Here is a 229,497-nt window from a genome sequence, read left to right as displayed (position 1 = left end):
TGCCCTGTCCCAGGCCTTCCTGCTGCTCACCCAGCGTGACACGACCTATGAATTGCCGCCGGTTCGGGGCAAGTTCCTGCAGGGCCTGACGGAGCTCTTCAAATACAAGCGCCTTGCCACCGTCGGATCCAGTTTCGGCGTTCTCTGCGGCATGATTCCGGGCGTTGGCGAGTTCATGTCGCAATTCCTCTCCTACAGCTATGCGCAGAAGACTTCCAAGACGCCGGAACTGTTCGGCAAGGGCAATCCGGAGGGCATTGTCGCCTCGGAAGCGGCCAACAACTCGGTGCCGCCGGCCGCCATGATCCCGCTTCTTGCCCTCGGCATTCCGGGGGAGGAACTGACCGCCATGATGCTGGCGGTGTTCTATGTCCACAATGTCATCCCCGGCCCGCAGCTGTTCCGCGACCAGATGGACTTCGTCCTGGCGCTCTACATTGCGCTGCTTGCGCTCAATGTCCTCGTCATCCTGTTCCTGATGTCGTCGACCAACATCCTCATGCAGGTGATGCGCATCCCCAGCCGCTTCCTCGGCATGATGATCCTCACCTTCAGCCTCATCGGCGTCTATTCCCTGCGCAATTCGCTGACGGACTGCGCGATTGCCGCCGGCTTCGGCGTCTTTGGCTTCATCCTCAAACGGCTGGAACTGCCGACCTCGCCGGTCATCCTCGGCATTGTTCTCGGCGGGCTGATGGAAACCAAGCTGCGCACGGCGATGGTCAGGGTCAAGTCGCCGTTCGACTTCATCGACCGGCCCATCGCTTTCATCCTGTTCTCGATGATCATTCTCGCTATCGCGCTGCACATCGTCACTCATCTGCGCAACCGCGCCAAGGACAAGTCCCATGCTTGATCAGGCCCGTATCGACGCCCTGAGACATCTTCCCGTTGCTCCGCAGCAGCTGTTCATTGATGGCCGCGAGGAAGCCGCCGCCGATGGCCGCCGGATGGATGTGGTGTCCCCGCTCGACGGCAAGGTCTTCACCAGTCTGGCGCTGGCCGCCGCAGCCGATGTGGACCGGGCCGTTGCCAGCGCCCGCGCCGCCTTCGAGCGCGGCAGCTGGTCGCGCGCGGCACCGTCCGAGCGCAAGAAGGTGATGCTGCGCATCGCGGAGGCCATCGAGCGCGAGGCGCTGGAGCTGGCCGTCCTCGGCGTGCGCGACAACGGCACCGAGATTTCCATGGCGCTGAAGGCCGAGCCGCTGTCGGCTGCTGCCACCTTCCGCTACTACGGCGAGGCCATCGACAAGGTCTACGGCGAGATCGCGCCGACGGCGGAAGGCGTCCTGGGCCTGGTCCGGCGCGAGGCGCTGGGCGTCATCGGGGCCATCGTGCCCTGGAACTTCCCGATGATGATCGGGGCCTGGAAACTGGCGCCTGCGCTTGCTGCCGGCAATTCCGTCGTGCTGAAGCCGGCCGAAAGCGCGTCGCTGACGCTGCTCCGTCTGGCCCGCATCTGCGTCGAGGCCGGGCTGCCGGAGGGCGTGCTCAATGTCGTCACCGGTGAGGGCGCGGTCGCCGGCGAGGCGCTCGGCCTCAGCATGGACGTGGACGCGCTTGCCTTCACCGGCTCCGGCGGCGTTGGCCGCAGGCTTCTCGACTATGCGGCCCGCTCCAACCTGAAGCGGGTGCATCTAGAGCTGGGCGGCAAGTCGCCCAACATCGTCTTTGCCGATGCGCCGGATCTGGGCAAGGCCGCAAAGGCGGCCGCCAACGCGATCTTCCGCAATGCCGGCCAGGTCTGCGTCGCCGGTTCGCGGCTTCTGGTCGAGAACAGCGTGCGCGACGCCTTCCTTGGCGAGCTGGTGAAGGCGACCGAGGCCCTGCGCGTCGATGATCCGCTTGCCGTGACCACCGACATCGGTGCCCTGTCGAGTGCCGAGCATCTCGCCCGCGTCGAGGCGCATCTGGCCCGCGCCAGGCAGGAGGGCGCCGAATGCCTCACCGGCGGGGCGCGCATCAGGACGGAAACGGGCGGATATTTCCTGTCCCCGGCGGTGTTTGCCGGCGTCACGCCGGAGATGTCGCTGGCGCGGGCGGAGGTCTTCGGCCCCGTCCTGGCCGTGCAGGGCTTTGACAGCGAGGACGAGGCCGTGCGCCTTGCCAACGATACCGACTATGGCCTCGCCGCCGGCGTCTGGACCGCCAACCTCGGCCGGGCACACCGGATGATCGCCCGAGTCCGCGCCGGCCTCGTGCATGTGAACACCTATGGCGGTTCGGACCTGACCGTGCCGCTCGGCGGCTTCCGCCAGTCCGGCTTCGGCCGGGACAAGTCGCTGCATGCCTTCGACAGCTACACCGATCTCAAGAGCGCCTGGATTTCCCTAACATGACCATCGACTATGCCCCGACGCAACAGGCCACCGACCGCGCTGCCACCATCGACCGCCTGATCGAGGCGGAACAGGCCCGGTTTGCCGCCCGGCATCCGAAGTCTGCCGCTGCCTGGGCCAGGGGGAGGGAGCATTATCTCTATGGCGGCCCCTCTCACTGGATGCGCCGCTGGGCCGGTGGCTTTCCCATCTATGCCGAGGCGGCCAGCGGCGCGCGCATCCGCGACATCGACGGCCATGACTATGTCGACTTCTGTCTCGGTGACACCGGCGGCATGTGCGGCCATGCGCCAGAGCCGGTGACCCGGGCCGCCCTGCACCAGCTGCAGCGCGGCACGACGATGATGCTGCCGACGCTGGACAGTCTCTGGGTCGGCGAGGAACTCACCCGCCGCTTCGGTCTGCCCTACTGGACGCTGACAACCTCGGCCACCGATGCCAACCGCGGTGCGATCCGCATCGCCCGCATGATCACCGGCCGCGACAAGGTGCTGGTCTTCTCCGGCTGCTATCACGGCGGCGTCGAGGAGGCCCATGTCGAGATCCGCAACGGCAAGATCGGCCTGCGCAACATGATCCATCCGAATGCGGTCGACCATGCGGCCGTGTCGCGGGTGGTGGAGTTCAACGATGTCGCGGCGCTGGAACAGGCGCTGAAGGCCGGTGACGTCGCCTGCGTGCTGACCGAGCCGCTGATGACCAATTTCGGCATGATCCCGGTCGAGCCCGGGTTCCACGATGCGCTGCGGAGGCTGACGCGCGAGACCGGCACGCTGCTGGTGATCGACGAGACGCACACCATCTCCTGCGGCCCAGGCGGTTATACGGCCCTCAATGGCCTCGAGCCCGACATGTTGGTGGCCGGCAAGGCCATCGCCGGCGGCATCCCGGCGGGCATCTTCGGCCTGAGCCAGGCCGTCGCCGAGCGCATGTGGCAGATCGTGCCCCATGCCAATCCGAAGCAGCGCCAGTCGGCGCATCTGGGCATCGGCGGTACGCTGGCCGGCAATGCGCTCACCGTCGCCACCATGAAAGCCGTGCTGGAGGAAGTGCTCACCGAGGCGAACTACGCCCGCATGATCGCGCTGGCGACGCGGCTGGCCGACGAGGCGCGGGCCCTCATCTCGCGCAGTGGCCGGCCCTGGCACGTCACCCAGATCGGCGCGCGCGCGGAGATCATGTTCACGCCGAAGGTGCCGCGCTCCGGCGCCGATGTGATTGCCACGCGGCAGGGCGATCTGGAGACGCTGCTGCATGCCTTCTACATGAACGAGGGCATCCTGGTGACGCCGTTCCACACCATGTTCCTGATGTGCCCGGCCAGCACCGACGAGGATGTGGCGCGGCACACCGAGGTGTTCGCCCGCTTCATCGAACTGCTCGACCGGGAGGGCATTGCCGGATGACGACGCCTCCCTTCCGCCTCGACGGACAGGTCGCGCTGGTCACCGGCGGCGCGCGCGGCATCGGCGCGGCCATCGTCACGCGGCTGGCCGAGGCCGGTGCGCTTGTCATCATTGCCAACCGCACGCTTGATGTTGCCGAAGACTTGGCCCGGACCCTCGGCGGACGGGGGCTTTCCGCCGCCGCCGTGCCTCTCGCCGACCTGTCGCGGGATGGGCTCGCCCGGCTGGTGCAGGAGACCACGGCGCGCGAGGGCCGGCTCGACATCCTGGTGCACAATGCCGGCGGTTGTCCCTGGGCGGGCATCGAGGAGATGACTGAGGATCAGCTGGACGAAGCGCTCGACATCAACCTGAAGGCGGCCGTGTGGCTGACCCAGGCGGCCGTGCCGGGGATGCGGGCGGCCGGTCATGGCCGGCTCCTGTTCACCTCGTCCGTGTCCGCGCGGGTGGCCATGGCCGGCGGGGCGCATTACTCGGCGGCCAAGGCCGGGCTCAACGCCTTCATCCGGGGCGCGGCCTTCGAGCTGGCGCGCAGCGGCATCACGGTCAACGGCGTCGAGCCGGGCTTCATCGCCAAGCCGGGGCGCGGCACGCTGAGCACCCCGGAAAAGCAGGCCGAGATCGGTGCCGCGATCCCCATGGGCCGGATGGGCGAGGCCGACGACATCGCCTGCGCCATGCTCTACCTCGCCTCGCGCGAGGCGAAATACATCACCGGCCAGACCATCGTCGTCGACGGCGGCTCCACCCTGCCGGAGACCGGCTATGCGGTGACGAGCCTTTTCGGGGCAGGGAAGGGCGCGGCATGAGCGGCGCACTGTCAGGCCTCACCGCCCTGATCACGGGGGCTGCCACCGGCATGGGCGCTGCGACGGCTGAGCGCTTTGCCGCCGAAGGTGCGCGGCTCGTGCTGTTCGGGCTCGGCGGCGCGGCGCTCGACCAGATGGCGGCGGCGACCGGCGGCGTTGCCGTGCAGGGCGACGTGACCAGCGCCGCCGACATCGACCGGGCGATTGCGGCCTGTGACGGGCGGCTCGACTGTCTCGTCAATGCCGCCGGCCTCATCGTCCCGGACCGTCCCGACAGCATCGAGGATGCCGTCTGGGCGCGGACGCTTTCGGTCAATCTCACCGGCACCATGATGGTCTGCCGCGCGGCGCTGCCCCTTCTGAAGCGACAGGGCGGCACCATCGTCAACATCGCCTCGGTCGCAGCCTTCAACGCCAGCCCGGACAGCGCCAGCTATGCCGCCAGCAAGGCGGGCGTTGTCGCCCTGACCCGGTCGCTCGCCTATGCTCATGGCAGCGACGGCATCCGGGTGAATGCCATCGCCCCCGGTTGGGTGCGCACGCCGATGAGCGAGATGGAGATGGACCTTGCGGCCAGGGCTGCCGGGACCACGCGCGAGGAGGAATTTGCCGCGCTCACCCGCCGGATTGCGCTTGGCCGCATTGCCGAGCCGGAGGAGATCGCGGCCTGCTGCCTGTTCCTGGCCAGCGCCCAGTCCTCCTTCGTCACGGGCACCGTGCTCGTGGCGGACGGCGGCGGGCGGTCGCCGACCCAGAACAGGGCGGTCTGATGGGCCCGCCGCGTCTCTTCCGGCTGGAGGAGACGCGGCGGATCCGGCCTTTGATGCCGGATGAACTTTTGCTTGATCCAGCGTGCAGGCCGGTGAAGCCTGCCTTGAGCTGGACGAGCGCTGCAAATACCGCTGGGCTGGGGTCTCTTACCCTCGGCCCCCAAGAGCGAAGACCATCCAGGCCACCACTGACGCTGGCCTTCAAAAATCAAGACCAAGTCGCGGCACCGTTGCCGCCCCGGGGGTCAGTCCGGGCCTGTTTCATCTTCAAGTGGGGGGAGGATCACCCATGTCCGCAGTTCACGCCGTCGCCGATCTGGTTCTGACCAACGGCCGCATCTACACGGTTGACCCGGCGCGCAGCAGCGCCGAGGCGCTGGCCGTGCGCAATGGCCGGATCATCGCCGTCGGCAGCGAGGCGGATGTGCGCCCGCACATCGGACCTGAGACGCAGGTCGTCGATCTCGGCGGCCGGCTGGCGATGCCCGGCATCGTCGACATTCATACGCACATGATGATGGGGGGGCAGGCGGAGCTGTTCGAGCTGCGCTTCGGCAACACGCTGCGCCGCGAGGCCATTCTGGATCAGGTGCGCGCGGCGGCGGAGACGACGCCCGAGGGCAAGTGGATCATCGGCGCGCAATGGGGCAGCGATCTCCTTGCCCTGTTCAACAGCGAGGAGTCCCTCGCCCTGCTGGACGCGGCCAGCCTCGGCCGTCCGGTCATGCTGCGCGACGACACCTATCACAACCGCTGGGTCAACACGGCGGCCCTGCGGCTGGCCGGCATCACCGCGGACACCCCCGATCCGGACCAGGGCAGCTTCGGCCGCGACCCGTCGTCCGGCCGTCTCACCGGCATCATGATCGAGGCCGCAGCCGGTCTGATCGAGCGCACCATCGTCGCCAGCGGCCACTACACCGAGGACATGGACCGGGCCGCCGTTGCCCATTCCATCGCCACGCTCAATCAGCATGGCGTGACAGCCTTCCTCGATGCGGCGGCGATGCAGCCCGTGCTGGCGGCGCTGAAGGGACTGGATGATCGCGGCCTGCTGACCGCCTGGGCCAGCGGCGCCATGCCGGTCACCGAACCGTCGTTCCTGTTCGGCGTGGCGGGCGAGGAGCTGTTTGCCCTGCGCGACACGTTCCGCAGCCGGCACGTGCGGCCCGACTTCACCAAGATATTCCTCGACGGCGTGCCCGGCGCGCGCACCGCGGCCTTCCACGAACCCTACACGCCCGATGCGGTCTTCGGCTGCTGCTTCCGTGGCACGACGCTGGCGACCGTACCGGAACTGGTGCGCTGGATCGGCCGCTGCGAGGAGTTGGGCCTGTCGGTCAAGATCCACTGCGCGGGCGATGCCGCCGTGACCATGGCGCTGGATGCGCTGGACGTGGTGCGCTCCTTCAACGGCTCGACGCGGCTGACGCATCACATCGCCCATGCCAGCTACATCCGGGACGCGGACATCCCCCGCTTCCGCGAGCTGGGCATGGGGGCCGACCTGTCGCCCTTCATCTGGTTCCCGACCGCCTTCCTCGAGGGCCACAAGCAGACCATGGGCGTCGAACGCGCCACCCGCTTCTGGCCCAACCGCGACTTGCTCGATGCCGGAGCCCTGATGGCCGGCGGCAGCGACTGGCCGGTGATCCCGAACCCGAACCCCTGGACCGGCATCGAGGGGCTGGTGACGCGCCAGAACCCGCATGGCGATTTCCCGGGCGAGAGCCTGTGGCCGGAACAGGCGCTCGATATCGCCACCGTGCTCGAGATCTTCACCATCAACTCCGCCCGCATGATGGGTCTGGGCGATGTGGTCGGCTCGCTGGAGATCGGCAAGTCCGCCGACATCATCGTCCTCGATCAGGACGTGCTGACCTGCCCGGCCGGTCCGATCGGCAAGACCCGGGTGCTGCAGACCTGGTTCGAGGGGCGGCTGGTGCATGGCGCGGAGGGACTGGCATGACCGGTGACGCACCTCTTCCGCTCACGGTCCTGGCCGGCTTTCTCGGGGCAGGCAAGACGACGCTCCTCAACCGGCTGCTGCGCCAGCCGGCGCTGGACGGCACGCTGGCGATCATCAACGAATTCGGCGCCATCGGCCTTGACCACCTGCTGGTGGAGACGAGCGAGGAGCGTTTCGCCCTGCTCGACAACGGCTGCATCTGCTGCACCGTGCGGGATGATCTCGTCACCACCCTGACCGAAATCCTCGCCCGGCGCGACACGGGCGAGCTGGCTTCCGTCACCCGCATCCTGATCGAGACCACGGGTCTCGCCGATCCGGTGCCCGTGCTGCATACGCTGCTGGTTGCCCCCGCGTTGTCGGGCCGGCTGGCGGTGGAGGGGGTCGTGACCGCCGTTGACGCCGTCAACGGCCTTGCCAGCCTCAACGCCCATCCGGAAGCGGTGAAACAGGTGGGCCTTGCCGAGCGCATCGTCATCACCAAGACGGACCTGGCGAGCGACGCCAAGCTGGAGCGTCTGCGCATTGCCCTGGGCCTCATCAATCCGGCCGCGCGGGTGCTGGAAGCCGACATGGGGCACGTCGCGGCCGCGCGTCTTCTCGGCACGGGTTTCGATCCGGATGCGCTCGGCCGGGCTGCCGTCGACTGGTTCGCGTCCGCCACAGCGCTGGCCGGCTTCGTCTGCAGCGATCCGCAAGCAGGCGATCCGGGCCACGTGCATGGCCCCGGCTGCGGCCATCATCTCCCTGCTGGTGTTGCCGGCAGCGGACATGCCGGCATCGAGACCCATGCCTTCGTCATCGACCAGCCGCTGTCGTCGCCCGCCTTCTTCCGCTGGCTGGAGTATCTGACCCTGCTCAAGGGCGAGAGCCTGTTGCGGATGAAGGGGCTCGTCGAACTGGACGACGACCGCGACCGTCCGCTGCTGGTACAGGGCGTGCAGCATGTGCTGCATCCGCCCGTCCGCCTTCCGGCCTGGCCGGACCAGACCCGAGGCACCCGCCTCGTCTTCATCGTGCGTGGCATTCCGCGCGACGTGATCGAGCGAACCCTGGCCCGGTTCGCCGACGTGGATGCGGCCGCCATCAAGAACCCGGCAAGGGGCGCGATGGCCGCATCGGGGAACATGGCCGCCTGAAATGCTGTTTCTGGATCAACCGCGATCGACGCGATTGGGAGGGTTATCACATGAAGTCCATTTCGATGCTTCTGGGCGGCGTCGCCCTTGCCTGCCTCGCCGGCCTGTCCGCAACGACCGCTGCCGAGGCGGCCGGTCCCACCTGCAAGGACGGCGTGATCCGTCTGGGCGCTGTCTCCACCATCACCGGCCCGGCCGATTTCAGCGAGGTTCCCGAGGCTGCCGCTGCCGTCTTCGATGCGGTCAATGCCAAGGGCGGTCTCAACGGCTGCAAGATCGAGTACACGATCTCCGACGACAAGGCCGATCCGGCCGTGGCGGCCCAGGCCGCGCGCGATCTCATCGACAACAAGGAAGTGGTGGCCCTGGTCGGCTCGGGCAGCCTGCTCGATTGCGCCGTCAACGCCACCACCTACAAGCGCAAGGGCGTCCTGTCGGTGCAGGGCCTTGGCGTCGATGCCGCCTGCTTCAACGCCCCGTCGGTCGCCCCGGTCAATGTCGGGCCCTACACGCTGTCGACGGCGATGGCCTATTACGCCACCAACCAGCTCAAGGCCGAGAAGGTTTGCGGCTTCTTCATCATCATCGGCGGCACCCAGGAAGCCTATAAGGGCGCCATCGAGACCTGGGAGAAGATCTCGGGCAAGAAGATCCACCTGCTCGACATGACCCTGCCGTTCCAGGGTGACCTCACGCCCTATGTCATCAAGGCGCGCGATGCGGGCTGTGATGCGGTGATCCAGAACGCGGTCGAGCCGGGTGTGGTGCAGTGGGTGAAAACTGCGGACGCGCAGAAGATCACCGGCATCAACTGGCTGTTCCTTGCCCCCGGCTACACCCAGGAAGTCGCCAAGGCGCTGGCCGACAGCACCCAGCCGGTCTACGTCGGCACCGAATGGGAGCCCTTCACGGAAACCGGGTCTGCGGCCAACAAGGACTGGATCGCCACCATGACGGCGGCCGGCAAGCCGCTGACCGCCTTCTCCCAGGGCGGCTATCTCGCAGCCACGGTGATGCTGGATGTCCTCTCCGGCATCAACGGCGAGGTGACGCGTGAGAGCGTGACCGAAGCTCTGCAGAAGATGCAGCCCAAGTCCTATGAGCTCGCCGGCACGCCCTACGTCTTCGGCGAGGGCGATCGTCATGCCCCGATGCAGGCGACCAAGGTAATGAAGCTCGACAAGGGCACCTGGACCGTCGAGACACCGGACTGGGTCGTTCTGCCGTCCGCCAACTGACTGACACCGGTGGCACGGCTGTTGCCGTGCCACCGTTCTGCAGCGGGAACACTTGCCATGAATGCGCTTCTCACCTCGGCCGTGGCCGGGCTGACTGCCGCCGGCGCCTATGCGCTGCTCGGGGTCTGCGCGGTCTTCACCTTCCGCCTTGTCGCCGTGGTCAACTTCACCGGCGCGGCCATCGGCACCGCCGGCACCTTCTCCATGATCGGCTTCATCTCCCTCGGCGTGCCGTTGTGGCCTGCCGTGGTGCTCGGCATTCTCGTCGGCACGCTGGCCGGCGCGCTCATCGGCCTTGTCATGACGCAGTGGTTTTCGGAATCTACCGCGACCACCAAGGCGGCGGTCACGGCGGCGCTGCTGGTCGGGATTGTCGCACTGGGGCTGCGGCTCACCGGTGGCCAAAGCCCGAAGGAGTTTCCGACCCTGTTCCCCGGCTCGGCCTTCCGTCTCGCAGGGGTGGAGGTAACGGTGGCCTCCGTCCTGACCGTCGTGCTGGCGCTGGTCTTCACCCTGCTTGCCGACGCCTTCCTCAACCGCACCCGCACGGGCCTGCACCTGCGCGCCCTGTCGGAACGGCCCATGGCCGCAGAACTGCTGGGCGTGCGCGTGCGCATCCTCGCCCTGCTGGTCTGGGCGGTGACGGGGGCCTTCACGACCTTCGCTCTGATGATCATCGCGCCGCAGCGCTCGCCCGACTTCATGTCGCTGTCGCTGTTGGTGGTTCCCGCCCTTGCGGCGGCGCTGGTGGGCGCGTTCCGCTCCTTCCCGCTTGCGCTGGCCGGCGGCCTCACGATCGGCATCGTCGAAGGCATGAGCAGTGCCATCGACGGTATCAGCCAGTACCGGGGCATCCTGCCCTTCTTTGTCATCCTGGCCGTTCTTCTGTGGTCGCAACGTGGAGCCCGCTGGGATGAAGCGCGCTGATCTCACCTCATGTCTCGCCCTTGTCGTCACCACCGCCGTGGCTGGCCTTGCGGTCTACGGGCTGCTGCCGGCCTACTGGGTGTTCCTCGCCACCGCCGTCGTCATCACGGCGATCTCGCTGCAGGGCCTCGGTCTGGTGACTGGCCGCGCGGGCATGATTGCCCTGTGCCAGATGTCCTTTGCCGGCGTCGGCGCCTGGACCGTCGGCTGGCTCAATGTCATTGAGGCGCCGGGCGGCCTGCCGGTCTGGGTCGTGCTCGGCGGTCTGGCGGCCGTGCCGTTTGGCGTCGCCATCGGCCTGCCGGCCCTGCGCCTGCGCGGCATCAACCTCGCCATCGTGACGCTGGCCTTTGCGGCGGCTTTCGACGTGATCCTGGCGACGATCACCTTCCCCGGACAGACCAGTTTCCTGTCGGTTGCCCGGCCGGAGCTGTTCGACAGCGACGAGGGTTATTTTGTCTTCGCGCTGCTGTTCTATCTGGCGGTCGCGCTCGGCCTCTCCGTCCTGTCCCGGTCCCGGCTCGGCAGTGCCTTCCTCGCCATCCGTCACTCCGAGCGGGCCGCGGCGGCGCTCGGCGTGTCGATCCCGCTGACCAAGCTGTCGGCCTTCGCCTTCTCGGCCTTCATCGCCGGGCTGTCCGGGGGGCTTCTGGCGGGCTATCTCGGCACGCTCGTCTCGGAAAACTTCTCGATGATGCAGTCGCTGGCGCTGTTTGCGGTCGCCACCATGGCCGGGGCCCAGCTCGCCGAGGGGGCGATCATCGGCGGCATGCTGGTGACGCTCTTCCCCGAGCTGCTGCGTCGCCTTGGCCTGCCGCAGGATGTCGGCAACGTGCTCTTTGCCCTCGGCGCCGTGCAAGCGCTGGCCAGCGGCGAGACCATGGCCGAGACCTTACGGCGCAATCTCGCGAGCCTGACCGTAAAGCTGGGTCTGCCGCGCTTTGCACCGCCAGCAATGATTGGCACCGTGCTGCCTGCTCCCCGCAGCCGTCGCGATCCGGCTACTGCCGGGCCGACGCTGGTCATCGACCGGCTCGGCGTGCGCTACGGGCAGGTCGTCGCGCTGTCGAACGTCAGCCTGAGCGTGCCGGCCGGAACCGTCGTCGGGCTGATCGGTCCCAACGGCGCCGGCAAGTCGACCTTCATCGACGCGGTGACCGGGTTCCTCCCGGCCTACGAGGGGTCGGTGCGGCTGGAAGGGCGGCCACTCGAAGGGCTGCCGGCCCATGAGCGCGCGCGCCTCGGCGTCCGCCGCACCTGGCAGACCACCCGCATTCCGCCTGATCTCTCGGTGGGGGCCTATCTTGACCTCGCCGCTCCTGGTCTCAGATCAGAGGAGCGCGCGGCCGTGCTGGCCTGGATCGGCTGTCCGTCGCCTGACACCCTGGTGCAGGCGGTGGACGCAGGCACCCGGCGGCTGCTGGACGTGGCAGGGGTCGTCGCCGCGCGGCCTGCGGTGGTGCTGCTCGACGAGCCGGCGGCCGGCCAGTCCTATGACCAGGCGCTGCGGCTTGCGCGGCGCATCGCCGAGATCCCGAAGCTGTTCGGTTCGTCCGTGCTTCTGGTGGAACACGACATGGATCTGGTGCGCTGCGCCTGCTCGCAGATCACGGTCTGCGACTTCGGCCAGGTCATTGCCTCCGGTCCGCCGATGCGCGTGCTGGAGGAACCCGTGGTGAAGAAGGCCTATCTCGGCATTGCCCTGGAGGAGGACGCGGCATGACCAGAACACTCGACGTCTCCGGCCTCGTCATCAACCGGGCCGGTCTGCCGGTGGTGCGCGGGGTCAGCCTGTCGGCGCAAAAGGGGCAGATCAGCGTCCTGCTCGGCGCCAATGGGGCCGGCAAGACGACACTGCTGGAAGGACTTTCCGGGATCATCCCGACCAGCGGGGGCGACATTGCCCTCAACGGGCGGAGCGTGACCGCCGCCCGCGCCGGCGAGCGGGCCCGGGCGGGCCTGTCCCATGTCGAACAGGGGCGGACGGTGTTCCGGCAGCTGTCGACGGAGGAGAACCTGCTCGTCGGCATGGCGCCGGGGGGCGATCTCGCCGATGCCTATGACCTCTTTCCCGAGCTGCTCAACCGGCGCGGCGTCCGGGCCGGGCTCCTGTCCGGCGGCGAGCAGCAGATGCTGGTGATTGCCCGTTCGCTGCTCACCCGTCCCGAGGTGATCCTGATCGACGAGATGTCGGCTGGGCTCGCCCCGGTGGTGGTGCAGCGGCTGATGGCGGCGGTGCGCCGGCTGGCGGATGCCGGCCTTGCCATCCTGCTGGTGGAACAGTTCGCCGCGCTGGCGCTCAGGATCGCCGATCATGCCTATGTCATGCGGCGGGGTGAACTGGTCTATGACGGTCTGCCGCAGCCGCTGCTCGCCGATCCCGATCGCTTGCATCACTTGTACCTTGGTGATGTCCAGGCGGCGTGAGGCTGACGTTTCCTGCGGCAATCGGTGGTCCAGTGGCTTCAGGCCGGCGTAGTACCGGCATGAGCACGTTGAGCACTCGTTCCCCAATCGCGATCATCGGCGCTGGCATGGCCGGCCTCGCTGCCGCCCTGCGTCTCGATGCGGCGGGATATGCCTGCCGCATCTTCGAAAAAAGCCGTGGCGTCGGCGGGCGTCTTGCGACCCGGCGGGCTGGCGATTTCCGGTTTGACCACGGGGCGCAGTTTTTCACCGCGCGTGGGACGTCGTTCCGCAAGGCGATCGCGAAATGGTCCGGCGATGGCTTTGTCGCACCCTGGTTCGAGGACAGTTATGTCGGTGTGCCGGCCATTGGAGCACCGGTCCGGGCCATGGCGAACCGGTTCGAGGTGGTGCTGGAAACCCAGATCACCTCGCTTCAGTCGGTCGAGGGGGGCTGGCTCCTGCATGACGCGGTGGGAATGGTCCATGATTGTGCCGGCCAGCCGTTTGCGGGTGCTGTCCTTGCCGTGCCCGCGCCGCAGGCGATCCCGCTTGCCGAAAGCGCCGGCGCGTCGTTTCCGGGTCTGCAGGAGGTGCGTTACGCGCCGTGCTGGACCCTGATGGCGGCCTTCGAAGAGACGCTTCCGGGCCCGGACAGGTATAGTTTCCCGGAAGGTCCCCTCTCCTGGCTTGCCCGCAATTCAGCCAAGCCCGGCCGTGATCCAGTTCCCGAGGCCTGGGTTATCCATGCCTCGCCGGCCTGGTCGCGGCAACATCTGGAACTGTCTGCAGACGAAGTTGCTCCCCTGTTGTGGCAGGAGGCCCGTTCGGTACTGGCAACACAGGCAGAGCCTGGCTTCATGGCCGCGCATCGCTGGCGCTATGCCCGGGTCGAGCAGACTGCTCCGCAGCCCTTCGTCTGGGATGCCGATCTGCGCATCGGTGCCTGCGGCGACTGGGGGCTCGGTCCCCGGGTCGAAGCGGCCTTTGACAGCGGCGAGGGGCTAGGCCGGATTATGGTATCGAGCCTGTCCCAGATCCGGACTGCTGCTGAGTAAACCGGGCGGATTTGTCGAAGCTTCATGTTCGTGCCATGAACCTCGTCTAGCCCTGTCGGCGAGGCGGAGAAGGTACATGGAAGCGACTGTCGATCTCGTCCGGGCGCTCGTTGCCGAGCAGTTTCCGCGATGGTCCCATCTGGCCGTTGAACCTGTGCCACAGGGCGGGTGGTGCAACCGGACGTTCCGGCTCGGCCCGGACATGCTGGTTCGTCTGCCGAGTGCAGACCGCTATGCGTCGCAGATCCCGAAGGAATGCGAGTTGCTGCCGCAGCTTGCCTGTCATCTGCCACTCGCCATTTCGCCGGTCCGTGGTCTCGGGCAACCTTCCCTTGGATATCCGTTCCACTGGAGCGTTCTTGACTGGATTGAGGGCGACCGCCTGCCGCTCGATGGATCCATCGAGCTGAATGCCATGGCGACGGATCTCGGGGCCTTTCTGAAGGCCTTGCAAGGGGCGCCTGTCGAAGGACCTCCTCCGGGTCCGCATAATTTCTGGCGTGGTGGTCCGCTTGCGACCTATGACCGGGAGACGCGGGACGCCCTTGTCCGCCTTGGAAACAAGGTGCCTGGCGATATTTGCCTGGCATTGTGGGAAGAAGCACTCGATGCGCCGTTCTCCGGCCCGGATGTCTGGCTGCATGGCGACATCAGTCCGGCCAATCTGTTGGTGCGCGACAACCAGCTCGCCGCGGTGATCGACTTTGGCAATTGCGCTGTCGGTGATCCGGCGTGTGACTACTCGATTGCCTGGACGAGCCTGCCTCCGTCCGCCCGCCGCCGCTTGCGCGAAACTGTCGGCGGCGATACGGGCACCTGGCTCCGTGCCCGTGGTTGGGCGCTCTGGAAGGCGGTGATTTCGCTGGCGGGGGAACCGGGCAACCTGGGTGAGGCGCAGCATCGGGCGACGCTTCAGGCCATTCTCGACGACCCGGTGTTCTGAGCGCCGCTCAGGTTGCGTCCGGGGCCGCTCCGATCAGAACTTTCGTGCCGCGGGCCTGCAACATGCTGTCCAGTCCGGCCGGGATCGACGCATCACAGACAACATGGCTGACATCACTGATATGGCCTCCGCGCACATGGGCGGCGCGGCCAAACTTGCTGTGGTCGAGCACCAGCAGCGACTGGCGGCAATTGGCCAGGATCGCCTGCCGGGCGGCGACTTCCTCTTCGTGGAAGTCGAGCAACGTGCCGTCCTCGTCGACACCGGCCACGCCGAAGATGCCGAAGTCGACCTTGTAGCTGGCAAAGAAGTCCTGCGTCCCGGCCCCCAGGATGTCCCGGTCACCGGAACGCAGGCGTCCGCCGGCAATGGTGACGTCGACGGTGGGGTTCTCCGAGGCGGTGAAGGCGACGTTCAGGTTGTTGGTGAACACCTTTAGCCCGGAGTGCCGGACCAGCGCCTGCATGACGATTTCCGGGGTGGTGCCAATGGAAAAGGCGACTGAGGCCCCATCGGGGATCAGGGTCGCAACGTGGCTTGCGATCAGACGCTTGGCCGGCAGGTTGAGAATGCGGCGTGTGCTGTAGTGAACATTTCCCGTCGGGACCGGAGGTTCCACGCCGCCATGGGTGCGCCGGAGGATCCCAAGTTCGCACAGGCGGTTGACATCGCGGCGGATGGTCTGGGTGGTGACATCGAACCGCTCGGCAAGGCTGTCAACCGACATGAAGCCGTTGGCCTGCACGAGATCGGCGATTTCCGCCTGCCGCTCCGAGATGTCGCCTTGCCCCAGCATCGCTATTGTCATTCCCGATTGCCGCTTTTCCCGCTCGTCCGCATTCTGGCCCGGATCGTGGCCTCAGCGACTCGTCTGTCCATTCGTCCGTACGACGGGAATAGTCGGCTCATATGAAACTAGAACGACGTTCATATGAACATAAAATGACAGAGGCCGCCATCGTTGTTTCGACAATCCTGGTCGCGGGTCTGTTCCCGAAGCGACATGGGTATGCCGCAAAACTAACCGTCGCTGTTCAAATAATCACCTTGACCGGAAGGGGCGGCAGTCCCTACGTTTTTTTGACCATTTGGTCAGCATGCGTCGGCTGTAGCGGAAGGCTTCAAGCCGTGGCAGGCTGTCGATGGATACCGCGTCCTGCGGAACAGTCAAGAGAATGGATCCGGGCAAAACCGGGCCGCAAGGGGAATGGCAACGGGAAGGCTGCATGATCGCCGACACATTGGAATAGGTCCAGGCAATCGGACCGGCTCCGCGTGTTGCGACACGGCCCCTGCTCCATAATCCCCCGCTTTCCAGAACCGGCGGTGAAACTCGCCGGCAGATCAAGAGGAGAAGGGGAATGGCGAAATTCGCAGTAAGGGCCCTGGCAGCAGCCACGATGCTCGCAGGCGTTCTGTCCGCTGGTGCCGCATCCGCGGCAGACCAGCTTACCCTGCAGCTGAAGTGGGTGACCCAAGGCCAGTTTGCCGGGTATTACGTGGCCAAGGACAAGGGCTTTTATGAAGCTGAGGGTCTTGATGTCACCATCAAGCCGGGCGGCCCGGACATTGCCCCGCCGCAGGTGATCGCCGGTGGTGGCGCGGACGTCATCATCGACTGGATGCCGTCGGCGCTGGCGTCGCGCGAAAAGGGCGTGGCGCTCGTCAACATTGCCCAGCCGTTCAAGAAATCCGGCATGATGCTGACCTGCCGCAAGGACACCGGCATCACGTCTCCGGCTGATCTCAAGGGCAAGACCCTTGGCGTCTGGTTCTTCGGCAATGAATATCCGTTCCTGTCCTGGATGAGCCAGCTCGGCCTGTCGACAGCGGGCGGGGCTGATGGCGTCACCGTCCTCAAGCAGGGCTTCAACGTTGATCCGCTGCTGCAGAAGCAGGCGGACTGCATTTCGACGATGACCTACAATGAATACTGGCAGGTCATCGATGCCGGTATCTCGCCGGATGATCTTGTGGTCTTCAAGTATGAGGATCAGGGTGTCGCGACCCTTGAAGATGGTCTCTATGTTCTGGAGAACACGCTGCAGGACCCTGCGATGGTCGACAAATACGCCCGTTTCGTGCGAGCTTCGATGAAGGGCTGGGCCTATGCGGCTGAAAACCCGGACGAGGCGGCTGACATCGTGCTCGAAAACGATGCCTCTGGCGCCCAGACCGAAAAGCACCAGAAGCGCATGGTTGGCGAAATCGTCAAGCTGGTCGACGGGTCCGACGGCAAGCTGGACATGACCGCTTACGAGCGCACCGTGAAGTCGCTGCTGTCCGGCGGCTCCGACCCGGTTATCTCCAAGGAGCCGACCGGCGCAACCACGACGGCCGTGACCGACAAGCTCTGAGCTGAAACAAAAAAGCCCCGCCCGGGTTCCGGGCGGGGCCTTCTTTCTCGCGACTTGCGTCAAACGAACAGGTTGACCAGGCTTTCCAGATATTCCTGACGGCCTGACTTCGGCTGCGGCTCGAGGTTGGTTGCGTGCACGCGGTCTGCCAGGGCTTCCAGCGTCACGTTCCCCTTCAGGATCTCGGCGTTCTCCGGCTTGTCCCAACCGGCGTAGCGGTCCTTGACGAAGCCGCCGAGACGGCCATCCTCGATCATGGCAGCTGCTGCCAGTAGGCCGCGCGCGATGGCGTCGGCAGAGCCCACGTGAGCCTGGATCAGATCGACGGCGTCGATCGACTGACGGCGGATCTTGCTGTCGAAGTTGGTGCCGCCGGTGGTGAAGCCGCCGCCTTTCAGGATCTCGTAATAGGCCAGCGCCATCTCCGGCACGTTCATGGCGAACTGGTCAGTATCCCAGCCCGACTGATAGTCGTTCCGGTTCATGTCGACCGAACCGAAGATGCCCAATGCGTTTGCAAGCGCCAGCTCATGCTCGAAGGAGTGGCCGGCAAGGATCGCGTGGCCTTGTTCGATGTTGACCTTGACCTCGTTTTCCAGGCCATAGGCCTTGAGGAAACCGAAGACCGTGGCGACGTCGAAGTCGTACTGGTGCTTGGTCGGCTCCTGCGGCTTCGGCTCGATCAGGATGGCGCCCTTGAAGCCGGTGCGGTGCTTGTACTCCACCACCATGGACAGGAAGCGGCCGAGCTGGTCCAGCTCGCGCTTCAGGTCGGTGTTGAGCAGGGTCTCATAGCCTTCACGGCCGCCCCAGAGCACGTAGTTCGCGCCGCCGAGGCGGTGCGTCACGTCCATGGCGTTCTTCACCTGGGCCGCGCCATAGGCGAAGACATCCGGGTCCGGGTTGGTCGCCGCGCCGCCCATGAAGCGGCGGTTGGAGAACAGGTTTGCCGTGCCCCAGAGCAGCTTGACGCCGCTGTCCGCCATCTTGCGCTCGAAGATGTCGGCGATGGCGTTCACATTGGCGTTGCTTTCGGCCAGCGTTGCGCCTTCCGGCGCAATGTCGCGGTCGTGGAACGTGAAGAACGGCATGTCCAGAAGCTGGAACATCTCGAAGGCGACATCCGCCTTGAGCTTTGCCTGTTCCATCGGATCACCAGCGGCCATCCACTTGCGCTGGAACGTGTCACCACCGAACGGATCACCACCCGGCCAGCAGAAGGAATGCCAGTAACAGATGGCGAGGCGCAGGTGGTCTTCCATGCGCTTGCCCAGGACCACGCGGTCCTTGTCGTAGTAGCGATATCCGTAGGGGTCGCGGGCGTCCGGACCGACAAAGCGGACCGGCTCCAGGCCGTCGAAAAATCCAGTGGCCACGTCAGATCTCCTTCATTGCAGGATAGAGGTTCCGCCAGCGCCGATAGGCATCGGCATAGGCAGAACGGAGGTCGGGATTGGGGTCGATGCTGGCCGCCAGCGGCGGCGTGAAGAAGGTGGCCGGGTCGTAGCCGTCGGCCGCCGCCTGTCCGAGGCGGGCAGCACCCAGGGCCGCGCCGAAATCGCCGTCCTGCGGCACGTCAACGGTGACACCCAGAACTGTGGCAATGATCTCCAGCCACGTGCGCGAGCGGGAGCCACCGCCAACAGCCGTCACGCGCGTGACGCTGCTGCCGGCCGCTGTGAGGGCGCCGAGGCAATCCATCAGCGCGAAGGCGACGCCATCGAGCACCGCATGGGTCAGATCCGCCTCGCCGGTCTCATGGGCCAGACCCTGGAAGCCGCCGCGGATCGCCACGTCATTGTGCGGGGTCCGCTCGCCGCCAAGATAAGGCATGAACTGCACCGCCGATGGGCCCTTGAGGCCGGTGACCATGGCCGTCAGCTCGGCGGCCGGCCGGCGCAGGATCTTTGACAGCCAGTTGAGGCTGTCGGTGGCCGATAGGATCACGCCCATCTGGTGCCAGGTATTGGGAACGGCATGGCAGAAGGCATGCACCGCGCTGGCGACATTGGGCGAGAAGCGGTCGTTGGTGACAAACAGCACGCCGGAGGTGCCGAGCGAGACGAAGGCCGAGCCCGGCTTGACGGCGCCGACGCCGCAAGCAGACGCAGCATTGTCGCCGCCGCCCCCTGCCACCACCGGGGCCTGTGTCATGCCCCAGCGCGCGGCCAGCTCCGGTCGCAGACGGCCGCTGGCATCCGATCCCTCGACCAGCCGGGGCATATGTTCCCGGGTCAGGCCGGTTGCCGCCAGCAATGGCTCCGACCAGTCGCGGGCCGCCACGTCCAGCCACAACGTGCCGGCGCTGTCCGACATCTCGCCGACATGGTCGCCGGTGAGACGCAGCCGCACGTAGTCTTTCGGCAGCAGCGCCTTGGCGACCTTCGCGAAGATGTGCGGCTCGTTCTCGCGCACCCATTGCAGCTTGGGCGCGGTGAAGCCGGGCATGACCCGGTTGCCGCCGAGGGTCAGGAAGCGCGGCTCACGCGCCTCCAGCCCGGTGCACTGGCTGGCCGAGCGTCCGTCGTTCCAAAGGATGCAGGGGCGCAGCGGCCGGTCGGCAGCGTCCAGCAGGGTTGCGCCATGCATGTGGCCCGAGAGGCCGATGCCGCGAACGGCCGCCATCTCGCGCTGAAACCGGTGGCTGAGGTCATCCAGTGTCGCCTCGACGCCGGTCCACCAGCTGTCCGGATCCTGTTCCGACCAGCCAGGATGAGGGCGGGAGACATCGAGATGGGCGCTGGCCGAGGCAACAGGGCGCTGGTCGTCGTCCAGCAGCACCGCCTTGACGGAACTGGTGCCGATATCGAGGCCGATGAACATGAGGTGCGTTCCTCAAAACTGGTCCAAGAGAACCCCGGGCCTGCGAACCACGTCGGGTTCCGGCGCCGGGGAGCCTTGTCTTAACGGGTTTGGAGGCAGCCGGAAAGTCCGGCTGTCGGGGTCACAACAGCGCAGCTTTCAGGCGGCTTCGGCATCTTCTGCCATGGCGCCGGGGCCAGGCTTTGCACCCGGAGGGCACTTGCCCAGGATGATCATGCCGAGCACTTCGTCCTTGGTCACGTCTTCCGTGCGGGCGGTGCCGACCACACGGCCGTTCTTCATCACGGTCAGACGGTCGCACAGCTCAAACACGTCTTCGATGTCGTGGCTGATGAGGAAGATGCCGAGGCCCTGGCGCTTCAGCTCCTGGATCAGCTCGCCCACCATCTGCGTCTCGTGCACGCCGAGCGCCGCAGTCGGCTCATCCATGATCAGGATGCGCGCGTTGAAATAGACCGCCCGGGCAATGGCCACTGACTGGCGCTGGCCACCGGAGAGGGCTTTTACCGGAACCTTGAACTTCTTGAAGTTCGGGTTGAGCTTACTCATGATCTTGCGCGTTTCGGCTTCCATCTGGTCGTCATTGACGAAGCCGAACGGCGTCACCAGCTCGCGGCCGAGAAACAGGTTCGATGCCGCGTCGAGATTGTCCGCCAGCGCCAGTGTCTGGTAGATCGTCTCGATGTTGTAGGAGCGGGCATCGCGCGGGCTGTTGATCGTGGCCGGCTTGCCATCGATGCGGATTTCGCCGCTGTCCGGACGGTAGGCGCCGGACAGGATCTTGATCAGCGTCGACTTGCCGGCGCCATTGTGACCGAGCAGACCCACCACTTCGCCGGGATAGAGATCCACATAGGCGTGGTCCACGGCATGCACCCCGCCAAACGAGATGCAGATGTCTTCCATTTCGACCAGTGGCGTTCCGCCGTGGCCAGGCTTTTTAACAAGAGGCGCGGCCATGGCTCAGTCTCCCGTGCGCTTGCGGTAAAGGATGTCGACGAGGACGGCGAGGACCAGAACGATGCCGACGACGATGCTCTGCAGCGGGGCGTCAACCCCGACCATGGCCATGCCGGATTGCAACGACTGCATGATCAGTGCGCCGAGAATGGCGCCATAGATGGTGCCGATGCCGCCGGAGAGGGCCGTGCCGCCGATGACGGCAGCGGCGATGACGCGCAGTTCGTCCAGCGTGCCGATATCGTTGGTCGAGAACCCGAGGCGGGCAGAGGCAACGGCTGCAGACAGGGCACAGAGGCCGCCCATCAGGGCAAACACCTTCACCGTCAGCAGGCGGGTGTTGATGCCTGACAGCTCGGCCGCATCCGGATTGCCACCAGTGGCGAAGACATAGCGGCCGAAGCGGGTGCGCCGGGCAACAATCGTCATCGCAATGGCAACGATGATCAGCAGAAGCACCGAGATGGGGATGCCGTAACCCATGACCAGACCCTCGGGCATGGTCTGTCCTTGCGCGGCGAACATGCGCTGCAGGCGCTGCGTCGGGATATCTGCGGCATTGAGAACGGCCACGAAGCCCAGGATTGCGGCGCTGATGATCACGGCCATGGTCACTTCGGCCCAGACAGGCTTGACCGGGAACCCATGCGCGGCGCGGCGGCGGCGTGCCGACAGCAGCAGCCAGATCGACGCGGCCACGGCAACAAGTCCGATGATCCACGACCAGGTTTCACCCAGCGTGCCGCCGGCGCCGCCCATCATGGCGAAGGTTTCGTCCAGCGGACCGATGGTCTGGCCATCGGTGATGAACCAGGCGGCATTGCGCCAGACGAGCAGGCCGCCGAGTGTCACGATGAAGGCAGGGATGCCGAGATAGCCGACCATCCAGCCCTGGAATGCGCCGATCACAGCGCCGACGACCAGGCCGACGACAAGTGCAATGATCCAGATCGACGGATTGCCAAGACCCAGGCCAAGCGTTGTCGGAAGAACCTGCGTCTGCATCACGGCCATCACCGCCGCAACCGTGGCCAGCAGTGAGCCGACCGACAGGTCAATGTGACGCGTGACGATGATGAACACCATTCCGGTCGCCATGATCGCGACGGAAACGGTCTGGATCGTGAGGTTGAAGATGTTGCGCGGCGTCAGGAACCGGCCATCCGTGAAGATGTTGAACGCAATGCACAGCACCACGAACGCACCGATCATGCCGAGCAGCCGGGTGTCGAGTTGCAATGCGGATACGAGGGATCTGGCTGTCGGGGTCTTGGACCCGGACAGGGTGGCATCGGACATCGGAATGCTCCTGAATATCGCTGGTCGCCGGTGGCCTGATAAGAGCGCGTGACGCAAGGGCAGTCAACACGGCACTCGTGCTTGAGTTCAGGCGCGTCCGGATATCACGCTGCCCCGGTGTGAGCCGGGGCAGCGGAAAAAGACCTGGAAGGTCTTAGTTGCAGGGGGCCGGGCCGCCCGACACGCCCTGGCACAGGGCGTCCTTGGAAATCCAGCCGGCGTCAACGACGACGTTCAGATTGTCCTTGGTGACGGCGATCGGGGTCAGGAAGCGGGCGGTCAGCTCGTTGCCGCTGCCCGACTTCCACATGGTTGCGCCGTCGACGTCGCCGAGCTTGCCGCCCTTGGCCAGAGCCACGGCAACTTCAGCTGCGGTCTTGCCGAGTTCGCGTGCGTCCTTCCAGACGGACACGGTCTGGGTGCCCTTGGCGATGCGGTTCAGGGCGGCGGCGTCGCCATCCTGACCGGAGACCGGGGTGCCTTCCATGCCCTGGGCCGCAAGAGCTGCCACGGCGCCACCAGCGGTGCCGTCGTTCGAAGCCACGACCGCATCGACCTTGTTGTCGTTGGCGGTGAGGATCTGCTCCATGTTGCGCTGGGCGTTGGCCGGCAGCCAGCCGTCGGTGTAGGCTTCGCCGACGATCTTGATCTTGCCGCTGTCGATTGCAGCCTGCAGGACTTCCTGCTGGCCGCCACGCAGGAAGTCTGCGTTCGGGTCAGTGGCCGAGCCCTTGATCATGACGTAGTTGCCTTCCGGCTTCGCCTTCAGGATCTCGCGAGCCTGCATGCGGCCCACTTCAATGTTGTCGAAGGTCAGATAGAAGGCGCGCGGATCGTCGATCAGACGGTCATAGCCGACGACCGGAATGCCTTCATCGGCAGCGGCCTGAACGGCCGGGCCGATCGCCTGTGCGTCCTGGGCAAGGATGATCAGGGCGGTGGCGCCCTGTGCGATCAGCGCTTCGACGTCGGAGAGCTGCTTGGCGGAAGAGCTCTGGGCGTCTGCGGAAATATACTTGGCGCCAGCGGCTTCGAGGGCGGCCTTGATGGCGGCTTCATCGGTTTTCCAGCGTTCTTCCTGGAAGTTCGACCAGCTTACGCCGACAACGATATCCTGGGCTTTGGCGGCAGTCAGAGCGGTCGCAGACAGAAGCGCTCCCGCGACGAGTACGGCAATCTTGCGCATAGCGGTGTTTCCTCCTAAAGGCGCCGCCCTTCTCCCGGCAGCACCTCCTTTTTTCCCTGAGGGATTGAGAGCACCCTCCTGTGCTCAGGCGCTCGATCTATTTTTTTTGGCGCCCGAAAAAAAGTTGCTCCATCTCTTTGCTCCTGTCAACATGCTTTTCGAAACGGTAGACCCGTTTCAGAACTCGACGACCATGCCGGCAAACAGAATCGGCAGGACACGGGCGGAAACACGAGGGAAGAAACGTCATCCCATGACGCAGACAGCGAACAGGGACCAGGTCCGGCTGCGCAACCGCAGCTTGATCCTGCAAACCCTGCGACGAGAAGGGCAAATGGCCAGGATCGATCTCGGGCGGGCAACGCAGCTCAGTCCGGCGACGATCACTGCGATCACGTCCGACATGCTGGAGGAGGGCCTGATTGTCGGCATTGATGCCGATGAACCCAGGGCGCCTCTGGCGCGCGGCCGTCCGCGCAGCCTGCTTGCAATTGATGGCAGTGCCGCGAATGTGATCAGCGTGCGGATCTCGGTCAACCGGATCGATCTCGCCATGGCCGATTTTGCCGGCCAGATTTTCCACAGCCGCAAGGTGTATTACGATGCCACCCTGGCTGACCGAGGCACCTTTCCGGCGACCCTGACCGATGCGGTTCGGGACTTCGTTGCTGCGGCCGGCGTTGACCCGGAAAGCGTGCTCGAGATCGGGGTTGCCTCCCAGGGTATCGTCGATACCAACAAGGGCGAGGTGGTCTGGAGCCCGGCCTTTGCCGGACGCGACATACCTGTCGTCGGTCCGTTGCAGGAAGCGTTTTCCGCAAGGGTGACCCTGTCCAACGACACCAACATGATCACCGAGGCGCTGCACTGGTCCGATCCCGAGCGCTACAGCGGCACCTTTGCCGTCATCATGGTCGACTACGGCGTCGGCATGGGGCTGTTTCTGGATGATCATCTGTTTGTCGGGGCCAGTGGGGCAGCCGCCGAAATCGGTCATGCCAACCACATTCCGGGCGGTGCCCGTTGCCGTTGCGGCCGCAGCGGTTGCCTTGAGGCCTATCTGGCTGACTACGCCTTGCTGCGCATGACGCAGGCCCTGCCGGATGTCACGGATCCGGCCTCCATGCCCGTCACCGCGAACACCTTCGAGGAGCTGCATGAGCGGGCGGAGGCGGGCGATGCGCAGGTAATCGGCGCGTTGCTTCAGGCGGGAACGGCGCTCGGCTATGGCGTTGCGCGGCTGCTGGCTGTCATTGACCCGGCCCGCATCGTGCTCACCGGTGCCGGTATCCGGGCCTATCCCTTTATGGAACAAGCCATGCACACGGCTCTGGAGGACGCGCTGGTGGAGGACCTGCGCCGTTCGCTGACCATCGACGTTGTGCCCTGGAACGAGGATTTCATCCGCCGTGGCCTGATTGCCCAGGCCATGCGGCGGCTGGACGAAACACTTGTGATCGCAACACGCCGCGTCCGCACGGGCCGCAGTTCCCTGGCTCCATGAGGCAAGGGAACATCAGAGAGCCTTGATCGACGCCGGCCGCAGGGGAGGAGACTGCTGCCATGAACCGATACATGACCCGCGAGATTGCCAGACGCGGCCGTGACCACCTGATGGTGCTCCTTTGCGCCGGGGCGCTGATGTCGTCCGGTCCGGTTGCGGCGCAAAGCTGGAGCGAGCGGCATCTGGATCGCCCGCTGTCCTTTGATGAACTGCGAGAGGACCTCAAGACCGAAGCCGCAAGACAAGACACGAAGCGGCTGGAGGAGCTGATCGCCGAAGGTCAGCGGCTGTTCGAGGCGCGGTTTATCCGGGCAGAGGGCGCGGGCCGGCCGATGGCGACCCAGGCGATCGTGCCAACCCGGCGCAAGCGCCCGGCCGAGACGACCTTCAACCGGCTTCCCGGCCCTGACGCCAGCGCCTGTTCGGGGTGTCACAACCAGCCGGTGACCGGCGGCGCTGGAGATTTTGTCGCCAATGTCTTCGTTTCCGAAGGCTTCGAGAGTGCCGATTTCGACACGACCGACCCGCAATTCTCCAATGAGCGCGGCACCAACATCCTGCAAGGGGCGGGGCTTGTCGAACTGCTCGCCCGTGAAATGACCGTGGAACTGCAGGGCCAGCGGCGCGACGCCCTGCGGCAGGCGCGGCAGTCGGGCGAGCCGGTGACGGTCGCCCTTTCCACAAAGGACGTTGCCTTCGGCAAGTTGACGGCCCATCCCGATGGCACGCTGGATGTGACGGCTATCGACGGCATCGATCCGGACCTGGTGTTGCGCCCCTTCAGCCAGAAAGGTGTCTTCGCTTCCTTGCGCCAGTTCACGGTCAATGCCCTCAACGTGCATCACGGCATCCAGGCAACGGAGCGATTCGGCGCGCAATGGACCGGCAGTTCCGACTTCGACATGGACGGCGTTCCTGACGAGATTGATACGGGACATGTGTCGGCGCTCGTCGCCTTTCAGGCCGCACTGCCGGCGCCGGGACGCCGGAGGGACCTGCCAGACGATTGGTCGGTTGCCGCTGCCGAGGGCGAGAAGGCCTTCGCTGACATTGGCTGTGTGTCCTGCCATCGCCCGGCGTTGCCGCTCGAAAGCCTGGCTTTCTCTGATCCCGGTCCCTTCGAAGGCGCAGGAACCTTGCGGGCACAGGATGTCAGCGATCCACTCGTTTTGAACCTTGCCGCTCTCGATTGGGTCAAGCGCCTGCCGCGCGACGACAAGGGACGTGTCCTGGTGCCGCTGTTCGGCGATCTCAAGCGTCACCGTATTGCGGACGCCCAGACAGACGAACTTGGCAACGAACTTCTGGGTCAGCGCTTTGTCGACCGCGACGTGTTCATCACCGCCGAATTATGGGGCGTCGGCAACACGGCGCCCTACGGCCATCGCGGCGATATAACCACGCTCAATGAAGTGATCCTCGCCCATGGAGGCCGTGCTGCTCGGGTCCGCGATGCCTATGCCGCGCTTCCCGAAGTCCAGCAGCAATCGATCATTGCCTTCCTGCGCACGCTCGAGGTGGCCAAATGAAATCCTCCTTCCTGACCCTTCTGGCGGCCTCGCTGGCCGTGGCCGCACTGCCCGCTCGGGCTGAGGATCGCGCCGTATCGCTCGCCCCGGTGCCGGCCTTTGTCGAACAGGCAGAGGCCGCCGGGATCGCACACCAGTATGATGGCCCCTGGGAGTATTTCGTCGGTGGCGGCGTCGCCATTGCCGACTGCAACGGCGATCGTCGTCCCGACCTGTTTCTTGCCGGCGGCAAGAACCCGGCGGCACTTTACGTCAACGAAAGCCCCACCGGCGGCGCTCTGGCCTTCCGCAAGGTTGACATGGGGCTTGGCGAGAAGGAGCTTGCCCGCGTCACGGGGGCCTATCCGCTCGACTTCGACAATGATGGCAAGGTTGATCTCGTCGTCCTGCGCGTCGGCGAGAACCTCCTGTTGCGCGGCCTTGGCGAATGCCGCTTTGAAGTTGCCAACCGCCAGGTCAAGCTGGATGGCGGCAACGCCTGGAGCACGTCCTTTGCCGCGACTTGGGAGCCGGGCGAGACCTATCCGACGCTTGCCTTCGGCAATTATGTCGACCGGTCCCAGCCCGGATCACCCTGGGGCACATGTCATGACAACATGCTGCACCGGCCTGTTGCCGGCGGGCGCCCGGACTACAGCCAATTCCAGAGCCTGACACCTGGCTACTGCAGCCTGTCGATGCTGTTCACGGACTGGAACCGGTCCGGCGAGCCGGCGCTGCGCATTTCCAATGATCGCCAGTACTATCGCGGCGGCGAAGAGCAGCTCTGGGCCGTGCCGCCTGGCCGCCCGGCGCAGGCCTACCGGCGCGCCGATGGCTGGCGCAAGCTCACCATCTGGGGGATGGGTATTGCCAGCATTGACCTCGATGTCGATGGCTTGCCGGAATATGCGCTGACAAGCATGGGCGACACCAAGCTCCAGAGCCTCGAACCGGAAGGAGACGAACTCGTCCCCGTCTATGCCGACATCGCCTTCGACAAGGGCGTGACGGCGCATCGCCCCTACACAGGAGACGACCTGCGTCCCTCCACCGGCTGGCACTCCGAGTTCCAGGATGTCAACAACGACACCTTGTGGGATCTCTACATCGCCAAGGGCAATGTCGAATCCATGCCTGACTTCGCGGCCTTCGATCCGGACAATTTGCTGCTGGGCCAATGGGATGGCAAGTTCGTGGAAAGTGGCGATGTTGCGGGTCTGGCGTTGCCTCGCCGTGGCCGGGGCGCCGGGTTTGCCGATTTCAACGCCGACGGTCTGCTGGATCTCGTCGTCGTCAATCGGGGCGAGCCGGCCAGCCTGTTCCGGAATGTCGGGGCCGGGGATGCGGTACGGGCGCGGCCACTCGGCAACTGGCTGGCGGTTGAACTCGTCCAGCCCGGCAAGCCGAACCGGAATGCGGTCGGCGCGAAAATCAGCGTGCGCGTCGGCACCAAGTCGATCGAGCGCGACGTCCTCATCGGCGGCGGCCATGCCTCCGGCCAGCTCGGCTTCGTCCATTTCGGCCTTGGCGTTTCGGAACGGGCCCAGGTGCGTGTGCGCTGGCCGGATGGCGAGTGGAGCCATTCCTACCGCGTCTTTGCCAACAACCACGTCGTGATCGAGCGCGGTGCCGAGGCGGCCAAGCTCTGGTTCCCGGAGTGATGCAGCCACCGATCACCGAATTTCGTCGTGTTCTCCTCTGCCCGGCTCTTGCTGCTGGGCAGAGACGTCTTGTCCTGCGGTAAGCTCCCTTGAGGAATTTCAGCAGCTTAGCGGGTATCAAAATCTGACTATCACGTTCATATAATTATCTTTTCGAAAAATATTTGACTGTTTGGACAAATTTTCCTTCAATGCTTCCAGGAAAGCCTGTTCGAGACAAGAAACGGGCACCAGACATAGGTCGCCACCTTCCGGAGATCCTCTCATGACTCAGACCAAGACAGGTCCTGACATCGCGCCCGCGCGCCTGTCGCTGGATCAATACGCCAAAAATTTCTGCGATCTTCACCCGCGGCTCGATCCGCATGAGGCGAGGGTCGAGTCGGATCGCTGCTACTTCTGCTATGACGCGCCCTGCGTCACGGCCTGCCCGACCAGCATCGATATTCCGCTGTTCATCCGCCAGATCTCGACCGGCAACGCCAACGGCGCCGCGCGGACCATCTTCGCGCAGAACATCCTGGGCGGCATGTGCGCCCGCGTTTGCCCGACCGAAACCCTGTGCGAGCAAGCCTGCGTGCGCAACGAAGCAGAAGACAAGCCGGTGAAGATCGGCGAGCTGCAGCGCTTTGCCACCGATCACTACATGGACAATCACGACACTACCCCGTTCACCCGGGGCGAGCCGACGCTGCGCCGCATTGCGGTGGTGGGGGCCGGTCCGGCCGGTCTGTCCTGCGCCCATCGCCTTGCGTCCTATGGCCACGACGTGGTGCTCTATGATTCCCGTTCCAAGGCTGGCGGCCTGAATGAATACGGCATTGCCGCCTACAAGTCGGTCAATGACTTTGCGGCACGCGAAGTCCGCTTCATCCTGTCGATCGGCGGCATTTCCGTGGTCAACGGCCAGACGCTCGGCGAGGATTTCTCGCTGCATCAGTTGCAGCAGGAATATGACGCGGTGTTTCTTGCCATCGGTCTGGCCGGTGTGAACGGCCTGTCCGTTCCCGGCGAGGACTTGTCGGGCGTCGTCGATGCAGTCAGCTACATCGCCGATCTGCGCCAGGCGCAAGACCTCTCCCGCCTGCCGGTTGGCCGCCGCGTTGTCGTCATCGGCGGCGGCATGACGGCGGTCGACATCGCCGTCCAGAGCAAGCTGCTTGGCGCCGAGGATGTCACCATCGCCTATCGCCGTGGCAAGGAAAACATGAACGCCAGCGAGTTCGAACAGGATCTCGCCCAGACCAATGGCGTGCGCATCCTGCACTGGGTCGCGCCGAAGGCGATCATCGGAGCGGACGGCAAGGTCACCGGCATCGACCTTGAACGCACCCGGCTCGACAGCGCCGGCAAACTTTCCGGTACCGGCGAAATCGTGCATCTCGATGCCGACATGGTGTTCAAGGCCGTTGGACAGAAGCTGGAGCCGGCTGGTCTCAACGGTTCGGCTGCCGGCCTCACCCTCGACAAGGGACGCATCGTCGTCGACGCCGACCGCGCCACCTCGCTGCCCAAGGTCTGGGCCGGCGGTGACTGTGTTGCTGGTGGCGAGGACCTGACGGTCGCTGCAGTCGAGGACGGCAAGATTGCCGCCGAAGCCATTCACCGGGCGCTCAGCGCCTGAGCCAGCCGTTATTCGGGAGATCCCATCATGGTTGATCTGAGATCAGATTTCATCGGCATCAAGTCGCCCAACCCGTTCTGGCTGGCCTCCGCGCCGCCGACCGACAAGGAATACAACGTCGTCCGCGCCTTCAAGGCAGGCTGGGGCGGTGTCGTCTGGAAGACGCTTGGCGAGGACCCGCACGTGGTCAACGTCAACGGCCCGCGTTACGGCGCGATCCATGGCAAGGACCGTCAGCTGATCGGCCTCAACAATATCGAGCTGATCACCGACCGTCCGCTCGAGGTGAACCTGCAGGAAATCAAGCGCGTCAAGCGCGACTGGAAGGACCGGGCGTTGATCGTCTCCCTGATGGTTCCTTGCGAGGAAGCCAGTTGGGCCTCGATCCTCAAGCGGGTCGAGGAGACCGAAGCCGATGGCGTCGAGCTGAACTTCGGCTGCCCGCATGGCATGAGCGAGCGCGGCATGGGCGCGGCCGTTGGTCAGGTGCCGGAATATATCGAGATGGTCACCCGCTGGGTGAAGCAGTACACCCGCATGCCGGTGATCGTGAAGCTGACGCCGAACATCACCGACGTGCGCAAGCCGGCCCAGGCGGCCAAGCGCGGCGGTGCGGATGCTGTCTCGCTGATCAATACCATCAACTCCATCGTTGGCGTTGACCTTGATCGCATGGCGCCGACGCCGACTGTCGATGGCAAGGGCTCGCATGGCGGCTATTGCGGCCCGGCCGTGAAGCCGATTGCGCTCAACATGGTCGCCGAGATTGCCCGCGATCCGGCGACACGCGGCCTGCCGATCTCCGGCATCGGCGGCATCACCACCTGGCGCGATGCGGCCGAATTCATTGCCCTTGGTGCTGGCAACGTCCAGGTCTGCACCGCAGCCATGACCTATGGCTTCAAGATCGTCGAGGAGATGATCGAGGGTCTGAAGGACTGGATGGGCGAGGCCGGCTATGAACGTATTTCCGACTTCTCCGGCATGGCCGTGCCGAATGTGTCGGACTGGCAGTATCTGAACCTGAACTACATCGCCAAGGCGAAGATCGATCAGGATCTCTGCATCAAGTGCGGCCGCTGCCACATCGCCTGTGAAGACACCTCGCACCAGGCGATCACCAACCTGGTCGACGGCGCACGCAAGTTCGAGGTCATCGACGCAGAATGCGTCGGCTGCAATCTCTGCGTTTCGGTGTGCCCGGTCGAGAACTGCATCACCATGGAGGCCATGCCCGCCGGCAGCGTTGACCCGCGCACGGGCAAGACCGTCAATCCGGACTACGCCAACTGGACGACCCACCCGAACAACCCCAACGCCCTGCAGGCGGCGGAGTAAGCGGGTCAGCCAGACCGTTCAAGCGAAGGGCGCACTGTTCATCGGTGCGCCCTTCAGGCTTTTGACAGGCCTCTCGTCGTCATCCCGGACGAGAGCGAAGCGGAGATCCGGGACCGGAGAGCCTGGGCTTTGCCGGCCTTAACTGATCGAAATATTGACGCCTCGACCCTCCGGTCCCGGCTCTCGCGTAGCTCGACCGGGATGACGCTGCTGGCTCGGTTTTTTGAGCTCGGCAAACGCCCGCGTCGGCAAAGTCCAGTTTCTGCGCCGATCAGCCTGCCAGTGCGCCCGAGGAACCTGTCGAAACCTCGGGCATGGCGCCCTGTTTGGGCATCAGCTGAATGAAACCCTGATCCGCGAGCTCCAGCACCGGCTTCGGCCGGCTGAACAGATAGCCCTGCAGCATCTGGCATCCAGCGCTGGCGAGCATGACCTTTTGCTCTTCGGTCTCGACGCCTTCGGCAACCACGGTCATGTCCAGCGTTCGGGCCAGTTCGACCAGCGAACGAATGATCGCCTGCGCCTTGGGGTCCGTGCCGAGGCGCGCAACGAAGCTGCGGTCGATCTTCAGGGTCTGGAATCGGTACTCGTGCAGGTAGCTGAGGCTCGAATACCCTGTGCCAAAGTCATCGATCGCGATCCCGACCCCAAATCGTGACAACTCGCTGATTGCATCATCGATGACGCCGGACCGGTCCATCATCACGGTCTCGGTCACTTCGAGTGTCAGGCGCGACGGCGGCAGCCCGGTTTCAGCCAGCAGGGTCTCGATCTGCTGCGGCAGCGTGCCGGATCCGACCTGCGTGGCACAGACATTGACGGACACCCCGGCCCCGTCCCAGGTGCTCGCGTCACGGATCGCGCGTTGCAGCACCCAGGCGCCAATCGGATCGATCAGTCCGGTTTCCTCGGCAACATCGAGGAACGCTCCGGGGGCCAGTAGGCCGCGCTCGGGGTGATGCCAGCGCAGCAGTGCCTCGAGATGGCGTACCTTGCCATCACGGGCATCGACGATGGGTTGATAGAACAGATCGAATTCATTCCGCTCCAGCGCCTGGCGCAACTCGTCGCGCAGCCTGCGGCGCTCGCGGATTTCCTCGTCCATGGCCTTGTCGAAAAGCTTGAACTGCCGGCGTCCTCCGGCGCGGCAACGCTGCAGGGCGACGTCAGCGGCCCGCAGCAGCGACGGCATCCGCGTACCGTGGTCGGGCCGCAGCGCCACGCCGATTGAGCAGGAGACCTCGATGGGATGATCGTCCAGCATGGCAGCCCTGTTAAGGGAGGCCGTGAGTTCCTTCACTTCATCCAGCAGTGCGTCGGATGATGGTCGTCCACTCAGGATCAGTACGAACTCGTCGCCGCCCATCCGGCCGATGATGTCACCGGTTCGGCATTTGCGTTGCATCACCGAGACGACATGCTGGATCAAGTGGTCGCCGACCACATGCCCGAAGGCATCGTTGATCTGGGTCAGGTCATCGATATCAAGGTAGATGACCCCCAATGTTCCGGCGCTTGCCAGGGGCCCATCCAGCAGATCATCCGCCGTAGCCAGAAAGAAGTCCCGGCGCAGAAGCCCGGTCAGGCCATCATGCCGTGCGGCCTCGAGGATATCGCGCTTGCGGATTTCCAGTTCCCGATAGGCTGCCGTGTTCCGGCGCAGGATCAGAAGAGCGACCGCCAGGATGACGAAAAGCGCGACGGCAAGCACCGGAGCGGAGGCCAGAATGAGCTGCGAGGCTCGCGCCATCGGATCCCAGGTCAGGTAGGCGAGGGCGGTGCCATCCTCATCCCTGATCGCTGCTCCGTTCATGCCGGAGGGAATGGTCTGTTCGAGGAACAGGTTTGCCAGCGACAGCGATGACAGCATGTCGGCGAGGGCCTGCGCGTCGATCAGCTTGACCGCCACAAGCACGTGGGGCACGTCCCGGCGCATTGGAATGCCACCGGGATCCGGGACAATTGCCATGACGGCAACGATGGCGATTCGCTCGCCGATCTGGACCTCGGTTACCGCGGAAATGTCCTTCATCTTGCCCGAAAAATAGGTGTCGCCATTGCGGGCGGTGACAAGGCCGGTCACATAGCGCTGCCGGATATCGGTGGTAAGCCCTGCGGTCTCCGGCGACAGGGCAGAAGCAAGCGTGAGGTCCGTCGGTCCGCTTTCAGGGCGGTATGAGAAGGCTTCGTTCATGTCCCGGTCGAAAATGGCGACCAGATCATAGCCCTCGCGAACAGCCAGGCCGCGCCCGAAGCGTGATCTCACCCACTCGGGGTCAAATGCCGTGTCTGTGTTTACATAAGCGGCGTTGGAAGCTGCATAGCGCTCGATGCGCTCGATGCGCTCGAGCAGTCGCAGCTTGTGATTTTCATAGGCACGTTCGACCGAGCTGATCTCCCGGACGGACGATTCCCGCTCATAGATCAGGATGGCTGACAGAACAAAGATGAAAGCGGCAACGATCGCGGCGAACATGCCCACCAGCAAGGCAACAAACGAGTAGTTGCCCAGTTTCGCTGGTTTGAGGTCCAGCGTCCTTGCCGGAGATGAGGCAAGAACTTCTGTCTCTGTCGTGGCTCTCATGCGGATCTGCGGGCTTTTCAGCTTCCGTTGATGGTCTGGTCAAGCCTCTCCGCTAAGGCTTAATTTTCTCTGGGTTTTTCCGGGCGTATTCGCTCCACTGTGCAAAGGTTGTGCTGAATCGGCGTTTTGCACGCAAAAAAGGGGCGCAGAAAATCCGCGCCCCTCGCAAAATTTACAATCCGGATCGCGCTTACTCGGCCGCATCGACCTTGATCACGCCGCGACGGATCTGGTCTTCCTCGATTGATTCGAACAGGGCTCGGAAGTTGCCCTCGCCGAAGCCTTCGTCGCCCTTGCGCTGGATGAACTCGAAGAAGATCGGGCCGATCACGGTCTTGGAGAAGATCTGCAGCAGGATCTTGGTCATGCCGCCGTCGATAACGCCTTCGCCATCGATCAGGATGCCGTGCTTCTTCATGCGGTCGAGCGGCTCGTCGTGGCCGTTCACGCGGGCATGGGAGCGCTCGTAGTAGGTTTCCGGCGGGCCCGGCATGAACTTCAGGCCGTTGTCGGCCAGCTTGTCCGTCGAGCCATAGATGTCATCCGTGCCGACGGCGATGTGCTGGATGCCTTCGCCCTTGTACTTGCGCAGGTATTCCTCGATCTGGCTGGTGTCGTCCTTGGACTCGTTCAGCGGGATGCGGATCTTGCCGCAAGGCGAGGTGATGGCGCGGCTGACCAGGCCGGTGATGCGGCCATCGATGTCGAAGAAGTGGATCTGCTTGAAGCCGAACAGGTTGCGGTAGAAGTCCCACCACTTGTCCATGTTGCCGCGATAGACGTTGTGGGTCAGGTGGTCGAGATAATAGAAGCCGACGCCTTCCGGCTTCGGGTTCGCGCCGTCCAGCCAGTTGAATTCAGCCGAATAGGCCGAGCCCTTGTCGCCGTAGGTGTCGACGAAATACAGCAGCGAGCCGCCGATGCCGATGATGGCCGGCACGTCGAGTGCCTTGTCGTCGCCCTCGTAAGGCGTCGCGCCCATCTTCACCGCATGCTCAAACGCCTTCTTCGCGTCGACAACGCGCCAGGCCATGCCCGGAGCGCAAGGGCCGTGCGCCTCGACGAAACGCATGCCAAAGGAGCCCGGCTCGGCATTCAGCACATAGGTGACATCGCCCTGACGGTAGAGGGTGATGTTCTTGGTCTTGTGCCTGGCGACCGGGACATAGCCCATCTTGCGGAACAGCTCGTCCAGCTTTTCCGGTTCCGGATGCGAGAACTCGACAAACTCGAACCCGTCGGTGCCGGCCGGGTTGGCGTCGCTGATCACCGCCGGGGGGGCGTTGTGCGGAAAGGGTCCCATGATGTCTCCTCCTCTGGACTTACACGTAGGCCAAGAGTGCGCCTTCCCACGTGCAAGGTGTGTGCAAAGGACGTGACAGCGGCGTCTGCTTCGCACAAACTACGCGTCGTTTGACTTTTTGGTGCACGAAAATGGAACTGGACAGCTTTGACCTGCGCCTTCTGGGTGCACTGCAAGAAAATTCCGCACTGACCAACCAGCAGCTCGGCGAGCGCATCGGCCTCTCGGCTAGCCAGGTATCGCGCCGGCGCCAGACGCTGGAAGGGGAGGGGATCATCCGCCGCTATCGCGCGGATCTGGCCACCGAACGCCTCGGTTTTGCCGTCACGGCCTTTGTCGGTGTCACGCTGGGCGCGCACAGCCGCGAGAATGCCCGCCGTTTCCGCGCCATGGTCCAGGCGATGCCGGAGGTGCAGGAGGCGCATACGCTGACTGGCGATGTCGACTACATGCTGAAGATCGTGGTGCCGGACCTGAAGGCGCTGAGCCGGGTGATCAACGATGACCTGTTGCCACACGAGGCGGTGCAGCATGTGCGCTCGTCCATCGCCATGGACACGCTGAAGGATGACAATCTGCTGCCGTTGGACAACCGTTGAAAGCCAGTCGCGGTGGCTGCATGACATTTCGGACGGTTTGCTTGTATCCGGCGCTTTGCGCTCCCATGTCAGCGTCATCTGACCTGACTGCTGCCGGAGTGCCCCGATGTTTGATGCCAAGTCGCTTCTCGACCAGTTCCTCGGTTCCGCTCAGGGCCAGCTCGACCCACGCAAGGGCCGGTCGGGTGGGTCCGGTGGCGACCTGATGCAGAAGGGCAAGGACTTCCTGTCGTCCAATGCCGGCGGTCTGGCGGCTGGCGGCCTTGCGGGCATTCTTCTGGGCAGCAAGACCGGCCGCAAGATTGGCGGCAAGGCGCTCACCTATGGCGGTCTCGCCCTGGTCGCAGGCCTCGCCTACAAGGCCTACAAGGACTATCAGGCCGGTCAGCAGCCCGGCAGTCAGGGCTCTGGCGCAAATGCCGGCCATACGGGCGCATCGTCCGGCATGGGCACCTCCGGTCCCTGGTCGCGAGCGCCGCTGGAACTGGAAGCCCCGCGTGGCACGGCCTTCGATCCTGAACGCGCGCCGGGTGGCAGCCAGCAGGTGGCTGTGACCCTGCTCACCGCGATGATCGCGGCCGCCAAGGCGGATGGCCACATCGACGCCGACGAACAGCGCCGCATCTTCGGCAAGATGGATGAAGCCGGCCTCGACAACGAAGCCAAGGCGTTCCTGATGGACGAGCTCCGTTCCCCCCTGGACCTCGACAAGATCGTCGCCAGCGCCACCACGCCTGAGGCCGCTGCCGAGATCTATGCTGCCTCTCGTCTCGCCATCGATCCCGATCACCGCGCCGAGCAGGCCTATCTCCAGATGCTGGCAGCCCGGCTCGATCTCGATCCGGCCCTGGTTGCCGAGATCGAGAACGCGGTGAAGGAAGCCGAACTCGCCTGACGGCGACAGGTTTGCTGCTTGCGCGGCGCGGAGTTTCCGCGCCGCTCGCCTATCGGGTGGTTTGCCGCTCCGCCTGCTGGCAGGGTCCTGCCCGGATGAGATCATCCGGACAGGAGACCCCCATGGCATTCCAGATCGAACCGCTTTCCGCTGACAGCTTCCGCCCTCTCTTCTCGCTGTCAGATGCCGAACTTGCAGCCCGCAACATCGACATCCATATCGCCGACAAGAAGCCCGCCTATCCCTGCCGCCTTGGCCTCCGCTTTGCCGATATCGGTGAACGGCTGCTGCTCGTGAATTACGAGCACTTGGCCGAGGACACGCCCTACCGCGCCTCGCATGCGATCTATGTCTGCCAGGACGCGGAAAGTGTGCGGCCCGATGTCGATACGGTTCCCGAGTCCCTGCGCGTTCCTGCGCTGTCGGTCCGGGCCTTCAATGCCGCGCACCGGATTGTCGATGCCAGCATCGTCAGCGGCAAGGAACTCGGCGGCGAGATCGAACGGCTGTTTGCTGATCCGGCGATCGATTACCTGCATTTCCACTATGCCACGCGCGGCTGCTACGCCGCCCGTGCGACGCGGGCCTGACAACCTGACTTCTTTGCCATGCCAAGAAATGCAGGTCCGTTGTGCGGGCCTGCGCCTTGACCGGCAGGGCTGCTGGATGTCTCCTTGGGTCATGTGCAGGCAACACTGCGCGTCGGGAGGCATCATGCAGGATCTGGGCACGTGGGATTACATCATCGTCGGCGCGGGCTCGGCCGGCTGTGTGCTGGCCAACCGGTTGTCCGCCGACCCGGATGTCAAGGTTCTGCTGCTGGAAGCGGGCGGTCCTGACAACTACCACTGGATCCACATCCCCGTCGGCTATCTCTACTGCATGGGCAATCCGCGCACGGACTGGTGCTTCAAGACCGCAGCCGAATCCGGCCTCAATGGCCGCAGCCTCAATTACCCGCGTGGCAAGGTGCTGGGCGGCTGCTCGTCCATCAACGGCATGATCTACATGCGCGGCCAGGCGCGCGATTATGACGGCTGGCGGCAACTGGGGCTGACGGGCTGGGGCTGGGACGATGTGCTGCCGCATTTCCGCGCGTCGGAGGATCATTTCGCGCTGAACGATGATCTGCATGGCCAGGGCGGCGGCTTGCGTGTCGAGCCACAGCGCCTGTCCTGGGAGGTGCTCGATGCCTTCCGCGATGCCTGCGCCGAAACGGGCATTCCGAAGGTCGACGACTTCAATCGCGGCGACAATTTCGGCGCGTCCTATTTCCAGGTCAACCAGAAGCGCGGCATTCGCTGGAACACGGCCAAGGGGTTCCTGCGCCCGGCGATGAAGCGGCCCAATCTCAAGGTCCTGACCCACGCGGAAGTCCAGTCCCTGACCCTCGAGGGACGGCAGGTGACCGGCGTGTCCCTGAAGCTGAAAGGCGAGCCCGCTGTGGCGCGCGCCGCCGGCGAGGTCATTCTTGCAGCCGGTGCAGTGAAGTCGCCGCATATTCTCGAATTGTCGGGCATCGGCAATGCGGCCGTCCTGGAGCGCATCGGCGTCGAGATCCGGCACGAGATGCCGGACGTTGGCGAAAACCTTCAGGATCACCTGCAGCTGCGCACCATCTTCAAGGTCGAGGGTGCCGTCACGCTCAACCAGATGGCCGGCAACCTGTTCGGCAAGGCGAAGATTGCCCTGCGCTATGCGCTCAATCGCTCCGGCCCCATGTCGATGGCGCCGAGCCAGCTCGGTGTCTTTGCCCGCTCCGATCCCTCGTTTGAGACGGCCAACATCGAGTACCACGTGCAGCCGCTGTCCCTCGACAAGTTCGGCGAGCCGCTGCATTCCTTCCCAGCCATCACGGCCAGCGTCTGCAATCTGAGGCCAGACAGCCGTGGCCATGTGCACGCGATCAATCCCGATCCGTCCGACCAGCCGGAAATCCGTCCCAACTATCTCTCCACCGGCAGCGACCGGAAGGTCGCGGCCGACAGCATCCGCCTGACGCGCCAGATCATGCAGGCGCCCGCCATGGCCAGGTACCGCCCCTCGGAGTATCTGCCGGGGTCGCGGTTCGAGAGCGACGAGGATTTGGCCCGGGCTGCCGGTGATATCGGCACCACGATTTTCCACCCGACCAGCACATGCCGCATGGGCGTTGATGACCGCGCCGTGGTCGACGAACGGCTGAGGGTCCGGGGCCTTTCTGGCCTGCGCGTGGTCGATGCGTCGGTGATGCCGCTTATCACCTCCGGCAACACCAATGCCCCCACTGTGATGATCGCCGACAAGGGGGCGGCGATGATCCGCGAGGATCGTCGGCGTGGCCTGTCCGCATGACAGCCTGCTAGAGCCCTTCGGTCTTTCGGGAAAATGCTCTAGTGTCCGGTCATGACGCAGCGTTTCATGAGACGGCGCCGGGGGCCGCGCCAACGGATTGCCATCGTTGCCGGACTTTGTCTGGTGGCGTTTTTTGTTGTCTGGCTGACAGGTGTCGCCAGCCTGCGTGTTTTTCTCGGTGATCTGAAACTGCGCAAGCAGGCAGCGCTTGCCGTCCAGGCCGGAGCGCTGGAAAGTTTGCTGGACAAGTACCGGCTGATGACACCGCTCCTGGCCCGCCGCCCGGACATTGCCCGCATCATCGAAACCGGCAGCCGTGCGGAGGGGGACCGGATCGCAGCCATCGCGGCAGCCATGTCCAGTGCGCGAGAAGTCTGGTTTCTCGATGCTGCCGGCCAGCCGGTCGCCGTCAGCCCACCGCCGGACGGGCTTCCCGCCCCTGCGCCCCCTGACATTCGCCATGCCTTCGCGGCCGCGATGTCAGGTCAACTTGGCCGGGAGGTCCTGGGCGGGCAGGACAGGAATGCCGGCAGTTATATTTTCGCTTCCGGCGTTCGTAGCGAAAAGGGCCTGGTTGGCGTCGTCGCGGTCCGGGTCAGTCTGGAGGATATCGAGCGCGCCTGGGCGCTCAGTCTGGATGCGTTGATCGCTGTTGATGCCGGCGGGCAGATCGTTGCCTCGAATGTTGCTGCCTGGCGCGGGCTGTCCTACCAGCCAAGGGATGACCGGCGCGGTGCCTCGTTCCTCTTTGGGCTCGAGCCAGGCGGGCTGGCCGGAGAGTATCTTCTCGTCCGTGGTCCCGGTGCCGGCATCGGGCGTCCCTATGTCGCCCTGGGTGAAGATCTGCCGATCCTCGGCTGGCGCGTCTATCTGCTCGCCGATACGGCGGAAGCCGAAACGCAGACTGCCAATGCCATGCTGATCGCCTTTCTGGTGTCCATTATCGCGGGCGGTGTGGTGTGGTCGGTGTTCGAACGGCAGGACGCGATGGCACGTCGCCTGCGCAGCAACCGTGCGGCGGCGTTGTGGCTTGAACGCAGGGTCCAGAGCCGAACCCGGGAATTGACCCGCGCAAATGCGCTTCTGGCCGATGAGGTGCATGAGAGGCAGCAGGCGGAAGAGGACCTGCGCCGCACCCAGGCTGGTCTTGTCCAGGCAGCGAAGCTGGCGACGCTCGGGCAGATGTCGGCTGCGCTCAGCCATGAATTCAACCAGCCGCTGGCTGTCATCTCTACGCACGCTGAAAATGCCGGCATGCTGATTGCGAGGGGACAGGCGGACAAGGCGCAGGATAATCTCGCCCGCATAACGGCGATGGTCCATCGCATGGCCGAAATCGCCCGCACCTTGAAAGGGTTCACCCGCCGTGCCGGCACGGAGGTGCAGATCGTGTCCCTGTGCCAGGTCGTGGAAGAAGCCCTGCTTCTGGTGATGCCGCAGGCCAAACGCAACGGCGTGCCGCTGCGGCTCATCCGACCGGAGCATGATGTTCGTGTCGCAGGAGGCCGCATCCGGCTGGAGCAGGTGGTGGTGAACCTTCTGAGCAATGCACTGGACGCCGTCGAGGGCCGGCCGGATCCTGAGGTCGAGATCCGCCTGACGGTCGAGGATGCGGTCTTGCTCGACGTGCTCGACAATGGACCAGGCATTCCTGAGGCGGTCATGGACCAGATTTTCGACCCGTTTTTCACGACCAAACCGGTCGGGGAGGGGCTGGGCCTCGGCCTTTCCATCGCCTACAAGATCGTTCACGACTTTTCCGGCAGCCTTGTCGCCTCGAACCGGGCGGAGGGCGGTGCCTGCTTCCGTATGAGCTTGCCGCTCGCAGAACCAGTCAGCCGGGCGGCGGAGTAGGACATGGATCAGGCAACGGTCTATCTGGTGGATGACGAGGAGGATCTCAGATCCGGCCTGGCCCAGGGTCTGGAACTGGCCGGGCATCATGTCATCACCTTCGATGATCCCGAGCGCGTGCCCGAAAGCCTCGGCCGGGATGCTTACGGCGTCCTCGTCACCGATATCCGCATGCCGAAGATGGACGGGTTCGATCTGATGCGCCGGGCGCTGGAGATCGATCCGGCCCTGCCCGTCGTGTTGATCACCGGTCATGGCGATGTCCCCCTTGCCGTTGAGGCGATGCGCGGCGGAGCCTATGATTTCCTCGAGAAGCCCTTTGCGGTCAGTCATCTGGCCGCCGTCATCGAGCGGGCTCTGGAGAAGCGGCGTCTCGTGCTCGAAAACCGTGTCCTGCGGGAGCGGCTTGCCGACAGTTCCGATCTCGACAGCCGGCTTGTGGGTCGCGCGCCGGTCATGGAGAAGCTGCGCCGGCAGGTGCTCGCGCTGGCCCCGACGGATGCCGATATCCTGATCCTCGGCGAAACAGGTGCGGGCAAGGAAGTGGTGGCCCGCGCGCTGCACGAGCATGGCCCGCGGCGCGAACGGCCCTTCGTTGCCCTCAATTGTGGTGCGTTGCCGGCCGATATCATCGAGTCCGAGCTGTTCGGGCACGAGAAGGGCGCCTTCACCGGGGCCAGCGGCCAACGCATCGGCAAACTTGAACATGCCCATGGCGGCACCGTATTTCTCGACGAGATCGAGTCCATGCCGCTGGATCTGCAGGTCAAGCTGTTGCGGGTGATCGAAACCCGTACCATCGAGCGCCTTGGCTCCAACAAGGTGATCCCGCTCGACGTCCGCTTTGTTGCGGCCACGAAAGAAGATCTCGCCAAGGCCGCCGCCGAGGCGCGTTTTCGCAAGGATCTGGTCTACCGGCTCAATGTGGTGACCTTGTCGCTGCCGTCGCTGCGCGACCGGCGGGAGGATATCCCGCTCCTGTTCTTCCATCTGGCGCGCGAGGCCAGAGCCCGCTACCGCCGCGAGATCCCCGACATGCCGCCTGACTACATGGCGGAGCTGATGAGCCGGGAGTGGCCGGGCAATGTGCGCGAATTGCGCAATGTTGCCGACCGCTTTGTCCTCGGGCTTGAAGGCTTCGACGAGGGCGGCGCGCCCCGGCCCGACAGCTTGTTCTCGCGTGTGGCCGCCTACGAAAAATCGCTCATTCTTGCTGAACTGGCGCGTCAATCCGGCAGCATCAAGGCCACTTATGAGACGCTCGGACTCTCGCGTAAGGCGCTCTACGAAAAGATGCGCAAATACGGTCTCGGCAAGGATATTGAGGGCGAGGCCTGAGCCTGATCGCTCGATGTGTCGAGTTCGACCCATTTGCGGGTACACACATGTGTCGGGTCCGACACATGCGATGCAGGGTTGATGCGGAAGTTCGTGATGGTGAATTTTTAAGTGATTGATTTCAATGTCTTGACCTATTGCCATCTGGTTGGCACGACCATTGCTAACAAGCGGTTGCCGAACGCGACAGTTTGGCCCTGAAGATTTGTCTGGGAGGACACCCATGAAGAAAATGTTGCTGGCTGCTGCTGCGGCCACGGTGATGCTTGCCACCCCGGCTCTGGCGAATGATTGCCAGCCGGGTGAAGTGGTCATCAAGTTCAGCCACGTTGTGGCCGCCACAGGTCATCCCAAGGGCGAGGCAGCCGAGCTTCTGGCCAAGCGCATCAACGACGAGATGAACGGCAAGGCCTGCATGCAGGTGTTCCCGAACTCGCAGCTGTTTGACGACGACAAGGTGATGGAAGCCCTGCTGCTTGGCGACGTTCAGCTGGCAGCGCCCTCGCTGGCCAAGTTTGAAGCCTATACGCTGAAGTACCGCCTTTTCGACCTGCCGTTCCTGTTCAAGGACACGGCTTCGGTGGACCGGTTCTTTGTCAGCGATGCCGGCAAGGGCCTGCTGACCTCGATGACCGATGTTGGTTTCCTCGGCCTCGGCTACTGGAACGCTGGCCTGAAGCAGTTTTCAGCCAAGAAGCCGTTGCAACTGCCCTCCGATGCCAACGGCCTCAAGTTCCGCATCCAGACTTCGGATGTCGCCGAAGCCATGATCTCCGCCATGGGCGGCAATGCCCAGAAGCTCGCCTTCAAGGAAGTCTATGGCGCGCTGCAGACCGGCGTTGTCGACGGTCAGGAAAACACCTGGTCCAACATTTACACCCAGAAGTTCTTCGAAGTGCAGGACGGTATCACCGAGACCAACCACCAGCTCCTGGCCTATCTGCTGGTCACGTCGGATGAGTGGCTGAACAGCCTGCAGCCGGACGTCAAGGAACAGTTCCTGAAGATCGTCGATGAAGTCACGGTCGAAGCCAACGCCAGCGTGGCCCGGATCGAGGCTGAGAACCGCGAGCGGATCAAGGCGACCGGTACTGTTCTTCGTGAACTGACACCGGAACAGCGCCAGGCCTGGGTCGAAGCGATGAAGCCGGTCTGGACCAAGTTCGAAGGCGACATCGGTGCTGACCTGATCAACGCCGCGGTTTCTGCCAACAGCGGCAGCTAAGCACACAAGCCGACAGTCTCGCGCACCGGAGGGGTACGCCTCTCCGGTCACCCGGTGGCATCGCGCCGCCGGGGCGGGGATGTTTTATCCTGGGGGCACGTCCATGCAACGTCTCGATTCCCTGGTTACCCGCTTCGAGGAGGGGGTGATCGCCTTTCTCATGGCGGCGATGACCATTGTCACCTTCACGCAGGTGGTCGCCCGATATGGCTTCAACTCCGGCTGGACCGGGGCGCTGGAGTTCACCCGCATCCTCTTCGCCTGGCTTATCCTGTTCGGCATGAGCTACGGGGTAAAGATTGGATCGCACCTGGGCGTTGATGCCATCATCCGCCTGTTCCCGAAGCCGGTCTTTCGCATGCTTGCCGTCTTCGGGGCCCTGTGCGGTGCGGCTTACGCCGTGATCCTCCTGTCTGCAGACTGGCTGCAGTTCTTCGGGATCAGTGCCCGTGGCGGTGCCCTCGACTACTGGTCCAAGATGTACAAGGTCGGCATTGGCCTTGACGACCTGCGTTACCCCGAATTCATCCAGGAGACCTTCGGCACCAAAGAGCGCGTGCAGCGCTGGATCGCCTATCTGATCCTGCCGGTTGGACTTGCCCTGCTTGCCTTCCGCTGTTTCCAGGCGGCCTGGCAGATCATCACCGGTCAACGCGAGATCATGATCGCGTCGCATGAGGCTGAAGACCTCGTCGCCGAGAACAAGGACGTCCTGAAGGACTGAGGGTCACCACCATGGAAGCTGCCATTCTCTTTATCATGGTGCTCGGGCTCCTGTTCCTCGGAGTGCCGATTGCCATTTCTCTGGGCCTGTCCAGCGTGCTCACCATCGCGCTGTTCTCGAATGATTCCGTGTCGTCGGTTGCCCTGCAACTGTTCACGGCCTCTCAGAACTACACGCTGCTGGCCATTCCCTTCTTCATTCTGGCGTCGGGCTTCATGTCGACGGGCGGCGTGGCACGGCGCATCATCCGCTTTGCCATTGCCTGCGTCGGCCACATGCGTGGCGGCATGGCCATTGCCGCCGTGTTTTCCTGCATGCTCTTCGCTGCCCTGTCCGGCTCGTCGCCGGCGACCGTGGTTGCCATCGGCACCATCGCCATCGCCGGCATGCGCGAGGTTGGCTACACGAAGGAATTTGCGGCCGGTGTCATTGCAAATGCCGGTACGCTCGGAATTCTCATTCCGCCGTCGATCGTCATGGTCGTCTATGCGGCCGCAACGGATGTCTCGGTTGGGCGCATGTTCCTGGCCGGTGTCATCCCGGGCCTGGTCGCCGGCCTCATGCTGATGACCGCGATCTATGTGAATGCCCGAATCAAGGGCATGCCGAAGCAGGCTTTTGCCGGTGTGAAGGAAATCTTGTCGGCTGGTGGCGAGGCCGGCTTCGGATTGCTGCTCATCGGCATTATCCTGGGTGGCATCTATGGCGGCGTCTTCACGCCGACGGAAGCTGCTGCCGTCGCCGCCGTCTATGCATTCTTCATCGCTGTCTTCATCTACCGCGACATGGGGCCGCTCAAGGGCGTGCCCATGCGCAAGCCCGGAGAACCCATCGGCGCGGCCATCGCGCGGAACCTGTGGCTGACCGTAGCAAACTTCGTGCCTGGTTTCTTCCATGCCGAGACGCGAAAGGTGCTGGTTGACGCCGGACGTACGACGATCATGCTGATGTTCATCATCGTCAATGCCCTGCTTTTCGCGCATGTGCTGACATCCGAGCGCATTCCGCAGGTCCTGACCGATGTAATGGTGGACGCCGGCTTCAACTGGTTCACCTTCCTGATCGCCGTCAACATCATCCTGCTGATCGGCGGCCAGTTCATGGAGCCGTCAGGCCTTTTGCTGATCGTCGCTCCGGTGGTGTTCCCGATTGGCATGGCGCTCGGCGTCGATCCGATCCACCTTGGCATCATGATGGTCGTGAACATGGAAATCGGCATGATCACACCGCCGATCGGTCTCAACCTGTTCGTCACATCGGGCATAACGGGGATGAGCCTGATTCAGGTCGTGCGGGCGTCCATGCCCTTCGTGGCGATCCTGTTCCTGTTCCTGATCCTGGTGACCTATGTTCCGGCCCTGTCGACCTGGCTGCCCTACACGCTGATGGGCCCGGAACTGATCCTGAACAAGTAAGCGAAGACATGACACATGCAAAGGCCGGTTCTCTGGAGCCGGCCTTTGCTGCTTTCAAACTCTCAGGCCGCCGGCATGGGTCCCACATAGCGCGAGCCAGGGCGGATCAGCCGGCCGGTTGCCCGCTGTTCGGCGACATGGGCACACCAGCCGGCAACACGACCCGTGGCGAACAGCGGTGTGAACAGGCTGCGGTCGATGCCCGCGGCTTCCAGCAGCACGGCCGTGTAGAACTCTACATTGGTGTTGAGCGGCCGGTTCGGCTTGTGCCGGGCGAGGGCTGCCACCGCCTCCAGTTCAACGACCTCGGCCAGCGCCACGCGGCCATCGGCCGCCTCAAGCGTTGCCAGTCCCGCCTTCAGCACATCCGCGCGCGGATCCCGCTGCCGGTAGATCCGGTGACCAAAGCCCATCAGGCGTTCACCCTTCGCAAGCGCGGCGGAAATCCAGCCGGCGGCCCGTTCCGGTGTGCCGATGGCGTCGAGCATGTCGAGCACCGGTCCCGGCGCGCCGCCATGCAGCGGGCCTTTCAGCGCGCCCATGGCGCCCAGCACAGCCGATCCCATGTCCGCCCCCGTCGACGCGATCACCCTTGCGGTGAAGGTCGAGGCGTTGAAGCCGTGGTCGAGGATGGTGACAAGGTAGCGGTCAATCGCGGCGATGGCGCGTGCTGTCGGTGCTGTGCCTGTCAGCATGCGCAGCAGGTCTTCCGCGCTTGCGACCGTCGGGCTTGGTGCAATCGGGGCTTCGCCCGTCCCGATCCGCGATGCAGCGGCCAGCAGCACGGGCAGGGCGCCGGTGATTGCGAAGGAATCTTCCGCGGCATCGTCGCAGCACAGCGCTGAAAGCCCCAGTCGCATCCGCTCGTAGATGCCGAGCCCGGGTCCGGCTGCCCGCATCACCGGGACGGCGGTGGCAAAGGCCTGCAGGCGGGCGGTGGCGAGGGCCTCGGCAGTCGTCCGGGTCTGCTGCATCGGCAGCAGTCCTCGCCAGAAAAACTCCAGCGCCGCCTCGAAGGTCAAGTGACCGGCAAGGTCCTCGATGTGGCGCCCCCGCAGGATCAAACGGCCATTGGCGCCGTCGACTTCGCTCAGGATCGTATCTGCGGCGACAATGCCCTCAAGGCCCGGGGCAAGGATGGCACGCGTGGCGGTGTCGGCTGGGAATGTGACAGTCATGGGACGCTCCTGTGTTTGGCAATCCGGCCAAGCTTCGCGTCACGGCGTTGATATCGTCAATATTGATAGATACAATCAATACATGACAGCTCCGCTCTATCTTTCCGCCCGCGAGGCTGCCGCCGAACTCGGCGTGCAGCCCGCCACGCTCTATGCCTATGTCAGCCGGGGCCTGATCCGGTCCGTTCCCGGTCCCGGCAAGCAGAAGCGTTATGATGCCTCCGACATCCGGGGGCTTGCGGCGCAGCGCGACCGGCCTGAGCCAGCTGCGACGACGTCTCTGACCGGCGGCGCTGTCCTTGAGACGCGGCTGACGCTTATCGCCGAAGACGGGCCATGGTACCGGGGCCATTCGGCGCTGGATCTGGCGGAGAGTTTCTCACTCGAAGCCGTCGCCGGCCTGCTGTGGGCGTGCGACAGCGATCCCTTTGCCTCACCGCCGCCGCCCGCCTTGCCGCCACTGCCGGATGGCAGCGCACCGTTGGAGCGGTTGATGCTGGCCCTTGCGGCCTATCCCCTGCTTGATCCGGCCGCCTATACCCGGGCCCCGGCGTTGCTGCCGGTCAAGGGGGCGGCGTTGTTGCGGCTTGGCGTGGCCGCGCTGCTCGGCCAGCCGGTGCCGAGCGCCGAGCCGCTGCATCGGCAGATCGCCGCGGCCTTTGACTTGCAAGGGGATGCGGCGGAAGATCTGATCCGGGCAGCGCTGGTCCTGTCGGCGGATCACGAACTCAACACCAGCGCCTTCGCCGTGCGCTGTGCCGCCTCCACCCGCGCCCCCCTCCATGCTGCGCTGCTGTCGGGCGTCGGGGCTTTCAGCGGCCCGCGCCATGGAGCCGCGTCCGATCGGGTCGCGGCGTGGCTGGCCGAGATCCGCGATCCGGCCGATATTGCCCCGGTGCTGCAGCAGCGGCTTCAACGCGGGGATCCGCTCCCCGGGTTCGGACATATGGTCTACCGTGGCGAGGATCCGCGCGCGACCTGCCTGCTGGCGCACGCACGTCGGGCCCTGCCGGACAATCCTGTCCTGGAATTGGCGCCTGCCTTGATCACCCTGGCGGCGGAATTGTTCGGCGCGGCGCCCAACATCGACTTTGCGCTTGCACTGCTTGGCAGGGCCCTCGGGCTGCCGGCTGAGGCGGCGAAGATCCTGTTCTGTGCCGGTCGAATTGTCGGCTGGATCGGTCACGCGTTGGAACAGATGACGGTTTCCGAGCAGATCCGCCCGCGCGCCACTTACGTCGGCGAGCGCCCGCGCCGGGGCAAATGAGACAGCAAGAGGTTACCCGTTAACCCTGTTTCTCACGACAATCTTAAACAAGTTCGTCGACCCTTGGGGCTGGTTTCCTGCGCCCATGAAAGGGGTCCGCCGTGCGTTTGCGGCCTGTTGTCATCTCGGGCTTCCTGCTACCAGCCCTGCTTCTGCTCAGCGGCTGCGGCTCGCTGTCCGGCGTGACGGGGCTCGGCTGGATGACGTCGTCATCGGACAAGATCGTCTACAACGATACAGAATGGTGCGTGCCGCGCAGCCTGAAGAAGGTGCTCAACCGGGTTGCGGACCGCTATGGCCGGGTGACGGTGCATTCGACCAAACGCTGGTGGCTGGAGAACTGGTGGAAGGGCGGGGCGAGCAACTCGTATCATCTCGACTGCAAGGCCGTGGACTTCACCGTGCGCGGCGATCCCGGCGCGATCCTCGCCTTCCTGAAAGCGCAGCCGGAAGTGGGCGGTTACAAGCGCTATGCCTTCGGCCACTACCACATCGACACCGGCCCGCGCCGCACCTGGTAGGCAGCATGCGGCGCGTGCGGCGGCAGGTTCAGGCTTCTCAGGCCAGTTCGCCCATTTCGATGGCGAGTTCCCATGAAACAGGATCGAAGCCAAGCAGCGTCCGGCCCTTGGCGACCACGATCGGGCGCTTGATCACCGAAGGCTGGTCCAGCATCAGGGCCAGCGCGCTCGCGGCATCCTTCACCGCAGCCTGATCGTCCTCCGGAAGCTTGCGCCATGTGGTCCCCTTGCGGTTGACCACCTGGTCCCAGCCGAAGGTATCGATAAAGCCCTGCAGCGTCGCCGCATCGGCGCCATCCTTCTTGTAGTCATGGAAGGTATAGGCAAGGCCTGCCGCTTCAAGGAAAGCCCGGGCCTTCTTCACCGTGTCGCAGTTCCTGATGCCGTAAACGATCATACCACCCTCGTGTCCGCGTCGTGTACTCTGAGGTCCTAGATGCGCCAGCCAGCCGGTAAAATCCACCCCTGTTGATGTCGATGGCGACAGCGAACCTGTCGGGTGAGCCGGCCGGGCTTGCAGGACCGAGGTTGGGGCGGCATACGTAACCTTACGGAGCGGCTCCATCAGTTCCGGCAGGAAGGGATAAGGCCATGGCCCGGCAGGACACGCGCACACCACCCGGCAAGGGGCCGATTGCCCAGCAACTCCGCCTTTATTCCGGACTTGTCCTGTTTGCTTTCGCCGCAACGCATTTCCTCAATCATGCCCTCGGCAACATTTCACTCGACTTGGCGCAGAAGGGGCAGGACCTCAGGATTGTGGTCTGGTGGTCGTGGCCTGGAACCATCCTGCTTTACGGCGCCTTGCTCCTGCATGTGGGCTTTGCCCTCTACCGGATCGCGATGCGGCGCACCTTCAGGATGCCCGCCTGGGAAGCACTTCAGATCGTGCTTGGTCTGGCTATCCCGTATCTCCTGATCCGGCATATCGCGATGACCCGCGGGGCCGTGACCCGCTATCACTCGTTTCTTGATTACCAGCACGAACTCTCCGTGCTCTGGCCCGGATCCGGCCTGACGCAGAGCTTTCTTCTGGTGATCGTCTGGCTGCATGGCTGTATTGGCCTGCATTTCTGGCTGCGGTTGAAGCCCTGGTACCCGAACTGGCGCGGCACGTTGCTGGCGCTTGCCGTGGCTGTTCCGATCCTCTCGCTGACCGGCTGGATCAACGCTGCGCGTCGTCTGGTTCTCGAAGGCCAGTTCCAGCTCAAGGTCACGGCTGAACAGACGGCCGAGTTGCAGGTCCTCGCGGATGCGGGCCGAATTGTGTTCTTTTCCCTGTTGCTGGTTGCTGTAGCTGTCTCCTTGCTGCGCCAGTTCGGGGCCATCGGCAAGCGGCCGATCACGGTGCATTATCTGGGTGAGAAATCCGTTCGCGCCCGGCCCGGTCCGACACTCCTGGAAATCAGCCGCATGAAGGGTGTGCCGCATATGTCCGTCTGCGGCGGCCGGGCGCGCTGTTCCACCTGCCGCACGCTGATCGTTTCGGGCGCAGGCAACCTCGCCCAGCCCGGACCGACCGAGCAGCAGGTGCTGCAGCGGATCCACGCGGGCAAGAACGTCCGCCTTGCCTGCCAGGTGCGGCCCGCCACTGATCTGGTTGTCCGGCCGCTTCTGAATGGCGGCGCAGCGTTCCCGCGGGAAGGCCTGCAGGATCGCTACCGGTGGGGCACGGAGCAGCCGGTCGTGGTCATGTTCGTCGACTTGCGCGGCTTCACCGCTCTCAGCGAGGGGCGCTTGCCCTTCGATGTCGTGTTCATTCTCAACCGCTATGTCGACAGCGTCGTGCGTGTGATCCGCAAGCATGATGGCATGATCGACAAGGTCATGGGGGATGGCATCATGGCGCTGTTCGGCGTCGAAAGCGGCATGGCGGGCGGATCTCGCTCCGCGCTGGCCGCCATCGTTGACCTCGCCGAAGAACTCAAGCGGGTCAACCGGGACCTGGCGGCGCAGCTGTCCGCTCCCTTGCGCATTGCCGTCGGCCTGCATGGCGGCTCCGCCATTCTCGGGCGCATCGGCCTTGATGGCCGCAACGGAGTTGCCTCGGGGCTGACGGCGCTGGGCGATGTGGTCAATGTCGCCAGCCGGCTTGAAGGAGTTGCCAAGGAGCAGAATGCGTTGGCGGCCATCTCGCTGGATGTGCTGAAGGCATCAGGGGCCGGGCTTGATCCGTTCATGCCCTTGCTCCAGGTGCCGATCCGGGGTCGTCTCGCTCCGCTCGACGTGGCTTGTCCGTCCAGCACCGCTCCCATTCTCGCGGCACTTGAGCGTGCCGCCGTTGCCTGACCTTGGCTCAGAAAAGCTGCCTCGGTGCGGGTGTCGTTGGATGCAGTATTGCGAATATATCAAGAAACACAAAAATTTAGCTCTGGACGGCGAGACTGACCCTCTGCAAATATAAAACAATGTGCCGGACTGTCCGGCAAAGGTTTTGCCGAAAGCGTGCGATCTCCGGACGGTTCGGATCTTGGGCAAGGGATGCAATAGATGAAACTGCAACAGGTTCTGCTGGCGGCAGGTCTGGCCGCAGGGGTATGGGGCGCGGGACTTCTTGAAGTCGCGAGAGCCGAGACGTTGAAGTTCTCCTATCAGGGGTCGCTGAACCAGCTCGATCCCTACAGTCTCAACGAGAGCTTTACCCTCGCAACGCTCGCCAATGTCTACGAGGGACTTGTTCGCCGCAATGCGCAGCTTCAGCTGGAACCGGCGCTGGCCGAGCGTTGGGAGATCCTGTCTCCGACCCATTGGCGCTTCCATCTGCGCAAGGGCGTCAAGTTCCACAATGGCAATGACTTCAATGCCGAGGACGTGGTGTTTTCCGCATCACGCGTTCGCTCAAAAGGCTCCGACCTCGGCAAGCGCATTGACGAAAGCGCCCGCATCGAGGTGATCGATCCCTATACGGTCGACTTCTTGCTCGATGCTGCCAATCCGATCCTCCACGCCGAGTGGGAAACCTGGTTCATCATGGACAAGGAGTGGACCGAGGCGAACAACGCCGTCGCGGTCACCTCTGCGTCCGACACGTCCGTCAACTTTGCCGCGCTCAACGCCAATGGCACCGGCCCCTTCCGCATCACCAGCCACGAGCCGGGCGTCAGGACCGTGTTCGAGCCCTATGCCGGCTGGTGGGATGTCGCCCTGCACAACTTGACGAGGGTTGAGTTCACGCCGATCGCCTCCGATGCGACGCGGGTCGCGGCGCTTCTGTCGGGGGAACTGGACCTGATCTATCCGGTGCCGGTGCAGGACATCAAGCGGGTTGAGGAGAATGCCGGGACGCGCGCCCTTATCGGTCCTGAACTGCGGACGATGTATCTTGGCATGGATCAGCGACGGTCGGAGCTGCTCTATTCAAGCGTCAAGGGCAAGAACCCGTTCCAGGATGTGCGGGTGCGCAAGGCGCTGTATCAGGCCATCGACATCGAGGCGATCCGGTCAAAGATCATGCGCGGCATGTCGACCCCGACTGCCTTGCTGATCTCGCCGTATCTCTTCAACCGCGCCGAGGAGATCCAGCGCTGGCCCCATGATCCGGCGGCGGCCAAGGCCCTGCTTGCGGAAGCCGGATATCCGGATGGCTTTGAACTGGTGATGGACTGTCCCAACGACCGCTATGTCAATGACGAGGCGATCTGCCAGGCCGTTGCGCAGATGCTGACCAAGGTCGGCGTCAAGACCAGCGTGAATGCGCAGCCGAAGGCGAAATATTTCGCCCGGATCCTGCCCTCGGGCGGCTTTGAAACCTCGTTCTTCCTGCTCGGCTGGACACCGGGTTCGCTCGACAGCTGGAACGTGCTGGAAAACCTCACCACCTGCCGGGACGATGCCGGCAAGGGCGGCGCTTTCAACATCGGCGGCTATTGCAATCCGAAGTCTGATGCCCTGGTCAAGGCGATCATGGCAGAGGTTGATCCGGCCCGGCGTGATGCCCTGATCCTGGAAGCCTTCCTGCTGCATCATGAGGACGTGTCGCATATTCCGCTGCATCAGCAAGGCCTTGCCTGGGGTGTCTCCAATCGGCTTGCCCTTGCCCAGCGGGCTGATGACACGCTTATGTTCCGCTCGGTGACCAAGAACTGACCCACGGCGCCCGGTGACCGCACCGGGCGCAGCACTCCCAGCCAGGGAAGCGGCAGCATATGATCGGATTTGCCTTCAGGCGGTTGCTGCAGGCCGGCGCGGTGATGTTCGTCGTCGCGCTCATCGCCTTTTCGCTGTTCCGCCATGTCGGCGATCCGGTCAACCAGATGGTCGGGGTCGAGACCTCGACAGAGCAGCGCGAGGCCCTGCGTGAGCAACTGGGCCTCAACGACCCGATGCCGCTGCAGTTTGTGCGTTTCCTCGGCAATGCCGCCCGGTTTGATTTCGGCACGTCCTACCAGTTCCGCCAGCCGGTCGCCGATCTCTTTGCCAAGCGCATTCCGGCGACGCTGGAACTGGCCTTCACATCAGCGCTGCTGGCTCTGGCGGTAGGCGTTCCCATGGGCGTCTACGCGGGCCTCCGGCGAGAGACGGTGCTGGCGCGGCTGTTCCTGTCGCTGTCGCTGGTCGGAATTTCGCTGCCGACGTTCTTCCTCGGCATGCTGCTGATCTACATCTTCGCGGTCAGCCTGCAATGGCTGCCCAGCTTCGGGCGCGGCGACGTGGTGGATCTTGGCGGCTGGTGGACGACCGGGTTTCTCACCGTGTCGGGGCTGAAAGCCCTCGTCTTGCCGGCCATCACGCTGGCGCTCTACCAGATGACGTTGATCATGCGGCTGGTCCGGGCCGAGATCCTAGAGGTGGTGCGGGCCGACTTCATCCGCTTTGCCCGCGCGCGGGGCCTGCCGGACCGGCTGGTGCATTTCCGTCATGCGCTGAAGAACACGCTTGTCCCGGTCGTCACCATCACCGGGCTGCAACTGGGGTCGATCATCGCCTTTGCCACCATCACCGAAACGGTGTTCCAGTGGCCCGGCATGGGGCTGCTGTTTTTGCAGGCAGTGCAGACTGTCGATATCCCGATCATGGCCGCCTACCTGATGTTGACCGCGTTCTTGTTCGTCACGATCAATTTCGTCGTCGACATCCTGTATTTCCTGATCGATCCGCGCCTGCGGGCCAGCGCATGAGGAGGGGGCGATGAACATGCCTGCGGCGCGCGCCTGGCTGACACGGCTTCTTAATAGCGACCTGTGCTATGATTTTCGCCACTCCCCGGTTGCCGTCGCTGCGGCCGTGCTCGTGTTGCTGTTCGTCCTCGGGGCTTTGCTGGCCCCTCTGATCGCGCCACAGAACCCGTTTGACCTCGCCGAAATCAGCATCCTCGATTCCCGACTGCCGCCGGTCTGGATGGAGGGCGGCGACCCGCGTTTTGTTCTGGGCACGGATGACCAGGGCCGCGACATTCTCTCGGCCATCCTCTACGGCCTGCGCATTTCTTTAGGCGTCGGCATCACGGCGGTGCTTGCGGCCGCCTGTATCGGCATCAGCCTTGGACTGGTTGCCGGCTATCTCGGCGACCGGGTCGATGCGGTTCTGATGCGCATCGCCGATGTGCAGCTGACCTTCCCTGCCATCCTGATCGCCTTGCTCATTGATGGTGCCGCCAACGGCCTGTTCGGACGGCTTGACCGGGAGGTCTTCGCCTTCTGGATCCTCGTGTCCGCCCTCGCGCTCTCCTTCTGGGTGCAATATGCCCGGACCGTGCGTGGTGCCACCATGGTGGAGCGGAACAAGGACTATGTTCTGTCCGCCCGCATCATGGGCCTGCCCGCGCATCTGATCCTGATGCGCCATATCCTGCCGAATGTGCTGGGTCCGGTTCTCGTCATCGCCACGATCAATCTGGCCGTCGCCATTGTCACCGAGGCGACCCTGTCGTTTCTCGGCGTCGGCATGCCGCCCACCCAGCCCTCGCTTGGCACGCTGATCGCCTCCGGCAATGACTTTCTGTATGGCGGCGAATGGTGGATCGCCCTTTTCCCGGGGGCAGCGCTGGCGGTGCTGGTTCTGGCGGTCAATCTCCTGGGCGACTTCCTTCGCGATGCGCTCAATCCAAAACTGCGGTAGCGCCTCCGCCTCGCTGCGCGGGCCACTCTGGATCCCCTTAAATTGGGCAGGGCGGGGCAGATCAAGTCTTCGCAGTTCCGGCTCGCCCCTGTACGCAGCAGTTTCTTGCCATGATGCCGCCGATGGTGCTTCTTGTTCAGCCTGAGTTTGCGCTCGATCACAGGCCCTAAGTTGGACAAAAGAAAAGGGGAGAGACGCCCCCGTCTCTCCCCTCACTTACGACGCCCGGTTCAATCATCTAAACATTTGCTTGGCCCTTAAATACATCGGGTCAACTCAAATTCCGTATGGTTAGAATATCGCATTGCAACATGATTGAAAGGGGTGCGCTGCACAAATTGTCGGCAAAACCGCTGCCTCCGCGCCAAAATGTCGTGCAGTGCGGAAGGGGCTTGACCTTCCAGTGACTGGAAGCCCTATCTGGGGCCAAACAGGAAAGGCTGAACTGCTTCGCCGGTTCGCCTCCGCCCCACCAGATGCATCTCGTCAGCTAGGATCCCGACCATGGCTCCGCACCGCGCCGCGACCGCCCCGACCGTAACGCTCGATGTCACCGGCATGACCTGCGGTGGCTGCGCCGCGCGTCTCCAGCGCACGCTCGCGTCAGCCGAAGGCGTCAGCGATGCCAATGTGAACTTCGCGCTCGAGCGCGCCACTGTGACCCTGCGCCGCAAAATGTCACCGGCGCCCTTCATTGCGTTGGTCGAACAGGCCGGCTTCCAGGCGCGGCTGCATGATGAGCCGGGCGTCAGCGCAAGACAGGAGCGTGAGAAGGCGGAAGCCGGTCAGCGGGCTGACGAACGGCGCACGGTGCTGCTGCTGGTCATGGCCGTTCTGCTCACCCTGCCGCTTGTCGTGCCCATGGTCCTGATGCCCTTCGGCATTCACTGGATGCCCTCGCCGATGACGCAATTGCTGCTGGCGGCCCCGGTGCAGGTCTTCGTCGGCGCGCGGTTCTATCGTGGCGCGATAAAGGCCCTGGCGTCGGGCGGGGCGAACATGGACGTGCTGGTTGCCCTCGGCACCTCGGCCGCCTTTGGCTACAGCCTTTACCGGGTGTTCGTTCCCGGCGGGGCAGGGCATCTCTATTTCGAGGCATCGGCCGTCATCCTGACGCTGGTTCTACTTGGCAAGCTGCTGGAAACCCGCGCCAAGCGGTCGACGTCAGCCGCTGTCCGCTCGCTTGCCGCTCTCCGGCCCGAGACAGCCAACCGGATGGTCGGGGATGACGTTGAAACGGTTGCGCTCAGCGAGATCCGTCTTGGCGACCGTGTTCTGGTCCGCCCGGGCGAGCGCGTGCCCGTGGATGGCACGATCCTCAGCGGCACCAGCGAGCTGGACGAAGCGCTGATCACCGGCGAAAGCCTGCCGGTCACCCGGCAGAGCGGTGACTGGGTCACTGCCGGTACCGTCAATGGCTCCGGTGCCTTGCAGGTCGATGTCGGCGCGCTTGGCGAGGACACGACGCTCGCCCGGATCATTCGCCTTGTCGAAGGAGCGCAGGCCTCGCGCGCGCCGGTGCAGAAGCTGGTCGACCAGGTCTCCGCCATCTTCGTCCCGGTCGTGCTGGTTCTCGCCGCCTTGACCTTCGCCGCCTGGTGGTTCCTCGCGGCGGACTTCGATGCGGCCCTGTCCACCGCTGTTGCCGTTTTGGTCATCGCCTGCCCCTGTGCGCTTGGCCTTGCCACGCCGACGGCGCTTGTCGCGGGCACTGGCGCTGCGGCCCGGGCCGGCATTCTCATCCGTGACATTGAGGCCCTGGAAGTGGCGCACCGGCTGAAGGTCGTCGCCTTCGACAAGACCGGCACGCTGACGGAAGGCCGCCCTGTCGTCACGGATGTGGTTGCCTTCGACAAGGACACCAACCGGCTCCTGTCGGTTGCCGCCTCGGCCCAGCTTGCCAGCGAACATCCGCTCGCCCATGCGATGGTCAATGCCGCCCGGGCGCGCAATCTGCCGCTGGCCGCGCCGAAGGAATTCGAAGCTGTACCGGGGCAGGGGCTTGTCGCCTTCATCGGCGGTCACGCGCTGGCCATCGGCAACGAGGCGCTGATGGACCAGCTGAAGATCGACCGGTTCACCGCCGATTCCCTGCGCCGCAACTTTGAGGCCGATGGCAAGACCAGCGTCATCGTCGCGCTGGATGGACGCGCAGTTGGCGTCATCGCCATGGCTGACGAGATCCGCCCGACGGCGCGCGGCGCGCTTGAGGCGCTGAAAGCCCAGGGCATCCGCACCGCCATGGTCACGGGCGACACCGAAGCGGTCGCCCGGTCTGTCGCCTCCCGCATCGGGCTGGACGACGTGCGCGCGAGCGTGCGTCCGGAGGGCAAGGCGGAGGCGATTGCCAGCCTGCGCCAGTCCGCCGGCGGTGCCGTTGCCATGGTTGGCGACGGGCTCAACGATGCCCCGGCGCTGGCGGCGGCCGACATCGGCATTGCCATGGGATCGGGCGCGGATGTTGCCATGGAGGCGGCAGGCATCACCTTGATGCGGTCTGATCCGCTGATGGTGGCCGAAGCCATTGCCGTGTCGCGGGCGACCTTCGCCAAGATCCGGCAGAACCTGTTCTGGGCCTTCGCCTACAACGTCATCGGCATTCCCTTGGCGGCGATGGGACTTCTGTCCCCCGCGCTGGCCGGGGCTGCCATGGCGCTCAGCTCCGTCTCCGTGGTGACCAACGCCAGCCTGCTGCGCCGCTGGAAGCCGGGCAAGCGCTGAGGCAGCCGGGACGGCGCGCCCGCTCCCTCAGTGTACGAGATTTCATTTGTATGATGAATGACTGTTTCTGTATGATCTATTCAGATCAACAGGACCAGACGCCCCGTGCTGCCCAGTTCCCGCCCAGCTGCTGCCGAGATCGATGACGATCAGACGCCGCCCCGCCGTCCGCGTGTCCGCAAGATGGTCACGCGCGCGCTGGCCGCAGACATCTGCGGCGGCGCATTTCCGCCCGGTGCCACGCTGCCGACTGAGAATGACCTGTGCCTGCGCTACGGCGTCAGCCGCACGGTGATCCGCGAGGCGCTCAAGACCCTGGAATCCAAGGGCATGGTCATGACCCGCTCGCGCGTCGGCACACAGGTCTGCGCCAGGGAAAGCTGGAATATTCTGGATGCCGAGGTGCTGGACTGGATCGGCGCGCAGATCCTTGATTTCGGCCTTCTGACCAATGTCCTCGAAGCCCGCCGGGCCATCGAGCCCGCAGCCGCCGAGCTCGCTGCGCAGCGGGCAACGCTACAGGACATTGCCGATGTCGAGCATGCCTTCGCTGCGATGCGTGACTCCGGCGGTGACCTCGAGCGCTTCACCGAAGCCGATGTTGCCTTCCACGTTGCCCTCCTGAAGGCGAGCCGCAACCAGGTGTTCCTGCAGCTGGCCGGCATCATCGAGACCGCCATGCGCCTGTCGCTGCATGCCTCCAACGCGGTGGCGGATCTTCCCGGTGAAGCCATCGAGGCCCATGGCGCCCTGGTCGAAGCCCTGCGCCTGCGCGACCGCGCGGCCGCCCGCAAGGCCTCCGGCCATATCCTCGACCTTGGCGAGCGCGACACCGCCATCGCCCTGCAACGCGGGACGGCGCGGCCGTCCCTGACCTGATCATCCGACACGACCGCCCGGCCTGACGCCTCGGGCAATTTCTGAGGGAGAGACTGGAATGACCGAGAGCAAGCGCCGCCCGTTGCGGTCCAGCAACTGGTTCGACAACCCGTCCGATCCGGGCATGACCGCGCTCTACATCGAACGGTACCTCAATTTCGGCATCACCCGTGAGGAGCTGCAGTCCGGCAAGCCGATCATCGGCATCGCCCAGACCGGCTCGGACCTGTCGCCCTGCAACCGGCATCATCTCGAGCTGGCCAAGCGCGTGCGCGAGGGCATTGTCGCGGCCGGCGGCATCTGCTTCGAGTTTCCGGTGCATCCGATCCAGGAGACCGGCAAGCGCCCGACCGCCACGCTCGACCGCAATCTTGCCTATCTCGGCCTCGTCGAACTGCTCTATGGCTATCCCATCGACGGCGTCGTGCTGACCATTGGCTGCGACAAGACCACCCCGGCCTGTCTGATGGCAGCGGCGACCGTCAACATCCCGGCCATCGCCCTGTCGGTCGGCCCGATGCTCAACGGCTGGCACAAGGGCGAGCGCACCGGCTCCGGCACCATCGTCTGGAAGGCACGCCAGCAGCTCGCCGCTGGCGAGATCGACTACAACGGCTTCATGGACCTCGTCGCCTCGTCCGCGCCTTCCGTCGGCTATTGCAACACCATGGGCACGGCGACGACGATGAACTCGCTCGCCGAGGCGCTCGGCATGCAGCTGCCCGGCTCGGCCGCCATTCCCGCGCCCTACCGCGAGCGCGGCCAGATCGCCTACGAGACCGGCCGGCGCATCGTCGACATGGTCTGGGAGGACCTGAAGCCCTCCGACATCATGACCCGCAAGGCCTTCGAGAACGCGATCGTCGTCAACTCGGCCATCGGTGGCTCCACCAACGCCCCGATCCATCTCAACGCCATTGCCGCGCATCTGGGCGTTACGCTGACCAATGATGACTGGCAGGCAATCGGCCTAGATGTGCCGTTGCTGGTTAACCTGCAGCCGGCCGGTGCCTATCTCGGCGAGGACTATCACCACGCTGGCGGTGTTCCGGCCGTCGTTGCCGAGCTGATGCGCAACGGCAAGCTGCCACATCCCGATGCCGTAACCGTCAACGGCAAGTCCATCGGCGACAACTGCGGCCACTTCACGACCGATCTGCCGGACGTGATCCGCAGCTTCGACAATCCGATGAAGGAGAAGGCGGGCTTCATCAATCTCTCGGGCAATCTCTTCGACAGCGCCATCATGAAGACGAGCGTGATCTCGAAGGAATTCCGCGACCGCTATCTCTCCAACCCGGACGATCCGGAGGCCTTCGAGGGCCGTGCCATCGTGTTCGAGGGTCCGGAGGACTACCACCACCGCATCGACGATCCGGCGCTCGAGATCGACGAGTACTGCATGCTCTTCATCCGGGGCACGGGCCCGATCGGGTATCCGGGCGGGGCGGAAGTGGTCAACATGCAGCCGCCGGCAGCCCTCATCAAGCGCGGCATCACGGCGCTGCCTTGCATCGGCGATGGCCGCCAGTCCGGGACGTCCGGCTCCCCGTCGATCCTCAACGCCGCGCCGGAGGCTGCCGCCATGGGTGGTCTGGCCCTGATCCAGACCGGAGACCGGGTGCGCATCGATCTGGGCCGGGGCACGGCCAACATGCTGGTGTCCGATGAGGAACTGGCCCGCCGCAAGGCTGATCTGGTGGCCAAGGGGGGCTTCCCCTATGCGCCCAGCCAGACGCCCTGGCAGGAAATCCAGCGCGGCATGGTCGAGCAGTTCGACAAGGGCATGGTGCTGAAGCCGGCCGTTGCCTACCAGGACGTGGCCCACAGCAAGGGTCTGCCGCGCAACAACCACTGATCAGGATCCCTCCCGGTGCGGTCTGTGATGAGGTCGTGCCGGGAGTTCCTCGCCCCGGTTGGTAATCCCGTTCTTACACTTCCCCGGTAATCTGCAGGCAACAGGCAAAGCTCACTTGACGATTACGTAAAGGGTATGCTTGGGTCCGTGCAAACCGGCGAGAGGCGCCGGGCATTCGGGAGATGAGACATGACGCTGGAACAACTGACGGAAGCTGTGCGTGGCAAGGTCGCCGGTGGCGGCATCGACGAGAGCGTGAAGTTCGACCTCGGCGACGCCGGCGTCATCGTCATGCAGGGCACGAACGTCACCAATGACGACGCGGACGCCGACTGCACCATCACCATTTCCGCCGACAACCTGGCTGACCTCCTGGCCGGCGATCTGAACCCGACGATGGCGTTCATGTCCGGCAAGATCAAGGTCGCCGGCGCCATGGGCGTCGCCATGAAGCTCAGCAGCGTCCTCTGAGACCTCTGGTCTTTTTGCCTTGAAACAAAAAAGCCGGCGCATGCGCCGGCTTTTTTCTTGAGTGCATGCCTTTCCCTCGGCGGTCATCCCCGCCTCGTGCGGGGATCCATGCAGCCTCTCGATGGCACGGGAACGCACCGGCATCTTGAGCCACAAGGCTGGATCCCCGCACGAGGCGGGATGACTTCCGAGTCTAGGCCTTTGCCGCTGAAGAGTCTCCGCGAGGCTGCCAAATACAAAAAAAGCCGACGCGTGCGCCGGCTTTTCCATGTCGAGAACCACTCTCAGCAGAGCCAGCAGTTTTCCGGCATCTTCGGGGCTTCCACCGGGCCGCCGGCGGAGATCCACCCGTTCATGCCTTCGGTGACATGGCCGAGGTTGCTGAAGCCGATGTTGTCGACCAGATACTTGGCCAGCACCGAGCTGCGGTTGCCAGAGCGGCAGATCAGGATCAGTTCCTTCGACGGGTCATCGACCAGCTTCTGCAGTTCCGGACCGAAGTTCGGGTTCACCTGACCGGCCGGGTCGAAGAACGTGACCAGATTGACGCCGGCGATGACGCCGGTTTCGGTCCATTCCTGCGGGGTGCGGATGTCGATCACGGTGGCGCCTGCGGCCATGCGTTCCTTCAGCTTGTCGTTGGTGAGTTCGGAAAAGCTCTTGCTCTTCACGCCCAGCAGCTCGACTTCAAACTTCAGCGTGGCATTCGGCGGAATGACGCCGCCAGCGCCGCGCTCGCCATAGGCCAGCTCCGGCGGAATGATCAGCTCGCGCTTGCCGCCGACCTTCATGCCGACCACGCCCTGTTCCCAGCCGGCGATCACCCGGCGCTCGCCCAGGGTGAAGCTGAAAGGCTGCCCCCGGTCGAGACTGGAATCGAACTTGGTGCCGTCCATCAGCCAGCCTGTGTAATGCACGCTCACGGTCATGCCGACATCGGCTTCCTCGCCGGTGCCTACGATCAGGTCCTTCATCTGCAACTCCTCTGCTGCGGCGGGAACCGCCAGGAAGATCGTCAGCAGGGCCGCTGCAATTCGCTTGAACATCAATGCGCCTCTTCACGTCGCTGGCCGGGAATGGCCATGGGTCCTTGCTCTGTCCCGAATTGGGGGCAGGAGCGGGCGCAAGTCAAGTCACGGGTCAGTCGACCAACGCATAGTAACGCTGCGACAAAGCGCGCAGCTTCGGTGAGGAGAAGTACTTCATCTTGGCCGGAGCGACGTCGTAGGCAATCCCGACCCGAGCTCCGGCCCGCCAGCGGATCGTTGCCAGCGCCACCGTGTTGTCGAGCTCGTCATAAAGCACCAACTCCTCGGGCAGGGTGATCCCCTCCGGGATGCTCAGCCGTGCGCCGCCCGCCGACACGTCATAGATGCCGCAATCGCACAGGAACCGGTTGTCGGCGTCGGCCAGCCGTCCGGCCCTGAGGCGGGTGCGCTGGCGCGGATGACGGCGCAGGTCTTTGGTCGCTGCGGAAACAGATCGCATGGCAAGCCTCCCCGGCAGGTGGCGCCGCCGAACCGTTTCTCCGATGCCTGCAACAGGGGCACCGGAGGTCGATCTGCAACTTGCGCTGCCAGGCTTGCGTGAACCTTGTGCAAAACTTCCTCCGCGGAAGAAGTCAGCCGACAGGCGTCTCCGCGACCGGCGTCAACACCCGGCGGTGGTGGAACCAGCCGGTCAGGTTGTCGACGACCAGCTGCCCCATCGCGTTGCGCGTTGCCTCGGACGCCGAGCCGACATGCGGCAGAAGCACGGCGTTCGGCAGGTCCAGCAGCGCCTGCGGCACATGCGGTTCATTTTCGAACACGTCGAGCCCCGCCGCCAGGATCGTTCCCTTGCGCAGCGCTTCTGCCAGCGCCGTTTCGTTCACCACCGATCCTCGGCCGATGTTGATCACGACCCCCTGCGGTCCGAGGGCTTCCAGCACCCGCTCGCCAACCATATGGCGCGTTTCCTCGCCGCCGGGGGCGACAAGCATCAAGGTGTCGACGGCTTCTGCGAGGCTGATGAGGCTGGGGTGATAGGTATAGGCAACGCCGTCCTGCCGATTGCGGCCGTGATAGTGGACCGCCATGCCGAAGGCTTCGGCCCGTTCGGCAATGGCCTTGCCGATGCGGCCAAGGCCGAGAATGCCCAGCGTGCGGCCACGCAAGGTGCCGCGTGTCAGGGGAAACGCGCCCTGGTTCACCCACTTGCCCTGCCGCAGCCAGCGTTCGGCGGCCGGCAGTTCGCGGATGGTCATGATCATCAGCGCGATCGCCGTATCGGCCACTTCATCCGTCAGCACGTCCGGCGTGTTGGTGACGATGATGCCCTTCGTGCCGCAGTAGGCCGCATCCACATTGTCGTAACCGACGCCGAAGTTGGCGACGATCTCGAGCTTCGGCAACCTGTCGACCAGAGACTTGTCGACAGGCCGGAACGAGATGGCGATGCCGCGGATCCTTTCGGCAACATCGGCCAGCATGGCGTCCCGGTCCTCAGCCTCATACAGCTTGTGCAGGGTGAAATGCGGCTCCAGCCCGTCGAGAATCATGTCGCGCATCGGGGCAGGGACGAGAATGTCGGGGCGGCTCATGGATATGTCCTTCGGGCGGATCGCTGGCAAGGACCGCATAACAGACCAGCCGGCCAGCGCTTGCAAGGGCTTCGCGTGCCTTTCCGGTTCGCGCGATGGTTGACCCGACATGCCGCCTTTGACACAGTGCGCCAGAGCCTGGGGAGAGGCGCCGGAGCGGTCCGGTGGCACGCTTCGTTCCCGGAGCGGGAGTAAGCATGCCGAGCCTGCCCGACTTCGTGAACCGTCTGTCCGTTGGCGCGGCCTGGCTGGCGGTGGTCCTGTTTTCAGCAGCTGGTCTGCTGCTGGCCCTCGATGGTCTGTCAGGCTTCATCGTGCATCGTCCCGTTCCCTATGCGGTTGATGCTGCGCAGCTGCTCGGCCTCTGGGGCGCGCTTCTTCCGCTTGCCTTTCTCTACAGTGCGAGGCGCAACTGGAGCCCGCAGCACTTCAACGAGCCTGTCGGACGCGGGGCGGGACGATTGCGTACATTGAAAACAGGCCCCCGCATGATCCAGGCTCTTGTTCTTGCCGTCTCGCTCCTGGTCACCGGGCTCGGTCTGATGCACCTGGGCGGAGCGTTCGAGGACGGTGGCTGGTCGGTTGTCGCGGGGCTCGCATTGCCAGCCGCATTTGCCCTTTTGAGCCTGCAGGCTGTCACGGATATGGCGCCACGTCCGCCCGTCACCAGACCCGATGCCAGACGCAAGGCGCCACGATGACTGCCGATGCCATGACCGGCCTTGGCGGTCTGTTTCTCCTTGTGTCCCTGCTTTTGATGCGCATGCCTGCCGCACTCGGGTTGCTGCTTGTCGGGCTTGCGTTGATGCTTCTCTCCGGTGCCCCGGTTGGCGGCATTCCGGCGACGATGCTGGCAACGCTTGACCGGCAGGACGTGCTTGCGGTTCCGCTGTTCCTGTTTTTCTCCCACGTGATGGTGAAGGGGGCAGCGGCGGATACGTTGCTGCGGTTCAGCCAGGCCCTGGTCGGGCACTGGCCCGGCGGCCTGCTGGTTGCCGCGGTAGCGGCCAGTGTTCTGCTTGGCTTCCTGACCACTTCGGGCGTTGCGGCAACGGCAGCGCTGGCCGCGCTTGCCATGCCCGGATTGCTTTCCGCCGGCTATCCGCGCTGGCTTGTCCTGGGTCTGATGGCCGGCAGCGGCACGCTGACCCTGCTGCTGCCGCCGTCCATGCCGCTGATGATGCTGGGGCTGGTGATGGACCAGCCGGCCGGTGATCTGCTGATCGCCGGGATCTATCCAGGCCTGTTGCTCTCGGTGCTGTTAGTCGTCATGGCCATGATCTTCGGGGCGCGTTTTGGCCGGCGCCACAAGAAAATGCCAGCCCCTCGCCGCCGGGAAGCGCTGATTGGCGGCGTGCCCTTGCTGCTTTTGCTTGGCGTCCTCGTTAGCCTTGCGTTCTTCGCCGATCTGGCAGCGGCGCAACTGGCGGCGATTGCTGCTACGCTGGCGGTGCTGGTCATCTGCGGTGTCTATCGCCGTCTGCCTCTGCGCCAATTGGCAGACACCGCCTTTGAGAGTGCCGTCGGCGCGGCCTCCTTGCTGGCTATTGCGGCGGGCGCAAAGGCCCTGCTGCTCGGCCTGTCGGTCACCGGTTTTCTCGGCGCGCTGGTGGATTTGGTAACGGGGCTGCCTGGTGTCGCCGTCTTCATCGTCCTGCTCAGCCTGCTGGTCATCGTGCTGGCCTTCCTGCTTGACGGGCTTGGCCTGCTTCTCGTCGTCCTGCCGATCCTGTTGCCGGCAGCGCTCGTGCTGGGTCTCGATCCGGTCTGGCTTGCGGTCTATTTCGTCATGCTGCTGCAGGCGGCGCTGGTGCTGCCGCCCTCCGGGCTCAATCTGCTGATAATCCAGGGACTTGCCCGGTCACAGCCTGCGGAAATCACGGAAGGGGCGGCGGTGTTCCTGCTGCCGCTCGCCCTTGTGGCTCTGGTCTGGTGCCTCTGGCCGGGTCTCCCCTTCGGCGAGCCGGTCATCCTCACCCTGGTGCCCACCGCCTGGTGATACCTTGATGTCTTCGTCATGCCATGGCTCGACCATGGCATCCATGCCGTGACCTCTCCTGTCTGATGGCACCCATTTGATCGGTAACGCCGGTCCCGAAGTCCTTCGTCACCCGCATGGAGAGGCAAGGGCATGGATGCCATGATCAAGTCATGGCATGACGGCTGCCAGAGTTTGGCGTCTTTGCCTCGCCCCTCCGCCCTTCCGCACAAGGCGGGGATGACCTTCGAAACGGAAACTCCGGCCTGCCTACTGACCAGGCGTCCACAGCCGGGACATGTCGAAGGCATGCACATCCTTCAGCAGCTCCACAAAGCCTTCTGCCGCATGGTCCAGCGAGGCCTTGCCCTTTTCCGCCGTGGCACGGGCGGCATTGCCCACGGCACCGGCCGGGTTGAGGTCCTGCGCCTTCCAGCCGAACTGCTGCTGGCCATGCCCGCGCAGGTATTTGAATTCCTTGATGAAATCCTGCTGCGTCGAGGGGAAGTCGATGGCCTTGTCCATGCGCACCAGCTCCGGATGCAGATGCAGCATGATCGAAGTCTCGATGTCGCCGCCATGGATGCCATAGGTGAATTCCTCGGCCGGGAACACGCCCTCCGGCTGGCCGAAGCGCGACCAGGCCGTGGCCGTCACCAGCATCTCGTGGCTGTTGCGCAGTTCCCGCGCCACGATGTCGATGATCGGCACGTTGCCGCCGTGGGAGTTGATCAGGACCAGCTTGCGGATGCCGGCGCGGGCGACGCTCTCGCCGATGTCGATCCACGCCCGCGTCAGTGTCTCCCAGGAGATGGTCAGCGTGCCGGGCGAGGAAATATGCTCGTTCGACTTGCCGATCTGCTGCACCGGCAGGAAGGTCACCGGCAGGTCGTCAGGCAGCAGCTCGACGGTGCGGCGGATCTGCCCCTTGGCGATGGCCGTGTCCGTCCAGACCGGCAGATGCGGCCCGTGCTGCTCGATCGCCGCCACCGGCAGCACGGCAATCCAGCCGCTGGTGTTTGAGCCGGAGAAATCGGTCGTGGTCATCTCGTGCCAGAAGCGGCGCGGCAGGGCGGTCATGGAAGGCCTCGCTGGAGCAATCGGAAGGTCCGCCGAGATTAGCCGCCTGCTCCTCTGCCGTCATGCCCGTTCTTGCGGCGATGCTGCCTGTCCCGGCGGCTCACGCAAAACTGATCAAAGGCGTTAATGGCCGTTAACGGGTTGGAAATGGGTCTGGGGCATCGTCTTGCTCATGGTGACCGCACTTGCAGCCCTTTCGGCTGGGGCCACCCCGCGTGGAGGCTACCAGTCCCAGCAAGGCCCGCTCACGGCTGATCCGCGTGACCGGGACGGGACAGTCGTGTCCGCGACACAGAGTGCGGCTGCTGCCCCGCGCCAGGCTGAGCTAAGCGGTGCCGTCGCAACTTTTACCGCAGCGGCGCTGCAGGCGTTGCAGGATGGCGAAGCCTTGCAGCCAGAAGACAACCGCAAGCCCGGGCAATCTCCCCGCCAGCCTTCCGATCCGTCGTCCGGCGATGCAGACACCGGTCAAGCATCGGCGCAAGCGGAAGCACCGCCACAGGATGCGAGAGCAAATGCATCTGCGGCTGCATCCTCCGGTGAAAGCGACGCGGCTGCGTCAGAAGAGGAAGACCCGGACCAGGACGGGTTGACCGAGGAAGAAGAGGACCAGGTCGAAAAGCTGAAGCAGCGCGACCGGGAAGTCCGGGCGCATGAGCAGGCGCATGCCCGGGTCGGTGGCCCCTATGCCGGTGCGCCCAGCTACACGTTCCAGCAAGGGCCGGACGGTGGCAGCTATGCCATCGGCGGCGAGGTCCAGATCGATACCTCGCCGGAAAGCGAACCGGAAGCCACGGTCCGCAAGATGCAGATCGTCATCCGTGCGGCGCTCGCCCCTGCCGAGCCGTCCTCGCAGGATCTGCGCGTGGCACAGCTCGCCCGCTCGCAGTTGCAGGAAGCCCAGTCACAGGCCCGGGCCGAGGCTGCGGCCGAGCTGCGCGGCGAGGAAGGGGAGGGCGAAGGGGTAGCGCAGACCAGCCAGACCTCAGCCACTGCACCTGCGGACAAGTCGGAGCCGTCCGGATCGCGTCAGTCTTCAAATGAGGACAACGAAAGGTCCGCAGACGCTGAAAACCGGCCAACTTCGGATGCTGCGGGGCGCCGCTCGCAGGAGACGGCCAGCGCCTATCGGCAGGCGGCTGACCGGCTGGCGGAGGCTGGCCGACTTGCGGCAGGCACGGGTATTTTCGCCTGAGATCAACTGGTTCCGATTGTTTCTGCCATCTGGCGCTTGAGTTTGTCACCCCTTGGCCGCAATTAGCATCGATACGTGTTTTGCCTTCCTTTTGCGCTCATCCGGATTCCCGCCATGTCCCATCTCGCCCGTGCCCGGCTCGCCGTGGCCATCGTGTTCTTTGCTGTCGGCAGCCTGGTTGGCACATGGGCCTCGCGCATTCCGGACATCAAATCCTATCTCGGTCTCTCCGAGGCCGGGTTTGGTGTCCTGCTCCTGATCATGGCGGTTGGCGGCATCCTGTCCTTCCCCCTGTCCGGCCGGGCGATCGACCGGTTTGGCGGCGTCACCGGTGCGCGGGTGGGGGTTGCCGTCTGTTTTGCCATCTTTGCGCTGGTGCCGCTGGCCGGATCGGTTTGGGTGATCGCACCGATCCTCGCCGCCTTCGGTGCCATCATCGGCGCGTCGGACGTGGCCATGAACGCCTGGGCCGCCGAGGTGGAAAAGGCCATGGCCAAGCCGATCATGTCGTCGTTCCACGGCCTGTACAGCCTGGGCGCAGGCGTGGGCGCGGGCTTTGGCGGCCTCACGATTTCGCTCGGTTGGAGCGTGACAACCCATATCTGGGTCGTGCTCGCCGCCCTCTCGGTTATCTGCCTCATCTTCGTGCGGGTGCCCTGGACCTCCGAAACGCACGAGACCACAGGCAAGCGTCCGCCACTTGTCGCCCTGCCGCGCGGGGGGCTGATCTTCATCGGCGGCATGGCCTTCTGCGCCGCCGTCAGCGAGGGTTCGGCCGTCGACTGGGCGGCGCTCTACCAGATCCAGGAACTGGGCATCGAGCCGTCGATGGCGGCCATCGGCTTCTCGGTCTTCTCGGTGGCCATGGTCGGCATGCGCTTTGCCGGAGATTTCATCATCGCCCGCTTCGGCCAGATGAACACCGCGATTGCCAGCGGCATCACCGCCGGCATCGGCGCCATGATCTTCGTGCTCGGCAGCGATCCTTACGTGATCTGGCTCGGCTGCGGCATCATGGGCCTCGGCAATGCGGTCATCTTCCCCATCGCGTTTTCCCGCGCCGCTGCTGATCCGGACATGTCGCCGGGCGAGGCGCTGGCTGCGGTCTCGACCCTCGGCTACGGCGCCTTCCTGTTCGGCCCGCCGCTGATCGGCTTCATTGCCGAAGCCTCATCGCTGCGGGCCTCGTTTGTGTTGATCGCCGTGCTGTCGTTCCTCATCGCCGTCTTTGCGGCGCTCGGTCGTCGCCAGGAACGGCGGATGCTGTGAGAGCCGGCAGCTAGAGGCTCTCCAGGAACCGCCTCGCGGCCTCGCCATGCTCGTGCCGCAGCCGGGCGGTGTCGATGGTGACCGGTTCGCCGTCGGTCACCGTCCAGGTCCCGCCCACCATCACCCGGTCGGCCCGGTGCGCGCCGCACAGGATCAGCGCCGCCAGCGGGTCTCCCGCACCGGAGAAGCGCAGCTCGTCGAGGCTGTAGAACGCCAGATCCGCCATCTTGCCGATCGCGATCGCGCCGATGTCGTCCCGGCCGAGACACCGGGCCGAGCCTTCCGTGGCCCAGCGATAGGCATCCAGATGCGTCACCGAGGCCGCGTCATAGGTCAGCCGGTTGATCATCAGCGCGTGGCGCAGCCCTTCCATCAGGTTGGAATTGTCGTTGGAGGCCGAGCCGTCGACGCCGAGGCCCACCGGCGATCCGGCCGCCTCCAGCTCCTTCGTCCGGCATTGGCCCGACGCCAGCACCATGTTCGAGGTCGGGCAATGGCAGACACCGACGCAGGCATGGCCAAGCCGGCGCACCTCGTCGTCGTTGAAGTGAATGGCATGCGCCAGCCAGGTCCGGCTGGTCAGCCAGCCGCAGTCCTCGAGGTAATCCACCGGGCGGCAGTTGAACTTCGCCTCGCAATAGGCGTTCTCGTCGTGGGTCTCGCCCAGATGCGTGTGCAGGCGGCAGTCGTGCCGCTCGGCCAGAACCGCGCTCTCGCGCATCAGCTCCCGCGTCACCGAGAAGGGCGAGCAGGGTGACAGCGCCACCTGCAACTTCGCGCCCTTCGACCGGTCATGATATTTCGTCAGCACCCTTTCGCAGTCGGCCAGGATCGTGTCCGTGTCCTGCACCACGCTGTCGGGCGGCAGGCCGCCGTCCTTCTGGCTGAGGTTCATGGACCCGCGCGTCAGCGTCATGCGCAGGCCCACCCGCTCGGCCTCCTCGGCCTGGATGTCCATCGCCGCTTCCAGCCCGCCCGGATAGAGGTAATGGTGGTCGGCAGCGGTGGTGCAGCCCGACATCATCAGCTCCGTCAGGGCGAGACGGGTGGCCAGGCGAAAGGTCTCCGGCGTCACGGCCCGCGCCCAGATCGGATAAAGCGCCTGCAGCCAGGGAAACAGCTCCTTGTTGATCGCCTCAGGGTGAGCCCGGGTCAGGGTCTGGTAGAAGTGATGATGCGTGTTGACGAGGCCGGGCACGATGACATGCCGTCCGGCGTCGAAGGTGCCGTCCACCGGCAGCATCGGCGTGCGGCCGCGCCCCACCAGCTCGGCGATGACGCCGTCTTCAATGACAATCCCCCGTTCCGCGCCCCCAGCGAGGATGGCGATCGGGTCCTTGATCCACAAGCGCATGATAAATCTGGTCCTTTTGATCGGGATATGATCTGGACCTGCAGGCTTTGATAGCGGCGCTCAATTTCACCGCCCGAGTTCCGCACAGGGCTTCCCGGTGACATCCTTGCTCCCTGAAGGTGGTGCCTGATATGTGCCTCTACAGGCAGGCAAGGATGCGCAACCGAAGTTCTGGCATGGCATCAAGGCTTCTGTCGAGCCGCTCGCGCCATTTCGGCCCGTTTTGCCGTGCGTCTTCCCAGGCCTGCGCCAAGTCGTCGGGCCGGTCTTCTACCAGTGCATCGATCAGAAATGCCGCCTGTAGTCGGTCCTTGCGCGCCTTGAGGCTTCCTGGTCCCTCGCGGCGGCGGTCTGCAACAATCAGTTTGTGGATGGCGAAGCGTTCCGGCCGGGGGATCTGCACCAGCACGCCTGAACGGTAGAGAACGGCTGCCGGGATTTGGGCGGCGATCAGGTAGTTGAGGAAATGCAGGGACTGCGCGCTGACACCGAGAGCCTCCAGCGGGCGAAGGTCCTCCTCGGCACGGAACGAGGGGGTGAGAAACTCCACCAGCGTGTCGTTTCGGGTTTGCCGCCAGCGCCAGACCCGACCCGGGTCGAGGCTTGGCACGGGATCAAAGGTGAAGTCCGAGAGCACGTCCTGGATCGGTGGCGAGACCTGTTCTTCCTGCGAGAGAGAAAGCGACAGTTGCTCGAAGCTGGCGATATCCATGTCTTGCGTCATGGCCGTCTGGTCAAAGCGGTAGCGGATGCCCAGTTCGCCTTCATAAAGACGGAACGCATGCGTGCCGATTACCGTGCCGCCAAGGCGGAATACCCCGGCGGTCGCCATGGCTGCGAGGAGGCTGCCGGTGGCACCGTCGGTGCCGAGAAATCCTTCCGCGCGCAGCAGCCGGATCAGCCGGGAGCGTTCCTTCTTGCGCGCCTCTGTCTCGTCCTTGAGGACCTGGTGACGGTCAATGCGGGCCTGCAGGGCCTCGGTGTCTTCGCCGATGTAGCGTTTGCAAACGTCGGTACCGACCCGGTAGGTGTCGTACCAATAGGTCTTGCCGTTGCGGATGACCCGCGTCGGCGTGCCACGCATCCCGGCCACTGTTTCATCGAGCAGCGATCGAAGAAGGTCGTGATAGGCGGCGTGGCTGATCGGGGAATGCCTTTGCATGGCGCTCATGTTCAACGAATGGAAGTTTTGTTGAACATAGCATTCCGGGGCGTGTTCAACAAAAATTATTTTCGTTGAACACGGGATCTTGCAGGTCTCAGTCCGCCTTTGCCGCAATGACCTCCACCTCAACGACGAATTCCTCGCGCGTGAAGCCGCCGACGATCATCAGCGTCGAGGCCGGCGGGGGCAGGGCGGTGAACTCGTCGCGGGTCTTCATGTAGCCGGCCATGTGTTCGCGGGCGGTGACAAAGGCATTGATGCGCACGATGTCGCCCAGCGTCATGCCGGCCGCTTCAAGAATGTGGCCGATGTTGGTGAAGCACAGCCGGGTTTGCGCCTCCACGCCCGCCGGGATCACATCATCCGGGCCAATGCCGAGCTGGCCTGATGAGAACACCAGCCTGTGTCCGGCCTGCACTTCCACGGCGTGGCTGTAGCGGGCAAAGGGGGCGCGAATTGTTGTCGGCGTCACGGCGCGGGTCATTTAACGGCCTCGGTCCTGATTGGTTGCGGGGCGAAAAGACAATAGCCTTGCATTGCAGGTGCATGGCGGGGAACCGGCTCGAAGGCTAGAAACGGATGCCGATCTGCGCAAGTCGTAAGCATGCTGAAGTGAGTGGCATATGACTGGAAATTATGCACAGTTGACGCTAGGGGCGGCTGAAAAACTCGGCCAAAGATCGGGGCCCTCATGGGCGGTGATTGACACAGCAACGCGGCGTAGACGTGGCACAGGCCTTGCAATGGACGTTCAGCGTGATTGCCTGAACCGCTCCCAGGGCCTTTGGAGGCACAGCGGCAGAGCTTTGAAAAAGCAAACGGAGGCGGAAGACAACATGCGTAAAGTGACTTCTCTTGCAGGCCTTGCCATGGGCCTGGCTTTCACCGCTGGCCTCAGCACCAGCGCTCTTGCTCTTGACGAAGTGAAGTTCGGCACGAACTGGCTCGCCCAGGCCGAGCACGGCGGCTACTATCAGGCCGTTGCCGACGGCACCTATGAAAAATACGGCCTTAAGGTCGAGATCCTTCAAGGCGGGCCGCAGGCGGCCAACCGGGCGCTGCTGCTGGCCGGCAAGATCCAGTTCTACATGGCCGGCAACATGCTGCAGCCGCTCAGCGCGCTGGCGGAAGACATTCCGGTCCTGGAAGTTGCTGCCATCTTCCAGAAGGACCCGCAGGTCCTTATCGCCCATCCTGATACCGGCATCGAGACCTTCGAGGATCTGGCCAAGCTGCCGACGATCTTCATGGGCGCGGACGGCTTTGCATCCTATTTCCAGTGGATGAAGTCGGCCTATCCGGGATTCAAGGACGAGCAGTACAAGCCCTACCAGTTCAATCCGGGTCCGTTCCTGGTCGACAAGCAGTCGGCGCAGCAGGGTTACATCACGTCCGAACCCTTCGCCATCGAGACGGAAGGCGGCTTCAAGCCGAAGCTGTTCCTGCTCGCCGATGCCGGTTTCGAGACCTACTCCACCCTGATCGAGGGCCGGAAGGACTTTGTCGAGGCCAACAAGGATCTCACACAGCGCTTCGTCGATGCCACCATCGAAGGCTGGTACAATTATCTCTACGGCGACAACACGGCCGCCAACGCCCTGATTAAGGCCGACAACCCGGAAATGACCGATGACCAGATCGCCTTCTCGATCGCGACCATGAAGTCCTTTGGCCTCGTGGAATCCGGCGAGGCGCTGGAAAAGGGCATCGGCTGCATGACGGATGCCAAGCAGCAGGCCTTCTATGACGCGATGGTCAAATCCGGCGTCATCAAGGAAGGCGTTGACATCAAGCAGATCTACACGACCGAGTTCGTCTGCAAGGGCGTCGGCATGAACCTGAAGAAGTGAGATGATGCCGGGCCGGCGGGGGGACACGTCCCGCCGGCCAGCGACCGCCTCCCTGCTTTTGGTTGAACGGAGCCCGTGCGTCCCATGTCCGCAGTGCCTGAAACCGCCAGCCTGGTTACCGCCGGGCGGGTGCCTGCCTCGTCCCGTCCGCTTGTCCGTCTCAACGGCGTTTCCAAAACTTTCTCCAACGGCACCATCGCCCTCAAGGACATGACCCTTGATGTCGGGCAAGGTGAGTTCATCAGCCTTCTGGGGCCTTCCGGCTGCGGCAAGTCGACGGCGCTGCGCATCGTCGCCGGGCTGGGCGAGCCGTCATCGGGAAGCCTCGACTGGCCAACCTCCGAGCACAATGCGGCCGGTCAGCCAGAGCCGGAGATCAGCTTCGTCTTCCAGGAGCCGACGCTGATGCCCTGGGCCACGGCCTTCGAGAATGTCTGGCTGCCGCTGCGCCTCAAGGGCCTGCCGCGCAAGGCTGCCGAAGAGCCGGTGATGGAGGCTCTGTCGATGGTCGGTCTCGACCAGTTCCGCGATGCCTATCCGCGCGAGCTGTCAGGCGGCATGAAGATGCGGGTCTCCATCGCCCGCGCGCTCGTGACCCGGCCGAAGCTGCTTCTGATGGACGAGCCCTTTGCCGCTCTTGATGAGATCACCCGCTTCAAGCTCAACAACGACCTTCTGCGCCTGTGGCAGCGCTTTGGCTGGACGGTGATCTTCGTGACCCACTCGGTCTATGAAAGCGTCTATCTCTCCAGCCGGATCGTGGTGATGGCGTCCCGCCCGGGCCGGGTTGTCAGTGACCTCGCTATTGACGCGCCCTATCCGCGCGACGAGGCCTTCCGCACCTCACCGGTTTACAACGAGCATTGCCGCCACACCTCCGCTGCCCTGCATGCGGCCATGGATGGGGGAGAGCACCTATGACCGCGCTTGATCCTGCAAACGGGGCTGCAAAAGAGGCATCTCCCGCGTCAGTTCAGCACAATGACACCCCGCAGCCGGTACCTCGCGCCGAGGAGGCCAGCGACCGGCTGATGCGCCTGATCATTCCGGCAGTGATGCTGGGGCTGCTGGTCCTCCTCTGGGCCTGGTACGTCTCGGCCTATGACGTCCCGCATTACATCCTGCCCAGCCCGTGGCGGGTCGCCCAGTCGCTGGTCAATGACTGGCCGACGCTGTCCTCCGCGCTTCTGGTGACACTCAAGATCACCTTCATGGCCCTTGGGCTGGCGCTGGCTGGCGGTGTTGGCCTTGCGATCATCATGACCCAGTCGCGTTGGGTGGAACTGGCGATCTATCCCTATGCGGTCATCCTGCAGGTGACGCCGATCGTGGCCATCGCGCCACTGATCGTCATCTATGCTCCCACCACCCAGGTTGCCGTGCTGATCTGCGCCTTCATCGTCGCCTTCTTTCCGGTTCTGTCCAACACGACGCAAGGGCTGAAATCGACGGACCACAATCTCCTGAACCTGTTCGAGATGTATGGTGCCAGCCGCTGGCAGACCCTGCGCTATCTCAAGCTCCCGGCTGCCTTGCCATATTTTCTCGCTGGCCTGAAGATTGCCGGTGGCCTTGCCCTCATTGCAGCCGTGGTGGCCGAGTTTGCCGCCGGGTCAGCCGGCGCAAACTCCGGGCTCGCCTACCGGCTGCTGGAGTCCCAGTTCCGCCTCAACATTCCCCGTCTCTTTGCCGCGCTTCTGCTCCTGTCCCTGACAGGTGTGCTCATTTTCGCCCTCACCAGCGCGGTGTCCCATCTTCTGTTGCGCCGATGGCATGAAAGCGCCATCCGCCGGGAGAACTGAGCCATGAGTGAAGTCCTGTCTGTTCCCATTCGCGGCACTGCCTGCCTGAGACAGGCGCGCGTTCCCGCCGCGCTTTTGCCGGCAGTCGTGGCTGGGCCTGATCCTGCCGCCCTCGTTCTGGTCGACATCGAGTTCGAAAACGGCTCAATCCTGTCGATCACGCCCGCCGGCAGCCGTGCACCGGTCTGTGGTGATTACAGCTATGACCTTGACGAGGGGCTGGTGCTGCCGACGCTGGTCGACATGCACACCCATCTCGACAAGGGCCACATCAGCCCGCGCCAACCCAATCCGGATGGCACCTTCATGGGGGCGCTCACCGCTGTTGGCGCGGATCGCACCGCCAACTGGACGGCTGAGGATGTGCGCGCCCGCATGGAGTTCTCGCTCCGCTGCGCCTTTGCCCATGGCACGTCGCTCATCCGCACACACCTCGACAGCATTCCGCCGCAGGAGAGCATTTCCTGGCCCGTGTTCGAGGAAGTGCGTGCCGACTGGCGCGAGCGGATCGACCTGCAGGCCGCCTGCCTCTTCGGCATCGACCGGCTGGACGCGGATGACGGGTTCCTGACCGCCATAGCCGACCGGGTCGCTTCGGCGCGGGGCGTGCTGGGCGCCGTCACCTACATGATCCCGCGTCTTGACGAACACCTCGATGCAATGATGGTGGCCGCTTCGGATCGCGGCCTCGACCTGGATTTCCACGCCGACGAGACCGGCGACTGCAACGCCCGTACCCTGCATCACATTGCCGAGGCCGCCATTCGCCATGGCTTCGAGGGCCGGATCGTCGTTGGTCATTGCTGCTCGCTCGCCCGGCAGCAGCCGGACGAGATCGACCGCACGCTGGATCTGGTCGCAAAGGCCGGGCTCGGCATCGTTTCTCTGCCCATGTGCAACATGTATTTGCAGGACCGGCAGGCCGGCCGCACGCCGCGCTGGCGCGGGGTTACCCTGCTGCATGAGATGAAGGCGCGGGGCATTGCCGTTGCCGTCTCGTCCGACAACACGCGGGATCCCTTCTATGCCTATGGCGATCTCGATCTCGTCGAGGTCTACACCCAGGCAACCCGCATCCTGCAGCTGGATCATCCGGTCGGCGACTGGATCCGCACTGTCAGCACCACCCCGGCCGAGTTGCTCGGCCGGCCGGAGCAGGGCCGCCTCAGGGAGGGCGCGCCCGCCAATCTGATGCTGTTCCGCGCCCGCAACTGGACCGAACTGCTTGCTCGTCCGTCCGGCCCGCGCACTGTCATCCGCTCCGGCCGTTCCATCGACCGGACTTTGCCCGATTACCGTGAACTGGACGCCGTCCTTGCCGCGCGTCCAAAAGCCCTGGCCAAAGCCATGGCAGGAGTTGCCTTATGAGCGCTATCGACACCCTGAAGTCCGAGCTGGCCGGCCTTGCCATCGAGGACAATCCGCAGATCGTCAAGCAGAAGAGCCGCGACTTCTTCTGGTACTCGCCAGTGCTGAAGCAGCAGCTCGATCACGTCACCGGCGACCTCGTCGTGACGCCAAGGTCCGAGGCTGAGGTCATCCGCGTGCTGAAGGCCTGCTATGCTCTCGACATTCCGGTCACAACGCGCGGCGCCGGCACAGGCAACTACGGCCAGGCCATGCCCCTGTCGGGCGGCGTCATCCTCAACCTTTCTGAAATGAACCGCATCCTGTCGGTTCGCCCGGGCGTCGTCGTGGCCGAAGCCGGCGCGATCATCTCCAAGATTGACGAGGAAACCCGCGCCCATTCCGGTCAGGAGCTGCGCCTGCATCCCTCGACCTATCGCACCGCGACCATCGGCGGCTTCATCGCTGGCGGATCCGGCGGCGTCGGCTCCATTTCCTGGGGCGGCCTCAGGGATCTTGGCAATGTGCTGGGCCTCAAGGTCATCACCATGGAAGCCGAACCGCGCGTCCTGCATCTCAAGGGCGCGGACCTGTCCAAGGTCATGCACGCCTATGGTACCAATGGCGTCATCACCGAGGTCGAGATGCCGCTGACCTCGGCCTATGATTGGGTCGATGTTATCGTTGGCTTCGACGACTTCATGGACGGCGTCGTCTATGCCGATGCGCTGGCCAATCAGGATGGCATCCTTTTGAAGGAACTTGCCCCCATCGCCGCGCCGCTGCCGCATGAGTATTTTCTCCGGCACCAGAAGTTCATCCGCAAGGACCAGTCGGTCGTGGTGATCATGGTCGCGCCTTTCGCGATGGATGCCTTCGCAACCTTTACGGCCTCGCATGGCCGCGCCTCGATCCTCTATCGCTCGGATGAGGCGGACGAGGCGACGCTGAAGACCCTGCCGCCAGCCTATGAACTGGCCTGGAACCACACCACCCTGCGCGGCCTGCGCGTCGATCCGGCCATTACCTATCTGCAGGTTCTCTATCCCTATCCGGACCAGGTGGCCAAAGTCCGCAAGATGACCGAACTCTTCGGCGACGAGGTGCCCGGACATCTGGAGTTCGTGCGCTTTGATGGCAAGATCACCTGCTTCGGCCTGCCGGTCGTGCGTTACACCACGGAAGCAAGGCTCGACGAGATCATCCGCCTGCACGAGGAAGCCGGCTGCCCGATCTTCAATCCGCATCGCTACACGCTGGAAGAGGGCGGGATGAAGCAGACGGATGCGGTGCAGCTCGCCTTCAAGCGCGAGGCCGATCCCAAGGGTCTGCTCAATCCGGGCAAGATGATCGCGTGGGAAGATCCGTCCTACGATTTCACCTCCGGCAAGGTCTTCCTGTTCTCAGGCCTCACCCCGGCCTGACCCTTCGGTCCGGTCCCGTCAGACGGCCGCCCTGGGTCCCGCCGGATCCGGGCCGTCCCTGACGGCTGGCCGCAGCAGTGCCTTGCTCCCCGCAAGGCCGAGTCGAGAATGATCCCGCCTGGAGTGGTCTGATGAAAGTGCTTCTGCTCTATGCTCATCCGGTCGAGACCAGTTTCGCCGCGGCCCTGCATGCCGAGGTGCGCGGGGCGCTCGAACGCGCTGGACATGAGGTGGACGACTGCGATCTTTACGCCGAGGACTTCGATCCGCGCCTGACGCGGGAAGAGCGGCTCGGTTATCACGACCTGGACCACAACCGCGAGAGCGTTGCGCCTTATGTGCAGCGGCTTCTGGCCGCCGAAGCGCTGGTCCTCGTGCACCCGGTGTGGAATTTCGGCTATCCCGCAATCCTCAAGGGCTTCTTCGACCGGGTGTTCCTGCCCGGCGTATCGTTCCGGATGGAAAACGGCAAGGTCGTGCCGGCGCTCGCCAACATCCGCAAGCTGGCCATCGTCACCACGTATGGCGGCTCGCGGCTGAGGGCCTTCCTTGTTGGGGATCCGCCGCGCAAGCTCGGCACCCGAGTCCTGCGGGCCGTCATCCATCCCCTCGCACGCATGCGCTATCTCGCGCTCTACGACATGAACCGGGCAACCGATGCGGCCCGGTCTGCCTTTCTCATGAAAGTCCGCAAGACAATGGAGGTCTTCTGAACATGCGGGTGCTGGTTGTCTATTGCCATCCCTGCCCGGAAAGTTTCAACGCCGCCGTAAAGGAAACCGTGCTCTCGACGCTTGTGTCGTCCGGGCATGAGCTCCGGGTCATTGACCTTTACGGCGAGAATTTCCAGCCGGCCATGGGGGCGGACGAGCGGCGGGGCTATCACGACGAGGGCGGCAACGTGCGCCCGGTCGAGCGCCATGTCGAGGCGATCCTGTGGTGCGAGATGATCACCTTCGTCTACCCGACCTGGTGGTTTGGCCTGCCGGCCATGCTGAAGGGCTGGCTCGACAGGGTCTGGGTGCCACATGTCACCTTCGAGATGCCAACCGAGACGACCGGCATGCGGCCGAAGATGCAGCACATCCGCAAGATTGCCGTGGTGACCACCTGCGGCGCGACCTGGTGGGTGTCCAAGCTGATGGGTGAGCCTGGCCGCAAGACGCTCCTGCGCGGCATGCGCGTCCTGTGCGCCCCGCGCTGCAAGACCCTTTATCTGGCTCACTACACTATGGACAGCTCGACACCGGCAAGCCGGGCGCAGTACCTTGAAAAGGTTCGCAGGAAACTTGCCCGGTTTTGAGTTGTCGCCACGCGGTTGTCATTTGACGGTTAAGGAACGCGGCTAGTCTCGCGACGAATCGCGCGGGACTGGGTTCTCGCGTGGTCGCAAGCTAGGCTTTGCCAACCGGCAGTGGAGTGATCGACGATGGCATTCAGTTACAAGAAGAGCGTGACTTTCCGTCTGCTGCAGGCGGCCAAGGCCCAGCGGGCTCGCTCAGGCGGTCATTTGATGCGCATTGGCCTGCATCCGGGGCAGGAACTGGTGCTGAAAGTGCTGTCGGATGGTGATGGCCGCACGATGAGCCAGCTGGCCCTCGCTCTCGGCGTGCAGCCGCCCACCGTGACCAAGATGGTGACCCGGCTCTCGGCCCAGGGCCTTGTCCGCCGTCAGGTGTCCGAGACCGATGGCCGTCTCGCCCGCGTATTCCTGACCGACGAAGGCCGCACCCGTGTCCTGTCCGTCGACAAGGCCTGGAAGCGTCTCGAGAAGGAAGCGATTGCCGGTCTCGATGACAAGGATCGCAAGAAGCTGCGCAAGCTGCTGCGCCAGATCGAAAAGAACCTGTCGCTGACCACCGAGATCGATCCGGAACTCGACAATGACACGGACGTCGATGATCTCGACGAGGAAGCGCCCGTCGCAACCGTTGTCCCGCTCGCCGTCGAGGCCTGAGTCTACCGACGCGCGATGCATCGGCGTCGCTGCAACAACGCGTCATCCAGGGGGAAAGCCGTACCGCTTTCGTCCTGCATGATCTTTCAGCGGCGCAGTGAGCGGTCTACTGTAAGGGCTTGGCGGCGTGTCTGCGTCGCCGGCTGATCCGGCCCTCCCGCCAGCGGACCCAAGACCATGACCGAGCCCATCACGCCCCTCCCGTCGAAGGACAGCGAGGCGGCGGCGGAAAAGCGTTCCCATCTCATCGCCATCGGCATGATCCTCGCGACCTGCCTGTGCTTTTCCATCCTGGATGCCACGGCGAAATATCTGACCACCTACAGCCATCTGCCGCCCTTGCAGATTGTCTGGATGCGCTTCGTCAGCCATCTGGTCATCGCCTTCTTCATGTTCCGCATGTGGGCGCATCCGGAGATTTTCCGCACCGACCGTCCGTGGCTGCAATTCATTCGCGGCCTGACCATGCTCGGCACCACCTCGTTCAACTTCCTCGCCGTGCAATACCTGCAGCTGGCCGAGACCATGTCGATCTTCTTTGCCGGTCCCATTGTCGTCACCGCACTCGCCGGGCCGCTGCTCGGCGAATGGGCCGGCATCCGGCGCTGGGCGGCGATTTTTGTCGGCTTCATGGGCGTGCTGATCATCGTCCAGCCGGGCAGCGGGGCAATGCACTGGGCGGTGATCTATTCTGTCGCCTCGATGCTGTGCTACGCACTCTATGCGCTCATGACACGCATGCTCACCTCGACCAATTCCACCATCGGCATGCTGGTCATCCCGGCGGTGATCTCGTCCATCGCCATGACCGGGCCGGGGCTTGCCGTCTGGGTCAATCCGCCGGACCTGTTCCACTGGGTGCTGCTGCTGTCGACCGGTGTCTGGGGCGGGCTCGGCCACTGGATCTTCATCGCCGCGCATCGCCGCGCGCCCGCACCGCTGCTGGCGCCTTTCACCTATCTGCAGATCATCTGGATGATCGGACTTGGCTTCCTGGTGTTCGGCGACATTCCCGGCAGCTCCACCATCATCGGCGCCAGCGTCGTCGTCGCCTCGGGCCTGTACATCCTCTACCGCGAGCAGGTGGTGAAGAAGACTTGAGCTGACGGCGGTGCGGGTGGTTGACGCCGCAGCGTTCCCCTTGCCAAATGGCGCCACATTTCAGGCTTGCGCTTCGGGGGGAACATGCGGGCGGTTCGTAAGATTGATCACTTTGCGCGAGTCCGCTTCGGGTGCCTTGCCATGCTTGTTCTCAGCCTCGGGATCCTGTCCGGCTGTCAGGCCATCAGTGAAGCTGAAAAGCCGCAGACCCCGTCGCAGGCCGCCGGCTTTGCACCGGGCACCGAGGAAGAGTTCATGCTCGATATCGGCCGTCGCATCTATTTTGCGGAAGGCAGCTCCGATCTCGACGACAAGGGCCGCGAGATCGCCCTCCGCCAGGCGGCATGGCTCAAGGCCAACCCGCGCTGGCTGGCCAAGATCCAGGGCCATGCCGATGAACCGGGCGGGGAGGCTGCCAACAAGCGCCTGTCTGAACGCCGCGCCAAGGCCGTCTACGACCTCCTTATTGCCCAGGGCGTCGAGGCCAAGCGGATCTGGATCAAGGGCTATGGCATCGAGCGGCCGGAGACGGACTGTGATCCTGCCGAGTGCACCCGGCTCAACCGGCGTGTTACCGTCAACCTGCGCGAAGAGTATGACGACACAGCGCCGCAGCGCTGATCCTTCGGCATCGGTTGCACCGGCAACGATCGCGCGGCACACTTTCACCTTGCGGGAATCACGGCGGCGCGAGTATCTGCGCCAGCGATAGGCCCCGTACGGGGAACGTTTGAGGTGGCGCGCATGAGCGACAATCCGGGTTCTGGTTCAGGGGTTCACCCCGATGAACCGCGCGGCCGCCGCCTGACGCTGGGCGACATCGCCGAGCGGCTCGGCATCTCAACTGCCACCGTCTCTCTCGCGCTGCGCGATTCTCCGCTTGTTGCCAAGACCACCCGCGACAAGGTCAAGGACATGGCGCGGCAGGTGGGCTACATCTACAACCGCTCCGCCGCCTCGCTGCGCACCTCGCGCACGCAGATCGTCGGCGTCGCCGTGCATGACATCATGAACCCCTATTTCGCCGAGATCTTCTCCACCCTGGAGGACGAGCTGGAGCGTCAGGGGCAGATGGTCTTCATCTGCAATCACCGCGACAATGTCGAGCGTCAGCGCGTGTTCATCGACACGCTGCTGCAGCACCGTGCCGATGGCCTCATCCTCTGTGCGTCGGTTGGCACCACGCCGGAAGAAATCAACCGTCTGATCGATCAGGGCATTTCCGTCACCCTCATCTGCCGCGATGTCGAGGGCGCGAACGCCCCCATCGTGCGCGGCGACGATGAGACCGGTGCCTTCCTCGTCACCCAGCATCTGATCCGCCAGGGCCATCGCCGCATCGCCATGGCGGGCGGGCGGCGGGAAACCTCGACAGGCCGCGACCGCAATACCGGCTGGCGCCGGGCGCTGGCAACAGCCGGGATCGACCCGGATTCGCAGCTCGATATTCCTGAGCTGATGAACCAGACCGACGGCCAGTCGGTGGTGCCGCGTCTGCTGGCGGCGCCGGAGCGTCCGTCGGCGGTCATGTGCTTCAATGACATGGTCGCGCTCGGCATGATGCCGGCCTTGCGCTGGGCCGGTGTCGAACCCGGGCCCGGCATGGCCGTCACCGGCTATGATGATGTCGATGGTGCCGCCGCGCGGACCCCGTCTCTGACCACGGTCGCCAGCCATGCCGACCGCATTGGCTCCATGGCAGCATCCCTGATGCTGCGCCAGATCGGCGGCGAGGACGTCCCCGTCACCCGCCACCTGATCGAACCGGACGTGAAGATCCGCGACTCCTCCCCACCCCCCGGCGTCCGCCACGGCCGCCGCCTCGGGGCTTGAGGGCCGCGACTACTGCGGCAAAGGCGCCAAGGGCCTTGCGGTCTTGGCGAGATCGACGAGGCCGATGAAGGCTGCCCGGTGGCCGGCGCTGTCCTCGCCCTTCGCGCTGCGGGCCAGCGCCGCCACGTCCTCAAGCCGGTAGTCCCTTGTGAAACGGCCGCCCTTGAGAATGTCGCCGAAGGCGGCAACCGCAGTGGCAAAGCGGAAGTCCGCGTCGGCTGCCTCGAAGCTGTCGACGACCATTGCCTGTGTCACCGGCTGCTCGATCAGCTTGCTGTCGTTTTCGCCGGGCGTCTTGTAGCGGATGCGCAGGAACGCCAGCTCATCCGTGGAACCGGCCGGCGCTGCGGGCGGCGCCACCTGATAGCGCAGGGTCTCGGTCAGACCGCCGGTTACGCTCGCGGGCGTGAATTCATACAGCGCCGTCACCGTGTGGCCTGCGCCGATGTCGCCGGCATCCACCTTGTCGTTGCTGAAATCCTCCTGGCGCAGGGCGCGGGTTTCATAGCCGACCAGCCGGTAGTCCTTCACTTCGGCCGGGTTGAACTCGACCTGCAGCTTGACGTCGCTTGCTACCGTGAACAGCGTCGCGCCGACCTCTTCCACCAGCACCTTGCGGGCCTCAGTCAGGCTGTCGATATAGGCGGCATTGCCATTTCCGTTCTGCGCCAGCGCCTGCATCAGCTCGTCATTGTAGTTGCCCTGGCCGAAGCCCAGCACCGACAGGGTCACGCCGCTCGCCCGCTGCCGCTCGACGAAGGCCTGCAGATCGGCGACTTCGGTGAAGCCGACGTTGAAGTCGCCGTCGGTCGCCAGGATGACACGGCTGACGCTGCCGTCCGTCTTGCCGGCTTCCGCCAGCGCATAGGCCTGGCGCAGGCCTTCGCCGCCTGCCGTGGAGCCGCCGGCGTCCAGACGCTCCAGTGCGGCGAGGATCTTGGCTCCCTCTTTGGCCTGCGTCGGCTCAAGCACCGTTCCCGCGCTGCCGGCATAGGCAACAATCGCCACCGTGTCCTCTGGCTTCAGCGTCGTCAGCAGCAGGCGGAAGGCGTTCTTCAGGAGCGGCAGCTTGTCGGGTGCATCCATCGACCCGGAGGTGTCGATCAGGAACACCAGCCGCGCCGGCGGCATCGCGCTGCGGTCCGGCACGGCCGTCTTCAGCCCGATGCGCAACAGCCGCGTGTCCTTGTTCCAGGGCGTGGGTGCGATGGACAGGCTGGTGGCAAAGGGCGCAGTGTCCTTTACCGGTGCCGGATAATCATAGCTGAAATAGTTGATCAGCTCCTCGGTGCGGATCGCGTCCGGCAGAGGCAGCACACCGTCCATCAGCGCCGCGCGCATCACGCCATAGGAGGCCGTGTCCACATCGGCCGAAAAGGTCGAGACCGGATCATCGGCGACCCGTTTGACAGGATTGTCATCGGCCTTCGGAAACCGGTCGCGGCCGTGTTCCACATAGGCGATGCCCGGCACTGCGACGGCCGGCTTGCTCATCTTGGCTGCATTCGGCATGGCCATCGGAGCCATTGCCCCACCCGGAGTGGGCATCAGCGCCGGGGCAATCGGTGCCGGCTGCGGCAGGGCATCGGTCAGGGCGGTGGGTGCCTCCTCGGCCAACCTCGCCCGGTCCTGCGCCACCAAGGGCTGGTTTGCATTCTTTGCCAATTCTGTCTTTTCGCTCGCCTGCGGCATTGCCGCATCGCCGGAGGTATCGCGCAAGGTCTCCTGCCAGGGAGCAAGTTGCACCGTCAGGGCAATCGCGGCGATCCCGACGCCTGCGCCGGCGACGGCCGGCCACATGGATCTGCGGCGCGGTGCTTTCGGTTCTGTGGTCATGCCAAGCATCCTTCCAAGTTGGTCTGTCCAGTTCCTGCCCCAACTCGTCTGACGCCGCGGCGTTGCCGCTTCTTGGCTGGCATGTGAAATTTTCTGATGATGATCAAAGGCGGCCATTGCGGCGCCAAGCGCACGCGCCCTCGCTGCCGGGTCGGCGGCGGGCAGCGTCGCCTCAAGCGCCTGTCTGGCCTCGTCCAGTTCGTCACGCATGGTCGCGCTCCTTCAGGGCTTTCAGTTTCTGCCGCAGATCCGACAGCCGCCAGGAGATCGTGCCCGGCGATACCGCAAGCACCTCTGCCGCTTCTGCGTGTGTCATGTCCTCGCCCAGCACCAGCAGCGCAGTTGCCCGCAGCGGATCGCCGATTTCGTCCAGCGCTGCCATCAGCCAGGCATGGGCCGCTGCCGCCGCATTGGCCTCCGCCCGGGTGCCGGCCTGGCTGCGCGCGTAGTCCGCGTCCCGGGTGAGAGAGCGGGACTGGCTCCGGCGCCGGTCTGCCGCTGCATTCAGCGCCAGCCGATATAGCCAGGTGGAGAAACGGGCCTCGCCGCGAAAGCTCTTCAGCCGTGCAGGCAGGGTGGTCAGGATGTCCTGTGTCAGGTCCTCCGCCTCTGCCCTGGCACCGCAGAAACGCCAGGCCAGGCGATACAGCCGGTCATAGTGACGCTCTGCCAGCAGGCGAAAGGCCTCGCGGTCGCCCTGTCCGGCCCTGAGGGCAAGGTCTTCATCGCTGGCTACAGCATCCATCAGGCGTCCACATTGTCTCCGGAGTGTCTCCGGCCGGGGGATCTGTCTTTAAGACGCCGCCGGATGGCCAAAGCTTGGCCCGGCTTGTGTGTTTTTTCAAAGGCAGGATATGTCCGACGCGAAAGGCGTGAACTTGCGCGCACAACATCCTATATTGCGTTCCAATCCGACCCGACCTATCGCGGTGCGAATCGAACCGGAGCCTCCGCCGGCGTCGCCCCCACTGACAGGACCCTGTTCTCATGACCACTGCCGCTAACGAGCCGACCAAGCAGATCCCCGTCACCGTGCTGACTGGATATCTGGGCGCCGGCAAGACCACCCTGCTCAACCGCATCCTCTCGGAAAACCACGGCCAGCGCTATGCCGTGATCGTCAACGAGTTCGGCGAGATCGGCATCGACAACGACCTGCTCGTCGAGTCCGACGAGGAAATCTTCGAGATGAACAACGGCTGCATCTGCTGCACCGTGCGCGGCGACCTGATCCGCACCGTGCAGAACCTGATGAAGCGCCGTGGCAGCTTCGATGCCATCATCGTCGAGACCACCGGCGTCGCCGATCCGGCCCCGGTGGCCCAGACCTTCTTCATGGATGACGACGTGCGCGCGGCCTCGCGCCTCGATGCCGTCGTCGCTGTCGTCGATGCCCGCCACGTGCTGCAGCGCCTCGCCGACACGCGCGAGGCCGAGGACCAGATCGCTTTTGCCGACGTCATCCTCCTCAACAAGACCGATCTTGTCTCGCCGGAGGAACTCGCCGCCGTCGAGGCCCGGATCCACAAGATCAACCCCTATGCCGTGCGTCACCGCACCGAGCGCTGCGCCATCGACATCGCCAAGGTGCTGGACCGTGGTGCCTTCGATCTCGACCGCATCCTGTCGCTGGATCCGCAGTTCCTGAAAACCGGTCACGGTCATGACCACCATCATGGTCACGACCACGACCATCATCATCATGATCACGACCATGCCTGCGGCCCGGACTGCGCGCATGATCATCATGGCCATGACCATCATCACCACCATGATCATGATCACGGGCATCACGCGCATGACCATGACCACGACCATGACCATGATCACGTCTGCGGCCCGGACTGCGACCACGACCATCACCACCACCATGACGATCCGCATTCGGTCCGCAGCATTTCCCTGCGCGCCGGCGAGCTGGATCCGGACACCTTCTTCCCCTGGATCAACCGCGTGACCCAGGAAGACGGCGCCAAGATCCTGCGTCTCAAGGGCATCCTGGCCTTCAAGGACGACGCGCAGCGCTACGTGCTGCAGGGTGTGCACATGATCGTCGAGGGCGATCACCAGCGCGACTGGAAGGACGGCGAGCCGCATGAAAGCCGCCTGGTCTTCATCGGCCGCGAGCTGGATTTCGATGCCCTGAAGCAGGGCTTCGCCGCCTGCGCGGTCTGACAGGAGAATTCGACGTGACGACGCTTGCTGCGGCTGACGTCTCGGGCTTCGTTGTCCGGGCCGGCTTTCTCAAGGACACGCCCTATTTCGCCCTTGGCGGCGGTGAGGTCGTGTTTCTTGCCGGAACCCAGATCCACGTGGCCGCCCATTCCGGCGGCCTGCTGGCGGCTGATGAGCGCCCGGACGGCTCGGGTCTGGTCACCGGCGGTGACGATGGCCGTGTGGTCGAGGTCAAGCCGGATGGCTCGGTCACAGTCCTGGCTGAACGCCCGCGCAAGTGGATTGATCTTGTCGCCTGCGGTCCCTCCGGCGCGGTTGCCTACGCCAGTGGCCGGACGGCTTATGTCCGATTGGGCGATGGCACGGAGAAGGAATTCGCCCATGCCCGCGCGGTCGGCGGCCTTGCCTTCGCGCCCAAGGGCCTGCGTCTGGCTGTGGCCCGCTATGAGGGCGTGACCCTGTGGTGGGTCAACACGCAAGGCGCACCGCAGATGCTCGACTGGCCCGGCGCGCACCATGCGATCACTGTCTCGCCGGATGGCAAGTATGTCGTCACCACCATGCAGGAAAACGCCCTGCATGGCTGGCGGCTTGCTGATGGGCAGGACATGCGCATGACCGGCTATCCCGGCAAGGTGAAATCCTTCAGCTGGTCGGCCAAGGGTAAATATCTCGCCACTTCCGGCGCCAATGCTGCGATCGTCTGGCCCTTCTCCGGCAAGACCGGCCCGATGGGGCAGTCTCCGCTGCAATTGGGAACCCGTTCAGACATGCTTGTCAGCATGGTCGCCTGCCATCCGAAGGAAGAGGTCGTTGTCGTCGGCTATCAGGACGGCATGATCCTGCTGTGCCGCTTTGCCGACAATGCCGAGGTGCTGATGCGCCGTCCGGGCAAGGCGCCGGTGTCAACGCTGGCGTGGGACCGGGACGGTTTGCGCATTGCCTTTGGCACCGAGGACGGCGAAGCTGGCGTCATCGCGCTGGAGTAAGGAGACCGCCATGCTCGCCAGGTCTTTCGTCATCGCCGTCGGCATTCTGGCGGGTGTGACCTCCTCGCAGTTGCCCGAATTTGCCCAGCAATATCGCCAGCGCCTCGGCGGGGCCATTGACGCCCTGCAGCAGGTCATGGCGGTCACGGCCGAGGATGCGGCCCGCAACGGTCTGGATGTGGATGGAGCGCTGGCCCGGCTGAAAGGCAGTAGCGATCCGCTCGTGGCCGCTCAGGGGCGGTCGCTTGAGGACATGCGCGAGAAACTGGCCAATATGCGCGCCCAACGCGATGCCTTTGCGCAGTCCGACGAGTTCGGGCGGCTCCTTCTCTTTCTGACATCCGCCGACCCGGATGTGGCCCGGGGCACCTATGAAGATTTCGAACCGGCGGTGCCGGCAACGGCGGAGGGGGTTGTCACGGCCCTTCTGGGCGGACTGGCAGGTGTCGGCTTGTTGCGCCTGATCGCTGCCTTCCTGCGCGGGCTCTGGCGCGTTCTGGTGCCGCGGCCGCACTGATCCACTGGCGCCAAAACACTCATTTCTGACGGGAGAAGCAGATGGACACCATAACCTCATCCGGAGGCATGGTCGTTGCCCCGCATATGGCAGCGGCAAACGCCGGGGCAGAGATCCTCGCCGAGGGCGGCTCTGCCATCGAAGCCATGATCGCGGCAGCCGCCACCATCGCGGTCGTCTATCCGCACATGAACGGCATTGGCGGAGACGGTTTCTGGCTCATTGCCCCTCCGGGCGAGGACCCCAAGGTGATTGCCGCCTGCGGTCCGGCCGGCTCAAAAGCCACCATTGCCGCCTACAACCGTGCAGGTCACGGCACTGTGCCGACGCGCGGACCGCTTGCCGCGCTCACGGTTGCCGGTACGGTCGGTGGCTGGCAGAAGGCCTATGAGGCCGCCGCCAGCCTCGGCGGCCGCATGCCGCGTCGCGAGCTGATGCAGGCAGCCATCGCCCACGCCAGGGACGGCATTACCGTCTCGCGCAGCCAGGCGCATCTGACGGCGGAGAAGCTGGCCGAGCTCGAAGCTCAGCCAGGCTTTGCTTCCGTTTTCCTGAAGGACGGCAAGGCACCTGAGGCCGGCGCAGTGATCCGCCAGGAGCGGCTGGCCGATACGCTGGATCACCTTGCCGTCGCCGGCTTTGACGATTTCTATCGTGGCGACGTCGGCGCCTCGATTGCCGACGATCTGGAGCGCATAGGCGCGCCGGTCACCAAGGCCGATCTGGAGCGCTACGAGGCCCGCATCCGCCATGCGCTCAAGCTGCAGACGAAAGCGGGCACGATCTTCAACGCCCCGCCACCGACGCAGGGGCTCGCCTCACTGATCATCCTCGGCCTCTATGACCGGCTGAACGTTCCGGCACGGGAAGGGTTCCCGATGCTTCATGGTCTTGTCGAGGCGACGAAACGCGCTTTCCTTGTCCGGGATCGCATCGTCACCGATCCAGACCGTCTGCCCGAACCGCCGTCCAAATTCCTCGATGCCGCCTGGCTCGATGCAGAAGCTGCCACCATTTCGCTGAACCGCGCCCTGGACTGGCCGGTCAAGTCGGCGCTCGGCGACACCATCTGGATGGGGGCAGTGGATGCCAAGGGCTGTGCCGTCTCCTTCATCCAGTCGGTCTACTGGGAGTTCGGCTCCGGCTGCCTGCTGCCGAAGACCGGAATCCTCTGGCAGAACCGCGGGGCCAGTTTCTCGCTGCACCCCGAGGCGCTGAACGCGCTGGAACCGGGACGCCTGCCGTTCCACACCCTCAACCCCGCGCTGGCCCGCCTGTCCGATGGCCGCGTGGTCACCTATGGCACCATGGGAGGCGAGGGGCAGCCGCAGACCCAGGCAGCCATCTTCACCCGCGCCATTCTCAACGGCATGCCGGTGGGCGAGGCCATCGACGCACCCCGCTGGCTGCTCGGCCGCACATGGGGCGATGCGACGACGGCGCTGCGTCTGGAAGCCCGTTTCGATCCCGATCTGGTGCGGGCGCTGGAGCGTGCCGGTCACGAGGTGGTGGTGCTTGGCGAGGATTATTCCGATACGATGGGCCACGCGGGCATGATCATCCGCAATACGCGGGGCGGGCTGGAAGGCGCACACGACCCGCGCGCGGACGGCGGCGCAGCGACGGCCTGATGACGCCCTGATCGGGCAAGGGAGACGAGGCAATGGATGCCATCACGCGCATGCGCTGCTTCATCCAGGTGGTGGACAGCAACGGTTTTTCCGCCGCAGCCCGGGAAATGGGCCGCTCGAAGGCGTTGGTCTCGAAATACATCGGCGAGCTGGAAGACGAACTTGGCGTGCGGCTCCTGAACCGCACCACGCGCCAGATTTCCCTGACCGAAGTGGGTGAGGCCTATTACAAGGAAGCCTCCGACATCCTGCAGCGGATCGATGACCTGCAGGCCTCGGTCCAGTCCACCCATCACGAGGCTCGCGGCCGCCTGCGTGTGTCGGCTCCGCGGTCGATGGGCGACGGCCTCATCAACCGGGCGATCATGGAGTTCCTCGTCGCCGAGCCCGAGATCACCATCGATCTGCGCCTTGATGACCGCTTCGTCGATCTGGTGGAAGAAGGCTTTGACGTTGCGATCCGGGTGACGGATCTGGAGGATTCCAGCCTGATCGCCCGCAAGGTCGCGCCCTTTAGCACTGTGGTCTGCGCCACACCGGCGGTTCTTGAGCGCTATGGCCGGCCACAGCATCCGAGCGACCTGGCCGGCAAGCCCTGCATCGTCGACACGAACTATCGTCACAAGACCAACTGGCATTTCGCCGAGAACGGCACCCGCTTCGCCGTGCCGGTGCGCGGACGCATCGAGGTCAACAGTGCATCCGCTGCTCGTGATGCCGCGATCTGCGATCTGGGTTTCCTGCGCACGCCGCGCATGTTCGTGCATCAGGACCTTGCGGATGGCCGTCTGGTCCCCGTGCTGGAGGGCTTTGATCACGACGGTCCCGCGATCTATGCGGTCTATCCGCACCGCCGCCACCTCTCCGGCAAGGTGCGCTCCTTCGTCGACTTCCTCGCCGCCTGGTTCGGCGAGCGCCGGAAGGCCGGCGAAATGTGCTGAGGCTGACAACCGGCAGCATCGCGTGTAGGCTAGTGTGCAGAGAGGTGCGACGTGACGGCACAGGTTCACAATGGCAAGGCCATTGAAGCGCTATTGAGCAGATTGCTTGCGACGGGCCGCTATGCAACGGCAGATGATGCGTTGCTTGCGGGTCTCACCTTGCTTGCCGAGCGGGAGCTGCTGCGCAGTGCAATTCAGGATGGCATTGCCAGCGGCTCAGGCATTCCTGCCGACGAGGTCTTCACCCGTCTCAAGAGGAAATACGCGAGTTCCGGCAGCAGGCCGCAGTCTTGAACCTTGAGTTTTCACCTGCAGCTGCGGGTGACCTCGAGCAAATTGCCGATCAGATCGCCTTGGACAACCCGGCACGTGCTTTGCAGTTTGTCGATCAGGTTGAGGCGCTTTGCCGAAGCTTGACCGAATTTCCCTTTCGCGCTGGGGAGCGGAGCGGTATTTCGCCTGGTCTGCGCCTGAAACCTCTCGGGCTTTACCTGATCGCCTATAGGGTCCTGCCAAACCGGTTGCGTATCGAACGTATTCTGCATGGCGCACGCGATTTGCCGGCCCTCTTTGCAGACTCTGGCGGCAATCGCGATCTCTGAGGGTTCCCCTCCCGCCAGCCGTCCAGCCAGCGGGAGGAGATTAGATCAGCGGCCGGCAGCGGCGAGGCGTTCTTCCGCCATCCTGTCGGCGATGCGCTCCGGGGTCACGTTCTCGTCTCTAGCGCGGTCGAAGATGCGGGTCAGCGTCGTGCCGATGGCCAGGGTCTTGTCCCTGACCAGCACATCGTCACCGCCTGGCCGGGCGAGGGCGATGGAGATGACGCCGCCGGCATTGATCGCGTAGTCCGGGGCGTAGAGAATGCCACGGGCCTTCAGGGCCTCCCCATCGGCCGGCGTTGCCAGCTGGTTGTTGGCAGCGCCTGCCACGATGGCCGCGCGGATGGCCGGAATGGTAGCGGCGTTAAGCCCGGCGCCGAGGGCGCAAGGGGCGAAGACATCCGCCTCCACGGCATGGGCCTCGCCCGGGTCGACAGCGATGGCATTGAAAGCGGCCACGGTACGATCCACCGCCGGAGCATGAATATCCGACACGATCAGCCGGGCGCCGGCTGCGTGCAACTGGCTGGCAAGATCGAAGCCGACATGGCCGAGGCCCTGGACCGAGACGGTGCGGCCGGCAAGGTCTTCGCTGCCGAAGACATGGGCAAGCGCGGCGCGGATGCCGGCGAAGACGCCGAGTGCTGTATAGGGCGACGGGTCGCCAAGCCCTGTGCGGGCCGTGCCGCGGACATGGTCTGTGTGCTCTGCCACGGCTTCCATGTCAGCCGGGGATACGCCGACGTCCTCTGCGGTGATGTAGGAGCCGTTCATCCGCTCCACATGCCGGCCGAAGGCGTGCATCAGGTCTGCCGTCTTGTCCCGGCGCGGGTCGGCGATGATCACCGCCTTGCCACCGCCCAGGTCCAGGCCAGCAAGGGCGTTCTTGTAGGTCATTCCGCGCGACAGCCGCAGGGCATCGGTCAGCGCCTCGCCCGCGCTGGCATAGGGCCAGACGCGGCAGCCGCCGAGGGCAGGTCCGAGGCGCGTGTCATGCACGCACAGGATTGCCTTCAGGCCGGTGTCCCGGTCATGGGCGAAGACCACCTGTTCATGGGCGTCGAATTCGGGATGGTCAAAGGCCGCGCCGGCAACAAGGGCAGCGGGACGGGTTACGGCATTCATCGGCACTCTCGCGTCCAGAGGGGAAATGCGTGCCGAAAATTGCCGGTTTCAGAGAGAATTAGGTGGTCTTTCTTCCGGATATTTTCAGACTATCGGGAAATTTTTCCCTCAGAATTGCGATGATGGGCAGAAAGCTGCATCGTTTCCTGTTGCGTTGCGGAACACACTTGTCACAGCCATGTTCCTGCCGCCTTCTGGCATCATGCCAGTGCAGCAGAATCACCCAGGTCTGTCTGCAAACGCCCCTGATCCCCAGAGCTTGAGCCGGTTCCCTGATGCGCGCTTTCTCCGTCTTCGCTTTCCGGAACATACCTGCTGCGTGCCTGGCCCTGGGGCCATCCGGTACCTGGATCCGCACCGCTGTCGTTCTGATGCTTCTGCTGGGACTGTCAGTTACACCCCTTTCGGCTCATCCGCATATTTTCGTCGAGGCGCGGTCGAAGCTGGTCATCGACGCCTCCGGCAAGGCGGCGGCCGTCGAGCATGTCTTCCGCTTTGATGATGCCTATTCGGCCTTCGCCATCCAGGGCTTTGATGCCGATGGTGATGGCCAGTTCAGCCGTGACGAACTGGCAGAGCTTGCCAAGGTCAATATCGAGAGCATGGAGGAGTTCGGCTACTTTACCTTCGGCGACAACGGCCGGGTCGAACTCGACTTCACCATGCCGCAGACCTACTGGCTCGAAGTGGTCGATGTTCCGCTCAAGGACTACTGGGCGATGAAACCGGAGGATATCGAGGCGATCCAGCAGGACAGCGTCCGCCTCGGGACCCCGATGCCCGAGACAGCGCGGCTGCTGGAGCTGCATTTCGTGCTGCCGCTGAAGGAGCCGAGCGATCTGGCGGCGGCGATCACCTTCGATATCTATGATCCGACCTATTACGTCGATTTCCGGTTTTCCCGTGCTGACGGGGCTCTGGGGGTGGTGGGCGGTCCCGGGAACTGCCGGGTTGAACGACGCGATCCTCCGTCGCTGGATGCCCAGACGGCTGCGGCTCTTGCGGCGATCGGTCCCGAGCAGCGCGACCTGCCGCCGGAACTGGAACAGGCCGCCGCACAGCTCGTCAATCAGATGATTGTCACCTGCGGCGAGGCGCTGGTGGCCGCCCCCGCAGCTCCGTTCCCGCCGGTGACCCCGCTCAACCGCCAGCAGGCGGAAACAGGTTCAGCCTCAACGGGGCTGTCCGTTGGCGTAGAGATCCCCGCCAACCCCGCTCCGTCCGGCAACTCCCTGTCGCTGGTGTCCAGTTTCTTTGGCCATATCGCCCTGCTGCAAAGCGAGTTTTACCAGAAACTCGTTGCGGCCCTGCGGGCGTTTCGCACCAATCCGGAGGCAGGCTGGCTGCTGGCCGGGATCTCGTTCCTTTACGGCATCTTCCATGCGGCAGGGCCCGGCCATGGCAAGGCGATCATCTCGTCCTACGTCCTGGCAAGTGGCGACACGCTGCGGAAGGGCGTGATGCTGTCCTTCGTTTCGGCCTTCGCCCAGGCGGTGACGGCGATCCTGTTGGTTGGCGGGGCGGCGTGGATCTTCAACCTCACTTCGCTGGCGCTGCAGGAGACAGTGAAGAGCTTCGAGACGCTGTCCTATGCGCTGGTCACCGGCCTCGGCATCTGGCTGGTCTATGCCAAGGCGATTAGGCCGTATCTATTACAGCGCCGGGCCGCTGCGGCGATCGGCCATGTGCATGTTGCCGGGGCTGACGGCTCCTGTGACGCCTGCGGCCATGTCCATGCTCCGAGCCCGGCGATGCTGGCCGAGCCGCTGACCCCGGCGCGGGCCGCATCGATCATTCTTGCCATCGGTCTCAGGCCCTGCTCGGGTGCGCTGATCGTTCTGGTCTTTGCCCTGTCACAGGGGATGATTCTGGCCGGCATTGCCTCGACCTTTGCCATGGCGCTGGGCACCGGCATCACGGTAGCCTTGCTGGCGCTTCTCGCTGTCGGCGCCAAAGGGCTTGCCGCCCGTCTCGCCGGCAGCGAAGGCGTCTGGCCGGACCGGATCCATCGCGGCATCGAAATCCTGGCCGCGCTGATGGTCCTGGTGATTGGCGGAACCCTTCTGATCGCCAATCTCGGCTGGGCGTGAGGCTCGTCGCGCCGGCTTTACCGCAGTTTCTGGTCGCGATATCGGGCCACGTCGGCGCCGAAGGCTGCGAAAATCTTCTGCGACGGCTGATCGCAGGCGACCCAGTATTCGGGATGCCACTGGGTTCCAAGCGCGAAGGACTTTGCGCCTTCTACGGACACCGCTTCGATGGTTCCATCCTCGGCAACGGCCTCGATGGTGAGCTTGCGGCCCAGTTCGCCAAGGGCCTGGCGATGCAGTGAATTGACCTCGATCGTCGTGTCGCCGACCGCGCCGTGCAACTGGCCCCCGGCGCGCACGTCGATCGGATGAGAAATGGCAAAGCGCTCTTCCTGGCGTTCGGACACTGGGGCCCGGTGGTCCTTGCGGCCCTCGAGTTCCTGGATTTCGGTCAGAAGTGTGCCGCCAAGCGCCACGTTCAACTCCTGCATGCCACGGCAGATGGCGAGCACGGGGATACCCCGTTCCAGGGCCCGGCGCAGCAAGGGCAGCGAGGTGGCGTCCCGGTCCGGGTCATAGGGCCCGTTGGCCTCGCTTGCCTCGCCGCCATAGAGATCCGGGTTGACATTGGAGCGTGAGCCGGTCGCCAGCACCCCGTCCACCCGGTCCAGCACCGCATCCAGGTCGATGGCGCCGCCCAGCGACGGCAGGATCAGCGGGATGGCATTGGCACCGTTCAGTGCCGCTTCCAGATAGGTGGAGGGCGCGGCGTGCCAGCGATAGCCGTCAATCGGCTTGACGTCGGCGGTGACGAGAACAACGGATTTCGACATGGGGGCAAGGCTCTTGCAGGTGACGCGGCAATCAACGGCGAATGAATGCGACCCTGCCACGAACCGGAGTTGCCGCCAAGGGGCAGGGAGGGGCGGGTTCAGGCGGCAGTCGCCGCAGTCAGTTCGGCATAGGTGGTCTGGATGTCGACAGGACCTTTCTGATTGGTTGCAAACTGCTGCAGATCGTAATTTGTCTGCATGTTGAGCCAGTACTGCGGCGAGGTCTCGAAGAAGCGGGCAAGCCGCATCGCAGTATCCACAGTCATTGCCGTTTCGCCTTTGAGCAACCGTTCGATCCGGGTCCGCGGAAGATTGAGCAGGCGAGCGAGCTTTCCCGCGCTCAATCCGGCCGGATCGAGGTAGAGATCCTTCAGCAGGACGCCGGGATGAAAGGCTGGAGCTACAATAGGCATGCTTTCAGGTCCTGAGATGAATGATAGTCACACACTTCGACAATATCCGGGCCAGAGTCGGTCCAGATAAAACAGATCCGCCACTGATCGTTGATCGACAGCGAGTATTGTCCTTGCCGATCGCCTGTCAGTTTATGCAGCCGGTTGCCAGGTGGCAGCCGTAGGTCGTCCACGCGTGTCGCAGCATTGAGTGCTGCCAGGAGTTTTTGCGCTCGAAGGACCAGATCCGGCGGAAATCCCTTGCCAACTTTCCCAATGGCAATGCTTTCCGTCAGTTTGTCGCGGTATCCTTGGATCACGTCCGCCCCTCTGTTGCCGGAAGTCCAGCCTGGGACTGCAGGCACCTGTTTACCGCTTTTGTATCATTCCATGATACATCTTTTTGTCAAGATCCTCAAATCAGCTGCAGTTCCTGCGCGATGCGGTAGAGATGCGCGGCGTTGCCGCTGCCGGCCTTGTCGCGGATATTGAGCCGGTGCGATTCCACCGTGCGCACGCTGATGCCGAGGGCCTGGGCGATTTCCTTGTTGGTCTGGCCGCGCGCCACGCCCTGCAGGACTTCCCGCTCGCGTTCCGTCAGGCCATAGGGGTCGCTGGCCGGGGCGGCTGGCTGCCGGTTTTCCATCAGGCTCGGGCCGACGCGGGACGAGAAATAATACCCGCCATTGGCGACGGCCAGGATTGCGTTGATCATTTCCTTGGCCGAGATGTCCTTCAGCAGGTAGCCCCTTGCGCCGGCCTGCATGACGCCGCGCACATATTCCGGGTTGTCGTAAATCGACAGGATCAGCACGCTGATCTGCGGAAAGCGGCGGCGGATTTCTGCGGTGGCCTGCAGGCCGTTCATCTCCGGCATGGAGATGTCCATCAAGAGAATGTCTGGCTTCAGGGCTTCCGCCATCTGCAGCGCCTGGCGGCCGTCGGTGGCCTCGCCGACGATTTCCAGCGGGGCGACGCCTTCGAGCCGTGCCCTTATACCGGCGCGGACAAGTTCATGGTCATCGGCCAACAGCAGGCGGACAGGCTGGTTCGGGTTGCGGTGGGTCATTGTCAGTGTTCCGTCTCATGTCCCGGTATCAGGCAGCCGTTTCAGCCAGGACGTCATCTGCAGGTCCAAGCGGCATCGACACCCGGATCAAGGTTCCGCGCAATGGCATGCGCGACATCGTCATCGTGCCGCCATGGGTCTCGATCCGCTCCAGCATGTTGCGGATGCCAAGACCACCGCCGGCATTGACAGGGAGGATGATGCCGACTCCATCGTCTTCTATCGTCAGCGACAGGGTCTCGATGCCGGCCTTCAGGTTGATGGTCACTTCTTCGGCCCGGGCGTGGCGGGCGACATTGGTCAGCGCCTCCTGCACCACCCGGTACAGCGCCGTCTTGGCCTTGTCGCTCAGCCGTCTTCGGCACCGATCGGCCGAAATCCGTACCTTGATGCCGGATTGCGCCTCAAAATCCTTGGCAAGGCTGACGAGGGCGGCCGACAGGCCCATGTCGTCCAGGACACTTGGCCGCAGGTCCTTCGAGATGCGCCGGACTTCGGAGATCGCGTCATCGAGGATGCGCAGGCAGCGTTCCGCCTGCTGTTGCAGCAGCACCTGGGATCCGGCGCGGGAATGGATCATCTCGATGCCATAGCGCACGGAAACGAGCAGTTGGGAGATGCTGTCATGCAGCTCGCTCGAAACGCGCTTGCGCTCCTGTTCCTGCACATCGACGATACGGTTGGTTAGGTCCTTCAGCTTGCTGTCAGCAAATTTCTGCTCGGAGAAACTGACCGTCGCCACAGCCGTGAGGCTCAGCAGGATGGCGATCATGGTGATGAGAAAGATCACGAGCAGGGTCTGGCGCACATTTGCGGTAAAGTCGGCCCGCACCATCGCCACTTCGCTGGCGATGTCGTCGATGTAGACGCCTGTTCCCAGCATCCAGCCCCATTTTTCCAGCATGACGGCGTAGCCCAGCTTCTCCGCATCGCCGCTGGCGCTGGGCTTGTTCCAGACATAGCGGTGGAAGGCTCCGCCCGCTTCTGCCGCGGCCATCAGGTTGCGGATGACATAGTCGCCTTCCGGGTCCTGCAGGTCCCACCACTTCTTGCCAATCAGATGCGGCAGCTTCGGATGCACCAGGTTGGTGCCGTCGCGGCTGTAGACGAAGAAATAGCCATCATCGCCAAAACTGATCTCGGTCAGCAGGCGCTTGACCTCACCCTGCGCGGCCTCACGTCCATCGGGTTCCTCGTCGATCTGGCCCTTGATTGAGGTCAGCACCAGTTCGACAATGTTCTGGATTTCCTGACGCTTGGAGGCGAGAATCCGCTCCTCGACCGCTCGCGTCTGCTCCTCGATCAGGCGCGAAGCTTGCAGAAATGTGATGCCGCCGATCAACAGGGACAACGCCACCAGTGGCAGGACCGTGATCAGGAACAGTTTTGTCTTGAATGGCACGTCTTGCCCTCGTTCTCTTGCCGTTCCTTGCGATACTGAGGCGTCTAACGCAGCATTTTATGCGCAGTTTCCGTACTACTACTGAGAGACTGCGCAGAAACACGACTAGCGCCTCCATCCAATGATCACCTAGACACAAGTGCTGATCGGTGCAACTGTTGGCCCCGATGTTTCAAGGTCCATATCTGGGAGGATAAAGCATGGATCGTCGTTCGTTTATCAAGACTGCTGGCCTTGGCGCTGGTGGTGCCGTCGCTGCGACTGCTCTCGCAGCTCCGGCCATCGCGCAGTCGACCACCGACATGGTGATCGTGTCGACCTGGCCGCGTGACATGCCGGGCCTCGGCATTTCCGCACAGCGTCTTGCAGCCCGCATTGAAGCCCTGACCGAAGGTCGCATCAAGGTTCAGTACTTCGCCGCCGGCGAACGTGTTGGCGCTTTTGACGCTTTCGACGAAGTGGCCTCGGGCAATGCACAGGCCTATATCGGTGCCGACTACTACTGGAAGGGCAAGCACCCGGCCTGGTCGTATTTCACCGCCGTTCCGTTCGGCCTGACCTACGCCGAGATCGATGCCTGGATCAAGGTTGGTGGTGGCCAGCAGCTCTGGGACGAGCTGGCTGACGGCTTCGGCCTCAAGAACTTCAACGCCGGCAACACCGGCGTGCAGATGGGCGGCTGGTTCAACAAGGAAATCGAGACCGCTGACGACCTCAAGGGTCTGAAGATGCGTATCCCGGGCCTCGGCGGTGACGTCATGGCCAAGCTGGGCGCGTCTCCGGTTGCTCTGCCGGGTGGCCAGATCTACGAAAACCTCGTGTCTGGCGCCGTTGATGCCACCGAGTGGGTTGGTCCGTGGAACGACTACTTCATGAAGTTCTACGAAGCTGCCAAGTACTACTACTACCCGGGCATGCATGAGCCGGGCTCGATGCTGGCGCTGGGCTGCAACAAGGCCTGGTTCTCCAAGCTGTCGAAGATCGACCAGATGATCATCGAAGCCGCCTGTAACGAAGAGAACGCCTTCTCCATGGCTGAAGCCAACGGCTTCAACGGTGCTTACCTCGACAAGCTCATCAACGAGCATGGCGTGGTGCTGAAGCAGTTCTCCGACGAAGTCTATGACGCCTTCGGTGACGCGGCAGCTGCCGTGTTCGAGGAAACCATCCAGCACTCCGACCTTGCCAAGCGCACCCACGAAAGCTTCGTCAAGGCGCGTTCGGAAGTGGGTCGCTGGATGCTGCTCGCTGACACCGGCTACACCGTCCAGCGCAACCGCGTTCTGGGCATCAAGGTCTGATGCGCTGCAACGGCGTTTGATCTGACCGGGGACGGGGGGAACCCCCGTCCCCTTCTTGGTTGTAACGGTGAATAGACGAGGCGCTCGACGATGACGTCCTTGAATCCGGTTCAAGGCGCCGCAACTGATGATGTGCGCGCGCTGGAAACCCGAACCGGTGGTGTTCTTGCCATCCGGCTGTTCGGTTGGATCAATCTGGCAGTGATGGCTGCCTTCCTGATCAACAATTACCTTACCTATTGGCTGGGTTTTCCTGGGCCGGGAACCGGATCTGTGGCTGCCCAGATGCAACTCGGCCTGTATGCCGTGCTGGGGCTTCTGGCCGTTGCCTATGTGCTGCGTCCCGGCGCGCCTGGGCTGCGGCCTGACAGTGAGCGCATCAGCAACTTCAATGCCTTTCTCATCCGTTGGGCATTCTGGTCGGTGGTTATTGTCGGCGTTGTCGATACAACGATTTCTTTCCTGCGGGTCGAGGGGATGCTTGAGGCGCTGCTTGGCAGCCAGCTGACATCCGATCTTGGGCGACCGCAGTTCCGCGGGGGCTATGTCCACATGCCCTTGATCGCATTCTCGATCCTTCTTGCGGCAGTGACCCGCACTCTCGGCTTCTTCTGGTTGGCGCTGCTGGTTGTGGTGTCGCAGCTTCTGATCGTTCTTGGACGCTTCGTGTTCTCCTATGAACAGGCGTTCCTGTCGGATCTGGTGCGGTTCTGGTATGCGGCACTGTTCCTGTTCGCCTCGGCCTACACCCTGCTTGAAGAAGGCCATGTGCGCGTCGACGTGCTCTATGCCAGCTTCGGTCAGAGCGCGAAGGGCTTTGCCAATGCCTTCGGCGCCATCGCCTTCGGCATGGTGTTCTGCTGGACCATTCTCTATTTCGGTCTCGGATCAAAGCAGTCGATCATCAACAGCCCCATGCTTGCCTATGAAACGACCCAGGCCGGTTTCGGCTTGTACGTGAAGTATCTGATGGCAGGCTTCCTCGGCGTCTTTGCCGTAACCATGATGATCCAGTTCGTCAGTTATCTGTTTGCCGCTGTCGCGGACATGCGCGGCGAACCTGGTGGCCGTGACCTGTCCGGCTCCATCAAGCACTGACCCAGCAGGATTTGCACCCATGGAACTGTTTTTCCTTCTTCTGCTGATCGTCCTGATGGCTGCAGCGCTCGGCTCCGGTTTCCCGGTGGCCTTTGCCCTGCCGGGGTCGGCGATCATTGCAATCGGTCTTGCCGCAGGTTCTGGTTATCTGTTTGCGGGCAATGTCGATGCTTATTTTGCTCATGGCGGTCCGACCCAGTGGCTTAGCGCGGGTGTAACCAACTTCCGCGGCATTTATTGGGAAGCGGAACGAGATACGCTCATCGCCATCCCGCTGTTCATCTTCATGGGCATCATGCTGCAGCGGTCGAAGATTGCTGAAGACCTTCTGATCACGATGGCCCGCCTGTTCGGTCCGGTTCCGGGTGGCCTGGGCATCTCGGTTATTCTCGTCGGTGCCTTGCTGGCGGCCACCACTGGCATTGTTGGTGCCACCGTCGTGGCCATGGGCCTGATCTCGCTGCCGGCGATGATGCGCAATAATTACTCCGTGCCACTGGCCACGGGCACGATTGCCGCTTCCGGCACGCTCGGACAGATCATTCCGCCGTCTATCGTTCTGATTATTCTGGCGGATCAGCTCTCGTCGAGCGTCGATCAGGCCGGCAATATTCGGCAGGCTTTGTACCGCGAGGCCAATGGGGCAGGCCAGATGCCCTCGGACCTTGCCATCGCCTCGACCAGCGCGGGCGAATTGTTCCTTGGCGCAATCCTGCCCGGCCTGCTGCTCGTTGGGCTTTATGTGCTGTTCATGCTCGGCTTTGCGCTTATCAACCCCAAGGCGGCTCCGGCTGTGCGGGGCCAGGGCAAGATGGACCGGCAGTTCCTGTTCCAGGTGTTCATCACGCTTGTTCCGCCGCTTGCACTGATCGTTCTGGTGCTTGGCTCGATCATGGCGGGTGTCGCCACCGTGAACCAGGCCGGTGCCGTCGGTGCCATTGGCGCCATGGTCATGGCCGGCTACCGGTTGCAGGACGGCAAGGGCAAGGGCGTCTACACGCCGGCGATCATTGCAATCCTGGCGCTGCTTGGCATTGCGGTGGCCGTCAGCTTCTATGACACGAACATCAAGCGTGTGATGTCTGGTGGTGATTTCACCGGCGTGATCCTTGCTGCGATTGCCGTGCTGACGCTCGTGTTTGCCATCATCTGGAGTGGCTGGCGCACGATGGTGACGGACAACACGCTGCGCGAGGTGATGATCGAGACCGCCAAGGGCTCCTGCCTGGTGTTCATCATCCTGATCGGCGCGGCCATGTTGACATCTGCCTTCCGCGCCTTTGGTGGTGAGGATCTGGTCAAGGACTTCCTGCAAGGCCTGCCAGGCGGGTTCTGGGCCCAGTTCTTCATGGTCATGCTGGTGATCTTCATCCTCGGCTTCTTCCTCGACTTCATCGAGATTGCCGTGGTGGTGGTGCCGATTGTTGCGCCGATCCTGCTGGCGGATCCGTCGGCCAACGTTACTGCCGTCTGGCTGGGCGTGATGTTCGGGCTCAATCTGCAGACGTCGTTCCTCACCCCGCCGTTTGGCTTTGCGTTGTTCTACCTGCGCGGCGTTGCGCCGGCTGTTGTGAAGACGGTCCAGATCTACAAGGGGGTGTTGGCCTTTATCGGCATTCAGCTCCTGGCTCTGGCAATCGTCGGCTTCAATCCCCAGATCGTGAACTATCTGCCGAACCGGTCTTCCCTTCTCTCGGAAACCGCGCCGCCACCAAAAAACCCGCGTCTGCAGTATTGCATCGAGACTTACACCAGTCAGCAATTCCGCCAGCGTGGAACGGAGATTGCCGGCGCTATCAGCCGCATGCAGGGTGTGGACATCGGTTATCTTCCGGCTGATCTGCAGAAGGAACTTCAGTCTGGTTTGCAGAATGCCGAGAAGGCAATCCCGCAGATGGCCGAGATAGATGCCGCTGTTGCCGCGGTCGGGCAGGCGGCGGTCAGCTATCGTCCGTTGCTTGTCCAGGTGCGTGCGATCGAGCGCGATGCGCGCAAGATTGAACGGGAAATCAAGGACCTCGAGGTTGTTGTCACCCGCGCAGGGCCGACCGGCATCTATTCCGCCGAGCGCGGAGAGGAAGCAAAGCAGGAGATCCTCGAACTGCAGGCCACGCTGGATGCCATGCGGGCAGGGATTCCGGCATCCTGGGACCAGGTGCACACGGATTTCGCCAAGGTGCAGGACGCGGAGAACAAGGCCCGCACGGCCTACCGCCGTCTGGCTGACAATGCGGCGGAGCCGGTCATCAAGGTAACCGGGGTGCTGCAGGCCGCTCCGGCCCTGCAGGAGATGGAAGCGAAGTTCACCGCCTTGCAGGACGCGATCCTGTCCAAGCCCCTTGCCGAAGTTCTTGACCAGATCGACCTGTTGCGCAGCGACGTTTCGGCTCTCGACGGCACGGCAGAGATCCGCAAGGGTCTCAATGAGGCACGCAAGATCATGCGTTCCACTGCCCCGGATGCCCAGGCGGCTGTCGCCGAACTGGACAAGTCCATCGCCGAGCTGAAGCAAGATCTGGTCTGGCGCCAGCGCGGCTTTGACGAGTTGCTGCCGCAGATCACGGCCTATCAGGCGGCGACGAACGGGACGATCGGCCTGCGCCAGTTGCCGCGTCTGCCACGTGAGGTGGCTCTGGCTCTGGCGCCCTGTCTGTCCAACCATCGGGATGTTTCTCTGAACTTCTGATGCTGAGCACTTGACCTGATGGCGGCGGGCGGGACTGATGGTCTCCCCGCCGCCTGTCGTTTGACCGAAGGATCGCCATTCATGCTGAGGGTCGCACGCGCCCTGTCGGGCCTCAACCAGGCCGTTGGCCAGTCCGTATCCTGGCTGATGCTGGCCATCGTGCTGGTGCAGTTCGCCGTCGTGATCCTGCGCTATATCTTCGGCACCGGTTCGATCTGGGTGCAGGAAGCCATTGTCTACATGTTTGGCTTCCTGTTCCTTCTGTCCGCAGGCTATGCCTTGGCACTTGATGGCCATGTCCGGGTCGACGTCTTTTACCGGGATGCCGCACCGCGCACCAAGGCACTCGTCGACCTGGTCGGCGCCATCCTGTTTCTCCTGCCCATGTGCGCCGTGATCTTTTGGTACTCCTGGCCCTTCGTGCAGATGTCCTGGATGATCGGTGAGGGCTCGCGCGAAACGTCGGGCCTGCCGGCGCTCTATGTGCTGAAGGCCGCAATCCTTCTCTATGCCGGGCTGTTGGCGCTGCAGGGGATTGCGCTCCTTTTGCGCTGCCTAGCCGCGCTGACTGGCAACCGCGAAGCGCTCGCCTCCTTCCCCTCGCACAAGAACTGAGCCCGTCCCGATGGATCTTGTTGCCTTTCTCGACGTGCTGATGTTCGCCGCTGCCGTCGCCTGCCTGATGGCCGGTTTCCCGGTTGCCTTCACGCTGGCCGGTGTCGCCTTGGTGTTTGCCCTGCTGGGGTCATTCGCCGGCGCGTCGCTGTCGCTTGGTGCCATTCCTTTGCGCATCTTCGGCATCATGACCAACGAGACGCTGCTGGCCGTGCCGCTGTTCGTCTTCATGGGCGTGATGCTGGAACGCTCGCGCGTCGCCGAGGACCTGCTGGAGACCATGGCCAAGCTTTTCGGCAAGATGCCGGGTGGCCTTGGTCTCTCCGTCTTTCTTGTGGGCGGGCTGCTGGCAGCGTCCACTGGCATCGTCGGCGCGACGGTGGTGACGATGGGGCTCCTGTCCCTGCCGGTGATGCTGCGCAACGGCTACAATCCGCGTCTGGCCACCGGCTCCATCGCCGCTTCCGGCACGCTCGGCCAGATCATTCCGCCGTCCATCGTTCTTGTGTTTCTGGCTGACCAACTCTCCAACGCCTATCAGACGGCGCAGCGGTCGCTTGGCAACTGGTCGCCGGATCCGTTTTCCGTTGGTGATCTCTTTGCCGCCGCCCTGTTCCCCGGGCTCGGCCTCGTCGGCCTCTATATCCTCTACCAGCTGGCGATTGCTTTCCTGCGTCCGCAGGACGCGCCGCCGATCAAGATGGCGGAAGGCGAGCGGGTGCCGCTGTCGGATGTGGTGCGGGTGCTGGTGCCGCCGCTGGTGCTCATCGTTGCCGTGCTCGGCTCGATCCTTGGCGGGGTGGCCACCCCGACGGAAGCGGCGGCCGTTGGCGCAATCGGGGCTGCGCTGCTGGCGGCCCAGCGGGCGGATGCTCTCCGCCCCTGGCCGGTCTATGTCGCGGCGCTGTGTCTGCTTGCAGCCCTTGGTCTGTCACGCCTGTTCGACCTGCGCGTGGCCCGTCTTGAAATCCCTACTGCGGACTGGGTTGCCATCGCGGCTGCAGCCGCCTTGACACTCGCGGGGGCAGCCGCTCTGCTGGTGTGCCTGTTCCGGGTCAAGCGCGGCGGCATCCTGTCGGATGTGCTGCGTTCCTCGACGCAGATCACCGCAATGGTCTTCACCATCATGATCGGCGCGACTTTCTTCTCGCTGGTGTTCCGGGATCTTGGCGGCGACGAGCTGGTCCATTCGCTGCTGAAGGACCTGCCGGGTGGTGCCGTCGGTGCGATCCTGGTGGTCATGCTGGTGATGTTTGTGATGGGCTTCTTTCTCGACTTTCTCGAGATCGTCTTCATTGTCGTGCCGCTGGTTGCACCCGTCCTGCTGCAACTGCCCATGCCGGATGGCTCGCCGATGCATCCGGCCTGGCTCGGCGTGATGATGGCGGTGAACCTGCAAACATCTTTCCTGACGCCGCCCTTCGGCTTTGCCCTGTTCTACCTGCGCGGCGTTGCCCCGCCTGAGGTCAAGAGCTCGGATATTTACCGGGGCGTGATCCCCTTCGTCCTGATGCAGATCGCCATGCTGACGATCCTGTGGTTCTTCCCCGCGCTTGCCACCTGGCTGCCGAAGGCGATCTACGGCTGAGCGGCCTCAGCTCCAGTCGACAGCCGAGGTCAGCATGTAGCCGGAGCCATAGATGGTCCGGATCAGCGGCGTGCCGCCTTCGCCTGAGAGCTTCTTGCGCAGGCGCGACACCCGCACGTCAATGGAACGGTCGAGGCTCTCATCGCGGCCGCCATGTTCCAGCAGGTAATCCCGCGACAGCACCCGCTTGGGCGCCTTGAGCAGCGCCTCCAGAAGCGTGGCCTCCCCGGTGGACAGAAAGCTCTCCTCGCCATCCGGGCTGAGCAGCCGGTGCGAAGACGGGTCGAAGACATGGCCGGAGAACCGGGCCACGCGGACGGCATCCACGGGCTTTGGCCGGTCAGCCGCGCGGCGCAGCACCGAGCGAAGTCTCGCCACCACCTCACGCGGGTCGAACGGCTTGACAACATAGTCATCCGCCCCCAGTTCCAGCCCCATCACCCTATCGGACGAATGGCTGCGCGCGGACAGGACCAGGATCGGCACGAAGGTCCGGCGGCGGATCTCGTTGATCAGCACCATGCCCTCCATGTCGGGCAGGCCGAGATCGATCAGGCAGGCTTCCGGCACCTGCCGGTCCAGCGCTTTCAGCATCTCGTCGGCACGGGCAAAACTCTCGGTCCGGAAGCCGAATTGCGCCAGCGTGTCGGCCAGCAGCGCACAGATTGCCGCCTCGTCATCGACGACATAGACCAGTCCGATCATGGGGGGGGCGACCATTGGGGTTCCGCTCGCGGGGGACTGGCTCATGGGGTCATGATGGCTTTCAGGGTTTCCGCCAGCCGCCGGCTGTCGAAGGGCTTGGCGATGACCGGGAACGCGGTGTCTGCGCCGGTTTCGCCGGTGTCGGCGTAGCCGGTCATCAGGGCGATGCCGATGTCCGGCCGTGCTGCCCGCACCGTCCGTGCCAGCGCCAGTCCGTTCATCTGGCCGGGCATGACGATGTCACTCAGCATGGCGCGGATCTCGCTCACGTCCCGGGCGAGCTCGATGGCATCTGCAGCGCCTTCGGCGTTCAGCGCCGTGTAGCCGAGATCCTCGATCTGCCGCGCAACGGTCTCGGCCACCGCCGGGTCATCCTCCACCAGCAGCACCAGTTCCCCGGCACCGAGCGGCAGTGGGCCTTGCGCATCGCTCTGCTGCGCAAATGCCTCAACCTTATCCAGCCGCGCCGGCAACAGCAGGATCACCGATGTCCCTTCGCCGGGCGCCGATTCGATCCGCACCGAGCCCCGAGCCTGTTTCGCCAGCCCATACACCATGGACAGACCCAGGCCCGAGCCCGTCCCGAAGGGTTTGGTTGTGAAAAACGGCTCGAACACCCGCATGCGCGTGTTGTCATCCATGCCAAGGCCGGTATCGCGTACCACGATGCGGGCATAGGTGCCCGGTGTCACGCCGGCACTGGCTGCGTGTTTCGGCGTCAATGTCTGCAGCGTCAGGCTGACGTCGATGTCGCCGCCATCGGGCAGGGCATCGCGGGCATTGAAGACGAGGTTCACCAGCGCGGTTTCAAGCTGAGAGGGATCCAGCCGTGCCGTCAGTGTCTCGGTGCAGGGCACAAAGGTCAGGCGGATAGTGGCTGGCAGGGATCCGGCCAGCAGGGTTGCGGTGTTTGCCAGCACGGTGTTGAGCGACGTCTCGACGAGATCCTGCGCCTTGCCACGGCTGAAGGCCAGCAGGCGGCGTGTCAGGTCGGCGCCGCGTTGCGCGGCCTGCAGCATGGGCGCCAGATGCGCCTCCACGTCCTCGGCCGACACGGCGTTTCCCTTGCGTTTCAGGCTGAGCAGGTTGCCCATCAGGATGGCGAGAAGATTGTTGAAGTCATGCGCCAGTCCGCCGGTCAGCTGGCCAACCGCATCCATGCGCTGTGATTGTACCAGCGCTGCCTCCGAGCGCTTCTGGTCGCTCGCGTCGAGCGACAGGACGAAGATGCCCAGCGTGCGCCCGTCTGTGGTCATGTCCGGGATCAGGGTTGACCGCATATAGGCAAGTTCGCCGTCCGGCTTGGCGCGGCTGTACTCGTAGGACACCGCATTACCTTCGAAGGCCCATTCGATATAGGGGCGGATCTCGGCATAAAGCTCGGGTCCCAGAACCTCCGCTGGCGACCGTCCGGTGATCGAGGCGACGGACTGCCCGAACCAGTCGGCATAGCGGCGGTTGGCAAAACGGAACACCGGGCCCGAGCCGACATAGGCAATTAGCGCCGGCACATTGTCGGTGACCAGCCGCAGCCAGTCTTCGCTCTGGCGCAGCGCCCGCGTGCGTTCCTCCACGGTGCGTTCCAGCTTTTCCTGGCGTCGCCGCTCGGCGGTGATGTCCGTATAGGTGGTGACAAAGCCCCCTTGCGGCAGCGGTGTGCCGCTGACGGCTATGATCTGGCCGTTGGGCCGCATTCGCTCGAAGTAATGCGGTTCGAATTTCGCCGCCCGCTCCAGCCGCCGCTGGATCTTGCCCTCGATATCGCCGGGGCCGTACTCGCCGCGCTGTGCATTGACGCGCAGAAATGCTTCCAGATGCGTGCCACGTTGCGCCAGGGCTTGCGGCAGGTCGAGCATTTCGTAAAGACCGCGGTTCCAGGCCGCCAGCCGCAGGTCGGCGTCGAAAACCGAAAACCCCTGACTGACATGGTCAAGGGCCGCCTGCATCAGGTCAATCAGGGCTTGCTGGGACGAGGGCTCGCTCATCCTTTGACTTTAGGCAAGGCCGACCCGTTGCGCCAGTCACCCAAGCGGCGGACTGGGCGAGGATCCAGCCTTGGTTTCCCCTGCCGTGATGCTGCCCTGCAACAGAGAGACAGGGTAAACGAAACATTTCGTCACAATCTGCACATACTGGCGAAATCTGCCTGGCCTAGCGTCGGACCTGCGTCTGGAAGCGGCCCGCAACAAGCCCTCCCTCGAAATGGGGGCTGTACAGCGGGGAGGAGCCGTCGTTCCATGACGTCATAAGCGCGACTCCGATAAACGGGGCGCACATCAAGGGTGGAACACGCTATGGCAAGGCTGGCCAACGTCGCGGGAGGCGACGTGGACACCTTCCCGAAGATTCTCCTGCGCAATGCGCGGGATCTCGGGGAGCGGACCGCAATGCGGGAAAAGGACTACGGCATCTGGCAAAGCTGGACCTGGGCCGGAGTTCTTGAAGAAACCCGCGCCTTTTCCCTCGGGCTTCGTCAACTCGGGCTCACTGCGGGCGACAAGGTCGCCATTGTCGGTGCCAACCGGCCGCATCTCTACTGGTCGATGGTCGCCGCGCAGGCGCTGGGGGCCATCCCGGTGCCGGTTTACGCAGACTCGGTCGCTGAAGAGATGTCCTACGTCCTCAGCCATGCCGAAGTGCGCTTTGCCATCGTCGAGGATCAGGAACAGGTCGACAAGCTCCTGTCGATGGAGGACCTGACCAGCCTCAAGCACATCGTCTATGACGAGCCGCGCGGCCTGCGCGATTACGATCACACCCATCTCAGCCATTTTCCCGCCGTCCAGGACATGGGCCGCGCCGTTCTCGCCAAGGACGCGGGTGCCGCCGCCGCCTGGGAAAACGGCTTTGCCGCCCAAAAGGGCTCGGACATCGCGGTGATGCTCTACACCTCGGGCACCACCGGCCGGCCGAAGGGCGTCATGCTGTCCTTCGACAATCTCGTCATCTCGGCCCGCAACGGCAATGAATTCGACCGGCTCGACGAGACCGAGGAAGTGCTCGCCTACCTGCCGATGGCCTGGATCGGTGATCACGTCTTCTCCCTCGCCCAGGCCTATACCGCCGGCTATTGCGTCAACTGCCCGGAGAGCCTCGAGACTGTCGATCTCGACCGTCTCGAGATCGCGCCGACCTATTTCTTCGCCCCACCGCGCGTCTTCGAAAGCATGCTGACCCGCATCCTGGTCCGCATGGAGGATGCCAGCCGCCTGAAGAAGAAGATGTTCGACTTCTTCATGGACGTCGCCCGCCGCTCTGGCGAAAAGATCCTCAACGGCGAGAACGTGCCCTTCACCGACCGGCTGCTCTACAGCCTCGGCGAGATCATGGTCTACGGTCCGCTGAAGAACCGCATCGGCTTCACCCGGCTCAAGGTCGGCTACACGGCCGGCGAGGCCATCGGGCCGGAAATCTTCCGCTTCTACCGTTCGCTCGGGCTCAACCTGAAGCAGCTCTACGGCCAGACGGAGGCCAGCGTCTACATCACGCTGCAGCCCGACGGCGAGATCTATGGCGACACGGTCGGCAAGCCGGCACCGCAGGTCGAGCTGAAGATCGCCGACAATGGCGAGGTTCTGTACCGCTCACCGGGCGTCTTCGTCGCTTATTACAAGAACGAGGAAGCGACCCGTGCGACCAAGACCGAAGACGGCTGGGTGCTGACCGGCGACGCCGGCTTCATCGCGGACAATGGCCACCTCAAGATCATCGACCGCGCCAAGGACGTCGGCAAGCTCAATGACGGCGCGCTGTTCGCGCCGAAATACATCGAGAACAAGCTGAAGTTCTTCCCCAACATCAAGGAGGCGGTGGCCTTCGGCAACGGGCAGGACTTTGCCACCGTCTTCATCAACATCGATCTGACCTCCGTCGGAAGCTGGGCCGAGCGCAACAACGTCAACTACGCCTCCTACCAGGAGCTGGCGGCCAATCCGGACGTCTATGCCATGATCCAGGATCACGTCGATCAGGTGAACCGGGATCTTGCCGGTGAGCCGATGATGGCCGGATCGCAGATCCGCCGCTTCCTGATCCTGCACAAGGAACTGGATGCCGATGATGGCGAGCTGACGCGCACGCAGAAGGTTCGCCGCTCCTTCATTGCCGACCGCTACGCCCCGCTGATCGAGGCGCTCTACGACGGCTCCACCTCACGTCATGTGCGCACCGAAGTGACCTTCGAGGACGGCCGCACCGGCATCATCGAGGGCACGGTGGAAATCCGCGACCTGACACCGCACGCGCCGCGACACCAGCTCCAGGAGGCCGCCGAATGAATGCCGTGACCGCAGCCAAGGTCGTTCCGGCCCAGCCCGTCGCCGCGCCTGAGCCCGAGCGCGAGGTGCTCTTGAAAGTCGACAACGTCTCGCTGTCCTTTGGCGGCGTGAAGGCGATCACCAACATCTCCTTCGACATCCGCAAGGGCGAGATCCGGGCGATCATCGGTCCGAATGGCGCCGGCAAGACGTCGATGCTCAATGTCATCAACGGCTTCTACCATCCGCAGCAGGGCACCATCACCTGGCGCGGCGAGGTCCGGCGCAAGATGCGGCCCTATGAGGCCGCCAGCCAGGGCATCGCCCGCACCTTCCAGAACGTGGCGCTGTTCAAGGGCATGACGACGCTGGACAACATTATGTCCGGCCGCACCCTCAAGATGCACCGCAACTTCTTCTGGCAGGTGCTGCATTACGGCCCGGCGCGCGATGAGGAAATCGCCCACCGCCGCAAGGTCGAGGACATCATCGACTTCCTCGAGATCCAGGCGATCCGCAAGACGCCGGTCGGCAAGCTGCCCTATGGCCTGCAGAAGCGCGTCGAGCTGGGCCGGGCGTTGGCCATGGAGCCGGAGCTGCTGCTGCTGGACGAGCCGATGGCCGGCATGAACCTCGAGGAAAAAGAGGACATGAGCCGCTTCATCATCGACGTGAACCAGGAGTTCGGCACCACCATCGCCCTCATCGAGCATGACATGGGCGTCGTGATGGATCTCTCCGACCGCGTCGTCGTGCTCGACTACGGCAAGAAGATCGCAGACGGCGCTCCAGCCGAAGTCCAGGCCAGTCAGGAAGTCATCGACGCCTATCTCGGCGTGTCGCATTAAGGGGGCAGGAGCATGCTCTACGACATTTTCATCGACCCCTTCGTGCAGATGGGGGCCCAGCCTGACTTCCTGATCCAGGTGCTCTGGGAAGGGTTCGTCTCCGGCATTCTCTACGCGCTGATCGCGCTCGGCTTCGTGCTGATCTTCAAGGCGTCCGGCGTCTTCAATTTCGCGCAGGGCATCATGGTGGTGTTCGCCGGCTTGACGCTGGTCGGCCTGCACGAACAGGGTGTGCCAGCCTTCCTCGCCCTGATCCTGACCATCGGCGTCATGGGCGTTCTGGCCTATGGCATCGAGCGGGTGGTGATGCGGCCGCTGGTCAACCAGCCGGACATTATCCTGCTGATGGCGACCATCGGCCTGACGTATTTCCTGATTGGCTTTGGCGAATTCGTCTTCGGCGGCGAGCCCAAGCGCATGATCACCGAGGAGCTGTGGCTGCCGACCGGCTCCACCGCCATCGAGTTCGGGGAGCGTGGGCTTGTTCTGCTGCAACATATCGACATTGCCGCAGCTGTGATTGCGGTGCTGATGGTCTCCGGGCTTGCGCTGTTCTTCAACAAGACCCGCATCGGCCGCGCGCTGCGCGCCGTGGCCGATGACCACCAGGCAGCCCTGTCGGTCGGCATTTCGCTGAACCAGATCTGGGCCATTGTCTGGTTCGCCGCCGGCATCGTGGCGCTGGCCACGGGCATCATGTGGGGCGCCCGCTCCGACGTGTCCTTCGCCCTCGAGATCGTCGCCTTCAAGGCTCTGCCGGTGCTGATCCTCGGCGGTTTCACCTCGGTTCCCGGCGCCATCATCGGCGGTCTCATCATCGGCTTCGGCGAGAAGCTGGGCGAGATCTACTGGGGCCCGCTCGTTGGCGGCGGCATCGAGAGCTGGCTGGCTTACATCATCGCGCTGATCTTCCTGCTGTTCCGTCCGCAGGGCCTGTTCGGCGAACGCATCATCGAGCGCGTGTGAGGACCTGACCCATGTTTTACCGTGAAGCAGGCCAGTTCAAGACGACCTACGAGGCAGATCAGGCCCTCTTTCCGATCCGGCAGGACCGGATCGCCATGGGGCTCATCCTGGCCGTGGCCTTCGTCGCCATCCCCTTGCTGGCGAATGATTTCTTCCTCACCTCGATCATGATCCCGTTCCTGGTGTTTTCGCTGGCCGCCATCGGCCTCAACATCCTGACGGGTTTTGCCGGCCAGCTGTCGCTGGGCTCGGGCGCCTTCATGGGCGTTGGCGCCTATGCGGCCTATAAGCTGACCTCGATCTTCCCCGATGCCAATGTCATCGTCCTGGTGCTGATCTCGGGCGTGTTCTCGGCCGGCATCGGCGCAATCTTCGGCCTGCCGTCCCTGCGCATCAAGGGCCTTTACCTGGCCGTCACCACGCTGGCGGCGCAGTTCTTCCTGGAGTGGTGCTTCATCCGCATTCCGTGGCTCTACAACTACAACGCCTCGGGGGCGATCGAGATCCCGCGGCGCGAGGTGTTCGGCGTCATCGTCACCGGCGCCGAGGCCCTTCCGCTCACCCGCTACTTCATCGTCTTGAGTATCGTCGTGGTCATCGCGTTTCTCGTCGCCAATGTCATCCGTGGCCGCATCGGGCGCTCCTGGATGATGATCCGCGACATGGACATCGCCGCCGAGCTGATGGGCGTACGCCCCTTGCAGACCAAGCTGCTGGCCTTCGGCGTCTCGTCCTACATCTGCGGCGTGGCCGGCGCGATGATGGTGTTCTTCTGGCTCAACGCGGCGGAGCCGTCGTCCTACTCGATCACCCTGTCGTTCCAGATCCTGTTCATGGTCATCCTGGGCGGTCTCGGCAGCATTGCCGGCTCGTTCCTTGGCGCGGCCTTCATCTGGATCCTGCCTGTGTTCCTGCGCTTCCTGCCGGGCCTATTCGGCGTCGAGGTGGCCGCAGAGTCAATCCAGCACGTGACGTTCATGATCGTCGGCGCGCTGATCATCTTCTTCCTGATCGTGGAACCGCACGGGCTTGCCCGGCTGTGGCAGATCGGCAAGCAGAAGCTCAGGGTGTGGCCCTTCCCGTACTGACGGGCCCATCCACGCTTGGCCAACCGGGGAAGCGAACCGACCCGGGGGAGGAGGCCTGAGGTCGGTTCGATGACGCGGGATATCCCGGCCGTCATTTGGCCGGCCGTCATTTGGGAGGAAAACAAGATGAACTTCAGAGCATTCGCACTGGGAACAGCATTGTCGCTCACCCTCGCTGCGCCCTTCGGGGCTGGCGTGGCGCAGGCCGAGGACAGCAACTACGTCCCGCTGCTCACCTATCGCACGGGCGCCTTTGCCGGCTCCGGCATCCACATTGCCAACGGCATGAACGACTACCTGAAGATGCTCAACGAGCGCGACGGTGGCATTGGCGGCGTGAAGATCGCCATCGAGGAATGCGAGACCGGCTACGACAGCCAGAAGGGCATCGAGTGCTACGAAGCCACCAAGGGCAAGGGCGCGCTCGTCTATAACCCGTATTCGACCGGCATCACGCTGCAGGTCATCCCGAAAGCCGCCGTCGACAAGATCCCGGTCCTGTCCATGGGCTACGGCCTCTCGGCCGCTGCCGTCGGCAACACCTTCCCCTGGGTCTACAACGTGCCGGTCACCTACTGGGACGGCGCCTCGGTCATCATCAAGTACATCGCCGAGCAGGAAGGCGGCCTCGACAAGCTGAAGGGCAAGAAGATCGGCTACATCTTCCTCGACGCCGGCTTCGGCCGCGAGCCGATCCCGCTCCTGGAGCAGCTGGCCAAGGACTATGGCTTCGAACTCGTGCAGTACCCGGTTCCGGCCAAGGAAATGCAGAACCAGGCCTCGCAGTGGCTGAATGTCCGCCGCGACCGCCCGGACTACATGGTCATGTGGGGCTGGGGTGCGATGAACCCGACCGCCGTGAAGGAAGCCGTCAAGACGCGCTTCCCGATGGAGAAATTCATCGCGGCCTGGTGGTCGGCAGGCGAGGAAGACGCCGGGGCCGGCGGTGAGGCTGCCAAGGGCTTCAAGACCCTGAACTTCTCCGGCGTCGGAACCGACTTCAAGGCTCTTGGCGACATCAAGACCCTCGTCGTCGATGCCGGCAAGTCGCAGACCAATCCGGAAACCTTCGGCGGTGCGCTCTATAACCGCGGCGTCCTCAACTCTGTGATCATCGCCGAGGCGATCCGCACGGCGCAGGAAAAGACCGGCAAGAAGGTCCTGACCGGCGAAGACATGCGCATCGGCCTGGAAGCCCTCGACCTGACCGAAGCCCGCCTGGAAGAAATCGGCCTCGCCGGCTTTGCCCATCCGATGAAAGTCACCTGCGAGGATCATGCCGGTTCGCATCCGGTGTTCATCCAGGAGTGGGACGGCAAGAAGTGGGTCAAGGCCACCGACTGGATCGAGCCGATGAAGGAGCAGGTTCGTCCGCTGCTGGAAGCCGCTGCCAAGGACTACGCGGAGAAGAACGCGCCCTGGCCGGTCCGCACGGAAGCCTGCCCGAACTGAGCCCGGCCGATGGCCGGGCCGGGCCCGAACTGAGCCCGGCTTGACCTGAGCCAGACACGACAGATCCCGCCGCACCGTGCGGCGGGATCCTTCCCGGACACCAGAGACGCGAGACCGGAGACGAGTTCCATGTCCGCACATGCAGCGACCACGTCAGGCCCGACCGGCAGCAGCCCCATCCTGTCGGTGAACAATATCGAGGTGATCTATGATCACGTCATTCTCGTGCTCAAGGGCGTGTCCCTGACGGTTCCGGAAGGCGGCATCGTGGCCTTGCTGGGTGCCAATGGCGCCGGCAAGACCACGACGCTGAAGGCCATCTCCAATCTTCTGGGGGCCGAGCGCGGCGATGTCACCAAGGGCAACATCCAGTTCAAGGGCGAGCATGTCCAGGACCTGTCGCCCAATGATCTGGTGCGGCGCGGCTGCATCCAGGTGATGGAGGGCCGGCATTGCTTCGGTCACCTCAGCATTGAGGAAAATCTCCTGACCGGCGCCTATACCCGCCGTGACGGCTCGGGGGCGATCAAGGCCGATCTGGAGATGATCTACGAGTATTTCCCGCGTCTCAAGGAACGCCGGCACAGCCAGGCCGGCTACACCTCCGGCGGCGAGCAGCAGATGTGTGCTGTCGGGCGGGCGATGATGAGCCGGCCGCGCATGATCCTCCTGGACGAGCCGTCCATGGGTCTTGCGCCGCAGCTGGTCGAGGAAATTTTCGAGATCGTGAAGCAGCTCAACGAGCAGCAGGGCGTGTCGTTCCTGCTGGCCGAGCAGAACACCAACATCGCCCTGCGCTACGCCACCTACGGCTACATCGTTGAATCCGGCCGCATTGTGCTGGACGGCGATGCCAGGTCGCTGCGCGAGAACGAGGACGTGAAGGAGTTCTACCTCGGCGTGGGCGGGGAGGGCCGTCGCTCCTTCCGGGACGTGAAACACTACAAGCGTCGCAAGCGCTGGCTTGCCTGAGGCAAGGCCGGCTCGGTGCCGAGAGGTGCGCGCGACGTACAACAGACACTCCCCAGGTTGCTGGCAACCATGGGGAGGCGGGACAAGGCGAGCGAGGACAGAGCCATGACCGGTGAACAATTCGAGGCGCGCGACCGGCAGCCACCGGCGCAGCGCGAGGCAGAGCTTTTTGCCCGGCTTCCGGATGCCATTGCCCATGCCATTCGCACAGCACCCGGCTGGGCCCGCCATCTTGCCGGTGTGGATCCGGCGTCCATCTCCTCGCGTGCTGCGCTGACCGGCCTGCCGGTGCTGCGCAAGTCGGATCTCATGGCGCTGCAGAAGCAGCATCCACCGTTCGGTGGCTTCCTCTCCGGCGACATGAAGGGCGCGCCGCGAGTCTACATGTCGCCCGGCCCGATCTTCGAACCGCAGCCGGAGGGGGACGATCCCTGGAACTCCGCCCGGGCACTTGCGGCTGCCGGCTTCTCGCCCGGCGATGTGGTGTTCAACACCTTCTCCTACCACCTGACGCCGGGCGGTTTCCTGCTCGATCACGGCGCTCGGGCACTCGGCTGTACTGTCTTCCCGGCCGGCGTCGGCAACACCGAAATGCTGGTCGAGGCCGTCGCCATCCTGCAGCCGGACGCCTATGTCGGCACGCCAGACTTTCTCAAGGTGATCCTCGACAAGGCCCGCGACCTTGGCCGCGATGCCTCGTCGATCAAGCGCGCCCTTGTCTCCGGCGGCGCCCTGTTCCCGTCTCTTCGCGCGGATTATGCGGCGCGCGGCGTCACCGTGCGCCAGTGCTATGCTACCGCCGAACTCGGCGTCATTGCCTACGAATCCGAGGTGGCGGACGGCATGATCGTCAACGAGGACTGCATCGTTGAAATCGTTCGCCCGGGGACCGGCACGCCGGTGGCTGATGGCGAGGTGGGCGAACTCGTGGTCACCACCTTCAAGCGCGCCTATCCAATGCTGCGCTTCGGAACCGGTGACCTGTCAGCCATCTTGCCGGGACAGTCGGCCTGCGGGCGGACCAACATGCGGCTGGCCGGTTGGCTCGGCCGTGCCGACCAGCGCACCAAGATCAAGGGCATGTTCGTCGATCCGGTTCAGATTGCCGAAATCACCGGGCGGCACCCGGAACTCGTCAAGGCACGCCTGTCGGTCTCCCGGCGTGACGAGCAGGATGTGATGGCGCTTCACGCTGAGGTTCCGGTCATTGACGACGGGCTCGCCGCCCGGGTCGCCGACACCTTGCGCGATGTGACCAAGCTGAAGGGCGCCGTGACACTCGTGCCTGTCGGCAGCCTGCCGAATGACGGCAAGGTCATCGTTGACGAACGCGATTACGCGGCGGCTCCCGCCTGAGGCACGCTGTCACAGGCGGGTCCGGATTGCTGATCGATCAGCTCATGTACTGATCTGCCATGGGGAAACGGGCGTACTGGACAAGAATTGTGTGTGACTTATGTTGCCGCAAATAATAATGCGCGGCCCCGTGCCGCTGTCCGTGCTCCGGAGTACCCATGACACTGCAGTTCTCGCCCAAGATGCCGGCCAATGCCGGCGAGGAGATGCGCGCCGTCCGCCTGCCGGCAGACCACCCACAGGTAAAAACCGGCAAGATCGGTGTGCTGCTGGTCAACCTCGGAACGCCGGATGGCACGTCCTACTGGCCGATGCGCCGGTATTTGCGCGAATTCCTGTCCGACAAGCGCGTCATCGAATGGCCGAAGGCGCTCTGGTACCCGATCCTTTATGGCATCGTGCTGATGACGCGGCCGAAGAAGTCCGGCAAGGCCTATGAGGAGATCTGGAACAAGGAACTCGACGAGTCGCCGCTGCGCACCATCACGCGTAACCAGTCGGACAAGCTGACCCAGCAGATGGGGACCCAGAGCGGGCGCCTGATGATCGACTGGGCCATGCGCTACGGCACGCCCTCGATCCGTTCGCGGCTGGAGCATCTCAAGGCCGAAGGCTGCGACCGGATCCTGATCTTCCCGCTTTATCCGCAATATGCCGCAGCCACCACGGCGACCGTCAATGACGAGGTGTGCAGGGCATTGCTTGAGATGCGCTGGCAGCCGGCGATACGCACCGTGCCGCCGTATCACGATGACCCGGTTTATATTGAGGCGCTGTCCCAGTCGGTCGAGCAGCATCTTGCCGGGCTCGACTTCGAGCCGGACGTGATCCTGACCTCCTATCACGGTATCCCGCAGTCCTACTTCAAGAAGGGTGATCCCTATCACTGCCAGTGCATGAAGACGACGCGTCTGATGCGCGAACGTCTCGGCATGGACAAGGAGAAGCTGCGCGTCACCTTCCAGTCGCGCTTCGGTCCGGAAGAGTGGCTGCAGCCCTATACCGACAAGACCGTCGAGGCCCTCGGCAAGGGCGGGGTCAAGAACATCGCCGTGATGAACCCGGGCTTTGTCGCCGACTGCCTTGAAACGCTTGAGGAAATTGCCGGTGAAGCGGGCGAGATTTTCCACGAGGCGGGCGGCGACAACTTCACCCACATTCCTTGTCTCAATGACAGCGATCTCGGCATGGCTGTTCTCGAAGCCGTTGTCCGGCGTGAACTGTCCGGCTGGCTGTAACGGCTATCCGGTCCAGCAGCATCGCCCATTGCGCTGGCATGGACGATCATCTGTTTCGGCATGGAACCCGCCGTCCCGGCCTATCGCCGGGACGGTGCTGCGCAACTTTGCACCTTTGGCGCTAGCCCTCGACGGCGATCCGTCGCATACTCCGCGCGATTTTTCGGACGCGGAACACGGGAGCCCGGTATGCCGCAGATTGCTGGTTTTGACATTGTCCTGATCGTCCTTTTCCTCGTGGTCGTACTGCTGATCTTCGCCGGCGTGAAGACAGTGCCACAGGGTTACAACCTCACTGTCGAGCGTTTCGGCCGTTATCGCCGCACGCTGTCGCCCGGCCTGAACATCATCGTTCCGGTCATCGACAAGATCGGCCGCAAGCTGGTCATGATGGAACAGGTGCTGGACGTGCCCTCGCAGGAGGTGATCACCCGCGACAACGCCACCGTCACTGCTGACGGCATTACGTTCTACCAGGTGCTCGACGCCGCTCGGGCAGCTTATGAAGTCGACGGGCTCGAGAACGCCATTCTCAACCTGACCATGACCAACATCCGGTCGGTTATGGGCTCGATGGATCTGGATGAACTCCTGTCCAACCGCGACGAGATCAACATCCGCCTCCTGCGCGTGGTGGATGCGGCGGCCGAGCCGTGGGGCGTCAAGATTACCCGCATCGAGATTAAGGACATCAATCCGCCGCGCGATCTGGTGGACTCCATGGCGCGCCAGATGAAGGCCGAGCGCGACAAGCGCGCTTCCATCCTCGAGGCCGAGGGCAAGCGCCAGTCGGAGATCCTCAAGGCCGAGGGCGAGAAACAGGCGCTGATCCTGCAGGCCGAAGGTCGGCGCGAATCTGCCTTCCGGGATGCAGAAGCCCGCGAGCGCGAGGCGGAGGCCGAAGCCAAGGCCACCAGGATGGTCAGCGAGGCGATTTCCTCCGGCGACATGCAGGCGATCAACTATTTCGTCGCGACGAAATACATCGAGGCCTTCAAGGAACTGGCCACCTCACGCAACCAGAAGACCTTGATCCTGCCGATGGAAGCGACCGCCCTGCTCGGCTCGCTCACGGGCATTGGCGAGATCGCCCGCGAGGTTTTCAACCGGGATACGGACAAGTCGGCAGGGACTGGCGCAACCCCGCGCGTGCCGTCGGTCACGCCGTCCAGCGAAGGGTAACTGATGGGTCTGTTCGAGCGCATCCTGTTTGAACTGGGCCCCTGGAACTGGTGGCTCCTGGGGCTTGGCCTGATTGCTCTGGAAGTGGTGCTGCCTGGCACCTTCTTCCTTTGGTTCGGCATTGCCGCGTTTCTGGTCGGCACGCTAGCGCTGATCGTCGATCTGTCCTGGCAGGTGGCGCTTGGCCTGTTCATTTTCCTGGCGCTGCTCAATCTTGTCGTTGGCCGGCGCCTGTTGCGCAAGGGCGAGGCCAGCGTTGGCGATCCGCACCTGAACATGCGCGGCAGCCGGTACATCGGCCGCGAATTCGTCCTGGCCGAACCGCTGGTAGAAAGCAGCGGCCGACTGTCGGTGGACGATACCGTCTGGCGCGTTACCGGGCCCGATCTTGCCGCAGGCACCCGTGTAAAGGTTGTGCGGGTCGAAGGCGCCCAGCTTGTTGTGACGCCGGCCTGATCCTTACGGATTATGTCCGAGCGGCAGCGGCGGCGCCTCGGCCATCAGCAGGATGGCGATGCGGCGGTTGGCGGCCAGGAACGGGTCATTCGGAAACAGCGGCTCGCTGTCCGACTTGCCCACCACGGAGAAGATCTGGTCCTGCGGCACGCCATATTCGGTCAGGATCTGCCGTGTCACATTGGCGCGGTCACTGGACAGTTCCCACCCGGTGTAGGATGGATCCACGGCTGAACTGCCGGTGGTGGTGTGCCCCGTGATTTCGATCCGGTTCGGCATCTCGGACAGGACCGGAGCCAGCCGCGTCAGCAGGCGGCGCGTGGTCTCGTAAGGGTATTTCGACCCTTCGCGGAACATGGCCCGGCCGTCCTGGTCGACGATCATGATGTTGAGTCCGTCTTCGGTTTCCTCGAAGATGATATTTTGCGAGATTTCGGTGATTTCCGGCATTTCCTGCAGGGCCTGGCGCAGGGAGGCGGCAGCTGTCGCAAACTGGCGCGAGCGCTCGATGTCCGCTTCCACCGTGTCATGGGTGTTGGCTTCCGGGCCTTGTTTGCTTTTCTGTTCATGCGGCTCGGAGGCGAAGTCTGAGTCCATCTCCTGCGGTGCCTGGCTGATGCTTTTCATGTAGTCGCGCACCGGCGTGCCCTGGATCTCGATGACGCCGTCACGCTTGGAAGTCTCCTTCACGCCGAAGGCGTCCTTCATCGAGCCGGCAACGATCTGCATCTTCTGCTTGTCCTGGATGGAGAAGGAGATGATGAGCACGAAAAAGCACACCAGCAGCGACATCAGGTCGGCGAAGGTCACAAGCCATTCGGGTGCGCCGCCGCCTGCCGGTTTCTTTCGGGCCATGTCCGGGCCTCCTTGCTTGCCGTTCGGGTTACGCCGCGTCCATCAGGCCGGCGCGTGCCTTCTCGGGCAGATAGGCAATCAGCATTTCCTTGATCAACGCGGGCGACTTGTTCTCGCGGATCTGGGTAATGCCGTCGATGATCAGGGTCTGGTTGAGTTCCTCGACATCGAATTTGGAATCCAGTTTGTCGACAACGGGAAGGCACAAGATGTTGGAAACCAGCGCGCCGTAAAGCGTCGTCAACAGCGCGATGGCCATGGCGGGGCCGATGGCTGACGGGTCATCCATATTGGCAAGCATCTGCACCAGACCGACCAGCGTTCCGATCATGCCGAAGGCCGGGGCGCTGTCGCCGAGGGCCTTGAACACGCGCTTGCCTTCCGACAGGCGCGACAGGGTCAGGTCCCGTTCGCGCTCCATGGATTCGCGAATGAAGTCCAGTTCATAGCCATCGGCGATATACTGCACGCCCTTGGCCAGCGACGGATCGGAGACGTCGACATTCTCCAGCCCGAGTGGCCCGGACTTGCGGACGATCTCTGCAAGGTTGCTGATTTCCTCGATCAGGTCGCGCGGCTTGATGTTCTTGCTGGTGAAGGCAACCTTGCCGCCCACCACGAACGCTCCGCCAATGCCGGCCAGCGGAAAGCGGATCAAGGTTGCCGCGAACCCACCGCCGAACACGATCAGGATCGACGGAATGTCGACGAACTGACTGAAACTGCCGCCCAGCAGGATCGCCACCGCGACAACCACAAAGGATCCCACGATCCCGAGAAGTGTACCAAGATCCATCCACGCGACCCGACTGTACCGGGGCGATCTGCCCCCAACCTTTGGGCCGGAGTGTAGGCAGCGTTTGGCTAATCAATCGCTAATGCACAAAGCACGAATATGTGTAGGCCTTGCAATCTGCAAATCACGCTGCGCCAATGCGCAACAGGTCGTGCAGGTGAATGATGCCGATCGGGCAGTCATTGTCGACGACGAAGACAGACGTGATCTGGGCCGCGTTGATGAACTCGAGCGCCGCCGCTGACAGCAAGTCGCCGGAAATGGACTTCGGCTTGCGCGTCATGATTTCGTCGACGGACTTGTCGAGGAAATTCGTCGAGATGTGCCGGCGCAAGTCACCGTCCGTGACGATGCCGACCAGCTTTCCATCCGGATCGGTGACACCGACCACGCCGAACCCCTTCTGCGTCATCAGCACGATGGCATCGCGCATCGGGGCGCCCAGGCTGATCAGCGGAACGCTGGCGCCGGAATGCATGATGTCCCGGGCAAGGCGCAGGCTGGCGCCCAGCTTGCCGCCCGGATGAAACACCCGGAAGTCCTGTGCGGTGAAGCCGCGGGCCTCAAGCAGCGCTACGGCCAGCGCGTCGCCGATTGCCAGCTGCAACAGGGTCGAGGACGTCGGAGCGAGGCCATGCGGGCAGGCTTCCGTCACCTTGGGCAGGGCGAGGACGATGTCGGCTGCCTTGCCAAGGGCGCTGGTCTCGGACGAGGTGATCGCTATCAGCGGAACGCGGAAACGGCGGGTGTAGCCAATGATGCTGGCCAGTTCCGTCGTCTCGCCGGACCAGGACAGCGCCACGACCACGTCATCGGACGTGATCATGCCGAGGTCGCCATGACTGGCTTCGCTGGCATGGACAAAGAACGCCGGCGTGCCGGTGGAGGCGAGCGAGGCCGCCATCTTGGTGCCGATGTGACCGCTCTTGCCGATGCCGGTGATGATCGCGCGGCCGCGAATGCCGCGCATCAGGGCGATGGTTCGGGCAAAGGGCGCACCAAGCCCGTTGCGCAGCGCAGCGCGCAGGGCGGTGAGGGCGGCAATCTCGGTCTCAATGGTGCGGTCTGCGGACGCAAGGCTTGCCTCTGCATCGCCCGCCAGTCCGGCGTCCTGCGCCGGAAGATGTGCACTGTGCATCTGTCCTGTCCCGTTGGGTCTTCTTTGGCCCGGCCCCCGCCTGATCCCAGGTTGTCTAAGCCAGCGGAAGGCTTCAGGCAAGGGGCCGCACCAACCGGCTAAGGGATGTGGGCGTGAAGCGTTCCGGTGTTCCGTAGGCGGGCGGCTCACCCTGTGTCCTGAACCATGCTTGGCAACTGCCTATTAACCATGTTCGGTCACCATGTGAGGGTTATTTGTATTCATTCCTGTCCGGGTGCCCGCATGTTTCGCAGAATGTCCGTCCTGTTCCTGCTTGCCGTGGCTGGCGTTGTGCCGGCTGTGGCGCAGCAAGCGGATGGGGCTGGCCTCCGAGGTTCTGCGAGTGATGACAACGGCTCCCTTGATAGCCTGTCGGCATCCGGGACGCCGTCTGATCTGGGCAGGCTTGGCTCTGAAGCGCCGGAGACCACAGGCTCCATCGGCACACAGCCGAACGGTCGTCTCAGCGCCACGGCCGAGCGAGGCTCATCCGGTCTTGTCAGCGGCGGGCGGCAGGACAGTGTCCGTCCGTTTGCCGACAGGCTCTCTGCCGTGCGCCGGACCCCGGCTCTGGGCGGCAGCGGCGGAGCTCTGGCCAATGACGTTTTCGCCGGCGACACCACCTACGATGCCGCAACTGGACTGCGTATCGGCACCTTCACCATCATCCCGCAGCTGACCGTCAGCGGTGGCTGGTCGACCAATGCGGCCGGCTCTTCTTCCGGACGTGGCAACTCGCTCTACACCATCGCACCCGACCTGTCGGCGACCTCGAACTGGTCACGCCACGAACTGTCGCTGTCGCTGCGCGGCAGCTATGCTGCCTTCCCGGGCAGCAAGTTGCAAACAGAACCCTCGCTGACCGGATCGACTGCACTGCGCCTTGATCTCAGCGACACGACCGAGGTCAACACCAGTGCCAGTGTAACCTATTCGCGCGAGACCCAGTCAACGGCGGAAAACCCCTCTGGCGAGGGTGATGTCTACGGTATCACCGGATCCTTGAGGGTAACGCATGCCGCCGGTCTTGTCGGCCTCACCTTGCGCGGCGATATCGAGCGCACCGCCTATACGCTGGAAACGACGGCCGATGCCAACAATCGAAACAACACGCTGCTGTCTGCAACGGTACGCGCAGATGCCCTGACAGGGGCGACCTTGCAGCCCTTTGTCGAGGCAACCGTGCTGCGCCGGGCCTTTGACAGCACCTGCAATGCCGCCTGCGTGAAACGCGACGCCACCGGTTACCAGCTTCGCGCCGGCACGACCATCGCGGCTGGGCCGAAGCTGGCGGGCGAGATCGGAGCCGGCTGGCGGGTGGAGAAGCTCGACACCAACCGTCTTGACGATCTGTCCGGGCTGGTTGTCGATGCCTCGCTGGTCTGGTCACCTTCGCGCCTGACGACCGTGACGGCGGGCGTTGGAACCACCTTTGCCCCGTCCTACTTGCCAACAGCAGCGGGCTCGATCCTGTATTCGGGCGACTTGCGCATTGCCCATGCCTTCTCTGACCGGTTTGTCGGTCAAACCGGTGTTGGCTATCAGATCCGGCGCTATGAGGGCGTCAACATCGAAGAGCGCACGACCAGCGCGCTGGCGGGGCTCACATATGCTGTCACCCGCAATGTTGCCCTGACAGGCAACTATACCTTCCGGGCCTTTGACAGCAGTCAGGCCGGTGCGAATTACAACGAAAGCCGGATCCAGGCCGGCGTCCGCATTCGTCGGTGAGACACATGCGGGCTATCTGGATGGTTCAATATGAGTGCGGGGGCATTCCAGGCTTGAGGAGGCCTTGATGACGAAGATCGGTTTGACCGGAAAAGACTTGTCCCGGCCGTGTGGCCGCTCTTTGCGGGTGGCTTCTGCCCGCGCCCTATCCCTGGCCCTGCCGCTGGTTCTGTCGCTGGCGGCGACAGTGTGGTCAGGGGCAGCGCAGGCGGATGCGCGCTTTGATGCCTTTATTCGCAACATGTGGCCGGAAGCGCGGGCTGCCGGCATTTCGCCCGATACCTACAATGCCGTCTTCACCGACATGACGCCTGATCCCGACACAGTCCGCCTGATGTCGGCTCAGTCCGAATTCGTCAAGCCGGTCTGGGACTATCTCGGCAGCGCCGTGTCCGAAAGCCGGATCGAGACTGGCCGGCGGATGCTGCAGGAGCATGGCGCCGTCCTGCGGGAGATTGAGGCGCGCTATGGTGTCGACCGGGCCGCCGTTCTGGCTGTCTGGGGCATGGAGACGAATTACGGCGGCTTCATGGGCAAGCACAATGTGATCCGTGCGCTGGCAACGCTTGCCTATGGCGCGCCGCGCCGACAGGATTTCTGGAAGGGTGAGTTGATCACCGCGTTGGCCATCGTGCAGGCCGGGCATGTCCGCCATGAGCAGATGATCGGCTCCTGGGCGGGCGCGATGGGCCACACCCAGTTCATGCCGACCAGCTGGAAACGCTATGCCGCCGACTACAACGGCGATGGCAAGCGCGATATCTGGACCAGCATTCCTGATGCTCTTGCCTCTACGGCCAACTATCTCAAGGAGCATGGCTGGCAGACCGGCAAGACCTGGGGCTATGAGATCCGTCTGCCGCGCGGCTTTGACTATTCTCTTGCCGATGACAGCACCACCAAGACCATGGCCGAATGGACCCGTCTTGGTGTGGTTCGTGCCAATGGCAGGGACTTTCCACGTCCCGACGACAAGGCGGTGCTGGTGTTGCCGGCCGGTGCGGCTGGACCGGGCTTTCTGATGCTGCGCAATTTCTTCGTCATCAAGCGGTACAATAACGCCACCGCCTATGCGTTGGCCGTTGGTCATCTGGCTGACCGGATCCGGGGCGGTGACGCGTTGGTCGGCGACTGGAAGCGGGACCAGCTGCCGCTCAACAAGGAACAGACGATGCAGCTCCAGGCGGCGCTTAACCGCAAGGGGTTCAGTGTCGGCAATCCGGACGGACTGGCCGGCCCGGCGACCCGCAAGGCGATCCGTGCGTTCCAGAAGTCGCGTGGCATGATCCCGGACGGCTACGCCTCGGTGACCCTGCTGGCCCAGATGCAGCGTGGCGGCTGAGCCTTTCGGCGCGGCGCGCTTCGGCCTATAGTGCGGCTTGCACAGATGGAGGCTACCGCCGTGCCGCGCAGCCTGGGTTTCTTGACGATGATCTTGCTGTGCCTCGGGCTCGCCCTTTCGGGCGGACCTTGGGGCACATCGGCTTTCGCCCAGAACGGGCCGATCACGCCGCCACCTTCTGCTGACGGGTTCAATCCCTTCGGTCCCCTGCTGCGGCTCTTTGGGGTGACCGAGCGTGAGCGGCCGGTGAAGGAGAAGCCTCCCGCCGCTGTCCGCCCGGCGCGCCAGCCCAGCGGGCCTCCGGCTTTCACGGCCGCCCCCAAGGACGATGATGCTGGCATTATCCTCATTGTCGGCGACGGCATGGCAGAAGGCCTGGCCGAGGGAATGGCCTTTATCCTCGCGCAGAAGCCATCGGTCCGCGTCGAGAGGCTGGTCGAACCCAAGGCAGGATTACTCGGCACGCCTCCCGTTGCCTGGGCAGACAAGGTCGCTGCCCGGATCGCCGGAGGCAATGTCCGTGCCGTGGTGATGATGCTGGGGTCCAGCGATGTCGAGGTCGGCTCTGCTCCGGTCGAGCCGACCAGCGGGGAGGCGGGCATTGCCGGTTCAGCGTTCGGTACGCCAGCCTGGCGCGAGACTTACCGGCAGCGGCTCGGGGCGGTGATCCAGGTGGTGCGCCGGGAACGCAAGCCGTTCCTGGTGGTAAGCTTGCCGCCCGTCGAAGCCGCTGACCTCAACCAGGGCTTTCAGGTCGTCAATGAGGTCCTGAAGCTGACGGCCGAGGCTGCGCGCTCGACCTATGTGGACATCTGGTCGGTTTTTCTGGACGACAACGAGGCTTATGCGGTTTTCGGTCCGGATGTTGCGGGCCAGCGCCGCCGCCTGCGTGCCAATGACGGAATCGGCTTCACCTGGGCCGGCTACCGGAAGGTCGCCTTCTTCGTCGAGCGGGAACTCGGTCGTGTTCTCGGTGGATATGGTAGCCAGGCCTTTGAGGGCGTTGCCGATGACCCGGACTTTATCGTCCTGACGGGTCGGGCGGTTCCAGCTGCCGATGCGCTTGCGGGAGGACCCGAGGTGATCGATGAGTTCGCCCCCGAACCCCCGGTCTCGGTCCAGGCCGCACAACGCTTCTTCATCCTTGGCGAAGCGCCTCCCTCCGTCCCCGGCCGCGTCGACGACACCCGGCTGGAAACGCGCTGATCCAGCAGTGTCACCCCCGGCTTTCGCGATGCTCGCCCGGCGTGACCCGTTTCGAAACTGCGCCTTCGGTGAGCGACAAAAAAGGGCGGCCAATGGCCGCCCTCATGATTTCACTGTCGCAGCGCCTCAACGCGGCAGCAGGCTGGAGCCGGTCAGGTACTCGTCGATGGCGCGGGCGGCCTGGCGGCCTTCGCGGATTGCCCAGACCACCAGCGACTGGCCCCGGCGCACGTCACCAGCGGCAAAGACGTTGTCGATGCTGGTCTTGTAGTCCTCGGTGTTGGCCTTGACGTTGCCGCGCGGGTCCAGCGCCAGCTTGTCGCCGGCTTCCGCGATGAATGTGTCGGCACGCGGGCCGGCAAAGCCGATGGCGGCCATCACGAGGTCGGCACGCAGGATGAATTCCGTGCCCGGGATCGGCTTGCGCTTCTCGTCGACGCGGGCGCACTTGACGCCGGTGACGCGGCCCTCTTCCGACACGAGGCCCAGCGTTGCGGCTGCGAACTCGCGCTCGGCGCCTTCGGCCTGTGACGACGAGGTGCGGAACTTGGTCGGCCAGTAGGGCCAGACGGTCAGCTTGTCCTCGCGCAGCGGCGGGATCGGGCGGATGTCGAGCTGGGTCACCGACAGGGCGCCCTGGCGGAAGGCGGTGCCGACGCAGTCCGAAGCCGTGTCGCCGCCGCCAATGACGACGACATGCTTGCCACCGGCCCAGATCGGCGCTTCACCCGACACGTCTTCCCCGCCAACGCGGCGGTTCTGCTGCACCAGGTAGTCCATCGCCCAGTGCACGCCCTCAAGGTCCATGCTGCCGATGCCCGGATCGCGCGGACGCTCGGCGCCAGCGGCCAGCAGCACCGCATCATGGCGCTCGGACAGCTCTTCCATGGTCACGGTGACGCCGACATTGACGCCATAGTGGAAGGTGACGCCTTCGGCCTCCATCTGGGTGACGCGGCGGTCGATGTGCCGCTTCTCCATCTTGAAGTCCGGGATGCCGTAACGCAGCAGGCCACCGGCGCGCGGCTCGCGCTCGTAGACATGCACCGTGTGGCCGGCGCGGGCCAGCTGCTGTGCTGCGGCCATGCCCGCCGGACCCGAGCCGATGATGGCGACGGTCTGGCCGGTCTTGGTGGCGGAGGGTTCAGGAACGATCCAGCCTTCGGCCCAGCCCTTGTCGGCCAGCGCCTGCTCGATGGTCTTGATGTTGACCGGCATGTCTTCCAGGTTCAGCGTGCAGGCTTCCTCGCACGGGGCGGGGCAGACGCGGCCGGTGAATTCCGGGAAGTTGTTGGTCGAATGCAGGTTGCGCACGGCCAGTTCCCAGTCGCCCTGGTAGACCAGGTCGTTCCAGTCCGGAATCTGGTTGTGCACCGGGCAGCCGGTGGGGCCATGGCAATAGGGAATGCCACAGTCCATGCAGCGCGCGGCCTGGCGTTCCACGTCCCCTTCGTTCAGCGGCAGCGTGAACTCGCGGAAGTGGCGAATGCGGTCGGAAGCCGGCTGATACTTCTGGTCCTGCCGGTCGATCTCGAGAAATCCGGTAACCTTGCCCAAGGTAACCTCCTTGAAAAATCCTGTCTGTGACGGGCCGCCTCGACCATCAACGGGAGGCGGCGGCTTGGCGTTGGCACCCGCCCCGCCGGCTTGCCGGAGGGGCGGGGGAGGGGCGGCTTACTCGGCCGCCACCATGCCCAGCCGTTTCTCTTCCATCTCACGCAGCGCGCGGCGGTACTCGACCGGCATCACCTTGACGAACTTCGGACGGTACACGTCCCAGGCGTCGAGGATTGCCTTGGCCTTGGCCGAACCGGTGTAGGCCACGTGGTTCGACAACAGCTGGCGCAGGCGCTCGTCGTCGTGCCGGGTCATGTCGCCGGTCACGTCCACGCGTCCCTTGTGCTCCAGGTCGCCGCCGTGGTGATGCAGCTTCTCCAGGAGGTCATCCTCCTCGCTGACTGGCTCGATGTCGACCATGGCCAGATTGCAGCGCGAGGGGAACGAGCCGTCCTCGTCCAGCACATAGGCGATGCCGCCCGACATGCCGGCCGCGAAGTTGCGTCCGGTCTGGCCGATGACCACGACAATGCCGCCGGTCATGTATTCGCAGCCGTGGTCACCCACGCCCTCGACAACCGCCACGGCGCCCGAGTTGCGCACGGCGAACCGCTCGCCGGCCACGCCGCGGAAGTAGCACTCACCCTCGGTCGCACCATAGAGCACGGTGTTGCCGACGATGATCGCCTCTTCCGCCGGGATCTTCGACTTGTCCGACGGCCGCACGATGATCTTGCCGCCCGACAGGCCCTTGCCGACATAGTCGTTGGCGTCGCCCGTCAGGGTCAGCTTGATGCCGCGTGCGAGGAAAGCGCCGAAGGCCTGACCGGCAGTGCCCTTCAGGTTGATCTTCAGCGTGTCGGCCGGCAGGCCCTTGTGGCCATAGCGCTTGGCAACCTCGCCGGAGAGCATCGCGCCGGCCGAACGGTCGACCGAGCAGATCGTCTCTTCCACGATGGTCGGCGCCTTGTCGTCCAGCGCCGGCTTGGCGGCAGCGATCAGGCGGCGGTCGAGGATGTCGACGATCGGATGCTCCTGGCGCATGGTCCAGCGGGTGTCTTCAGGTGCGGCTTCCGGCTGGTAGAAGATGCGGCCGAAGTCGAGCCCGCGTGCCTTCCAGTGGTCAATCGCACTGTCCTTGTCGAGGAAGTCGGCGCGGCCGATGATTTCGTCCAGCTTGGCAACGCCAAGCGAGGCCATCAGTTCGCGCAGTTCTTCGGCGACGAAGAAGAAGTAGTTGATCACATGCTCCGGCGTGCCCTTGAAGCGCTTGCGCAGCACCGGATCCTGGGTGGCAATGCCAACCGGGCAGGTGTTCAGGTGGCACTTGCGCATCATCAGGCAGCCCGCCGCGATCAGCGGCGCGGTGGCAAAGCCGAACTCGTCAGCACCCAGCAGGGCGCCGATCAGCACGTCACGGCCGGTCTTCAGGCCGCCGTCAACCTGCAGCGCCACGCGGGAGCGCAGGCCGTTCAGCACCAGCGTCTGCTGGGTTTCGGCCAGGCCGATTTCCCAGGGGCTGCCGGCATGCTTGATCGAGGTCAGCGGCGAAGCGCCGGTGCCACCGTCATAACCGGAGACCGTGATGTGGTCGGCACGTGCCTTGGCGACGCCGGCGGCCACCGTGCCCACGCCCACTTCCGACACCAGCTTGACGGAGATGTCGGCTTCCGGGTTCACGTTCTTCAGGTCGTAGATCAGCTGCGCCAGATCTTCGATCGAGTAGATGTCATGGTGCGGCGGGGGCGAGATCAGGCCCACACCTGGTGTGGAATGACGCACCTTGGCGATGACCGCATCCACCTTGTGGCCGGGCAGCTGGCCGCCTTCGCCGGGCTTGGCACCCTGCGCCACCTTGATCTGCAGCATGTCGGCATTGACCAGATACTCGGTGGTGACACCGAAACGGCCAGAGGCGACCTGCTTGATCGCGGACCGCTGCGGGTTCATCGAGCCGTCCGGCAGCGGGTTGAAGCGCTCGGCTTCCTCACCGCCTTCACCGGTGTTCGACTTGCCGCCGATCTGGTTCATGGCGATGGCCAGCGACGTGTGCGCCTCGCGGCTGATCGAGCCGAAGGACATGGCACCCGTCACGAAGCGGCGCACCAGCTTCTCGGCCGATTCCACCTCGTCGAGCGGGATCGGCTTGCGGCCGAGTTCTGCCGCGTCCTTGATGCGGAACATGCCACGGATCGAGAAGCGGCCGGTCTCCCGGTTCGCCATCTCGGCAAACTCCCGGTACTTGTCCGGCAGGTTGCCGCGCACGGCGTGCTGCAGCGTCGCGATGGAATCCGGCGTCCACATGTGGCTCTCGCCACGGATGCGGTAGGCATACTCACCGCCGACCTCGAGCGAGCGGCGGAGAATGGCCACGTCCTCAAACGCTTCGCGGTGACGCATCACCGTTTCTTCCGCCACTTCCTTCAGGCCGATGCCTTCGATGGTCGTGGCGGTGCCGAAGAAGAACTTCTCGACAAAGGCCGAAGACAGGCCGATCGCGTCGAAGATCTGCGCGCCGCAATAGGACTGGTAGGTCGAGATGCCCATCTTGGACATCACCTTGAGAATGCCCTTGTCGATCGACTTGATGTAGCGGTGAACCACTTCATCGGCGTCGACTTCCTCGGGGAAGTCCATCTCGTGGTGCATCGAGAGCAGGGTCTCGAAGGCGAGATACGGGTTGATCGCCTCGGCGCCATAGCCGGCGAGCACGCAGAAATGATGGATCTCGCGCGCCTCGCCGGTCTCCACGACCAGGCCCACGGAGGTGCGCAGGCCCTTGCGGATCAGGTGATGGTGCACGGCGGCAGTGGCCAGCAGCGCAGGAATCGCGATGCGGGCACGGCTGATCATCCGGTCGGACAGGATGATGATGTTGTATCCGTCCCGCACGGCCTTTTCAGCGCGCTGGCACAGCTCTTCCAGCGCATCTTCCATGCCTGCAGCGCCCTTGGTGGCGATGTAGGTCATGTCGAGCGTCTTGGCCGAGAAATGATTGTCGGCGATGTCGCCAATGCGGCGGATCTTTTCCAGGTCCTCGTTGGTGAGGATCGGCTGGCGGACTTCCAGACGCTTGCGGTGCGACAGGCCCTTCAGGTCAAACAGGTTCGGACGCGGACCGATGAACGAGACAAGGCTCATCACCAGTTCCTCGCGGATCGGGTCGATCGGCGGGTTCGTCACCTGGGCGAAGTTCTGCTTGAAGTAGGTGTAGAGCAGCTTCGACTTGTCCGAGAGCGCGGAAATCGGGGTATCCGTGCCCATGGAGCCCACGGCTTCCTGGCCGATTGTCGCCATCGGCTGCATCAGGAGCTTGATGTCTTCCTGGGTGTAGCCAAAGGCCTGCTGGCGGTCGAGCAGGCTCTCGCCGGCCACAGGGGCGCGCTCACGCACGCCCGGCATGTCTTCCAGCACGATCTGCGACCGGTGCAGCCAGTCCTTGTACGGGTTCGCCGTGGACAGCTGGCGCTTGATCTCGTCGTCCGAGACGATGCGGCCTTCTTCCAGGTCGATGAGCAGCATCTTGCCCGGCTGCAGGCGCCACTTCCTGACGATCTTCTCGTCCGGGATCGGCAGCACGCCGACTTCCGACGACATGATCACATAGTCGTCGTCGGTGACGATGTAGCGGGCCGGACGCAGGCCGTTGCGGTCCAGCGTCGCGCCGATCTGGCGTCCGTCGGTGAAGGCCACGGCGGCCGGGCCGTCCCACGGCTCCATGATCGCAGCGTGATAGGCGTAGAACGCGCGGCGGTTCTCATCCATCAGCGGGTTGCCGGCCCAGGCTTCCGGGATCAGCATCATCGCGGCGTGGGCCAGCGAATAGCCGCCCATGACGAGGAACTCGAGCGCGTTGTCGAAGCAGGCCGTGTCCGACTGGCCTTCATAGGAAATCGGCCACAGCTTGGTGATGTCGTCGCCGAACTGCGGCGAGGAAACCGACGCCTGACGGGCCGCCATCCAGTTGACGTTGCCGCGCAGCGTGTTGATCTCGCCGTTGTGCGCGACCATGCGGTACGGATGCGCCAGATCCCAGGACGGGAACGTGTTGGTCGAGAACCGCTGGTGCACGAGGGCCAGGGCCGAGGTGAAACGCTCGTCCTTCAGGTCCTTGTAATAGGCACCCAGCTGGTAGGCCAGGAACATGCCCTTGTAGACGACGGTGCGGCTCGACATGGAGACCACATAGAAGCCGTGTTTCACCGCGTCGCTTTCTGCGCGCACGGTGTTCGAGATCACCTTGCGCAGCACGAAGAGGCGACGCTCGAAGGTCGTCTGGTCGGTGCCGGCAGCGGCAGCAATGAACACCTGGCGCGAAACCGGTTCGGTCGCGGCAATGTCGGGCGCCTTGGACAGCGACGAGTTGTCGACCGGCACGTCGCGCCAGCCGATGACCTGCTGGCCCTCTGCAGCGACGACGCGGGTGACGATTTCCTCGCACTTGGCGCGAAGGGCCGCATCCTGCGGCATGAACAGGAAACCGACGCCATACTTGCCCGGCTCGGGCAGGGTCACGCCCTGCGCGGCCAGTTCGGCAGCAAAGAAGGCATGCGGGATCTGCACCAGCATGCCGGCGCCGTCGCCCATCAGCGGGTCAGCGCCAACCGCGCCGCGGTGGGTCAGGTTTTCAAGAATGTTCAGGCCATCCTGCACGACCTTGTGCGACTTCTGGCCTTTGAGATGCGCAATGAAGCCGACGCCGCAGGCGTCGTGTTCGCGAGAAGGATTATAAAGCCCTTTGTCTGCCGCCTCGCGCAGACGCGTAGCCATGGTAGTCGCGGTTCGGGTGGTTGCACCCGTTTCGCGTTCGCCCAGGGCCATGGCTGTGCTTGCCGTCAGCTCACTCTTCATCATTATGCGTCCTCACTGTGATCGCAGTGGTGCCGCGTGACTTTCAGGATCAAGCGCAAGCGCGTCCGTCCACCCTGGACCAGGCGCAAGCGACACCTCCCTCAGCCTCTGCCGCGGCTCTGTCTTAATTTAACGCTTCGCTCGTCGAAAGCGAATCGTCACGCGTCCGGCGGAATTGCCGCCAGGCTTGGATCCGGCGGGTCTGCCCTGGTGCGGCCATGCGGCGCGCGCCCGGTGTGGACCAGTCCGTCGGGGCCCCTGTCTTGCCTGCGCTGGCCGGTGGTACCGATCCGGTCGTTCAGCGCCTTGCCACGGTTCGCCCATGGCTTGTCAGGTTTTCCATTTGCCGTCAAAAGGGACAGCATTGCTGCCCTAATTCTAGGCCGGGCGAACATGCCAGATTTCAAACGGGGGAGCAAGACCGTTTCTGAAGGGTAAAATCCTGTTTGTTTCGCGCCTTGCTCTGATTTTGATTTTTCACTTCACTTTTCCGCTTGTGGGGAAAGAAAATTTCACACTTCCCGTTCAATTAGTGTTGGGCCGGCGTGGTCAGTTTGTCACAGGCCTTTGATTTCCTGTTGAAGTGCAGTCTGGGCAATCTCCTGTTGCGCCAGACGGACAGACCGCCTGCCCCGCAGATCCTTTCTGGGAGATTTACATGAGCAAGATGATCCTTTCCGCCGCCTTCGTCGCTGGCGCCGTTGCAACTGCCGTTTCGGGCCTCACCACCGCTGCCGTTGCGCAGGATGCGAAAGAAAAGTGCTACGGCGTTTCGATGGCCGGCAAGAATGATTGCAAGGCTGGCCCGGGCACGACTTGCGCCGGTTCCTCGACCGTTGATTACCAGGGCAATGCCTGGACCCTCGTCCCGAAAGGCACCTGCGTGTCCATGAGCCTGCCGGATGGCCGCGTCGGCTCGCTGGAGCCGCTTGAGCGCGACCTGCCGAAGTCCTGATATGTGATCCTGTGGCTGCCTGGGCATTGGTCCGGGCAGCCATCCTTTGATACTGTCTTTTTTATCTGCTTTATCTGCCGCGACCTCGGGACCCCAGTCATGACCCTCACGACCGACCTGCGCATCGCTGCCGCCCTGCCGGCCCGGGCCGGTGTCGGGCTCAAAGGCGAGCATGTGCCGGACATCCTCGGCAGCCGTCCAGATGTTGGCTTCTTCGAGGTTCATGCCGAGAATTATATGGAGGCAGGCGGGGCGCCGCATCGGCATCTCGAGGCGATCCGCCGCGACTATCCCCTGTCGCTGCACGGGGTTGGCCTATCTATCGGTGGGGCAGGGCCGCTGGACCGGGATCATCTGGCGCGCCTGCGCAAGGTTGCCGATCGCTATGAGCCGGGCCTCTTCTCCGAGCATCTGGCCTGGTCGACCCACGACATCACCTATTACAACGACTTGCTTCCCGTGCCTTATACCGAGGCGACGCTGGCTCTCGTCAGTGCCCATATCGACGAGGTCCAGGAGGTGATGGGCCGGCAGATGCTGCTGGAAAATCCTTCCACCTATGTCGCCTTTGCCGAAAGCACGCTGTCGGAAACCGATTTCCTGCGTGAGATCGTTCGTCGCACGGGTTGCGGCCTGCTGCTGGACGTCAACAATGTTCACGTCTCCGCCACCAACCACGGCTGGTCGGCCGAGACCTATCTCGCCGAGTTTCCACTCGAGCAAGTGCGCGAGATCCATCTCGGCGGCCATGCGCCTGACATCGACGATGACGGCCTGCCGCTGCTGATCGACGCGCATGACCGGGCCGTCGACCAGGAGGTCTGGCGGCTGTTTGCACTCGTTGCCAATCGCCTTGGTCCCTTGCCGACCCTGATCGAGTGGGACAATGACGTTCCCGCCTGGCCGGTCCTTCTGGACGAAGCCCGGTCAGCCGACCGTATCCTGACAGCTGCTGCCAGCCGGGAGCCCCGTCGTGCCCTCGGCTGACGGTCGGCCCTGGCCACCCGGACCCGTCCCGGGACGCGATGACTTTGCCGCTGCCCTGTTCGCTCCGGACCTTCCGGTGCCGGCTGGCGTGGTTGGTCCGGGCGGCCGTCCTGCCGGCAAGCGCTTTGCCGTCTACCGCAACAACGTGGTCGTCAGTCTTGCCGAAAGTCTGAAGGCGACCTACCCGGCTGTGGCCGCTTTGCTGGGCGATGAGTATTTTTCCGCGCTGGCTCGGCTGTTTATGTCCGCGCATCCGCCAAAGTCTCCGATCTTGTCGCGCTATGGCGGTGATTTGTCGGATTTTGTCGCTGGTTTTGCTCCCCTTGCAGCCTACCCTTATCTTGCCGATGTGGCCCGGTTCGAATGGGCCTGGCTGGAGAGCTATCACGCGGCAGATGCCGTGCCACTTGACCCGGCAGAGTTGGCGGTCGTTGCGCCGGAGGTCCTGGGCGACGTGCGTTTCCGCGCGCATCCGGCAGCCCGCCTGCTGGCATCGGGTTTTCCGGTCTTCGATCTCGTTGTCGCGAACCGGTTCGAGCCGGAAGTCTCTGTCCCTATTGATCTTTTGGAAAGCCAGACCGTGCTTTTCTCGCGTCCGGACATCGACGTGATGTTCAGGGTACTTCCGGCTGGAACGGCTGCGCTCGCCAAAGCCCTGCTTGCAGGGCAAGCCCTTGGCGAAGCAGCAGAACTGGCTTTCGTTGCAGATCCAGATTTCGATTTTCCGCAAGGGCTATCGGTTCTGCTTTCCGCCGGTGTATTCTGCGGGCTCGACAGGGGCACGGCCTGATTTATCCGTGCAAAGGATGGGGGAACGACAATGTCTGGGCTGATTGATTTCTTTGTACGACTTTATACGGCAGTATTCAGTGCATTCGAACAACTGACGCGTGGCTGGTTCCTGGGTGCTTTCGCGCGCTTCGCCTTTGCCGGCGTGTTGTTGATGTATTTCTGGAATTCGGCGCTGACCAAGATCAGCTCCGGCCCTCTCGGCTTTCTCACCCCATCAACCGGTGCCTTCGCGCAGATCCTGCCCCAGATGATGCAGGCGGTGAGTTACGACCAGTCCCAGATCCCGTTCTTCCCCTATCATGTCATTGTTATTGCTGGGACCTGGGCCGAATTCGTGCTTCCGGCCATGGTCGTCGTCGGCCTCTTCACCCGCTTCGCCAGCCTCGGCATGATCGGTTTCATTGTCGTCATGAGCTATGTCGACATCACCGGTCTTGGTGCTGATGCGACGGCCATTGGCCAGCTTTTCGATGGCAATCCCAGCGCCATGATCTCCGACCAGCGCCTTTTGTGGTGTTTCCTGCTTACGGTTCTTGTTCTCAATGGTCCCGGCAAGATCTCGCTCGACTGGGTTCTGGGCCGGTTCTATTCCCGCCGCGCCCGCTATCACTGAAGCAGCTCCTGAGGCCACTTGCCGAGCGCTGTGGTGCCTGCTTTAAAGAGCCATGATCTTTTCAAGTGACAATTGGGCCGGCGCCAGCGCGCCGGTCAGCGAGGCCCTGACGCGGCATGCGTCCGGGCTCGTTCCCGCCTATGGCAACGACCCCCTGACGGAAGCCGTCTCGCGGCGATTTTCCGAGATATTTGAACGGGATGTCGCCGTCTTTTTCGTTGCGACCGGCACCGCTGCCAATGCCCTTGCCCTGTCGGCCTATGCCCGTCCGGGCGGCGTTGTCTTCAGTCACTCCGGTGCCCATATCCAGGTTGACGAATGCGGTGCGCCGGAATTCTTCACTGGCGGCGGCAAGCTGCGGGGCCTGTCCGGCGCCAATGGCAAGATCACGCCTGCGGCCTTGTCCGCTGCGATGGCTGACCATCCGGACGGCAATCCGATGCATGGTCAGGTGAGTGCCGTCTCGATTTCGCAGGCCACCGAATGCGGTACGGTGTACCGCCCTGATGAAATCCGTGCACTGGCCGATACTGCCCGTGGCCGGGGCATTCCGCTGCATATGGATGGCGCCCGCTTCGCCAATGCGGTTGCCTTTCTGGGCCTGAGCCCGGCCGAAGTGACCTGGAAAGCCGGAGTGGATGTCCTGTCCTTCGGCGCGACCAAAAACGGATGCTGGTGCGCGGAAGCAGTCATTTTCTTTAATCCGGACAATGCGTTGCAGTTTGCCTATCTGCGCAAGCGGGCCGGCCACCTGTTTTCCAAGAGCCGTTTTGCCGCCGCACAGTTTGAAGGTTACCTTGCAGACGGCCACTGGCTCGCGAATGCCGCCCATGCCAATGCTATGGCACGCCAACTGGGCGAAGGACTTGTCGCCAAGGGGCACCGGCTGGTCTGGCCGGTCGAGGCAAACGAGGTGTTTCCGGTCCTGCCGCACAAGACCATCGCAGCCTTACGTTCTGCCGGCGCGCTCTTTTATGAATGGCCGGCAGACAGCGTGGAACAGGACCATTCGGCTGTCCGCCTCGTCACCTCCTTCGCCACCGATCCGGCCGACGTCGCTCGCTTTGTCGAAGTCGCAGCCGGTTGAGCGAGCGACCGCATGAATAGGAAATTATTTCTCTTTGGCGGTCTTGCTGTGGGGAGATTAGGACAATTTGTCTTCGCCGGACTTTGTGTTTTCGCAATTGCCTATAGCGTCGGGGTCTGGGGCTGAAGTCGACTCACTGGCTTTGCCCGATCGTCAACGGCGGAGTGAGAGGCATGAACATCCATCCCACGCCCGAAATGTGGGTGCTTTCGATTGCAAAGCGGCTACGTATTCCCGATATCCGGGCAGTGTCTGGCGATCTGGCCGCGATAATCGAGGCTGATCGTGCGGCCTCTGGACTGGACGTGGCTGGTCCCTGGCTTTTCCTGTCCAGGAATCTGCCGAAGGATGGAAAAACCGAGTTCGACTGGCGGATCTGTCTGCCAGTCTCGGGGCACGAGCGCTACGGCGGGGCGCTGGAGTTGGTTTACCTTCCCTCCACGATCGTCGCTTCTGCAGTGTACCTTGGTGGATTGCGCAGTCTCTTTACGAAGGGATATCGGCCCCTCGTGCAAGAAATCGAGCTGTCGCGGCATGAATTTACCGGCCAAAGCCGGGAAGTCTATCATGACTGGCGCGGGGCTACGGCGCCTTATGGCAAGATCGAGATCCAGTTCGAGTTGGCGCGCTAGCCCTGGAGATGCCTTCGCAAAATAAGGCGCCCGGCCAAAGGGGCCGGACGCTTTCTTGCCGACGTCAGGGGAGGGGGCGTCAGCGGGAGGTCAGTGCGTGCTGGCTTCGATCTGCTTCGGCGTGCCGGCCGCGATCTCGATTTTGCGCGGCTTCATGGCTTCCGGGATCTCGCGCACGAGATCGATGTGCAGCAGACCGTTTTCCAGGTGTGCGCCGTTGACGCGCACGAATTCTGCCAGCTGGAACCGGCGCTCAAAGGCGCGCGAGGCAATGCCGCGATAGAGCACTTCGCCGGCGCCGTCGTCGGCCTGCTTCTCGCCCTTCACAGTCAGGACGTGTTCCTTCGCCTCGAGCGACAGTTCTTTTTCGCTGAATCCGGCAACCGCCATGGTAATGCGATAGGCGTTTTCGCCGGTGCGCTCGATGTTGTAGGGCGGATAGCTCGGAGTATCCGCGTTCATCGTGTCAAGCATGGAAAGCAGCTTGTCGAAGCCGACGGTCGAACGGTACAGCGGGCTGAAGTCAAAATGACGCATGATCTTGGGTCCTCTCTTGAGCAACACGAGATATCTGACATAAACCTTCCCCTGTCTGGCGAAAGGTCTGTCTTGTCCGCAGGCCCATCTGGCGCCTGCTTTAATGAGATGGGTTTCGCGTTTGCGCCTTTCAAGAGGGGGGTTGCGACTTCGAAACATGAATGACGGATGAACATGGCCTTCCGTTTCGGTTCAACGGCGGCGGTGCATCTTCCTTTCAACAACCGGCACACACCCTGTTTCGATGCCGGAAGATGTGAAAGGAAGACTGCCATGATCAAGTCCTCGCTTCTTGCTATCGCTCTTGCCGTGACGACCCTTGCCGCGCCTGGCGTTGCCAACGCGGACACGCGATTGACCGTGCAGTTCGGCAATGGCGCCGGTTACGTCCAGGTCCAGAACGGCTGGAACGGCCAGTATCCGGATCCGCGCTGGAGCCAGCCGGGCTGGGGACAGCGCGGCGGTGACCAAGGCTATGGACGTCCTGGCCATGGCCGCCACCAGGATCGCCTCAGCCCGCGTGAGGTTCGCCGGGTGCTGCATCACCAGGGTTACGATGATATCGATGTCCGGGATGCCCGTGGCCGGACCTATGTGGTGATTGCCACCGGCCGGCGCGGGGCACCCGTGAAGCTGGTTGTCGATGCCTTTTCGGGTGAGGTTCTGGAACGTGAGCGGCTGCGTCGCTGGTAAGCTGTTGACCCCGGGGGCCGGCCCTGTATTCCTCAGGACAGGGCCGGTCTGCCGGAGGCGATTCCATGCAGTTGATTGAAGTTCCCGGAAACCCCGTTCCCACAGGTGCGGTTTCCGGCATGATCGACACGCCCGATGGGGCGCAGTTGCGCTATGCGCGCTTCCCGGCCACTGGCAGCCCGTTGAAGGGCACTGTCACGGTGCTGCAGGGCAGGGCCGAGTTCATCGAGAAATATTTCGAGGTGATCGGCGAACTGCAGGCGCGCGGATTTCACGTGGTCACTTTCGACTGGCGCGGGCAGGGCGGCTCCTCCCGCCATGGGGCCAATGCCTTGCGCGGCCATGTGCGTGATTTCGCCGAGTATCGGCTTGATCTTGATACGATCCTGACGCGCATTGTCCTGGCCGATTGCCCGGGGCCGCACTTTGCATTGGCGCATTCGACCGGCGGCGCCATCCTGCTGTCGGATACCGAAAGGCTTAGAACGCGGTTTTCACGGGCTGTCCTGTCCTCTCCCCTGGTTGGCTTGCTGGATGTGGGGTGGCGGGAAAGTCTGTCCTATCGTGCCGCGCGCTGGCTTTGCCGCCTCGGTCTCGGGCGTCTGTTCATTCCAGGCGGCAATGCCTTGCTCACACCGGATTATGCGGGCAACCGGCAAACCAGTGATCAGGCCCGCTTCGAGCGGATGAATGCAGTCATTCACAGGAGGCCGGAACTTGGTGTCGGATCACCGACCAATGCCTGGCTTGCTGCTGTCGGCAAGACGCTTCTGTCGTTTCGCGAGATCGACTATGGCCCATCCGTCCATTTGCCGATTCTGATGATCGCGTCGGGAGCCGACAGGATCGTCTCCACCCGCGCCACCGAGGACCTGGCGACGCGGATGGTGGCGGCCGGGTTTGCCGTTGTTCCCGGTGCCCAGCATGAAATCCTGATGGAGGCAGACGTTTACCGCGACCAGTTCTGGGCCGCGTTCGATGCCTTCATACCCGGCAGCGACTAGGCGGCCGGCACGCTGGACAGTTGCTTCAGAACGATCTCATGCAGCCGCTTGTCGCCGCTGGCAACGATCCGTCCGCCATTGACGGGCGAGCCGCCGGTCCAGGTGGTAACGATCCCGCCCGCGCCTTCGATGATCGGCACCAGCGCGACAATGTCGTAGGCCTGCAGGCCGGTTTCGATGACAAGGTCAGCGAGGCCGGCCGCAACCATGCAGTAGGCATAGCAATCCGTGCCATAGCGGGCGAGCCGGGTGTCAGCTTCAATCCGGTCGTAGGCAGCCAGTTCCAGCGGTTTGAGGATGCGGGGGGTGGTCGTGAACAGCACAGCATCCGACAGCGTGGCGCAGGCCCTGGTCTTCAATTGCCGTGTGCCGATCGGGCCGCTGTACCAGGCCGTCTCGCCGTCACCGGCATAGGCCTCGTTGATATAGGGCTGGGCCATCATGCCGAGGCTGGGCTTGTTGCCGGATTTCAGGCCGATCAGCGTTCCCCAGGTCGGGAGGCCCGTGATGAAGGATCGGGTGCCGTCGATGGGATCAAGAACCCAGACGTGCTCGGCATCGATGCGTTCGTTGCCATATTCCTCGCCCTGGATGCCATGCGCGGCATACTCGGCGTTGATCAAGGCCCGCATGGCCGCCTCGCCGGCCCGGTCACCGGCTGTCACCGGATCAAATCCGCCGTCCAGTTTGTTTTCGATGGCTCCGTTGCTGCGGAAGTGAGGCAGGATTGCCTCGCCGGCCGCTGTCGCCAAACGCTCCAGGAAGGGGTAGAGGGTATGCTTAATCTGCATGTCTGGTTTGCGCATTATGCATGGCTCACGGCTTTTGCGACGAACTGTCGGCGAGTCGGAAAGGAACTTGCAGCGGGATTCTTATTTATTTCAGCGTGCTAATAAAATCCCCGAGGCTTCCTGTTTACTCTTTTGTTTCCTTTGGCGTCAAAGCCAAAGCCGAGGTGCAGTGCGGCAGGTCTTGACGTTTGTGCACTGCGGTGCGACCTTATTGCAGCGCGATACAGCGTTTTGCTGTAGCCGCCGCCCTCCTTGGGCGTTTCCTCCCTAGACTCGGGCCGCCTCCATTGGAGCGGCCCTTTTTTTATACGCACGCCTTGCGGCAGTTCATTGCTGATCTGGAAAATGGGGAGTGCGGATTCTCACTCGGCAGCAAGGCGCACCGGCAGCAGGGACACGTCCGGCATGCAGGTCAGATCGCGCAGGACGTCCATCAGGTCGTCGGCAAGCCTCGCCATGCCCTCGGTCGGGACATGCAGGTGCTCGTCCATGTAGAGGCCCCGGTTGATCTCGATCTGCAGCGCATGCAGCCCTTTGGCGGGGCGGCCGTAGTGCTCGGTGATGAAGCCGCCGGCGTAAGGCTTGTTGCGGCTGACGGTGTATCCCTTGGCCTTGAGCAGGCTGGCCGCAAGATCAGTCAGTTCCGTCGGGCAACTGGTGCCGTAGCGATCTCCGAGGATGAAATCCGGGCGGGTTCCGGTGGTCTGGCAGCGAATGGTTGACGGCATCGAGTGGCAGTCGATCAGGACCGCAAAGCCGAAATTGACATGGGTCTGGGCCAGCAGGCGTCGCAGGGTGTTGTGGTAGGGCTTGTACAGTGTCTCGATCCGCTCCATCCCCTCCTCGACGGTCAGCCGGTGGGAATAGATCTCCCGCGATTCGCTGACGATGCGGGCAATGGTGCCCAGCCCGCCGGCTACGCGCAGCGAGCGGGTGTTGGCATAAGGTGGCAGCCTGCCCTCGAACATCTTCGGATCGAGCTCATAAGGCTCGCGGTTGACGTCGAGATAGACGCGCGGGAAGCGGACCCGCAGCAGCGGGGAACCCATGGGAACCACGCCGGCAAAAAGTTCATCGACGAAAGCATCTTCCGAGCGTCGAATCGTCAGCCGGTCGAGGCGCGAGGCGTCAAGGAAACTTTGCGGATAGCAGGTGCCGGAATGCGGGGAGTTGAACACGAACGGGAGGCGCTGGTCTGCGGGCGCGAGAATTTCGAACGGCGGTTCAGAGCGGAAGTCCGTTACGATCTTCATTCTTTCCCCCCGCTGTGTGCGTGCTGCGCTCTCCCCAACGCACTGTTCAAGCTTGTATCTTTCCAATGAATCGGTCGATCTGTCCACACCTGAGACGGCTCTGGCACTGACCATGCGCTTCACTCTATCTTTACGGCGACCTGAAACACTAAAATGCAGTGAAACGGTCATCCGGAAAGGGTGGCTTCGGATTGTTCGGAGTTTGACGGTTGTCCCAAATGTCGCGAATTCTTCTGGCGGAAGACGACAATGACATGCGCCGCTTCCTGGCGAAGGCGCTGGAAAATGCAGGGCACGACGTGGTGTCCTTCGATAATGGCAAGAGCGCCTATGAACGGCTGCGCGAGGAGCCTTTCGCGCTGCTCCTGACCGACATCGTGATGCCGGAGATGGACGGGATCGAGCTTGCACGCCGCGCCACCCAGCTCGATCCGGATCTCAAGGTGATGTTCATCACCGGCTTTGCCGCCGTTGCATTGAACCCGGACTCCAATGCTCCGAAGGACGCCAAGGTTCTGTCCAAGCCGTTCCATCTCAAGGACCTGGTGCAGGAAGTGGAGCGCATGCTCGCCGCCTGAGGCGAAGTTTCCACAGCCGGCATGGGAACTGAAGATTGTTTGACGGGTTCGAAAAAACGCCTCTTGCATAGTCCCCGGAACCCCGTTATACGCACCTCCACCGCAGCGTTTCGACGCTTTGTTCCGAAGATTTCGGGCGTGTAGCTCAGCGGGAGAGCACTACGTTGACATCGTAGGGGTCACAGGTTCAATCCCTGTCACGCCCACCATTCTTGCAGACGGGAAAGCGAAAGCTTTCCCCGATGCGGGTAGCGGGAAACCTCCATGGCGCATGCTTGCGCCGGGTGATTTCCTACCGCCAGTCCATGCGGGCGCTTTCGCGCCCGTTTCTTTTGAGTAGAACAGCAGGGCCCTTCCGGGGACAGAACGATGAAAATCAAGAACTCGCTCAAGGCGCTGATGGCTCGTCACCGGGAAAACCGCATGGTTCGCCGCAAGGGCCGCGTCTACATCATCAACAAGAAGAACCCGCGCTACAAGGCCCGCCAGGGCTGAGCAGGGAAGGCTCCCGTTTTCGTGAGCCGCCTTCTTGCATTCAAGGATTGACCGCCGCGTGCAGCTGGGGATACTTGGCGCATGCGGCTTTTCCTGTTTCTGACGTTTCTTGTTCCGCTCCTGCTGCCCGTTGGCGGACTGGCGCAACCTGTCCCTCCCGGCTCCGATGAGCCCCGGGCGGAGGACCTAGGGACCTTGCCCGAAGCTCCAGCGCCGGATGAGCCGAAGACGCGCAGCGTCGAGGAACCCCCAGTCGAGACGCTCTACCGCCAATTGGCTGCGGCCAACAGCGAGGGTGAGGCCAGGCGCATCGCGCGGCGGATCCAGATCGTCTGGCTCCAATCCGGCAGCGATACGGTTGATCTCTTGATGGAGCGGGCGGCGATTGCGCTCAAGGCCGAGAATTATCCGCTGGCGCTCGATCTTCTCGACAATGTGGTGACGATGAAGCCATCCTATGCGGAAGGCTGGAACCGCCGCGCCACCGTTTACTACATGCGCCAGGACTTCGGCCGTTCGCTTGCCGACATCGAACGCGTGCTGGCGCTCGAGCCGCGTCACTGGGGAGCCCTGTCCGGGCTTGCCATCATCCAGCGGCAGCTCGATCAGGAGCAGCGGGCATTGGCGACGTTCCGCAAGGTGCTCGAGGTCTATCCGCTGCTTGATTCCGCGCGAAAGGCCGTGGAACAGCTGGAAACCCAGCTTGCCGGCAAACCGACCTGAACTCTCGTTTCATGCCAGCCCAGCTATCCTGTGCCTTCAATTGCGGGCGGGGGAATGAACCTTGAGGTGATGGCCTGCGTACAGGCCGTATGACGCGACAACCGTGTCTGCCCGCCCGAGAGGCTGGCCTTCATTCCGTCCCGCATCTCCGGCTTTGGTCTTCCATGCAAGTGCTGCTTCTTATCGTCTTCTTCCTTGCTGCCTATACCGAAGTTCGGCGGAGGCAGTATGCCCGCGCCAATCCGCCAGCCGGCCGGTTGATCCTGGTGGAAGGCGCAAAGGTGCATGTGCTGGAAGAAGGTGCGGACGACCTGCCGGGAGCGCCGGTGGTCCTGTTCGTGCATGGGGCAAGCGGCAACCTTCAGGATCTCTGCATGGCCTTCGAGAGCCAGTTTCCGGACCATATCCGGCGCGTCTATATGGACCGCCCAGGGCTAGGGCATTCCGAGCGCCGCCTGGGCCGGCGTGCGAGCCCGCGTGACCAGGCACGGCGGATGCTCGCGGCGATGACGCAGCTTGGTTATTCCTCCTTTACGGTCGTCGGGCATTCCTTTGGGGCAGCCGTGGCTGTTGCCATGGCGCTGGAGGCACCTTCCCGCGTGACGGGTCTTGCCCTTCTGGCGCCTGCGACCCACCCCTGGAACGGCAAGGTCGCCTGGTACTACCGGCTGGCGGCACTGCCGATCCTTGGCTGGTTGTTTTGCCGGTTGATTGCGCTGCCCGTTACCGAGAGGGTTGCCCCTGCCTCGATGCGCCATGTGTTTGCTCCGGATCCTGTGCCGGAGGACTATGACCGGAAGATCGGGCTCGAGCTGCTGTTCCGGCCGGAGAGTTTTCGCTCCAATGCCTGCGATCTGGCGGCCTTCAACCGGCATCTGGCGAAGCAGGCTGAGGCCTATCCGCAGATTGCCCAGCCGGCCGTTATTGTCACGGGGGATCAGGACAGCGTTGTCTGGCCAAGCATCCATTCGCGCGGCCTCAAGCGGGACCTGCGCGCGGCACGGCTGATCGAATTGCCAGGCGCTGGCCACATGCCGCACCACGCCCATGCCGCAGAGATAGCGAAGCTCATCCTCGGCCTTCTCAACATCCTGCCGGCCAAGCCTAGCGCCGAGCCGGAACAGGAGAGGCAAGGTGTCGATGTTTCAAGGGGTTAAGCTCTGAGAGGCTGTGGCGCGGCGCGAAATGAAACGGCCCGCCGAAGCGGGCCGTTGAATGGTGCGTTAGGCGGGTCTTAGAGACCCGACTTGCCGTCGCTGCCGACGAAGGCGATGCGCAGCATGTTGGTCGAGCCGGGCGTGCCGAAGGGAACGCCGGCGGTGATGATGACCCGCTGGCCGGGCTTGGCGAACTCTTCCTGATGCGCAATGCGGCAGGCGCGGTCGACCATGTCCTCTTCGTCGTTGGCATCCTCGCTGACAACGCAGTGCAGGCCCCAGGCAAGAGCCAGACGGCGGGCAGTGCCCACGACCGGTGACAGGGCGATTACCGGTGTCGACGGGCGCTCGCGCGCTGCACGCAGGCCGGTGGCACCGGACGAGGTGTAGCAGACGACGGCCGCAAGGTTCAGCGTCTCGGCAATCTGGCGGGCAGCGGCTGAAATCGCGTCGGCGCCCGTTGCTTCCGGATCCGTGCGCTGCGCATGGATGATGCTGCGGAAGTTGCTGTCCTGCTCCACCTGCTGGGCGATCTTGTCCATCGTGCTGACGGCTTCCACCGGGAACTGGCCTGCAGCGGATTCAGCCGACAACATGATGGCATCGGCGCCCTCGAACACGGCGGTGGCGACGTCCGAGACTTCGGCACGGGTCGGAACCGGAGCGGTGATCATCGATTCCAGCATCTGCGTTGCCACGACCACCGGCTTGCCGGCGCGGCGGGCGGCGCGGGTGATGCGCTTCTGCAGGCCGGGAACCTGTTCCAGCGGCATTTCCACGCCCAGATCGCCACGGGCGACCATAAGGGCGTCGGACAGTTCGATGATCTCGGCAAGACGGTCGATGGCCTGCGGCTTCTCGATCTTGGCGAGAATGCCGGCGCGGCCGCGCACGATCTTGCGTACTTCGGCGATGTCGTCGGGACGCTGCACGAAGGACAGGGCAACCCAGTCGACATTGGCGTCGAGCACGGCAAGAATGTCCTTGTGGTCCTTCTCGGTCATGGCGCTGAGAGCGATTTCGGAATCGGGAACGCTGACGCCCTTCTTGTCGGAGAGCTTGCCGCCAACTTCCACGCGGGTGAGTGCGCGGCTTGCCGTGCATTCAGTCACGAGAAGGCGGATCTTGCCGTCGTCGAGCAGCAGGCGGTGCCCCGGCTGCAGGGCCTTCAGGATTTCCGGATGTGGCAGGTGCACGCGGTTGATGTCGCCCGGGGTCGGGTCGGCATCCAGCACGAAGCTTGCGCCATCTTCCAGTATGACCGGGCCATCGGCAAACTTGCCGACGCGCAGCTTCGGGCCCTGAAGATCGGCGAGAATGCTGATCGGCCGCTTGACCTTTTCTTCCACGGCGCGGATCCGCGCCACCAGTTCGCGCATCAGGTCATGGCTCGAATGGCTCATGTTGATGCGGAAAACATCCGCGCCCGCACGAAACAGCTTCTCGATCATCTCCGGATCGGAAGAGGACGGGCCCAGAGTTGCCAGAATTTTTACCCGTCGATTGCGTCTCATCGCCCGCCTGTCCCCTGTTGTACCGGTTCCGTCAGTTGAACCGTCCAGTTGCTTTGTTCACCTGTGTCGATCTCGAAAAATCCGGTGCGCTCATAGCCACGCGCGACACAGTCCTCGATCCCGCGAATCGTGAATTCCTTTTCGCGGGTACACATGTACGCGCGTCCACCCCATTCGCCAAACTGATCGTAGTCGACAGCGTAAATGTAATAGAAGCGTGACACGAGGGCCCCGGGAACCAGAACCTCACAACTGTTTGGCCCGAGGTTCCACCAGCCCTCGGTGACCCAGTCCGTCTTGTCCTTGTATCCGATCGCAACGCCAACCTTGCTCTCGGTCTTGTTGCAGAGCCGAAGATCCGCCTTGGCGATATCTGGCAGTAGAGCAAGGCACAAGAAGCCAAAAACGAAGAGCAGGATACGGCTTGAGAACCGGCAAGACACAGCCGGCTCGCGCTCGTATCGACGATACTCTTCTTTTTTCATCTGGTTGCTCGTCTTCCGGCGTTCGGCTTGCTCGTTTTGTAGGTCAGCTCACGGCTTGTCAACGATCACAGCTCGGAAGTCGTTGACATTCGTGTAGGTCGGTCCTGGCGTCAGCAGATCACCCAGTCGCCTGAAGAAGCCGGTACTGTCGTTTCTGGCGAGAAATGCGGCAGCATCAAGACCCATGGCTCTTGCGCGGGCAAGCGTCTGCGGGTCGATCATGGCGCCGGCCGGATCGGTCGCTTCCCCTTTGCCGCCATCGGTGCCATCCGTATCTCCAGCAACCGCAGCGATGCCCGGCTTGCCATCAAGGGCAATCGCCAGTGCCAGCGCATATTCCTGGTTCGGCCCTCCGGTGCCATCGCCGCGAATGGTGACGGTGAGTTCCCCGCCTGACAACAGCACGGCCTTGCGGCCATTTTCTGTCAGATGGCGGGCCATCGCGGCATGCTCTGACGCTCGGTCACGGGCCTCGCCCTCCAGGCTGTCGCCGAGCAGGTGAACATCGTAGCCGGCTGCCCGCGCGACATCGGCGGCACGATCGAGCGACAGGCCGGGGCGCGCGACAAGCCGGTAGACGGCTCGGGCGAATATCGGATCCTCCGGCGTCGGCGTCTCGTTGCCCGGATTGTTCAGGGCCGCGGCGATGGCGCGGGACAAGGTGATGCCGTGCTGGGCGCAGGCTGCGCGGGCATCGGCCAGCGTTGTCGGGTCGCCGACGGTCGGGCCGGAGCCGATGACGGCCGGATCATCCTGAGGCACGTCAGATATGGCAAGTGTCGTCAATTGGACGCCGTCTGGGACGGCACGGGCCAGCCGTCCGCCCTTGATGCGTGACAGATGCTTGCGAATGCAGTTGATCTCGCGGATCGTCGCGCCGGACCGCAGCATCTGCCGGGTCAGATCCTGCTTGTCAGCCAGACTGATGCCGGCAGCTGGAGCAATCCAGTTGGCGGATGCGCCGCCGGAAAGAAGCACGACGACATGATCGTCGCTGTGTGCCGATGCCGCAAGGTCCAGGCAACGCAAGGTAGCTGAAACCCCGGCCGCGTCCGGTACCGGGTGCCCTGCCTCGATCAGTTCCAGATGCCTGGTCGGCCTCGCGTAGCCATGGCGGGTGACCCCCAGGCCGACGAGCCGGTCTGCCGGCAGACCGAGTGTTTCGAGGTAGTGGGTCTCCGCCACCTGCAGCATGGCACCTGCCGCCTTGCCGGCGGCCAGCAGAATGATCCGGCCTGCAGTGCCCGGATTTGGCAGATGCGGCGGCAATGCCGTTTCAGCCTTGGCTGCTGCGACTGCGGTGTCGAAGAGTTTGAGCAGCAGGGGCGCAAAACGGATGTCTATAGCCATGCCTTGCCTGTTGGTTGATGCGGCGAGTTGATCTATTCCTTACGCAACGTGGTGTTCTGCGTCACCTGAATAACGATCCTCATCCTGCAAAGTCCCCCGAACAATGCCTGATTTTCCGCCCGCATCCGGGCCATTCGAGACTTTAGCCGGCAACATGGCAGGTGGCCTGTTGCTGCTGTGCGATCACGCCCGCAATTCCATTCCTCCGGAGTATGGTGATCTCGGCGTGCCGGCGGCGCAACTCGAGCGCCACATAGCCTATGACATCGGTGGCCGACCGCTGACGCTGGAACTGGCACGCCGCCTGACGGCCCCCGCCTTGATGACCACATATTCCCGACTGCTGATTGATCCGAACCGGGGCGAGGATGATCCGACCATCGTCATGCGCCTGTCGGACGGGGCTGTGGTGCCGGGAAATGCGAAGATCGATGCTGCGGGGCGCCAGGAGCGGATCGAGCGGTATCACCGCCCCTACCATGACCTGATTACCCGGACACTCGACGAGATGGCAGCTCTGGCGCCAGCGCCGGTCATTGTTTCGATCCACAGCTATACGCCCGTGTGGCGCGGGACGCCGCGTCCCTGGCATGCTGCCGTCTTGTGGGATAGCGACCCGAGGGCTGTTCAACCGGTTATCGATGGGCTTCGCGCCGATCCTGCAATCGTTGTCGGGGACAATGAGCCCTATGACGGCGCACTCAAGAATGACACGATGTACCGGCACGGAACACAGCGCGGACTTGCGCATGTCTTGATCGAGGTTCGGCAGGATCTCATCGCCGACGAGGCCGGGGTCCAAGCCTGGGCTGACCGGCTGGAGCCGATCCTGGCGCGTCTGCCCGGCTTGCCCGGTCTGCGCGAAATCCGGCACTTTGGCTCACGCGCCGACAACTGACCTTGGCCCCGAGCCTTGCTTGACACGACTGGAGACTGTTCCATGGCCCTTGACGACACGACCCGTACCGAGCTGGAAGCCGCAGCGTTCCGCCGTCTGGTGGCGCATCTTCAGGCACGCACCGACGTCCAGAACATCGATCTGATGAACCTTGCCGGCTTCTGCCGCAACTGCCTGTCCAACTGGATGCAGGCGGAAGCGGAATCCAGAGACCTTCCCATGACCAGGGAGGCAGCACGCGAGGCGATCTACGGCATGCCGTATGAGGATTGGAAGCGCCTCTACCAGAGCGAGGCGAGTGCTGAGCAGAAGGCGGCCTTTGACGCCCGAGACGGCGGCCATTGAAGCGGCGTGCCGTGCCCCGAACCGGCTTGACCGGCGGGTGAGAAACTGGCACGGCAGTGCACCCAGATTTCATCGGCCGGATGCCTGGCCAGGATACTTCAGCAACAGGAGAGCGATCCCATGACCACAGATCCGGGCGGCGTCGCCGCGGACCAGCTCCGCGCTTTCGTCGAGCGCATCGAGCGTCTCGAGGAAGAAAAGAAAGTCATCTCCGATGACATCAAGGACGTCTATGCCGAAGCCAAGGGCAACGGGTTCGACGTCAAGATCCTGCGCAAGGTGATTTCCCTGCGCAAGAAACAGCCGCATGAGCGCGAGGAGGAAGAGGCGATCCTCGACCTCTATCTCCAGGCGCTCGGCATGCATGGCTACATCGGCAACGAATAAGCCCGGACGCCTTGAAGTCAGTCAGAAAGCGGCCCATGTGGCCGCTTTTTTTGTTGTTCGGGCTGGCTACGTGTTTGCTGGTGCCAAACAAAAAAGGGCGGCCAGTGGCCGCCTTTGGCTTGATGAAAAACCACAACTACTCCGGCGTCATCCCGGCCAAGCGAAGCGCCGAGCCGGGACCGGAGAGGCATGGTCTCGATTTTTCAATGAGTTGTATCTGGAAAGCCTGGGCTCTCCGGTCCCGGATCTCCGCTTCGCTGCGTCCGGGATGACATCTGAGGGTCTATCAGCGGACAAAGGGCGGCCAGTGGCCGCCCTTTGAACTGTTTTCTGTCGATGCTCGGATCAGCGGGAGTAGACCACCGGAAGAACCGAGATCGCTGCGCCTGTGAAGCTGTCGGTCCGCAGGTTGTCGTAAGGCTGAGCGGCGAAGCCATGCTTCAGGAAGCGGTTGCCGGTCTGCAACAGGGTGCCGATCTTGCGCTGGTTCGGATGGCTCATCTCCGCGAAAGTCACGCTGCGCAGCGTCGACGTACCCGAAATGATCTGCGGCACTGACTTGTCCGGCAGGCTGGCAAAGCCCGCAAGCGGATCGATGATGACTGCCGGCGGCACGTTGCCCGAGACGGTCGGCGCTGGCTTTGTTGGCTTCTTGCGGTCCTTTGCCATCTGCGCTGCAGCGGCTGCGGCCTTCATCTGCAGCAACTGGCGCTGGGTCAACTGCGGGCTCGTGGCGGCAGAAGAGGCATAGGCGAGCGTTGTCTGGCCGATCTGCGGCTTGCGGGCGGGCTCCGTACCGGTGACAGCGGCAATTGCTGCGATCGGATCCGTTGCCGGTACGTTTGGAGCCGGACGCGGCGGCACGACATTCGCTGCAGCGATTGCAGTCAGCGCTACCTTCGGCTTTGCCGTGGGGACTACATTGATCGCAGGCGCGGCTGCCTGGAGAAGGGCAGGGCCAGTCCTTGCAGACTGTGTTTCCTCGGCCGTGCGGGCGTTGGGATCGATAGCGGCGATCTGGAACGGAATGGATGCCGGCACCGGATCGGTTGTCTCGCGCGGCTTGGCAGGCGGCGGGGCGGCGGCAATGATGGTTTCAACCGGCGCTGCTGCGGAAGCCGGCTTCTGCGCTGCAACAGCAATCGGAGCGGGCGGGGTCTTTACGCCTGGCGCCTGTTCGGTTGCGACCGGGCGTTGCTGGCGCTGTGGCGCGGGTCTAGCCGGCGCGGTCTCACCGCGAGCAGAAGCTTCCTCAACATCGTCGTCTTCACCCGAGAACAGGCTGGCGAGGAAGCCACGTCCTGTGCCCGCAGCCGGCCGGACCAGATCACCATTGTCACCAGACGTCAGGACCTGGCCACGGGTTCTGGAACTGCCGCCTTCATCTTCGTCGTCGCTGCCAGATGCAATAACGATGTTGGAACTGCCACGGCGGCCGGATTTGATGTCGGCAAGGGCAAGCTGATATCCAGCCATCGGCTTGCCGTCAGACGGAATATGTACGGTCTTGCCATCGGGGAAGACCTGCGCAAGCTGCTGCCGGCTCATCTTCGGCCAGTGGCGGACGCTGCCGGTGTCGAGGTGGACGAAAGGCGAACCTGATGTCGGATAGAAGCCGACGCCGCCGACCTGTTTGCGCAGGCCGGTGGCGCGCAGGTTGGTCAGATTGACGCCGGGGATGAAAAAGTCCATCGCCTTGCCAAGCGAATGCTGGCTGTTCTTGGCAACACCGCGCGAGCGGGAGCGCAGCATGTTGTTGGTCGCCGGCGAGCGATAGCTCGACACGACGTGAATGTAGTCGCTGCCACGAACCTGCTGGTACACTTCCCAGACCAGGTCGAGCAGCTTGGGATCGATGTTGGTGATCTCGTTGCGGCGCCAGTCGCGCAGGAAGCGGTTGGCATCCCGCAGGCCCGAGGGAATGTAGCGACCATCCTTCTTGAAGGTGATCTGCACCCGTTCCTTGGTGTGCGTATTGTAAAGCTTCAGTGTACGCGTCTCGGCCTGGGCGGCCGAGAGTTCCGGTGCGAGGACCGACGGACCAATGAAGAGCGCAGCCAATACAAACACGAGGGCAGCAATGCGCTGTACCCCGGAAAAGGCGCTGCTTCGGACTAACCGTTCACGCAAATCACATCTCGCAGTCTGAAGGCCTTGCAGCCAATACCCACCCCCCGGTGACAGGGATGAGACTAGCCGCCTCAGGTTAAAAACTTTTTACCGTGTTTTCATCTGGGTCGGGAGAGTGGCGGAAATACAACGACCTGTCCAGTATGTGATTGCATGGGGCTTGAAAATGGTAAATATCTGAAAAATATCATTTTTTCTTAGATTCCCTCTTCTGTCGGCTTCCGGCAGGTGGGGGTTTGCTCCTGTTTCACCCCTAAAAAGTCGTTTGCTTTGAAGGCTTGAAACAGAAAACTGTGCACAACTCCGTTATTCCGCCGCGTCCTGGGCCTGTCCGTCGTCGAGGCCATAGTCCTTGAGCTTGCGGTAAAGCGTCGAGCGGCCGATACCCAGGCGCCGGGCGACTTCCGTCATCCGGCTGCTGTAGTGGCTGATGGCGGAGCGGATCATCTCCTCTTCCACTGCGGCCAGTGTCCGCATGTGGCCATCGTCATCCAGGCTGCGCATGAAGCCAAAGGGGGCCGTTCCGCCCGGCCCCGTGAAGGCCGGCTCCGCCGAGGCCGGTGCCGATGAAATTGCCGATGGAATTGCCGATGTCTGACGTGTCTGCCGGTCCAGTTCTGGCGGCGGCAACGGATGGTCAATGGCGGCGGCGACCTGCGGAAAGTCTTCGGCAATCAACTGGTCTCCATCGCACAGGACGACGGCACGGAAGACGGTGTTCTCGAGCTGGCGAATGTTGCCCGGCCAGGAATAGGCCTGCAACATCTCAAGCGCCTCGGCGCTGATGCCAGAGACCTGGGTCTTGCCTTCTTCCGCAGCGAAACGGGCAAGGAAATGCCGGGCGAGGGCAGGGATGTCCTCCCGGCGGTCGCGCAGCGGCGGGATCCAGATCGGGAACACGTTCAGGCGGTAATAGAGATCCTCGCGGAACCCGCCTTCCTTGACGAGGTCGATCAGCCGGCGATTGGTCGCGGAAATCAGGCGGAAGTCGACCTTGACCGGGCGGCGCGACCCGATCGGGTCAATCTCGCCTTCCTGCAACGCGCGCAGCAGCTTGACCTGCACATCCATCGGCAGTTCGCCGACCTCGTCCAGGAACAGCGTGCCGCCATGGGCTTCCTGGAACTTGCCGACATGCTTGTCGACAGCACCGGTGAAGGCGCCCTTCTCGTGGCCGAACAGGATGGATTCGACCAGATTGTCCGGGATCGCGCCGCAGTTGACCGTGACGAAAGGACGAGACTTGCGTTCGCCGGAGCCCTGGATCGCCCGGGCGATCAGTTCCTTGCCGACGCCGCTTTCGCCCTCGATGAGGATCGGAATGTTGGAGGAGGCCGCGCGCTGGCCGAGGCGCAGCACGCGCTCCATCGCCGGCGACCTCGTGATGATGTCATTGAAGGTCAGCGTCCCGGTGGTCCGCTTGCGGATCCGGGTCAGCTCGCCCTCAAGCGCGGAGACCTTCATCAGGTTGCGGATCGAGACTTCGAGCCGCTCCGGCGCGACCGGCTTCACGACGAAATCCTGTGCCCCGGCGCTCATGGCGTTGACGACCGTGTCGATGCCGCCATGGGCAGTCTGCATGATCACCGGCACGGCGATGCGCTCGGCCCGGATCTTGCGCAACGCGCCGATGCCGTCCAACTCGGGCATCACCATGTCCATGATGATGAGATCGATGTCGGCCCCTTCCGGCCCGGTCATGAGGCGAACGGCCTCAGTTCCGTCCTCGGCGGTCCGGGCGCGGTAGCCGAAACGCGTCACGGCTTCCTGCAACAGCCGGCGCTGGATCGGATCATCATCGACAATGAGAATGCGCCCGCTGGCTGACTGCATGACTTTACCGCCCGGATACTGCGTGGGTGTCTCAATTCGGGTCATCTTGATCGGTAACGGGTAAACAAATCGTCCATGGTTCTGAATGTCCCGGGGATAAGGGCGATTGCCCGACACCCGTCTTCCGCCCTAAAACAGGGAATCTGAACGGAACGAGACGGGCGGGTTGGCCCGTCTGCAGGACAGGGAACCGCCCGGCGCAGGCCGGTTCCAACCGGAGGAGTCATGAACCGCATCGAAATCGCCCGCTCTCCAGCAACCTCCGGCGCCGCCCTTGGCGATCTGCCGGAGTGGGATCTGAGCGATCTTTATCCGGCACCAGATGCGCCGCAGGTCCAGGCCGACCTGACAGCAGCGCTCGAGCGCTCGCGGAGTTTCGAAAGTGCGTACAAGGGGCAACTTGCGCGGCTGGCGGCGGAGGATGTCGAGGCCCTTCTGGCGGCTGTGCAGTCCTTCGAGGATCTGGAAGATCTGCTGGGCCGGCTGATTTCCTATGCGGGCCTGCTCTACGCCGGCAACACCACCGATCCGGCGCGGCAGAAGTTCTATGGTGACATCCAGGAAAAGATCACCACGGCGAGTTCCCACCTCCTGTTCTTCACGCTGGAACTGAACGGCATCGATGACAAGGTCATCGAGACGGCGCTGCAGGACCCCGGTCTCCGCCACTATCGCCCCTGGTTCGAGGATCTGCGCAAGGAAAAGCCGTATCAGCTGGAAGACCGGGTCGAGCAGCTGTTCCATGAAAAGTCGATCAGCGGCCGCGGCGCCTGGAACCGTCTGTTCGATGAGACCATCGCTTCGCTCCGCTTCTCCGTTGACGGCCAGTCGCTGCCGATCGAGGTGACGCTGAACTACCTGCAGGACAGCGATCCCGCCAGGCGGAAGGCTGCCTCGGACGCCCTGGCGGAGACCTTCAAGGCGAACCTGCGCGTCTTCACCCTGATCACCAACACGCTGGCCAAGGACAAGGAAATCTCCGACCGCTGGCGCAAGTTCGAGGACATCGCCGACAGCCGGCATCTGGCCAACCGGGTCGAGCGCGAAGTGGTTGATGCCATGGTGGCAGCGGTGCGCGAGGCCTATCCGCGCCTGTCGCACCGTTATTACGCGCTGAAGGCGCGCTGGCTCGGCATGGACCAGCTCAACCACTGGGACCGCAACGCGCCTCTGCCGCAGTCGGACAACCGGGTCATCTCCTGGGATGAGGCGCGCGGCACGGTGCTTACCGCCTATGCCGGCTTTTCGCCCGACATGGCCGAAATCGCCGGCCGCTTCTTCGAGCGCGGCTGGATCGATGCCCCGGCCCGTGAAGGCAAGGCCCCCGGGGCCTTTGCCCATCCGACCGTGCCGAGCGCGCATCCTTATGTTCTTGTGAACTACCTCGGCAAGACGCGGGACGTGATGACGCTGGCGCATGAGCTGGGTCACGGCGTGCATCAGGTTCTGGCCGGGCCGAACGGTCCCTTGATGGCGCCCACGCCGCTGACGCTGGCCGAGACCGCCAGCGTCTTCGGCGAAATGCTCACGTTCCGCTCGCTGCTCGACAAGGCCGAGAGCCCGAAGGCGCGCAAGATCCTGCTCGCCGGCAAGGCCGAGGACATGATCAACACGGTCGTGCGCCAGATCGCCTTCTATACCTTCGAGCGCAAGGTGCACACCGAACGCAAGGACGGCGAACTGACGGCTGAACGCCTGGGCGAGATCTGGCTCGAGGTACAGCGCGAGAGCCTTGGACCGGCCATCCGGCTGGGCGAAGGCTACGAGACTTTCTGGACCTATATCCCGCACTTCATCCATTCGCCCTTCTACGTCTATGCCTACGCGTTCGGGGATTGCCTCGTAAACTCGCTCTATGCGGTCTACGAGGACGCCGACGAGGGCTTCCAGCAGAAGTACTTCGATCTCCTGAAGGCGGGCGGCACGAAGCATCACAGCGAGCTGCTGGCGCCCTTCGGCCTTGATGCGACGGATCCGGGCTTCTGGAAGCGCGGCCTGTCGGTGATCGAACGCATCATCGACGAACTCGAGGCGATGGACGCGTGATGCAGGCGGTGGAACCGGGCCCGGCGGACCCGTTCCGCCACACGCCCTATGACGGATCGAAACAGCCCTTCACCATTGGCCTGGCTCCGGTGGAGGAAGCGCGCTGGTTCGATCCGGATCCGCTGCTGGTGCACCATCTGCAGCTCAAGGATGCGCTGTTCCGTGACCATCTGGACCGTGTGTTCCGGGCGGAGCCAGGCACAGAGGCAGCGCAGGCGGAAACCTTCCGTCTCATGGCCGCGCATTTGCCGGTCGTCCACCCGGCGCTTTATGGCGAGGTGGACGGCGGTGTTCTCGTGCGTGCGTCCGGCGCGGTCGTCGGGCTTTGCGGAACGGACACGCCCGGTCTTTTGTCTGCGGCCCGTCTGGTGCAGGACGATCTGGTGCTGATGCGCAAGGGGGAGGGCGGGTACAGGATTGCCGCCGCCGCGCTTTGCTTCCCCTCGTCCTGGTCCCTGGCCGAAAAATTCCGTCAGCCGATGAGTGAGATCCACGCCAAGGTGCCGGGTTTTGCCGGGCGCATGGGGCAGACCGTGGACCGGATCTTCGACAACCTGCGCGATGGTCAGATCATCGAGCGGTTCAACTGGTCGGTCTATGATGACGCCGAGCTGCATCACCCGGAGGCCAAGCAGCTGACACCGCAGGTCGGGGATGTGGATGGATCGCTGCTGGCGGCGCTGTTTGTCCGCGTCGAACGCCAGACCCTGCGCCGGCTTCCTGCGTCCGGTGACATTCTCTTCACGATCAAGATCCATCAGGATCCGCTCGCTTGGCTCGCCCGCCATCCCGGGGGGCGTGCATTGGCCGCAGGTCTGGCGCGCCAGCTGCGTGCGATGGAACCGGCCCAACTGGCCTATAAGGGGCTGACAGGTCATCGGGACCGGTTGGCGGCCGATCTGGAGGCGCTGGCCCACTCGTAAGACCGCCGACGACAGACGCGCTGCCACGGGGCAGGGCGAGCCGAAGGACAGGACATGGCCGGGACAGGCAACAACGGACAGGACCAGGAAGCCAACCGCTTCAGCGCCCGCGTGGGGCGCTACGCCAAGGTGGGCACCAACATGGGCGGTATCGCCGCCAAGCTCGCCGGGGCGCGCCTGTTCGGGCTGGACCTCGACAACCAGAAAGGCGCGGCGGAGCTGGCGGCGGCGCTGGGCGGCCTCAAGGGGCCGTTGATGAAAGTGGCGCAGCTCCTGTCGACCATCCCGGACGTTCTGCCGCCCGAATATGCGGCGGAACTGGCAAAGCTGCAGTCCAATGCCCCGCCGATGGGATGGGCCTTCGTCAAGCGCCGGATGCGGGCGGAACTGGGCGACGGCTGGCAAGGCCGCTTTGCCTCCTTTGACAAGGAACCGTCGGCTGCCGCATCCCTTGGTCAGGTGCACAAGGCGACCGGGCACGATGGACGGGCGCTGGCCTGCAAGCTGCAGTACCCCGACATGTCCTCGGCGGTGGAGGCGGATCTCAAGCAGCTGGCGCTGCTCTTCTCCGTTCACAGGCGCATGCAGTCCGCGATCGATACCCGCGAGATTGCAAAGGAGATTTCGGAGCGGGTGCGCGAGGAGCTCGACTACACCCGCGAGGCACGGCAGATGGCGATCTACCGGCATGTGCTGGCCGATGAGCCGCGAATCCGGGTGCCCGATGTGGTGGACGAGCTGTCAACACAGCGGCTTCTGACCATGGGCTGGCTGGAAGGCTCGCCGATGCTGAGCTGGAAGGACGCGGACCTGACCGTCCGCAACCGGCTTGCCGAGACGATGTTCCATGCCTGGTGGCATCCGTTCAGCCATTTCGGCGTCATTCATGGCGATCCGCACCTGGGCAATTACACCGTGTTCAGCGAGGCAGGCGAGCCGGGCGGCATCAATCTGCTCGACTATGGCTGCATCCGCATCTTCCCCGCGACCTTCGTCGGCGGCGTCGTCGATCTCTACAAGGGGCTGCTGCATGACGATGACGCGCGAATTGTCCATGCCTACGAAAGCTGGGGCTTCAAAAGTCTGAGCAAGGATCTCATCAATGTCCTCAACATCTGGGCGAGATTCATTTATGGTCCTTTGCTGACAGATCGGGTGCGCGCCATCGCCGATGGTGTGAGCCCGGCCGAGTATGGACGTCAGGAGGCGTTTCGAGTGCAAAAGGCTCTCAAGGAGCTTGGTCCGGTCACGGTTCCCCGGGAATTCGTGTTCATGGACCGGGCGGCCATAGGTCTTGGTGGTGTTTTTCTTCACCTGCGCGCGGAACTGAACTTCTATCGTCTATTCAACGAACAGATCGACGGCTTCGAGGTGAAAAAAATCTCAGATAGCCAGAGAACTGTTTTGGCCAAAACTGGGCTAGTCAGCCCTGTTGTGGCAGCGTAAGGACAGGTTCGGAGCGGCAGTCTTCCAGATGGAGACTTCCGGGCCGGATCACATTGCCGTGCGGGGCGCTTCCGTTGTATGGGGCAGCCCTTCACCACTTGTGAGAAACAGTCGGGGTACTATCGATGTCTAGCAACTCTTCTACCAGCATGGACTATGCCGAGCACGAGCGCACTTACGAGGGGTTCATCAACTTCTCGAAGATCGGCACCATCGCGGTTCTGACCATTGTCATCACCCTGGCCATGTTTGCCTTCGGCGGCACCGCCGCTGTCGTGTTCGGCTGGATCCTGACCATCGCCAACCTCGTTGCCATCGCTGCCGGCATGGCGCTGGGCGAAAAGGGCTGGATCCCCGCTGCTGGCGTGTTTGTTCTCGCAGGGCTTCTGGCTCTGGTGACCATCTGACCGAGCGCCGCCTCCGGGCGGCGTTTTCGTCTCGCCATCTCGTTTACCGCTTAATCTTCCCTGGGAGGGTCTGGAATGAGGATAGCTGTGCCGCGCGAAAGCGACGCGGTGGAAACCCGTGTCGCCGCCACGCCGGAGACCGTCAAGAAGCTGAAAACTCTCGGCTTTGAGGTGACCATCGAAACGGGAGCGGGCACAACTTCTCGCATCCTGGACACTGAATACGAGGCGGCTGGTGCCGTCATCGCCAAGGACGCTGCCTCGACGTTCGCCGATGCCGACGTGGTGCTGAAGGTTCGCCGCCCCAACGCGGACGAGCTGAAGCTGATGAAGGCCGGTGCCCTCGTCATCGCCACCATGGACCCCTATGGCAAGGAAGCCGAGGTTCAGGCCATGGCCGAGGCCGGCATCGCCGCCTTCGCGATGGAGTTCATGCCGCGCATCACCCGTGCGCAGGTCATGGACGTCCTGTCGTCCCAGGCCAACCTTGCCGGCTATCGCGCCGTGATCGACGCGGCCGCCGAGTATGACCGCGCCTTCCCGATGATGATGACGGCTGCCGGCACCGTTCCGGCGGCCCGCGTCTTCGTCATGGGTGCAGGCGTTGCCGGTCTTCAGGCGATCGCCACGGCCCGCCGCCTTGGTGCGGTCGTGACCGCGACGGACGTGCGTCCGGCCTCGAAAGAACAGGTCGAATCGCTCGGCGCCAAGTTCATCGCCGTCGAGGACGATGAGTTCAAGCAGGCCGAGACAGCTGGCGGCTACGCCAAGCCGATGTCGGAGGCCTATCAGGCCAAGCAGGCCGAGCTTGTCGCCGCCCACCTGACCAAGCAGGACATCGTCATCACCACGGCGCTGATCCCGGGCCGTCCGGCTCCGCGCCTGATCACGGCCGCTATGCTGGCCAGCATGAAGCCGGGTTCGGTCGTCATCGACCTCGCCGTCGAGCGCGGCGGCAACGTCGAGGGTGCCAAGGCTGGCGAAGTCGCGACCGTTTCCGGCGTGAGGATCGTCGGTCACCTGAACGTGCCGGGGCGCATCGCCGCCTCCGCGTCCTCGCTTTATGCGAAGAACCTGTTCGCCTTCCTGGAGACCATGGTCGACAAGACGAACAAGGTGCTGAAGCCGAACTGGGACGATGAACTGGTCAAGGCGACCGTGCTGACGCGCGATGGGGCAGTGGTTCACCCTGCCTTTGCGCCGGCGAAGTCGTAAGGGGGACGAGATGAGCGAAGTCAATCAAGCCGAAGCGCTGGAAAAGGCCCGCGCTGCTGCCGAGGCTGCGGCTGAGGCTGCTGAAACGGCCAAGGAAGCCGCCGCCGCGGCGCAGTCCTATGCGGACCAGATCGCAGGCGGCGCCGTGGATCTGGCCATGCGCGCCAGCGAAAGCATCGGGGCAGGGGCTATCGAGCCCTTCGTGTTCCTGCTTTCCGTGTTCGTGATGGCGATCTTCGTCGGTTATTACGTCGTCTGGTCGGTGACCCCGGCCCTGCACACGCCGCTGATGGCCGTGACCAACGCGATCTCCTCGGTGATCGTCGTCGGTGCGCTGCTGGCTGTGGGCGTTGACCTGTCGCATGGCGACGGAGCGCTGATGGCGCGGATCTTCGGCTTCATCGCCCTGGTCCTTGCCAGCGTCAACATTTTCGGCGGGTTCCTCGTGACCAGCCGAATGCTCGCCATGTACAAGAAGAAGCAGCGCTGAGGAGGCCGTATCCATGTCTGCCAACATCACGGCCGTTCTCTACCTGATCTCCGCCGTTCTCTTCATCATGGCCCTGCGCGGCCTGTCGCATCCGGAAACGTCTCGCAAGGGCAACACCTATGGCATGGTCGGCATGACCCTCGCCGTGGTGACCACGCTGCTGGCGACCGGTGTCACCTTCAGCTCCGCGCTGATCATCCTTGCTGGCGTCGGCATCGGTGGTGGTGCCGGTGCGATCATCGCCCGCCGCATTCCGATGACGGCAATGCCGCAGCTCGTCGCCGCCTTCCACTCGCTGGTCGGTCTGGCTGCGGTGTTCGTGGCCGCTTCCGCGCTCTATGCGCCGGAAGCCTTCGGCATCGGTGAACCGGGGCACATCCACGCACAGGCCCTGATCGAGGCCTCCGTCGGTGCCGCCATCGGCGCGATCACCTTCACCGGTTCGATCATCGCGTTCCTGAAGCTCGACGGACGCATGTCCGGCAAGCCAATCATGCTGCCGGGCCGCCATGCCATCAACATCGGTCTTGCCGTTGCAGTTGTGGTTCTGGTCGCCATCCTGGTGGCGACGGAAAGCGCTCTGGCCTTCTGGCTCGTGGTGCTCGTTGCCTTCGTGTTCGGCGTGCTGATCATCATCCCGATCGGCGGCGCGGACATGCCGGTGGTCGTGTCGATGCTCAACTCCTACTCGGGCTGGGCTGCGGCCGGCATCGGTTTCACGCTCGGCAACATGGCCCTGATCGTGACCGGTGCCCTCGTCGGTTCGTCCGGTGCGATCCTGTCCTACATCATGTGTAAGGGCATGAACCGCTCGTTCATCTCCGTCATCCTTGGCGGCTTCGGCGGCGAGACATCGTCGGCGGCGGCAGCAGGCGGCGGCGAGCAGCGCCCGGTGAAGCAGGGCTCGGCTGAAGATGCAGCCTTCATCATGAAGAACGCGTCCAAGGTCATCATCGTGCCGGGTTACGGCATGGCGGTTGCCCAGGCCCAGCACTCCCTGCGCGAGATGGTCGACAAGCTGAAGGCCGAAGGCGTCGAGGTGAAGTATGCGATCCATCCGGTCGCAGGCCGCATGCCGGGTCACATGAACGTGCTCCTGGCGGAAGCCAACGTGCCTTACGACGAAGTGTTCGAGCTGGAAGACATCAACTCGGAGTTCTCGCAGGCTGACGTTGCCTATGTCATCGGCGCGAACGACGTGACCAACCCGGCCGCCCGTGACGATCCGCAGTCGCCGATTTACGGCATGCCGATCCTGGACGTGGACAAGGCCGGCACCGTGCTCTTCATCAAGCGCGGCATGGGCTCCGGCTATGCCGGCATCGAGAACGAACTGTTCTTCCTCGACAAGACGATGATGCTGTTCGGCGATGCCAAGAAGATGACCGAAGAGATCGTCAAGGCCCTCTGAAGGCCTGATGGACGAACTCTCTCGATGAAACAATGCACGGCCCCGGAAACGGGGCCGTTCTGCTATGTGAATGGTCCCTATATCGTCATCCCGGCCCAGCTGAGCGATAGCGAAGCGCCGAGCCGGGATCCAGACATCAGGACGCGCGAAGCGCGACAAAGCTGTCGGCTGCACGTCCCATCGCGCTGAATTGTTTATGAGCTCGCTGGCGCTCGCACAGACGCGCTGGATTCCGGATCTGCGGTTCGCTCGAGGCTCACCTTGTCCGGAATGACGGCAAGCTGACGAAATCGTAAGTTTGCCAGTCGCCGGGACGTTCCCGAAAGCGGCTCCGCCTCGCGCCGCAATGCACGGACTAAGCCTGTTTGCCGCGTCTTGTCAGTCTTGCCCGAAGCAACTGCCACAATTCGCGGCCGCTCTGGAACAGGGGCAGTTGCGGGGCGTTTTCGGGTTCCTCTATGGACAGGCCGACTTCCGAGATTGCGCCGTCCGCATCGAGGTCACGAACAATCAGCTCCACCCCGCTGCATGTGATCCGGTCGCCGACTTCGGCAGTGCCGCCAAGGCGCTGGGTGATGTAGTCGCGGATGGAAACAGGCGGCTGCTGCGGATCAACAACACCGGTCAGTCCATAAGCCTCGGCAAGGGCTGCCATCGGCTGGCGCGGGTCGATGAGGAACTTGCCGTAAAAGTCCTCGTCGTCCAGCGTCAGGCGCACGGGGCTGGCAAACAGACGGTCCAGCAGGCGAATATATTGCGGGGCGACGAACATGTAGACAAGGTCGTCCACTTGCAGCCGTCCGGCATACTGGTAGCGCATCGAATGGCCATCCCGCACCACCAGCGACGGCCGCGCCCAACGGGGCAGGCGCTCATCGCCAAGGGCAACCGGGCTCTCCGCCGCCACCTTGTAGACAACGAGTTCATGGTCGCCGCTGCCACCGGGAAGCTCCAGTTCCAGACGCTCCGCCGGCCCGATACGCGCCGGAACGATCAGGCCCAGCCAGCGGGCCATCGGCGCAATGGTCCAGCCCTGCAGCAACAGCGACACCAGCACGACGATATAGGCGGTGTTGAACAGCAACTGGCCGCTTTCCATGCCTGTGGCAAGCGGAATGATGCCAAGCAGGATCGAGACGGAGCCGCGCAGGCCGACCCAGGAGATGAAAGCTGTCTCGTTGCGCTTGTAGCCGAAGGGCATGAGGCACAACCAGACCGCCAGCGGCCGGCAGACAAAGGTCAGGGCTAGCGCAAGGATGATGGCAGGCAGCGCGAGGCCGAGAAACTGCGAGGGCGTCGCCAGCAGGCCGAGCGTCAGGAACATGGCGATCTGCGCCATCCATGTCAGCCCTTCGAGAAACCGTCGCAGGCTGACCTGCCCCTGGATCCTGTTGTTGCTGGCAATGATCCCGGCGACATAGACCGCGAGGAAGCCGCTGCCTCCAGCAAGGCCGGTGAAGCCGAACAACAGGAGCGAAAAGGACAGGATACTGATGGGATAGAGCGTTCCCTCCAGCCGGATTACCTTTGCGCCAGCCAGGATGACATAACCGCCGAAAATGCCAAGCGACAGGCCGAGGCCCATCTGGATGCCGAAGCCCTTGAGCAGTTCGGTCCAGGCATCACCAACACTGCCACCGCTGAGGATCAGTTCAACCAGCACGATGGCCAGGAAGATCGCCATAGGGTCGTTGGACCCGGACTCGACTTCGAGCAGGGAGCGCACCTGGTCGCGGATGTTGATGCCGCCCACACGCAGCAGAAAGAACACCGCAGCGGCATCTGTCGAGCCGATGATTGCGCCGAGCAGAAAACTTTCCAGCCAGGGGAGGCCGAACAACAGACGGGCGACAGCGCCGACCATGCCCGCAGTCATAATCACACCGAGGGTTGCCAGCACGATCGCCGGCGCTGCGGCCTGGCGCACCGATCTCAGCCTGGTGTTGAACCCGCTATCGAACAGGATGATGGCAAGAGCCAGGCTACCAATGAAATAAGCTGAACCGGCATCATTGTAGCGGATGCCGAGGCCGTCCTCGCCCGCCAGCAGCCCGACGCTCAGGAACACGAGCAGCAGCGGCGCGCCAAAGCGGAAGGCCAGCGCGCTGGTCATGACCGACACGAGGACGAGGCCGGCGCCGATCAGCGTGACGGGAAACAGCAGATCCAGCATGCGATGGTCCTCGTTGCCCCGCGGTTGGTGTTGGTTGTCAGTCTCCTAAACTAGGTAGCCCAACAGCCTTAAGAAACCGCAGCTTGCTCGCCCATTGCGTTTTGGGGGGCGAAAGGCGATACGCGTGACATGCATGACACACAGCCGATCCCTTTTGACTATACCCCGCCCGAAGGCCCGCTTCAGGTGCTGCATGTCGATGCCGATGTCATCGTCGTCGTGAAGCCTTGCGGCTTGCTGAGTGTAACGGGACGCGGCGAGGATCGTCAGGACAGCCTCGTGACGCGGTTGGCGGCACAGATATCGGGCGCGCGAATTGTGCATCGTCTGGATCTCGACACGTCCGGCGTCTTGGTTCTCGCGCGCAACGCCGAGGCGCACAGGCGTCTGTCAATGCAGTTTGAACGGCGGGAGACCGGCAAGGCCTATGTGGCGCGGGTCTGGGGCCATGTGCAGGAGGAGAGCGGCGAGGTCAACTTGCCGCTGATCGTCGACTGGCCGAACCGGCCCAGGCAGAAGATCTGTTTCGAGGAAGGCCGTCCCGCCCGCACCCTTTGGCGCGTCTTGCGGCATGAGGAAGACACCACGCTGATGCAGTTGGAGCCGATCACCGGACGCTCACATCAGTTGCGGGTTCACATGCTGAGCCTTGGCCATCCGATCGTCGGCGACAGCCTCTATGCCCATGCAGTGGCACGGGCTTTCAGCCCGCGCCTCGAACTGCACGCCAGGGATCTGGCCTTCACCCATCCGATGACCGGCGAGCGGCTGCAGTTCACTGCCGAGGCGCCCTTCTGACACGTGGAAGGCTCAGCTGCCGCGGTTGACCCGGGCAAGCCCGTCGCGGGCCACCTGGTTGTTGGCGTCGAGACCAAGGGCGCGGTTGTAATTGCGCACCGCATCGCTCTTCTGGCCGGTCATTTCCAGCGCAACACCGCGATTGGCCCAGGCGATGGACGAGTTCTTGTCAAAGTTCACCGCTTCCGACAGATCCGCCAGCGCTGCCTGCGGGTCATTGGCCTTCAGATATGAAATGCCGCGAGCGATATAGGGCTCGGAGGCCTTCGGGTTCAGCACGATCGCGGTCGAGAAGTCCTCGATGGCGAAGTTGTGCTGGCCCTGCGCCTGATAGATCAGGCCGCGGTTGTGGAACGCGCGCGCATCGTTGGAGTTGCGCCGGATAACGGCATCAAAGTCGCGCAGGGCCTCCGGATACCGGCCTGCCAGGCGATAGGTGTTGCCACGGCCAACAAGGGCGGCGTCGTAATCCGGCTTGATGCGCAGGGCGCGGTCATAGTCGGCAACGGCATTGGCCATGTTGCCCCGTCGCCGTTCCACCAGAGCCCGATTGGCATAGGCCTGGTAGCTGTTGGGGTCGATTTTCAGCGCGGTGTTGAAGTCCTGCATCGCCAGCTCGAGCTTTCCGGCCTTGCCATAGGCGACGCCACGCGTGTTGTAGGCATTTGCGTCGCCGGGGCTGACCTTGATGACTTCCGAGAGCGAGGCAATGTTCGCGCTCGATCCTGCCGCTGAGTCAATTGGTACGCCGCTGTAGATGTCTGAAGTCTGGCATCCGGCAAGCAACAGGCCTGTTGCTAATGTCAGCGCAAGGATTTTATGCCGGCACTGCGCCGGGGTGTGGGAAAGACAGGAAAAGCGCAACATCTGGGTCATTTTTCATCCACACGGGGAGAATCACTTGGACGGTGCCGGTTTGCGGCGAAATTGGCAATGGCAGAACCCTGCAATCTTATCACAATATCTGGTGTCTCGTTGACCCGGCAGGAGATTTGTTTCCGGCATGCCCGCATCCGGCGCTTCGGTGAGGTGAAACACAGAGTGCCTGCACGCCGCTGGACAGCGCATTCCAAACGATCTACCTGTGATCGCCCCGGACATTTTTTGTCCCCTTTTGGTGTGTTGTCCGCTTGCCCGCCCCCTTGGCAATTGCCGGACCCATCGGATGGTCTTGTCGGCCAGTTTCTGTTTGCCTGCCGATAGGTTCGCCCGGTGCCGCGCATCCGCCTGCTTTCTGGAGCCCGCGAGTGTCCACGAAACCCGCCCTCACCCTGTCTTCGCTCTGGCGCAGCGACATTGCCCCGACGCTTGCCCTCGGTCTGCCCCTGGCTGGCGCTCAACTGGCGCAGATGGCGATCAACACGACTGACATCATCATGGTCGGCTGGCTCGGTCCTGTCGAGCTTGGCGCGGTCGTGCTGGCCAACAACCTTTACATCCTGTTCTGGTTCTTCGGCATGGGCATGACCCAGGCCATCATTCCGCTTGCAGCACAGGCGCTTGGACGAAAAGCGCCGCGTGACCTGCGCCGGACGGTCCGCATGGGCCTCTGGGCTGTTGCGCTTTATTGCCTGCCGGTCTGGGCCGTGCTGTGGTTCACCCGCGATATCCTGATCGCGCTCGGCCAGACGCCGGAACTGGCAGAACTCGCCGCAGGCTACATGCGGATCATGCAGTGGATGCTGTTGCCGTCGATGGCGATCATGGCGACGCGCGCCTTTGTGACCGTGATGAACCGGCCGCAGATCGTGCTGTGGGCGACGCTTGGCGCAGCCGGGCTCAATGCGATCCTCAACTATGTGCTGATCTTTGGACATTTCGGCTTCCCGCGGCTTGAGCTGCAGGGCGCGGCAATCGCCTCCTTCTGCACTCAGATGCTGGCCTTCTCGATCCTTGCCGCCTATGTGGTCACCCAGCCGCGCTTGCGCCGGTTCAATGTCTTCGGACGCCTCTGGCGCAGTGACTGGCCGGTGTTCTTCCAGATCTTGCGCATGGGCGCGCCGATCGGCCTGACCATCGTGGCCGAGGGCTTCCTGTTCACCGGCTCGACGATGATGATGGGCTGGGTTGGCACCTTGCCGCTGGCCGCCCATGGCATTGCCCTGCAGATCGCCTCGATCACCTTCATGGTGCCTCTCGGCATTTCGCAGGCCGGCATGACACGGGTGGGTCTGGCAGCAGGGCAGCGGGATCTGGACGGGATTGCCCGCGCCGGCTGGACGGCCCTGTGGCTGACCCTTGGCTTCATGACGCTGGCGGCCATCGCCTTCTGGACCATTCCTGGTCCGATCGTCTCGCTGTTCCTCGACTTCGACAATCCGGCTTCGGCTGAAGTCCTCGCCATTGCCGTCAGCCTGCTCGGGGTCGCAGCCGTGTTCCAGATTGCGGATGGGGCGCAGGTGGCCGGCGGCAGCATCCTGCGCGGTCTGGGCGACACGATGACGCCGCTGCTCTACGCGCTGGTTGGCTACATGGCCATTGGCATGACGCTGTCATACGTCCTGGCGTTTCCGCTTGGTCTGGGCGGCGTCGGCATCTGGTGGGGTCTGGCTGGCGGGCTGGCCTCGACCGCGATCATGGCGATCTGGCGCTTTGCCCGCCGCAAGGAAGCGGGGCTTCTGCCGGCCGTCTGAGCGGCCGGCCGCAAGACCAGTCTCAGCGCTTTGGCGTGATGCGGTTGACGTGGCCCATCTTGCGGCCCGGGCGGCTCTCCGCCTTGCCGTAGAGGTGCAGGCGCGCATTGGGTTCGGCCAGGATCTTGGCCCAGTCGTCCGCTTCCGCGCCGATGAGGTTCTCCATCACCACGTCGCTGTGCCGCTCCGCCTTGCCGAGTGGCCAGCCGGCAACAGCGCGGATGTGCTGCTCGAACTGCGAGACCAGGCAGGCGTCCTGTGTCCAGTGGCCGGAATTGTGCACACGCGGGGCGATCTCGTTGACCAGCAGGTGCTCGTCCGCGCCTGTTCCAACCACGAACATTTCCACACCGATGATGCCGACATAGTCGAGCGCCGTGACAATGCGTCCGGCGATCTCCCGCGCGCTATCGGCAGTCGCCATCCCCACATTCGCCGGAACGGTGGAGGTCTTCAGAATGTGGTGCTCGTGGTGGTTTTCGGTGATGTCATAGGCAACGACCTCGCCCGTCACGCTGCGCGCGGCCACCACGGACACTTCGCGCACGAAGGGGATCAGCGCCTCGAGAATCAGGTCCTTGCCGCCCAGTGCCGCGAATGCCTCAGCGGCCTTGGCGGCATCGCGGATCATCGCCTGTCCCTTGCCGTCATAGCCGAACCGCCGGGTCTTCAGCACGCCCTGGCCGCCAAAGCGGGCGAGCGCTGAGTCCAGATCAGCAAGGCTGTCGATGCGGGCATAGCCAGCCAGCGCGATGCCGGCGGTCGACAGGAAGTCCTTCTCGCCGAGGCGGTCCTGCGCCACGGCCAGTGCCTTCGGACCGGGGCGGACCGGCAGGCGCGCCGCAAGATGCGCAGCCGTGGGGCCGGGCACGTTCTCGAACTCGTAGGTCACCACATCGACCTGAGCGGCAAAGGCGTCGAGCGCTGCGGTGTCCTCATAGGCGCCAAGCGTGTGGGCCGCTGCAACGTCGAAGGCGGGGCTGCCTGCTTCCGGGCAGAAGACATGCACCTTCAGGCCGAGGGCAGAGGCCGCTTCCGCCAGCATGCGGCCGAGCTGCCCGCCGCCGAGAATGCCGATGGTGTCACCCGGGGCGAGGACGCGCGCTGCACGGTCTGTCATGGTCGGATCATTCCTCGTCGGTCGGGAAGTCGGCGACTGCCTCGGTCTGGGCGGTGCGGAAGGCATCGAGCCGGTCAGCAAGGCCCATGTCCGTCAGAGCCAGGACAGATGCGGCCATCAGGGCGGCATTGACGGCCCCGGCCTTGCCGATGGCGAGCGTGCCGACGGGAATGCCGGCCGGCATCTGCACGATGGACAGAAGGCTGTCCTCGCCTTTCAGGGTGCGCGACTCGATCGGCACGCCGAACACCGGCAGCGGTGTCAGGGCGGCGGTCATGCCGGGAAGATGCGCTGCGCCTCCGGCGCCGGCGATGATCACCTTCACGCCATTGCCGCGCGCGGCCTTGGCGAAATCGAACATGCGCTCCGGCGTGCGATGGGCGGAAACGATGCGGGCCTCATATGCGACGCCTAGCCGGTCGAGGGTTTCGGCGGCATGTTTCATGGTGGGCCAGTCGGACTGGCTGCCCATGATGATCGCGACTGGCGCGGCGGCCTCGGCGCTCCCGTTTGCCATTGCATCTCCTTCGCTTGACGCGGGTTCCGGAAAGGCGCGGATTATAGGGAGTGGCTGGCGTGGCGCAAGGGCAGGGGCACTGCTGCGCTGCAAAAAGCCGCCAGCCGTGTCAGGCGATGATGTCGGGAAAAAGCTGATCCTCGATCGCGGCGATTCGGTCGCGGATCATCAGCTTTTTCTTTTTCAGGCGCTGGAGTTGCAAGGCGTCGGCGCTGCCGGTGCCGGCAAGCGCCTGGACGGCCATGTCCAGGTCGCGATGTTCCTGGCGCAGCTGGGCGAGTTCCACCCGCAAGGCTTTTTCATTGGCTTCCGACATTGCACTCCCCAGACACAATTCACGTGCCGCGCAGTCAGTGCCGGCCGGACTGAAGTCCTTCTCCGGCGAATTACACGTGGCTGTGCTGCCATTCACAGCGAAACCGTACACCGCAGGCCGACATCGGGCGAGCCCAATTTGTCGAACCTGTGGCTAACACATGGTTATTGAACACAAGGTGGCGCAACGCGTTTGAACGTTACGTCATTTACAAGGTCAAAATCATCGCGTGATCTTAAACCTTACGTAATCGTTCGGTTCGTTTTGCAGTGCGATATGCAGCAAATGCGGGGCTGTCCCTCATTAATGCATTCGACAAGCCGGCAAAATATGTGGCACCATCTTGTTGTTAGAGCCAATAAGACAAGGAGCATCATCCATGTCAATGCAGTCGCACATCGCAGAACTGGAACGCCGTCATGCCGCCCTCGAGCGGGAAATCGAGACTGCCCTTCTGCACCCGAGTGTCGATAATCTCGAAGTGGCCGATATGAAGCGCCGCAAACTCCGGCTCAAGGACGAAATCAAGAAACTGCGAGGCGATGATACGGTGCACTGAGGCGCACCTCTGCCGATCCCGGCGCCGCCGATCATGCGTGTCGAGCGCGCCACGTTTTCACTCACAGTCGCTTTCTGAAAACCCCGTCTGGCCACAGGCGGGGTTTTTCCGTCTCACGCGCCTGGTCTGGTGCCACGTCGAGGCCACTCCGCAGACAACAAAAAACCCCCGCAACATCGTTGCGAGGGTTTTTGAAACTGCTCTGGCGATGCCGCCGGCAACAGGCTTACGAACCGAGGAAGCCCGCAAACTTGTTCTTGAAGCGCGAGACGCGGCCGCCACGGTCCATGATCTGACGCTCGCCACCGGTCCAGGCCGGGTGGGAGATCGGATCGATGTCGAGAGCCAGGGTGTCGCCTTCCTTGCCGTAGGTCGAGCGGGTCATGTACTCCGTACCATCGGTCATGACGACCTTGATGGCGTGGTAGTCGGGATGGATGTTCGCTTTCATCGCCGGTCCTTTCCAGCACCTGCCCTTAGCCCCGAACGGCCGGCCGGCGAGATGCGTGTCTTGAGTGCTGAGCTGACCGCGCGCGTGCGCAAGGGCAGCCCTTTGAAACATGAGGCGCTGCTATATCGTAAGACGGCTGGCAAAACAAGGGCGCGTGTTTGCGCAATTCGGCCTTTTTCCGCTTGGAATTCCGCGGCCGATGCGCCACCTCTCCAGCCAGAGACAAACAGCGTTGAGTGGAGTGTCCCGTCTTGGCCACCGCAGACCCCGCAGCCGCGACGGCGAAGCCAGATCAGAAGTCTGATCCGAAGACCGAAAATCGCAGCCGGTCCCTGCGTCCTCTGGCCCAGTTGCTGCCCTATCTTGGCCGCTACCGGCTGATGGTCGCGGGTGCGCTCGTTGCCCTTGTCGGCGCTGCAGCGACGACCCTGGTGCTGCCGATGGCCGTGCGCCAGATGATCGACCACGGGTTTGGTGCGGATGATCCGCAGCTGGTGAACACCTATTTTCTTGTTCTGATCGGCGTTGCGGCCACGCTGGCCCTGGCCAGCGCCAGCCGGTTCTTCCTGGTGATGTGGGTCGGCGAGCGGATCGTCTCCGACGTTCGGGCCGATGTCTTTGCTCATCTCACGCGGCTCAGTCCGGCGTTCTATGACAGCGCCCGGTCCGGCGAGATCCTGTCGCGGCTGACGGCGGACACGACGCAGATCAAGGCCGCGTTCGGGTCGAGCGCCTCCATTGCGCTGCGCAACTTCGTCATGTTCGTCGGGGCGGTATCGCTGATGGTCTACACCAGCCCGCGCCTGTCGGTGATCGTGCTGGCGGTGATCCCGATCATCGTGCTGCCCCTGATCGGCTTTGGCCGCATGGTGCGCAAGCGCTCGCGTTTGGCGCAAGACTCGCTGGCCGATGCCTCGGCCTTTGCCTCCGAGATGCTGGGCTCCGTCCGCACGCTGCAGGCCTTCACGGCCGAGCGTCTGGTTGCGGCTCGATATGGATCGGCCATCGATACCGCCTTCCGCGCGGCACGCGGCGCGCTCGGCGCGCGAGCATTCCTTACTGGCTTTGCCATTCTCGTCATTTCCTCCAGCGTCGTCGCCGTGCTCTGGATCGGAGCGGGTGACGTCTTCTCCGGCCGGATGACGGGCGGTCAGCTGGGGCAGTTCCTGCTGTATTCGATCCTGGCTGCCGGCGCGCTCGGGGAACTGTCGCAGGTCTGGGGAGAAATCTCCCAGGCTGCCGGGGCTGCCGAGCGTCTGGCGGAGCTGCTGCGCATCCAGCCAGCTATCGCCGCTCCGGCGCGGCCTTTGCCGCTGCCGGTGCCCCCGCGTGGGGAGATCCGCTTTGAAGCCGTGGCCTTTGCCTATAACCGGCAGGACCCGGCCGCTGAGGATCTGGGCACACCCACGGCCATTCCGGTGCTCCGCCAGATCGATCTCGACATCCGCCGCGGCGAAACGGTTGCCGTCGTGGGACCGTCCGGGGCTGGCAAGTCGACCCTGTTCCACCTTCTGATGCGCTTCTACGATCCAACCGGCGGCCGCATCCTGCTCGACGGCGTGGATCTGCGAGAAACGGACCCCGAGGCCGTGCGGGCGCGCATTGCGCTGGTGCCGCAGGACACGGTGGTCTTTGGTGCCAGCGCCGCCGACAACATCGCCTACGGCCGGCCCGGGGCGTCACGGGCAGAGATCGAATCTGCCGCTCGCCTCGCCCTGGCACATGACTTCATCGCGGCACTGCCGCAGGGCTATGACACGGTCCTGGGGGAGCGCGGCATCACGCTTTCCGGCGGCCAGCGTCAGCGGATTGCCATCGCCCGCGCTGTGCTCAAGGACGCGCCCGTGCTGCTGCTGGACGAGGCCACCAGCGCCCTGGATGCGGAAAGCGAGACCCTGGTGCAGCAGGCGCTGGAGCAGCTCATGCAGGGCCGCACGACGCTTGTCATCGCGCACCGGCTCGCCACCGTGCTGAAGGCCGACCGGATCATCGTCATGGATCAGGGCAGGATCGTCGAGAGCGGCAGCCACGCCGATCTGGTGGCGCAGGATGGCCTGTACGCGCGGCTCGCCCGTCTCCAGTTTGAAACGGGCGCACGCGCCTTGCAGGAAACCTACTGACCCTCGACTGCCATGAAGGTCAGTTGCCGCACCCCTGCGCGACGCACAGGGGACAGCAAGACGGGACGCCGGATCAGTCGGCGTCCGGCACTGCGACCGTGTAGTTGAGCGGCAGACGGCCACCATCGACAAAGATTGTCTGGCCGGTGATGTAGGACGCATCGTCAGAAGCAAGGAACGCGGCAACCGACGCGATTTCCGAGGGCTCGCCGACGCGGCTCAGCGGCGTGCGCGACAGGATGCGGTTGCGCGCCGCCTTGTCGGAGTTCACCGAGGCCAGCATGTCGGTCATGATCGAGCCAGGGCCGATGGCGTTGACGCGGATGCCATGCGGGGCAAGCGCCAGCGCGGTCGCCTTGGTCAGCTGCGACATGCCGCCCTTGGAGACGCAATAGGGGATCTGCGAGGGGATCGCGAGAACCGCATTGACCGAGGACATGTTGACGATGGCGCCCGCGGTGCCGCCGGCCTGGACCTTCTCGACCATGTGGCGGGCAACGGCCTGCGACACCAGGAAAGCGCCTTTCAGGTTCACCTGCAGCACGCGGTCAAAATCAGCCTCTTCCAGCGTCAGGAAGTCGGAGCCGATGGCGATGCCGGCGTTGTTGACGAGGATGTCGATGTCGCCGAAGGCATTCAGCGTCTCGGCAACAAGATTCCGCACGTCCAGCTTCTCGGCAACGTTGCAGCTGACATAGATGATGTCGCCAAGGCGCTTCAGTTCCTCGACTGCGGCCTCGCCCGCGTCGTCGTCCACATCGGCAATCACGACCTTGGCGCCGTCGTGCAGGAAGCGTTTGGCAATGGCAAAGCCGATGCCGCGGGCTGCGCCGGTGATGATGGCGACCTTGTTGGTGAGGGACAAGGGGATTTCCTCGTAGTTGACCAGGGTTCGGGGCGGGAGCTGCATGGCAGCTTTGCCGGAACAATAGGGTCAAGCGGCGGGCCTGTCGATGGCCCGCCGTGCAGTGTCCTCAGGCCTTCGTGCGGACCCCATGGGCATTCAGCGCCGCTTCGATTTCCGTCAGGATCGCCGGATCGTCGATGGTCGCCGGCATGCGGTAATCCTGGCCATCGGCGATCTGGCGCATGGTTCCGCGCAGGATCTTGCCGGACCGGGTCTTGGGCAGCCGGTCGACGGTGATGGCGATCTTGAACGCGGCCACCGGTCCGATCAGATCGCGCACGCGCTTGACCAATTCCGTCTCGATCTCTGTATGGCTGCGATGGACACCGGACTTGAGCACGACAAAGCCGCAGGGCAGCTGGCCCTTGAGCTGGTCCGCAATGCCGATGACGGCGCATTCGGCCACGTCCGGGTGGCCGGACAGGACCTCTTCCATGGCGCCCGTCGACAGGCGGTGTCCGGCGACATTGATGATGTCATCGGTCCGCGCCATGATTGACAGGTAGCCCTCGTCATCGATCAGCCCTGCGTCTGCCGTCTTGTAGTAGCCGGGGAACTCCTCGAGATAGGCCGAGCGGAACCGGGCATCCGCGTTCCACAAGGTCGGCAGGCATCCCGGCGGCAGCGGCAGCTTGACGACGATGTTGCCAAGGGTGCCAGCGGGCAGGGGATGTCCGGCATCGTCCAGCACGCGCACGTCATAGCCGGGCATGGCGACCGTCGGCGAACCGTGCTTCACCGGCAGCTGGCCGAGCCCGACAGGATTGCCCACGATGGCCCAGCCGGTCTCGGTCTGCCACCAGTGGTCAATCACCGGCACCTGCAGCTTTTCCTCCGCCCAGCGGATTGTGTCGGGGTCGGCGCGTTCACCGGCCAGGAACAGGGTGCGGAAGCGGCTGAGATCATAGTTGCCTATGAATGTGCCGTTCGGATCTTCCTTCTTGATGGCGCGGAAGGCCGTCGGCGCTGTGAACAGGGCGACCACCTTGTGGTCCGAGATCACCCGCCAGAACACGCCGGCGTCCGGGGTTCCAACCGGCTTTCCTTCAAAGACCACCGTCGTGCAGCCGTGCAGCAGCGGGGCATAGACAATGTAGGAGTGCCCGACGACCCAGCCGACATCCGACGCGGCCCAGAACACCTCTCCGGGGGCGACGCCGTAGAGGTTCTCCATCGACCATTTCAGCGCCACCATGTGGCCACCGGTGTCGCGCACCACGCCCTTGGGCTGGCCGGTGGTGCCGGAGGTATAGAGGATGTAAAGCGGGTCAGTCGCCTCGACGGGGGTGCAGGGCACCTTGCGCCCCTCTTCCAGCGCCTTGCCCATTTCCACACCGAGATCAACGTCACCGGGCCGGTCGAGTCCTGCGGCGAGCTGCGGGCGCTGGATGACCAGAACATGGTCCGGCTTGTGGGCAGCCTGATCGATGGCTGCGTCGACCAGAGGCTTGTAGGCGATGGTACGGCCTGGCTCGAGACCGCAGGAGGCGCAGATGATCGCTTTCGGGGTCGCGTCATCAATGCGGGTGGCCAGTTCATGGGCCGCGAAGCCACCAAAGACCACCGAATGGATCGCCCCGAGGCGCGCGCAGGCGAGCATCGCCATCACGGCCTCGGGGATCATGGGCATGTAGAGAATGACCCGGTCGCCCTTGCCGATGCCGCGATCGGCCAAGGCAGCAGCCATGGCCTGAACGTGGTCGAGCAGTTCTTCATATGTGTATGTGCGCCGGGTCTGGGTGATGGGGCTGTCGTAAATCAAGGCCGCCTGATCCGCCCGTCCTTGTTCGACGTGTCGGTCGAGGCAGTTGTGGCATGTGTTGGTCGTGGCGCCGGGGAACCAGCGGCCATAGACGCCGAGTTCCGGGGCGAACACCTTGTCATGGGGGCGGAACCAGTCGATGCCCCTGGCAGCGTCCGCCCAGAAACCTTCCGGGTCTGCCTGCCAGGCTGCATAGGTCGCATGGTAACGGCTGCTCATGTCCCTCGTGTCCTCCCCGGACTTTCCGGGCCTGCACCGGCTGGCACATGTTACGACCTGCCGAAGCGGCATGCTTGTATTTAGGCAAGAGTGTGCCTGCCCGCGATCAGGCGCAAGGGGCAAAAAGGGGTGATGCCCTAAGACATTCGCAGGGGCGGGCCTTTACGTAGCCCCTTTGGATATGCTGCAAGGATCAGGGCCCTCATGGCCCTTTTCTCCGCCTGGCGTGCTTTCCCGGACCCCCTTGATGCTGCCTCTTGCCGATCCCCTGTTCTATGCCGTCGCCGTTCCTGCGGTTGTCCTCGCCGGCCTGTCGAAGGGTGGCTTCGGCGGATCCATCGGCATGCTTGCGGTGCCGCTGATGGCGCTCGCCATTCCGCCGGTACAGGCGGCGGGGATCCTGCTTCCGATCCTGGTCGTGATGGACCTGATCGGTCTGTTTGCCTATCGCGGTGTTTATGACCGCCGTTCGCTCGCCCTGCTGCTGCCCGCCGGGGTCGCCGGGGTCGCGGTTGGTTGGGCCACGGCCTCGCTGGTCGAGGACGCCCATGTGACCCTGCTCGTTGGCGTGCTCTGCCTCGTCTTTGTGGCCGAACGCTTCCGGCCCAAGCCAGAAGCTGCGCAGGTGGCGCGGGGCCATCGCCCGCTGGCCGGAGCCTTCTGGGGCGCGGTGTCCGGTTTCACCAGTTTCGTCAGTCACACCGGCGGTCCGCCGTTCCAGCTCTACATGGTGCCACTGCGCCTGGCGCCGATGCTGTTTGCCGGCACGGCCGTCATTTTCTTTTCCGCGATCAATGCGGTGAAGCTGGTGCCCTATTTCTATCTCGGCCAGTTCGATGCGCGCAATCTTACCACCGCCGCCGTGCTGCTGCCGCTTGCGCCCCTGTCGACGCTCGCCGGCGTCTGGCTGGTCAAACGCGTCAAGCCGCAAACCTTCTATGGCGTCATCTATGCCGCAATGACCGTGATCGGATGCAAGCTCGTCTATGACGGGATCAGCCAGCTGATCGGATGACATCAGCCTGATGGCGGATTGCGCGGTGAGCCCGGGGGCGCTTTGATGGCGTCAACACCCGGGAGGAACAACCATGCATGCCACTGGCAGCCCCTATGACCGCGACCTCGACAGGACGCCGGCCAATTACACGCCCCTCAGCCCGCTGAGCTTTCTCGCCCGCGCCGCTGATGTCTATCCCGATCGCATTGCAGTTGTACATGGGCACCAGCGCCTGACCTATGCCGAGTTCCTTGCGCGCAGCCGCCGTCTTGCGTCCGTGCTGGCCCGTCTTGGCATCGGCAAGAACGACACCGTCACGGTGATGCTGCCCAATGTGCCGCCGATGCTGGAGGCCCACTACGGCGTGCCGATGGCGGGCGGTGTGCTGCATTCGCTCAACACTCGCCTGGACGCGGCCGTTCTCGCCTTCCAGCTCGATCACGCCGAGACGAAGGTTCTGATCACCGACCGGGAGTTCGCCCCGGTGATGAAACAGGCGCTGGCACTGGCCCGGGTGAAACCCGTCGTCATCGATTATTCCGATCCGGTCTATCCGCAGACCGGCGAAAGGCTCGGTTCGCTGGACTATGACGAGCTGCTGGCAACCGGCGACCCGGACTTCGCCTGGTCCCTGCCGGGCGACGAATGGGACGCCATCGCGCTCAACTACACATCGGGCACCACCGGCAACCCGAAGGGCGTCGTCTATCATCATCGCGGCGCCTATCTGCTGGCCCAGGCCAACATCCTCACGGCGGCGATGGGTCGGCATCCGGTCTATCTCTGGACCCTGCCGATGTTCCACTGCAACGGCTGGTGTTTCCCCTGGTCCCTGTCGGTGGTGGCCGGCACCCATGTCTGCCTGCGCTGGGTGCGGGCCAAGGCGATCTGGGACCTGATTGCCGACGAAGGGGTGACGCATCTGTGCGGCGCGCCGATCATCATGTCGACGCTGCTGGGAACGCCGGAGAGCGACAAGCGGCCACTGCCGCGCGTGGTCGAGTTCTTCACGGCCGCCGCGCCGCCGCCAGAATCGGTGCTGGCTGCCATGCAGGACGCCGGCTTCAACGTCACGCATCTCTATGGCCTCACCGAGGTCTACGGACCGGCTGTGGTCAATGACTGGAAGGGCGAATGGGAGGATCTCGCCCCGGATGCTCGCGCGGCGCTGAAGGCAAGGCAGGGTGTGCGCTACGTTGCGCTTGAAGGTTTGACGGTCATGGATCCGGCGACGATGGTCGAGGTTCCGCGCGACGGCCAGACGCTGGGCGAAGTCATGTTCCGCGGCAATGTGGTGATGAAGGGCTACCTGAAGAACCCCGAGGCCACCGCGGAGGCCTTTGAAGGCGGCTGGTTCCACAGCGGCGATCTCGGCGTCATGCACCCGGACGGCTACATCCAGCTCAAGGACCGCTCAAAGGACATCATCATCTCGGGCGGGGAGAACATCTCCTCGATCGAGGTCGAGGACGTTCTGTACAAGCATCCAGCCGTCCAGGCCGCTGCTGTCGTGGCGCGCCCGGACGAGAAATGGGGTGAGACACCCTGTGCCTTTGTGGAACTGAAAGGGTCGGCGAGTGTCAGCGAAGCGGAGCTGATTGCCTTCTGCCGCGAGCGCATGGCCCATTTCAAGGCACCGCGCACCGTTGTCTTCTGTGATCTTCCCAAGACATCAACGGGCAAGATCCAGAAATACGCCTTGCGGGAACGCGCGAGAGCGCTCTGAGAGCCTTCTGACCGGCTGCCACTCAGGCTGCAGCCTCGTCAGCCGGCCCGGCGCGAATGGGAAGGCGTCGACCATTCGCACCGGCAGGGCCGGCTGTCGGGCGTTCGTTTAGCCGGCGCGGCCGAAGGCGGCGAACAGCTTGTCGATCTGCTGGGCGACCGGGTTTTCCGCCGGCGCATCCTGGACCACGGCGTCTTCACGCGGGTACAGCATGGCGTCCAGATGCTGGACACGTTCCTGCAGGCGCACGGAACGCACGACGAGATCCTGCAGACGCTCCGGCAAGTCATTGAAAGCATTGCCGCCCGTCGAGGAGCTGAGGCGATCAAGGCGAACCTTGTTCTTCTCGCTGCCAGCCTGGACCGGGGTCATTTCGCCTTCATTCACGGCGCGCTGCAGCAGCAGCCAGGAGGCCAGCTGCATCAGACGGGTGGTCAGGCGCATGGATTCGGTCGCATAGGCCAGCGAAGCCGGCCGGTCGAGCGACTTGGATTCGGAACGGCCGTCACCGTCCAGGTAGCACGCTGTCTCTTCAACGAGAGCCATGCCTTCCTGGAACAGGGCCTGGAACTTCTGCGATGCGGCAAGCCGGTCGGCAAAGCTGACTGTTTCCGGCACGGGAAAAAGCTTCTTCGAGTCGTCGGTCATGGGTTTAACGCCTTCTACTGAAACCCGGCTCCTTTCGGAACCTTCTGCCACCTAGTCCTGATATGGGACGGATGGACCTATCGGCTCATGAATTGCAACTGCCGTGCCAGTTGTCGTGCCAGATGCCGCGAAACGTCGCCGGTCATGTGGCAGCCGGCTCAGGATCGTCGCTTAACCGTACCTTGCCAGTAGCGCAAAAAAAAGAGCCGCGGAACCCGCGGCTCGAAGTCGTTAACAGGGAGGCGTCAAACAGAGTGGACAGGAGCCACTCAAAATCCAGATGACTGGATACCCATAGTTATCTCTTGGAAAGCTTAATAATAAGTAAATAACTAAAATTCTAAGCAAAAACTGACCCAAAATGGCTCACATTTGCTTCGTCATCTTCATCATTCGCAGATTTAACTAGATTTCTTGGAGAAGAGTGCTTCCGCTGCTGACCGGACCCCGTCCCGGCGCTCCAGTTCGCTGCGCAGCCTGGCAATCTCTGCCGTAAATATCTCAATTCTTTCAGTCAGTTCGGTCTCGGACAGACGTGCGAGATCATCGCCCGCGCGTGGGCGTTCCGTTGACAGGCTCTGCCTTGGTTCCAAGTCTTCCATGTCGCTCCTCCTGCCGTCATCCTGATCCGTGTTGTCCCGGTTCCGGCCGTGCTGCATTCACGAGTTCGTGAGCTGCGCCCAAAGCCTGAGAGGGTTTGGCATGGCACAAGCTTGCCCCGGCTGCTGACGGAAGGCTAGATGGGGCTCACTCACGACTTGCGGAGATGACGCATGACCAGCATTCCGGCCAGCCTGCCTGAGATGATGACCGCAATTGCCATCACCGCCCCTGGTGGCCCGCACGTGCTCGCCCCCGAACAGCGGCATGTTCCGGTTGCGCAAGCCGGAGAGATCCTGATCAAGGTCGTCGCCGCCGGGGTCAACCGTCCCGATGTGCTCCAGCGCATGGGTCTCTATCCGGCACCGAAAGAGGCATCGGACCTCCCCGGGCTCGAGGTTTCCGGTTGGATTGCCGACATCGGTCCGGGCGTCACCGGTCACAGCATCGGGGATGCGGTCACGGCGCTCGTCGCTGGCGGTGGCTATGCGCAATATGTGACGGTCGACGCCCGCCATGCGCTGCCCATTCCCGCCGGCCTCGGCATGGTCGAGGCGGCCGCCCTGCCGGAGACCTTCTTCACGGTCTGGAGCAATGTCTTCGACCGGGTCGGCCTGAAAAACGGCGAGCGCTTCCTGGTCCATGGCGGCACGTCAGGCATCGGCACCACGGCCATCCAGTTGGCCAAGGCCTTCGGCGCGGAGGTGTTCACCACCGTTGGAAGCGACACCAAGGCGGACGCCTGCCGCGCGCTCGGTGCGGACCATGCGATCAACTACAACACCCATGACTTCGTCGCCGAGATCGCCCGGATCACCGGCGGGGAGGGTGTGCATGTCATTCTCGATATGGTGGGTGGCGACTATGTCGAGAAAAACTGGCAGGCCGCAGCCGTCGAGGGGCGCATCTGCCAGATTGCCAATCTCAACGGCCAGGCCGAGCAGATCAACTTCAACCGGCTGATGATCAAGCGACTGGTGCACACCGGGTCGACCTTGCGTCCGCGTGACGGGGCTTTCAAGGCGGCGATTGCCGAGGCCTTGAAGGAAAACGTCTGGCCGCTGATCGAATCGGGCCAGGTCAAGCCGGTGATGGATTCCACTTTTCCGTTCGAACAGGCCAGCGCGGCACATCTGCGGATGGAGAGCTCGGGCCATATTGGCAAGATCGTTCTGACGGTCAGCTGAGCCGGCGATTTGCCGGAAGGATGTGTCTGAGATGGTTTGGCCGCCGCTGCGCGACGGAAAAAAGATGACCAATCGGTTACAAAATCGCACACGTCCCCTCGCCGGTGTTTGCGTTTCCCGGCGTCACCACGTATATTGTCGGTAATCTCCAATCATTCACATAGCACTATCGCTTTTTCGCCCGGCCAGGCGAGGGAGCCGCCAGGAGGACTTTAGCCGATGTCGAACACGCCGCTTATGCCGAAGGCGACCGCCGTCTGGCTCGTCGACAACACGTCGCTGAGTTTCACACAGATCGCCGCCTTCTGCCGATTGCATCCGTTGGAAGTGAAAGCCATTGCCGATGGCGAAGCCGCCCAGGGCATCAAGGGGCTGGATCCGATCATCACCGGCCAGCTCAGCCGTGATGAAGTCGAGCGGGCGCAGCGCGATCCGGCCTATCAGCTCAAGCTCCAGGGCTCGAAGGTCGTCGTTCCGGAGAACAAGCGTCGCGGCCCGCGCTACACGCCGGTGTCGCGTCGTCAGGACCGTCCGAACGCGATCCTCTGGCTTGTCCGTAACCATCCGGAACTGAAGGACGCGCAGATCATGCGTCTTGTCGGCACGACCAAGCCGACGATCGCTGCCATCCGTGACCGCACCCACTGGAATTCCAGCAGCCTGACGCCGTCCGACCCGGTGACGCTTGGCCTGTGCTCCCAGCTGGAACTGGATCTCGAGGTCGAGCGCGCCTCGAAGAACGCTCCGCCGCGTCCGGAAACGGATTACAGTGAACTGCTCGCCCCCGTCGAAGAGACCACGAGCGACGAGGCGATTGCTGCCGCCTTCACCCGCGACCGTCGCCCGCGCGAAGAGGAAGAGGCGATCGACGCCGATGCCGTCTTCGCCAAGCTCAACTCGCTCAAGAAGTCCCGCAAGGACGAGGATGAGGAAGAGGACGACTTCCGCTTCTGAGTGCACTCGCATCCAGACATTGAGAAGGCCGCCGGTTTCCGGCGGCCTTCTTCGTTGCTTTTGACATCCTCTCCGATGTCACCCCGGGCGCAGCGCAGCGGAGACCCGGGGTCTACTCGTTCGCAGAGCGGTGCTCGCTGCTCAACCGCACTCCGCACGAGGCGGGGATGACGCCAGTGCGTGGTTGCAACGCATAACTTGCTCTCGATCAGTCCTGGAAGCTCTCAGCGCTCGGTGAGCTTCAGTTCGATGCGGCGGTTGCGGGCGTTGATTTCCGGCGTGTCACCCGGCTCCAGCGGCTGGAATTCGCCAAAGCCTGCAGCCACCAGCCGCTTCGGGCTGACGCCCTTGTCGATCAGGTAACGCACAACGGAGATGGCGCGGGCGGCGGAAAGCTCCCAGTTGTTGCGCAGCCGTCCGGTGCCGGACAGCGGGACCGCGTCGGTGTGGCCGTCGACGCGCAGCACCCAGTTGATCTCCGATGGGATCTGGCTTTCCAGTTCGAGGATCGCCTCGGCCAGCTTGTCGAGTTCGCCGCGGCCATTGGGATTGATGTCTTCGGCTCCAGAGGCGAACAGCACCTCGGACTGGAACACGAACCGGTCGCCGACAACCCGGATGTCGGAGCGCTGCGACAGGATCTCGCGCAGGCGACCGAAGAAGTCGGAGCGGTAGCGGTTCAGTTCCTGCACCCGTTGCACCAGCGCGGCATTCAGGCGGCGGCCGAGGCTGGCGATCTTGGCCTGGCTTTCCTGCTCCTTGGACTCAGAGGCTTCCAGTGCAGCGTTGGCGGCGGCCAGTTGGCGGCGCAGGGCGGCTATCTGCTGGTTGAGAAGCTCCACCTGCGCCATAGCACGTTGGCTGATCTGACGCTCATCGTCCAGCGCGCCTTCCAGTGTCGCAAGCTGTCCGCCAGCGCTGGCGGCAGCGCCGTCACGGGCTTCCAGCAGGCCGGACAAGCGGTCACGATCAGCAGTCAGGTCGCCAAGGCTGTTCTGCAAGGTTGCGATTGTGGTTTCCAGCTCGGCGCTGGAGGCGCGCTCGAGGGCCAGAAGTTCCGTCAGCTCGCTGATCTGGGCATTGAGGCGGGCAAGGACGCTGTCGCGGCCGGAGAGCTGCTGGCTGAGAAAAAACTGCGCCACCATGAAGATGGACAACAGGAAGATCAGCACCAGCAGCAGCGTGGTCAGGGCGTCCACGAAGCTCGGCCAGTAGTCCATCTCCTGGACGCGCCGGCGCCCGCGCGACGAGGCCATCGGCTTACTCCTTCGCCCGGTCGAAGGCGGCGGAAATCGAGGTCAGCAGGGTTTCGATCCGCTTCTGCTGTGCCGATTGTGTCTCGGACCATTCGCGCATCATCTGCTGTTCGGAGCGCACATGCTTGACGAGGCCCTGGATGCCTTCGGCGAGGTTTGCCATAGCCTGGTTCGCCGCCTTGCCGCCGCCTTCCTCGATGGCCCGGTTCAGTCGCTCGAGGGTGAGTTGCAACTTGTCGAGATCACCCGCTGTGCCACCGGTCGGACCGGTGCGATCTTCCGGCTCGATGGCGGTAACGGTCGACAGCCAGTCTTCCAGTTCGGTGTAGAAGCGGTTCTGCGCCTGACCGGCCTGCAGGTCGAGGAAGCCGAGCACGAGTGAACCGGTGAGGCCAAACAGCGAGGATGAGAACGCGATGCCCATGCCCGACAGCGGTGCTTCGAGGCCTGCCTTCAGGTCGCTGAAGATCGTGTTGGCATCGCCCGAGCCGACATCCAGCGACTGGATGGTGGAACTGACGGAGCCCACGGTCTGCAACAGGCCCCAGAAGGTGCCGAGCAGGCCGAGGAACACCAGAAGCCCGGTCATGTAGCGGGCGATCTCGCGCGCTTCGTCCAGGCGCATGCCGATGGAATCGAGAATTGAGCGGGCCGTCGCCGGGGTGAGCGCCATTTCCCCGACCTTGTTGCCCAACAGCGTTGCCATCGGTGCCAGCAGCACCGGAGGGCGGCGCACTTCAATACCAGGGTCACCGATCCGGAAGCCGTTGACCCAGTGGATTTCCGGGAACAGGCGGATGACGCGGCCGAAAGTCAGGAAGATGCCGAAGACGCCGACGAGCACGATCAGGCCATTGAGGCCCGGGCTGCTCATGAAGGCGACGATGATCTGCTGGTTCAGGATGAAGGCGAGGAAGGCGATGATCACCAGGAAGATGATCATGATCGACAGGTATGCCTTCGGGCTGGACAGGCTGTAAGGGTCGAAATCACGGGCCATGAGCTGCCAAGCTTTCGCCTGTTGCGGGTGGCCCCTGTGATAGCGCGATTTCAAAGCGGTTGAAAACCGTTAATCGCGCGATGACAAAAGGTTAATCACGGGTAATGCCCGCCCGAGCGGTCGGACGGGCGGTTTGGCCTGGCTATCTGCAGCAAGGAGCCGCTACTGGTTCAGTCGGCGGCGTTCTTCAGCAGCTTGTAGAGCTGACCGCGGACGAACTCGTTGCCGGCAATAATCGAGCCGGTTTCCAGCATGGTGTCCTTGCCGTTGATGTCACTGACGAAGCCACCGGCCTCGCGGACCATCAAAAGGCCTGCCGCAATGTCCCACGCATTGAGGCCGTGTTCCCAGAAGCCATCGAGGCGACCGGAGGCAACGAAGGCAAGGTCAAGCGCGGCGGCGCCGCAGCGGCGGATGCCGGCGACTTCCGGCATGACATAGCGCAGTTCCTTGAGCGCCCGGCCATGGTCGCCCTTGCCGAGGAACGGCAGGCCGGTGCCGATCAGGCAGTCAGGCAGGGCGGAACGGGTGGCAACGCGCAGGCGGCGGTCGTTCATGAACACGCCGCGCCCGCGTTCGCAGGTGTAGAGTTCGTCCATGACCGGATTGAAGATGACGCCCGCGACGATCTGGCCCTGACGTTCCAGCGCGATCGAGATGGCGAACAGCGGAATGCCGTGCAGGAAGTTGGTGGTGCCGTCGAGCGGGTCGACGATCCAGCGATGCTGGCCGTCCTCGCCTTCGATCTCCCCGCTTTCTTCCATCAGGAGACCATAGCCGGGGCGCGCCTTGGTCAGCTCGGCCCGGATGATCTCCTCGGCGCGCCGGTCGGCAGCGGACACGAAGTCGCTCGGGCCCTTGCGGGAGACCTGAAGGTTTTCGACTTCGCCGAAGTCGCGAACGAGGGCACGACCGGCCTTCATCGCTGCCTGGACCATCACGTTGAGGATAGCTGTACGTGCCATGGGGATCTGCCAGATAAAATTGGTTCAGCGCCAGAATGGCGCTGAACACTGAACAAATTGAAACCGGAAAGTGGCTGCGTCACTCGGCGCGGCGCACATACTCCACGGTGGTGGTGTCGACGATGATCTTTTCGCCGGCGGTGATGAACGGCGGAACAAGCACGCGCACGCCATTTTCGAGGATGGCGGGCTTGTAGGACGAGGACTGGGTCTGGCCCTTCACAACGGCATCCGCCTCGGTGATCTGAAGCGTCACGAACTGCGGCAGGTTGATGCCGATCGGGCGCTCCTCATGCATTTCCACGGTGACCATCATGCCGTCCTGCAGGAAGGCAGCGCGGTCGCCGACAAAGTCCTTCTGCAGTTCAAGCTGCTCGTAGGTCTCGGTGTCCATGAAAATCAGAACGTCTTCCTGGACGAACAGGAACTGGAAGTCCTTCTGCTCCAGGCGAACGCGCTCGACCTTGTCTTCTGACCGGAAGCGCTCGTTGAGCTTGCGGCCATCGATGAGGTTCTTCATTTCAACCTGGGCGAAGGCGCCGCCCTTGCCGGGCTTGACATGGTCCACCTTGACCACAGCCCACAGCGTTTCCTGGTGCTGCAGAACGTTGCCGGGCTTGATCTCGTTACCGTTGATCTTCATTTGACGACCGATTGCTTGGGGCGTGAATACGGAGCGGCTGCCGTTGCGCTGGCCTTGCAGCCACGCCGGTTCCGACGAGCCGCCTGTCCACCACAAAACGGCACGGGTTTCAAGGGAAAAAGCCAAGGAGACGCCGGATCAGGGGGATGCAGCTGCCGGATCCTGCTGTTTCGGCAGCAGGGACGCGCTCAACGCCTCTGCCCGCTTCATGGCCTTGCCGACGGTTTCCTTGTCGAGCGATCCGACATAGCCGTCGAGTTGAAGATCCGAGAGGCCGACGGCCCGGGCCACATAGTGCCAAGCGGTGGCTTCCACTGGGTCGATTTCGCGTCCGCGGCCAAAGGCATAAATCCGCGCCAGCCGGTTCATGCCAACCGGATTGCCGGCAATGGCAGCGCGCTCGAACCAGTCGGCAGCTTCCTTCTCGTCCGGCTCGACGCCGCGCCCCTGGAAGCGCAGGATTCCGTAATAGACCTGCGCCGACAGATGCCCGCGCCGCGCGGCGCGGCCAAGCCAGTTCGCCCCCCGGATCGGATCGCGAACGGTCTCGTTGCCTTCGAGGAACTGCAGCCCGAGGGCGTATTGCGCCTCGACGTCCTCCAACTCGGCGGCCTGCTGCAGCAACCTGTTGGCTTCGGCCTCGTCATAGGGCCGGCCTTCACCGGACTGGAACAGGATGGCGAGATTGTACATGGCGGCGGGATTGCCGGCCTCAGCGGCTTTCTCGAACAGGTCAGCGGCTTTCTTCTTGTCCGCCGTCACGCCATCCCCGGTCAGATACATCTGGCCGAGCCGATAGGCGGCGCCCATGTCGCCGGCAATGGCCGCGAGCTGGTACCATTCGGCCGCCTTGGTCTTGTCCTGGGCAATGCCCAGACCGGTTTCATGCAGGACGCCGACGAGGGTCTGTGCTGCCTTGTCGCCTTCTTCTGCCAATGGCATGGCGACGGCAAGGGTGGTCAGATAGAGGCCACGCTGGAATACGCCATAGGCGAAATCGGCGGTCACCGGCTCGCCCGGTTCCATGAAAGGTGCTCCGGCGTCGAGCAGCATCGGCAGCGGCGCGATCGCTGGCACCGGATCGGCAGCAGCGCCCTCGGCCAGAGGCGGGCTGGTGGCCGCTCCCTGGACGGGAGTTGAACCGGCTTCAAGTGACGGGGCGACCGGCTCCGCTTGCTGGGGAGCGGAAGTTGCCGGGGCGTCCGGCGCAGGGTTTGGCCGGGGTGCTGCTGTTTGCGCAAGGGCGGGCAGGGCTGCAACGGCCAAAATGGTTGCTGCCAGCATATGCCGGATCGGCAACCGCCAGGCTTTCACGTAGCCGGACTGCAGCACGCTGCCAGTCAGTCGGACTGCCTTACCTGTCTTTGCAAACAGCACGGCCATCAGCTTTCCTCTTCGAAGGGATGCTGCTCGAGAATCAAATTGGCCGCGCGTACGGCTGCGGCAGGACCATCTGGATGGTGCCAGACAGCATCCTTGAGGGCAACGAAGTCCGCGCCGGTTGCCGCTGTCTCGTCGAGGGTTGCAATGTCGTTGCCGCCGAGCGCGACACAAGGGGTGGAGAACAGCTCCGCCCACCACTGCGCCCGCTCGAGGGTTTTTGCATGGGCTCCAGGTTGTTCTTCCAGATCCAGGCGGCCCAGCATCAGATAGTCGACGCCGGCTTCGGCGATCTCCATTTCCTCATGCTTCAGCTTGGTGCCGCCGGCGCCGACGATCCGGGCCGGCTGCAGGCTTTCCAGCGCCAGCTTGATGTCCTCGAAGGTGGTGTCGACATGCGCGCCATCGGCGCCGGTGCGCCCGGCCACCTGGGTGTCGCGGTAGACGAGGGCGGCCGCGCCAGCCTTCTGGATCACCGGAACCAGCTTGGCTGCCGTCTCCTGCAGGTCACGGCTGTTGGCGTCCGGCTGGTAGATGAGCACGCAGGCGACATCACCGCCGCTGAGTGCGTCTTCAAGGCGCGGCAGGAACTCGGCGACGTCAAACTGCGGCGGAGTGATGAGATAAAGGCGAGGGCGGTTCACGGCGTCATCCGTCAGTTGGCACCCCTCATCGGGGCGCAGGGATCATACCTATGTCCCTAAAGACGGCAAAAGCGCGACGCAAGCACGGGTTCTGCGTTTGAACCGCTGGACGGGCGAAAAGCGTCTGTGAGGGTAAGTGTATGTCGAGTTTGTCTGCCCGGGTCGACGCACGGAAATGGAGTTGCTGGGCGGCGTGAAGCGCTGGCAGCCTCGCCGTTGTCACCCCGGGCGGCGCGTAGCGCAGACCCGGGGCCCACTCGTTCGCAGAGCGGAATTAATATTCACTGCGCTTCCAAACGACTAGAAAGTCAGATGGCTAGCATCATCACGGTGCTCCGCTCTTGGCTCTGGAAGCGAGTAGGCCCCGGCTCGCGCTGCGCTTGGCCGGGGTGACGCCGAACGGGACGCGAACGGCAATGCCCTCGAAAACGAAAAGGCCGGAGCACTGCCCCGGCCTTCATCACTGTCTGACCTTCGCGCTGACCGCTTACGCGATCTTGGCGTCGAGCGCGCCGCTCTTGTAGCGGGCGGCCATTTCCGAGAGGGTCAGGACCTTCTTGATCTTGGAGGCCTGGCCGGCGGTGTTGAAGGCTTCGAGACGCAGCTTGCACAGCTTGGTCATGGCGTCGCGGGCCGGCTTCAGATACTTGCGCGGATCGAACTCGCCCGGATTTTCGGCCAGGATCTTGCGGATCTGGCCGGTCATCGCCATGCGGTTGTCTGTGTCGATGTTGATCTTGCGCACACCGTTCTTGATGCCGCGCTGGATTTCCTCGATCGGCACACCCCAGGTCTGGGGCATCTTGCCGCCGTACTGGTTGATGATGTCCTGCAGGTCCTGCGGCACCGAGGACGAGCCGTGCATGACCAGGTGGGTTTCCGGCAGGCGGCGGTGGATTTCCTCAATCACATGCATGGCAAGGATCGCGCCATCCGGCTTGCGAGTGAACTTGTAGGCGCCGTGGCTTGTGCCCATGGCGATGGCCAGCGCGTCAACGCGGGTCTCGCGCACGAACTTCACTGCCTCTTCCGGATCGGTCAGGAGCTGGTCGTGGCTGAGCTGGCCTTCGGCGCCATGGCCGTCTTCGGCTTCGCCCATGCCGCTTTCCAGGCTGCCAAGCACGCCCAGTTCGCCCTCGACGGAGATGCCGCCCAGATGCGCCATGTCGGTGACGGTCTTGGTCACGCCGACATTGTAGGTCCAGTCGGCCGGGGTCTTGCCGTCGGCCTTCAGCGAGCCGTCCATCATCACCGAGGTGAAGCCGGCCTGGATCGCGGTCATGCAGGTCGCCGGCTCGTTGCCGTGGTCCAGATGCACGCAGACCGGGATGTGCGGGTAGATTTCCGTGACCGCGTCCATCATGTGCTTCAGCATCACGTCATGGGCGTAGGAGCGGGCCCCGCGCGAAGCCTGGATGATCACCGGCGCGTCAAGGGCATCAGCCGCTTCCATGATCGAAAGCGCCTGTTCCATATTGTTGATGTTGAAGGCCGGTACACCATAGTCATGCTCTGCAGCATGATCGAGCAGCTGGCGAAGCGTAATACGTGCCATGATTAACTCCCGTCGTCCGGCGACTGATGGTGTCTGCAGTAAGCCTGCCCACCATCCTGATGTCGCTCTGCGTCAAAGCCCTGCGTGGTTCTAACAAAACACTCCGGATTTGGAAGATGGCCCCCGGAGACATAAATCAATTAAAATGCTGAAACTTGAGCGATTTTTGGCAACAGATTTAATTTGATGTTTGAAATATATGGGCTCGCCAAGGCGAAAAAGTGACGCGCTTCGGCTCATCTGGGAGGCGGCTGATCGCCCCGCCGGTGTCACCCCGGGCGAGCAACGCGAGACCCGGGGCCTACTCGTTCGCAGAGCGGTGGTTCACGCGTGGGATCAGGGCGTCAACATGAGCGTTCCTGTCCATCGTGTTGTCAAAAGGCTCTGGAAGCGAGTAGGCCCCGGCTCGCGCTACGCTTGGCCGGGGTGACTCTGAACAAGGGATGGGCAACATCGAAGTCCCCCCAAAAAAGAGGCGGCCCGATGGACCGCCTCTCCAAAGTTCCCGCTCAGGCGCCGAGTGCCTTGACGCCCGGCAGGTCCTTGCCTTCCAGCCACTCGAGGAAGGCGCCGCCTGCCGTCGAGACATAGGAGAAATCGCCTGCTGCCCCGGCGTGGTTCAGCGCTGCGACCGTGTCGCCGCCACCGGCGACGGACAGCAGCTTGCCGTCCTTGGTGCGGGCGGCCGCGTGCTGGGCGGCGGCAACCGTGGCGCGGTCGAAGGGCTCGATCTCGAACGCACCGAGCGGGCCGTTCCAGACCAGCGTGGCAGCGCCGTCGATCTTGGTCTTGACCGTCTCGATCGAGGCAGCACCCACGTCCAGCATCATTGCATCCGCCGGGATCGCGTTGAGGCCGACGGTCTCGTTGGCAGCGCCTGCCTTGAACTCCCGGGCAACGACCGCATCCACCGGCAGAACGATCTCGCAGCCGGCCTTTTCGGCAGCGGCCATGATCTTGCGCGCGGTCTCGGCAAGATCATGCTCGCACAAAGATTTGCCGACGTTGACGCCCTTGGCGGCGAGGAACGTGTTGGCCATGCCACCGCCGATGACGAGCAGGTCAACCTTGCCGACGAGGTTTTCGAGAAGGTCGATCTTGGAAGACACCTTCGCGCCGCCGACAACCGCCAGAACCGGACGCTTCGGCTGGCCGAGCGCAGCGCTGAGGGCCGTCAGTTCTGCCTGCATGGAGCGGCCGGCGAAGGCCGGAAGCAGATGGGCCAAACCTTCGGTCGAGGCATGGGCGCGGTGGGCAGCGGAGAAGGCGTCGTTGACGTAGGCGTCACCGTTTTCGGCCAGCGCCTTGGCGAAGTCCGCGCCGTTCTTTTCCTCCGCCTTGTGGAAGCGGGTGTTTTCCAGCAGCAGGATGTCGCCGTTGGCCAGCTTTGCAATGGCGTCAGCAGCAGCGGCGCCGATGCAATCGCTGGCGAAGGCGACCGGACGGCCTACGACGGCGGCAACAGCGGGGGCAACCGGCGCAAGGCTCATGTCGGCCACGACTTCGCCGTTCGGACGGCCGAAATGGGCGAGCAGGATCACCTTGGCGCCCATGGCCGACAGGTCACGGATCGTCGGAGCAACGGCGCGGATGCGGGTGTCGTCGGTGATCTTGCCGTCCTTCATCGGGACGTTGAGGTCAACACGGACGAGAACGCGCTTGCCGGCGGCATCCTTGATGTCGTCGATGGTCTTGAAAGACATGGAAAACTCCTGTTGCGGGGCCATCACGGCCGGGAGGAATTGGTGGAAACGGCAAGCCCGATGCCGAACAGCGTCAGGAGGACGCCGAAGGACCGCTCCATCCAGAGCTTCATGCTCAGGAAGCGGGCCCGGACCGGGGCAAGGGTGAAGAACAGGGTGACCAGCACGAACCAGGCGAACACGCCGCTCGCCATGATCACGCCGTAGCCGATCTGGGTCCAGAGCGGGGTCTCCGGCGAGGTCACCTGCAGGAAGACGCTCAAGGCGAACATGGTCGCCTTCGGGTTGGTCACGTTGGTGAGAAAGCCCCAGCGCAGCGCGGTCAGCGGCGCCATGCCGGCCTTCGCCCCGCTTGTCGGCACATCAGGCGAGGCGCCGCGATACATGCTGATGCCAAGGTAGACCAGATAGCCGGCGCCGATCAGTTTCAGCAGGTTGAACAACAGGATCGACTGGGACACCAGCAGGCCGATGCCGGCCAGCGCGTAGGTGACATGCACGCCAAGCGCCAGGCCGATGCCAAGCGCGGTCATGATGCCCGCCAGACGCCCGCCGATCAGCGCGTTGCGCAGCACCACGGCAAAGTCCTGGCCGGGAACGACAGCGACCACAATGGTCAGCGAAATCACCGCAAGAAGTTCAATCATCAAATGCCCCCGCATCGCGCAAAAAAGGCGGGTGCCGCAATCGGCACCCGCCCTCGCATCACGTGAGATCAGCCAGAACGGCCGTCATCCTCAGATCAGCTTGGCCAGCGCCACCGCCGTGTCGGACATGCGGTTGGAGAAGCCCCACTCGTTGTCGTACCAGCTCATGACGCGCACCAGGGTGCCATCCATGACCTTGGTCTGGTCCATGTGGAAGATGGACGAGTGGCTGTCATGGTTGAAGTCGATGGAGACCAGCGGCTCGTCGGTGAAGCCGAGGATGCCCTTGAGGCGGCCGTTGGCAGCATCACGGATGGCGCTGTTGATCTCTTCGACAGTGGTGGCGCGCTTGGCGATGAACTTGAAGTCCACGACCGAGACGTTCGGGGTGGGGACGCGCACGGACACGCCGTCGAGCTTGCCGTTCAGTTCCGGCAGCACGAGGCCGACGGCCTTGGCGGCACCGGTCGAGGTCGGGATCATCGACATCGCGGCAGCGCGGGCGCGGTACAGGTCCTTGTGCATGGTGTCCAGGGTCGGCTGGTCACCAGTGTAGGAGTGAATGGTGGTCATGAAGCCCTTCTCGATGCCGATGGCGGCATTGAGGACATAGGCGACAGGAGCCAGGCAGTTGGTGGTGCAGGAGGCGTTGGAGACCACCATGTCGGAAGCGGTCAGCGCGTCATGGTTGACACCGAACACGATGGTCTTGTCAGCGCCGTTGGACGGAGCGGAGACCAGCACGCGCTTGGCACCGGCGGCCAGGTGCGCCTCGGCCTTCGGCTTGTCGGTGAAGATGCCGGTGCATTCCATGGCGACATCAACGCCAAGGGCTGCGTGCGGCAGGTCCTTGGGATCACGGGTCGCGGTCACCTTGATCGGGTTGCCGCCGTTGATGCGGATACTGTCGCCTTCGACCGTGACGGTCGCCGGGAACTTGCCATGGACCGAGTCATAGCGCAGCAGATGCGCGTTGGTCTCAACCGGGCCCAGGTCATTGATGTGCACGACTTCAATGTCGGTGCGGCCGGACTCGGCGATCGCGCGCAGCACGTTGCGGCCGATGCGGCCAAAGCCATTGATAGAAACCTTCGTCACCATGAGACACTCCCGAGCAAGCATGGCGCCATTCTGTCAGGCGCGCAGTTACCGGTCCCGCGACCGGGCCGGCAGTCCGAGGGATGGAGGGCTCCACCCCGCATGAGGGACGTGCCCACGCAGGGCGGGCACGTCAGTCAACTTGTGATGCCGTCAGCCTCAGCCGGCCAGACCCGCCTTTGCCGCAGCCGTCACAGCGTCCGCCGTGATGCCGAAGTGGGCGTAGAGTTCCTTGTAGGGACCTGAGGCACCGAAGCCGGTCATGCCGACGAACACGCCGTCATTGCCGATAAAGCGGTCCCAGCCCATGCGGATACCGGCTTCAACCGCGATCTTGACCTTGGACGTGCCGATGACGGCCGCCTGGTAGTCGGTCGACTGCAGCTCGAACAGCTCGAAGCACGGCACGGAGACGACACGGGCGGAAACGCCTTCGGCTTCCAGCTTGGCGCGGGCGTCCATGGCAATCTCGACTTCCGAGCCGGAAGCGAAGATCGTCACGTCTGCGGTCTCTTCCGTGTCGGCCAGAACATAGGCGCCACGGGCGCAGAGGTTCTCTTCCTCGAAGGTCTTGCGCTGCGCAACCAGACCCTGACGGGTCAGGGCGAGCACCGACGGCGTCTTCTTTGCGCCAAGGGCCAGCTGCCAGCACTCCAGCGTCTCGGTCACATCGGCCGGACGGAAGAAGTTCAGGTTCGGGATGGCGCGCAGCGAGGCATAGTGCTCGACCGGCTGATGGGTCGGGCCGTCTTCACCGAGGCCGATGGAATCGTGGGTCATCACGTGGATGACGCGCTGTTCCATCAGGGCGGCGAGGCGCAGCGACGGACGGCAGTAGTCGGCGAACACGAGGAACGTGCCGGAGTAGGGGATCATGCCGCCATGCAGCGCCATGCCGTTCATCGCGGCGGCCATGCCGTGCTCGCGGATGCCCCAGTGAATGTAACGGCCGGAGAAGTCGTCCGGAGTGACCGGCTTGGTCTGGGCCGTCTTGGTGTTGTTCGAACCGGTCAGGTCGGCGGAGCCGCCGATGGTCTCCGGAACCACCTCGTTGATGACGGTCAGCACGTTTTCAGACGCCTGGCGGGTGGCGAGCGTCGGGCGCTCGTCGGCCAGTTTCTGCTTGTAGGCCATCAGCGCCGGCTTCAGCGCAGCCGGAAGGTCACCGCGGTTGCGGCGCTCGAACTCGGCACGGGTCTCTGCGTCAGCGGCGGCAAAGCGCTTTTCCCAGTCCTTGTGGGCGTGGGCGGAGCGCAGGCCGGCAATGCGCCAGGCGTCCAGCACGTCGCTCGGGATCTCGAACGGCTCGTGCGACCAGTTCAGGGCCTTGCGGGTGGCCGCGATCTCGTCGGCGCCAAGCGGCGAGCCGTGCACCTTGGCGGTGCCGGCCTTGGTCGGCGAGCCGAAGCCGATCACGGTCTTGGCGGCGATCAGGGTCGGGCGGTCGCTGTCCTGTGCCTTGCGGAAAGCGGCGGCGAGGGCAACCGGATCATGGCCGTCAACGCGGATCGTGTTCCACTGCGAGGCCTCGAAGCGGGCAACTTGGTCGGTGGAATCGGTCACATCGATCTTGCCGTCGATGGAGATACCGTTGTCGTCCCAGATCACGATCAGCTTGTTCAGCTTGAGGTGGCCGGCCAGCGTCAGGGCTTCCTGGCTGATGCCTTCCATCAGGCAGCCGTCACCGGCCAGAACGTAGGTGTAGTGGTCGACAAGTGCTTCGCCGAAGCGGGCAGCCTGCAGCTTCTCGGCAATGGCCATGCCGACGGCGTTGGCGAGACCTTGGCCGAGCGGACCGGTGGTCGTCTCGATGCCGGCGCCGTGGCCGAATTCCGGGTGACCTGCGGTGCGGGCCCCGATCTGGCGGAATTTCTTGATCTGGTCGAGCGGGAAATCCTCATAACCGAGCAGGTACAGCGTGGCATAGAGGAGCATCGAGCCATGGCCGGCAGACAGCACAAACCGGTCACGGTCGGCCCAGTGCGGCGCGGTCGGGTCAAACTTCAGGACTTGCGTGAAAAGCACCGTCGCAATGTCCGCCGCGCCCATCGGCAGGCCGGGGTGACCGGACTTGGCCTTTTCCACCGCGTCCATGGCCAGGAAACGGATCGCATTGGCCATCCGGTGGTGCTTTTCGAGATCGGTCATGTTCATCCCGTTGCTTAGGAAGCGGCGTGCGACGCCGGCTTGAGAGGTTCGCGTCCTTCCGGCCATCGCGCGCGACTCACAGCCCTGCAGCCATGAGCCGGTCCGGGAGGACGGAGCACGCCTGGCGGCCTGACTTGTCCGGGCAGCCTTGGGAGGCCGGTTTAGGGAGCCCGACAAATAACAGGAACCTTGTTCGTGTCAACAAAGGCGAACAAAACCCTAACGCATGGGTAAGCACAGGGGAGAACCCCAAAAACCCCGTGAATGCGCCATTGACGGCGGATTCGCGCCTTGCGTAAAGTTACGAGTGCGGCGGCAAGCGATTTCAAAAGCGTTAAGTTCGTTCATGACCTTATTGCGGTGCGCTCGCAGTTTGCTTTAGTTTTTGCGCGCTTGGTGGCAATCCGTGCTTTCGCCGGATATGTCTCGGGTGTGGAGCTGCATTTCGTCTCTCGAACGGTCGATGTAGGTGGAGATCGTTTGCGCGACATGGGCGCTGCCTTCAATCGAAGGCCGTGACAACGGGCGTTGCGCAGCCGGGCCCTCTCCCGACTGGCTGTGAAGGTGGATCAAAGCGGATGGCGGATTACGGCTCGGGGCAGAGCCATTCACTGGAAGCGGCCTTGGCGCGCCTGACGACGGCTCTGGGACACCTGGAGACGGCGGTTGGTCGTCGGCTCGACAGTGATCGTTCGCTGAACGCCCTGCAGGAAGATCTGCAGCGGCTGGGGGAGGATCGCTCCGAACTCGCCGCCGCGCTTGATCGCGCCGAAGGCCGCGCCAACGGATTGGAAGAAGCCAACCGCGACGTGTCGCGTCGGCTCGTTTCTGCAATGGAATCGATCCGTTCCGTTCTTGAAGCACACGGAGGCTGAGCGGCAGGCATGGCGCAGATTTCAGTCACCATCAACGGCCGGGCCTTTCGAATGGCCTGCGACGACGGCGAGGAAGAGCGCCTGATCGGCCTTGCCGGGCGTTTCGACAGCTGCATCGAGGACCTGCGCCGCAGTTTCGGCGAGATTGGCGACCAGCGCCTGACCGTCATGGCCGGCATCATGGTGGTCGATGAACTTTCCGAGATGGAAAAGAAGATCCGCCATCTGGAGCAGGAACTGGCGAGCGCGCGCGAAGCCCGCATGCAGGCGCTGGAGCATCTCAACCGCAGCGAGGCCAGCGTGGTGGCGCGGATCGATGAGGCCGCCCGGCGGATCGAAAACCTTGCCGACGGCCTGACCCGCAGCCTGCGGGAAGAGTGACTTATCCAGATGCTTCACCGGCTTTGCAGCTGCCGGGCTGGTAATGGCGGCATCCTGGGTCTATATCTGATCAGCGTGGCTGCGCTTCTCGTCAGGAACCATATCCCCGGGGCCTTACGCATTCCTTAGGGAGCTGTACTTGTCCAGGCTCGTGGGCCTGGGCACACGGCGCCCACCTACTTAGTAGGTTTCCCGGGATTGCGACTTCCAACGGATGTTGTGGCTACGCACTTTCCATCGTCTTGCGTCATACCCTGTCGCTTTGCCGCCTGGAGGCAGCTTGGCTCCCGTTTCCACGTCCCAAACCCGGGCTGAAACCGAAATGGCCGAACGCAAGGCCGCCGTGCGCAAGCTTGCGCTGGACCGGCGCAGCGCCCTCGCCGTTGCCGATCGCATCGAGGCCTCTCTGGCACTCTGCGACACGGTGGATGCGCTCCAGCTTCAGCCCGGCGCGATTGTTGCCGGCTTCTGGCCCATCCGTGACGAGATCGATCCGCGCCCGCTGATGCATGCGCTCGGCCAGCGCAGTCACGCGCTCTGCCTGCCGGTCGTCGTCGGCCCGCGCCTTGTCTTCCGCCGGCTCGACCGGGAGACGACGCTGGTCAAGGCCGGTTTCGGCACCATCGTACCGGACGAGGCTTCGCCCGAACTGCGCCCGGATGTGCTGCTGATGCCCCTGTCGGCCTATGACGCCAATGGCTGGCGTCTTGGTTATGGCCGCGGCTTCTATGACACGGCGATCGCTGATTTCGAGGCTGCAGGCCACGCCGTGCGCAGGATCGGACTTGCGTTTTCCGCGCAGGAGGTGGATCACGTGCCGACTGAACCGCATGACCAGAAGCTTGAGGCGATCCTGACGGAGCGTGGCCTCACCTGGTTCAACGAGCGCGAGGGCGCATGAGACTGCTTTTCCTGGGGGATCTGGTTGGCCGCGCCGGACGCAATGCGGTCATTGATGCCCTGCCGGGCCTGGTGTCGGACCACCATCTCGATTTCGTCATCGTCAATGGCGAGAACTCCGCTTCCGGCTTTGGCATTACCGAGGAAATCCTGCAGGATGTGCTGGATGCCGGGGCTGACGTTGTCACCACCGGCAACCACATCTGGGACCAGCGCGAAACCCTCGTCTACATCGAGCGCCAGCCGCGCCTGCTGCGCCCGGTCAACTATCCCGCCGGCACGCCCGGCCGGGGCGTCAACCTCTTCAACGCCCGCAATGGTGCCCGTGTTGCCGTCGTCAATGTGATGGGCCGGGTGTACATGGATGCGCTCGACGATCCCTTCGCCGGCGTCGAGAAGGCCATCGCCGACTGCCCGCTCGGCCTTGTCGCCGATGCCATCGTCATCGACATGCATGCGGAAGCCACCAGCGAAAAGCAGGCGATGGGTCATTTCCTTGACGGTCGTGTCAGCCTTGTTGTCGGCACGCACACCCATGTTCCGACGGCCGATCATCAGATCCTGCCCGGCGGCACCGCCTATCTGTCCGACGCCGGCATGTGCGGCGACTATGACAGCGTGCTCGGCATGGAAAAGGATGAGCCGCTGAACCGGTTCCTGCGCAAGGTGCCAGGTGCCCGCTTCACGCCGGCCCTGGGCGAGGCGACGATCTGCGGTGTTGCCGTGGAGACGGACGACCGCACGGGGCTTGCCACTGCCATTTCGCCCCTGCGCATCGGCGGACGTCTGGATCCGGTGTTCCCTTCGTTCTGGCTGTCCTGACCGACGGCGGACCACCGCCCCTGTGCTCTGCGGGCGTGGGTGGGGTGGCTGGATTTTCTTGCGCGGTTTCCCTATAAGCTGCGCATTCTCCATATGTGAGCCAAGCACAACTGCCGGGAAGATCATGGCCGGACATTCACAGTTCAAGAACATCATGCATCGCAAGGGCCGCCAGGATGCGGTCCGGTCGAAGCTGTTTTCAAAGCTTTCCAAGGAAATCACCGTTGCCGCCAAGCATGGTGATCCCGATCCGGCTGCCAACCCGCGCCTGCGTCTGGCCATCCAGAACGCCAAGGCCCAGTCGATGCCCAAGGACAACATCCAGCGGGCCATCAACAAGTCGCAGGGCGGTGATGCCGAATCGTATGACGAAATCCGCTACGAGGGCTATGGCCCCGGAGGCGTTGCCATCATCGTCGAGGCGATGACGGACAACCGCAACCGCACCGCCCCGAACGTGCGCTCCTATTTCGCCAAGTGCGGCGGAGCGATGGGCGAAACCGGTTCGGTGTCGTTCATGTTCGACAAGGTCGGCGAGATCATCTACCCGGCCAAGGCCGGTGCTGCGGATGCCGTGCTGGAAGCGGCCATCGAGGCCGGAGCGGAAGACGTTCAGTCGGACGCCGAAAACCACACCATCATCTGCGCTTTCGAGGATCTGGGCGATGTGTCCAAGGCGCTCGAAGCGACGCTGGGCGAGCCTGAGTCCGTCAAGATCATCTGGAAGCCGCAGAACCTCATCCCGGTCGATGCCGAGAAGGCCCAGACCCTGATGAAGCTCGTTGGTCTCCTCGAAGATGACGACGACGTCCAGAACGTCTACGCCAACTTCGACATCGACGAAGAGACCATGGCCAGCCTCGCCGGCTGACGGCCTTTTCATGCTTGTCCGACCCCGGCCGTCTGCCGGGGTTGGACTGGTGCTATACCTAGCCCCACCCACGTCATCCCGGCCAAGCGCAGCGTTGAGCCGGGACCGGAGGGTCGAGGTGCCGATGTTTGAATGAGTCAACGTCGCAGACGCTTTGGCTCTCCGGTCCCGGATCTCCGCTTCGCTGCGTCCGGGATGACCAAGGAGAGCCAGGTAGCACTCCTACCCTGGCCACGTGCCGGTCTCCGCAGCGCCAATCCTCGAAAAACAAGCCGTCTTCCTCCCCTCTGACCGTCTGTGCTGGCGTCGGGGCGCGAGTTTTGTTACCGCTTTGTTCTATGATACATCCGATTCGAATCCTCGGGATTGATCCCGGTCTGCGCCGCACCGGCTGGGGTCTCATTGAGGCGCTGGGCAACAAGCTCACCTTCGTGGCGGCCGGAACCGTGACCTCCAGCGAGAAGAACGATCTGGCCGAGCGGCTGGTTCAGCTTCACAACGGCCTGCAGCAGGTGATCCATGCCCAGTCACCGCATGAGGCCGCCGTCGAGCTGACCTTCGTCAACAAGGATGCCGGCGCGACGCTGAAACTTGGTCAGGCGCGCGGCATCGCGCTGCTGGTGCCCTCGCTGCATGGGCTCGCCGTTTCGGAATACGCGCCGAACCTTGTGAAGAAGACCGTGGTCGGCACCGGCCACGCGGAAAAGGACCAGATCCGTCACATGGTGAAGATCCTGCTTCCCAAGGCGAGGTTCGACAGCGACGATGCGGCGGATGCGCTGGCGATTGCCGTCTGTCACGCCCATCACCGGGGAGCCGCCAGCATGGAATCGAAAGTGGCGGCAAAGATCGCCGCAGCCACGAGAGGTGCAGCATGATCGGCAAGCTCAAGGGCACCATCGACAGTTTCGGCGAGGACCACCTGATCCTCGATGTCCATGGCGTTGGCTATCAGGTCTTCTGCCCCTCGCGCGTGCTGCAGCAGTTGCCGCGCGCGGGCGAGGCGGCCGTGCTGTTCATCGAGACCATCGTTCGCGAGGACATGATCCGTCTCTACGGCTTTGCCTCAGAGGCCGAGCGGGAATGGTTCCGGCTTCTCATGACCGTGCAGGGCGTCGGTGCAAAAGTTGCCCTGGCCGTCCTCGGCGTGATGAAGGCGAGCGATGTGGCGACGGCAATTGCGCTCGGCGACAAGACCGCGCTGTCCCGCGCGCCGGGCGTTGGCAAGCGTGTTGCCGAGCGTCTCGTCATCGAGCTGAAGGACAAGGCGCCGGGATATTCGGCGCTGGACGCTGATACGCTGGCCGTCGCCCAGACGGTCAGCGAGAATGTTGCCGCCCGTCCGGTGGCCGAGGCGGTATCGGCGCTGAGCAATCTGGGCTATGCCCCGGCGCAGGCGAGCGCGGCGGTGGCCAAGGCCGTGAAATCGGCCGGGGAGGGGGCAACAACGGAAACCCTCATCCGCCTTGGCCTCAAGGAACTGGCGGTCCAGTAACCGGTTTGCCAGCGGCGCGCTGCCGCGGCGTGGAGAGTGAAGGCGTATGGACGACAGCGAACGGCTGGTCAGCCCGCAGATCCGGGGCGACGAGATCGACACCACCATGCGGCCGCAGTCGCTGGACGAGTTTGTCGGCCAGGCGCAGGCGCGCGCCAACCTCAAGGTGTTCATCGGCGCGGCCAAGGCGCGTGGCGAGGCGCTGGACCATGTGCTGTTTGTCGGTCCTCCGGGTCTTGGCAAGACGACATTGGCGCAGATCATGGCGCGCGAGCTTGGCGTCAACTTCCGTGCGACGTCTGGTCCCGTCATCGCCAAGGCTGGCGATCTTGCCGCACTCCTGACCAATCTTGAAGAACGCGACGTGCTGTTCATCGATGAGATCCATCGCCTCAGCCCGGCGGTGGAGGAAGTGCTCTATCCGGCGATGGAGGATTTCCAGCTGGATCTCATCATCGGTGAAGGCCCGGCCGCCCGCTCGGTGAAGATCGACCTTGCCAAGTTCACGCTCGTCGCCGCCACGACGCGTCTCGGCTTGCTGACCACGCCGCTGCGGGATCGCTTCGGCATTCCGGTCCGGCTGGAGTTCTACACGGTCGAGGAACTGGAGCACATCGTCAACCGAGGTGCCCGCCTGCTGGGCATCGGCATGGCACCGGACGGCGCCCGCGAGATTGCCATGCGCGCGCGCGGCACACCGCGTATTGCCGGCCGTCTGCTGCGCCGGGTGCGCGACTTTACCGTCTATGCCGGCATGGAAACGGTCGACCGCGCCATGGCCGACCGGGCTCTTTCGCAGCTCGAAGTGGACAGTGCCGGTCTCGACAGTCTGGACCGCCGATACCTCACCCAGATCGCCGTCAACTTCGGTGGCGGCCCCGTCGGGATCGAGACAATTGCGGCCGCTCTCTCTGAGCCGCGCGATGCGATTGAGGAGATCGTGGAACCGTATCTGATCCAGAATGGATTCATACAACGTACACCACGTGGACGAATTTTGACGCCGCAGTCCTTCCGGCATCTTGGATTGGCTGTTCCGCCGCGCCCGGATGCGCCGCAACTTGGTCTTTTTTCAGAGGAACCCGAAGCCTGACCCAGTAACGTCAAGTTACGGGGAATGCTTGGATTTTAGGCATGTTCTTGCCGGTCGATGCAATTAATCCAGACTAACTGTTTCTGGAACTAGTGAGAATTCCGGATACTGCTGCTTCGAGTTAAGGTTTTTTTTGTGACTTTCCGCCACCGTCTAACAAAACCGGAGGGCGGGAACGCTGCTATGATCCTAAATCGCTTGTCTAACAAGATGGCTCTGATGTTCTTCATCGGCGCCTCTATCATGTGCGCAGCCACTGTGCTGGTCACCTCGCAACTCGCTGGCCGTGTCGCTGATGAACAGGCCGCGCGCGCCCTGAACAGTGCAACACTGGGCAAAAGCCAGACACTCGCTCTGGCTCTGGCCCAGCGGCAGGACAGTGCCCGCTTCTTCGCGTCGGTTTCCGACGCCAAGGACGCAATGATGAAGATGACGGCTGGCTGGAAGGTTCTGAAAGAGAACCACACGGAACAGCTGCGCAAGATTTTCGTGGACGACAACCCGCACTCCGCCGGCGAGCGCCACAAGCTGATCGAGCCGCAGGTCTCCAACTTCTACGCCAACAACCACAAGCCAATTCATCAGTCGATGAGCAACCTGATCGGTCAGGGCCTGTTCAGTGACCTGATGCTTGTCGATGTTGATGGCAACGTGATCTACAGCTACCAGAAGGGTGAAGAGTTTGCGCGCAACCTGAGCGCTCCCGAACTCAGCGAATCTGCGCTCAAGGCTGCAGTCGCGCCGCTTCTCGCCTCGTCCGACCGGACTGCGACCAGCATGCCTGCGATCACGACATCCGGCTTCCGCGTTAGCCCCGAGGGCAACGTGGAACTGCTGTTCGCTACGCCGGTGTTCTCGCATGACCGGTTCTTCGGCATCATCGGCTTCCAGATCGCGATGGACAAGCTGATCCCGCTGATCGTCAAGGAAAGCGGTGTTGGCCGGACGGAACATGCGCTGCTGGTCGATCCGAAGGGAACTGCGGCGATCTTTGATGCCGGCGATGTACGGGGCACAGCTGCTCCGCTGGCCCAGATCGCTACAGGATCCAATACGGTTGACATCACTGGCACGTCCTATCAGTACTCGACAGAGACCGGCGACCTGATGGGCACCAGCTATGCGGTTGGGTCTGCTGTCTCTGTGTCTGAACTTGCAGAAGCTGCCCGCGAGATCACTTTGGGTGCGATCATCACCGGCGTTCTCGCCCTGTTGCCGATTGTCGCGGTGATCTGGTTCCTGACCGCCCGCATGTTTGCCCCGTTGCAGGCACTGGCAGGCGGCGCCCGCAAGATTGCCGATGGCGATCTCACGGTCGTGGTCAATGCGCTCGATCGCAAGGATGAGATCGGCGAAATGGCTCGCTGCGTCGAGGTGTTCAAGGACAATTCCATTGAGCGTGAGCGCCTTGCTGAAGAACGCCGCGCCGGTCATATCGCCCGTGAACAGCGCGAGCAGTCGATTGACGCCATGATCAATGCCTTCCGCCACGAAGCACAGACGGTGCTGAGTGCGGTGGAGGAAAACCTCGTACATGTCGAGGAACTCTCGAGCGTGCTGAATTCACGGGCTGCCGAAGCGGCGCAGCGTGGGTCGCAGGCCGTGATGGACTCCGAGAATGCGTCTGGCAACGTGCAGGCCGTCGCCTCTGCCACGGAAGAGCTGAACGCATCGATCTCTGAAATCGCGCGTCAGGTCGCCACCACGGCGGAAGTCGTCGGTCGGACCACTGCCAACGCCCAGTCGTCCAACGTCAAGATTGCCGGCCTTGCCCAGGCCGCAAACAAGATCGGTGAGGTGGTCGACCTCATCCGGGCGATTGCCGAGCAGACCAACCTGCTGGCGCTCAACGCCACCATCGAGGCAGCTCGCGCCGGTGAAGCCGGCCGTGGCTTTGCGGTCGTTGCCGCCGAAGTGAAGGAACTGGCCAACCAGACGTCGAAGGCGACCGAGGAAATCTCGGCCCAGATCGCCGCGATCCAGGCCTCGACCTCCGATGCCGTGGACGAGATCGGCGAAGTGTCCCAGTCGATGGAAGAAGTAAACAGCTACACCGCCTCGATCGCAGGCGCCGTGCGCGAGCAGGGTGCGGCAACCGGCGAGATCTCGCGGAACGTGTCCGAGGCAGCACGGGGCACGATGGCTGTGACCGGCGCGATTGCGACCCTCAACTCTGACATCACCGACAATTCGACAGCTGCCGAGACCATGCGCGAGGCGACCATTTCCATGAAGCGCCAGGCTGATACCCTGCGCCAATCGGTCGAACGCTTCCTGGCACAGGTTGCCGCAGCCTGATCAGGGCTAGCCTTGCCGTCAACGAACTTTGAGACCCCGCTTCGGCGGGGTCTTGCATGTCGGGCACCTTGCGCCTAAGGCAGGGGCACCGAGCCGGAGAGGGCTGACATGCCGCAGGACTGGACTGATCTTTCAGGTCGTCTCATTTCGGGGAGCCATGTGCTTCCCGTTCGCGTCTATTACGAGGACACGGATTTCACCGGCCTTGTCTATCACGGCTCCTACGTTCGCTTCTTCGAACGCGGCCGTTCGGACTTCCTGCGTCATTGCGGGATCCATCATGCCGAGCTTGCCGACGGGGCGCATGGTCCATCCATTGCTTTTGCTGTTCGGCAATTGAACGTCAGCTACCTGCGTCCGGCACGGATTGACGATGTTCTCGAAATTGTGACCACTCTGGTCGAGGCGCGCGGTGCGCGGATTGTGCTGCGCCAGCAAGCCCTGCGGGAAGGCGAAGTCCTTGCCGGGGCTGACGTGACCGTTGCCGTTATCACAGCGGATGGCCGGCCTGTCCGGTTGCCGCCGGCGCTGGCAGCGCGGCTTGCTGCGATGGGTCATCCGGCAGTCTAAGGCAGTCAGGGGCAGAGAGATGTCAGCAGGGGCCGCTTTCGCAAGGGTGCCCATCCTTGTCTCTGTCCAGCTTGCCGCCCCAGGGGCAGTTCTGAAGATACCACCGGGCCTCCTCGCAAGTGGCAATAACCTTGCAGGTGCGCGCTGGCGTACAGGAATAGTTCTGCGCCAGGCGCATTGCGGGTGCGTCTGAAACGGCCATCGCTTCTTGCTGCGTTTCCGCGTTGACGGATGCCTCTACAGCAAAAGCCGGCACTGGAATAAAGCAGGCGAAGAGAAAAACTGTCACTAATCTCATGACTTGATCGATCTTTATTTTTGCTTTCAGAGACTTTGTCGTGCGGAAACCGGCTTTGTCAATCCGGTGATGTGGTTGATTGTTCGCGGAAAATTCACGCGATTAACATCGTGGTAACCATAATTCGGTCTTTCTAGGGCGAACTGCATTGCAGCATGCAGTCCCAGTTTTGCCAAATTCAGCCGTCAGGAAGGCGAAGTTCCGGGGCTTGCCGAGCGGCGGCAAAGTGACTGTCTTCAGCTGCAGTCAAACACTTAAAACAACTTCACGGCCGAGAGGTCCTTTATCGATGAATGAAATTGCCCAGACGACCATGGCGGCGCAGCATGGCGACATGTCGTTTCTCGGCCTGTTCCTGCAGGCCCACTTTGTCGTCAAGCTCGTGATGATCGGCCTGCTTGCGGCGTCGGTCTGGACATGGGCGATCATTGTCGACAAGGCGCTGCTCTACACGCGCACCAAGCGGCAAATGTCGCGGTTCGAGACCGTGTTCTGGTCCGGCCAGTCGCTGGAGGAACTTTACAAGACGCTGTCAAGCCGGGCGAACCATTCGATGGCGGCGCTGTTCGTTGCGGCGATGCGGGAATGGAAACGCAGCCATGAAGGCGCGCGACCGGCCCTGCACAGCTTGCAGCAGCGCATCGATCGGGTCATGGACGTGACGATCCAGCGCGAAAGCGAGCGCCTGGAATCGCAGCTTCTGGTGCTTGCGACCGTTGGTGCAGCTGCCCCGTTTATCGGTCTGTTCGGCACGGTCTGGGGCATCATGACCGCCTTCCAGGCGATTGCGCAGTCCGAGAACACGTCCCTGGCCGTTGTCGCGCCGGGTATCGCGGAAGCGCTTCTGGCCACGGCCATCGGTCTGGTTGCGGCCATTCCGGCGGTTATCGCCTACAACAAGCTGCAGACGGACGCGAGCAAGCTGGCGTCCCGGATGGAAGGCTTTGCCGATGAGTTCTCCGCGATCCTGTCGCGGCAGATTGACGAGCGGATGTAAGCCATGGGGATGAGTGTTGGAAAAGGCGGCGGAGGTGGCGGTGGCCGCAGACGCCGTGGACGACGGGCCGCCCCGATCGCCGAAATCAACATCACGCCCTTTGTGGACGTGATGCTTGTGCTTTTGATCATCTTCATGGTGGCCGCGCCGCTGTTGACGGTCGGCGTGCCGATTGATTTGCCGGAGACGGCCGCCAAGCCGCTGCAGGGCGACAAGGAGCCGATCACGATCTCGGTCAATTCGTCCGGTCAGATCTACATTCAGAACACCGAAATACCGCTCGACGAAGTGGTGCCGAAGCTCACTGCCATTGCCGCCAACGGCTATGAAGAGCGGATTTACGTGCGCGGCGACCAGAATGCCGATTACGGCACCATGATGAAGATCATGGCCCGGATCAATGCAGCCGGTTTCAAGCGCCTTGGGCTTGTGACGATTGAAGAAGGGTCCTGACGCCTCATGCGTGCCGGCCTGATTACATCGCTGACGGGTCATGTGGCCATCTGCATCTGGGCGCTCGTCGGGCTCCCGGCCGTGGAGGGTTTTGAGACCAAGCCGGTGGAATCCTTGCCGGTGGATCTGGTGCCTATCGGCGAGTTCACACAGCTCAACAAGGGCGAAAAGACGGCAGAACTGAAGGAAAAGCCGAGCGAATCGACGTCCAAGGAGACGAAGAACACCAAGGCTGAGCCGGATAAGGCTGCAGGAGAATCAAAGGTGGAGTTGCCGACGCCGCCGACGCCACGCCCGACGCCGCAGCCCGTGAAGGCCCCCGAGCCGGCCTCCCCGCCGCCACCGGCTCCGACGCCGCCCGAGCCGACACCACCCAAGCCTGAGCCGCCGAAGCCGGTCGAAACGCCTCCGCCGCCGACCCCGGCACCGGAAAAGCCGAAGGTTGCTGAAGCCAAGCCCGCCGAAGAAGCGCCAAAGGCTGTACCCTTTGAGCCTGTGAAGGTGACGCCGAAGTCCAAGCCAACGCCGCCGAAACCTGCGACGCCGACGCAGACCGCCCAGGCACAGCCGACCAAGCCGCAGGATTTCAATCCGAACCAGATCAGTGCACTTCTGAACAAGGTGGATCCCTCCGGTGGGGGCTCGGCCGCCAACAAGGAAAGCGCCTCGCTGGGCAGCCGGGACGGGAACAACAACGTCAAGATGACGGTTTCCGAGCTGGATGCATTGCGCGGCCAGATTTCGCGCTGCTGGAATCCGCCCGCCGGTGCTGTGGGTGCCGAGGATCTGAAAGTTCGTGTCCAGTTCAACCTCACCGAGGCAGGTGAGGTGCAAGGCGCGCCGAGGATCCTGAATTCCAATGGCAATCCGTCGTTTCGTGCAGCCTCTGACAGCGCCATCCGGGCTGTCATGCGCTGCGCGCCTTACTCCTTGCCGGCCGAAAAATACAACGCCTGGCGGGAAGTCATCATCAATTTCGACCCCCGTGAAATGCTGGGGGGCTGAGCGTGAAACGTGAACCTGGAGCCCTGTTGCCCATGAGAAACCTTCGCACCAAGACCGGGTGTGTTGCCTGGATCAAGGCAGCTGCGGCCGGCTGCCTGTTCGCTCTTGCCAGTCTCGCTCCGGTTGTCCCGGCGCAGGCTCTGATCGAGATCGACATCACCCAGGGCACAGTCGAGCCGCTGCCGATCGCGCTGCCTGATTTTGCTCCGGAAGGCGCGGATGCGCAGCTCGCGCGTGAACTCACCGCCGTGATTGCCAATGACCTGCGTCGTTCCGGCCTGTTCAAGCCGCTTGATGCGGCCAGCTTCATCGAAAAGGGCATCACCGCCAATTCCTCGCCGCGCTTCGGTGATTGGCGCATCATCAACGCGCAGGCGTTGGTTGCCGGTTCGCTGGCCCGTCAGGCGGATGGTCGCCTGCGGGCCGAATTCCGCCTGTGGGACGTTTTCGCCGGCGAGCAGATGCTGGGCCAGCAGTTCTTCACCACCCAGGAAAACTGGCGCCGCCTTGCCCATATCATTGCCGATGCGATCTATGAGCGCCTGACCGGTGAGAAGGGGTACTTCGACACGCGCATCGTATTTGTCGACGAGAGCGGCCCGAAGAACAACCGCGTCAAGCGGCTGGCCATCATGGATCAGGATGGCGCCAACGTGCGCTACCTGACCCGCGGCGACGAACTGGTGCTGACGCCGCGCTTCTCGCCGACGACCCAGGAAATCACCTACATGGCCTACACAGGCAATGATCCGAGCGTGTTCCTGCTCAACATCGAGACGGGCCAGCGCGAGATTGTCGGTAACTTCCCGGGCATGACCTTTGCCCCGCGCTTCTCGCCCGATGGCCAGCGCGTCGTGATGAGCCTGCAGCAGGGTGGCAACGCCAACATCTTTGTCATGGATCTGCGTTCTCGCGCGACCACGCGTCTGACCAACACGCCGGCCATCGACACCAGCCCGTCCTATTCGCCGGACGGGGCCCGGATCGTGTTTGAGTCTGACCGTGGCGGCACGCAGCAGCTTTATGTAATGGGCTCTGACGGCTCTAACCCGCAGCGCATCAGTTTCGGTCCCGGCCGCTATTCCACGCCCGTGTGGTCGCCGCGCGGCGATCTGATCGCCTTCACCAAGCAGCACCAGGGCCGCTTTATGATTGGCGTCATGAAGCCGGACGGCAAGGGTGAGCGCATCCTGACCGAAGGTTATCACAACGAAGGCCCGGCCTGGGCGCCGAACGGCCGCGTGCTTACGTTCTTCCGGGACGCGCCGGGCGCCAACGGCGGGCCAAAGGTCTGGACCGTGGATCTGACCGGCTATAACGAACAACTCATCGCAACGCCGGCCTTTGCCTCGGATCCGTCCTGGTCGCCGCTGATTGATTGAGGGCCCGGACGGGCCAGACGAAAAACTGCCGCCTCGGCGGCAGCTCTTGAGTGCGGCAGGAATGCCGCAGGAATGCTGGTTGCAGGCGCGGCATTGACAAAGTCTTTACCGTGATCGCGTACCGGCTGTTAACCAACCCAATATAGATTGCGTTCACCCTGTCGGGGGACGGTGGGGACGAGGAGCAGAGAGATGTTGAATTCGGGTATCATGACTCGCGGGGCGCGCATTGCGGCGGTCTTCGGCTTTGCCCTGACGCTGGCCGCTTGCGCACAGACCAAGCCGGACGGCCTTGACGGCAATGCTGCTGCCACTCCGGGCTCCAGCCAGGACTTCGTCGTCAATGTCGGCGACCGTATCTTCTTCGAGGAAGACCAGTCGACCGTCAACGTCCAGGCACGCGCCACGCTGGACAAGCAGGCCCAGTGGCTGAACACCTATGGCAAGTACATGGTCACCATCGAAGGCCATGCCGATGAGCGCGGCACACGCCAGTACAACATCGCCCTGGGTGCCCGCCGTGCCACTGCTGCCCGCGACTACCTTGTGTCGCGCGGCGTCGCCGGTTCGCGCCTGCGCACCATCTCCTACGGCAAGGAGCGTCCGGTCGCCGTCTGCAACGACAACAGCTGCTGGTCGCAGAACCGCCGCGCTGTTACCGTGCTGAACAGCGCCGGCTCCTGATCCGGCAAGGTCTTCCGGTTACTTGCAAAAGGGCGCAGCTGCAAGGTTGCGCCCTTTTGCATCTGCGGTGCAACGTCAGCGCAGCGCGTCAAAATTTGGCCGAAGTCGGCGCGCCCTGTGCTATCCATCGGCTGCCATGAGGCAAACCGGAGGTGAAGCATGGTGAATTGGAAGACGCTTGTTGTGGCGCTTGCCGCCGTTTGCATGGTCAGCGCGTTTGCGCCCCAGGCAAATGCCCAGCTGTTTGGCGGGAGCAGCGGAGGCGGTGATGCGCAGGTGCGCCTCAACGACATGGAAGATCAGATGCGCCGGCTGAATGGCCAGATTGAGCAACTGACCTTCCAGATGCGTGAGCTGCAGGAGCAGCTTCGGCGCATGCAGGAAGACAACGAATACCGGTTCCAGCAACTCGAGTCCGCGCCGAAACCCGGCAAACGCTCGGATGCAGCCCCTGCGGTTCAACCGCAGGGCGCTGTCCCGGCCACGGGTCAGGTGCAGGGCCAGGATTTGTCCGCGAGCAGCGGGCTTGCCCCGGCCTCCGGGACCTTGGGCCAGCTTCCAGCTGATCAGGTCACGCAGGGTGAGATCGTCACGCTGCCTGGGGCCGGTGGTCCGCTCGATCTTTCAGCCCTCGCGCGCGGCCAGACATCGGTTATCGACCCTGCATCCGGCGGGGCACGGACCCTGACCCCTCCCGGTGTTGCCGCGCGGCCGGATCCGCTTGCCGGGCAACTGGCCAGCCTGAGCCTGACCGGCGATCCTCGTGCCGACTATGATGCAGCCTACTCGCATGCGCTAAGCGGCGATTATGTCGCTGCGGAGCAGTCGTTCCGTGCGTTTCTCGACGCCTATCCCAAGAGTGAGCTCGTCCCGAATGCCCAGTACTGGCTGGGAGAGAGTCTCTATGGTCAGCAGGACTACCGTCAGGCGGCAGATGCGTTCCTGAAGACCTATACTCAATATCCGAACACGACAAAGGGACCAGAAAGCCTTCTCAAGCTCGGCCTGTCGCTTGAAGGCCTCGGCGAGGGAACAGCCGCTTGCGCGACCTTTGCCGAACTCCTGTCCAAGTATCCCGAAGCACCAAAGGCCGTGCGGGATCAGGCCCGTGCCGAACAGCAGCGTGTCCGCTGCTCCTGACGTCTCCGCGCGTCAGCCGATTGACGCTGCGGAGGCTGATCTTTTGCTGGCGCCGCTCGCCGGCATGCCCGCCGTCGCGCTCGCAGTCTCGGGTGGTGCAGATTCCACCTGCCTTCTCTGGCTGGCTGCTGACTGGTTGAAGCGCCGCCGAGCCGCAGACGCCCCGGCCCCCGATATTGTTGTTTTCACAGTTGATCATGGCCTGCGCCCTGAGGCGTGCGCAGAAGCGGAAGCGGTCCTGTCACTCTGTTCCCGGCTCGGCCTTCCGGCCGAGCTGCTGACCTGGTCTCCACCTTCAGACCTCACTAATCTTCAGGCTGAGGCCCGCCGCGCGCGTTATGCGCTCTTGGGCGCGGCCATGGCCCGGCGCGGCATTGAAGCACTGGCAACGGCGCATCATCGCGACGACCAGATCGAGACCTTTCTCGACCGCCTGACGCGTGGGTCCGGTGTGCATGGCCTTTCCGCCATGCGGCCCGATGCTGCGGATGGTCCCGGCGGTCTGCGCATCCTGCGGCCATTTCTGTCTGTTCCGGGCGGACGTCTGCGCGCGACCCTGGCGGTCGCTGGTATTGCCCATAGCGATGACCCCTCGAACGAGAATCCGAAGTTCAAGCGCGTCCGCTTGCGCCGGCTGATGGCCAGCCTTGGCAACGAGGGACTGGACCCGGATCGGCTTCTGGCAACCGTTCAGCGCATGGCTTCGGCCGCCGAGGCGCTGGATGCCTGGGGCAGTCAGGTGTTGAAACAGCACTTCTTCCAGCATCCAGCAGGGCCCGGTCGGCTTGCGCGTTCAGCCCTTGCTACCCTGCCAGCTGAAGTGCGGTTGCGGCTGCTGCAGCGGGTTCTCGGTCACATTGGCGGCGAGGACTATCCGCCTCGGTTCGAACGGCTGGAACGGCTGGACACTGTTCTCTTCTCCAGCGGGACCAGCCGCCAGACGCTCGCCAGATGCGTGATTGCCGCCGATCCGGTCTCCATCGCCTTTTGGCGCGAGCCGGGCCGTCAGTCATCAGAAGCTGTCGATATACAGCCGGGCGGCTCCCTCTTGTGGGACGGCCGTTTTCGTTTGAGCCTTTCGGCTGCCGCAGACGCGCTGCACATCGGTCCGGCGGGCGGTCTACTCTCCGGGTTGGACCGCGACCTGCGCGCGGGGTTCCCGGCCGAAGCCTTCGTCCGGTCGCCGGTGCTTGTCAGTGCCAGCGCAGCGGATGATACGCCGGCCGTTGTGCCGGGGTTTTCGCCCTTGCCTTCTGGTGTAAGTCTCGCTCACCTGCCGCTGCGCCTGTGACTTGCGGGGATAGTTGTGCCCTTGCCTGCCAGTTGTTTGCAGCCTTTTTGGTCAACGGATTCGGAAACCGGCCTTTTGCCGTTCTTTCGCCAGCTTTTTTAAGAAAAAAGTGAGCCCGGCTGCGCAAGACTGCCACACCGCCTTGGCAGGGCCTGTCCCGCGACCTATCTTGGGATCAAACAGGGGACAAGGTTCTCCGCGTAACTGGCCGCCGGGTGGCGGACAAGGGATCGAAATGAACGCAAACTTCCGCAATTTCGCACTCTGGGTGATCATCGCGCTCTTGCTGATCGCGCTGTTCCAGCTATTCCAGGGCCCGGGACAGAAAGCGCCGAGCAACGAGATACCGTTCTCGCAGTTCCTGAACCAGGCGGATCAGGGTGAAATCCGCGAGGTGACGATCCAGCAGCAGCTGATCACCGGCCGGACCACCAACAACACGGCCTTCACATCCTATGCTCCCGATGGAGCCCAGTATGTCGACGAGTTGCGCAACAAGGGTGTCCTGATCAATGCCCGTCCGCCGTCGGAGAATTTCTCGCTCATCGGCGCGCTGATCTCCTGGTTCCCGATGCTGATCATTCTTGGCATCTGGATCTTCGTGATGCGCCAGATGCAGGGCGGTGCCGGCGGCAAGGCCATGGGCTTTGGCAAGTCAAAGGCCAAGCTTCTGACCGAAGCGCATGGCCGCGTGACGTTTGACGACGTCGCCGGCATCGACGAAGCCAAGGAAGATCTCCAGGAGATTGTCGAGTTCCTGCGCGACCCGCAGAAATTCCAACGCCTCGGCGGCCGCATTCCGCGCGGCGTGCTCCTCGTCGGCCCTCCGGGTACCGGCAAGACGCTGACGGCCCGCGCCGTCGCAGGCGAAGCCAATGTGCCGTTCTTCACCATCTCGGGTTCCGACTTCGTGGAAATGTTCGTCGGCGTGGGCGCCTCGCGCGTCCGCGACATGTTCGAGCAGGCCAAGAAGAACGCGCCTTGCATCATCTTCATCGACGAAATCGATGCCGTCGGCCGTCACCGTGGCGCAGGCCTTGGCGGTGGTAACGACGAGCGTGAGCAGACCCTGAACCAGCTGCTCGTCGAGATGGACGGCTTCGAGCCGAACGAAGGCATCATCATCATCGCCGCGACCAACCGTCCGGACGTGCTGGATCCGGCGCTGCTGCGCCCCGGCCGTTTCGACCGTCAGATCGTTGTTCCGAACCCGGACATCACCGGCCGCGAGAAGATCCTCAAGGTCCACATGCGCAAGGTTCCGTTGGCGCCGGACGTTGACGTCAAGACGCTGGCACGCGGCACCCCGGGCTTCTCCGGCGCGGACCTCATGAACCTCGTCAACGAAGCTGCGCTTCTGGCCGCCCGCCGCTCCAAGCGTCTGGTCACCATGGCCGAGTTCGAGGACGCCAAGGACAAGGTCATGATGGGTGCGGAACGCCGCACGCTGGTCATGAGCGAGGAAGAAAAGCGCTGCACGGCCTATCATGAAGCCGGCCATGCGCTGGTCGCCCTGGTTGTTCCGAAGGCGCATCCCGTGCACAAGGCGACGATCATCCCGCGCGGTCGTGCGCTCGGCATGGTGATGCAGTTGCCGGAGCGCGACGAAATCTCCATGAGCTACACCCAGATGACCTCGCGTCTGGCGATCATGATGGCTGGCCGCGTGGCCGAGGAGCTTATCTTCGGCAAGGAGAACATCACCTCCGGCGCGTCGTCCGACATCAAGCAGGCCACACGCCTCGCCCGTGCGATGGTCACCCAGTGGGGCTTCTCCGACAAGCTGAGCAAGGTAGCCTACGGCGACAACCAGGAAGAAGTGTTCCTGGGTCACTCCGTTGCCCGCCAGCAGAATGTCTCGGAAGAAACCGCCCGCATCATCGACGCCGAAGTTCGCCGTTACGTGGACGAGGGGTACGAGGAAGCGAAGCGGATCCTGACCGAAAAGGCCGATCAGCTCGAAGCGCTGGCCAAGGGGCTGATCGAGTACGAGACCCTCTCTGGCGAAGAGATCAAGAACCTGCTCGAGGGCAAGCCGCCGGTCCGTGACAATGGCGATGACACCCCGGTCGGCCGGTCCTCCGCTGTTCCGTCCACCGGCGCCAAGCGTAGTGGTGAAGGCGGTGCGCCGTCCGGCATGGAACCGCAGCCGAGCGCGTGATCCCGCCGCTCCCGATCGAGTTCGAGACGCCCGAGCCTTTGTGCCGGGCGTTTTGCTTTTCGTTCGGTGATCTGTGTTGTGCCGTAACACTCGCTCACAGTTTTTGAACGCTCCTATGCTTCTCTATGCGCTACACGCACACTTGAACGCATTCCAGACAGGCAGTGATTCCCCATGCGCAAGTATTTCGGCACCGATGGCATTCGCGGCAAGGCCAACACCCATCCGATGACGGCAGAAGTCGCACTGAAGGTCGCAATGGCCGCCGGGCTGATGTTCAGCAACGGGGGGCATCGCAGCCGGGTCGTCATCGGCAAGGACACGCGCCTGTCCGGCTACATGCTCGAGAATGCCATGGTCGCGGGCTTCACATCGGTCGGTCTGGATGTGTTCCTGCTCGGCCCGCTGCCGACACCGGCTGTCGCGATGCTGACCCGTTCGCTGCGGGCAGACCTCGGCGTGATGATCTCCGCCTCGCACAATCCCTTTGCCGACAACGGCATCAAGTTCTTCGGTCCGGATGGCTTCAAGCTGTCGGACGAGATCGAGCTGGAGATCGAGGGGCTGCTGGAAAGTGATCTCGCCCCGCGCCTTGCCGGTTCGCACGAGCTTGGGCGCGCCAAGCGGATCGATGGCGCACAGCAGCGCTACATCGAGTTCGCCAAGCGCGCGTTGCCGCGGGACATGAGCCTGGAAGGCATGCGGATCGTTGTCGACTGCGCCAACGGTGCCGCCTACAAGGTCGCCCCCGATGCGCTCTGGGAACTGGGGGCCGAAGTCATCTCCATCGGCGTGAATCCGGATGGCTACAATATCAACAAGGACTGCGGCTCCACGTCGACCGACGCCCTGTCGCGCAAGGTGCATGAAGTGCGTGCCGACATCGGCATCGCGCTGGATGGCGATGCAGATCGGGTCATCATCGTCGATGAACGTGGTCAGGTCGTTGATGGCGATCAGCTGATGGCCGTTGTGGCCGAAAGCTGGCACGCTGCTGGCCGTCTGTCTGCGCCGGGCATTGTCGCCACCATCATGTCCAACCTCGGTCTTGAGCGCTTCCTGGCTGGCAAGGGTCTGTCACTGGCTCGCACCAAGGTTGGTGACCGCTATGTGGTCGAACATATGCGCAGCCATGGCTTCAACGTGGGCGGCGAGCAGTCTGGCCATCTGGTGCTGTCGGATTACGCCACCACCGGCGACGGACTGATTGCCGCCTTGCAGATCCTTGCTTGCGTGCGCGAGGAGGGGCGTCCGGTCTCCGAGGTTTGCGCCAAGTTCACCCCCGTGCCGCAAGTGCTGAAGAATGTCCGCTACCGTGGTGGTGCGCCGCTGGAAAACGACAGCGTCAAGACGGCGATCGATGCCGGCCGCGACCGTCTCGGCTCCTCCGGCCGCCTCGTCATTCGCCCGTCAGGCACTGAGCCGTTGATCCGAGTCATGGCGGAGGGCGATGATGCGGCCCTCGTCAACGAGGTTGTCGACGAGATCGTCGACGTGGTTGCCCGCAGCGCCGCCTGACAGCGAACATACTCTGCGTCATCTCGGCCCAGCCGAGCGTTCGCGAAGCGCCGAGCTGGGGCATGTCCCGGGCCTGACCCGGGATCCAGATGACAGCCGCGCGGAGCGCGACACAACTTAACGGGCCCAAGTTGATTTGTCTTTGCGCTCGCTGGCGCTCGCACTGATCCGCTGGATTCCGGATCTTCGGTTCGCTTTTCGCTCACCTTATCCAGAATGACGGCAAATTGTTGAAACTCCGCAGTTTGTTCGCAGTCTGAGCCCCAGCCTTCGTGCTGGGGCTTTTGTTAATGGCTGCTTACTGTGCTTCAGGTTGATTAGTAATTCATTAAGGTAAAAATTTCAGGTTAAAGAACACGGTTAAGTTGCCCTTAATTGTTTACAGCCAAAACTCTGTCTGTGTTTCCCCAACGCGACCCACCCTGTTCGGTGCGGACGCTTGTTTCGAAGGACCAGGACATGGGCAACGTGTTCAAGCAATTGTCTTTGGCCGGTGTTGCGATGGCCATTTCCACGTCGGTTTTCGCAGCTGATATGCCGGCGCCAATCATTGAGCATATCCCGGAAGTGCCCGCTGTCGGTGGCTGGTACCTGCGTGGTGATATCGGCTACAAGATTTACGAGAACTCCAAGGGGTCCTTCAGTGATCCGGTCATCGGCAACCTGCGCTTCCAGCGCAACAAGCTCGACGATGCCTGGATGTTCGGTGCCGGTGTCGGTTACAAGTTCAACGACTACTTCCGCGCTGACATCACTGTCGACTACGAAACCCCGGCCAAATACACCGGCTATGCTGTTTGCAACCCGTGCACTGGCGGGTTCTCCAAAGAAAGCACCAAGATCGACGTCTGGACCGTCATGCTGAACGGTTATGTTGACGTTGGTACCTGGAATGGCCTTACGCCGTATGTCGGCGCCGGTGTCGGTGGCGCCTGGGTCAACACCTCCGGCACCACCTCGGTCAACCCGGGCCAGGGCACGTTCAAATATGACGGCTCGCATAGCAAATGGAACCTCGCCTGGGCCCTGATGGCTGGTGCGTCCTATGCCATGAACCCCAACTGGAGCCTCGATGCCGGGTATCGCTACAAGAACCTGGGCGATGCCAAGTCGGTTCGGCTTTATGACGTCGGTACCGGCCAGTCGCGCATCAAGTACAAGGACCTGACTGCACACGAGATCCGTCTCGGCGTACGCTACAACTTCGACAGCGCCCCGGTTTCCCAGCCGATGCTGTACCAGGGCGACGCGATTTCCCGTCGTTTCTGATTCAATAACGATCTGCAATGTGAAAGGCCCGCCCCAAGCGGGCCTTTTTGTTGTTCCGGGGCACCACATGCGGGGCGCAGGGCCTGCGACAGTTTCTTGCGCTTGCGGCGCGCATTTGGTCTGAATGCTGCAGCGCCTGGTGTGGCGCTTTCCAGTTGTTGCCTTGCTGCAGCTTTCGCCTTGACGCCAGGGGCCGCAGTCATTACCACCGTCCGTGGGACACCCCTCCCCAACGAGGGGCACCTATCTGAGAGGGTAGCTACATGACTGCGACTGCAAAGCCGGCGCTCCGCCCGGCCAATCCCCATTTTTCGTCTGGTCCTTGCGCCAAGCGTCCCGGCTGGTCTGCCGCCGCGCTTGCCATGACTTCGCTTGGCCGCTCCCACCGCGCCAAGATCGGCAAGAGCCGGCTTGAACTTGCCATCACCATGACCCGCGACGTGCTGAAGGTTCCGGCGGATTACCGCATCGGGATCGTTCCGGCCTCCGACACCGGCGCGGTCGAGATGGCGCTGTGGTCGCTGCTCGGCGCCCGCGGCGTCGACATGCTCGCCTGGGAAAGCTTCGGTGCCACCTGGGTGACCGATGTGGTCAAGCAGCTGAAGCTCGACGCGCGCGTGCTTGATGCCCCCTATGGCGAGCTGCCGGACCTGTCGCAGGTCGATTTCAGCCGCGATGTCGTCTTCACCTGGAACGGCACCACCTCCGGCGTCCGCGTGCCGAACGCCGACTGGATCCCGGCCGACCGTGAAGGCCTGACCATCTGCGATGCCACCTCGTCGGCCTTCGCCCAGAACATGGATTTCTCCAAGCTCGATGTCGTCACCTTCTCCTGGCAGAAGGCCCTCGGCGGTGAAGGCGCGCATGGCATGCTGATCCTCAGCCCGCGCGCCGTCGAACGGCTGGAGAGCTACACCCCGGCCTGGCCAATGCCGAAGATCTTCCGCCTCACCTCCAAGGGCAAGATCAACGAAGGCATCTTCAAGGGCGAGACGATCAACACCCCGTCGATGCTCTGCGTCGAGGACTATATCGACGCGCTGGAGTGGGCCTCGTCCATCGGCGGCCTCGAGGGGCTGATCGCCCGCGCCAACGAAAGCACGGCACAGATCACCGGCTGGGTCGGTCGCACATCCTGGGTCGACTTTCTGGCGGTCGATCCGGCAACCCGGTCCAACACCTCCGTCTGCCTCAAGATCGTCGATCCGGCTGTCACTGCGCTTGACGAGGCCGGCCAGGCTGCCTTCGCCAAGGCGATGGTCGCGGCGCTGGAGGCCGAAGGCGTTGCCTATGACATCGGCTCCTACCGCGATGCGCCGACGGGCTTCCGCATCTGGTGCGGTGCCACGGTCGACCCGGCAAGCGTAGCAGCGCTGCTGCCCTGGCTCGACTGGGCCTTCGAGATCCAGAAGGCCAAGCTGCAGATCGCAGCCTGAGGCACTCGCCCGCCTTGTTTTCGCAACTCCGGCTGCCGGCCTACCCGGCAGCCTCTTGCAACCTCATCGCCGGTTGAGCCTGAACGCCAAGCCCTCATAGAGGCACCCGCGTTGCTCCCGGTCGCAGGAGACAGAACTGTCATGGCTCCCAGAGTTCTCATTTCGGACCAATTGTCCGACGCTGCCATCCAGATCTTCAAGTCGCGCGGGGTCGAGGTCGACTTCCGCCCCGAACTCGGCAAGGACAAGGACGCGCTGCTCGCCGTCATCGGCCAGTATGATGGCCTTGCCATCCGCTCCGCCACCAAGGTGACCGAGAAGGTCATCGCGGCGGCCACCAACCTGAAGGTGATCGGCCGGGCCGGCATCGGCGTCGACAATGTCGACATTCCGGCGGCCACCGCCAAGGGCATCATCGTGATGAACACGCCCTTCGGCAACGCCATCACCACGGCGGAACATGCAATCGCGATGATGTTCTCCGTCGCCCGTCAGATCCCCGAAGCCAATGCCTCGACCCAGGCCGGCAAGTGGGAAAAGACCCGCTTCATGGGTGTCGAAATCACCGGCAAGGTGCTCGGCCTTATCGGCTGCGGCAACATCGGCTCGATCGTCGCCGAACGCGCCATCGGCCTGAAGATGAAGGTGATCGCTTACGATCCGTTCCTGACGGCAGAGCGTGCCCTGGATCTCGGGGTCGAGAAAGTCGATCTGGACGCGCTGCTCGCCCGCGCCGACTTCATCTCGCTGCACACGCCGCTGACCGAGAAGACGCGCAACATCATCTCTGCCGATGCCCTGCAGAAGACCAAGCGCGGCGTCTATCTGATCAACTGCGCCCGTGGCGGTCTGGTGGATGAACATGCCCTGCGCGCGGGCCTCGACAGCGGCCACGTTGCCGGCGCTGCCTTCGACGTCTTCGTCGAGGAACCGGCCAAGGAGAACGTGCTGTTCGGCGCGCCCAACATGGTCTGCACGCCGCATCTGGGCGCTTCGACCACCGAAGCCCAGGAGAATGTGGCACTGCAGGTGGCCGAGCAGATCTCGGACTATCTTGTCGCCGGCGCCGTCACCAACGCCCTCAACATGCCCTCGATCACGGCCGAGGAAGCCCCGCGTCTGGTGCCATTCGTGCGTCTTGCCGAACAGCTTGGCTCCTTCGCCGGCCAGCTGACGGAAACCGGCATCAAGGCCGTCCGGCTGGAATATGCCGGCGCCGTGGCAGACATGAACACGCGTGCCCTCACAGCCGCCGCCCTGACCGGCGTGCTGACACCGCTGCTGCAGACTGTCAACATGGTCTCTGCCCCGTCCATCGCCCGCGATCGCAACATCCAGGTTGAGGAAGTGCGCCGCGGCCAGACCGGGGCCTATGAAACCTACATCCGCCTCACCGTCGTCACCGACCGGCAGGAGCGATCGGTCGCCGGCACCGTGTTCGGTGATGGCAAGCCGCGCATCATTCAGGTGAAGGGCATCAACATGGAAGCGGGCGTCGGTCCGCACATGGTCTACATCACCAATGAGGACAAGCCGGGCTTCATCGGCAAGTTCGGCAGCCTGCTGGGCGATGCCGGCATCAACATCGCCACCTTCAACCTCGGCCGCACCGGGCCGGGCGGCGATGCGATCGCGCTGCTTGAGGTCGACGGCGAGGTGCCTGCCGCAACGCTTGCCGCAATCTCTGCCCTGCCGATGGTCAAGCAGGTCAAGTCCCTGCGCTTCTGAGCTCTCCCAAGGCAGGACACGTTCCTTGCCTGAGCGGGCGGTGGCCGGAAACCTGGCCGCCGCCCTTTTGCTTTATGCTTTGGCCTTGCGGCGAAAGGGCGCGAGGATCCGTCCATCCAGCATCGCAAGTCCGGTGAGCAGAACGACAAGCCCGGCAAACTGGATCGGGTAGAGCCTTTCTCCCAGCAGCAGGTGCCCGAACAGAAGCGCGCAGACCGGGATCAGCAGGGTGACCAGCGATGTATTGGTTGCCCCGGCGCGGGCCAGAAGGCGGAAGAACAGCAGATAGGCGAGGGCGGTTGCAAAGACCCCAAGGGCCGCCACATTGGTCCAGACCAGCAGGCTGACGTCTCCGGGTGACCAGTCGCCAGCGGTCATCAGGGCGACCGGCGCCATGATCAGGGTCGAGGCGGTCAGCTGGCCGGTGGCCGTTACCAATTGCGGTGTTTCGCGGAACCTGCGCCCGAAGGCGCCGGCAAAGGCATAGGACAGGGCCGCGCCAAGACAGGCCGCCTGCGCCCAGAGCGGGTCGGAGGTCAGCCCGGCAAGCCCTGCCGACAGCATTGCCGCCACACCGGCGAACCCCAGCAGCACACCGGCGGTCCGGTTTGCCGCCACCGCTTCCTGGCGCAGGATGATTGCCGCGACCAGAAAGGTGAACATCGGTGTCGTGGCATTCAGGATCGAGGCCAGGCCTGCTGCGATGCCCGTCTGACCCCAGAAAATCAGCGAGAAGGGGATGACATTGTTGAGCAGACCCATGACGAGGAATGCGGCAAGGCTCTTGCGTTCCAGCGGCAGCCGATGGCCCGACAGCCGCAGCACGACGTGCAGAAGTGCCGCTGCCAGCGCCACTCGCAGGAACACCAGAACAAAGGGCGGGATTTCGCTGACCGCAACTTTCGCAAACAGGAAGGCACCGCCCCACAGGGCACTGAGGGCTGCCAGCAACAGCCAGTTGATGAGGCTCATGATCAGGTCCAGTCGGTAGGGACAGGCCGTGCAGGGGGGGCATGCCGGCCCCCTTCGCCTAGCATGGGGCGCTTCTTCTTCCCACCCGAAAGGCGATCTGGCCGGCAAAGGCAAAAAACTGACGTTTCGGCTCGCAACATGACGCGCAAGTGGCTATAGTCCGCCGCGTTTGCCCCGGGTCTTTCCGGGGCTTTGTATGTTGGGGGCATTCGGGGCCTCCGACCTGTTTTTCCTTTTCAAGGAGGGCTTGGCACCTATGGCCAATGTGGTTGTCGTCGGTTCCCAGTGGGGCGATGAAGGCAAGGGCAAGATCGTTGACTGGCTGTCCGTCCAGGCTGACGTGATCGTCCGGTTCCAGGGCGGGCACAATGCCGGCCATACGCTCGTCATCGATGGCGTCAGCTACAAGCTCTCCCTGTTGCCCTCGGGCGTCGTGCGTCCGGGCAAGCTCTCGGTCATCGGCAACGGCGTTGTTGTCGATCCGCATGCGCTGGTGGCTGAAATCGGCCGTCTGCGTGACCAGGGCGTTTCCGTCGAGCCGGAAACCCTGCGCATCGCTGAAAACGCGACGCTGATCCTGTCGCTGCACCGCGAACTGGACGCCCTGCGCGAGAATTCCAACACAGGCACCCGAATCGGCACCACGGGCCGCGGCATCGGTCCGGCCTATGAGGACAAGGTCGGCCGCCGCTCGATCCGCCTGATGGACCTTGCCAATCTAGAGACCCTTCCGGCCAAGATCGACCGGCTGCTGGCGCATCACAATCCGCTGCGCCGCGGACTGGGCCAGGCCGAGATTTCGGCCGAGGCGATCTACCAGGAACTGGCCTCCGTCGCCGAAACCGTCCTGCCGTACATGGACTCGGTCTGGCGCCTGCTCGATGGCCAGCGCCGCGAAGGCAAGCGTCTGCTGTTCGAAGGCGCACAGGGCGCGCTGCTTGACATCGACCACGGGACCTATCCTTTCGTGACCTCGTCGAACACCGTCGCCGGCCAGGCCTCGGCAGGTTCGGGTCTTGGCCCCAACGCCATCGACTATGTCCTCGGCATCACCAAGGCCTACACCACCCGCGTCGGTGAAGGCCCGTTCCCGACCGAGCTGAACGACGAGATCGGCACGTTCCTCGGCACCAAGGGCCATGAATTCGGCACCGTCACCGGGCGCAAGCGCCGCTGTGGCTGGTTCGATGCGGTTCTCGTCCGCCAGACGGTCTGCACCTCGGGCATCACCGGCATCGCGCTGACCAAGCTCGATGTTCTGGACGGCCTCGATGAGCTGAAGATCTGCGTGGCCTATGAGCTCGACGGCAAGCGCATTGATTATCTTCCGGCCTCGCAGGGCGCGCAGGCCCGTGTCGTTCCGATCTACGAGACCCTTCCGGGCTGGAAGGAAACCACCAAGGGCGCGCGCAGCTGGGCGGAACTTCCGGCGCAGGCGGTCAAGTATGTCCGCTATGTCGAGGAACTGATCGGCGCTCCGGTTGCCATCCTGTCGACCAGCCCGGAGCGCGATGACACCATCCTGGTGCACAACCCGTTCCAGGATTGAGACAAGGGGCATGCCCCAAGAAGGGGCGGTGGCAGCACCGCCCCATTTCTGCCTTTACGGCAGGTCAGAAACGGCACTTGCGCATGACGGCGATGCGCCTACAAATGGTTGATGTCTGAGGTCCCTGATTTGCGGGACACTGGCGGCACCGGAGCCCCTCACGAGCGAGCCAATGGCTGATTACTATTCGATCCTGAAGAAAACGATCGCCTCGTTGCCGGAAAACAACGGTGCGGCCCGCAGAAATGTCTACAGCCGCGCGCGCAACGCGATCGTCAATCAGCTCAAGGCCTATGAGCCGCCGCTTTCCCCGTCCGAGATCACTGCGGAACAGCTTCGGCTGGAAGAATCAATCCGCAAGGTTGAGGCCGAGGCGGCGCGCGAAACCCTGATGGCGAGCCGTCCTGCTGCACCGGTTGCCGCTGATGCGCCGCAAACCGCTGCCCCGGTCTCCGCCCCGGCCACTCCTCGCCCCTCTGACACGTCGCCTGCGGCTTCCACCGCGCGCACGCCTTTGGGCGCCACTGTTCAGGAAGCCGAGCGGCTGGGCCAGGCTTCTGCCCGTGCCGTCCAGACCGCCCGTGATGCTTTTGCGCCGGATCCGGTGGCTCCTGCACCGGCCGAGCCGGTGCAGCGCCGGGAGCCGAGTTTCGGCGCCGAACCGGTTGCTCCTGGTCCGGGTAACGGTCAGGCCGGCGCGGCTGGCATGGGCGCGCCCCGTGCCTCTTCAGCGGCCTCCTATGATGCGTTGTCCCCGGCTGCTTCGCGCCCAGCCGAACCGCGCCGCGATCGCCGCATCGAGCCGGACTTTGTTCCGGAGCCGGTCTCGACCGCTCCCCATGCCGACCGCAAGCCGCCCCGTGCCCGCAATATGGAGCGTGGCGGTGGTGTTCCTGTGACGCGCTACGCCCTGCTGGGCGGTCTCGTCCTGATCATCATTGGGCTTGCGGCTGTTCTGTTTGGCCAGCGCGATCTGATTGCCAGCCTGTTTTCCGGCAGCGATGCCCCGGCTGTCGCCATCTCGCCGGCAGATCCGGCTGGCTCGACAGCTCCGGCTGCATCTGCGCCTGCCGAAAATGGCAAGGTCGAGAAGACCAATGACCGCCTTCTGACGGACAGTGGCGAGCCTGCCGTTGCGCCTGACGCACGCACCGTTACCACGACACTCATCACCCCGTCGCAGCAGCCGGCGGTGGCTGAACAGGTGCCCGCAGTCCCTGCGGTCGAGACGCCAGTCGCGGTTGCCCCGATAACGCCGCCGGCACCGGTCGCGGAAGTCCCGGTTGAATCCATCGTTGCGCAGCGGTCCATCCTTTACGAAGAAGGTGAGGATGCCTCCGGCTCTGGCACCGCGTCCCAGGGCCGGGTTGCCTGGAGCGTCATCGAGGAAACCGACAGTTCCGGCAAGGCGGTACAGGTCCTGGCGGCCCAGGCCGAAATTCCGGACCGCAACATCGCCGTCTCCGTGCGCATCAAGCCGAACACCGATGCCTCGCTCCCTGCCAGCCATCTGGTCGAGATCCAGTATCAGCTCCCGGACGGCTTCACCGGCAAGGACGTTGCCAATGTGCCCGGTCTGGTCATGAAGCCGACTGAGGAAGCCCGCGGCGATGCGCTGATGGGCGCTTCGGTCAAGGTGGCTCCGGGCTTTTTCTGGATCGCCTTGTCGAGCATCGACAATGAGCGCGACCGGAACCTTGCGTTGCTACGCGAGCGCGGCTGGATCGACATCCCGATGCTGTATGAAACCGGCAAGCGCGCCATCCTGACGCTCGAAAAAGGCACGCCCGGTGCCCGCGCCCTGGAACAGGCCATGGCCTCCTGGACCAAGGGCTGACATCTGCGGACATCGCGTTTTGACGGGGCCTTCGGGCCCCGTTTTTGTTTTTTGGCGGACTGGTCAAGTCTTGCTCCGTGTCACCCCGGCCAAGCGCAGCGCGAGCCGGGGCCTACTCGTTCCCAGAGCGGAACTGTGGCACTGCCATCGTCCAGCAGAACGCTGCTGCCGATGCGGCCTCCGGAACACGGCGGCCATAGTTGGCGCTCTGGAAGCGAGTAGGCCCCGAGTCTCGCGTTGCTCGCCCGGGGTGACTTCGGTGCTGCCATATTGGCGACGAAACCGTCCCGTGCCCCCATTTCCCTCCCCCACGCAAACATCCTGATTTTCCATCTTGCCAAGGCCGGCGCAAACACGCATGTTCGGTCCCGGTCCGAGGGGTGCTCCATAGTGAGCTGAGATGGCGTTCGACGCCGAACCCTTAGAACCTGATCCGGGTCATGCCGGCGAAGGGACGGAAGCCTTTAGCCTTATCCCGGGTCTCCATGCGCGTTCGGTTGTACCGATGACGGGAGATCCTTGTCGTGTCGATTGCCTCAGGCCCGCTCGGGCCCTTGTCTCGTTCTGCAGCCGCCCCTGCTGTGGCCAGCCGCCCGCGCGGCTTCCTCCCCTCCGCCCGGTGGAAGGATCTGGCCGGCGGCCTTGTGACCGCTGCCATACTGGTCCTGGCCTGGGACCTGCTGGTCCGTCTCGCCGAAATCCCGCCTTACATGCTGCCAAGGCCATGGGCCGTGGTCGAGGCTTTCGCCCGCCAGCCCTCGTTCCTGCTGTATCACGCCAGCCTGACCCTGACCGAGACCCTGCTGGGCTTTGTCTTCGGCGTTGCTGCGGGCATGCTGGTGGCGCTGGTGATGTGGCTGTCACCGCTGGTCCGGCGCGGCCTGCTGCCTGTTGTCCTTGTCACCCAGGCGCTGCCCGTTTTCGCCATCGCCCCCATTCTGGTGCTCTGGCTCGGCTTTGGCCTTGCGTCCAAGATCGTGATGGCGGTGCTGGTCATATTTTTTGCCGTCACATCCAGCTTCTTTGATGGTCTCCGCCGGATGGATCCCGGACTGGCCGACCTCTCAAGGCTCTACCGCGCGACGCGCTGGCAGGAAATGACCCTGCTGCGCATCCCCTCGGCGATGCCGGCGCTCGCCTCCGGCATCCGCATTGCAGCCGTCTTCGCCCCGATTGGTGCGGTTGTCGGTGAATGGGTGGGGGCCAAGGGCGGCCTGGCTTTCATCATGCTGCAGAGCAACGCCCGCATGCAGACCGATGTGATGTTTGCAGCCCTGTTCCTGCTGGCCACCATGGTCCTGACCTTGCGTTTTGCCGCCGACCGGCTCACCCGCCGTCTGGTCTCCTGGCAACCCGAAGACTGATCCAGCCTTTCGCCAGACCGTCTTGTTCTTCCCCGTCCCGGCGCTTCTGCCGGGCTTCAACCCAAGGAGTATCCGCTTGTCCCGTCTTGCGTCCCTCGCGCTTGCTGCTGCGCTGTTCACAACGACACCGGCCCTTGCCGCCGAGAAGATCACCGTCCTGATGGACTGGTTCACGAACCCGGACCACGCGCCGCTGGTCGTGGCCAAGCAGAAGGGTTTCTTCGCGGCCGAAGGCCTTGAGGTCGAGCTGATCGAACCGGCCGATCCGTCCATGCCGCCGAAGCTGGTTGCCGCAGGCCAGGCCGAGATCGCGGTCTCCTACCAGCCGACGCTGCATGCCCAGATTGATGAAGGACTGCCGCTCAGCTGGATCGGCACGCTGGTCGAGACACCGCTCAACTCCTTGATCGTGCTGGAGGATGGTCCGGTCAAAACCCTCGCCGACCTGAAGGGCAAGAAGATTGGCTTCTCCGTCTCCGGTTTCGAGGATGCGATGCTTGGCCAGATGCTGAAGTCGCAGGGGCTTGCCATCACCGATGTCGAACTGATCAACGTCAACTTCGCCCTGTCGCCGGCGCTGATGTCGGGTCAGGTCGATGCCATCATCGGTGGTTACCGTAATTTCGAGCTGACCCAGATCGAGATCGAGGGCAAGAAGGGCAAGGCCTTCTACCCGGAAGAGAACGGCGTTCCCGTGTTCGACGAGCTGATCTATGTCGCGCACAAGGACAAGCTGGACGATCCGCGCCTGCCGAAGTTCCTCGCTGCCATCGAGAAGGCAACGATCTACCTCACCAACCATCCGGACGAGGCTTGGCAAGCCTTCATCGCGGCACATCCGAACCTCGATGACACGCTCAACCGCCGCGCCTGGGCCGATACGCTGCCCCGCTTTGCCAAGCGTCCGGGCGCGCTGGACGCCGCCCGCTACACCCGCTTCGCCACCTTCCTGAAGGACAACGAACTGATCAAGTCCGTTCCCCCGGTCGAAACCTACGCCCGGGAAGTGAACTGAATGTCCTGACCCTGCCGCTCCTGCAGTCTGGCCGGAGCGGCAGCGTCAGCAGCGTGTGCTGAAATACGGAGCTGAAACGGTCCAACCCTGTCGAAGCCTCGAAGCTCCCCTCCCCCTCGTGGGGAGGGGTTTGGGGGTGGGGGACTTCTCTGGACCGGAAGGACAACCTCGCCCCGCGCCGTCCCGGCCTTGTGCCGGGACCTGTCAGAATGGCGCTTCCTCTGAAGTTGGATGCAACGCGGCGGGACCATTACGGGTCCCGGCACAAGGCCGGGACAGCGCGGAGTTTGTTCCGGTGTGTTAGTTCTGGCGTGTTTGTTCCGGGGCGTAACCGCTGCGCCTACTGCGCTGCCATCGCAAGGCCGGCCACGCGTTCGGCCATCTTGTCGTAGAAGGGCGTGAGCGACTGCGGGGCCAGCGCGCGGCAGGCGGCGAGCGCCTCGTCCGCCCGCCGTGCGGCGCCTTCATCCAGGGCCTCGACCAGCGCCATATGCTGGCGCTCCAGCGTCTGGAACGCTTCGGTGCGTCTGTGGTCTTCATCGCCGACCAGCGCGAACAGCTTGACCGGCAGCGACTTGCCCTTCAGCGGGATGGCGCCTGCCTCCAGATAGGCGAAATCGGGCGCCTCGGTCCGGGTGTCGCCGGACACCAGCAATTCCGCCCCGACGCCCTTGCAGCTCGATTCAATCCGGCTGGCGACGTTGACCGCATCGCCGATGACGGAATAGTTGAAGCGCCGGCTTGATCCCATGTTGCCGACGCAGGCCTCGCCGGTGTTGAGGCCGATGCCGATCTGCACTGTTTGCGCCCGGAGGCCCCGCGCCTTGAACGCGAATGCGTCAGTCTCGTTCAACTGCTCGACGATCCGCAGCATCTCCAGCGAGGCGGCACAGGCGAGGGCGGCATGGTCCTCCTCGGTCACCGGCGCATTCCAGAAGGCCATGATGCTGTCGCCGATGTATTTGTCGATGGTGCCGCCATGCGCCTGGATGGCGTCGGACAGCGGCGACAGCAGCGTGTTGAGGAAATGCACCAGCTCCGTCGGCGTCAGCTGCTCCGAAATCGGCGTGAAACCGCGCACGTCCATGAACAGGATGGTCATCGGCCTGAGTTCCCCGCCCAGCACCAGCTGATCTGGCCGCTTTTCCAGCTGATGCACCAGATCCGGCGACAGGTACTGGCTGAAGGCCTGCCGCACGAAGCGCTTTTCCTTGTCGGTCAGCACGTAAAGCAGCGCCATGCCCACGGCGAAGACCACGAACGCCGTGACCGACGGATAGAGCGGATCGATCAGCAGGTTGCGGGTCAGGTAGAGATAGATCGCCCCGCCGGTGAGGCCGACTGCGATGAGCAGCGAAAACAATCCGGTCGCAAGGCCACCGGCGAACGGCAGCAGCAGCACAAGCAGGAAGCCGCCTGCGAATGTGGCAATCAGCTCCAGCCCATCGGCCCAGTCCGGCCGGACGAGAAAATCATTCGTGATGATCTGTTCCGTCGCCTGTGCATGGATCGACACCCCCGGCACCAACTGGCCAAGCGGCGTTGCGCGGATATCGAACAGCCCGGCGGCGGATGTCCCGACGAAGACGATGTTGCCTTCGATCCGGCTGCGCAAGGCGGCGCGTCTGGCCGGATCCAGCACATCCAGTGCCGAGACATAGCGCTCCGGCCGGTCCTTGTCGTAATGCACCCACAGCTCACCGATGGCGGTGGTCGGCACGGCAAAGGATCCGACCTTGAGGTCAGTCAGCGCGGGCCGCTCGCCTGTGGTCTCGCCGCTGGCGGTGCTGCTGCGCGCGATCAGGCCGCTTGCGCCTTGCGCAACGCGCAGCGCCTCGATGGCGAGGCTCGGAAACACGGTCTTGCCATCCGAGAACAGCAGCGGGATCCGGCGCACCACGCCGCCGGTGTCGCTGGCGGACAGGGACACCGAGCCGGTGCCGCTGGCAGCCTCTTCCAGCACGGGCAAGGCCGCCAGGGCCGAGGGGAATGCGGGCAGGATCGTTGCCGGATCGGCGCCACCAAAGGCGATGCCGGCCTTTTGCGCCGGCAGGCGCGGTGCGGTCGTTGGCAAAACCGCAAAGCCGAGCACGGTAGGCGCACTGGCCAGTGCTTCGGCCAGCACCTTGTCCGTGTCGGGCAGGCGGGCGAGGGCGGCGCGGATTTCGGCCTCGTCGGCCCGGCCGCCAAGATCCAGCGTCTCGGCAAGGCGCACGGGGGAAGAGCGGTCGGCTTCGGCAAAGATCACGTCAAAGGCGATCACCGCCGCGCCCAGCTCGTTCAGCCCGGTGACAAGCTCCGCGATGCGGCTGCGCGGCCAGGGCCACTGCCCGTAGGCGGCAATCGACGCCTCGTCGATGTCGACGATGCGCACCGGCAGGTCCTGGTAAGCGCGCGGGGCCAGACGTTGCAGGTAATCGAAGGTCAGTTCCCGCACCGAGACGAGAAAATCCGGGTTCAGCGCACGGATCGCCGTCATGAGGCCAAGCGTCAGGGCAGCGCAAAAGCCCACCACAAACCGCTTTCCCGTCAAACGTCTGAGCGTCACGGTGCTCCCCACAAAGTGCTGACAATGCAGCACCCTAGATCAGAATGATCCGGGACGAAACACGTTTTGCGGGAGGGGAAAGCACAGCGATCGGGCGGGGGTCAAAGACCGCACAGCCACGCCGTCCCGGCGGGGTGCCGGGACGCGGGGAGGGGAAGCAACAGCTCAGTTCAGCGTCGAATGTTCCAGGGCCCGGGCGCTCTTCTGCACGGCCTGCTGCACCTTTTCGAACGCCCGCACCTCGATCTGGCGCACGCGCTCGCGGCTGACGCCAAACTCGGCGGACAGGTCTTCCAGCGTGACAGGTTCTTCGGCCAGGCGGCGGGCCTCGAAGATGCGCCGCTCACGCTCGTTGAGCACCTCCATGGCGTCAGACAGCAGCTTGCGGCGCTGG

At 63.7% G+C, this 229,497-nt stretch carries 201 protein-coding genes, 1 tRNA gene, 1 other RNA gene and 1 riboswitch (2 of these 204 only partly in view); of the genes, 138 read left to right on the top strand and 65 right to left on the bottom strand.

Features of this window, described 5'->3' with window-relative positions; translation table 11 throughout:
* The 13 genes from C8348_RS02060 to C8348_RS02000 all read left to right on the top strand — a co-directional run.
* Positions 1-856 carry the 3' portion of a tripartite tricarboxylate transporter permease gene (locus tag C8348_RS02060; protein WP_106751592.1) on the top strand. Its footprint begins 632 nt before the window's first position, so only the last 856 of its 1,488 coding nucleotides appear in the window; the start codon falls outside the window, past its left edge; its stop codon occupies positions 854-856.
* Positions 849-2,339, top strand: a complete 1,491-nt coding sequence (locus C8348_RS02055; protein WP_106751591.1) for an aldehyde dehydrogenase family protein — start codon at positions 849-851, stop codon at positions 2,337-2,339. Before C8348_RS02060 ends, C8348_RS02055 begins: the two co-directional genes overlap by 8 nt.
* On the top strand, positions 2,336-3,745 hold the full coding sequence (locus tag C8348_RS02050; RefSeq protein WP_106751590.1) for a transaminase: 1,410 nt from the start codon (positions 2,336-2,338) through the stop codon (positions 3,743-3,745). The genes C8348_RS02055 and C8348_RS02050 overlap by 4 nt, the downstream gene beginning before the upstream one ends.
* Positions 3,742-4,554 carry an SDR family NAD(P)-dependent oxidoreductase gene (locus C8348_RS02045; protein ID WP_106751589.1) on the top strand — a complete coding sequence of 271 codons (813 nt, stop codon included), beginning with the start codon at positions 3,742-3,744 and terminating at the stop codon, positions 4,552-4,554. The genes C8348_RS02050 and C8348_RS02045 overlap by 4 nt, the downstream gene beginning before the upstream one ends.
* Positions 4,551-5,324 (top strand): SDR family NAD(P)-dependent oxidoreductase, encoded by a 774-nt coding sequence (locus tag C8348_RS02040; protein WP_106751588.1) that lies wholly within the window; start codon positions 4,551-4,553, stop codon positions 5,322-5,324. The genes C8348_RS02045 and C8348_RS02040 overlap by 4 nt, the downstream gene beginning before the upstream one ends.
* 289 nt (positions 5,325-5,613) lie before the next feature.
* Entirely contained in the window at positions 5,614-7,293 is a 1,680-nt protein-coding gene (locus C8348_RS02035) for an amidohydrolase (RefSeq protein WP_106751587.1), read from the top strand.
* On the top strand, positions 7,290-8,432 hold the full coding sequence (locus C8348_RS02030) for a CobW family GTP-binding protein (RefSeq protein WP_106751586.1): 1,143 nt from the start codon (positions 7,290-7,292) through the stop codon (positions 8,430-8,432). The genes C8348_RS02035 and C8348_RS02030 overlap by 4 nt, the downstream gene beginning before the upstream one ends.
* A gap of 50 nt (positions 8,433-8,482) precedes the next feature.
* Positions 8,483-9,670, top strand: coding sequence for an ABC transporter substrate-binding protein (locus C8348_RS02025; RefSeq protein WP_106751585.1), 1,188 nt, complete (start codon positions 8,483-8,485; stop codon positions 9,668-9,670).
* Positions 9,671-9,727: 57 nt separating this feature from the next.
* Entirely contained in the window at positions 9,728-10,597 is an 870-nt protein-coding gene (locus C8348_RS02020; RefSeq protein WP_106751584.1) for a branched-chain amino acid ABC transporter permease, read from the top strand.
* Complete coding sequence (locus tag C8348_RS02015; protein WP_106751583.1) at positions 10,584-12,320, top strand: branched-chain amino acid ABC transporter ATP-binding protein/permease; 1,737 nt, start codon at positions 10,584-10,586, stop codon at positions 12,318-12,320. Before C8348_RS02020 ends, C8348_RS02015 begins: the two co-directional genes overlap by 14 nt.
* Positions 12,317-13,024 carry an ABC transporter ATP-binding protein gene (locus C8348_RS02010; RefSeq protein ID WP_106751582.1) on the top strand — a complete coding sequence of 236 codons (708 nt, stop codon included), beginning with the start codon at positions 12,317-12,319 and terminating at the stop codon, positions 13,022-13,024. Before C8348_RS02015 ends, C8348_RS02010 begins: the two co-directional genes overlap by 4 nt.
* 59 nt (positions 13,025-13,083) lie before the next feature.
* Positions 13,084-14,061 (top strand): NAD(P)/FAD-dependent oxidoreductase, encoded by a 978-nt coding sequence (locus tag C8348_RS02005; protein ID WP_106751581.1) that lies wholly within the window; start codon positions 13,084-13,086, stop codon positions 14,059-14,061.
* Between the two features lie 76 nt (positions 14,062-14,137).
* Positions 14,138-15,004, top strand: coding sequence for an aminoglycoside phosphotransferase family protein (locus C8348_RS02000; RefSeq protein ID WP_106751580.1), 867 nt, complete (start codon positions 14,138-14,140; stop codon positions 15,002-15,004).
* Positions 15,005-15,011: 7 nt separating this feature from the next.
* Here C8348_RS02000 and C8348_RS01995 read toward each other — a convergent pair whose 3' ends face one another.
* A complete protein-coding gene (locus C8348_RS01995; RefSeq protein ID WP_208983444.1) occupies positions 15,012-15,812 on the bottom strand; it encodes a DeoR/GlpR family DNA-binding transcription regulator in 801 nt (266 codons plus the stop codon).
* A 592-nt stretch (positions 15,813-16,404) separates the two neighbouring features.
* Here C8348_RS01995 and C8348_RS01990 point away from each other — a divergent pair.
* Positions 16,405-17,361: an ABC transporter substrate-binding protein gene (locus C8348_RS01990; RefSeq protein ID WP_425270803.1), complete on the top strand. Its 957-nt coding sequence runs from the start codon at positions 16,405-16,407 to the stop codon at positions 17,359-17,361.
* A 59-nt stretch (positions 17,362-17,420) separates the two neighbouring features.
* On the opposite strand, the gene xylA is transcribed toward C8348_RS01990, so the two are convergent.
* The 5 genes from xylA to xylF form a co-directional block, all read right to left on the bottom strand.
* A complete protein-coding gene (xylA, locus tag C8348_RS01985) occupies positions 17,421-18,737 on the bottom strand; it encodes a xylose isomerase (protein ID WP_106751577.1) in 1,317 nt (438 codons plus the stop codon).
* A 1-nt stretch (position 18,738) separates the two neighbouring features.
* On the bottom strand, positions 18,739-20,184 hold the full coding sequence (xylB, locus tag C8348_RS01980) for a xylulokinase (protein WP_106751576.1): 1,446 nt from the start codon (positions 20,182-20,184) through the stop codon (positions 18,739-18,741).
* 138 nt (positions 20,185-20,322) lie between these two features.
* Positions 20,323-21,144 carry an ATP-binding cassette domain-containing protein gene (locus C8348_RS01975; protein WP_208983443.1) on the bottom strand — a complete coding sequence of 274 codons (822 nt, stop codon included), beginning with the start codon at positions 21,142-21,144 and terminating at the stop codon, positions 20,323-20,325.
* Between the two features lie 3 nt (positions 21,145-21,147).
* Positions 21,148-22,443 carry a sugar ABC transporter permease gene (locus C8348_RS01970; RefSeq protein ID WP_106751575.1) on the bottom strand — a complete coding sequence of 432 codons (1,296 nt, stop codon included), beginning with the start codon at positions 22,441-22,443 and terminating at the stop codon, positions 21,148-21,150.
* A gap of 154 nt (positions 22,444-22,597) precedes the next feature.
* Positions 22,598-23,629 carry a D-xylose ABC transporter substrate-binding protein gene (gene xylF / locus C8348_RS01965; RefSeq protein ID WP_106751574.1) on the bottom strand — a complete coding sequence of 344 codons (1,032 nt, stop codon included), beginning with the start codon at positions 23,627-23,629 and terminating at the stop codon, positions 22,598-22,600.
* A gap of 334 nt (positions 23,630-23,963) precedes the next feature.
* Between xylF and C8348_RS01960 the strand changes: the two genes are divergently transcribed.
* From C8348_RS01960 to preA, 5 genes are all read left to right on the top strand, one after another.
* Positions 23,964-25,133 carry an ROK family protein gene (locus tag C8348_RS01960; RefSeq protein WP_208983442.1) on the top strand — a complete coding sequence of 390 codons (1,170 nt, stop codon included), beginning with the start codon at positions 23,964-23,966 and terminating at the stop codon, positions 25,131-25,133.
* Positions 25,134-25,192: 59 nt separating this feature from the next.
* On the top strand, positions 25,193-26,662 hold the full coding sequence (locus C8348_RS01955; protein WP_244293912.1) for a di-heme oxidoredictase family protein: 1,470 nt from the start codon (positions 25,193-25,195) through the stop codon (positions 26,660-26,662).
* Positions 26,659-28,305, top strand: coding sequence for a CRTAC1 family protein (locus C8348_RS01950; protein ID WP_106751572.1), 1,647 nt, complete (start codon positions 26,659-26,661; stop codon positions 28,303-28,305). Before C8348_RS01955 ends, C8348_RS01950 begins: the two co-directional genes overlap by 4 nt.
* Before the next feature lie 265 nt (positions 28,306-28,570).
* Positions 28,571-29,929: an NAD(P)-dependent oxidoreductase gene (locus C8348_RS01945; RefSeq protein ID WP_106751571.1), complete on the top strand. Its 1,359-nt coding sequence runs from the start codon at positions 28,571-28,573 to the stop codon at positions 29,927-29,929.
* A gap of 27 nt (positions 29,930-29,956) precedes the next feature.
* Entirely contained in the window at positions 29,957-31,267 is a 1,311-nt protein-coding gene (preA, locus tag C8348_RS01940; protein ID WP_106751570.1) for an NAD-dependent dihydropyrimidine dehydrogenase subunit PreA, read from the top strand.
* Positions 31,268-31,538: 271 nt separating this feature from the next.
* Here preA and C8348_RS01935 read toward each other — a convergent pair whose 3' ends face one another.
* Both C8348_RS01935 and hppD read right to left on the bottom strand, forming a co-directional pair.
* Complete coding sequence (locus C8348_RS01935; RefSeq protein ID WP_106751569.1) at positions 31,539-33,851, bottom strand: putative bifunctional diguanylate cyclase/phosphodiesterase; 2,313 nt, start codon at positions 33,849-33,851, stop codon at positions 31,539-31,541.
* A gap of 190 nt (positions 33,852-34,041) precedes the next feature.
* A complete protein-coding gene (gene hppD, locus C8348_RS01930) occupies positions 34,042-35,154 on the bottom strand; it encodes a 4-hydroxyphenylpyruvate dioxygenase (RefSeq protein ID WP_106751568.1) in 1,113 nt (370 codons plus the stop codon).
* A gap of 131 nt (positions 35,155-35,285) precedes the next feature.
* Here hppD and C8348_RS01925 point away from each other — a divergent pair, with 131 nt between their 5' ends.
* From C8348_RS01925 to C8348_RS01885, 9 genes are all read left to right on the top strand, one after another.
* Positions 35,286-35,753: an Lrp/AsnC family transcriptional regulator gene (locus C8348_RS01925; RefSeq protein WP_106751567.1), complete on the top strand. Its 468-nt coding sequence runs from the start codon at positions 35,286-35,288 to the stop codon at positions 35,751-35,753.
* Positions 35,754-35,859: 106 nt separating this feature from the next.
* Positions 35,860-36,648: a tellurite resistance TerB family protein gene (locus C8348_RS01920; protein WP_106751566.1), complete on the top strand. Its 789-nt coding sequence runs from the start codon at positions 35,860-35,862 to the stop codon at positions 36,646-36,648.
* 122 nt (positions 36,649-36,770) lie between these two features.
* Complete coding sequence (locus C8348_RS01915; RefSeq protein ID WP_106751565.1) at positions 36,771-37,238, top strand: DUF1203 domain-containing protein; 468 nt, start codon at positions 36,771-36,773, stop codon at positions 37,236-37,238.
* 124 nt (positions 37,239-37,362) lie between these two features.
* Positions 37,363-38,982: a GMC family oxidoreductase gene (locus C8348_RS01910; RefSeq protein WP_106751564.1), complete on the top strand. Its 1,620-nt coding sequence runs from the start codon at positions 37,363-37,365 to the stop codon at positions 38,980-38,982.
* A 123-nt stretch (positions 38,983-39,105) separates the two neighbouring features.
* Positions 39,106-40,836: a sensor histidine kinase gene (locus tag C8348_RS01905; RefSeq protein ID WP_198646881.1), complete on the top strand. Its 1,731-nt coding sequence runs from the start codon at positions 39,106-39,108 to the stop codon at positions 40,834-40,836.
* Between the two features lie 3 nt (positions 40,837-40,839).
* The gene (locus C8348_RS01900; RefSeq protein WP_106751562.1) at positions 40,840-42,174 is read left to right on the top strand and encodes a sigma-54-dependent transcriptional regulator; all 1,335 of its coding nucleotides are present in this window, start codon (positions 40,840-40,842) and stop codon (positions 42,172-42,174) included.
* Positions 42,175-42,397: 223 nt separating this feature from the next.
* On the top strand, positions 42,398-43,399 hold the full coding sequence (locus C8348_RS01895; RefSeq protein ID WP_106751561.1) for a DctP family TRAP transporter solute-binding subunit: 1,002 nt from the start codon (positions 42,398-42,400) through the stop codon (positions 43,397-43,399).
* 103 nt (positions 43,400-43,502) lie between these two features.
* Entirely contained in the window at positions 43,503-44,123 is a 621-nt protein-coding gene (locus tag C8348_RS01890) for a TRAP transporter small permease (protein WP_106751560.1), read from the top strand.
* A gap of 11 nt (positions 44,124-44,134) precedes the next feature.
* On the top strand, positions 44,135-45,538 hold the full coding sequence (locus C8348_RS01885) for a TRAP transporter large permease (RefSeq protein WP_106751559.1): 1,404 nt from the start codon (positions 44,135-44,137) through the stop codon (positions 45,536-45,538).
* A 62-nt stretch (positions 45,539-45,600) separates the two neighbouring features.
* Here C8348_RS01885 and C8348_RS01880 read toward each other — a convergent pair whose 3' ends face one another.
* On the bottom strand, positions 45,601-46,716 hold the full coding sequence (locus C8348_RS01880) for a citrate synthase/methylcitrate synthase (RefSeq protein ID WP_106751558.1): 1,116 nt from the start codon (positions 46,714-46,716) through the stop codon (positions 45,601-45,603).
* Positions 46,717-46,798: 82 nt separating this feature from the next.
* Here C8348_RS01880 and C8348_RS01875 point away from each other — a divergent pair, with 82 nt between their 5' ends.
* The gene (locus C8348_RS01875; RefSeq protein WP_106751557.1) at positions 46,799-47,983 is read left to right on the top strand and encodes a citrate/2-methylcitrate synthase; all 1,185 of its coding nucleotides are present in this window, start codon (positions 46,799-46,801) and stop codon (positions 47,981-47,983) included.
* A gap of 101 nt (positions 47,984-48,084) precedes the next feature.
* Positions 48,085-48,504 (top strand): YcbK family protein, encoded by a 420-nt coding sequence (locus tag C8348_RS01870; RefSeq protein ID WP_106751556.1) that lies wholly within the window; start codon positions 48,085-48,087, stop codon positions 48,502-48,504.
* 37 nt (positions 48,505-48,541) lie between these two features.
* Here C8348_RS01870 and C8348_RS01865 read toward each other — a convergent pair whose 3' ends face one another.
* Entirely contained in the window at positions 48,542-48,901 is a 360-nt protein-coding gene (locus tag C8348_RS01865; protein ID WP_106751555.1) for an ArsC family reductase, read from the bottom strand.
* A 194-nt stretch (positions 48,902-49,095) separates the two neighbouring features.
* On the opposite strand from C8348_RS01865, the gene C8348_RS01860 reads away from it, so the two are divergent.
* The 8 genes from C8348_RS01860 (at position 49,096) to C8348_RS01825 (ending at position 60,490) form a co-directional block, all read left to right on the top strand.
* Positions 49,096-50,793 (top strand): adenylate/guanylate cyclase domain-containing protein, encoded by a 1,698-nt coding sequence (locus tag C8348_RS01860; protein ID WP_106751554.1) that lies wholly within the window; start codon positions 49,096-49,098, stop codon positions 50,791-50,793.
* A 201-nt stretch (positions 50,794-50,994) separates the two neighbouring features.
* A complete protein-coding gene (locus C8348_RS01855; protein WP_106751553.1) occupies positions 50,995-52,590 on the top strand; it encodes an ABC transporter substrate-binding protein in 1,596 nt (531 codons plus the stop codon).
* Positions 52,591-52,649: 59 nt separating this feature from the next.
* Positions 52,650-53,621 (top strand): ABC transporter permease, encoded by a 972-nt coding sequence (locus C8348_RS01850; RefSeq protein ID WP_106751552.1) that lies wholly within the window; start codon positions 52,650-52,652, stop codon positions 53,619-53,621.
* 10 nt (positions 53,622-53,631) lie between these two features.
* Positions 53,632-54,561 (top strand): ABC transporter permease, encoded by a 930-nt coding sequence (locus tag C8348_RS01845; protein ID WP_106751551.1) that lies wholly within the window; start codon positions 53,632-53,634, stop codon positions 54,559-54,561.
* A 504-nt stretch (positions 54,562-55,065) separates the two neighbouring features.
* The gene (locus C8348_RS01840; RefSeq protein WP_106751550.1) at positions 55,066-57,282 is read left to right on the top strand and encodes a heavy metal translocating P-type ATPase; all 2,217 of its coding nucleotides are present in this window, start codon (positions 55,066-55,068) and stop codon (positions 57,280-57,282) included.
* A gap of 183 nt (positions 57,283-57,465) precedes the next feature.
* Positions 57,466-58,161, top strand: a complete 696-nt coding sequence (locus tag C8348_RS01835; protein ID WP_106751660.1) for a FadR/GntR family transcriptional regulator — start codon at positions 57,466-57,468, stop codon at positions 58,159-58,161.
* A gap of 58 nt (positions 58,162-58,219) precedes the next feature.
* On the top strand, positions 58,220-60,019 hold the full coding sequence (locus tag C8348_RS01830) for an IlvD/Edd family dehydratase (RefSeq protein WP_106751549.1): 1,800 nt from the start codon (positions 58,220-58,222) through the stop codon (positions 60,017-60,019).
* 189 nt (positions 60,020-60,208) lie between these two features.
* Positions 60,209-60,490: an SCP2 sterol-binding domain-containing protein gene (locus C8348_RS01825; protein WP_106751548.1), complete on the top strand. Its 282-nt coding sequence runs from the start codon at positions 60,209-60,211 to the stop codon at positions 60,488-60,490.
* A gap of 284 nt (positions 60,491-60,774) precedes the next feature.
* Here C8348_RS01825 and C8348_RS22595 read toward each other — a convergent pair whose 3' ends face one another.
* The 3 genes from C8348_RS22595 to C8348_RS01810 all read right to left on the bottom strand — a co-directional run bounded on the left by C8348_RS22595 (position 60,775) and on the right by C8348_RS01810 (position 63,071).
* The gene (locus tag C8348_RS22595; protein ID WP_106751547.1) at positions 60,775-61,536 is read right to left on the bottom strand and encodes an FKBP-type peptidyl-prolyl cis-trans isomerase; all 762 of its coding nucleotides are present in this window, start codon (positions 61,534-61,536) and stop codon (positions 60,775-60,777) included.
* A 94-nt stretch (positions 61,537-61,630) separates the two neighbouring features.
* Complete coding sequence (locus C8348_RS01815) at positions 61,631-61,978, bottom strand: PilZ domain-containing protein (RefSeq protein ID WP_106751546.1); 348 nt, start codon at positions 61,976-61,978, stop codon at positions 61,631-61,633.
* Between the two features lie 133 nt (positions 61,979-62,111).
* Positions 62,112-63,071: a 2-hydroxyacid dehydrogenase gene (locus C8348_RS01810; RefSeq protein WP_106751545.1), complete on the bottom strand. Its 960-nt coding sequence runs from the start codon at positions 63,069-63,071 to the stop codon at positions 62,112-62,114.
* 197 nt (positions 63,072-63,268) lie between these two features.
* Between C8348_RS01810 and C8348_RS01805 the strand changes: the two genes are divergently transcribed.
* Together C8348_RS01805 and C8348_RS01800 are read left to right on the top strand one after the other, a co-directional pair.
* Complete coding sequence (locus C8348_RS01805; RefSeq protein ID WP_106751544.1) at positions 63,269-63,772, top strand: hypothetical protein; 504 nt, start codon at positions 63,269-63,271, stop codon at positions 63,770-63,772.
* Positions 63,769-65,070, top strand: coding sequence for a TRAP transporter large permease subunit (locus tag C8348_RS01800; RefSeq protein ID WP_106751543.1), 1,302 nt, complete (start codon positions 63,769-63,771; stop codon positions 65,068-65,070). Before C8348_RS01805 ends, C8348_RS01800 begins: the two co-directional genes overlap by 4 nt.
* A gap of 249 nt (positions 65,071-65,319) precedes the next feature.
* Here C8348_RS01800 and C8348_RS01795 read toward each other — a convergent pair whose 3' ends face one another.
* Positions 65,320-66,129, bottom strand: a complete 810-nt coding sequence (locus C8348_RS01795; protein WP_106751542.1) for a creatininase family protein — start codon at positions 66,127-66,129, stop codon at positions 65,320-65,322.
* A 172-nt stretch (positions 66,130-66,301) separates the two neighbouring features.
* Here C8348_RS01795 and C8348_RS01790 point away from each other — a divergent pair, with 172 nt between their 5' ends.
* Together C8348_RS01790 and C8348_RS01785 are read left to right on the top strand one after the other, a co-directional pair.
* Complete coding sequence (locus C8348_RS01790) at positions 66,302-67,324, top strand: putative metalloprotease CJM1_0395 family protein (protein ID WP_106751541.1); 1,023 nt, start codon at positions 66,302-66,304, stop codon at positions 67,322-67,324.
* Positions 67,325-67,438: 114 nt separating this feature from the next.
* Positions 67,439-68,593 (top strand): MFS transporter, encoded by a 1,155-nt coding sequence (locus C8348_RS01785; protein ID WP_106751540.1) that lies wholly within the window; start codon positions 67,439-67,441, stop codon positions 68,591-68,593.
* A 10-nt stretch (positions 68,594-68,603) separates the two neighbouring features.
* Here C8348_RS01785 and C8348_RS01780 read toward each other — a convergent pair whose 3' ends face one another.
* The 3 genes from C8348_RS01780 to C8348_RS01770 all read right to left on the bottom strand — a co-directional run bounded on the left by C8348_RS01780 (position 68,604) and on the right by C8348_RS01770 (position 71,596).
* The gene (locus C8348_RS01780; RefSeq protein ID WP_106751539.1) at positions 68,604-69,947 is read right to left on the bottom strand and encodes an 8-oxoguanine deaminase; all 1,344 of its coding nucleotides are present in this window, start codon (positions 69,945-69,947) and stop codon (positions 68,604-68,606) included.
* 139 nt (positions 69,948-70,086) lie between these two features.
* Positions 70,087-71,109 carry a nucleotidyltransferase family protein gene (locus C8348_RS01775; protein ID WP_106751659.1) on the bottom strand — a complete coding sequence of 341 codons (1,023 nt, stop codon included), beginning with the start codon at positions 71,107-71,109 and terminating at the stop codon, positions 70,087-70,089.
* Between the two features lie 97 nt (positions 71,110-71,206).
* Positions 71,207-71,596 (bottom strand): RidA family protein, encoded by a 390-nt coding sequence (locus C8348_RS01770; RefSeq protein WP_106751538.1) that lies wholly within the window; start codon positions 71,594-71,596, stop codon positions 71,207-71,209.
* A gap of 352 nt (positions 71,597-71,948) precedes the next feature.
* On the opposite strand from C8348_RS01770, the gene C8348_RS01765 reads away from it, so the two are divergent.
* From C8348_RS01765 to C8348_RS01715, 11 genes are all read left to right on the top strand, one after another.
* Entirely contained in the window at positions 71,949-72,962 is a 1,014-nt protein-coding gene (locus tag C8348_RS01765) for an ABC transporter substrate-binding protein (RefSeq protein ID WP_106751537.1), read from the top strand.
* Between the two features lie 84 nt (positions 72,963-73,046).
* Positions 73,047-73,883, top strand: a complete 837-nt coding sequence (locus tag C8348_RS01760) for an ABC transporter ATP-binding protein (protein ID WP_106751536.1) — start codon at positions 73,047-73,049, stop codon at positions 73,881-73,883.
* The gene (locus C8348_RS01755; RefSeq protein ID WP_106751535.1) at positions 73,880-74,764 is read left to right on the top strand and encodes an ABC transporter permease; all 885 of its coding nucleotides are present in this window, start codon (positions 73,880-73,882) and stop codon (positions 74,762-74,764) included. Before C8348_RS01760 ends, C8348_RS01755 begins: the two co-directional genes overlap by 4 nt.
* A 3-nt stretch (positions 74,765-74,767) precedes the next feature.
* Positions 74,768-76,132, top strand: coding sequence for a cytosine deaminase (locus C8348_RS01750; RefSeq protein ID WP_106751534.1), 1,365 nt, complete (start codon positions 74,768-74,770; stop codon positions 76,130-76,132).
* Entirely contained in the window at positions 76,129-77,535 is a 1,407-nt protein-coding gene (locus C8348_RS01745) for an FAD-binding oxidoreductase (protein WP_106751533.1), read from the top strand. Before C8348_RS01750 ends, C8348_RS01745 begins: the two co-directional genes overlap by 4 nt.
* Positions 77,536-77,666: 131 nt before the next feature.
* Positions 77,667-78,248 carry an NAD(P)H-dependent oxidoreductase gene (locus C8348_RS01740; RefSeq protein WP_106751532.1) on the top strand — a complete coding sequence of 194 codons (582 nt, stop codon included), beginning with the start codon at positions 77,667-77,669 and terminating at the stop codon, positions 78,246-78,248.
* A 2-nt stretch (positions 78,249-78,250) separates the two neighbouring features.
* Positions 78,251-78,838, top strand: a complete 588-nt coding sequence (locus C8348_RS01735) for an NAD(P)H-dependent oxidoreductase (protein WP_106751531.1) — start codon at positions 78,251-78,253, stop codon at positions 78,836-78,838.
* A 126-nt stretch (positions 78,839-78,964) separates the two neighbouring features.
* Positions 78,965-79,492, top strand: a complete 528-nt coding sequence (locus C8348_RS01730; protein WP_106751530.1) for a MarR family winged helix-turn-helix transcriptional regulator — start codon at positions 78,965-78,967, stop codon at positions 79,490-79,492.
* Positions 79,493-79,669: 177 nt separating this feature from the next.
* Complete coding sequence (locus C8348_RS01725; protein WP_106751529.1) at positions 79,670-80,593, top strand: DMT family transporter; 924 nt, start codon at positions 79,670-79,672, stop codon at positions 80,591-80,593.
* Positions 80,594-80,734: 141 nt separating this feature from the next.
* The gene (locus C8348_RS01720) at positions 80,735-81,214 is read left to right on the top strand and encodes an OmpA family protein (protein WP_106751528.1); all 480 of its coding nucleotides are present in this window, start codon (positions 80,735-80,737) and stop codon (positions 81,212-81,214) included.
* Between the two features lie 123 nt (positions 81,215-81,337).
* Positions 81,338-82,426 carry a LacI family DNA-binding transcriptional regulator gene (locus C8348_RS01715; RefSeq protein WP_106751527.1) on the top strand — a complete coding sequence of 363 codons (1,089 nt, stop codon included), beginning with the start codon at positions 81,338-81,340 and terminating at the stop codon, positions 82,424-82,426.
* Between the two features lie 9 nt (positions 82,427-82,435).
* Here C8348_RS01715 and C8348_RS01710 read toward each other — a convergent pair whose 3' ends face one another.
* Both C8348_RS01710 and C8348_RS01705 read right to left on the bottom strand, forming a co-directional pair.
* Positions 82,436-84,262 carry a vWA domain-containing protein gene (locus C8348_RS01710; protein ID WP_244293911.1) on the bottom strand — a complete coding sequence of 609 codons (1,827 nt, stop codon included), beginning with the start codon at positions 84,260-84,262 and terminating at the stop codon, positions 82,436-82,438.
* A 202-nt stretch (positions 84,263-84,464) separates the two neighbouring features.
* On the bottom strand, positions 84,465-85,007 hold the full coding sequence (locus C8348_RS01705) for an RNA polymerase sigma factor (protein WP_106751525.1): 543 nt from the start codon (positions 85,005-85,007) through the stop codon (positions 84,465-84,467).
* 242 nt (positions 85,008-85,249) lie between these two features.
* Between C8348_RS01705 and C8348_RS01700 the strand changes: the two genes are divergently transcribed.
* From C8348_RS01700 to C8348_RS01670, 7 genes are read left to right on the top strand one after another with little or no spacing between them, the layout of a single operon-like run.
* On the top strand, positions 85,250-86,437 hold the full coding sequence (locus C8348_RS01700; protein WP_106751524.1) for a CobW family GTP-binding protein: 1,188 nt from the start codon (positions 85,250-85,252) through the stop codon (positions 86,435-86,437).
* A 14-nt stretch (positions 86,438-86,451) separates the two neighbouring features.
* Positions 86,452-87,426 (top strand): WD40 repeat domain-containing protein, encoded by a 975-nt coding sequence (locus tag C8348_RS01695; protein ID WP_106751523.1) that lies wholly within the window; start codon positions 86,452-86,454, stop codon positions 87,424-87,426.
* A gap of 10 nt (positions 87,427-87,436) precedes the next feature.
* Positions 87,437-87,943 (top strand): DUF2937 family protein, encoded by a 507-nt coding sequence (locus C8348_RS01690; RefSeq protein ID WP_106751522.1) that lies wholly within the window; start codon positions 87,437-87,439, stop codon positions 87,941-87,943.
* Between the two features lie 41 nt (positions 87,944-87,984).
* Positions 87,985-89,574: a gamma-glutamyltransferase family protein gene (locus C8348_RS01685; RefSeq protein ID WP_106751521.1), complete on the top strand. Its 1,590-nt coding sequence runs from the start codon at positions 87,985-87,987 to the stop codon at positions 89,572-89,574.
* 32 nt (positions 89,575-89,606) lie between these two features.
* Entirely contained in the window at positions 89,607-90,515 is a 909-nt protein-coding gene (locus C8348_RS01680) for a LysR family transcriptional regulator (protein WP_106751520.1), read from the top strand.
* Positions 90,516-90,566: 51 nt separating this feature from the next.
* Positions 90,567-90,809, top strand: coding sequence for a ribbon-helix-helix domain-containing protein (locus tag C8348_RS01675; RefSeq protein ID WP_106751519.1), 243 nt, complete (start codon positions 90,567-90,569; stop codon positions 90,807-90,809).
* Positions 90,806-91,117: a type II toxin-antitoxin system RelE/ParE family toxin gene (locus C8348_RS01670; protein WP_106751518.1), complete on the top strand. Its 312-nt coding sequence runs from the start codon at positions 90,806-90,808 to the stop codon at positions 91,115-91,117. The genes C8348_RS01675 and C8348_RS01670 overlap by 4 nt, the downstream gene beginning before the upstream one ends.
* 45 nt (positions 91,118-91,162) lie before the next feature.
* Here C8348_RS01670 and C8348_RS01665 read toward each other — a convergent pair whose 3' ends face one another.
* A complete protein-coding gene (locus C8348_RS01665; RefSeq protein WP_106751517.1) occupies positions 91,163-92,239 on the bottom strand; it encodes a Glu/Leu/Phe/Val dehydrogenase dimerization domain-containing protein in 1,077 nt (358 codons plus the stop codon).
* A gap of 371 nt (positions 92,240-92,610) precedes the next feature.
* Here C8348_RS01665 and C8348_RS01660 point away from each other — a divergent pair, with 371 nt between their 5' ends.
* Positions 92,611-94,329: a HoxN/HupN/NixA family nickel/cobalt transporter gene (locus C8348_RS01660; RefSeq protein WP_208983440.1), complete on the top strand. Its 1,719-nt coding sequence runs from the start codon at positions 92,611-92,613 to the stop codon at positions 94,327-94,329.
* Positions 94,330-94,346: 17 nt separating this feature from the next.
* Here the strand turns inward: C8348_RS01660 and C8348_RS01655 are convergent, their stop codons facing one another.
* From C8348_RS01655 to C8348_RS01635, 5 genes are all read right to left on the bottom strand, one after another.
* On the bottom strand, positions 94,347-95,102 hold the full coding sequence (locus C8348_RS01655; protein ID WP_106751515.1) for a gamma-glutamyl-gamma-aminobutyrate hydrolase family protein: 756 nt from the start codon (positions 95,100-95,102) through the stop codon (positions 94,347-94,349).
* Positions 95,103-95,200: 98 nt separating this feature from the next.
* Positions 95,201-95,515, bottom strand: coding sequence for a HigA family addiction module antitoxin (locus tag C8348_RS01650; RefSeq protein WP_106751514.1), 315 nt, complete (start codon positions 95,513-95,515; stop codon positions 95,201-95,203).
* Positions 95,503-95,814: a type II toxin-antitoxin system RelE/ParE family toxin gene (locus C8348_RS01645; RefSeq protein ID WP_106751513.1), complete on the bottom strand. Its 312-nt coding sequence runs from the start codon at positions 95,812-95,814 to the stop codon at positions 95,503-95,505. The genes C8348_RS01650 and C8348_RS01645 overlap by 13 nt, the downstream gene beginning before the upstream one ends.
* A 95-nt stretch (positions 95,815-95,909) precedes the next feature.
* Entirely contained in the window at positions 95,910-96,563 is a 654-nt protein-coding gene (locus tag C8348_RS01640) for a response regulator transcription factor (protein ID WP_106751512.1), read from the bottom strand.
* Between the two features lie 28 nt (positions 96,564-96,591).
* Entirely contained in the window at positions 96,592-97,965 is a 1,374-nt protein-coding gene (locus C8348_RS01635) for a cache domain-containing protein (RefSeq protein ID WP_106751511.1), read from the bottom strand.
* A gap of 200 nt (positions 97,966-98,165) precedes the next feature.
* On the opposite strand from C8348_RS01635, the gene C8348_RS01630 reads away from it, so the two are divergent.
* The 5 genes from C8348_RS01630 to C8348_RS01610 all read left to right on the top strand — a co-directional run bounded on the left by C8348_RS01630 (position 98,166) and on the right by C8348_RS01610 (position 105,253).
* Positions 98,166-99,266, top strand: a complete 1,101-nt coding sequence (locus C8348_RS01630; RefSeq protein WP_106751510.1) for a TRAP transporter substrate-binding protein — start codon at positions 98,166-98,168, stop codon at positions 99,264-99,266.
* A gap of 90 nt (positions 99,267-99,356) precedes the next feature.
* Positions 99,357-100,364 (top strand): TRAP transporter small permease subunit, encoded by a 1,008-nt coding sequence (locus C8348_RS01625; RefSeq protein ID WP_106751509.1) that lies wholly within the window; start codon positions 99,357-99,359, stop codon positions 100,362-100,364.
* 19 nt (positions 100,365-100,383) lie between these two features.
* Positions 100,384-103,050 carry a TRAP transporter large permease gene (locus tag C8348_RS01620; protein ID WP_106751508.1) on the top strand — a complete coding sequence of 889 codons (2,667 nt, stop codon included), beginning with the start codon at positions 100,384-100,386 and terminating at the stop codon, positions 103,048-103,050.
* A gap of 81 nt (positions 103,051-103,131) precedes the next feature.
* The gene (locus C8348_RS01615) at positions 103,132-103,665 is read left to right on the top strand and encodes a TRAP transporter small permease subunit (protein ID WP_106751507.1); all 534 of its coding nucleotides are present in this window, start codon (positions 103,132-103,134) and stop codon (positions 103,663-103,665) included.
* Positions 103,666-103,675: 10 nt separating this feature from the next.
* The gene (locus tag C8348_RS01610; protein ID WP_106751506.1) at positions 103,676-105,253 is read left to right on the top strand and encodes a TRAP transporter large permease; all 1,578 of its coding nucleotides are present in this window, start codon (positions 103,676-103,678) and stop codon (positions 105,251-105,253) included.
* A gap of 6 nt (positions 105,254-105,259) precedes the next feature.
* Here C8348_RS01610 and C8348_RS01605 read toward each other — a convergent pair whose 3' ends face one another.
* Both C8348_RS01605 and C8348_RS01600 read right to left on the bottom strand, forming a co-directional pair.
* On the bottom strand, positions 105,260-105,973 hold the full coding sequence (locus C8348_RS01605) for a response regulator transcription factor (RefSeq protein WP_106751505.1): 714 nt from the start codon (positions 105,971-105,973) through the stop codon (positions 105,260-105,262).
* Positions 105,974-105,999: 26 nt separating this feature from the next.
* Positions 106,000-107,943 carry a PAS-domain containing protein gene (locus C8348_RS01600; protein WP_106751504.1) on the bottom strand — a complete coding sequence of 648 codons (1,944 nt, stop codon included), beginning with the start codon at positions 107,941-107,943 and terminating at the stop codon, positions 106,000-106,002.
* A 309-nt stretch (positions 107,944-108,252) separates the two neighbouring features.
* Between C8348_RS01600 and C8348_RS01595 the strand changes: the two genes are divergently transcribed.
* The 10 genes from C8348_RS01595 (at position 108,253) to C8348_RS01550 (ending at position 119,772) form a co-directional block, all read left to right on the top strand.
* Positions 108,253-110,235 carry an AMP-binding protein gene (locus C8348_RS01595; RefSeq protein WP_106751503.1) on the top strand — a complete coding sequence of 661 codons (1,983 nt, stop codon included), beginning with the start codon at positions 108,253-108,255 and terminating at the stop codon, positions 110,233-110,235.
* Positions 110,232-111,062 carry an ABC transporter ATP-binding protein gene (locus C8348_RS01590; RefSeq protein ID WP_106751502.1) on the top strand — a complete coding sequence of 277 codons (831 nt, stop codon included), beginning with the start codon at positions 110,232-110,234 and terminating at the stop codon, positions 111,060-111,062. The genes C8348_RS01595 and C8348_RS01590 overlap by 4 nt, the downstream gene beginning before the upstream one ends.
* 12 nt (positions 111,063-111,074) lie before the next feature.
* Positions 111,075-112,028 (top strand): branched-chain amino acid ABC transporter permease, encoded by a 954-nt coding sequence (locus C8348_RS01585; RefSeq protein WP_106751501.1) that lies wholly within the window; start codon positions 111,075-111,077, stop codon positions 112,026-112,028.
* Positions 112,029-112,039: 11 nt separating this feature from the next.
* Entirely contained in the window at positions 112,040-113,116 is a 1,077-nt protein-coding gene (locus C8348_RS01580; RefSeq protein WP_106751500.1) for a branched-chain amino acid ABC transporter permease, read from the top strand.
* Between the two features lie 126 nt (positions 113,117-113,242).
* Positions 113,243-114,568, top strand: a complete 1,326-nt coding sequence (locus tag C8348_RS01575; RefSeq protein ID WP_106751658.1) for an ABC transporter substrate-binding protein — start codon at positions 113,243-113,245, stop codon at positions 114,566-114,568.
* Positions 114,569-114,697: 129 nt separating this feature from the next.
* Positions 114,698-115,540 carry an ABC transporter ATP-binding protein gene (locus C8348_RS01570; protein ID WP_106751499.1) on the top strand — a complete coding sequence of 281 codons (843 nt, stop codon included), beginning with the start codon at positions 114,698-114,700 and terminating at the stop codon, positions 115,538-115,540.
* Between the two features lie 105 nt (positions 115,541-115,645).
* Positions 115,646-116,896: a phenylacetate--CoA ligase family protein gene (locus C8348_RS01565; protein WP_106751498.1), complete on the top strand. Its 1,251-nt coding sequence runs from the start codon at positions 115,646-115,648 to the stop codon at positions 116,894-116,896.
* A 182-nt stretch (positions 116,897-117,078) separates the two neighbouring features.
* Positions 117,079-118,134: a ferrochelatase gene (gene hemH / locus C8348_RS01560; RefSeq protein ID WP_425270802.1), complete on the top strand. Its 1,056-nt coding sequence runs from the start codon at positions 117,079-117,081 to the stop codon at positions 118,132-118,134.
* A gap of 198 nt (positions 118,135-118,332) precedes the next feature.
* Positions 118,333-119,316, top strand: a complete 984-nt coding sequence (locus C8348_RS01555; RefSeq protein ID WP_208983475.1) for an SPFH domain-containing protein — start codon at positions 118,333-118,335, stop codon at positions 119,314-119,316.
* 3 nt (positions 119,317-119,319) lie between these two features.
* A complete protein-coding gene (locus tag C8348_RS01550; protein WP_106751495.1) occupies positions 119,320-119,772 on the top strand; it encodes an NfeD family protein in 453 nt (150 codons plus the stop codon).
* A gap of 3 nt (positions 119,773-119,775) precedes the next feature.
* Here C8348_RS01550 and C8348_RS01545 read toward each other — a convergent pair whose 3' ends face one another.
* The 3 genes from C8348_RS01545 to C8348_RS01535 form a co-directional block, all read right to left on the bottom strand.
* Positions 119,776-120,627 (bottom strand): OmpA/MotB family protein, encoded by an 852-nt coding sequence (locus C8348_RS01545; RefSeq protein WP_106751494.1) that lies wholly within the window; start codon positions 120,625-120,627, stop codon positions 119,776-119,778.
* Between the two features lie 28 nt (positions 120,628-120,655).
* Complete coding sequence (locus tag C8348_RS01540; RefSeq protein WP_106751493.1) at positions 120,656-121,423, bottom strand: MotA/TolQ/ExbB proton channel family protein; 768 nt, start codon at positions 121,421-121,423, stop codon at positions 120,656-120,658.
* 124 nt (positions 121,424-121,547) lie between these two features.
* Complete coding sequence (locus C8348_RS01535) at positions 121,548-122,561, bottom strand: KpsF/GutQ family sugar-phosphate isomerase (RefSeq protein WP_106751492.1); 1,014 nt, start codon at positions 122,559-122,561, stop codon at positions 121,548-121,550.
* 243 nt (positions 122,562-122,804) lie between these two features.
* Here C8348_RS01535 and C8348_RS01530 point away from each other — a divergent pair, with 243 nt between their 5' ends.
* The 3 genes from C8348_RS01530 to C8348_RS01520 all read left to right on the top strand — a co-directional run bounded on the left by C8348_RS01530 (position 122,805) and on the right by C8348_RS01520 (position 126,840).
* A complete protein-coding gene (locus C8348_RS01530) occupies positions 122,805-124,292 on the top strand; it encodes an outer membrane beta-barrel protein (RefSeq protein WP_106751491.1) in 1,488 nt (495 codons plus the stop codon).
* 67 nt (positions 124,293-124,359) lie between these two features.
* Positions 124,360-125,634 (top strand): lytic murein transglycosylase, encoded by a 1,275-nt coding sequence (locus C8348_RS01525; RefSeq protein ID WP_106751490.1) that lies wholly within the window; start codon positions 124,360-124,362, stop codon positions 125,632-125,634.
* Positions 125,635-125,721: 87 nt separating this feature from the next.
* Positions 125,722-126,840: an SGNH/GDSL hydrolase family protein gene (locus tag C8348_RS01520; RefSeq protein ID WP_106751657.1), complete on the top strand. Its 1,119-nt coding sequence runs from the start codon at positions 125,722-125,724 to the stop codon at positions 126,838-126,840.
* A 126-nt stretch (positions 126,841-126,966) separates the two neighbouring features.
* Here the strand turns inward: C8348_RS01520 and C8348_RS01515 are convergent, their stop codons facing one another.
* Both C8348_RS01515 and gltB read right to left on the bottom strand, forming a co-directional pair.
* The gene (locus C8348_RS01515) at positions 126,967-128,397 is read right to left on the bottom strand and encodes a glutamate synthase subunit beta (protein WP_106751489.1); all 1,431 of its coding nucleotides are present in this window, start codon (positions 128,395-128,397) and stop codon (positions 126,967-126,969) included.
* A 117-nt stretch (positions 128,398-128,514) separates the two neighbouring features.
* A complete protein-coding gene (gltB, locus tag C8348_RS01510) occupies positions 128,515-133,167 on the bottom strand; it encodes a glutamate synthase large subunit (protein ID WP_244293922.1) in 4,653 nt (1,550 codons plus the stop codon).
* A 739-nt stretch (positions 133,168-133,906) separates the two neighbouring features.
* Between gltB and C8348_RS01505 the strand changes: the two genes are divergently transcribed.
* The 6 genes from C8348_RS01505 to C8348_RS01480 all read left to right on the top strand — a co-directional run bounded on the left by C8348_RS01505 (position 133,907) and on the right by C8348_RS01480 (position 138,314).
* On the top strand, positions 133,907-134,203 hold the full coding sequence (locus C8348_RS01505; RefSeq protein WP_106751487.1) for a BufA1 family periplasmic bufferin-type metallophore: 297 nt from the start codon (positions 133,907-133,909) through the stop codon (positions 134,201-134,203).
* Between the two features lie 99 nt (positions 134,204-134,302).
* Entirely contained in the window at positions 134,303-135,190 is an 888-nt protein-coding gene (gene bufB, locus C8348_RS01500) for an MNIO family bufferin maturase (RefSeq protein WP_106751486.1), read from the top strand.
* Positions 135,177-135,980, top strand: coding sequence for an HvfC/BufC N-terminal domain-containing protein (locus C8348_RS01495; RefSeq protein WP_106751485.1), 804 nt, complete (start codon positions 135,177-135,179; stop codon positions 135,978-135,980). Before bufB ends, C8348_RS01495 begins: the two co-directional genes overlap by 14 nt.
* A gap of 30 nt (positions 135,981-136,010) precedes the next feature.
* Positions 136,011-136,595 carry a DoxX family protein gene (locus C8348_RS01490; protein WP_106751484.1) on the top strand — a complete coding sequence of 195 codons (585 nt, stop codon included), beginning with the start codon at positions 136,011-136,013 and terminating at the stop codon, positions 136,593-136,595.
* Between the two features lie 52 nt (positions 136,596-136,647).
* On the top strand, positions 136,648-137,682 hold the full coding sequence (locus C8348_RS01485; protein WP_106751483.1) for a threonine aldolase family protein: 1,035 nt from the start codon (positions 136,648-136,650) through the stop codon (positions 137,680-137,682).
* Positions 137,683-137,855: 173 nt separating this feature from the next.
* The gene (locus tag C8348_RS01480) at positions 137,856-138,314 is read left to right on the top strand and encodes a GyrI-like domain-containing protein (RefSeq protein WP_106751482.1); all 459 of its coding nucleotides are present in this window, start codon (positions 137,856-137,858) and stop codon (positions 138,312-138,314) included.
* Positions 138,315-138,404: 90 nt separating this feature from the next.
* On the opposite strand, the gene C8348_RS01475 is transcribed toward C8348_RS01480, so the two are convergent.
* A complete protein-coding gene (locus tag C8348_RS01475; protein ID WP_106751481.1) occupies positions 138,405-138,851 on the bottom strand; it encodes an Hsp20 family protein in 447 nt (148 codons plus the stop codon).
* Between the two features lie 273 nt (positions 138,852-139,124).
* On the opposite strand from C8348_RS01475, the gene C8348_RS01470 reads away from it, so the two are divergent.
* Together C8348_RS01470 and C8348_RS01465 are read left to right on the top strand one after the other, a co-directional pair.
* Positions 139,125-139,544, top strand: coding sequence for a hypothetical protein (locus C8348_RS01470; RefSeq protein WP_157950350.1), 420 nt, complete (start codon positions 139,125-139,127; stop codon positions 139,542-139,544).
* A 65-nt stretch (positions 139,545-139,609) separates the two neighbouring features.
* Positions 139,610-140,548 carry an alpha/beta hydrolase gene (locus C8348_RS01465; RefSeq protein WP_106751479.1) on the top strand — a complete coding sequence of 313 codons (939 nt, stop codon included), beginning with the start codon at positions 139,610-139,612 and terminating at the stop codon, positions 140,546-140,548.
* Here C8348_RS01465 and hisN read toward each other — a convergent pair.
* Positions 140,545-141,339, bottom strand: a complete 795-nt coding sequence (gene hisN / locus C8348_RS01460) for a histidinol-phosphatase (protein ID WP_106751656.1) — start codon at positions 141,337-141,339, stop codon at positions 140,545-140,547. The genes C8348_RS01465 and hisN overlap by 4 nt on opposite strands.
* A gap of 362 nt (positions 141,340-141,701) precedes the next feature.
* Positions 141,702-142,592, bottom strand: a complete 891-nt coding sequence (locus C8348_RS01455) for an N-formylglutamate amidohydrolase (RefSeq protein WP_106751478.1) — start codon at positions 142,590-142,592, stop codon at positions 141,702-141,704.
* A 218-nt stretch (positions 142,593-142,810) separates the two neighbouring features.
* Here C8348_RS01455 and cpdR point away from each other — a divergent pair, with 218 nt between their 5' ends.
* The 5 genes from cpdR to C8348_RS01430 all read left to right on the top strand — a co-directional run bounded on the left by cpdR (position 142,811) and on the right by C8348_RS01430 (position 145,545).
* Positions 142,811-143,170 carry a cell cycle two-component system response regulator CpdR gene (cpdR, locus tag C8348_RS01450; protein WP_019964837.1) on the top strand — a complete coding sequence of 120 codons (360 nt, stop codon included), beginning with the start codon at positions 142,811-142,813 and terminating at the stop codon, positions 143,168-143,170.
* A gap of 134 nt (positions 143,171-143,304) precedes the next feature.
* Positions 143,305-143,379 (top strand) — tRNA-Val (locus C8348_RS01445).
* 160 nt (positions 143,380-143,539) lie between these two features.
* Positions 143,540-143,665, top strand: a complete 126-nt coding sequence (gene ykgO, locus C8348_RS01440; RefSeq protein WP_106751477.1) for a type B 50S ribosomal protein L36 — start codon at positions 143,540-143,542, stop codon at positions 143,663-143,665.
* Between the two features lie 81 nt (positions 143,666-143,746).
* A complete protein-coding gene (locus C8348_RS01435) occupies positions 143,747-144,388 on the top strand; it encodes a tetratricopeptide repeat protein (protein ID WP_106751476.1) in 642 nt (213 codons plus the stop codon).
* Positions 144,389-144,552: 164 nt separating this feature from the next.
* On the top strand, positions 144,553-145,545 hold the full coding sequence (locus tag C8348_RS01430) for an alpha/beta fold hydrolase (RefSeq protein ID WP_106751475.1): 993 nt from the start codon (positions 144,553-144,555) through the stop codon (positions 145,543-145,545).
* A 77-nt stretch (positions 145,546-145,622) separates the two neighbouring features.
* Here the strand turns inward: C8348_RS01430 and pyk are convergent, their stop codons facing one another.
* Genes pyk through C8348_RS01415 form a run of 3 tightly spaced genes read right to left on the bottom strand, consistent with a single transcriptional unit; the run spans position 145,623 to position 148,894 of the window.
* Positions 145,623-147,059 (bottom strand): pyruvate kinase, encoded by a 1,437-nt coding sequence (pyk, locus tag C8348_RS01425; RefSeq protein WP_106751474.1) that lies wholly within the window; start codon positions 147,057-147,059, stop codon positions 145,623-145,625.
* On the bottom strand, positions 147,056-147,544 hold the full coding sequence (locus C8348_RS01420) for a DUF1036 domain-containing protein (RefSeq protein ID WP_208983439.1): 489 nt from the start codon (positions 147,542-147,544) through the stop codon (positions 147,056-147,058). The genes pyk and C8348_RS01420 overlap by 4 nt, the downstream gene beginning before the upstream one ends.
* Before the next feature lie 48 nt (positions 147,545-147,592).
* Positions 147,593-148,894 carry a glycerate kinase type-2 family protein gene (locus tag C8348_RS01415; RefSeq protein WP_106751473.1) on the bottom strand — a complete coding sequence of 434 codons (1,302 nt, stop codon included), beginning with the start codon at positions 148,892-148,894 and terminating at the stop codon, positions 147,593-147,595.
* A 103-nt stretch (positions 148,895-148,997) separates the two neighbouring features.
* Between C8348_RS01415 and C8348_RS01410 the strand changes: the two genes are divergently transcribed.
* From C8348_RS01410 to C8348_RS01400, 3 genes are all read left to right on the top strand, one after another.
* On the top strand, positions 148,998-149,792 hold the full coding sequence (locus C8348_RS01410) for an N-formylglutamate amidohydrolase (RefSeq protein ID WP_106751472.1): 795 nt from the start codon (positions 148,998-149,000) through the stop codon (positions 149,790-149,792).
* A 42-nt stretch (positions 149,793-149,834) separates the two neighbouring features.
* The gene (locus C8348_RS01405) at positions 149,835-150,137 is read left to right on the top strand and encodes a DUF1244 domain-containing protein (RefSeq protein WP_106751471.1); all 303 of its coding nucleotides are present in this window, start codon (positions 149,835-149,837) and stop codon (positions 150,135-150,137) included.
* 120 nt (positions 150,138-150,257) lie between these two features.
* Positions 150,258-150,524 (top strand): DUF2312 domain-containing protein, encoded by a 267-nt coding sequence (locus tag C8348_RS01400; RefSeq protein ID WP_106751470.1) that lies wholly within the window; start codon positions 150,258-150,260, stop codon positions 150,522-150,524.
* A 345-nt stretch (positions 150,525-150,869) separates the two neighbouring features.
* Here C8348_RS01400 and C8348_RS01395 read toward each other — a convergent pair whose 3' ends face one another.
* Both C8348_RS01395 and C8348_RS01390 read right to left on the bottom strand, forming a co-directional pair.
* Entirely contained in the window at positions 150,870-152,654 is a 1,785-nt protein-coding gene (locus C8348_RS01395; protein ID WP_198646880.1) for a peptidoglycan L,D-endopeptidase MepK, read from the bottom strand.
* A gap of 306 nt (positions 152,655-152,960) precedes the next feature.
* Positions 152,961-154,487 (bottom strand): sigma-54-dependent transcriptional regulator, encoded by a 1,527-nt coding sequence (locus C8348_RS01390; protein ID WP_106751469.1) that lies wholly within the window; start codon positions 154,485-154,487, stop codon positions 152,961-152,963.
* A gap of 225 nt (positions 154,488-154,712) precedes the next feature.
* Between C8348_RS01390 and C8348_RS01385 the strand changes: the two genes are divergently transcribed.
* From C8348_RS01385 to C8348_RS01355, 7 genes are all read left to right on the top strand, one after another.
* Entirely contained in the window at positions 154,713-156,533 is a 1,821-nt protein-coding gene (locus C8348_RS01385; protein WP_106751468.1) for a M3 family oligoendopeptidase, read from the top strand.
* Entirely contained in the window at positions 156,533-157,456 is a 924-nt protein-coding gene (locus tag C8348_RS01380) for a heme-dependent oxidative N-demethylase family protein (protein ID WP_106751467.1), read from the top strand. The genes C8348_RS01385 and C8348_RS01380 overlap by 1 nt, the downstream gene beginning before the upstream one ends.
* A 54-nt stretch (positions 157,457-157,510) precedes the next feature.
* Complete coding sequence (locus tag C8348_RS01375; protein WP_106751466.1) at positions 157,511-158,902, top strand: ABC1 kinase family protein; 1,392 nt, start codon at positions 157,511-157,513, stop codon at positions 158,900-158,902.
* Between the two features lie 125 nt (positions 158,903-159,027).
* Positions 159,028-159,309, top strand: coding sequence for an aa3-type cytochrome c oxidase subunit IV (locus tag C8348_RS01370; protein WP_198646879.1), 282 nt, complete (start codon positions 159,028-159,030; stop codon positions 159,307-159,309).
* 75 nt (positions 159,310-159,384) lie between these two features.
* On the top strand, positions 159,385-160,524 hold the full coding sequence (locus C8348_RS01365) for a Re/Si-specific NAD(P)(+) transhydrogenase subunit alpha (RefSeq protein ID WP_106751464.1): 1,140 nt from the start codon (positions 159,385-159,387) through the stop codon (positions 160,522-160,524).
* Positions 160,525-160,534: 10 nt separating this feature from the next.
* Entirely contained in the window at positions 160,535-161,014 is a 480-nt protein-coding gene (locus C8348_RS01360) for a proton-translocating transhydrogenase family protein (RefSeq protein WP_198646878.1), read from the top strand.
* A gap of 13 nt (positions 161,015-161,027) precedes the next feature.
* Positions 161,028-162,425, top strand: a complete 1,398-nt coding sequence (locus C8348_RS01355; RefSeq protein WP_106751462.1) for an NAD(P)(+) transhydrogenase (Re/Si-specific) subunit beta — start codon at positions 161,028-161,030, stop codon at positions 162,423-162,425.
* Positions 162,426-162,780: 355 nt separating this feature from the next.
* Here the strand turns inward: C8348_RS01355 and C8348_RS01350 are convergent, their stop codons facing one another.
* Positions 162,781-164,598, bottom strand: a complete 1,818-nt coding sequence (locus C8348_RS01350) for a potassium/proton antiporter (protein ID WP_106751461.1) — start codon at positions 164,596-164,598, stop codon at positions 162,781-162,783.
* Positions 164,599-164,727: 129 nt separating this feature from the next.
* Here C8348_RS01350 and C8348_RS01345 point away from each other — a divergent pair, with 129 nt between their 5' ends.
* Positions 164,728-165,396, top strand: coding sequence for a pseudouridine synthase (locus tag C8348_RS01345; RefSeq protein ID WP_106751460.1), 669 nt, complete (start codon positions 164,728-164,730; stop codon positions 165,394-165,396).
* Positions 165,397-165,408: 12 nt separating this feature from the next.
* On the opposite strand, the gene C8348_RS01340 is transcribed toward C8348_RS01345, so the two are convergent.
* Complete coding sequence (locus C8348_RS01340) at positions 165,409-166,263, bottom strand: tetratricopeptide repeat protein (RefSeq protein WP_208983468.1); 855 nt, start codon at positions 166,261-166,263, stop codon at positions 165,409-165,411.
* A gap of 380 nt (positions 166,264-166,643) precedes the next feature.
* On the opposite strand from C8348_RS01340, the gene C8348_RS01335 reads away from it, so the two are divergent.
* The gene (locus tag C8348_RS01335; protein WP_208983438.1) at positions 166,644-168,029 is read left to right on the top strand and encodes an MATE family efflux transporter; all 1,386 of its coding nucleotides are present in this window, start codon (positions 166,644-166,646) and stop codon (positions 168,027-168,029) included.
* Between the two features lie 22 nt (positions 168,030-168,051).
* On the opposite strand, the gene C8348_RS01330 is transcribed toward C8348_RS01335, so the two are convergent.
* The 3 genes from C8348_RS01330 to C8348_RS01320 form a co-directional block, all read right to left on the bottom strand.
* Positions 168,052-169,149 (bottom strand): 5-(carboxyamino)imidazole ribonucleotide synthase, encoded by a 1,098-nt coding sequence (locus C8348_RS01330; protein WP_106751458.1) that lies wholly within the window; start codon positions 169,147-169,149, stop codon positions 168,052-168,054.
* Positions 169,150-169,156: 7 nt separating this feature from the next.
* Positions 169,157-169,666, bottom strand: a complete 510-nt coding sequence (gene purE / locus C8348_RS01325) for a 5-(carboxyamino)imidazole ribonucleotide mutase (protein ID WP_106751457.1) — start codon at positions 169,664-169,666, stop codon at positions 169,157-169,159.
* 109 nt (positions 169,667-169,775) lie between these two features.
* Positions 169,776-169,982, bottom strand: coding sequence for a YdcH family protein (locus tag C8348_RS01320; RefSeq protein WP_106751456.1), 207 nt, complete (start codon positions 169,980-169,982; stop codon positions 169,776-169,778).
* A gap of 379 nt (positions 169,983-170,361) precedes the next feature.
* Between C8348_RS01320 and C8348_RS01315 the strand changes: the two genes are divergently transcribed.
* Entirely contained in the window at positions 170,362-170,541 is a 180-nt protein-coding gene (locus tag C8348_RS01315) for a YdcH family protein (protein WP_106751455.1), read from the top strand.
* 226 nt (positions 170,542-170,767) lie between these two features.
* On the opposite strand, the gene rpmE is transcribed toward C8348_RS01315, so the two are convergent.
* Entirely contained in the window at positions 170,768-170,992 is a 225-nt protein-coding gene (rpmE, locus tag C8348_RS01310) for a 50S ribosomal protein L31 (RefSeq protein WP_106751454.1), read from the bottom strand.
* Positions 170,993-171,243: 251 nt separating this feature from the next.
* Between rpmE and C8348_RS01305 the strand changes: the two genes are divergently transcribed.
* On the top strand, positions 171,244-173,112 hold the full coding sequence (locus tag C8348_RS01305; protein WP_106751453.1) for an ABC transporter transmembrane domain-containing protein: 1,869 nt from the start codon (positions 171,244-171,246) through the stop codon (positions 173,110-173,112).
* Positions 173,113-173,185: 73 nt separating this feature from the next.
* Here C8348_RS01305 and C8348_RS01300 read toward each other — a convergent pair whose 3' ends face one another.
* Positions 173,186-174,022 (bottom strand): SDR family NAD(P)-dependent oxidoreductase, encoded by an 837-nt coding sequence (locus tag C8348_RS01300; RefSeq protein ID WP_198646877.1) that lies wholly within the window; start codon positions 174,020-174,022, stop codon positions 173,186-173,188.
* Between the two features lie 64 nt (positions 174,023-174,086).
* The gene (locus tag C8348_RS01295) at positions 174,087-176,000 is read right to left on the bottom strand and encodes a propionyl-CoA synthetase (protein WP_106751452.1); all 1,914 of its coding nucleotides are present in this window, start codon (positions 175,998-176,000) and stop codon (positions 174,087-174,089) included.
* Between the two features lie 247 nt (positions 176,001-176,247).
* Between C8348_RS01295 and C8348_RS01290 the strand changes: the two genes are divergently transcribed.
* Positions 176,248-177,015, top strand: coding sequence for a sulfite exporter TauE/SafE family protein (locus tag C8348_RS01290; protein ID WP_106751451.1), 768 nt, complete (start codon positions 176,248-176,250; stop codon positions 177,013-177,015).
* A gap of 73 nt (positions 177,016-177,088) precedes the next feature.
* Entirely contained in the window at positions 177,089-178,723 is a 1,635-nt protein-coding gene (locus C8348_RS01285; RefSeq protein WP_106751450.1) for an acyl-CoA synthetase, read from the top strand.
* A gap of 108 nt (positions 178,724-178,831) precedes the next feature.
* On the opposite strand, the gene rcdA is transcribed toward C8348_RS01285, so the two are convergent.
* Complete coding sequence (rcdA, locus tag C8348_RS01280) at positions 178,832-179,371, bottom strand: protease adaptor protein RcdA (RefSeq protein ID WP_106751449.1); 540 nt, start codon at positions 179,369-179,371, stop codon at positions 178,832-178,834.
* Positions 179,372-179,772: 401 nt separating this feature from the next.
* On the bottom strand, positions 179,773-179,973 hold the full coding sequence (locus C8348_RS01275; RefSeq protein ID WP_106751651.1) for a DUF1192 domain-containing protein: 201 nt from the start codon (positions 179,971-179,973) through the stop codon (positions 179,773-179,775).
* A gap of 171 nt (positions 179,974-180,144) precedes the next feature.
* Here C8348_RS01275 and C8348_RS01270 point away from each other — a divergent pair, with 171 nt between their 5' ends.
* Both C8348_RS01270 and C8348_RS01265 read left to right on the top strand, forming a co-directional pair.
* A complete protein-coding gene (locus C8348_RS01270; protein ID WP_106751448.1) occupies positions 180,145-181,158 on the top strand; it encodes an NAD(P)H-quinone oxidoreductase in 1,014 nt (337 codons plus the stop codon).
* Between the two features lie 219 nt (positions 181,159-181,377).
* Positions 181,378-182,112, top strand: coding sequence for a DUF1013 domain-containing protein (locus tag C8348_RS01265; protein WP_106751447.1), 735 nt, complete (start codon positions 181,378-181,380; stop codon positions 182,110-182,112).
* A 224-nt stretch (positions 182,113-182,336) separates the two neighbouring features.
* Here the strand turns inward: C8348_RS01265 and C8348_RS01260 are convergent, their stop codons facing one another.
* The 11 genes from C8348_RS01260 to tkt all read right to left on the bottom strand — a co-directional run bounded on the left by C8348_RS01260 (position 182,337) and on the right by tkt (position 195,151).
* The gene (locus C8348_RS01260) at positions 182,337-183,368 is read right to left on the bottom strand and encodes a peptidoglycan -binding protein (RefSeq protein WP_106751446.1); all 1,032 of its coding nucleotides are present in this window, start codon (positions 183,366-183,368) and stop codon (positions 182,337-182,339) included.
* A gap of 4 nt (positions 183,369-183,372) precedes the next feature.
* The gene (locus tag C8348_RS01255) at positions 183,373-184,368 is read right to left on the bottom strand and encodes a flagellar motor protein MotA (RefSeq protein ID WP_106751445.1); all 996 of its coding nucleotides are present in this window, start codon (positions 184,366-184,368) and stop codon (positions 183,373-183,375) included.
* 170 nt (positions 184,369-184,538) lie between these two features.
* Positions 184,539-185,333 (bottom strand): inositol monophosphatase family protein, encoded by a 795-nt coding sequence (locus C8348_RS01250; RefSeq protein ID WP_106751444.1) that lies wholly within the window; start codon positions 185,331-185,333, stop codon positions 184,539-184,541.
* Positions 185,334-185,412: 79 nt separating this feature from the next.
* A complete protein-coding gene (gene efp / locus C8348_RS01245; protein ID WP_106751443.1) occupies positions 185,413-185,976 on the bottom strand; it encodes an elongation factor P in 564 nt (187 codons plus the stop codon).
* A gap of 138 nt (positions 185,977-186,114) precedes the next feature.
* Complete coding sequence (locus C8348_RS01240; RefSeq protein WP_106751442.1) at positions 186,115-187,359, bottom strand: SEL1-like repeat protein; 1,245 nt, start codon at positions 187,357-187,359, stop codon at positions 186,115-186,117.
* A complete protein-coding gene (locus tag C8348_RS01235; RefSeq protein WP_106751441.1) occupies positions 187,359-188,000 on the bottom strand; it encodes a thiamine phosphate synthase in 642 nt (213 codons plus the stop codon). Before C8348_RS01235 ends, C8348_RS01240 begins: the two co-directional genes overlap by 1 nt.
* A 487-nt stretch (positions 188,001-188,487) precedes the next feature.
* Positions 188,488-189,555: a class II fructose-bisphosphate aldolase gene (gene fba, locus C8348_RS01230; RefSeq protein WP_106751440.1), complete on the bottom strand. Its 1,068-nt coding sequence runs from the start codon at positions 189,553-189,555 to the stop codon at positions 188,488-188,490.
* Between the two features lie 509 nt (positions 189,556-190,064).
* Positions 190,065-191,258: a phosphoglycerate kinase gene (locus tag C8348_RS01225; RefSeq protein ID WP_106751439.1), complete on the bottom strand. Its 1,194-nt coding sequence runs from the start codon at positions 191,256-191,258 to the stop codon at positions 190,065-190,067.
* A 23-nt stretch (positions 191,259-191,281) separates the two neighbouring features.
* The gene (locus C8348_RS01220) at positions 191,282-191,905 is read right to left on the bottom strand and encodes a LysE family transporter (protein WP_106751438.1); all 624 of its coding nucleotides are present in this window, start codon (positions 191,903-191,905) and stop codon (positions 191,282-191,284) included.
* 90 nt (positions 191,906-191,995) lie between these two features.
* On the bottom strand, positions 191,996-193,006 hold the full coding sequence (gene gap / locus C8348_RS01215) for a type I glyceraldehyde-3-phosphate dehydrogenase (RefSeq protein ID WP_106751437.1): 1,011 nt from the start codon (positions 193,004-193,006) through the stop codon (positions 191,996-191,998).
* A 156-nt stretch (positions 193,007-193,162) separates the two neighbouring features.
* Positions 193,163-195,151, bottom strand: a complete 1,989-nt coding sequence (gene tkt, locus C8348_RS01210) for a transketolase (protein WP_106751650.1) — start codon at positions 195,149-195,151, stop codon at positions 193,163-193,165.
* Between the two features lie 291 nt (positions 195,152-195,442).
* Between tkt and C8348_RS21860 the strand changes: the two genes are divergently transcribed.
* From C8348_RS21860 to ybgC, 12 genes are all read left to right on the top strand, one after another.
* Positions 195,443-195,670, top strand: a complete 228-nt coding sequence (locus C8348_RS21860) for a hypothetical protein (protein ID WP_157950348.1) — start codon at positions 195,443-195,445, stop codon at positions 195,668-195,670.
* Positions 195,671-195,729: 59 nt separating this feature from the next.
* A complete protein-coding gene (locus C8348_RS01205) occupies positions 195,730-196,026 on the top strand; it encodes a DUF4164 domain-containing protein (RefSeq protein ID WP_106751436.1) in 297 nt (98 codons plus the stop codon).
* Positions 196,027-196,035: 9 nt separating this feature from the next.
* Complete coding sequence (locus tag C8348_RS01200) at positions 196,036-196,407, top strand: cell division protein ZapA (RefSeq protein ID WP_106751435.1); 372 nt, start codon at positions 196,036-196,038, stop codon at positions 196,405-196,407.
* A gap of 73 nt (positions 196,408-196,480) precedes the next feature.
* A non-coding RNA gene (gene ssrS, locus C8348_RS01195) (6S RNA) lies at positions 196,481-196,637 on the top strand.
* 92 nt (positions 196,638-196,729) lie between these two features.
* Positions 196,730-197,308 (top strand): 5-formyltetrahydrofolate cyclo-ligase, encoded by a 579-nt coding sequence (locus C8348_RS01190; protein WP_106751434.1) that lies wholly within the window; start codon positions 196,730-196,732, stop codon positions 197,306-197,308.
* Entirely contained in the window at positions 197,305-198,129 is an 825-nt protein-coding gene (locus C8348_RS01185) for a TIGR00282 family metallophosphoesterase (protein ID WP_106751433.1), read from the top strand. Before C8348_RS01190 ends, C8348_RS01185 begins: the two co-directional genes overlap by 4 nt.
* Before the next feature lie 124 nt (positions 198,130-198,253).
* Complete coding sequence (locus tag C8348_RS01180) at positions 198,254-199,000, top strand: YebC/PmpR family DNA-binding transcriptional regulator (protein ID WP_106751432.1); 747 nt, start codon at positions 198,254-198,256, stop codon at positions 198,998-199,000.
* Between the two features lie 338 nt (positions 199,001-199,338).
* Entirely contained in the window at positions 199,339-199,878 is a 540-nt protein-coding gene (gene ruvC, locus C8348_RS01175) for a crossover junction endodeoxyribonuclease RuvC (protein ID WP_106751431.1), read from the top strand.
* Positions 199,875-200,495, top strand: coding sequence for a Holliday junction branch migration protein RuvA (ruvA, locus tag C8348_RS01170; protein ID WP_106751430.1), 621 nt, complete (start codon positions 199,875-199,877; stop codon positions 200,493-200,495). The genes ruvC and ruvA overlap by 4 nt, the downstream gene beginning before the upstream one ends.
* A 46-nt stretch (positions 200,496-200,541) precedes the next feature.
* Positions 200,542-201,588 (top strand): Holliday junction branch migration DNA helicase RuvB, encoded by a 1,047-nt coding sequence (gene ruvB / locus C8348_RS01165; protein ID WP_106751429.1) that lies wholly within the window; start codon positions 200,542-200,544, stop codon positions 201,586-201,588.
* Between the two features lie 183 nt (positions 201,589-201,771).
* Positions 201,772-203,886: a methyl-accepting chemotaxis protein gene (locus C8348_RS01160; protein WP_106751428.1), complete on the top strand. Its 2,115-nt coding sequence runs from the start codon at positions 201,772-201,774 to the stop codon at positions 203,884-203,886.
* Positions 203,887-203,994: 108 nt separating this feature from the next.
* Entirely contained in the window at positions 203,995-204,456 is a 462-nt protein-coding gene (gene ybgC / locus C8348_RS01155) for a tol-pal system-associated acyl-CoA thioesterase (protein WP_106751427.1), read from the top strand.
* 22 nt (positions 204,457-204,478) lie between these two features.
* Here ybgC and C8348_RS22590 read toward each other — a convergent pair whose 3' ends face one another.
* Positions 204,479-204,634, bottom strand: a complete 156-nt coding sequence (locus C8348_RS22590; RefSeq protein ID WP_425270801.1) for an excalibur calcium-binding domain-containing protein — start codon at positions 204,632-204,634, stop codon at positions 204,479-204,481.
* A gap of 409 nt (positions 204,635-205,043) precedes the next feature.
* Here C8348_RS22590 and tolQ point away from each other — a divergent pair, with 409 nt between their 5' ends.
* From tolQ to serA, 12 genes are all read left to right on the top strand, one after another.
* Positions 205,044-205,751, top strand: a complete 708-nt coding sequence (gene tolQ, locus C8348_RS01145) for a protein TolQ (RefSeq protein ID WP_106751426.1) — start codon at positions 205,044-205,046, stop codon at positions 205,749-205,751.
* 3 nt (positions 205,752-205,754) lie between these two features.
* Positions 205,755-206,204: a protein TolR gene (gene tolR, locus C8348_RS01140; RefSeq protein WP_106751425.1), complete on the top strand. Its 450-nt coding sequence runs from the start codon at positions 205,755-205,757 to the stop codon at positions 206,202-206,204.
* A gap of 6 nt (positions 206,205-206,210) precedes the next feature.
* The gene (locus tag C8348_RS01135) at positions 206,211-207,209 is read left to right on the top strand and encodes an energy transducer TonB (protein WP_106751424.1); all 999 of its coding nucleotides are present in this window, start codon (positions 206,211-206,213) and stop codon (positions 207,207-207,209) included.
* 32 nt (positions 207,210-207,241) lie between these two features.
* Positions 207,242-208,591, top strand: a complete 1,350-nt coding sequence (gene tolB, locus C8348_RS01130; protein WP_106751423.1) for a Tol-Pal system beta propeller repeat protein TolB — start codon at positions 207,242-207,244, stop codon at positions 208,589-208,591.
* A 192-nt stretch (positions 208,592-208,783) separates the two neighbouring features.
* Complete coding sequence (gene pal, locus C8348_RS01125) at positions 208,784-209,275, top strand: peptidoglycan-associated lipoprotein Pal (RefSeq protein ID WP_106751422.1); 492 nt, start codon at positions 208,784-208,786, stop codon at positions 209,273-209,275.
* A gap of 159 nt (positions 209,276-209,434) precedes the next feature.
* Positions 209,435-210,415, top strand: coding sequence for a tol-pal system protein YbgF (gene ybgF, locus C8348_RS01120; protein WP_106751421.1), 981 nt, complete (start codon positions 209,435-209,437; stop codon positions 210,413-210,415).
* On the top strand, positions 210,384-211,706 hold the full coding sequence (tilS, locus tag C8348_RS01115) for a tRNA lysidine(34) synthetase TilS (RefSeq protein ID WP_106751420.1): 1,323 nt from the start codon (positions 210,384-210,386) through the stop codon (positions 211,704-211,706). Before ybgF ends, tilS begins: the two co-directional genes overlap by 32 nt.
* A gap of 235 nt (positions 211,707-211,941) precedes the next feature.
* Positions 211,942-213,867 carry an ATP-dependent zinc metalloprotease FtsH gene (gene ftsH, locus C8348_RS01110; protein ID WP_106751419.1) on the top strand — a complete coding sequence of 642 codons (1,926 nt, stop codon included), beginning with the start codon at positions 211,942-211,944 and terminating at the stop codon, positions 213,865-213,867.
* Between the two features lie 174 nt (positions 213,868-214,041).
* Entirely contained in the window at positions 214,042-215,385 is a 1,344-nt protein-coding gene (glmM, locus tag C8348_RS01105) for a phosphoglucosamine mutase (RefSeq protein WP_106751418.1), read from the top strand.
* 459 nt (positions 215,386-215,844) lie between these two features.
* Complete coding sequence (locus C8348_RS01100; RefSeq protein ID WP_106751417.1) at positions 215,845-216,654, top strand: outer membrane protein; 810 nt, start codon at positions 215,845-215,847, stop codon at positions 216,652-216,654.
* Positions 216,655-216,917: 263 nt separating this feature from the next.
* Positions 216,918-218,090, top strand: a complete 1,173-nt coding sequence (locus C8348_RS01095) for a phosphoserine transaminase (RefSeq protein ID WP_106751416.1) — start codon at positions 216,918-216,920, stop codon at positions 218,088-218,090.
* Between the two features lie 141 nt (positions 218,091-218,231).
* Positions 218,232-219,818 carry a phosphoglycerate dehydrogenase gene (gene serA / locus C8348_RS01090; RefSeq protein ID WP_106751415.1) on the top strand — a complete coding sequence of 529 codons (1,587 nt, stop codon included), beginning with the start codon at positions 218,232-218,234 and terminating at the stop codon, positions 219,816-219,818.
* Positions 219,819-219,890: 72 nt separating this feature from the next.
* Here the strand turns inward: serA and C8348_RS01085 are convergent, their stop codons facing one another.
* Positions 219,891-220,790, bottom strand: coding sequence for a DMT family transporter (locus C8348_RS01085; protein ID WP_106751414.1), 900 nt, complete (start codon positions 220,788-220,790; stop codon positions 219,891-219,893).
* 256 nt (positions 220,791-221,046) lie between these two features.
* Here C8348_RS01085 and C8348_RS01080 point away from each other — a divergent pair, with 256 nt between their 5' ends.
* The 4 genes from C8348_RS01080 (at position 221,047) to C8348_RS01065 (ending at position 226,555) form a co-directional block, all read left to right on the top strand.
* On the top strand, positions 221,047-222,339 hold the full coding sequence (locus tag C8348_RS01080) for an adenylosuccinate synthase (protein ID WP_106751413.1): 1,293 nt from the start codon (positions 221,047-221,049) through the stop codon (positions 222,337-222,339).
* A 172-nt stretch (positions 222,340-222,511) separates the two neighbouring features.
* The gene (locus C8348_RS01075; protein WP_106751412.1) at positions 222,512-224,176 is read left to right on the top strand and encodes a hypothetical protein; all 1,665 of its coding nucleotides are present in this window, start codon (positions 222,512-222,514) and stop codon (positions 224,174-224,176) included.
* A 366-nt stretch (positions 224,177-224,542) separates the two neighbouring features.
* Positions 224,543-224,648, top strand: a riboswitch (TPP riboswitch).
* A gap of 238 nt (positions 224,649-224,886) precedes the next feature.
* Entirely contained in the window at positions 224,887-225,540 is a 654-nt protein-coding gene (locus C8348_RS01070) for an ABC transporter permease (RefSeq protein WP_106751648.1), read from the top strand.
* Between the two features lie 70 nt (positions 225,541-225,610).
* Positions 225,611-226,555, top strand: coding sequence for an ABC transporter substrate-binding protein (locus tag C8348_RS01065; RefSeq protein ID WP_208983462.1), 945 nt, complete (start codon positions 225,611-225,613; stop codon positions 226,553-226,555).
* Positions 226,556-226,895: 340 nt separating this feature from the next.
* Here the strand turns inward: C8348_RS01065 and C8348_RS01060 are convergent, their stop codons facing one another.
* Together C8348_RS01060 and rpoH are read right to left on the bottom strand one after the other, a co-directional pair.
* Positions 226,896-229,103: a CHASE2 domain-containing protein gene (locus C8348_RS01060; protein WP_244293910.1), complete on the bottom strand. Its 2,208-nt coding sequence runs from the start codon at positions 229,101-229,103 to the stop codon at positions 226,896-226,898.
* 165 nt (positions 229,104-229,268) lie between these two features.
* Positions 229,269-229,497 carry the final stretch of an RNA polymerase sigma factor RpoH gene (gene rpoH, locus C8348_RS01055; RefSeq protein ID WP_106751410.1) on the bottom strand. The gene runs 662 nt beyond the window's last position, so only the last 229 of its 891 coding nucleotides appear in the window; its start codon lies beyond the right edge, outside the window — the gene reads right to left on this strand; its stop codon occupies positions 229,269-229,271.

This window comes from Pannonibacter carbonis (assembly GCF_003012935.1).
GTDB classification, from domain to species: domain Bacteria; phylum Pseudomonadota; class Alphaproteobacteria; order Rhizobiales; family Stappiaceae; genus Pannonibacter; species Pannonibacter carbonis.
This window is presented reverse-complemented; position numbering and strand designations above follow the sequence as displayed.

Excerpts from the sequence above, each read along its gene's own strand:
- C8348_RS01100 (WP_106751417.1), top strand. The coding sequence starts at position 215,845 with ATGGGCAACGTGTTCAAGCAATTGTCTTTGGCCGGTGTTGCGATGGCC.
- C8348_RS01225 (WP_106751439.1), bottom strand. The coding sequence starts at position 191,258 with ATGTCTTTCAAGACCATCGACGACATCAAGGATGCCGCCGGCAAGCGC.
- C8348_RS01455 (WP_106751478.1), bottom strand. The coding sequence starts at position 142,592 with ATGAAGATCGTAACGGACTTCCGCTCTGAACCGCCGTTCGAAATTCTC.
- C8348_RS01545 (WP_106751494.1), bottom strand. The coding sequence starts at position 120,627 with ATGGCCCGAAAGAAACCGGCAGGCGGCGGCGCACCCGAATGGCTTGTG.
- C8348_RS01845 (WP_106751551.1), top strand. The coding sequence starts at position 53,632 with ATGAACATGCCTGCGGCGCGCGCCTGGCTGACACGGCTTCTTAATAGC.
- C8348_RS01350 (WP_106751461.1), bottom strand. The coding sequence starts at position 164,598 with ATGCTGGATCTGCTGTTTCCCGTCACGCTGATCGGCGCCGGCCTCGTC.
- C8348_RS01890 (WP_106751560.1), top strand. The coding sequence starts at position 43,503 with ATGCAACGTCTCGATTCCCTGGTTACCCGCTTCGAGGAGGGGGTGATC.
- C8348_RS01220 (WP_106751438.1), bottom strand. The coding sequence starts at position 191,905 with ATGATTGAACTTCTTGCGGTGATTTCGCTGACCATTGTGGTCGCTGTC.
- C8348_RS01710 (WP_244293911.1), bottom strand. The coding sequence starts at position 84,262 with ATGACCACAGAACCGAAAGCACCGCGCCGCAGATCCATGTGGCCGGCC.
- C8348_RS01330 (WP_106751458.1), bottom strand. The coding sequence starts at position 169,149 with ATGACAGACCGTGCAGCGCGCGTCCTCGCCCCGGGTGACACCATCGGC.
- C8348_RS01615 (WP_106751507.1), top strand. The coding sequence starts at position 103,132 with ATGCTGAGGGTCGCACGCGCCCTGTCGGGCCTCAACCAGGCCGTTGGC.
- C8348_RS01355 (WP_106751462.1), top strand. The coding sequence starts at position 161,028 with ATGTCTGCCAACATCACGGCCGTTCTCTACCTGATCTCCGCCGTTCTC.
- C8348_RS01480 (WP_106751482.1), top strand. The coding sequence starts at position 137,856 with ATGAACATCCATCCCACGCCCGAAATGTGGGTGCTTTCGATTGCAAAG.
- C8348_RS01665 (WP_106751517.1), bottom strand. The coding sequence starts at position 92,239 with ATGAATGCCGTAACCCGTCCCGCTGCCCTTGTTGCCGGCGCGGCCTTT.
- C8348_RS01265 (WP_106751447.1), top strand. The coding sequence starts at position 181,378 with ATGTCGAACACGCCGCTTATGCCGAAGGCGACCGCCGTCTGGCTCGTC.
- C8348_RS01765 (WP_106751537.1), top strand. The coding sequence starts at position 71,949 with ATGCGTAAAGTGACTTCTCTTGCAGGCCTTGCCATGGGCCTGGCTTTC.
- C8348_RS01610 (WP_106751506.1), top strand. The coding sequence starts at position 103,676 with ATGGATCTTGTTGCCTTTCTCGACGTGCTGATGTTCGCCGCTGCCGTC.
- C8348_RS01880 (WP_106751558.1), bottom strand. The coding sequence starts at position 46,716 with ATGACTGTCACATTCCCAGCCGACACCGCCACGCGTGCCATCCTTGCC.
- C8348_RS01810 (WP_106751545.1), bottom strand. The coding sequence starts at position 63,071 with ATGAGCCGCCCCGACATTCTCGTCCCTGCCCCGATGCGCGACATGATT.
- C8348_RS01435 (WP_106751476.1), top strand. The coding sequence starts at position 143,747 with ATGCGGCTTTTCCTGTTTCTGACGTTTCTTGTTCCGCTCCTGCTGCCC.
- C8348_RS01760 (WP_106751536.1), top strand. The coding sequence starts at position 73,047 with ATGTCCGCAGTGCCTGAAACCGCCAGCCTGGTTACCGCCGGGCGGGTG.
- C8348_RS01490 (WP_106751484.1), top strand. The coding sequence starts at position 136,011 with ATGTCTGGGCTGATTGATTTCTTTGTACGACTTTATACGGCAGTATTC.
- C8348_RS01300 (WP_198646877.1), bottom strand. The coding sequence starts at position 174,022 with ATGCAGCTCCCGCCCCGAACCCTGGTCAACTACGAGGAAATCCCCTTG.
- C8348_RS01920 (WP_106751566.1), top strand. The coding sequence starts at position 35,860 with ATGTTTGATGCCAAGTCGCTTCTCGACCAGTTCCTCGGTTCCGCTCAG.
- C8348_RS02020 (WP_106751584.1), top strand. The coding sequence starts at position 9,728 with ATGAATGCGCTTCTCACCTCGGCCGTGGCCGGGCTGACTGCCGCCGGC.
- C8348_RS01075 (WP_106751412.1), top strand. The coding sequence starts at position 222,512 with ATGGCTGATTACTATTCGATCCTGAAGAAAACGATCGCCTCGTTGCCG.
- C8348_RS01650 (WP_106751514.1), bottom strand. The coding sequence starts at position 95,515 with ATGCCTATTGTAGCTCCAGCCTTTCATCCCGGCGTCCTGCTGAAGGAT.
- C8348_RS01390 (WP_106751469.1), bottom strand. The coding sequence starts at position 154,487 with ATGCAGTCAGCCAGCGGGCGCATTCTCATTGTCGATGATGATCCGATC.
- C8348_RS02000 (WP_106751580.1), top strand. The coding sequence starts at position 14,138 with ATGGAAGCGACTGTCGATCTCGTCCGGGCGCTCGTTGCCGAGCAGTTT.
- C8348_RS01720 (WP_106751528.1), top strand. The coding sequence starts at position 80,735 with ATGCTTGTTCTCAGCCTCGGGATCCTGTCCGGCTGTCAGGCCATCAGT.
- purE (WP_106751457.1), bottom strand. The coding sequence starts at position 169,666 with ATGGCAAACGGGAGCGCCGAGGCCGCCGCGCCAGTCGCGATCATCATG.
- C8348_RS01860 (WP_106751554.1), top strand. The coding sequence starts at position 49,096 with ATGGCCCGGCAGGACACGCGCACACCACCCGGCAAGGGGCCGATTGCC.
- C8348_RS01685 (WP_106751521.1), top strand. The coding sequence starts at position 87,985 with ATGGACACCATAACCTCATCCGGAGGCATGGTCGTTGCCCCGCATATG.
- C8348_RS01630 (WP_106751510.1), top strand. The coding sequence starts at position 98,166 with ATGGATCGTCGTTCGTTTATCAAGACTGCTGGCCTTGGCGCTGGTGGT.
- C8348_RS01960 (WP_208983442.1), top strand. The coding sequence starts at position 23,964 with ATGGCCAGGATCGATCTCGGGCGGGCAACGCAGCTCAGTCCGGCGACG.
- C8348_RS01585 (WP_106751501.1), top strand. The coding sequence starts at position 111,075 with ATGCTCTACGACATTTTCATCGACCCCTTCGTGCAGATGGGGGCCCAG.
- C8348_RS01485 (WP_106751483.1), top strand. The coding sequence starts at position 136,648 with ATGATCTTTTCAAGTGACAATTGGGCCGGCGCCAGCGCGCCGGTCAGC.
- ykgO (WP_106751477.1), top strand. The coding sequence starts at position 143,540 with ATGAAAATCAAGAACTCGCTCAAGGCGCTGATGGCTCGTCACCGGGAA.
- efp (WP_106751443.1), bottom strand. The coding sequence starts at position 185,976 with ATGAAGATCAACGGTAACGAGATCAAGCCCGGCAACGTTCTGCAGCAC.
- C8348_RS02010 (WP_106751582.1), top strand. The coding sequence starts at position 12,317 with ATGACCAGAACACTCGACGTCTCCGGCCTCGTCATCAACCGGGCCGGT.
- C8348_RS01530 (WP_106751491.1), top strand. The coding sequence starts at position 122,805 with ATGTTTCGCAGAATGTCCGTCCTGTTCCTGCTTGCCGTGGCTGGCGTT.
- bufB (WP_106751486.1), top strand. The coding sequence starts at position 134,303 with ATGACCCTCACGACCGACCTGCGCATCGCTGCCGCCCTGCCGGCCCGG.
- C8348_RS01625 (WP_106751509.1), top strand. The coding sequence starts at position 99,357 with ATGACGTCCTTGAATCCGGTTCAAGGCGCCGCAACTGATGATGTGCGC.
- C8348_RS01955 (WP_244293912.1), top strand. The coding sequence starts at position 25,193 with ATGAACCGATACATGACCCGCGAGATTGCCAGACGCGGCCGTGACCAC.
- C8348_RS01185 (WP_106751433.1), top strand. The coding sequence starts at position 197,305 with ATGAGACTGCTTTTCCTGGGGGATCTGGTTGGCCGCGCCGGACGCAAT.
- tolB (WP_106751423.1), top strand. The coding sequence starts at position 207,242 with ATGAGAAACCTTCGCACCAAGACCGGGTGTGTTGCCTGGATCAAGGCA.
- C8348_RS01815 (WP_106751546.1), bottom strand. The coding sequence starts at position 61,978 with ATGCGATCTGTTTCCGCAGCGACCAAAGACCTGCGCCGTCATCCGCGC.
- C8348_RS01900 (WP_106751562.1), top strand. The coding sequence starts at position 40,840 with ATGGATCAGGCAACGGTCTATCTGGTGGATGACGAGGAGGATCTCAGA.
- C8348_RS01250 (WP_106751444.1), bottom strand. The coding sequence starts at position 185,333 with ATGGCACGTACAGCTATCCTCAACGTGATGGTCCAGGCAGCGATGAAG.
- C8348_RS01755 (WP_106751535.1), top strand. The coding sequence starts at position 73,880 with ATGACCGCGCTTGATCCTGCAAACGGGGCTGCAAAAGAGGCATCTCCC.
- C8348_RS01565 (WP_106751498.1), top strand. The coding sequence starts at position 115,646 with ATGACCGGTGAACAATTCGAGGCGCGCGACCGGCAGCCACCGGCGCAG.
- hppD (WP_106751568.1), bottom strand. The coding sequence starts at position 35,154 with ATGGGACCCTTTCCGCACAACGCCCCCCCGGCGGTGATCAGCGACGCC.
- C8348_RS01795 (WP_106751542.1), bottom strand. The coding sequence starts at position 66,129 with ATGACCGCCCTGCCGCGCCGCTTCTGGCACGAGATGACCACGACCGAT.
- C8348_RS02050 (WP_106751590.1), top strand. The coding sequence starts at position 2,336 with ATGACCATCGACTATGCCCCGACGCAACAGGCCACCGACCGCGCTGCC.
- cpdR (WP_019964837.1), top strand. The coding sequence starts at position 142,811 with ATGTCGCGAATTCTTCTGGCGGAAGACGACAATGACATGCGCCGCTTC.
- C8348_RS01945 (WP_106751571.1), top strand. The coding sequence starts at position 28,571 with ATGACTCAGACCAAGACAGGTCCTGACATCGCGCCCGCGCGCCTGTCG.
- C8348_RS01730 (WP_106751530.1), top strand. The coding sequence starts at position 78,965 with ATGGCATTCAGTTACAAGAAGAGCGTGACTTTCCGTCTGCTGCAGGCG.
- C8348_RS01620 (WP_106751508.1), top strand. The coding sequence starts at position 100,384 with ATGGAACTGTTTTTCCTTCTTCTGCTGATCGTCCTGATGGCTGCAGCG.
- pyk (WP_106751474.1), bottom strand. The coding sequence starts at position 147,059 with ATGAGACGCAATCGACGGGTAAAAATTCTGGCAACTCTGGGCCCGTCC.
- C8348_RS01780 (WP_106751539.1), bottom strand. The coding sequence starts at position 69,947 with ATGCGCTTGTGGATCAAGGACCCGATCGCCATCCTCGCTGGGGGCGCG.
- C8348_RS02025 (WP_106751585.1), top strand. The coding sequence starts at position 8,483 with ATGAAGTCCATTTCGATGCTTCTGGGCGGCGTCGCCCTTGCCTGCCTC.
- C8348_RS01705 (WP_106751525.1), bottom strand. The coding sequence starts at position 85,007 with ATGGATGCTGTAGCCAGCGATGAAGACCTTGCCCTCAGGGCCGGACAG.
- C8348_RS01465 (WP_106751479.1), top strand. The coding sequence starts at position 139,610 with ATGCAGTTGATTGAAGTTCCCGGAAACCCCGTTCCCACAGGTGCGGTT.
- C8348_RS01205 (WP_106751436.1), top strand. The coding sequence starts at position 195,730 with ATGGCGGATTACGGCTCGGGGCAGAGCCATTCACTGGAAGCGGCCTTG.
- ftsH (WP_106751419.1), top strand. The coding sequence starts at position 211,942 with ATGAACGCAAACTTCCGCAATTTCGCACTCTGGGTGATCATCGCGCTC.
- rpmE (WP_106751454.1), bottom strand. The coding sequence starts at position 170,992 with ATGAAAGCGAACATCCATCCCGACTACCACGCCATCAAGGTCGTCATG.
- C8348_RS01295 (WP_106751452.1), bottom strand. The coding sequence starts at position 176,000 with ATGAGCAGCCGTTACCATGCGACCTATGCAGCCTGGCAGGCAGACCCG.
- ybgF (WP_106751421.1), top strand. The coding sequence starts at position 209,435 with ATGGTGAATTGGAAGACGCTTGTTGTGGCGCTTGCCGCCGTTTGCATG.
- C8348_RS01775 (WP_106751659.1), bottom strand. The coding sequence starts at position 71,109 with ATGCAAAGGCATTCCCCGATCAGCCACGCCGCCTATCACGACCTTCTT.
- C8348_RS02045 (WP_106751589.1), top strand. The coding sequence starts at position 3,742 with ATGACGACGCCTCCCTTCCGCCTCGACGGACAGGTCGCGCTGGTCACC.
- C8348_RS01590 (WP_106751502.1), top strand. The coding sequence starts at position 110,232 with ATGAATGCCGTGACCGCAGCCAAGGTCGTTCCGGCCCAGCCCGTCGCC.
- C8348_RS01835 (WP_106751660.1), top strand. The coding sequence starts at position 57,466 with ATGGTCACGCGCGCGCTGGCCGCAGACATCTGCGGCGGCGCATTTCCG.
- C8348_RS01290 (WP_106751451.1), top strand. The coding sequence starts at position 176,248 with ATGCTGCCTCTTGCCGATCCCCTGTTCTATGCCGTCGCCGTTCCTGCG.
- preA (WP_106751570.1), top strand. The coding sequence starts at position 29,957 with ATGGTTGATCTGAGATCAGATTTCATCGGCATCAAGTCGCCCAACCCG.
- C8348_RS02005 (WP_106751581.1), top strand. The coding sequence starts at position 13,084 with ATGAGCACGTTGAGCACTCGTTCCCCAATCGCGATCATCGGCGCTGGC.
- C8348_RS01790 (WP_106751541.1), top strand. The coding sequence starts at position 66,302 with ATGGTGACCGCACTTGCAGCCCTTTCGGCTGGGGCCACCCCGCGTGGA.
- C8348_RS01825 (WP_106751548.1), top strand. The coding sequence starts at position 60,209 with ATGACGCTGGAACAACTGACGGAAGCTGTGCGTGGCAAGGTCGCCGGT.
- tkt (WP_106751650.1), bottom strand. The coding sequence starts at position 195,151 with ATGACCGATCTCGAAAAGCACCACCGGATGGCCAATGCGATCCGTTTC.
- C8348_RS01700 (WP_106751524.1), top strand. The coding sequence starts at position 85,250 with ATGACCACTGCCGCTAACGAGCCGACCAAGCAGATCCCCGTCACCGTG.
- C8348_RS01925 (WP_106751567.1), top strand. The coding sequence starts at position 35,286 with ATGGAACTGGACAGCTTTGACCTGCGCCTTCTGGGTGCACTGCAAGAA.
- C8348_RS01375 (WP_106751466.1), top strand. The coding sequence starts at position 157,511 with ATGGCCGGGACAGGCAACAACGGACAGGACCAGGAAGCCAACCGCTTC.
- C8348_RS01255 (WP_106751445.1), bottom strand. The coding sequence starts at position 184,368 with ATGGCCCGTGATTTCGACCCTTACAGCCTGTCCAGCCCGAAGGCATAC.
- C8348_RS01190 (WP_106751434.1), top strand. The coding sequence starts at position 196,730 with ATGGCCGAACGCAAGGCCGCCGTGCGCAAGCTTGCGCTGGACCGGCGC.
- C8348_RS01095 (WP_106751416.1), top strand. The coding sequence starts at position 216,918 with ATGACTGCGACTGCAAAGCCGGCGCTCCGCCCGGCCAATCCCCATTTT.
- C8348_RS01410 (WP_106751472.1), top strand. The coding sequence starts at position 148,998 with ATGCCTGATTTTCCGCCCGCATCCGGGCCATTCGAGACTTTAGCCGGC.
- C8348_RS01950 (WP_106751572.1), top strand. The coding sequence starts at position 26,659 with ATGAAATCCTCCTTCCTGACCCTTCTGGCGGCCTCGCTGGCCGTGGCC.
- C8348_RS01660 (WP_208983440.1), top strand. The coding sequence starts at position 92,611 with ATGCTTCTGCTGGGACTGTCAGTTACACCCCTTTCGGCTCATCCGCAT.
- ruvB (WP_106751429.1), top strand. The coding sequence starts at position 200,542 with ATGGACGACAGCGAACGGCTGGTCAGCCCGCAGATCCGGGGCGACGAG.
- C8348_RS01285 (WP_106751450.1), top strand. The coding sequence starts at position 177,089 with ATGCATGCCACTGGCAGCCCCTATGACCGCGACCTCGACAGGACGCCG.
- C8348_RS01520 (WP_106751657.1), top strand. The coding sequence starts at position 125,722 with ATGATCTTGCTGTGCCTCGGGCTCGCCCTTTCGGGCGGACCTTGGGGC.
- C8348_RS01750 (WP_106751534.1), top strand. The coding sequence starts at position 74,768 with ATGAGTGAAGTCCTGTCTGTTCCCATTCGCGGCACTGCCTGCCTGAGA.
- hisN (WP_106751656.1), bottom strand. The coding sequence starts at position 141,339 with ATGCAGATTAAGCATACCCTCTACCCCTTCCTGGAGCGTTTGGCGACA.
- C8348_RS01340 (WP_208983468.1), bottom strand. The coding sequence starts at position 166,263 with ATGTTGCGCTTTTCCTGTCTTTCCCACACCCCGGCGCAGTGCCGGCAT.
- C8348_RS01840 (WP_106751550.1), top strand. The coding sequence starts at position 55,066 with ATGGCTCCGCACCGCGCCGCGACCGCCCCGACCGTAACGCTCGATGTC.
- C8348_RS01830 (WP_106751549.1), top strand. The coding sequence starts at position 58,220 with ATGACCGAGAGCAAGCGCCGCCCGTTGCGGTCCAGCAACTGGTTCGAC.
- C8348_RS01690 (WP_106751522.1), top strand. The coding sequence starts at position 87,437 with ATGCTCGCCAGGTCTTTCGTCATCGCCGTCGGCATTCTGGCGGGTGTG.
- C8348_RS01180 (WP_106751432.1), top strand. The coding sequence starts at position 198,254 with ATGGCCGGACATTCACAGTTCAAGAACATCATGCATCGCAAGGGCCGC.
- tolQ (WP_106751426.1), top strand. The coding sequence starts at position 205,044 with ATGAATGAAATTGCCCAGACGACCATGGCGGCGCAGCATGGCGACATG.
- C8348_RS02030 (WP_106751586.1), top strand. The coding sequence starts at position 7,290 with ATGACCGGTGACGCACCTCTTCCGCTCACGGTCCTGGCCGGCTTTCTC.
- C8348_RS01550 (WP_106751495.1), top strand. The coding sequence starts at position 119,320 with ATGGGTCTGTTCGAGCGCATCCTGTTTGAACTGGGCCCCTGGAACTGG.
- C8348_RS01345 (WP_106751460.1), top strand. The coding sequence starts at position 164,728 with ATGCATGACACACAGCCGATCCCTTTTGACTATACCCCGCCCGAAGGC.
- C8348_RS01135 (WP_106751424.1), top strand. The coding sequence starts at position 206,211 with ATGCGTGCCGGCCTGATTACATCGCTGACGGGTCATGTGGCCATCTGC.
- C8348_RS02040 (WP_106751588.1), top strand. The coding sequence starts at position 4,551 with ATGAGCGGCGCACTGTCAGGCCTCACCGCCCTGATCACGGGGGCTGCC.
- C8348_RS01430 (WP_106751475.1), top strand. The coding sequence starts at position 144,553 with ATGCAAGTGCTGCTTCTTATCGTCTTCTTCCTTGCTGCCTATACCGAA.
- C8348_RS01540 (WP_106751493.1), bottom strand. The coding sequence starts at position 121,423 with ATGGATCTTGGTACACTTCTCGGGATCGTGGGATCCTTTGTGGTTGTC.
- C8348_RS01850 (WP_106751552.1), top strand. The coding sequence starts at position 52,650 with ATGATCGGATTTGCCTTCAGGCGGTTGCTGCAGGCCGGCGCGGTGATG.
- C8348_RS01475 (WP_106751481.1), bottom strand. The coding sequence starts at position 138,851 with ATGCGTCATTTTGACTTCAGCCCGCTGTACCGTTCGACCGTCGGCTTC.
- C8348_RS01715 (WP_106751527.1), top strand. The coding sequence starts at position 81,338 with ATGAGCGACAATCCGGGTTCTGGTTCAGGGGTTCACCCCGATGAACCG.
- C8348_RS22595 (WP_106751547.1), bottom strand. The coding sequence starts at position 61,536 with ATGTTCAAGCGAATTGCAGCGGCCCTGCTGACGATCTTCCTGGCGGTT.
- C8348_RS01365 (WP_106751464.1), top strand. The coding sequence starts at position 159,385 with ATGAGGATAGCTGTGCCGCGCGAAAGCGACGCGGTGGAAACCCGTGTC.
- C8348_RS01935 (WP_106751569.1), bottom strand. The coding sequence starts at position 33,851 with ATGAGAGCCACGACAGAGACAGAAGTTCTTGCCTCATCTCCGGCAAGG.
- C8348_RS01260 (WP_106751446.1), bottom strand. The coding sequence starts at position 183,368 with ATGGCCTCGTCGCGCGGGCGCCGGCGCGTCCAGGAGATGGACTACTGG.
- C8348_RS01570 (WP_106751499.1), top strand. The coding sequence starts at position 114,698 with ATGTCCGCACATGCAGCGACCACGTCAGGCCCGACCGGCAGCAGCCCC.
- C8348_RS01655 (WP_106751515.1), bottom strand. The coding sequence starts at position 95,102 with ATGTCGAAATCCGTTGTTCTCGTCACCGCCGACGTCAAGCCGATTGAC.
- C8348_RS01805 (WP_106751544.1), top strand. The coding sequence starts at position 63,269 with ATGCCGAGCCTGCCCGACTTCGTGAACCGTCTGTCCGTTGGCGCGGCC.
- C8348_RS22590 (WP_425270801.1), bottom strand. The coding sequence starts at position 204,634 with ATGCGCCTGGCGCAGAACTATTCCTGTACGCCAGCGCGCACCTGCAAG.
- C8348_RS01885 (WP_106751559.1), top strand. The coding sequence starts at position 44,135 with ATGGAAGCTGCCATTCTCTTTATCATGGTGCTCGGGCTCCTGTTCCTC.
- ruvC (WP_106751431.1), top strand. The coding sequence starts at position 199,339 with ATGATACATCCGATTCGAATCCTCGGGATTGATCCCGGTCTGCGCCGC.
- C8348_RS01640 (WP_106751512.1), bottom strand. The coding sequence starts at position 96,563 with ATGACCCACCGCAACCCGAACCAGCCTGTCCGCCTGCTGTTGGCCGAT.
- C8348_RS01525 (WP_106751490.1), top strand. The coding sequence starts at position 124,360 with ATGACGAAGATCGGTTTGACCGGAAAAGACTTGTCCCGGCCGTGTGGC.
- C8348_RS01535 (WP_106751492.1), bottom strand. The coding sequence starts at position 122,561 with ATGCACAGTGCACATCTTCCGGCGCAGGACGCCGGACTGGCGGGCGAT.
- hemH (WP_425270802.1), top strand. The coding sequence starts at position 117,079 with ATGCCGGCCAATGCCGGCGAGGAGATGCGCGCCGTCCGCCTGCCGGCA.
- pal (WP_106751422.1), top strand. The coding sequence starts at position 208,784 with ATGTTGAATTCGGGTATCATGACTCGCGGGGCGCGCATTGCGGCGGTC.
- C8348_RS01275 (WP_106751651.1), bottom strand. The coding sequence starts at position 179,973 with ATGGAAGACTTGGAACCAAGGCAGAGCCTGTCAACGGAACGCCCACGC.
- C8348_RS01505 (WP_106751487.1), top strand. The coding sequence starts at position 133,907 with ATGAGCAAGATGATCCTTTCCGCCGCCTTCGTCGCTGGCGCCGTTGCA.
- C8348_RS01240 (WP_106751442.1), bottom strand. The coding sequence starts at position 187,359 with ATGGCCGTGCTGTTTGCAAAGACAGGTAAGGCAGTCCGACTGACTGGC.
- C8348_RS01605 (WP_106751505.1), bottom strand. The coding sequence starts at position 105,973 with ATGGTCGCCCCCCCCATGATCGGACTGGTCTATGTCGTCGATGACGAG.
- C8348_RS01770 (WP_106751538.1), bottom strand. The coding sequence starts at position 71,596 with ATGACCCGCGCCGTGACGCCGACAACAATTCGCGCCCCCTTTGCCCGC.
- C8348_RS01070 (WP_106751648.1), top strand. The coding sequence starts at position 224,887 with ATGCTGCCAAGGCCATGGGCCGTGGTCGAGGCTTTCGCCCGCCAGCCC.
- C8348_RS01680 (WP_106751520.1), top strand. The coding sequence starts at position 89,607 with ATGGATGCCATCACGCGCATGCGCTGCTTCATCCAGGTGGTGGACAGC.
- ruvA (WP_106751430.1), top strand. The coding sequence starts at position 199,875 with ATGATCGGCAAGCTCAAGGGCACCATCGACAGTTTCGGCGAGGACCAC.
- C8348_RS01420 (WP_208983439.1), bottom strand. The coding sequence starts at position 147,544 with ATGAAAAAAGAAGAGTATCGTCGATACGAGCGCGAGCCGGCTGTGTCT.
- xylB (WP_106751576.1), bottom strand. The coding sequence starts at position 20,184 with ATGTTCATCGGCCTCGATATCGGCACCAGTTCCGTCAAGGCGGTGCTG.
- C8348_RS01865 (WP_106751555.1), bottom strand. The coding sequence starts at position 48,901 with ATGATCGTTTACGGCATCAGGAACTGCGACACGGTGAAGAAGGCCCGG.
- C8348_RS01595 (WP_106751503.1), top strand. The coding sequence starts at position 108,253 with ATGGCAAGGCTGGCCAACGTCGCGGGAGGCGACGTGGACACCTTCCCG.
- C8348_RS01385 (WP_106751468.1), top strand. The coding sequence starts at position 154,713 with ATGAACCGCATCGAAATCGCCCGCTCTCCAGCAACCTCCGGCGCCGCC.
- C8348_RS02035 (WP_106751587.1), top strand. The coding sequence starts at position 5,614 with ATGTCCGCAGTTCACGCCGTCGCCGATCTGGTTCTGACCAACGGCCGC.
- C8348_RS01910 (WP_106751564.1), top strand. The coding sequence starts at position 37,363 with ATGCAGGATCTGGGCACGTGGGATTACATCATCGTCGGCGCGGGCTCG.
- C8348_RS02015 (WP_106751583.1), top strand. The coding sequence starts at position 10,584 with ATGAAGCGCGCTGATCTCACCTCATGTCTCGCCCTTGTCGTCACCACC.
- C8348_RS01575 (WP_106751658.1), top strand. The coding sequence starts at position 113,243 with ATGAACTTCAGAGCATTCGCACTGGGAACAGCATTGTCGCTCACCCTC.
- C8348_RS01915 (WP_106751565.1), top strand. The coding sequence starts at position 36,771 with ATGGCATTCCAGATCGAACCGCTTTCCGCTGACAGCTTCCGCCCTCTC.
- C8348_RS01800 (WP_106751543.1), top strand. The coding sequence starts at position 63,769 with ATGACTGCCGATGCCATGACCGGCCTTGGCGGTCTGTTTCTCCTTGTG.
- C8348_RS01085 (WP_106751414.1), bottom strand. The coding sequence starts at position 220,790 with ATGAGCCTCATCAACTGGCTGTTGCTGGCAGCCCTCAGTGCCCTGTGG.
- C8348_RS01080 (WP_106751413.1), top strand. The coding sequence starts at position 221,047 with ATGGCCAATGTGGTTGTCGTCGGTTCCCAGTGGGGCGATGAAGGCAAG.
- C8348_RS01470 (WP_157950350.1), top strand. The coding sequence starts at position 139,125 with ATGATCAAGTCCTCGCTTCTTGCTATCGCTCTTGCCGTGACGACCCTT.
- C8348_RS01320 (WP_106751456.1), bottom strand. The coding sequence starts at position 169,982 with ATGTCGGAAGCCAATGAAAAAGCCTTGCGGGTGGAACTCGCCCAGCTG.
- tolR (WP_106751425.1), top strand. The coding sequence starts at position 205,755 with ATGGGGATGAGTGTTGGAAAAGGCGGCGGAGGTGGCGGTGGCCGCAGA.
- C8348_RS01895 (WP_106751561.1), top strand. The coding sequence starts at position 42,398 with ATGAAGAAAATGTTGCTGGCTGCTGCTGCGGCCACGGTGATGCTTGCC.
- C8348_RS01160 (WP_106751428.1), top strand. The coding sequence starts at position 201,772 with ATGATCCTAAATCGCTTGTCTAACAAGATGGCTCTGATGTTCTTCATC.
- C8348_RS01855 (WP_106751553.1), top strand. The coding sequence starts at position 50,995 with ATGAAACTGCAACAGGTTCTGCTGGCGGCAGGTCTGGCCGCAGGGGTA.
- C8348_RS01785 (WP_106751540.1), top strand. The coding sequence starts at position 67,439 with ATGTCCCATCTCGCCCGTGCCCGGCTCGCCGTGGCCATCGTGTTCTTT.
- C8348_RS01315 (WP_106751455.1), top strand. The coding sequence starts at position 170,362 with ATGTCAATGCAGTCGCACATCGCAGAACTGGAACGCCGTCATGCCGCC.
- glmM (WP_106751418.1), top strand. The coding sequence starts at position 214,042 with ATGCGCAAGTATTTCGGCACCGATGGCATTCGCGGCAAGGCCAACACC.
- C8348_RS01725 (WP_106751529.1), top strand. The coding sequence starts at position 79,670 with ATGACCGAGCCCATCACGCCCCTCCCGTCGAAGGACAGCGAGGCGGCG.
- C8348_RS01875 (WP_106751557.1), top strand. The coding sequence starts at position 46,799 with ATGACAGCTCCGCTCTATCTTTCCGCCCGCGAGGCTGCCGCCGAACTC.
- C8348_RS01370 (WP_198646879.1), top strand. The coding sequence starts at position 159,028 with ATGTCTAGCAACTCTTCTACCAGCATGGACTATGCCGAGCACGAGCGC.
- C8348_RS01270 (WP_106751448.1), top strand. The coding sequence starts at position 180,145 with ATGACCAGCATTCCGGCCAGCCTGCCTGAGATGATGACCGCAATTGCC.
- gltB (WP_244293922.1), bottom strand. The coding sequence starts at position 133,167 with ATGGCTACGCGTCTGCGCGAGGCGGCAGACAAAGGGCTTTATAATCCT.
- C8348_RS01400 (WP_106751470.1), top strand. The coding sequence starts at position 150,258 with ATGACCACAGATCCGGGCGGCGTCGCCGCGGACCAGCTCCGCGCTTTC.
- C8348_RS01970 (WP_106751575.1), bottom strand. The coding sequence starts at position 22,443 with ATGTCCGATGCCACCCTGTCCGGGTCCAAGACCCCGACAGCCAGATCC.
- C8348_RS01580 (WP_106751500.1), top strand. The coding sequence starts at position 112,040 with ATGTTTTACCGTGAAGCAGGCCAGTTCAAGACGACCTACGAGGCAGAT.
- fba (WP_106751440.1), bottom strand. The coding sequence starts at position 189,555 with ATGGCACGTATTACGCTTCGCCAGCTGCTCGATCATGCTGCAGAGCAT.
- C8348_RS01975 (WP_208983443.1), bottom strand. The coding sequence starts at position 21,144 with ATGGCCGCGCCTCTTGTTAAAAAGCCTGGCCACGGCGGAACGCCACTG.
- xylF (WP_106751574.1), bottom strand. The coding sequence starts at position 23,629 with ATGCGCAAGATTGCCGTACTCGTCGCGGGAGCGCTTCTGTCTGCGACC.
- C8348_RS01200 (WP_106751435.1), top strand. The coding sequence starts at position 196,036 with ATGGCGCAGATTTCAGTCACCATCAACGGCCGGGCCTTTCGAATGGCC.
- C8348_RS01600 (WP_106751504.1), bottom strand. The coding sequence starts at position 107,943 with ATGAGCGAGCCCTCGTCCCAGCAAGCCCTGATTGACCTGATGCAGGCG.
- C8348_RS01995 (WP_208983444.1), bottom strand. The coding sequence starts at position 15,812 with ATGACAATAGCGATGCTGGGGCAAGGCGACATCTCGGAGCGGCAGGCG.
- C8348_RS01380 (WP_106751467.1), top strand. The coding sequence starts at position 156,533 with ATGCAGGCGGTGGAACCGGGCCCGGCGGACCCGTTCCGCCACACGCCC.
- C8348_RS01360 (WP_198646878.1), top strand. The coding sequence starts at position 160,535 with ATGAGCGAAGTCAATCAAGCCGAAGCGCTGGAAAAGGCCCGCGCTGCT.
- C8348_RS02055 (WP_106751591.1), top strand. The coding sequence starts at position 849 with ATGCTTGATCAGGCCCGTATCGACGCCCTGAGACATCTTCCCGTTGCT.
- gap (WP_106751437.1), bottom strand. The coding sequence starts at position 193,006 with ATGGTGACGAAGGTTTCTATCAATGGCTTTGGCCGCATCGGCCGCAAC.
- C8348_RS01740 (WP_106751532.1), top strand. The coding sequence starts at position 77,667 with ATGAAAGTGCTTCTGCTCTATGCTCATCCGGTCGAGACCAGTTTCGCC.
- C8348_RS01990 (WP_425270803.1), top strand. The coding sequence starts at position 16,405 with ATGCTCGCAGGCGTTCTGTCCGCTGGTGCCGCATCCGCGGCAGACCAG.
- rcdA (WP_106751449.1), bottom strand. The coding sequence starts at position 179,371 with ATGACCGACGACTCGAAGAAGCTTTTTCCCGTGCCGGAAACAGTCAGC.
- C8348_RS01415 (WP_106751473.1), bottom strand. The coding sequence starts at position 148,894 with ATGGCTATAGACATCCGTTTTGCGCCCCTGCTGCTCAAACTCTTCGAC.
- C8348_RS01745 (WP_106751533.1), top strand. The coding sequence starts at position 76,129 with ATGAGCGCTATCGACACCCTGAAGTCCGAGCTGGCCGGCCTTGCCATC.
- C8348_RS01405 (WP_106751471.1), top strand. The coding sequence starts at position 149,835 with ATGGCCCTTGACGACACGACCCGTACCGAGCTGGAAGCCGCAGCGTTC.
- ybgC (WP_106751427.1), top strand. The coding sequence starts at position 203,995 with ATGCCGCAGGACTGGACTGATCTTTCAGGTCGTCTCATTTCGGGGAGC.
- C8348_RS01735 (WP_106751531.1), top strand. The coding sequence starts at position 78,251 with ATGCGGGTGCTGGTTGTCTATTGCCATCCCTGCCCGGAAAGTTTCAAC.
- serA (WP_106751415.1), top strand. The coding sequence starts at position 218,232 with ATGGCTCCCAGAGTTCTCATTTCGGACCAATTGTCCGACGCTGCCATC.